This is a genomic window from Phenylobacterium sp., from assembly GCF_041919955.1.
GTDB lineage: Bacteria > Pseudomonadota > Alphaproteobacteria > Caulobacterales > Caulobacteraceae > Phenylobacterium.
In genome coordinates this window covers 1-208,490 of sequence record NZ_JAYRSU010000004.1, presented here as the reverse complement: position 1 = coordinate 208,490, position 208,490 = coordinate 1, and the positions used below count along the sequence as shown (strand labels likewise).

Genomic DNA, 208,490 nt, shown 5'->3' with positions numbered 1-208,490 from the left:
GCTGGAGTTCAGCCACAAGCGCATCGCCCGCGATGTGCGCAAGGCGCTCTACTCGGCCATCTCGAACGCCGAGAACAACCACAACCTCGACATCGACAATCTCGTCGTGGCCGAGGCCTTCGTGGGCAAGAACCTGGTGATGAAGCGCTTCGCCGCCCGCGCTCGCGGCCGCGCTTCGCGCATCGAAAAGCCGTTCAGCGAGATCACTATCGTGGTCCGCGAATTGGGTGAGGCCGCCTGATGGGTCAGAAAGTCAATCCGGTCGGGCTTCGCCTCGGCATCAACCGCACGTGGGACTCGCGCTGGTTCGCCAAGAAGGCGGACTACGGCAAGCTCCTGCATGAGGACATCAAGATCCGCCGTCAGCTGAAGAAGCGCCTGTACCAAGCCGGCGTTTCGCGGATCATCATCGAGCGTCCGCACAAGAAGTGCCGCATCACCATCTATGCCGCGCGCCCCGGCGTGATCATCGGCAAGAAGGGCGCGGACATCGACAAGCTGCGCAAGGACGTCGCTGCGATCACCGAGGGCGAAGTTCACCTGAACATCGTCGAGATCCGCAAGCCGGAAACCGACGCCCAGCTGGTGGCCGAGAACATCGCCCAGCAGCTCGAGCGCCGCGTCGCCTTCCGTCGGGCCATGAAGCGTTCGCTGCAAAGCGCGATGCGTCTGGGCGCCAAGGGCATGCGTATCGAGGTCGCCGGCCGTCTGGGCGGCGCTGAAATCGCGCGCACCGAGAGCTACCACGAGGGCCGCGTTCCGCGTCACACCCTGCGCGCCGACATCGACTACGGCGTGACCGAAGCCTCCACCACCTACGGCATCATCGGTGTCAAGGTGTGGGTCTTCAAGGGCGAGGTGCTGGAGCACGACCCGATGGCTCTCGACAAGCGCCTGGCCTCGGAATCCGGCCCGGCCGGCGAGGGCGGTGGACGTGAACGCGGCGACCGCGGTGACCGCGGCCCGCGCCGCGACCGCCGTGAGCAAGCGGGAGCCTAAGGTAGAGCCATGCTGTCTCCGAAGAAGACCAAGTACCGCAAGCAGTTCAAGGGCAAGATCCACGGCACGGCGAAGGGCGGCTTCTCGCTGAACTTCGGCTCCTACGGTCTGAAGTCCGTCGAACCGGAACGCATCACCGCTCGCCAGATCGAAGCGGCTCGTCGGGCGATCACTCGCCAGATGAAGCGCCAAGGTCGCGTCTGGATCCGGATCTTCCCGGACGTTCCGGTCACCGACAAGCCGGCCGAAGTGCGGATGGGTAAGGGCAAGGGCGCGGTCGAGTACTGGGCCGCGCGCGTTCACCCCGGCCGGATCATGTTTGAAATCGACGGCGTGCCGGACGATGTGGCCCGTGAAGCTCTGCGCCTCGGCGCGGCCAAGCTTCCGGTGAAGACCCGCATCGTCACCCGCATCGACGCCGCCGTGGAGCCTGCGTGATGAAGATCGACGATATCCGTGGCATGACGCCCGACCAACTCGGCGAGGCCCTGCTGAACCTGAAGAAGGAGCAGTTCAACCTGCGCTTCCAGGCGGCGACCGGCCAGGTCGAGAAGACCCACCGCGTGAACGAAGTCCGCAAGGACATCGCGCGGATCAAGACCGTCCTGCGCTCCAAGCAGACCGCGGCCTAAGGAGACAACGAACATGCCGAAGCGAATTCTCGAAGGCGTCGTCGTCTCGGACAAGGGCGACAAGACTGTTGTTGTGAAGGTCGAGCGTACCTTCCTGCATCCGGTGCTGAAGAAGACCGTTCGTCGGTCGAAGAAGTACCACGCCCATGACGAGGCCAACGTCTACAAGGCCGGCGATGTGGCTCGCATCATCGAATGCGCGCCGAAGTCGAAAACCAAGACCTGGGAAGTGCTGCCGAAGGGCGCCGCCCAGCAAGCCTCCTAAAGAAAGTCTCATCCCATGATTCAGATGCAGACTAACCTCGAGGTCGCCGACAATTCCGGCGCCCGTCGTGTGATGTGCATCAAGGTGCTCGGCGGCGCTGGTCGCCGCTACGCCAGCGTCGGCGACAAGATCGTCGTCTCCGTGAAGGAAGCCATCCCGCGCGGTCGCGTGAAGAAGGGCGACGTGCTGCAGGCGATCGTCGTGCGCACGTCCTCGGCGATCAAGCGCAAGGACGGTTCGGTGATCCGTTTCGACAAGAACGCCGCCGTCATCGTGAACAAGCAATCCGAGCCGATCGGCACGCGGATCTTTGGCCCGGTTCCCCGTGAACTGCGCGCGAAGAACCACATGAAGATCATTTCGCTCGCCCCCGAGGTGCTGTGATGGCTGCGAAGATCAAGAAGGGCGACCGCGTCGTCGTCCTGACGGGCAAGGACAAGGGCCGCCAAGGCGCCGTCCTGCGCGTCCTGCCGAAGGAAGACCGCGTCGTGGTCGAAGGCCTGAACCTGGTTCAGCGCCACACCCGCCCGACGCAGATGGATCCGCAAGGCGGCATCAAGAATAAGGAAGCGGCGATCCACATCTCGAACGTGGCCATCGTCGACTCCAACGGCAAGCCGACCCGCGTCGGCTTCCGGGTCGAAGGCGACAAGAAGGTCCGTGTCGCCAAGACGACCGGTGAGGTGATCAATGGCTGAGCAAGCTTACGAACCGCGGCTTAAGACCGAATATCGCCAGCGCATCCGCGCGGCGATGAAGGAACAGTTCGCCTACTCGAACGAGATGCAGATCCCCAAGCTGGACAAGATCGTCCTGAACATGGGGATCGGCGAGGCCGTGACCGACTCCAAGAAGGTCCAGGCCGCGATCGCCGATCTCACCAAGATCGCCGGTCAGAAGCCGGTGGCGACCCGCGCCCGCAACTCCATCGCCGGCTTCAAGCTGCGCGAAGGCATGGTGGTCGGCGCCAAGGTCACCCTGCGCAAGGATCGCATGTACGAGTTCCTGGACCGTCTGATCACGATCGCTCTGCCGCGCGTGAAGGACTTCCGGGGCCTGAAGCCCACTTCGTTCGACGGTCGTGGCAACTACGCCATGGGTCTGAAGGAGCACATCGTGTTCCCGGAGATCAACTACGACCAGATCGATCAGATGTGGGGCATGGACATCATCGTCGCCACCACTGCGAAGACCGACGAAGAAGCCCGTCAGCTTCTTCGGGAATTCCAGTTCCCGTTCGTTCAAGCGTAAGCGGCGGGAAGGAAAGAACAAATGGCCAAGAAAAGCGCTGTCAATCGCAACGAGATGGTCCGCAAGCTGGTGAAGCAGTTCGCCAGCAAGCGCGAAGAGCTCAAGGCGATCGCCAACGACGAGAGCCTGCCGCTCGAAGAACGCTTCGAAGCGCGTCTGAAGCTCGCCGAACTGCCGCGCAACTCGTCCAAGACCCGCATCCGCAACCGGTGCGAAGTCACGGGCCGTCCGCGCGCCTACTACCGCAAGCTTAAGATGAGCCGGATCGCCTTGCGCGAACTGGGTTCGAACGGCCAGATCCCTGGCCTCGTCAAGTCGAGCTGGTGAGGAGGGTCTCATGGTGAACGACCCCGTTGGCGATATGATCGCCCGCATCAAGAACGCCGCCACCCGTGGCCGTTCGAAGGTTTCTACGCCGGCTTCGAAGATGCGCGCGCGCGTCCTCGACGTCCTGGCGGACGAAGGCTACATCCGCGGCTATCAACTCGTTCAGAAGCCGGGCGCTTTCCCGGAGTTCGAGATCGAGCTGAAGTACTTCGACGGCCAGCCGGTGATCGCTGAGATCCGCCGGGTGTCGAAGCCGGGCCGCCGCGTCTATTCGTCGATCAAGGACCTGAAGCCGATCAAGAACGGCCTCGGGATCTCGATCCTGTCGACGCCGAAGGGCGTCATGTCGGACACGGCCGCGCGTGACGCGAACGTGGGCGGCGAAGTCCTGTTGCGGGTCTACTAAGATGTCGCGGATTGGAAAGAAGGCGGTCGCCGTCCCCTCGGGCGTGACGGTGACCATCGACGGCCAGACCGTCACGGTGAAGGGACCGAAGGGTCAACTCGCCTGGACCGTCGCCGACGAAATCGAAGTGAAGCAGGAGGGCGCTGAGCTCGTCCTGTCGAAGCGGGTCGACACCACGCGGGCGCAAGCCATGTGGGGCCTTTCGCGCACCCTGGTCTCCAATATGGTCCAGGGCGTTACGCAGGGCTTCGAGAAGACCCTCGAACTGGTCGGCGTCGGCTATCGCGCGGCGATGAAGGGCAATGCGCTCTCCATGCAGCTGGGCTTCAGTCACGACGTGGACGTGCCGCCGCCCGCCGGCGTCACCTTCGCGGTGCCGAAGCAGACCGAGATCAAGATCTCGGGCATCGACAAGCAGGTCGTCGGCGAGATCGCCTCGCAGATCCGTCGCCTGCGCCCGCCGGAACCCTACAAGGGCAAGGGCGTGCGCTATGCGGGCGAGAAGGTTCGCCGCAAGGAAGGCAAGAAGAAGTAGGCCATGGCTCTTAAACCCCGTGACACCGCCAAGCGCCGCGCTGAGCGCACGCGCATCCGCCTGCGGTCGGTGGCGAATGGTCGGCCGCGTCTGTCGGTCTTCCGCTCGTCCAAGAACATCTACGCCCAGGTCATCGATGATGAGCGCGGCGTGACCCTGGCTGCCGCCTCGACCCTCGAGGGCGACAAGCAGAAGGGTTCCGACAAGGACGCCGCCGCCCGTGTGGGCGCGCTCGTGGCGCAACGCGCCATCGAAAAGGGTGTCAAGGACGTCGTCTTCGATCGTGGCGGGTACATCTACCACGGCCGGGTGAAAGCCCTGGCCGACGCCGCGCGCGAAGCCGGCCTGAACTTCTAAGGGTACGCTGATGGCTCGTGGAAACGAACAACGTGGCGAAGGCGGCGGTCAGCGTCGCGGTCGTGACCGGGGCGCCCCGCAGGAAGAGCGGGTCGACTCCGACATCGTCGAAAAGCTGGTTCACATCAACCGGGTTGCGGCCACTGTGAAGGGCGGCCGGCGCTTCTCGTTCGCCGCCCTGATGGTGGTGGGCGACCAGAAGGGCCGCGTCGGCTATGGCCATGGCAAGGCGCGTGAAGTGCCGGAAGCCATCCGCAAGGCGACGGAAGAAGCCAAGAAGTCCATGATCCGTGTGCCGCTCCGCGAGAGCCGCACCCTGCACCACGACGGCGCTGGCCGTTGGGGCGCTGGCAAGGTCATGGTCCGCTCGGCGCCTCCCGGCACCGGCGTCATCGCCGGCGGTCCGATGCGTGCGGTCCTCGAAACCCTCGGCGTTCAGGACGTCGTCGGCAAGTCGGTCGGCTCGTCGAACCCCTACAACATGGTGCGCGCGACCTTCGAGGCGCTGAAGGCTCAGTCTTCGCCCCGCCAGGTCGCCGCCAAGCGCGGCAAGAAGGTCGCCGACGTGCTGGGCCGCAAGGCCGACGGCGCTGCGGTCGCCGCCGCTGACGGAGAGTAATCCATGGCTAAGGTGACCGTTCGCCAGATTGCGAGCCCGATCCGCCGCAAGAGCGATCAGCGCGCCACCCTCATCGGGCTGGGCCTGAACCGCATCGGCCGCGTGTCGGTCCTTGAAGACAACCCGTCCGTGCGCGGGATGATCGCCAAGGTCCACCACATGGTGGAAGTCGTCGAAGGCTAAATCAGCCTTAGGACTGGACGTTTTGGAGAGGCGGCGCCAAAAGCGTCGCCTCTTCGGCCGTTTCGGCGGCCGCAATTGATTTTCTTCAGCCGAGTCCGGGCGGTCGCCCGGGCGACAGATCTCCAAGGAGAGGCGTCACATGACCAAGCTCAACGAACTCAGCCCCCGCGAAGGCTCCACCAAGAACCGCATGCGCGTCGGCCGCGGCCCGGGCTCGGGCAAGGGCAAGACCGGCGGCCGCGGCGTGAAGGGCCAGAAGTCCCGCACCGGCGTTTCGATCGCCGGCTTCGAGGGCGGCCAGATGCCGCTGCACATGCGTATGCCGAAGCGCGGCTTCAACAACCCCTTCGCCAAGGAGTTCGCCGAGGTGAACCTGTGGCGCCTGGAGCAGGCGATCGCCGCCGGCAAGCTCGACGCCAAGAAGGCCATCGACGGCGCCGCCCTGGTGGCCGCCGGCGTCCTGCGCCGTGAAAAGGACGGCGTGAAGCTGCTGGGCAAGGGCGAACTGAAGTCGAAGATCGACATCACCGTCTACTCGGCTTCCGCCTCGGCCAAGGCCGCGGTCGAAAAGGCTGGCGGCAAGGTCACCACGACCGCGCCGGCCGCCGCCGAAGCCGCCGAGTAAGCAAGCCTGATCCCCGCCTGGCGCGGGGACCCAAGGCTGATCTCCGGCGCGCTGGCGCCCATGCTTCCGCTGCGGCTGGGGCAGGGCGCCGCAAGAGCGCCGGATGACAGCGCAGGACGGACCCCCTATGTACGGGCGGTCCATCAGTCTGGGGTTCTAAATGGCTTCGGCCGCCGAACAGCTCGCAGCAAACATGAACTTCGGCGCCTTCCAGAAGGCGACGGAGCTCCACAAGCGCATCTGGTTCACCCTGATCGCGCTGGTCGTCTACCGCCTCGGGACCTACATCCCGATTCCCGGCATCGATCCGGCCGCCTTCGCCCAGGCATTCCAAGGCCAGGCGCAGGGCATCCTGGGCATGTTCAACATGTTCTCGGGGGGCGCGGTCCAGCGGATGGCGATCTTCTCGCTGAACGTGATGCCCTACATCTCGGCTTCGATCATCGTCCAGCTGCTGGGCACGGTCTATCCGCCGTGGGAAAAGCTGCGGAAGGAAGGCGGGGAAGCGGGCCGCAAGACCCTCAACCAGTACACCCGCTATCTGACGGTGATGCTGGCGCTCGTGCAGTCGGCCGCCATCGCCATGGGGCTGCAAAACAGCCCAGGCCTGGTGCTGAACCCCGGGATCTTCTTCCTGGCCTCGACGATCGTCACCCTGACGGGCGGCACCCTGTTCCTGATGTGGTTGGGCGAGCAGATCACCAGCCGGGGCGTCGGCAACGGCGTCTCGCTGATCATCTTCGCGGGCATCGTGGCCGTGCTGCCGCAGGGTATCTGGCAGATGTTCACCATGACGCGGACGGGGTCGCTCTCGGCCTTCGCCATGTTCGCGATCATCGCCCTGGCCATCGCGGTCGTGTTCGCCATCGTGTTCATGGAACGCTCGCAACGCCGCCTGCTGGTCCAGTATCCCAAGCGCCAGCAGGGCAACCGTATGTTCGGCGGCGACACCTCGTTCCTGCCGCTGAAGATCAACACCGCCGGCGTCATTCCGCCGATCTTCGCCTCTTCGCTGCTGCTGCTGCCGACGACCGCCATGGGCTTCCTGGCGACCGCCGAGCTGCCCGCCTGGGCGCAGTGGCTGCCGGGCATGGTCGGCCAGCTTCAGCATGGACGCCCGGCGTTCATGGTGATGTATGCGCTGCTGATCATCTTCTTCTGCTTCTTCTACACCTCGGTCGTCTTCAATCCGGACGACACCGCCGAGAACCTCCGCAAGTACGGCGGCTTCCTGCCGGGGATCCGTCCGGGCAAGCGCACGGCTGAGTACCTGGATTACGTGCTGACCCGCCTGACGGTGATCGGCGCGGCGTACATCACCATCGTCTGCCTGATGCCCGAGGCGTTGATCGCCTACTTCAAGGCGCCGTTCTATCTGGGCGGCACCTCGATCCTCATCGTGGTGAGCGTGACGATGGATACGGTGACCCAGATCCAGTCGCACCTGCTGGCCCACCAGTACGAAGGGCTGATCAAGAAGTCGAAGCTGCGCGGCGGACGCGCGCGCTAAGGGGCGGAAATAGGAACCGGCCGGGGGCGGCCGGGGAGGGGACATAAGACAAGATGAACTTGATCCTGTTCGGCCCGCCGGCGGCGGGGAAGGGCACTCAGGCCAAGCGCCTGGTCGAGGCCCGCAAGATGGTCCAGCTCTCCACCGGGGACATGCTGCGCGCCGCGATCGCTTCCGGCTCCGAGCTCGGCAAGAAGGTCGAAGGCGTCATGCAGCGCGGCGAGCTGGTCACCGACGAGATCGTCATCGCCCTGATCGAGGAACGCCTGCCGGAAGCCGAGGCCGCCGGCGGCGCGATCTTCGATGGTTTCCCTCGGACCTTGGCGCAAGCGAAGGCGCTGGACGAGATGCTGGCCAAGCGTGGCTCGCGAATCGATCTAGTGCTCCGCCTGAAGGTGGACGACGACCAACTGTTGCAACGGGTGGCCGGTCGCTTCGCCGAGTCGGGCCGCCCCGACGACAATCCCGAGAGCTTCAAGGTGCGGCTCTCGGCCTATAACGACCAGACCGCGCCGCTGCTGCCCTACTACAAAGACCAAGGGAAACTGGTCGAGTTGGATGGCATGGGCTCGATCGAGGACGTCGCCGCTGGAATCGACCAGGCCTTGCAGGGCTGATTCCGCGGACAAACCCGCCCAGCGGTCGCCGCGAGTCTGAAAAGCATCAGATTCCTGCGATTGCTCCATTGACGGAAACGCAACGTTCCCTATAACGGTGCGCTTCCGCGAAAGGGCGCGAAGGACGTGCCGGCCTTCCCACTTGGGACTCTGGGCCGGGGCGCCGTTCGCGCTTCTCTGCGTGACTAGGAGATTCAACGCGTGGCCCGTATCGCTGGCGTCAACATTCCGACTAACAAGCGCGTCGTCATCGCGCTGCAGTACATCCATGGGATCGGCCAGGCGAAAGCCAAGGAGATCGTCCAGAAGGTTGGCATTGAGGACGCTCGCCGCGTCAATCAGCTGACCGACGCGGAAGTCCTGCAGATCCGCGAGACGATCGACCGCGACTATCTGGTCGAAGGCGACCTGCGTCGCGAGACCGCGGTCAACATCAAGCGTCTGATGGACCTGGCCTGCTACCGCGGCCTGCGTCACCGCAAGGGCCTGCCGGTCCGTGGTCAGCGCACCCACACCAATGCTCGTACCCGCAAGGGTCCGGCCAAGCCGATCGCCGGCAAGAAGAAGTAAGAGAGCTTAGCGATGGCCAAGGAACCGGCTCGCGTCAAACGTCGCGAACGCAAGAACATCACCTCGGGCGTGGCGCACGTGAACGCCTCGTTCAACAACACCATGATCACCATCACGGACGCGCAGGGGAACACCATCTCCTGGTCGTCGGCCGGCATGATGGGCTTCAAGGGCTCCCGGAAGTCGACCCCCTACGCCGCTCAGATGGCGGCCGAGGACGCCGGCCGGAAGGCCGCCGAACATGGCGTCAAGACCCTCGAAGTGAACGTCTCCGGTCCGGGTTCCGGCCGTGAGTCGGCGCTGCGGGCTCTGCAAGCCGTCGGCATGACGATCACCACCATTCGCGACGTGACCCCCATTCCGCACAACGGCTGCCGTCCGCCGAAGCGCCGGCGGGTCTAAGTACCGCAGTACCGCACTCCCCACGCGCCGGACCGAGAACTTCGCGTCCGGCGATCCTGCGTTTCGAGGGACATCTCTACGTGATCGAAAGAAACTGGAACGAGCTCATCCGTCCCGAGAAGCCGCTGATCGAAGCCGGAACCGACGCGAACCGCAAGGCGCGCCTGGTGGCCGAGCCGCTCGAGCGCGGTTTCGGGGTGACGCTCGGCAACAGCCTCCGCCGGGTGCTTCTATCGTCGCTGCAGGGCGCGGCCGTGACCGCCGTCCAGATCGACGGCGTCGTGCATGAGTTCTCGTCGCTCGAGGGCGTCCGCGAAGACGTCGTCGACATCGTGCTGAACATTAAGCAGCTTGCGCTGCGCATGCACGCCGAGGGCCCCAAGCGCATGACGCTGAAGGCGACCGGTCCGGGCGTCGTCACCGCCGGCCAGATCGAAGTGCCGTCGGACATCGAGATCCTGAACCCCGACCACGTGCTCTGCACGCTGGACGACGGCGCCACCGTGCGCATGGAGTTCACGGTCAACAACGGCAAGGGCTACGTCCCGGCCGAGCGCAACCGTCCGGAAGACGCGCCGATCGGCCTCATCGCCGTCGACAGCCTCTATTCGCCGGTCAAGCGCGTCGCCTATCGCGTCGAGCCGACCCGCCAGGGACAGAGCCTCGACTACGACAAGCTGATCATGGAAGTGGAGACCAACGGCGCGATCTCGCCGGTGGACGCCGTGGCCTTCGCCGCCCGCATCCTGCAAGATCAGCTGCAGATCTTCATCACCTTCGAAGAGCCGAAGAAGAAGGTCGAGGGCGAGAGCAAGCCGGAGCTGCCGTTCAACCCGGCGCTGCTGAAGAAGGTCGACGAGCTGGAGCTCTCGGTCCGTTCGGCCAACTGCCTGAAGAACGACAACATCGTCTATATCGGCGACCTGATCCAGAAGACCGAGGCGGAAATGCTCCGCACTCCGAACTTCGGCCGCAAGTCGCTGAACGAGATCAAGGAAGTGCTCGCGGGCATGAACCTGCATCTCGGCATGGACGTGCCGAACTGGCCGCCGGAGAACATCGAAGAACTGGCGAAGAAGTTCGACGACCAGATGTAAGACTTCCCGGGGCCCGCCTAGCGGGCCTCGGTGTTTATGGACTATGCGCCGACTTCGCACCGCTTCAGCGGTGCGGGCCCGATGAAGCCGCAACGCGGTTGAGGGCCCCAGCGCTTCGTTTTGACCCAGGCGGGAGCAGGCTGGGACTTGGTTAGGCAAGGACGCGCGCCTTCGGCGTCGTCCAGCGGGTCGAGCGACCCAGGAGATATGAAATGCGTCACGGCAAAGCCCACCGCAAACTGGGGCGTACGACCGCCCACCGCACCGCCATGTTCGCCAACATGGCGGCGAGCCTGATCAAGCACGAGCAGATCGTCACGACCCTGCCGAAGGCCAAGGAACTGCGTCCGGTCGTCGAAAAGCTGGTCACCCTGGCCAAGCGCGGCGACCTGCACGCCCGTCGCCAGGCGATCAGCAAAGTCCGCGATGTCGAGCAAGTCGGCAAGCTCTTCGCCGTCCTCGGCCCGCGCTACAAGGAACGTCAGGGCGGCTACATCCGCGTCCTGAAGGCCGGTTACCGCTATGGCGACAACGCCCCGCTGGCCGTGATCGAGTTCGTTGATCGCGACCCGGCTGAAAAGGGCAAGGATTCGGGCCCGGTGCAGGTTTCGGCCTTCGGCGACGAAGACTAAGTCGCTTACGCAGTCCTATTTTTGCGAAGGCCCTGGACCCCGGTCCAGGGCCTTTTGCTTTGCGCAGCTCATGCCTCGGCATGCATCGCGAATAGCGCGGCCCCGTGAGATTATAATTGCGTGAAACGGAAAATATTGTAGGATTGAATAATCAAAAAGGGGGCGTCGGTGCTCTTGAACCATCTCGATCCGCAGATCGGAGCGCCGCAGTGTTCGTGCGGGGGATGGGGCGTGCGATGAGGGAAAGCGACGCGCTTCCAACCATCGGCCCCTTGCTCTGGTATCGTGATCCGATGGCCGCGATCGCCTGGCTGGAGCGGGCCTTCGGCTTCGAGACCCGGATGGTCGTCGAGGACGGCAAGGGTGGGGTCATCCATTCCGACCTGCGTCTCGGCGACGGCTACATCATGGTCGTCGGACCGCCCGGCGGCCGGGTGGTCAGTCCGGCAGTTTTCGGCGGGCGGGCGACCCAGTCGGTCCACGTCCAGATCCGGGCGGGGATCGACGCGCTCTGCGAGCGAGCCCGCGCGGCCGGGGCGGCTATCGAGCGCGAACCGGCGGACCAACCCTATGGAGATCGGGTCTTCACCTGTCGCGATCTCGAAGATCACCCCTGGTCGTTTGGCCAGACGGTGCAGGCGATGTCGCTCGCCGAGATGGAAACGGCCACCGGCCACAAGATCAGAACTTGAAGGAAGAGGCTCCATGGCGATTACCGTGCGTTCCGCCGTGTTCTACCAGGACCCCAAGGCCGCCCTGGCCTGGCTCGAGAAGGCCTTCGGTTTCGAGCTCTCGATGCTGCTGGAGGACACCGAGGGCAACGTCGCCCACTCACAGATGGAGCTCGGCGACAGCTACATCATGGTCGGCCAGGAATGGAGCGCCGATCACAAGAGCCCCAAGTCGATCGGCGGCAAGAACACGCAGACTCTGCATATCCAGATCGACGATGACCTGGAGGCCCACTATCAGCGCGCCAAGGCGGCTGGGGCCGAGATTATGGCCGAGCCCGAGACCCAGTTCTACGGCGACCGGACCTATCGCTGCCGCGATCCCGAAGGCCATATCTGGACGGTCTCGCAGACCGTGCAGGTCGTGAGCCGCGAGGAGGCCGAGGCCGCCAGCGGCCTGAAGATCACCGGATGGCGATGAGCGCCGTCGCGCTGATTGACACCACCCTGGCCGCGCTCGCCGATCCCTATCGGCGGCGCACGGTCGATCTGCTGGCGCGCGGACCGCGGCAGGCCGGAGAGCTGGCGCGCGAACTCGGCCTCTCTGCACCGACCATGAGCCGCCACCTGCGCACCCTGCGCGAGAGCGGACTGGTGGAGGAAAGCCATCCGCCGTTCGACGCCCGCGTCCGCATCTACGCCCTGAGGTCCGAACCGATGGTGCATCTGCTGCGATGGCTCGAGGAGAGCGAACGCCTGTGGAGTGAACAGCTTCTCGCCTTCAAAGCGCATGTCGAGGGGCGGGAGTGACCTCCAAGGTGTTCGTCGCCCTGCGGGTGAAGGCGCCGCGTGAGCGCGCCTTCGACGCCTTCGTGCGCGAGATCGGAGCCTGGTGGCGGCCGAACGGTCTCTTCCAGACCACGCCCCGCGCGCCCGGCATGCTGGCCTTCGAGCCGGGCGAGGGCGGGCGGCTGATCGAGACACTGGCGAACGGCAAGGTGTTCGAGATCGGCAGGATCACGACCTGGAAGCCGCCGGAGCGGTTGGTGTTCTCCTGGCGTCAGGCGACCTTCCCGCTCGATCTCCACACTGAAGTCGAGGTGCGGTTCGAGACGGTTGGGGAGGAGACCCGCGTCAGCGTCGAGCATCGCGGCTTCGATCAGGTGCCGCAGGGCAGCGCCGCCCGACACGGCTTCCCGGATCAGGCGCTGCTGATGCGTCTGGCCGAATGGTGGCGATCGTTGCTGACATCCTATGGCGAACGGGCCGCCTAGAAGCCTGGACGTGATAATGATGGGCCGACGGGGCGGCCCCTGACGAGTCCCCGACGGAGGAAGGCATGAGCGAACAGACCAGCGGCGCCGGCGGGCCCGACGACAAGCGTTGGGCCGCCGCCTTCCGGTTCATCTTCGCCGCGGCGGTGATCAATGCGATCTCGTTCGGGATCATGATCCCGGTGCTGCCGAACCTGATCAAGGAGTTCACCGGCGGGGACACGGCTGCGGCGTCGGAGTGGAACGTCGTCTTCGGTGCGGTCTGGGGGCTGATGCAGCTCTTCTGCGGGCCGATCCTGGGCATGATGTCCGACCGGTACGGCCGCCGGCCGATCATGCTGATCTCGCTTGGCGGCTTGGCCATCGACTTCCTGTTCATGGCGCTGGCGCCCAGCCTGGCCTGGCTGTTCGTCGGGCGGGTCATCAACGGCCTGACCGCCGCCAGCTTCTCGACCGCCAACGCCTATGTCGCCGACGTGACGCCGCCGCAGAAGCGGGCCAAGGCCTTCGGCTTCATGGGATCGGCCTTCTCGTTCGGCTTCATCGTGGGGCCGGTGCTGGGCGGCTTCCTCGGCGACATCGACCTGCGCCTGCCGTTCTTCGTGGCCGCGGGCCTGACCGCCCTCAACTGGCTCTATGGCTTCTTCGTTCTACCCGAGTCGCTGCCGGTCGAGCGCCGTGTGGCCAAGTTCGATTGGAAGCGCGCCAATCCGGTCGGCTCGCTCGGCTTTCTGCGCTCGCACAACGACCTGTTGGGCCTGGCGGGCGTCGGCTTCCTCTTCCAGCTGGCTCACACCGTCCTGCCGTCGATCTTCGTGCTCTATGCCGGCTACCGCTACGACTGGAGCCCCAGCATGATGGGCTTGACCATGATGGGCACCGGCATCTCTGGCGTCATCGTACAGACCCTGCTGGTCGGTCCCGTGGTCGCAAGGATCGGGGAGCGCGGCGCGCTGCTGCTCGGCGCGGTCGCCGGAGCCGCCGGCTTCCTGATCTACGGTCTGGCGTCCGAAGGCTGGATCTACATGGCCGGCATCCCGATCTTCGCCTTCATGAATTTCCTTATGCCAGGCCTGCAGGGTTTGATGACGCGGCGAGTCGAATCCTCGGCCCAGGGCCAGCTCCAGGGCGCCAACCAGGCGCTGCAGGGGATCGCGTCGGTCATCGGGCCTATCATCTTCGGCACGACCTTCGCCTGGTCGATCCGGCACGACGGCCAGATCCACGAGCCAGGCCTGGCCATCTTCCTCGCTTCGGGGATGCTGGTGGGCGCTTTCCTGCTGGCGCTCAAGGTCGGCCACGCGCCGAAGGTCGCTAACGCGGCCGCTTGAGGTAGCACCTCAGCAACATTTGCCCGTCAGCCTTGGCCCGGGCCGATCCCGGCGCCACCCTCCGCTCCATATGACGTGGAGGGGCGCATGCAGCGTTCGGCGGTGATCGGTTTTGCGGCTTTGGCGTTGTCGGCGGCCTTTGAGACGCAGGCGGCCGAGCGCACGGCGCCTATGCCCAGCGGCGGCGCCCTGCGGGTGATCGAGCAGGGGCCTCGCAACGACAAGCCGCCGGTTGTGCTGATCGCGGGATGGGGCATGAGCGCCGAGGTCTGGCGCGAGCAGACGGCCCGTCTGGCCAAGTCCCGTCGGGTGATCGCGTTCGATCCAAGGGGGCAAGGACGGTCTAGCGGGGCCGACGGCGTGGTTACGCCGGAGCGTCGCGCCGCCGACCTGCAGGCCCTGCTGGCGGGCGAGGCGGGGCGGGTTGTGCTGGTGGGCTGGTCGCAGGGGGTGCAGGACATCGCCGCCTATGTGCAGGACCACGGTACGGAGAAGGTCGCCGGCGTCGTCCTGGTCGACGCTCCGGTCGCGGCTGGCGCCGCGGGCGTCACGAAGGATCCGCAAGGCGCGGCCCAGCAACTGCGGCTGCTCTCCATCTACGCCCAGGCGCCCCAGGCCTACGCCCGGGGCATGGTCGAGACGATCGTGACGCAACCCGCCGCCCGGACGGCGCACGGGCCGGCGATGGTTGCGGACATCCTGCGCATCCCGACCGATGCGGGCGTGGCGATGTTGGTCGCCGACCTGTTGGGCGCCGACCGCACCGGGGCGCTGGCCAGGATCGACCGACCGACGCTGGTTATCGCGGCCGCGGGGTCGCCGGAGCTCCAGGACCAGCGCGATATGGCCGCCGCGATACCGCACGCGCGGCTGGAGATCATCGCTCAGGCGGGCCATGCCGTCTTCATCGACCAACCGGAGCGCTTCGCCGCGGCCTTGGCCCGGTTCCTGGATGGGCTCGGCTGAGCCGTCGTTTCGCGCAGATGGTTTCGCAGCGCCGCGCGGAGGACTAAACCGCCATTATTGCGCCTGAAAGCTCCGCAGAGTCGGAGCACGACGAAGCTTGGAGACTCCATGCGCGCCTATCGCGTCCTGATCCCCGCCATGGCCCTACTGGCCGCCTGTTCCGACCCGACGGCCAAGTCCAACGCCCAGATTCCACCGCTCGCCCAGCCGACCCGCGCCGCCCCCGGCGACGCCCTGACGATGAAGTCCTCGTTCGCGCCCGTGGTGAAGCGGGCCGCGCCGGCCGTGGTCAACATCTCGTCCAAACGCCTGGTGCGCCAGCGGACCGACCCGTTCTGGGAACTGTTCGGCATGGGCGCGCCGCGCGAGCGTATCCAGGGCTCGCTGGGGTCGGGCGTGATCGTCCGCTCCGACGGTATCGTCGTTACCAACAACCATGTGGTCGAGGGCGGGCAGGAGATCACGGTCGCCCTCGCCGACCGCCGTGAATATACCGCCCGCATTCTGCTGGCCGACCCGCGTACGGACCTGGCGGTGCTGAAGATCGACGTCGGGAACGAGCGCTTGCCGACCCTGGCCATCGATGATTCAGGCGAGGCCCAGGTGGGCGATCTGGTCCTGGCCATCGGCGACCCCTTCGGCGTCGGTCAGACCGTCACCAATGGCATCATCTCGGCGCTCAATCGCACGGCCGACCCGAATGGTGACGCCGCGAACGCCTATATCCAGACCGACGCGGCGATCAATCCTGGCAACTCGGGCGGCGCGTTGGTCGACATGGACGGCGACCTGATCGGGGTGAACAGCTTCATCCTCTCGCGGTCGGGCACCTCGTCCGGGGTCGGCTTCGCGGTGCCGGCGGCCATCGTCAAGCGCGTGGTGGAGACGGCGGCCGGCGGCGGACAGGCGGTCGTGCGGCCTTGGCTGGGGGCGCGGACCCAGACCGTGACCGCCGAGATCGCCCGCTCCATGGGCATGAGCACGCCGCAGGGCGCCCTGGTCGCCGACATCTGGCCGAATGGCCCGGCGGCGCGAGCCGGCCTGCGCCAGGGAGACGTCATCGTCTCGGTCGATGGCCGCCCGGCGGTCGACGCAGCCGCGGTGTCCTACGCGATCTCCTCGCGCCGTCCGGGCGAGACCTTGAAGCTCGGCGTGCGGCGCGGCGGGGGCGAACAGCAACTGACGCTGAAGGCGGAGGCGCCGCCGGCCACCCCGGCTCGCGACCAGCAGGTGATCAGCGGCCGCAATCCGTTCGACGGGGCGACCGTGGTCAACCTGTCGCCGGCGGTCGCGGACGAGCTGGGCCTCGATCCCTTTATGGGCAAGGGCGTGCTGGTCACCAACATCGCCCGCGGTTTCGCCATGAACGCAGGACTGCGGCCCGGCGACTTGATCCGCCGGGTCAACGGCCGCGACATCAACACCGTTCGCGATCTGACTGCTGTGCTCGCCCAGACCGGCGGCCAGTGGCAGGTGACTATTGAGCGCAACGGCCAGGAAGTGACGGCCAACTTCCGGACCTGACCGGCCCGCAGGGCGGCGCCTCGCGCGCCGCCCTCGCGCTCTCCGGTCAGGAAGGCTAGAACGCGCCATGGCCGATCTCTTCGAAGCCGCCGGACTCACGCCCCACGCCCCGTCGCCGCTGGCCGACCGCCTGCGCCCACAGAGCCTCTCCGAGGTCGTGGGCCAGGACCACCTGCTGGGCGAAGATGGGCCGATCCGGCGCATGGCGCAGGCGCGGCGGCTGTCCTCGATGATTCTCTGGGGACCACCAGGCACGGGCAAGACGACGATCGCCCGTTTGCTGGCCAAGGAGGCCGGTTACGAGTTCCAGCAGATCTCGGCCGTATTCTCCGGCGTCGCCGACCTGAAGAAGGCCTTCGAGCAGGCGCGCATGCGCCGCGCCGCCGGCCAGTCGACCCTGCTGTTCGTCGACGAGATCCATCGCTTCAATCGCGCCCAGCAGGACGGCTTCCTTCCATTCGTCGAGGAGGGGATCGTCACGTTGGTGGGGGCCACCACCGAAAACCCGTCGTTCGAACTGAACGGGGCGCTCCTGTCGCGCGCGCAGGTCTATGTCCTGAAGCGTCTTGACGACGAGGCTCTGGAAGCCCTGCTGGCCAAGGCCGAGGAGCATGAGAAGCGGGACCTGCCGTTGGAACCCGAGGCCCGCGCCGCCCTGATCGCCATGGCCGATGGCGATGGCCGCTACCTGCTGACCCTGGCTGAGACCCTGTTCAACATCGGAACCGCAAAGCCGTTTTCGATCAAGGAATTGGGCCAGGTGCTTCAGAAGCGCAGCCCGGCCTACGACAAGGACCGCGAGGAGCACTACAACCTCATCTCGGCGCTACACAAGTCGGTGCGCGGCTCCGATCCCGACGCGGCGCTCTACTGGCTGGCGCGGATGCTGGGCGGCGGCGAGGATCCACTGTTCATCGCCCGGCGGCTGATCCGCATGGCGGTCGAGGACATCGGCGAGGCCGACCCCATGGCGCTGGTCCTCGCGAACGCCGCCAAGGACACCTACGACTTCCTGGGCAGCCCGGAGGGCGAACTGGCGTTGGCGCAGGTGGTGGTGCATCTGGCGGCCGCGCCGAAGTCCAACGCCGTCTACGTCGCCTTCAAGGCCGCGCAGCGGGCGGCCAAGGAGACCGGCTCGCTGATGCCGCCGGCTCATATCCGCAACGCCCCGACGCGGCTGATGAAGGACCTGGGCTACGGCAAGGGCTACGCCTACGACCACGACGCGGAGGACGGCTTCTCCGGCCAGAACTACTTCCCCGAAGGCATGGCGCGGCAGGCCTTCTACCAGCCCAAGGGCGAGGGCGTGGAGGCGCGGATCAAGGAACGCCTCGAGCGCTGGGCGGAGATGCGGAAATCCCGGTCGTGAAGGCGCGTACCCCGCCGAAAGCCAAGGCCGAGCCCAAGCCTGTCGTCCTCACAGCGGACGAGGCGGCCTTCGTACGTAGCCTGGTGATCTACGAGGACGCCGAGGTCATGGCGTTGAACAAGCCGTCGGGCCTGTCCAGCCAGGGCGGGCGAGGGCAGGTCAACACCTTGGACGAATTGCTCTGGGCTTTCGCCAAGCCGGGAAAGGCGCGACCGCGGTTGATCCACCGGCTGGATCGCGACACCTCGGGCGTGATCCTGACGGCCAAGACCAAGCCGGCGGCCAGCTTCCTGGGCAAGCACATGATGGGCCGGCGCCTGACGAAGACCTACCAGGCCATCGTCACACCCGGCGCGCCCGACCCTGCTTCTGGCGTCATTGAGACGCCCCTGCGTCGCGAGGAACTTGGCCGTGAGGCCTATATGCGCACCTGTGAGCTCGACCATCCCGATGCCGAGGCCGCGTTCACGCGGTATCGCACCCTCGCGAAGAGCGCGGAAGCGGCGCTGCTGGAGCTGAATCCACAGACCGGGCGCATGCATCAGATCCGCGTGCACCTGGCCTCCATCGGCCGCCCGATCGCGGGCGACGTCCGCTATGGCGGCGCGCTGATGGTCGGGGGCGCGCCGGCTCCGCGGCTGATGCTGCACGCCGCAGCCTTGGCCTTTCCACATCCCGGCGGGGGGATGAAACGCATCGAGGCGCCGGTCCCGGACGACATGCGCGCGCTGATCGAGGCCCTGGCTCTGCAATAGGCGGGAACGGTGCGACAGGCTTGACCGTTAGGAGGTCATGAAACGCCTGCTCCTCGCTCCCGTATTCTGCCTGGCGCTGGCCGCCTGCGCGACCGCCCCGACAGCCTATGGCCCGTCCGCGGGACCCTCGGGCGTCGGCTTTTCCGAACAGAAGATCGAAAGCGGACGATACCGGGTCACCTTCCGCGGCGGACCCGGCGCGCCGCTGGCGCAGGTGTCGGACTACGCCCTGCTGCGGGCGGCGGACCTGGCCATCGCCGACGGCTACGACTGGTTCCGGGTTGTTGATCGCTACACCGCCCAGAGCGGCGCCAGCAGCGGTCCACGCGTCTCCATCGGCGCGGGCGGCGGCAACGGTGGCTATCGCAGCGGCGTCGGTGTCGGACTGGGGACCAGCTTCGACCTGGGCGGAGGCCCGTCGATCGTCCAAACCTTCGAGGTGCTGATGGGCAAGGGGCGTCCCCCGCCGACCGGCCCCGACGTCTATGATGCGCGTGAAGTCAGGAACACCATCGGCGCGCGGGTCTAGAGCGCCAGCTCTCCGCGCAGGGCGACGTGGGTGAAGCCGGCCACCTCAGCCACTGCGAAGAAGCCGTCCGACGACAGCCCTTGGGCGATGAGCAAGGGCGCAAGGCCGCGCGCCTGTTCGCCAATGTCGAGCATGGTTGCGGCGATGTCTGCGTCGCCGCCGGAAAGGTCGCCCGCGTCCAAGGCCAGCCCCTGCAACCGGGTGTCGCGCACGGGGGCCACCGCCTCGCGGCCGGGCTGGAGCCTGGCGAACACGCCTTTGCAGACCGCGCCGAGCAGGCTGACGACCTCGTTCAGCCGCCCAGCAGGCGTGCCGCGGTCGACCTCCGTCAGTTCGACGATGATCCGCGACTTCAGCGCCTGGGCCGAGCCGCGGGTCGCCTGGGTAAGGGCGGTGCGCCCGCGCCGGCCGGCGACCGTTCGAAAGGATTGCGGCAGGATCAAGGGCGTCTGCGCCTCGTCCTCGGCCGGTTGGAGGCGCCCGGCGAACTCAGTGGTCGCCCGGTCGACGGATTCGATGTCCTCGTCGGAGAGGCGGCCATAGGCCCAGGTCGGCACGATGGCGCCGGTCTTCACATGGCGCACGACCGGCCGCACTCGCAGCGCGGCAGTGGCGCCATGGCGCAGGCTGACCAGTTCCTCGATGGCGAAGTCTACGGCCAGGATCCGCCGCTCGGTGGTGGCGATGGTCCACGGCGGCAGCCCTTCGGACGGCCCGAGCGCCGCAACTCCCGTCTCACTCGTCACGCCGACACCCGCCAGGTCCGAAAACGAGCGCGAACATGCCCGGTCGCTCTTAACCGAGGGTGAGAAGGCTGGCTTAACCGATCGTTTGCGTGCGAGGGCCGGCACGTCGCATAAGGGCGCATGGAAAAGGTTCTACTCGTCGCCGCAGGCGGCGCGGCCGGCGCGGTCGCGCGCTACGCCCTCGGCGTGCAGGCGCTGCGACTCTGGGGCTCCGGCTGGCCGTTCGGCACGTTCATCGCAAACCTGTCCGGCGGCCTGCTGATGGGCATGCTCGCCGGCTATCTCGCCCATCGCGGCGGGGCCGACCAGGAGCGCCTGCGCGTGTTGCTGGGCGTGGGCGTCCTCGGCGGCTTCACGACGTTCTCGGCGTTCTCGCTGGAGACGGCGCTGATGATCGAACGCCGGACCTATGGTCAGGCGTTCAGCTACGCCGCCGCCTCGGTCCTGCTGTCGATCTCGGCCCTATTCGTCGGCCTGCTGCTGGCCCGGAGGATCTTCGCGTGAGGGAAGTCCGCAACATCGCCGTCGATCCGGGGGAGGATGGCGTGCGCCTGGACCGCTGGTTCCGCCGCCGCTGGCCGCACGTTTCGCAGATTCAGGTGCAGAAGCTGGCCCGGTCCGGCCAGATCCGCGTCGACGGCGCGCGGGCCAAGGCCGACCAGCGCCTGAGCGCCGGGGCCATGATCCGCGTGCCGCCGCTGCCCGACGCGCCCAAGCCGGGAGACAAGAAGCCAGGCCTGGATCCGCGCGACATCGCCTATGCCAAGTCGCTGGTGATCTACGAGGATGAGGAGGTGCTGGTCCTCAACAAGCCCTCGGGCCTGGCGGTGCAGGGCGGCACCAAGACGCTCAAGCACATAGATCGTCTGCTCAGCGCCTGGGGCGAGGGGCTGGAGCGACCGCGCCTGGTCCACCGCCTGGACCGCGACACGTCCGGCGTGCTGGTGCTGGGCAAGACCCCCGGGGCGGCGGCGAAGCTGTCGGGCGCCTTTGCGCGTCGCCGTGCCGAGAAGACCTACTGGGCCCTGGTGATCGGCAATCCCAAGCCGGGCGAAGGGGTCATGGAGCTACACCTGGTGAAGAAAGGCGTCGGCGACCGTGAGATGGTCGTGCCTGCCGATCCGAAGGACCCGAACGCCGATCCTGCGGAGACAGAGTTCGTCACCGTCAGCCGTGCGGCGCACCGCGTCGCCTGGATGGCCTTGCGGCCGCACACTGGCCGCACGCACCAGCTGCGTGCGCACATGCTGGCCATGGGCCATCCGATCCTGGGCGACCCCAAGTACAAGACCGACGCCTCAGCCGAGCTGTCGGGCAATCTGAAGCTCCAGCTCCACGCCCGCCGCCTGACCATACCGCATCCCTCGCGTGGGACGCTGATCCTCGAGGCGCCGATCAGCAAGGAGCTGAAGGAAGGCTTCGCCCGTTTCGGCTTCGACGAGCACGAGGCCGATCCCGAGCCGTTCAGGAAACGCAAGAAGCGCTAGACGATCATCCCTCGAAGGTGACGCTCGCCTTCACGTCTGGCGCGAGGAAGGCCGCTGCCGATACCGCCTCGGCCTCGATCGCCTTGCGCTCGCGCGCGGCGACCTTGCCGAACAGGCGCACGTCGACAGCGACGGTCTTCTTCTTCGCCTCGATCCGCCAGACGCCGGCCACTACGCCGTCAACCAGCACCATGGCGGGGATCAGGCCGTTCTTGCTGGCCAGCAACGGCGCATGCTCGGGGCGCACGATCCCCGTCCGGTCGGCGCGACCCAGGATCGCCCCGTCGAAGTCGGCCAGCAGCCGCACGGGCGCAGGGGTCTCGCCGGCCGGCCGAAGACCGTCCTTCAGGTCGTAGAGCTTGCGCCCGCGCTCGTCCCGGAAGGTCGCCAACTCGTCCCCCAGGCCTTCAAGAACGGCCGCGGCGCCCTTCAGTCCAGACCATCCAGCGAAGTCAGCCGGCAGAGAGGGGCCGTGCGCCGCGAGGTAACGGCGCGCCAGGGCCGCCGGCTGGGGTTCAGCCCGTTCGTCGCGCCCGAGCCAGGTCTTCGCCAGGGTGAATTCGCCGCCCGGTTCGTGACCGAACGCCGCGCTTTCCGACGCGGCCTGGACCAAGGGCAAGAACATGCGGCCTGCGTAGGCCAGGGGGCGGACGGGGTCAAAGCCCTTGGCCTCCAGCACCTGGCGCACGCTCTCGAAGTCTTTCGGTTCGGAGAAATGCGCGCGACTGACTTCAAGCACCGCGTCCAGGGTCTCCTGAGCGGGCCTCAGGCCCCAGGGCAAGGTGACGTCGCGCGGCGGCATGACCGTGGTGCGGAAGGCCAGCACGTCGTCCGCGCTCGCCAGGTGCAGGGTTCCGCGCATCAGGGTCGAGCGCACCACCTGGCGGGCGTGGATCGCCGCCAGCAGATCCTCGCGCTGGAACCGCTTCAGCCGCGTCCAGAGGCCGAGAAAAGGGGCTCGGGGAAGCTGGGCCTGGACGGCGAACAGCCGCGCAAGCGCCGCGACCGGCGTGGCGTCCTCTCTTTCCAGCAGCATCTGGCGCGCCAGCAAAATGCGGTTGAGGTCGCGGGGTGAAAGGACGTCGTCAGCCATGGCGGGAAGATCGTGGCAAGGCCCGGCTTGCGCAATGCGCCGCCTGCGGTCATGTGCACGCCCAGCAAGGAGATGCGCGTGCAGAAGGGCTTCATCGAGCCGGGCGAAAAGCCCAAGCGGTTCTACAAGGACGTCGCGGTGGTGGCCGAGGACGGCGGCTTCGCGGTCAAGCTCGACGGCCGCAATGTTCGCTCGCCCCGGGGCGGCAAGCTCGTAGCGCCTACTCGGGCGCTGGCCGAGATGGTCGCGGCCGAGTGGGACGCCCAGAAGGTCCACATCGAGATCGCCGCAATGCACGTTACCCGCCTGGCCTTCACCGCCATCGAGGCCGTGCCCCAGGCGCGTGAATCTACCGCTGCGCAGGTGGCGCAGTACGCCGCCAGCGACCTGCTTTGCTATTTTTCGGAGAAAGGCGACAGCCTCTATGAGCGCCAGGTCGCCGGTTGGGAACCGGTTCTGCGCCGGGCCGAACAGGAACTGGCGCTGGTTTTCCAGCGCGCCACCGGCATTGTCCATGCCGACCAGCCGGAAGAAACCCTGGCTAAGGTCCAGGCCTTGGCTTTGGAGCTCGACGACTTCGCCCTGACCGGCGTTGCGTTCGGCACGCCGCTGTTTGGCTCGGCCGTGCTGGCGCTTGCGCTGCAGCGCGGCTGGCTCACCGGCGAGGAAGCCTGGACCCTCTCGCGCATCGACGAGGCCTATCAGGAAGAGAAGTGGGGCGTCGACGAGGAGGCGGCCGAGCGCACCGCGCGCCTGCTGGCCGAGGCCCAGATGCTGGAAAGCTGGTTCAAGTCGCTGGCCTAGCGCCGACGCCGGGCCTGCTTGCCTGCGGTCCTGGTCCGGAGGGCGACAGGCCGATGCGATCCATGGTCCAGGTCCAGCGCCGTTCGCGTCAGGGAGTTGAGGTGCGAAGGACGCATAAGCCGCTAGGCTCGTCCGATCTGCAGGAATCGGGTCCCAGCCGTGAACCACGACAATTACGATCTGCCGCTCTCCACGACGTCGGAGGCCGCGGCGGCATGCTATCGCGAGGGCGTCGAGCTCATGCTGTGCGCCTGGCCGGGTGCGCTGGAGAAGTTCGACGCCGCCATCGCCGCCGACCCGAACTTCGCCCTGGCGCATGCGGCGCGCGCGCGGCACCAGGCGATCAACGCCCGGCCCGACGAGGCGCGTCCGCAGATTGCTGCGGCCGTCGAACTGGTCGCGCGCCGCGGCACGGAGCGTGAGCGCAGCCACGTCGGCGTCCTGGCCCTGGCCGTCGCCGGCCAGACCCGGCCGGCTCTGGATCTCGCCTTGGAGCACGCAGAGACCTGGCCGCGCGACGTGATGATCCTGTCCCTGCCGCTCGGCGCTTTCGGCCTCTTCGCGTTCTCGGGCATGGCCGATCACGATCAGGCCCGGGTCGATCTGTGTGAACGTCACATCGGCCAGTTCGGCGCCGACGACTGGTGGTTCCTCGCCTCCTACGGCTGGTCGCTGGCCGAGAACGGGGAGGTCGCTCGTGGCCGGGCCATGCTGGAACGCTCGATGGCGTTGCGGCGCGAGAACGCCAACGGCGTCCACGCCCTGGCCCACGCGATGTTCGAGAGCGGGGCGGGCGAGGAGTCCGATGCTCTGATTACGTCCTGGCTGCCCGGCTACAACCGCAACGGCATCCTTCACGCCCATATCGCCTGGCATGCGGCGCTGACGGCCCTTGAGCGTGGTGATGCGGACGCCGCGCTGGCCATCTACGGCGAACACGTCCGGCCGGCGGTGTCGAAGGGCGTGCCGATAAATGTCGTCAGCGACGGAGCCTCGCTGTTGTGGCGGCTCGACGCCTATGGTCACCGGGCGCCGCCCGACCTGTGGCGCGAGATCGCAGACTACGGCCGCGCCGCCTTCCCGAACGCGCGGCACGCCTTCGTGGACGCGCATATGGGCCTGATCGAGGCCGCGGCCGGGGACCAAACGGCGCTTGCCGCCCGCATCGCCGCCCTGGAGGGCCTGATCGAAACCGGCGCCATGGCCGCCGGTCCGGTGGTTCCGGCGATCTGCCGCGGGGCGCTGGCGTTCGCTGCCGAAGACTTCGCCGGCTGCGCGGCGATCCTCGAACCCGCCGCCGCCGAGGTAGTGCGGATCGGTGGCAGCGGCGCCCAGCGCGAAGTGATCGAGGACACGCTCCTGATCGCCCTGATGCGCAGTGGCCAGGCGGCGAAGGCCCGCGCGCTGCTCGACCGTCGGCTCCACCGCCGCCCGTCGCTCCGCGATGCGCGCTGGCGCGATCAGCTCGTGGCCTAGGGCGCCAATTCGCCGCCCGTCGCCAGAGTGGTCGGGGCGAAGGCGCCAAACGCCCAGCGCAGGGGCAGGGCGCGTCGCCGCCGCTGGCCTCGCTCGACGGTCAGCGTCCAGGCCCGTTCGGCCTTGGGCATGTCGCCGGGCGGCGTCCACAGTACCTGGGCGCGACCTTGCAGCGCCGTCAGGTCGCCGGTCTGGAAGTCGACCAACAGCAAGGCTGCGCGCGGATCGGAAACCAGATTGCCGAGCGTATTGAAGAAGCGGTTGCCGCGATAGTCCGGGATGGTCAGCACCGGCCCCTCGCGCAGCACGAAGCCCGGCAGGCCACCCCGGTGCGAGATGTCGACGCCGCCGTTGGGGCCGCTGGCATGGCTGGCCACGAACAGGGTGTCGGTTGTCGCAAGGGTCTGCTCGGCTTCTGTATCCAGGCCATCGAAGCCCTCGACCGGCCCAGGGGGGGCGCGACCCGTCTCGGCCAGCCGGGTCTGGATGTACTGCGGGCAATTCCCGAAGCTCTGCAGCACGTCGATCGTCAGCCGCCGGTCCTGGCGCGCGGCCACGACGCCGTTGACACGGTTGCGGCGGCGGTTCGAGAGGTCGAGGCCCAGCATGCCGACCTCCGCGCCCGGTGTCAGGCGCTCGGCGACCGGATCGCCAGGCGCATCCAGAGCGATCTCCAGGGTTCGGGGGGCGGGGCTGGCGATGAAGCCGGGCTCGCCGGCCAGGACGGTTGCCGTCGGCCAGCCTGCTTCGTCCAGGGCCCCTACGAAGAGATACGGCAGGCCGGCGAAGAACTCGCGATGCTGGTCGGGCATGAAGTCGCGTATGCCCGCCACGAAAGGGGGGGTCTCGGCGTTCGCCAGGCTCTGCGCCTGGCGTTCGCCGTCGTGAAACGGATCGTTCATGCCGGAACCTGCGAGCGCGGCATCGCCACGAAGGCGGGCAGGGCCTCGATCCGCGCCAGCCAGTCACGGACGGCGGGGTAGGGTTCCAGCGAGACCCGGCCCTCGGGCGCGTGGGCGACGTAGGAATAGCAGGCGAGGTCGGCCAGGGTCGGGCCTGCGGCCGCCAGATAGTCATGCCCCGCCAGATGCGTTTCCATGAAGGTCAGCAGCCGCTCGGCGATCGCCTGGGCGCGAGCCGGATCGCCCGGCGCATTCCAGAGCGCGATCAGGCGGGCGGTCCCGGGGCCGTACATCACCTCGCCCGCGGCGATCGACAGCCACCGCTGGACGCGGGCCGCGCCGACCGGGTCTTCGGGCAGCCACGGCCCGCCGGCGTCGTAGCGCTTGGCCAGGTAGACCAGGATGGCGTTGGAGTCGGACAGCACCAGCTCGCCGTCCTCCAGCACGGGGATCTGCCCCAGCGGGTTCAGCTTGCGGAATTCCGGGCTGGCGCGGACTTGGGCGCCGGCCTCCACGAACTCGTGCTCCAGCCGCAGGATGTTCAGGAACAGCGAGACGCGATGGACGTGTCCGGACAGGGCGGTGCCGTGGAGGCGTAGCTTGGTCATCGAAGGCTCCTCGATCATGGAGCCTGGAAGCTAGGCGTTGCGTTTGGTGGTGATAATCGCGCAGTTTCGGAATATACCCTTCCGAAAAATGGAATGATTATGGATCGGCTGGACGAACTCTCTGTCCTGGTGGCCGTGCTGGAGGCTGGCAGCCTCGCGGGCGCGGCGCGTCGGTTGCGTCGCTCGGCGCCGGCCGTGACCCGCGTGCTCGCCGCCCTGGAAGCGCGAGCCGGGGCGAGGCTGGTCGAGCGGACGACCCGTCGCCTCGCGCCGACCGAGGCGGGGCGGCGACTGGAAGCGCACGCAAGGCGGCTGCTTGCGGCCTATGACGAGGCGCTGGAGGTCGGTGACGACGGGCCGCTGCAGGGCGATCTGGCAGTGACCGCGCCGGTGGTGTTCGGGCGCCTGCACATGACGCCGATCGTCGCCAGTTTTCTCGACCTGCATCCACAGGTGCGCGTCGAGTTGGTGCTTAACGACCATAACCTCGACATGATCGACGATCGCATCGATGTCGGCCTGCGCATTGGCCAGCTGGCCGATTCCGGCCTGATGGCGCGCAAGGTAGGCGAGGTGACGCGGATGGTGCTGGCCTCGCCCGCCTATCTGGCGCGCCGTGGGGCGCCGACTACGCCGCGCGAAACGGCTGAGCATGAGGTGATCTACAGCGGCTTTTCGGGCGCCGGCCCGGAGTGGCGCTTCCGCGACCAGACGGTGCGGCTGGCCCCTCGGATGCAGGTCAACGGCGTCGACGCCGCGCTCGTGGTCGCCAAGGCCGGGCGCGGCCTGGTGCGGGCCCTGTCGTATCAGGTGCTCGACGACCTGCGGTCCGGCGCCCTGGTGCGGCTGTTGCGCGACTACGAGCCGCCGGCCTCGCCGGTCCAGCTGGTCGCCCCCAGCCGGCGGCTGTCGACCAAGGCACGCGCCTTCATGGACCACGCGGCGCAGGCTCTAAGCGCGCTGCCGGCCATACGGCCGGCGCCCTGACGCGGCGGGAATGTTGCCACGCCGGGATCGTCCGACTACGCCTTTGAACTCATTTTGGAGTCTGGCCGTGAAGCATATCCTGGAAGAGCTTGAGAAGCGCCGCGACGAAGCCCGCCTGGGCGGCGGCGAGCGCCGCATCCAGAGCCAGCACGGCAAGGGCAAGCTGACCGCGCGCGAACGCCTGGACCTGCTGCTCGACGAAGGCTCGTTCGAGGAGTTCGACATGTTCGTCGAGCACCGGGCGACCGACTTCGGCATGGCCGAGCAGAAGATTCCCGGCGACGGCGTCGTCACGGGCTGGGGACGCATCAACGGCCGGCTGGTCTTCGTGTTCTCCAAGGATTTCACCGTCTTCGGCGGTTCGCTTTCGAACGCCCACGCCCAGAAGATCGTCAAGGTGCAGGAGCAGGCCCTGAAGGTCGGCGCCCCGATCATCGGCCTGTTCGACGCTGGCGGCGCGCGCATCCAGGAAGGCGTCGACGGCCTGGCCGGCTATGCTGACATCTTTCTCCAGAACACCCTGGCGAGCGGTGTCATCCCACAGATCAGCGTGATCATGGGGCCCTGCGCGGGCGGCGACGTCTATTCGCCCGCGATCACCGACTTCATCTTCATGGTGAAGGACACATCCTACATGTACGTGACCGGCCCGGACGTGGTGAAGACGGTGACCCACGAGGAAGTCACCCACGAGGAGTTGGGCGGCTATCGCGTCCACGCCATCAAGTCGGGCGTCGCCGACGGCGCGTTCGAGAACGATCTTGAGGCCCTGACCCAGGTGCGCCGCCTGGTCGACTTCCTGCCGCTCTCCAATCGCGAAAAACCGCCGCAACGCGAGAGCTACGACTCGCCCGACCGCGTGGAGGCCTCGCTCGACACCCTGGTTCCGGCCAACCCGAACAAGCCCTACGACATGAAGGAACTGATCCTGAAGGTCGTCGACGAAGCCGACTTCTTCGAAATCAGTCCGGACTTCGCCAAGAACATCATCTGCGGTTTCGGCCGCATGGAGGGGGCGACGGTCGGCATCGTCGCCAACCAGCCGCAGGTCCTGGCCGGCGTCCTCGACATCGACTCCAGCCGCAAGGCCGCGCGTTTCGTGCGCTTCTGCGACGCCTTCGACATCCCGCTCGTCACGCTCGTCGACGTACCGGGCTTCATGCCGGGGACCAAGCAGGAGCAGGGCGGCCTGATCCGCCATGGGGCGAAGTTGCTGTTCGCCTATGCTGAGGCGACCGTACCGAAGGTGACGTTGATCACTCGCAAGGCCTATGGCGGCGCCTATGACGTGATGAGCTCCAAGCACATCCGCGGCGACCTGAACTACGCGTGGCCGACAGCCGAGATCGCGGTCATGGGCTCGAAGGGCGCGGTCGAGATCATTTTCCGTTCGGAGATCGGCGACACTGACGCCATTGCTGCGCGCGAGGCCGAGTATAAGGAACGCTTCGCCAACCCGTTCGTCGCCGCCAGCCGCGGCTATATCGACGACGTGATCATGCCCCATTCCACGCGCCGCCGGATCGCCCGGGCGCTGAAGAACCTCAAGGGCAAGCAGCTTAGCAATCCCTGGAAAAAGCACGACAATATCCCGCTCTAGCTCGCGGGAACGTCAAGGAACCGCCGCCCGCCTCTCTCGTTTGGCCCGCAAGGGAACCAAAGGAGGAAGACCATGCCCGGCAGGTGGATGGATCAGCGCGAGGAACGCGACCGGATGGATCCGGAGCGGCGCTACGGCCGCTATGGCCGCGACGAGTACGAACGGGAAGACTACGGCGAGGCGACCTACCAGGAGCGCAGCTTCGATCCGCGGGACGCTCGCCGCGGCCGCGTGTTTGGCGAGCGCGAACGCGGCGTGGACTACACCGGGCCGCGCTACGGCGCGGGCGGCTATTATGGCTACGGCGCTTCGAGCGAGCGGGCCCGCTACCTGGGCGACGGCGGACGCCGCCGGACCTATGGCGACGAGTATGCGCCCTATTCGATCACCGAGGGCGGCGCCCTGTCGGCCCAGCGATCGGCTCGCTATGACGAGGACGCGCGTCGCGAGCACGCCTACCGCGTGGCCTATGGCGATCACCATGCCGATCATAAGGGCCACCATCAGCCGGATGAGCATCGCAGCTTCTGGGAACGGGCCGGCGACCGCATGGCCTCCTGGTTCGGTGAGGGCGATGCGCAGCACCGCGGCCGCGGCCCCAGCGGATACAAGCGCACCGACGAGCGGATAAGCGACGAGGTCAACGAGCGCCTCACCGAGGACCCCTGGCTGGACGCCAGCGGCATTTCCATCGCCGTGTCCGGCGGCGAGGTGACGCTGAACGGCACGGTGCCAGAGCGCGAAGCCAAGCATCGCGCAGAGCGTCTGGTCGAAGATCTGAGCGGGGTGACCCACGTTCAGAACAATCTCCGCGTCCGGCGCGGCGATCCGCTGACAGGATCCGGGACCGGTTTCGGGGACAGCGCCCACGAGGCGCAGATGCAGACGGCTTCCCGCACGCCGAAGAACTGAACGCGTCGATCTTGGCCGCGACGCGCCCGCTTCCTAAATGGCGGGCGTGTCGCGATCATCACTTCAGCCGTGGCTCGAACGTTGGGGGCTGACTCCCGACGGCGAGGCCTTCACTACCGAGTACACCGGCAGTTGGCTGCAGCCTGTGAGGCGTGGCGCGATACCTGCCATGCTCAAGATCAGCTCCGCTCCCGAGGAAATCGCCGGCGGCGCGTTGATGGAATGGTGGGGCGGGCAGGGCGCCGCCCGCGTGCTGGAGCGCGAGGGCGAGGCGCTGCTGCTGGAGCGCGCCATCGGATCGCGCTCGCTGATCGAAATGTCGAAGGCCGGTGACGACGACGCGGCGACCGCCATCATCTGCGACGCCGTCGCGGTGCTGCACGCGCCTCGTCAACCAGAGCTGCCCGCCACCCTGGTTCCGCTGGATGTCTGGTTCCGCGCGCTTGCGCCCGCTGCTGCGGCGCACGGCGGGGTGCTGGCCAAGGCCGAGGCCGTCGCCCGCAACCTGCTGTCGGAGCCGCGTGACGTGGTCGCCCTGCACGGCGACGTCCACCACGCCAACATCCTGGACTTCGGTTCACGCGGCTGGTTGGCGATCGACCCGAAGGGCGTGCTGGGCGAACGCGGTTACGACTACGCCAACCCCTTCTGCAATCCGGACACGGCAACCGCGCTACAACCCGGCCGGTTGCAGCGCTACCTGACGCAGGTGGCCGAGCGCGCGGCCATGGAGCCCCAGAGGCTGTTGATGTGGATCCTCGCCTACAGCGGATTGTCGGCGGCCTGGATTCTCGAAGATGGCCAGGACTGGGAAAGCGAGGACTTCGATCTTTCCATAGCCGAACTGGCCGCCGCCGAGTTGGGCCTCTAGCCTCCGACCTTCCAGCCGACCTGCTGGGCGAAGTCGGCGAAGAACTCGGGCTCATAGGCCCGCTCCGGATCGCGGCGCACCCACTGATCGATCTCATGGGCGTCGTGGCCCACCAGGATGCGCCACTGCTCGGCCTTGACGCCTTCCAGGATCACCTTGGCCGCGGCCGAGGCGGTCATCGGCGCGTCCTCCAGGAACCGCCGCGCCACGTCGGCGCTGAGGGCGGCTACCGCCGCGTCGCTGAGCTGACTTGTGTCGATACCGGCCGCGGAGATGCGCGCCCGCGCCTGTGCGATCTCGTCAGGGCCGAGCTCGTCGGAATCGGTTCCGGCCTGGACCTTGCGGGAATTGGCGACGATCGAGGTGCCGATGTGGCCGGGCATCACCACGGAGCACTTCACATGCGGCGCGTTGAGGCGCAGGTCAGTGATCAGCGCCTCCGTGAAGCCCTTCACCGCGAACTTTGCGGCGGCATAGGAGGTGTGCGGGGTATTGGGGCCGACGCTGGCCCAGAAGCCGTTGACGCTCGAGGTGTTGACGATGTGGGCTTCGTCGGCGGCCATCAGCATCGGCAGGAAGGTCCGCACCCCAAGATAGACCCCGCCCCAGCAGACGTTGAAGGTCTTTTCCCAGGCCGCGCGACTGTCGGCGACCACGCTGCCGCCGCCGGCGATGCCGGCATTGTTGAACAGCAGGTGGATACGGTCGGTCTGGTGTTCGGCCGCCAGCTCATCGCGGAATGCGATCAGCGCGCCTTCCAGAGAGACATCGGCGATGTGGGTCGAAACCTTGGTGCCCTGGGGCCGTCCATCGGCCTCGATCAGCCGGACGGTCTCGGCCATGGCCTTGGCGGAGACGTCGCACATGGCGACGCTGCAACCCTCGGCGACCAGCTGCCGGGCCAGTTCCCGGCCCATGCCTGTACCGCCGCCGGTGACGACGGCGATCTTTCCCGCGAAGTCCTTCATGGCCCGCGCCTCCCTTGTGTTTTCGGGGAGGTTGCCCGGTTTACGTCCGGTCCGCCAAGCCCTCGCGCGTCAGCTTGTATGGGCCTGGAGGGCAGCCTCATCGCCGCGTCCGAGCGGGTCGCGCAGGGGTTCGCCATCGGCGACGAACTCCAGCGAGACGGAGTTGATGCAATAGCGCAGCCGTGTCGGCGGCGGACCGTCGGGGAAGACATGCCCCTGGTGGCTGTCGCAGCGGGCGCAGCGGGTCTCGATGCGGACCATGCCGTAGCTGACGTCCCGCACCCCGATCACATGCGCCTCGTCGAACGGAGCGAAGAAGCTGGGCCAGCCGGTGCCGCTCTCGAATTTCGTCTTGGCGCGGAACAGCGGCAGGGCGCAGAGGCGGCAGCAATAGACGCCGTCCTCCTTGTTATCCAACAGGCCGCCGCAGAAGGGGGCCTCGGTGCCGTGGTGCAGCAGGACGTCGGCTTCCTCTTGGGAAAGTCCTGCTTCGAGGGCCTTGCGTTCCGCCGCGTCCGGCGGTGTCAGGTCGAATCCGGAAAGGGAGGCGGCTGGCGTGCTCATGGGCTCCAATCTAAGGTCTCGGAAGGCAACGCGAAAGACCGCCGGAGAATGAGGCCATGATCACCAGCACGACGCCCCACGTCGCCGAGCGGGACATCGCCCGCACGCTTGGCGTGGTCAGCGGCGAGGCCATCATCGGGGCCCACATCTTCCGCGATCTCTTCGCCGGCATCACCAACATCATCGGCGGCCGCGCCGGCGGCTATGAGAAAGCCTTGAGGGAGGCCCGCGACATCGCCATCCGCGAGATGTGCGAGGAAGCGGCCAAGCTGGGCGCCGACGCCGTGGTCGGCGTCGATCTCGACTACGAAGCCATGGGCGTCGACAACGGCATGCTCATGGTCACCGCCGCTGGAACGGCCGTTAAGCTGCGCTAAAGGTTCAATGTTCTCGAAAATCCTGATCGCCAATCGCGGCGAGATCGCCGTCCGCATCATCAAGACCTGCCGCCGGCTAGGCATCGCCACGGTGGTCGTCTACTCGGAGGCGGACGCGGACTCCATGGCCGTGGAAATGGCCGACGAGAGCGTCTTCATCGGCGGCGCGCCGGCGGCCGAGAGCTATCTGGCGGCCGACAAGATCGTCGCCGCCTGCAAGCAGACGGGCGCACAGGCCGTGCATCCGGGCTTCGGCTTCCTCTCCGAGAACGCCGGCTTCGCCAAGCGGTTGGCGGCCGAAGGGATCGTCTTCATCGGCCCTAACCCCGCCGCCATCGAGGCGATGGGCGACAAGATCGAGAGCAAGAAGTTCGCGGCCAAGGCCGGCGTCTCGACCGTGCCCGGTCACGTCGGCGAGATCGACGATGTCGCCCACGCCCTGAAGATCGCCGGCGAGATCGGCTATCCGGTGATGATCAAGGCTTCGGCCGGCGGCGGCGGCAAGGGCATCCGCGTCGCGTGGAAGCCTCAGGACGTCGAGGAGGGATTCCCGGCCGTCCGCGCCGAGGCGAAGGCCAGCTTCGGCGATGACCGCATCTTCATCGAGAAGTTCATCGAAAGCCCGCGCCATATCGAGATCCAGGTGCTGGGCGACAAGCACGGCAATGTCGTTCACCTGTTCGAGCGCGAATGCTCGATCCAGCGCCGCAACCAGAAGGTCATCGAGGAAGCGCCGTCGCCGCTGCTGGACGAGGCGACCCGCGCGGCCATGGGCGCCCAGGCCGTCGCGCTCGCCAAGGCCGTCAACTACGACAGCGCCGGCACGGTCGAGTTCGTCGCCGGCCAGGACAAGAGCTTCTTCTTCCTGGAGATGAACACCCGTCTGCAGGTCGAGCATCCGGTCACCGAGATGATCACCGGGGTCGATCTGGTCGAGCAGATGATCCGCTCGGCCGCGGGCGAGAAGATGGCTTTCGGACAGTCGGATCTGGCGATCAACGGCTGGGCGGTCGAGAGCCGCATCTACGCCGAGGATCCTTATCGCGGCTTCCTGCCCTCGATCGGCCGCCTGGTGCGCTACCTGCCGCCGGAGGAGGGGAATTTCGAGGCGATCAAGGTTCGCAACGACGCCGGCGTCCGAGAAGGCGACGAGATCTCGATGTTTTACGACCCGATGATCTCCAAGCTGTCGACCTGGGGCCCGGACCGCATATCGGCCATCGACGCCATGGGGCGCGCCCTCGAGGACTTCCACATCGAGGGGCCGGGCCACAACATCCCGTTCCTGGCCGCAGTCATGGATCAGGAGCGGTTCCGCTCAGGCGCGCTGTCGACCAACTACATCAAGGAAGAATTCCCCGATGGTTTTGCGGGGACCGAGCCGACGCCGTTCCAGGCAGACCTGATGGCCGCAGTGGCCTGCGCGATGCACCGGCGGCTGACCGCCCGTAGCGCGCCGCAGCTCGTTCGCGACGAGTGGGTGGTCGTGGCCGGCCACGACAAGCGCAAGGTCAGGCTTTCGAACGGCGGCGACGCCTTTCACGTAGCCTTCGAGGATGGCCGCACCCTCAGCCTGACGCAGATCGACTGGCGTCCGGGCCAGCCGCTGTTCCGCGCGGTGCTGGACGCCCAGCCGTTCACGGCGCTGGTCAAGCCGGCGGCCGAGGGCTTCGTTGTTCGCCACCGCGCCTGCACGCGGCACGTCCTGGTGCTGACGCCGCGCTCGGCCGAGCTGCATGAGAAGCTGCCGCCGAAGAAGGCCGCCGACACCTCCAAGATGATCCTCTCGCCCATGCCGGGCCTGGTGGTCAGCCTGGACGTCGAACCGGGCCAGTCGGTGCAGGCCGGCCAGGCGGTGGCCGTGGTCGAGGCGATGAAGATGCAGAACATCATCCGCGCCGAGCGCGAGGGGGTCGTGAAGTCGGTCGGGGCCAAGGCCGGCGATAGCGTGGCCGCCGACGAGGTGCTGGTGGAATTCGCCTAGGCTATAGTTCGGCGAATCCGCAGAGGGTCCGCGCGCATGAACGGCCAAACCGACTGGGCAGCCCTGCTTTTGTCAGCAGACGGCCGTCTGGCGCGTGGGCCGTTCTTGATCGCCGCCGCCATGTTGCTGGGCCTGGCGGCGGTCTACGAGGCCGTCGTGGGCGTCACCCTCCACTGGCTTACTGGTTGGTTCGTCTATCCGGGGCTGATCTATTGCGGCGCTTGCGTGCTCTCAAAGCGGCTGCACGACCGGGGAAAGTCAGGCTGGTGGGCGGCGCTCATCCTGTTCGCCCTGGTCGCTGTCTGGCCGCGTCCGGTCGGCTTCTTCGACTTCCTGTTCGGCATCGCCCTGGTCTGGGCGGTGGTCGAACTCGGCGTTCTCCCGGGCGAGATGGGTGCGAATCGCTACGGCGCTAACCCGTTGCGCCCTTTAGCGGCGTAATCGGCCCCTCCTGCCCCTGGGACCGGGGAGGGAAGTTAGACCGGCGCAGGCGCCTCTTCGACATCGCCGAACACCAGACGGAAGCTCGCCTTCAGCGCCTCATCGGCCTCGTCCATCGTCACCGGCAGGCCGAGGTCCACCAGGCTGGTGACGCCGTGCTCGGTCTGGCCGCAAGGGATTATGCCCGAGAAATGGGCGAGGTCCGGCTCGACGTTTACCGAGACGCCGTGGAACGAGACCCACCGGCGCAGCTTCACGCCGATGGCCGCGATCTTGTCCTCGCGGGGCGGCGCGCCGGGGCTCTTCCGCTCCACCCAGACGCCGACGCGACCATCGCGAATCTCGCCCTCGACGCTGAAGCGGGCCAGGGCGCCGATCACCCAGGCCTCCAGGCTCGCGACGAAAGCGCGCACGTCGCGGCGGCGCTTGGTCAGGTCGAGCATCACATAGGCCACCCGCTGCCCGGGCCCGTGATAGGTGAATTGCCCGCCGCGGCCGCTGGCGAACACCGGGAATCGATCCGGCTCGAGCAGGTCTGTGTCCTTGGCCGAAACCCCAGCCGTATAAAGCGGCGGATGCTCCAGCAGCCAGACCAGTTCCCCGGCCGTCCCGTCGGCGATGGCCGCGGCGCGCGCCTCCATTGCCGCGACGGCTTCGGGGTAGGGGATGCGGCCCCGGCTCACCGCCCAGCCGGCCGCCCGTCCGTCCTCGCGACCGAAGATCGGGCCGTCCGCGGCAATGTTTAACGAGCGGTCAAGCATGTCGGACCCAATGTGGTGTTCGGGCGACCCTGGGCAAAGCCCCGTCGCCTCCTGTGTCTTAGAGTTTCAAGGGCTCCGCGTCTTGGGTCAGATCAACGAAGTCAACGTCGAGATCTCCGTGCTTCTCGGCCGTTCGACCCTGCCGATGCAGCAGCTTCTGCGCATGGGGCGCGGGGCGGTGATTCCGCTCGACGCCGGCGTGAACGAGGAAGTCTGGATCCTGGCGAACAACCATCCGGTCGCCCGCGGCGAGATTCAGATCAACGAAGATCGCATCTCCATCGCCGTTACGCGTGCGGCGGATGTGTATGACTTCATGGCAGGTGGTCAGTAGGGCTTCACAAAGCCGCGGGGGTTTGCTACCTGCCGCGCCTCACCACGAGCGGTCGTGGCGGAATTGGTAGACGCGCAGCGTTGAGGTCGCTGTGGGGCAACCCGTGGAAGTTCGAGTCTTCTCGACCGCACCAGTGAATCAGGGTCTTCAACAGCGCTAGAGCAAATCTTCGTCGCACGTCTGGGGAGGTCCGCATGAGCCGCGAAACGGCCGACCTGACCGAGGCCCGCGACAAGACCTCTCCTGAGCTCGAAGAAGACCTGGAAGACCTCGCCCTCGGCGAGGACTATGCGCTAAATCCTGAGTTCGTGGCGATGGTGGTGGACGCCGCCGACCGTGGCGACGCCGAGCGCCTGCGCGAGCTGTTGGGGGCGCTGCACCCGGCCGACGTGGCAGACCTGATGGGCTTCCTCTCGCCGGACTACCGCGAAGAGGTCCTGGCGCATCTGGCGCCCGAGGCCCTGGCCGAGATTCTCTCCGAGCTCGATACCGAGATTCGCGAAGAGGTGCTGGAGACCGTCTCCCCCGCCACCCTGGCCAAGGCGCTCGAGGAACTCGATTCCGACGACGCGGCCGACGTCGTCGACGACCTGGAGGACGACAAGCGCGTCCAGGTTCTGGCGGCGATGCCGGAGACCGAGCGGACCGCCATCGAATCGTCGCTGGCGTATGAGGACGAGACCGCCGGCCGGATCATGCAGCGCGAGGTCGTCGCCGCGCCGCAATTCTGGACGGTCGGCCAGACCATCGACCACTTCCGCAAGGAAGGCGACGACCTGCCTGAGCTGTTCTTCGACATCTATGTCGTGGACCCGAGCTACAAGCCCGTCGGCGCCATTCCGGTGAGCCACTTGCTGCGCGCGCCGCGTAACAGCCCGCTGGCCCAGCTCATGGAGCCGGTCACCGAGATCCCGGTGACCATGGACCAGGAAGAGGTCGCCTACATCTTCGACAAGTATCACCTGATCTCCGCCCCCGTGATCGAGGGCGGAGGGCGGTTGGTCGGCCAGATCACCGTCGACGATATCGTCGGCGTCATCCAGGAAGAGAGCGAAGAAGACATCCTGGCCCTCGCCGGTGTGTCCGACGCCGGCCGGAACGCCGATGTCCTCGACATCATCCGGGCGCGGCTGCCCTGGCTCGCTGTCAACACGCTGACCGCCGCCATGGCCGCCAGCGTGATCCAGGCCTTTCAGGGCGAGATCGCCAAGCTGGTCACCCTGGCGGTGCTGATGCCGATCGTGGCGTCGCTGGGCGGCAACGCCGCGACCCAGGCCCTTGCCGTCGCCGTGCGCGCCCTGGCCAGCAAGGAATTGTCCGAGGTCAACGCCTACCGCACCGTCTTCCGCGAGATGGTGGTCGGGCTGGTCAACGGCGCGACCCTGGCCCTGGCGACGGGTATCGTCATCTTCCTGGTGTTCAGGGACGTAAAGCTGTCGATCACGTTCGGCCTGGCGCTGATCGTGAACCTGTTCGTGGCCGGCCTGGTCGGCGTCCTCGCGCCCCTGGTGCTGGAGCGCATGGGCCGGGACCCCGCGGTTTCATCCTCAGTTTTTGTGACTTTCGCCACGGATTTCACAGGTTTCTTCGTCTTCCTGGGTCTCGCCGGCGTGATCCTGCTGTAAGCGGCCCCTATCTTGCCCGCCGAGCCATGGGCGCGTGCGCCCGTGTGTCAGGATGGGTCAACCAGGCCAATGAAACCGCGTCATCAGGTGTCAAGATCGGCGATCGAGCTGATCAAGCGCTTCGAAGGATATCGCCGAAAGTCCGCCCAGCTGCCCGATGGCCGCTGGACCATTGGGCATGGTCATACTCTGACGGCGCGTGAGGGCGCTGAAGTCTCGGAACGGGACGCTGAAGCTCTCCTGATCTACGATCTGATCGCGGTCTCCCATTCGGTCAACGAATGGGTGTTCACGCCCCTCAACCAAAACCAGTTCGACGCCCTGGTCGCCTTCGCCTTCAACATCGGGCTGGAGAGCTTCCGCCGGTCGTCGGTGCTGCGCCGCCTGAATGAGGGCAGCCTGATCCAGGCCGCCTGCGCCATGGAGCTATGGCGCAAGGCCGAGTTCGAGGGCGAGGTCATCGTTATCGACGCCCTGGTCCGTCGCCGCTCAGCCGAAAAGACCTTGTTCCTGACGCCGGTGAGCGGCTGGGTCCCCGTTCCTTCGCCTGTGCTGCGGCCCAATATCGACATGGACGCCGCCGGCGTCGTGCCGCGTCAGACGCCGACGGCCCTGAACGTGTCGATGGACGGCGCCCAGGCGAGGGTCGAGCGCGACGCCCAGCGCCAGGAACGCGCGCCCGCCCAGCCGGATGACGATGAGAGTCCGAACCCGACGGGCGCTGCCGCCGCAGCGGTTTCGTCCCGGCTCGCGACCATCTTCAGCGATCCGCCTGAGACCCCGGCGGCCGAGATTCCGGCGCCGCCGCCGCGGCTGGTGATCGAGGAAGAGCCTGCGCCTTTCCCGAAGACCGCCTCCACGCCCGCCCTGGTGCTGACTGCGCCGGAGGAGGACCTGAGCCCGGAGGAGGCGCCCGAACCGCCTAAATTGGAACTGGCGGCGGTCAACGATTCCGAACCGAGCCTGTTCGACCTGCCGCGCGGTGAGACTGCTCCAGTCGCGGACGCGGCGCTGCAATCGTCCGGAGGTGAGCCGGCCCTCGACCTGACGGGGCCGGTCCGGGGCGAGGGGATCGGCGTGACGCGGGGCTTCGGTGCGGCTGCAGGCCTTGCGGCCGCGGGCGTCGGCCTGTTCGGCGGCTGTCTGTTCTGGGCGATCAACATGCCGCCGCCCCAGCCAAACGGCGGGATCAATCCCGGCACCATCGTCTGGCTGGCCGGCATCGCCGGCGTCGGCCTGATCGGCGTGGCGGTCTATATGATCCTGGATCGCCTCGGCCGGGCGGACGGCGAGACGGACCTCGGGCGCGACGAATAGCCACGGGACGTTCCTGGCTTCGCGCTAGGCGTGCTAACCAAGCGCCGATGACCCGTATCGCTTCGATAGCGGCGCTCGCTTGCGTGCTTATGCTGGCCGGCTGCGCCACAACGCCGCCGGCGTGCCCGGTCGGGCAGGAGCCGATGCGGACGGCTCAGCTGTTCTTCGGTCAGAACATCGGCGCCAAGCCGGGCGTTTCCGAGGCGGACTTCCGCAAATTCCTGGACGAAGAACTGACCCCGCGGTTTCCCAACGGCCTGACCGTCCTGGATGGCGGCGGCCAGTGGAAGGGCGAAGAGAACAGACTTATCCGCGAGGCTGCGAAGGTGGTCGTCCTGGTGCTGCCCAACGGTCCGGAGGCGGTTCGTAAGCTCGACGACGCCCGCAAGGCCTACAAGACCCGCTTCCGTCAGGAGTCGGTTCTGGTCGTCACCCAGCCGGCCTGCGTCGGCTTCTAGTCGCCGAGGCCCTCGGCCAGCACCCGCAGCGCCTGGGCGGTCTCGGGATCGGCCGGGAAAAAGGTCTCCAGCGTCAGTTCCGACAGCGTCACGTCCACCGGCGTGCCGAACACCGTGGTGGTGCTGAAGAACGAGAGCACGCCCAGCGGCGTCGTGATCCGGAAGGGGATGGCCACACCGCCGTATTCGTCCGAGGCCTTCCGCGGCGGCTGGCCGTCGCTGATGGGGTAGGCCCTCAACTCGGTCAGTAGATCGGAGAGGCCCGCGTCGGCGGTCAGTTCGACCTCACGCTTGAGACGCTCCAGCAGATGCGCCCGCCATTCGTGCAGGTTGAGAACCCGCGGCGCCAGGCCGCGCGGATGCAGGGTGAGACGCAGCACGTTCGCCGGCGCGGTCAGGAGCTGTGGATCGACGCCCTCCAGCAGCGGCGCGATCATCCGATTGGCGCTGACCAGGTTCCAACCTCGGTCCACGACCAGGGCCGGATGCGGCTCGTGTCCGGCCAGGATGATGTCGACCGCCTTGCGCGCCGTGGCCAGGGCCGGATCGTCGAGGGAGCGCTGTGGGAAGACCGGCGCGAAGCCGGCCGCCACCAGAAGGGTGTTGCGTTCGCGCAAGGGGATCTCCAGGTGCTCGGCCAGCCGCAGAACCATGTCGCGACTGGGTTGGGCGCGGCCGGTCTCCAGGAAGCTGAGATGCCGGGTGGAAATCTCGGCGTCGAGCGCCAGGTCCATCTGGCTGAGCCGACGGCGCTGGCGCCATTGACGAAGGTGGTCGCCCACCGCGGTTGCTGTCGCGATCATTGGGGCAACCTATCGACGGTGCGAAGCGGGCTCCATGACCTTGCAGGTAATGGTCGTGCGAAAGGCCGCCGGGCGCGAGCCCGACGGCCTTTCTGCCGCGCTGCGCCTATCCGAGCTCTCCGGCGCGCGCGGCCTCTAGCGGGGACGGTCGGCGGATGCCTGGGCCGCGCCTTGGGCGCTTGCCGAGGCGCTCAGCGATAAACCATTCTCCCGCGAGGTGGACCCGGAGGCGCCGGCCGCGCCCGAACCGGACCCGGACGCCGCTGCGGGACCGGCCTGCGAGGCGCTGTCGGCCTGGCCTGCGCCCCCGGCCTCGAACGTGCCGTCTCGGCTCGCCGCATCGAGGGCCGAGGCGGTTGCGCTGTTCGCCTGTCCGGCGGCGCTCGCGGCCGCATCTGAGGCGGCGCCCAGCGCGGCCCGCTTCGCGCCGCGAGCGATGTCGCGGCTGCGCTCGACCCGGTCCGTGGCCCGGCCGCGAACATCGTCCAGGCGCGAACCGATGTGATCGAGGCCCAGCGAACCGGCGCCGGTCAGCGAGCCTGAACCAGCCAGGGATCCGGTCACGCCGCCCAATCCGCCGCCGACACCGCCCAGCAGCGAGCCGGAGCCGCCGAGCGAGCCGCCGCCCAGCAGTTGGGCGTTAGCGCTCCCGGCGAAGGCGAGGGCGGCCGCGGCGGCGGCGGCGACGAGAGTGATCTTGCGCATGTAGTCCTCCTGCGTTCGGGCGAGGCTTTGGCGGCCTCTCGCAGGGTCCAACGACGCGCCGTCCGCATTTCATCCCGAGACGGCGCGGCTTTTTCTCAAGGTTGAGTCAGCATGCCTTTAGCGGCCACCTCAGCGGGCCGAACGACCATCGAGAATCCGACCAGGCCCTTGCCGTACAGCCGGTCCGGTCCCTTGGGGCCGAGATCTTCGGCAGCCTGCGCCAGGCGCGCCGTCGCCCGTGCGGCGGCGGCCGGGTCGGGACTCGGCAGATCGCGAGCCAGGGCTCCCGCGACGATGGGCGCGGCGAAGGACGTGCCTCGCACCCCGACGAATCCGCCGCCTGTCGCCGGCGCGGCCATGTCGGCGCCGGGCGCGGCGAAGTCGATCCGTGGAGGCCGGCCCGCCTCGGGCAGCAGCCGGCGGCGGCCATCGACTGCGGTCACGGCGATCACGCCGGGATAGGCGGCTGGAAACAGCGGCCGGGCCGCCGGTCCATCATTGCCTACCGCCGCGACGATCAGGTGCCCGCGGCCGACCAGAGCGTGGACAGCCGCTTCCAGCGCTAGGTTCGGGGGACCTACCAGGCTGACATTGACGACGCCGACGCGCGCCTTGGCCATCCATCCCAGCGCCTGGGCGATGGCCGCGGCCGATCCGCCGGCCGGGGTCGCGCCATAGACGTCGGCTACATAAAGGTCGGCGCCGGGCGCCGCGCCCCTGAACCGGTCCTGTTGGCCGGCCAGCAGAGCTGCCACGGCCAGGCCGTGCGCGCGCGGCTTGACTCCGCCGGGTGCAAAGCCGCGCTGCTCGATCCGAACCGACCTGAGAGCGGGATGGCGCGGGTCGACTCCGCCGTCGATCAGGCCGACCCGCACGCCGCCGGCCGCACGTGCGGCCGGAGGTTCGGAAGAGGGCCCACCCGCCTCCAGATAGAGGTGGTTGAAGTCGTAGCGGCCTTGCGGATCGAGCTCGCTCGCGCGGCGCACCGCCGCGCGAGCCGAGAGCCCGGCGGGCGGCCGCAGCACGATCAGCCCAATGTCCAGGCCGTCCAGTCCAGGGCGATCCTCGATCGCGAAGCCCGCCGCCTGCAGTTTCGCGAGGGCGTCCGCGGACGGCGCGAGCGCAAGAACCTGGCCACGGACGACCGGCGCCCCATGATCGTCCGCCTCGACGATACGCGAATGATCACGCAGCAGGGCCTCTATCCGCAAATTGCGCGCCCGCTGCAGCGTGCGACCCGCCAGCTCTTCAGCGCGTCCCGTCAGAGCGCGAGTGTCGGGCAGGTCGGTCCGGCTCAGGTTGGGCAGGTCTACTGAGGGAAGAGGAAGCCCACTGCGCGGCAGGATCTGCCCCACCGCCGGCGTGGTCGTCGCGAGGACGACGGCCGCCGCCAGATGCGCCCAACGGCGTCGGTACTTTCGTTGCAGAGGCTTGGCCATGCTGGGGTCCGAAAAAATCGCCTATCTTTTGGATGAAACGCCCCCGAGCGGACGTTTCATCCTCAAGACAGAGGCGAGTCTTGAACGCATTCCGGCGCGAAATGGTCGAGCTGCTGCCCCGCTTGCGACGGTTCGCGCGGGTGCTGGCGCGCGAACCCGCCGATGCCGACGACCTGGTGCAGCTCACTGTCGAGCGGGCCTTGGCGCGATCGGCGCAGTGGGCGATCGGGACACGGCTCGACAGTTGGATGTTTCGGATCATGAAGAACGCCTGGATCGACGAAGTTCGCGCCCGCAAACGGCGTGACGTGGTCTTCGCGCCGGAAGAGGCCGGCGAGCGGGTCGGCGATGACGGCGCTGCGGTCGTGGAGCGCAGGCTGGAGGCGGCTGAGGTCGAGCGCGAACTCGCCCGCCTGCCGGAAGACCAGAGGCTGGCGGTGGCCTTGGTGCTGGTGGAGGGGCTCTCCTATCGCGAGGCGGCCGAGGTGCTTGAGATTCCAATGGGAACGCTGACCAGCCGGCTCGTACGGGGCCGCAACGCCGTCCTGATGCGGCTGGCGGAGGGGGCGGCATGATCGGCGAGGAGACGATACTGGCCTATATCGACGGCGAGCTCGGCCCAGCCGAAATGGCTGTTCTGGAGGCGGAAATCGCGCGGGATTCGGAGCTCGCCCGCCGCGTCGCGAGCCATCGCGCCTTGCGCGAGGCGGCAGCTGGCGCCTTCGCCGGGCTTCTGACCGAGCCGGTTCCGGACCGGCTGCTGGCGGCGGCGTTGGGTGAGCCTGAGGTGACGCGTCCTGATTTCGGCCGGACCCGACGCTTAGCGCTGCCGGCCTGGGTGGCGATGGCCGCGAGCCTCGTGGCGGGGGTGATGCTGGGGCAGGCCGTCTCGATGCTGAACCGCAGCCCGATTGGGAGCGGTGCTCAGGGTTTGGAGGCGCGGGGCGAGCTGGCCCGGGCCCTCGACCGCAACCTGGCCGCAGACGACGGGCCTGTGCGGATGGGCGTTACTTTCCGCGACGCCGGGCGGGCCTACTGCCGGACCTTCGTGATTCAGCGTGACGGTCTGGCGGGGGTGGCCTGCCGGGACGGCCAGCGATGGGCGGTGCGGATGGCCACCGAAGCCAGCCCAGGAGAGGGCGGCAGCTATCGCATGGCCGCATCGGCGATGCCGCCCGCGGTGCTGGCCTTGGTCGATGCGATGATGGTTGGCGAACCCCTGGACCGCGCGGGGGAGGAGGCGGCGAGGGCCGCCGGCTGGAAGGAGAGGTGAAAGACAAAGGGCCGGTCCCCTTGCGGGAACCGGCCCTTCCATTGTCGGACCGCAGAGCGGCCCGCAACGCGGTGTCGCTTACTCGGAGACCTCGTAAGCGGCGACCCGGGTCGCGGCTTCCACTCTCGGATGAGGACAATGAGACACTGGGTCACCTCCTTTCAGCTGTTGAACAGGAATTTCAATATGGGGGAGGTTTGCGGCCCTCGCAATCACCTGTCGCTCACGAACCGCTGAGCGGGCCCGAAGCGTCCTCGTGACGGCTGGGCCTGCGGCGCAGTTCGGTGACCGGGCGCTCCAGCCGGTCCAGGGCTTCGATGGTCGCGCGATAGCCGGCCTCAACCGCCGGGTCGTAAGCGGACCAGTCACGGATTTCGACGCCGGTCAGGTCCGGGGTCACCAGCACGTCGGTCGCCTCGCGCGCCGCGGCCAGGTCGCGGCCGGTCGACACGGTGGCCGCGCGCATCAGCAGCGAAACGATCGGGGGGCCTTTTCGCCACTGGCCTGATCGGATCCACCGCCAGACAGATTCCGGTCGCGCGACGTCGTCGGCGGTGATCGACCGACCGCGGCTGACATCGATCCCGACGATCGGGCCTGGCTGGGCGCTGCGCATCAGGTCGGCGGGGAAGTTCTTCATCACCGCCCCGTCGACCAGGACGTTGTTGTCGTCCGTCGTCGCTGGCGGCAGGACGCCGGGTAGGGAGATCGTCGCGCGCAGCGCGTCGCGCAGCCGCCCGCTGCGGTGAAGCTGATAGGTCCCCGTGGTGAGGTTCGACGAGACGCAGAAGAATGGCAGCCAGAGGTCGGCGATCTGGACGTCGTCGAAATGCTTGGCCAGCCGCTCGCGCACCTTGTCGCCTCTGGTCATGGCCAGTAGCGGCAGAGCGATATCGTCGAGCGGACTGGTGGCGACAAAGGCGTCGCGGATGCGTTCGTCCAGTTCGCCGCCCTGCCAACCCATGGCGACGCCCGCCCCGATGATCGCGCCCATGGAGACGCCGCCGATGAAGTCGATCGGCACGCCGCGCTCGCGAAGGGCGCGGATTGCGCCAACGTGGGCGTAGGCCCGCGCGCCGCCGCCCGACAGCACCAGGCCCACCGATTGGCCGGTGAGCAGCCGGGCCATGCGCCGCAGGTCGTCGGCGTGGTCGCGCCGCAGATGGAACAGGCGGGCGGGCGAAAGGGCGTCGACCCAGGCCTGCGAGCCCCGCGGAGCCTTGCGGCTGCGGGGCTGCACCAGGATCAGGTCCGCCAGGCCCTGCGCCTGCAGCGGTTCGTTGTGCGGCAGCCCTTCGGGCGGGGGCGGCGCGTCCCCCCGCGCGACCCGGAACAATCGGTCGACCTGCCGGCCGACCACGGTCTTCCAGCCGATGTCCTCGGCCTCGGCGACATAGAGAACGAAGTCATAGTCGCGCTCGACCTCCGAGAACCACTCGGTCGGCGCGTGCTGGGCCTCGGCGCCGACCACCGTGACCGAATAGCCGAGCTTTCCGACCTCGCGGGCGACCTTGTCGATTAGCGGGCGGATCGCCGCGGCGTGCGCGGTGGAGACGAAGCCGAACACCGAGGGCGTGCCGACCGAGGCCTTGGTCGCCGCCTGACGGCTGCGCAGGATCATCAGCCGCGCCAGTTCGGTCATGACGTGCGCGTCGGCCTCGCAGGCCTCGAAGAACGCCTCGCGGGGCAGGGCGAAGATTTCGGAATCGCGCAGGGCGATCACCGTGCCGCTGTGCGGCGCGCCCGCGATCAGGGACATCTCGCCCGCCGGCTCGCCCGGTCGGATCACGCCCAGAAACTGAAGCTCGCCCGTCTCTTCCTTGCGGAAGGCGCCCAGCCGACCGGCGCGGACGAAATAAAGATGGTCGGCGGGCTCGCCGGCCTGGAACAGGGTCGATCCGCCGGGCAGGGAAAACCAAGTCGCATCGCCCTGGCCTCGCTCCTCGTAGAAGAGGCGGGCCAGCGCCGATTCGGTTGGAATGTCGGGCAAGCTGACCAAGAGCACGCGTTCCGAAAGGGAGGAGTCGGTTTTGGCTTGGGCAGCCTAGCTTGGACGCGTCGGCGGGGCTATGGCTTGGCCGATCCTTCGCCAGGGTTCGGCGTTCATGTGACGTGTGCAGGAGTCGACAGAGATGACCAATCCCATCGCCGATCCGCTGGTCGAGGTGCCCGACACCGACGCGGCCTCTAGGCTCGTCCACCTGGAAGCGACGCCGGAAGGCGTGGCGACCGTCACCCTGAACCGGGCGCTGCGACGCAACGCCTTCAACGCCGAGCTGATCGCTGCTCTGCACGAGGCTTTCGAGACCCTGCAGGGCGCCGAGGGCGTGCGCATCGTTTTCCTGCGCGGGGCGGGGGGGACCTTCAGCGCCGGCGCCGACCTCGACTGGATGCGCGAGGCGATCGATCGCACAGAGGCGGACAATCGCGACGACGCCATGCTGCTGGCTAAGATGCTCAAGAGCCTATGGGACATCCCGGCCCTGACCGTCGCCCTGGTCGAGGGCGGCGCCTTTGGCGGCGGGGCAGGGCTGGCGGCGGCCTGCGACCTGGCGGTTGCCACGGCCGACGCCAAGTTCAGCTTCTCCGAGGTGCGGCTCGGCCTCATCGCGGCGACCATCAGTCCCTACGTCGTCGCGGCCGTCGGCCCGCGCCAGGCTCGGGGGCTGTTCGCCACCGGCAAGGTGTTCGACGCGGCCGAGGCCGAGAAGGTCGGTCTGGTCACCGAAGTGGTCGCCGATGCGGCGGCTCTGAACGCCGCGCGCGACCGGTTGGCGGCCGCGATCATGGCCTGCGGACCCGAGGCCGTGGCTGATTCCAAGACCCTGGTCGACGACGTCGCCTATCGGCCTATCGAAGAGGTGATGGAGGAGACCGCTCGGCGCATCGCCCGCGCACGCGTCAGCCCCGAGGGCCAGGAGGGCGTTCGCGCCTTCCTCGAAAAGCGCAAGCCGAACTGGTCGCTCTGAGCCGCGTCATGCCGCTGCACATGGTCAAGCTGGTCGTCGGCTGCGACACGATCGAGGATCTGGTGGCCTGGCATGCAGGGCGAGACGTCCCGTGGGTCATGCATACGCGCCAGACGCCGAAGCGGGCCGCCGAGTTGCTGGACGGCGGCTCGCTGTATCGCGTCTTCAAGGGAATGATCCTCTGCCGCCAGAAGATACTGGCGGTCGACACGGTCGGCGACGGCGTCACGGCCCGCTGCGAGGTTACGGTCGATCCGCAGATCGTGCGCGTCGCCCCGACCCCGCGCCGAGCGTTCCAGGGGTGGCGCTATCTGGACGGCAAGGACGTCCCGCCCGACCTCGAAGGCGGGGAGGACGGCGGGATCCCCCCCGAACTGGCGCGCCAACTGCGCGAAGCCGGCGCCTGGTGACGCCTAGTCCACCGCCATGTTGTCGATCAGCCGCGTCTTGCCGATGACGGCGGCGGCCAGCACCCGGCCCGGAACATTCAGCCGGCCGGGACCGGGGTGGGAGAGGTCGTCGGCGTTGCGGACCTCGAAATAGTCGATGCGATGGAAGCCCGCCCGCTCCAGGGCCGCCAGGCCGGTGGCCTCGACACGCTCTACGCTTTCGCCGGCCTTCAGGCGGCGAACGGCGTCGGACAGCGCCAGGTTCATGCGCCCGGCGACCTCGCGTTCGGCCTCGCTGAGATAGGCGTTACGCGAGGAGCGGGCCAGGCCGTCTTCCAGCCGCGAAGTCGGCGCGCCGACGATCTCGACCGGGATGTCCAGGTCGCGCACCAGGCGCTTTATGACCTGGAGCTGCTGGTAGTCCTTCTCGCCGAACACCGCGACGTCCGGCCCGCATTGCAGCAGCAGCTTGGCGACCACCGTGGCGACCCCGCCGAAGTGGCCGGGCCGGGCCGCGCCGTCCAGCGGCTCTGAAACCCCGGTGACCGAGATGCTTGTGGAAAAGCCCTGTGGATACATTTCGGCGACCGTGGGCGCGAACAGCAGGTCGCATCCCGCGCCGGCCAGCAGTTCGGCGTCGCGGGCCTCGCCGCGGGGATAGGCGTCGAAATCCTCGTTCGGGCCGAACTGGGTCGGGTTGACGAAGACGCTGGCCACCACGCGCTCAGCTTTGGTCTTGGCGAGCGCGATCAACGACAAATGTCCTTCATGCAGCGCGCCCATGGTCGGAACCAGCGCCACCCTCTGACCGCTCTTCTTCCAGGCCGCGACCTGGGCGCGGAGGTCGGCGACGGTACGGACGATGGCGAACTGGGACATGGCAGGCTCTTGATGGCGGAGTGTGGGGCTTATGGCGCGGTGCAGGCCGCGCGTCCATTCCATCCACAGGGCTCATGGCGACCCGCGTTGACGCAGCGTCGCTGTAGAGGTTCCTGTTAACGAATTAGAATCGGCCGCGTGAGCGCCGAATCGGTGGTGGAGTTGAGATCGATGTCACAGGCCAAGGTGATCGTCGTCGGAAATGAAAAGGGCGGGGCGGGGAAGTCCACCATCGCCATCCATATCGCGACGGCCCTGCTGCACAGCGGGGCGAAGGTCGCGACCCTGGACCTAGACGTGCGCCAGCAGTCGATGGCTCACTTCTTCGCCCATCGCCGGGCATGGCTGGACGCCAACGGCGCGGTCGCGCCCATGCCGCTCGAGTTCCTGCTGGGCCCCGAGCTCGCCAAGGCGCCCGACGAAGAGGCCTTGGCCCATTTCGACGACGCCTTCGCCAAGGCGAGTGATCAGGCCGATTTCGTCCTGGTCGACACTCCCGGCAGTGACACCGCCATCGGTCGAGCCGCGCACGGCCGCGCCGACCTGATCGTCACCCCTATGAACGACAGCTTCGTCGACTTCGACATGCTGGGCGTGGTGGACCCGGTCAGCCTGGAGCTGAAGCGTCCCAGCCTCTATTCGGAGACGGTCTGGAACAGCCGCAAGGTCCGCGCGGTAGAAACTGGCAAGTCGATCGACTGGGTCGTGCTGCGCAACCGTCTGGCTCCGACCGAGGCGCGGAACCGCAAGCGCCTCGACGAGCGGGTGCAGGCGCTATCGCGCCGCGTGGGGTTCCGGGTCGGCCCGGGCCTGCGCGACCGGGTGATCTATCGCGAGCTCTTCCCCTTCGGCCTGACCATCGCCGACCTCTCGCCGACCATCCGGCCGGTGGCCATGTCGCTTCAGCACGTCGCCGCGCGCCAGGAACTGCGGGCGCTGATGGGGGCGCTGGGGCTGTCGGGCCTGGACGGGGCGGAATTGCTGGCGGCGCAATAGCGCGCTGACCCTATGCTTTATCTCGCCATCGGCTGCGCCGTCCTGGCGCTGCTCGTCTGGCTCGGACGCGGCAAGCCGATCCTGAAACGACGTGAATGGCGCTTCCTGGCTGGAGCCTTTGCAGTCGCCTGCTTCGCCGCGGCCGCTTATGTCGGCATGCGCGGCGGCTGGGGAAAAGCGATCGTTCTGGTGGTCGTCGGCCTGTGGCTGGTCCTCTCCACCCGACAGATCGGCGGGGCGCCGTCGGCGAAGATCGGCGATGCGGAAGCGCGCTCCATCCTGGGCGTCGGGCCGCAAGCCAGCGAGGCGGAGATCAAGGAAGCTTATGCGCGCCTGATGCGCATGGCCCACCCCGACAAAGGGGGGACCAGCGGCCTGGCCGCGCAGCTCAACGCCGCCAGAGACCGCCTCCTGAGAAAGTAGCCGTCAGGTCGGTTTGACGACCATGCAGGCCATGCGCTTGGCCTTCAGGGCCTGGCACGCATCGCGGGCCGATGCCTCGGTATAGCCGGAGAAGCGCGCCCGATAGGATCCTGCGACCTTGCCGCCGATCTCGCCGTCACGGGCGTCGAAGTGCTTGCCGAAGCGCTTGGTCACCAGGGTGATCTGCTCCTTGGCGTCGGACTTCGACTTGAAGGCGCCGACCTGGACGACCCATCTGCCGCCCTTCTTGCCGCGGAGGGCGGTCTTACCGGGCTCGACGATCTTGGTGCGCGAGGCCGAGGCCGGCGGCGTGGCCGATGCGAGCACGATCTTCAGGCCATCCTGCTCGCCATCGCCCTGGGCGATCGACGGGCGGGTGATCGGGCCGGAGGGTTCGGGCTCGAACAGGTTCTGCGCGATGGTGATCTTCTCTCCGCGATCGCGGCGGGCCATCACGTCGAAGCCGGTCAGCATCAGGTCTTCGGCGTTTTCGTTGCGGACCGCCGTCGAAGGCGCCCCCAGCACGACGGTGATCAGGCGGCGGTTCTCGCGCACCGCCGAGACCGCAATGTTGAAGCCCGAAGCGTTGGTGTAGCCGGTCTTGATGCCGTCGACGCCCGGCATGGTGTTCAGCATGCCGTTATGGTTGCGCATCGAGACGCCGCGATAGGTGAAGTTCTTTGCGCCGAAGAAGCCATAGTACTGCGGGTAGTCGCGCATCACGGCCCGGGAGAGAATGGCGATGTCCCGCGCCGTGGAGATCTGGCGGCTGTCGGGCAGGCCCGAGGCGTTGACGAAGCGGGTGTTGCGCATGCCCAGCTCATGAGCGCGCAGAGTCATCATCGCAGCGAAACGCGCTTCGCTGCCGCCCAGCTTCTCAGCCATGGCCACGGCCATGTCGTTGGCCGACTTGGTGCACATGGCCAGGATCGCGTCCTGGACGCTGATGGTCTCGCCGGCGCGCAGGCCGAGCTTGGTCGGCGCCTGAGCGGCCGCGCGGGGCGACACGACGATCTGATCGTCGAGCCTGAGGCGGCCTGCAGCCAGCGCCTCGAACGCCAGGTAGAGCGTCATGACTTTTGTGATCGAGGCGGGATACCGCGGGCTGTCTGCGCGTTTGGCGTAAAGCACCTCGCCCGTCTTCGCGTCGACGACCACAGCGGCGTACTTCGGCTGAGTGGCGGGCAGGAGCTGGAGGTAGGGAACCTGGGCCTGGGCGGTCGAGGCGACCGGCGCGACAGCAGTCGCGGCGGCGATGACACATGACGCAATCAGGCGGCGGGCGCGCTCGAACATACGGTTCGTCCGTCGATACAAAGGGTTAAGCAACCGAACAAGGCTGCTTCGGGATGAATCCTAGCATGCCAGCCGTAGCCTTGCGCGATGGTAAACAGGACTTGAACGAGCCGATTTGTCGCGTTTCGCGTGATCAAAACTCGCGTGATCGCCCTCCATCGTCAAAAAAGCGCATTAGATGCGCGGCTATTGTGCGGTGCACAAAAAGCCCTTGACTGCTGCACTGCAACATGAGAGTTTCGGGGAGAGTTAAGGCAAGTTCCCCGTCCAGTTTGCGTTGCAGCACGTCGCGCCCAATCCGACCTTAGGAGCCCCCCATGGCCGCCGCCGAGACCGTTAAGAACACCGTCGAACAGTTCACCGCCGCCGGCAACGTCGCGTTCAAGGACGCGGTCGAAAAGTCGCTGGCTCAGCTCAACGAGCTGAACGCCCATTCGAAGAAGAACCTCGAAGCCGTCATCGCTTCGGTGACCGCTTCGACCAAGGGCGCTGAAGCCCTGGGCGCTCAAGCCATGGCCTACTCGAAGAAGGCCGTGGAAGATCACGTCGCCGCCGCCAAGTCGCTGTCGGGCGCCAAGTCGGTGCAGGAAGTGATCGAGCTGCAGACCACCTACGCCAAGTCGGCGCTCGACGCCTACATCGCGGAAGTCTCGAAGATGTCGGACATCGTTTCGACCTCGGTGAAGGACGCCGTGAAGCCGCTCAACGAGCGCGTCACCGCCGCCGTCGAGCGTCTGCAAGCGGCCCGCTAAGTCTCTCCAGTCGCCCGGCTTGTCGGGGCGACACCCCTGGAAGGGCCCGCGCCAGTCATGGCGCGGGCCTTTTCTCTTTGCGGCCTTCCGTCGCGGCGCTAGACCTTCGGCATGTCGCAAGTCGAAGACCGCCTCGCCAGCCTCGGCGTCACCCTGCCGCAACCGAACCCGCCGGTGGCCAACTATGTCCCGTTTGTGCGGAGCGGCGACCTCGTCCACATTTCCGGCCAGGTGTCGGTGGACGCTGGCGGCGGGGTCAAGGGAACGGTCGGCCAGGACGTCGATCTGGAGGCCGCCAAGGCCGCTGCGCGGCTATGCGGAATCAATCTCATTGCTCAGATGAAGGCCGCCTGCGACGGCGAGCTGTCGCGCGTCGTGCGCGTAGTGAAGCTTGGCGGCTTCGTGCAGGCCGGGCCGGACTTCTTCGACATTCCCCAGGTCGTGAACGGCGCTTCGGATCTGATGGTCGAGGCTTTCGGCGACGCCGGCAAGCACGCGCGCTCGGCGGTTGGCGTCTATCGGCTGCCGCTTAACTTCGCGGTCGAGGTCGACGCTGTCATTCAGGTGCGCTGACGTGAAGAACGGATTCGGCGAGGCCTGGGACTTCCTGTTCCACCCGCCGGTGGCGCACCGGGGGCTGTGGAAACGCGACGGCGCGCCCGAAAATTCGCTCGCCTCGTTCCAGTTGGCCTGCGAGGCGGGCTACGGCATCGAGCTCGACGTGCAGCTGACCTCGGATGGCGAGGCGATTGTCTTTCACGACGACGACCTGAAGCGCATGACCGGAGTCGAAGGCCGGGTGCGCGATCGCACCGCCGCGGATTTGGCCGAGCTGCGCCTGGCCGGCACGGACGAGCACATTCCGACGCTGCTGGAGACCCTTGCCCTGATTGGCCGACGCTCCATGGTGCACGTCGAGCTCAAGACGCCCTATGGAGAGGTCGGGCCGTTGGAGCAGCGGGTGCACGAGGTGCTGATCGACCATGCCGGGCCGACCTGCGTGATCGGCTTCAACCCCTATTCCCACGCTTGGTTCGCCGACCGGTTCCCGGGCGTCCTGCGCGGTCTCGACAGCTACGACTACAAGCGCGCGCCGCACATGAGCGAAGCCCAGCGCGCGTCGTTCGCCAAGCTTGAGCACGTCTCGATCGCACGGCCGCATTTCCTGGCGCTGCACGTAGACATGCTGCCTGATGAGCGGGCGACCAGGTTCCGCGACGAGGGCATGCCCATCGTCACCTGGACGATCCGCGACCCAGCCCAGTGGGACGCGGTGAAGGATCATTGCGACAACCTCATTTTCGAGGGTTTCACGGCGTGAGTCTCAAGGCGGCGGTGCAGATCAGCCGCCGAATCTCCGACATCGGCAGGGAAGGGTGGGAGGCCTGCGCGGCCAATCCCGACTATCGCGGCAACCCTTTCGTCGCCTTCGACTTCCTGGACATTGCAGAGGCGGCTGGCTGCGCGGTCGAGCGGGCGGGGTGGGGTCCCCAGCACCTTTCGGTGGAAGACGCCTCCGGGACCGTCGCCGCCGTCATGCCGCTCTACCTCAAGTCCCACAGCCAGGGCGAATACGTCTTCGACCACGCCTGGGCCGACGCCTATGAGCGGGCCGGCGGACGCTATTATCCGAAGCTGATCTCCGCCGCGCCGTTCACGCCCGTCACCGGGCCGCGGATGCTGGTGCGGCCGGACGTCGACCGGGAGGCGGCCTGGCGCATCCTGCTGGGCGGCGCGCTGGCGGTCTGCGAGCGTTACGACGCATCCTCGTTGCACGTGAACTTCCCGACCCATGACGAGTGGTCGTGGATAGGCGGGCAGGGAATCTCCCTTCGCCAGGGACAACAGTACCACTGGGTCAACGCCGGCTATTCCAGCTTCGAGGATTTCCTGGGCGCGCTGTCGTCGGGCCGGCGCAAGACCATCCGGCGCGAGCGCCGTGATGCGCAAGCCGAGGTCGAGATCCTCGCCCTGACCGGCGCTGAAATCACCGAGGACCATTGGGACGCCTTCTTCGCCTTCTACATGGACACCGGTTCGCGCAAGTGGGGGCGGCCCTATCTCAACCGCCTGTTCTTCTCGCTGCTGGGAGAGCGGATGGCCGACCGGGTCCTGCTGGTCATGGCGCGCCGCGACGGCCGCTGGATCGCTGGCGCCCTCAACCTGATCGGCGAAGACTGCCTTTACGGCCGCAACTGGGGCTGCGTGGAGGACGTGCCCTTTCTGCACTTCGAACTCTGCTACTACCAAGCCATCGAGTGGGCGATCGGCCGCGGACTGGCGCGGGTCGAGGCCGGCGCTCAGGGGCAGCACAAGATCGCCCGCGGCTATCTGCCGGCGCCGGTCTATTCGGCCCACTATATCGCCGACCCGCGCTTGCGCGCGCCGGTCGAGGACTTCCTCGAGCGTGAGCGGGCGGCGGTAAACGACGAGATGGAGTGGCTGGCCGACGAGTACTCACCCTTTCGCCAGGAGTGAGGCGGCTACGACCGCTCCCAAGCCTGGTGGAGCAGGGCGCTCACCTGTGCGTCGACATCGCCCGGCGCAGTCAGGGCGATGCGGCTTTTGAGCCGCTCTGACCAGGCCTCATTGCCAGCCGGCGACAACATCGGGGCGACGTCCGGTTCGACCGCCAGACCGAGGATCGCTCCGCCGTTCTTATGCGGCCGCACCGCTGCGAACTGCACCTTGCGGGAGAAGGCCGTGTAGACTTTGCGCTGGCCGGTGACGACCTCCGGCAGGGCGGAAACAGCCGCCTCCACGGCCGCCAGGATCTCGGCCCCCGCCCGATCGCTCCAGAGCCGTTCGCGCAAGGCCTGCGGCTCGTCCCAGCGCTCGTCCGAGGGGAACGCTTCGGACAGCACATAGCTCGCGCGGTTGATCCCCAGGCCATGCTGGGCCTTCAACCAGACCTGTCGGGCGCGCGGCCTGGTCTCAGGGCAAGTACGGGCGATCGCGACCCATTCTTCGATCGTCCTGCCGGTTTCACGCTCCAGGCCCGCTCGCACCGACGCGAACCACTTCTGCTGGCGTTCGGTCAGGGTCATGGTTTCGTCCTCGGTGAACCTGGGTTAGGACCTGGGGCGTACCTCAAGGAGTGCATGATGAGCCTGGACGGGACCTACGACGACGGCAACATCTTTGCGAAGATCCTGCGGGGCGAGGCGCCGGCCGCCAAGGTCTTCGAGGACGGCGAAATTCTCGCCTTCATGGACGTCTTCCCCCAGGCCAAGGGCCACACCCTGGTGATCCCCAAGCACTCGACCGCCCGCAATCTGCTGGAGGTCGAACCCCAGGTGCTCGCGCCGCTGATGTTGGGGGTGCAGCGCATCACCCGGGCCGTGCGCGCCGCGCTGAACCCGGACGGCATCGTCGTGACGCAGTTCAACGGCGCGCCTGCGGGCCAGACGATCTATCACCTGCATTTCCACATCATCCCGCGCTGGGAGGGGGTCGCCCTGGGCCGCCATGCCGATGGCTGCATGGCCGATCCGGCCGACCTGAAGGCGCTCGCCGAGCAGATCGCGGCGAAAATCGCGTGAGCCTGCCGCAGCGGCCCTGGTTCGAGACCGAGGACTACGAAACCTACATCGCCCGCTCGGGCTTCGACGACGCCACGGCGGACTTCATTCGCCACATGGCCGAGCACGGCTACGCGCTCGTCGACCTGGGGGATGAGGCGAGGGGGCTCTGCGACCGGGCCTCGGCCGACGCCGAGCGCTACTTCCAGCGCCACGGCGTGCACCGCGTCCAGGACGCCTGGTATCGCTCTCAGGCGATCCGCAAGCTGGCCGCCTGGCCGAAAGTGCGGGAACTGTTGCGCGCCGCCTATGGCCGAGACCCATTCCCCTTCCAGACGCTCAACTTCCTGGCTGGCAGCCAGCAGCCGCTGCACACCGATACGGTCCATTTCAGCAGCCTGCCCGAGCGCTTCATGTGCGGCGTCTGGATTGCGCTCGAGGACGTCCACGACGACGCAGGGCCGCTGATCTACCACCCCGGCTCGCACAAGTTGCCGATCATGACCATGCGCGACGCGGGCGTGAACCACGCGCCGCCGACGCCGGACGATTACGTCCAGTCATTCGTGCCGCGCTTCGCCGAGCGGATATCGGCGTCCGGCCTTCCGGAGCATCGCGCCCTGGTCAAGAAGGGCTGGGCCTTTGTGTGGGCGGCTAACCTCGCCCATGGCGGGGCGGCGATTGCGCGGCCTGGCGCGACGCGCAAGTCGCTGGTCGTGCACTGCTATTTCGAGGATTGCCTCTACTATACCCCGATGACCTCGGACGAGGCGAGCGGCCACTACGACCTCCGTGTTCCGGCCAACGCCCGCACCGGCGGTTGGACTTGGCCGCAGCGGGACGGCAAACGCGCGCGGGTTCGCATCAAGCGTGTGCTGGGCAAGCTGGTGCGGGACGTGCTTCGGGTTCCTTACGCCCACTAGAGCCGGCAAAGAATAGGCCCCGGAGCCTGGGCTTCGGGGCCAATCTCTGTCGGTCGTAAGCGCGATCAGATCGCTGGTTCGGCGGCGTCCTCGGCCGGTTCCTCGATGACCGGCGCGCCAGGTTCGCGGTCGTCGCCCTCGATCTCGAAGCCCAGCTTGCTGTCCTTGAGCACCACCTTGACGTGGCCGCCCTTGACCAGCTTGCCGAACAGGATCTCGTCGGCCAGCGGCTTCTTGATGTGCTCCTGGATGACGCGGGCCAGCGGCCGGGCGCCGTAGAGCTCGTCAAAGCCGTTCTTCGCCAGCCAGTCGGCCGCTTCTTCCGACGTCTCGATGGTGACGTGACGATCGGCCAACTGGGCTTCCAGCTGCATGACGAACTTCTGGACGACCTGCCGGATGATCTCCTGCGTCAGCGGCTTGAACTGCACCACCGCATCGAGGCGGTTGCGGAATTCAGGCGTGAACAGGCGCTTCAGGGCCTCGTCGACCTCGTCGTCCTGCTTGCCGCGGCCGAAACCGATGGCGTTGCGCTGGGCGTCGGAGGCCCCCGCATTGGTGGTCATGATCAGGACCACGTTGCGGAAGTCGACCTTCTTGCCGTTGGCGTCGGTCAGGACGCCATGGTCCATGACCTGAAGCAGGATGTTGAAGACGTCCGGGTGGGCCTTCTCGATCTCGTCGAGCAGGACCACCGCGTGCGGATGCTGGTCGACCGCGTCCGTCAGCAGGCCGCCCTGGTCGAAGCCCACATAGCCGGGAGGGGCGCCGATCAGGCGGCTGACTGTATGGCGCTCCATGTACTCCGACATGTCGAAGCGCAGGAGCTCGATACCCATGGTCGAGGCCAGCTGTCGGGCGGTCTCGGTCTTGCCGGTGCCGGTCGGACCGGAGAACAGATAGCAGCCGATCGGCTTGTTGGCGTCGCGCAGGCCGGCCCGGGCCATCTTCATGGCCGCGCTGAGCTGCTCGATGGCGTCGTCCTGGCCGTAGACCGCCCGCTTCAGGTCGGTCTCCAGCTCCTTCAGCGCCACCGTGTCGGACTTCGACACCGACTTCGGCGGGATACGGGCGATCTTGGCGACGACGGCCTCGATCTCCTTCACGCCGATGGTCTTCTTCCGCTTGCCTTCAGGCAGCAGCATCTGGCTGGCGCCAGCCTCGTCGATGATGTCGATGGCCTTGTCCGGCAGCTTGCGGTCGGTGATGTACTTGGCCGAAAGCTCGACCGCCGCCTTGATGGCGTCGCCTGTATAGCGGAGCTTGTGGAACTCTTCGTAGTAGGTCTTCAGGCCCTTGAGGATCTTGATGGTGTCCTCGATCGTCGGCTCGTTGACGTCGATCTTCTGGAACCGGCGGACCAGGGCGCGATCCTTCTCGAAGTGCTGGCGGAACTCCTTGTAGGTCGTCGAGCCCATGCAGCGCAGAGTGCCCGAGGCCAGGGCCGGTTTCAGCAGGTTCGAGGCGTCCATGGCCCCGCCGCTGGTCGCGCCGGCGCCGATGACCGTGTGGATTTCGTCGATGAACAGGATCGCGTCGGGATGGTTCTCCAACTCCTTGACCACCTGCTTCACGCGTTCCTCGAAGTCGCCGCGATAGCGGGTGCCCGCCAGCAGCGAACCCATGTCCAGCGAGAAGATGGTCGCGCCTGCCAGCACCTCGGGAACCTGGTGACTGATGATCTTGCGGGCTAGGCCCTCGGCGATGGCGGTTTTGCCCACGCCGGGGTCGCCCACCAGCAGCGGGTTGTTCTTCGTCCGCCGACAAAGGATCTGAATGCAGCGTTCGACTTCGGCCGCGCGGCCGATCAGCGGATCGACCTTGCCCTGCTTGGCCTTCTCGTTGAGGTTCACGCAGTAGGCTTCGAGCGCTTCGCCGCCGGTCTTCACCGCCGGCTTGTCCTCGTCCTCGGCGCCCTTGACGGTCTTGGGGGCGTCTGCGCCCGCCTTCTTGGCGATGCCGTGGGCGATGTAGTTCACCGCGTCGTACCGCGTCATGTCCTGCTCCTGCAGGAAGTAGGCGGCATGGCTCTCGCGCTCGGAGAAGATCGCCACGAGCACGTTGGCTCCGGTCACTTCCTCGCGGCCCGAGGACTGGACGTGGATGACGGCGCGTTGGATCACGCGCTGGAATGACGAGGTCGGCTTGGCGTCCTCGCCGTCGTCGACGACCAGCGAGCGCAGCTCGTTGTCGACATAGTTGGTGAGCGTGGTGCGGAGGGCCGCAAGATCCACGTCGCACGCGCGCATCACACCGGCCGAGTCCTCATCGTCGATGAGGGCGAGCAGCAGGTGCTCCAGCGTCGCGTATTCGTGCTTTCGCTGATTTGCGAACGCCACCGCGCGGTGGAGGGATTCTTCAAGTTGGCGCGAGAATGACGGCACTGGGCCTCAATCCTTTTCCATGGTGCACTGCAGAGGGTGTTGATGCCTGCGCGCAGTTTCGACGACCTGGGCCACCTTCGTTTCCGCTACTTCGTACGTGAACACACCGCACACCCCCACGCCATGTTGGTGGACATGCAGCATGATCCGCGTCGCATCTTCGCGCGATTTGTTGAAGTATTGTTCAAGCACGTAGACGACGAATTCCATCGGCGTGTAATCATCGTTGAGGATGAGCACGCGATACATCGACGGCTTCTGCGTCTTCGGCTTGGTCTGAGTGATGACCGCCGAGCGGACGCCCGTATCTTGATCACCTTGCTTTCGCTCGGCCATCGCACAGGTCTCCTGAGGGCAGGCGCCCTCCGCTACTAAGGATTAGATATGGAAAAGGATGCGGTATGGAAGGGTTGAAATGCCCCTGCGGCGTTCCAACTGCGTCATCCGCGTGTTTTTGTCACGCCCGACGCTAGGGAACGCGGCGACGTTCAATCGTCGGGCGTGCGTTTCGCGCCCAGCGCGCGCCCCGAAGTGACCGCTCCGGGGCCGAATCGCGCCCGTAACCTATCCACTGTCTGCTCTTCCACCAGGGCCTTGCGTTCGGCGCCTGCGAAAAGATCGTGCTCCACGCTGGCCGCGTCCATCAGCTCGGCCAGTCCCACGCCGATCAGCCGCCAGGGCCGCCCGCCGGCCTCCTTGGCCAGCAGTTCGCGCGCGACGGCGAACAGGGTCTTGGCGGTCTGAGTCGGAACGGGCAGGGCGCGGCGGCGGGTGATGATCTTGAAGTCGGTGCGCCGCAGCTTGAGCGTCACCACCCGCCCGGCCACGCCAGCAGCCCTCGCCTGGCGCGCCACCCGCTCGCACAGCGGGGCCAGCTTGTCCTCGAGGTCCGCCAGGGCCGACAGATCCTCGTTGAAGGTGGTCTCGGCGCTGATCCCCTTGCGCTCTTCGTGGGGATTGACCTTCCGGTTGTCGCGGGCGTGGGCCAGCTCGTGCAGGCGCATCCCGTGCACGCCGAACCGCGTCGCCAGCAGCTTCAGGTCGGCGCGGGCGATGTCCCCGACTTTCGAGAAGCCCGCACCCTCCAGCGATTTCACCATGGCAGGGCCGACGCCCGGTATGATCCCCACCGGTTTGCCGGCCAGGAAGCTTTGAGCCTCGGCCGCTCCGATCACCGAGAAGCCGCGTGGCTTGTCTAGATCCGAAGCGATCTTGGCGAGGAACTTGTTGGGCGCCAGCCCGATGGAGACCGTGATTCCGACCTCGGTCTCGATCCGGGCTTGCAGCCGCATCAGGGTCTCGGCGGGCGGCGCGCCGTGCAGGCGCTCGGTGCCCGACAGGTCCAGCCAGGCTTCGTCCAGCGACAGAGGTTGCACCAGGGGCGTGAGGTCGCGCACCATCTCCATGATCCGCCGGCTCTCGGTGCGGTACTTGGTGAAGTCGGGCTTCAGGATCACCGCCTGCGGGCAGAGCTGGCGCGCCTTGAACATCGGCATGGCCGAGCGCACGCCGCTGATGCGGGCGATGTAGCAGCAGGTCGTGACCACGCCGCGCTTGCCGCCGCCGACGATGACCGCCTGGTCGCGCAGTTCGGGCCGGTCGCGCTTCTCCACCGAGGCGTAGAAGGCGTCGCAATCCATGTGGGCGATGGAGAGCTGCTCCAGCTCGGCGTGAACGACGACTCGCGGCGAGCCGCAGGCCGGGCAACGGCGTTCGAACGCGCCGCGCCGGAAGCAGTCGCGGCAGAGCGCGCTCACGGCTCCAGCGGCCACAGCCAGGCCGCGCCGCGCACGCCCGACGAGTCGCCGTGCATGGCCGGCCGCACCGGCGTCTCAAAGACGTCGGAAAACACTAGCGGGGCGATGGCTCCCGGCAGGCGCTCGTACAACTCCCCGACATTCGACATTCCGCCGCCCAGGATGATGACGTCGGGGTCCAGCACGTCGCAGACTACGGCCAGTCCTCGGGCCAGCCGGCCGACGTAGCGGTCCAGGGTTGCGGCAGCGGCGCGGTCGCCCTGGCGCGCGGCGGCGATGATCTGCTCCCCGCTCAGGCCTCCGCCATGGTCCTTGGAGAAGCCGGTGCCCGACACCCACAGCTCCATGCAGCCGCGCCGCCCGCACCAGCAGGACGGGCCCGGATGCTCGGCCATGGCCGGCCAGGGCAGGGGCATGTGGCCCCATTCGCCCGCGAAGCCGTTGCGGCCCTCCAGGATCCGCCGGCCGACCGTGACGCCCGCCCCGCATCCTGTGCCGAGAATGAGGGCCAGCACCACCTCGCAGTCCGCCCCGGCGCCGTCCATGGCCTCGGACAGCGCCAGGCAGTTGGCGTCGTTGGCGTAGCGCACCGGCCGCTCCAGAATCCGTTCGAGGTCGGCCGGGAAGGGCCGCTCGTTCAGCTCGGTGGAGTTGGCGTTGCGCATGAGGCCGCTGGAGGGCGAGGGAGAGCCCGGCCCGCCCACGCCGACGCGGGCGGCCCGCACGCCTGCCTGGCGTTCGGCCTCCAGCACGATCTCGCGCGTCGCCTCTAGCCCGGCCTGGTATTCTCTGGGGGAGGGGCCGCGCACGCGCGCGACGAACCTTCCGTCGGCGTCCAGCGCCGCCGCCTCGATCTTGGTGCCCCCGAAGTCCACGCCGATCCGGATCATCGGATCATGGTTTGTTCCGTTTCGCGGGCGAGTTCAACACTCACCTGGCGGGCGTCTGAAAAAGTGGTGGCCATTTGCAATCGGTCGGTGCAACGCTGGGTGAGGGCCGGCCCAGTCCCCCGTGGGCGCGGCGTATCCAAGGATGAGACGCATGAAGAGAGTTGCTTGGGCCTTCGCGGCCCTGACCGTCGCCGCCTGCTCGCAGCAGCCGGCCGGCAAGGCTCCCGAAGCCAAGACCGCCGAAACGGCGGCGACGCCGGCCGCCGCGGCCGCGCCCAACACCGCGCCGGCCGGCGCCTACAAGATTGACAAGACCCACGCCAGCGTGACCTTCAGGGTCAACCATCTGGGCATGTCCAACTACACCGCGCGCTTCACCGGCATCGACGGCGCGCTGCAGTTCGACCCGGCAAACCCGACCGCCATGAGCGTCGAGGCCAGCGTCGACACCAAGTCGATCGAGACCGACTATCCGAACAGCGACGTGAACTTCGACGCCGAGCTGGCGGGCGCCAAGTGGCTGGACGCGGGCCAGTTCCCGAAGATCACCTTCAAGTCGACCAAGGTCGAGACCACCGGACCGAACACCGCCAAGGTCACCGGCGACTTCACCCTCCATGGCGTGACCAAGCCCTTGATCCTGGATGTCACCTTCAACGGCGGCTACGCTTCGGCGGCGATGGACCCCAACCCGCGCATCGGCTTCTCGGCCACCGGCAAGATCAAGCGTTCGGAATTCGGCCTCGGCTTCGGCGTCCCGGCCCCTGGCTCGACCTTCGGCGTCGGCGACGACGTCTCGATCATTATCGAGGCCGAGTTCACGGGCGCTGCGCCGGCCGCCAAGCCGGCCGCCTAAAGCGCGTATTCGTACATGACGATCGGGATGGGGGCCGCGCCGCCGGCCTCATAGAAACCGCGCCCCTCGGCGTTGCTCGGTTCGGTCCCCACCCAGGCCTCCTCGCAGCCCAGCTCGCGCCCCCAGGCGAACATCGCCTGGACCAGGCGCGAGGCGACGGCCCGGCGCCTGAAGGCTTCGGCCACGCCCAGGTTGTCGATGTAGAGCTCGGTCGGCCGGTCGACGTGGCGGTGGATGACCGCCTGGCACTGGCCGATCACCCGGCCGCCTGCAAACGCGACCGTCATCAGGTGACCTGGCTGCGCGATATAGGCGGCCAACCGCGCCGGATCGACGACATCGTCGAAGACGTCGTCCGCCACCGTGTCCAACAGGCCGGCGTTGGCCTCGTCCAGCCGCAGGATCGCGATCTCGCTCACGTCAGTACAGCCGCCTCTATGGCTGCGCGCAGGTCATACCAGTCGTCGATGCGGGGGTGCCGCTCAGGCGCAGTGGGGGCGAGCGGCTGCAGGCGCGGGTCGGCCACCATCTGGAAGCGGCTGACGGCCGGAGCGCTTTCGGCGACGGAGTCGAGGTTGGGGATCAGGTCGTCGATGAAAGCGGCGGGCGCCCGCACTTGGGCGACCATGCCGGCGGCGACCGGCCCCTTGGGCCCGGAATTCAGCACCAGCGGATAGTCCAGCCCGTGCCGCCCTAGCCAGCGGGCCCGCGCCAGCCGCCCCGCCCCCGGCGCGTTGGTCAGGATGACCACGCTGGCGCGTTGCGAGAGCGCGCGCAGCGCCTCCACTCCGCCCGGCGCCGGCTCCATGTCGCCGCAGCCGAGGCGAAAGAAGTCGTCGAAGTGCGTCTTGCCCTCTTCGATCGCCAGGTGCTGGTCCTCGCCGGGGCGATAGATGTTCTGGAACAGAGCGAAGCGATCGACGCGGAACTCCAGTCCCCGCCCTTCGAGGAACCGGCCGAAGCCCTGCATGAACAGGCCCAGCACCTCGTCCACGTCGACAAGCACCAGCGGCCGCGACCGGTCGACGCCCATGTCGGTGAGATTGGGCGGCCTGGGCGGTGCGGACGGGGAGGGAGATGACGCCAACTGAACCTCCGATCGCGACTAACGCGAGTTTAAGGATATCCGTGGGATTAACGATCCAAAGGTGGGGTCGGCGGTCGATTCGCAGGCTCGAAGCATCGTCGAGACGAAAATGGCCAAGAAGGTCCTCATCGTCGAGGATAACGAGCTGAACATGAAACTCTTTCATGATCTGCTCGATGCCCAAGGCTACGAGACTCTGCAGACCCGTGAAGGACTGCAAGCGCTTGCGCTTGCGCGCGAGCATCGTCCCGATCTGATTTTGATGGATATTCAGCTGCCCGAGATCTCCGGCCTGGAGGTCACCAAGTGGCTGAAGGAGGACGACGAGCTGGCCGGGATTCCGGTCGTCGCCGTCACCGCCTTCGCGATGAAGGGCGACGAGGAACGCATCCGCGAAGGCGGTTGCGAAGCCTACATCTCGAAACCTATTTCAGTGTCGCACTTTCTCGATACGATCCGGCGTCTATTGAGCTAGTCCACATGTCCGCGCGCATCCTCGTCGTCGACGATATCGAAGCCAATGTCCGCTTGCTCGAAGCCAAGCTGACGGCCGAGTACTACGAGGTCCTCACGGCCAGCGATGGCCCGACCGCGCTTGCCATCGCCGCGCAGGAAAAGCCCGACATCGTCCTGCTGGACGTGATGATGCCCGGGATGGACGGCTTCCAGGTGTGCCGGCGGCTCAAGGACGACCCCGAGACGCGCCACGTGCCGGTGGTCCTGGTCACAGCCCTCGATGGTCGGGCGGACCGGATCGCGGGGCTGGAGGCGGGCGCCGACGAATTCCTGACCAAGCCCATCGACGACGTCATGCTGTTCGCCCGCGTACGCAGCCTGACGCGCCTCAAGATGGTGATCGACGAACTGCGCACGCGTGAAGCCTCCGGACGTCGCATCGGCGTCATCGCCGGCGCCGCCTCGCGCCTGGGCGGAACCGGGGGGCGGGTGCTGATCGTCGATGATCACGATCGCCAGGCCCAGCGCGTCGCCGCCGAGCTGGCTATTGAGCACCGTCCGGTGGTCGAGGGCGACGTGGAAAAGGCGCTTATGACGGCCAAGGGGCCGGTCGACCTGATCATCGTCAACGCCACCGCCCGTGGCTTCGACGGTCTGCGGTTCGCCGCCCAGCTGCGGTCGGACGAGGCGACGCGCCACCTGCCGGTCCTGGCGGTGGTGGACTTCGACGAACGGGCGCGGCTGGTGAAGGCGCTGGAAATCGGCGTCAACGACATCCTGCCCAAGCCGATCGACCCGCAGGAACTGGCCGCGCGCGCCCGCACCCAGATTCGGCGCAAGCGCTACACCGACTATCTGCGCGACAATCTCGACCATTCGCTCGAGCTGGCGGTCACCGACCAACTCACCGGGCTGCACAACCGGCGCTATATGGTCGGCCAGCTGGAGGCGCTGGTGCGCCGGGCGGCGCACGGCGGCGACCAGGTCGCTTGCTTGCTGATCGACATCGACCACTTCAAGAAGATCAATGACGGCTACGGCCACGACGTCGGCGACGAGGTGCTGCGCGAGTTCGCGGTGCGCCTGGCCTCCAACGTCCGCGCTGTCGACCTGCCGTGCCGCTACGGCGGCGAAGAGTTTGTCGTGGTGATGCCCGACACCAAGCTGGAAGACGCCGAACGCATCGCCGAGCGGATCCGCCTGCACGTTTCCGGCTCGCCATTCCGGGTTATGGGCGGCGCCGAACTGCTCAGCGTCACCATATCGGTTGGCGTCGCCGCGACCCTGGGCGAGGGCGACCGCCCAGAAACCCTGCTCAAGCGCGCCGATGAAGGCGTCTACGAGGCCAAGGCCCAGGGCCGCAACAAGGTCGTCGCCCGGGCGGCGTGACGGCGCTTCCCAGCCAAGCTTGCCCGCGTTGGGGCAAACGATGTTCTAGGCATCCGCATGGCTTGCGGTCTCGATCTGTCGCTGCTTTCGCACGAACAGGCGGACAAGAGCCGCGCCGCCCGCGGCAGGGTCACGGCGTCCGGTACTCGGCGCCGACCCTCAACCCGTAGGTTGCCTGGATCCACGACGGCACGTTTGGATCCAGAGCCAGCGCCTTGGTGCGGTCGCGGCGGCTGGCGGCCTGATCGCCGCGCAGCGCCAAGATCAGGCCGCGCGCGAACAGCGCGCGCGCATTGTCGGGTTCCTTGGCGACCACCGCTTCGAAGTCGGACATCGCGGCGGCCTGCTTGCCGATGATCAGGTTCAGGAAGGCCCGGTCGAGCCGCACCGACGCCGTGTCGGAGTTCAGCCGGACCGCGCGGTCGCAGTCCTGCGGGCTCTGGTCACGCCAGGTTCCGCGCGCCGCGGCGTTGCAGACCCAGGCCCAGGCCGCGCCGTCCTCGGGCCGCTTGTCGGCGATTTCGGCATAGCCCTGCGGCATCGACTGCATCTCGCGCTGGGCGGCGCGGAAGCCCTGATAGGTCCGGCCTTTCAGGGCGGCGGCGCCGGCGCAGATCATGCCTGCCTCGACCTCCTCGGTATCGATCAGCCGCCCCCTGCGCCCCGAATAGAGCGTCTTGGTCGAGGTCAGCCGCCCGTCGTGGTCGAACAGGCCGACCTTGCCGTCGAAGACGCGCTGACGTCCGCAGTCGAAGGTCTTGCGTTGGATGATCATCGCCGACTTTGCTTCGAGCCCGGTCGGCGACTTGCCGATGAGCACGACCGTGGCCTCCGCGCCGGTCGGCGTCGGCTTCAACTCGTCCAGGACCAGGAGTCGCGCTTCAGTGACGCCTTCACGGACCAGCAACAGGCGCCCTTCGGGCGCGCGGGGCGTATAGGCGGCGATCGCCGCGTCGGCCTTGGCTGCGTTCTGGGCGTCCCGCCACAGCCACGCGCCGCCTGCGACGATTGCGATGGCTCCGATCCCCAGCCCGATGGGAAGCCCGATGTTCGGGCGCGTCTTCTTCGCCATGTCCGTTTCCCCTAAGGCGATCCCGCCGCCCTTGGGAAACCATAGTGAAGCTTGATTTGCTACGCCAGGTGGTAACTACGCCAGCCGCGCGCCGTCCGGGACCTCGCCCGTCGGCGCGGCCAGCACGATCCGGCCCTGGGCGTCGGGAAAGCCGAGCACCAGCACCTCCGAGCGCATCGGCCCGATCTGCCGCGGCGGGAAATTGACGACCGCCATCACCTTGCGCCCAACCAGATCGTCTCGGCCGTAGAGGTCGGTGATCTGCGCCGAACTCTTTCTGACGCCGACGGCGGGACCGAAATCGATGGCCAGGCGCCACGCCGGCTTGCGGGCTTCGGGGAACGGCTCGACCGCGATCACCGTGCCGGCGCGGATGTCGACCTTGGCGAAGTCGTCATAGGAGGTCTGGTCGGCGGGCGGCGCGTCTGGGCTGTCGATCCTATGCATGGGCGTGCTCGGGCTTGCGGTGGGCGGAGACGCAGGTCAGCACGCTGGCCAGCATCAGAGCGATGGCTGCGCCTTCGGCCGGGGTGGGGGCGCGGCGCTCCCACAGGAAGCCGTAGGCCAGGGCGAAGAGAGTCTCGAACACGATCATTTGGCCGACCAGGGTCATGGGCAGCAGGCGGCTGGCGCGGTTCCACAGGGCGTTGCCGATGATCGAGGCGAAGATCGCGACGCCCGCCGAGACGGCCAGGAAGCGCATCCAGGCCTGGGCTTCGTGTCCCCACCGCGTGATGACCAGGGCGGCGATCGCCAGAACCAGCGCCTGGGCGCCGGTCGCCACGCCGGTCAGAAGGCTCCAGTCGCCGGCCGAGACATCCTTCAGCCGGGTCAGCCAACGGCCGTTCAGCACGGCGTAGGCCGTCCAGCTGGCCAGGGCCCCGGCTGCGCAGAGGAAGCCGAGCACGGCTTGTGGGTGAGCTCCCTCGGCGGCGCTGCGCAGCGACTGCCAGCCGATGCAGGCCACCGCGGCGGCGCCCAGGATAAGAGAGGGCGCCAGGCGGCGCAGGCGCAGGGCGCCATGGTCGAAGCTGCCGATGGTCGTCACCGCTACCGGCAGGAAGCCGATCACCACCGAGGTCATGGCCACTCCGCCCATCTGCACGCCGAACGCCAGCAGGACATAGTAAAGCGTGTTGCCGAGCAGGCTGAGGCCGCTGAGCGCCAGCCATTCGCGCCGGCCGACATGGGCGGCGACCTTGCGCCAGCGCGGCGCCAGCAAGGCCAGGGCGAACACGCCGTAGGCCAGATAACGCCCGGCGGCCAGCTCCAGCGGCGAGAAGTCCGAGGCCAGTTCCGGCGCCAGGAAGACAAGGCCCCAGAAGGCGCCGGCCAGCAGGCCGCAGCCGATCCCCAGCCAGATGTTCCGTTGCGCGCTCATCCCGCCCCAATGCCACGGCTGGCGGCGCCTGTCTTGACGCGGGCTATCGCGGCTTTGACGCCGTCTCCTGCGCGCGCCGCCGATAGGCGCCCGGGCTCAGCTCGCCGGCCTCGCGCATCGCCCGCGTGAGGGCGCTCTGGTCGCTGTAGCCCGTGCGGTGAGCGATCTCGGCGATCGACAGCGGCGAGGCCGCCAGCCAGCGCCGCGCGCGGTCCAGGCGCTGCTGCCCCAGCCACGCTCGCGGGGTGGCGCCGAGGCGCTCGCGGAACACCGCATGCAGGCGGCTGACGCTCATCCCCGCTTCTCGGGCCATGCGCGCCACGGTCCAGTCCTGGCCCGGCTCGGCCTCGACCATCGCCTGCATCCTGGCCAGGCGGGCGCCGGGGCCCGGCGCAGGCGCGTGGGCGAGGGCGTCCAGCATCAGCGGCGTCCAGAGCGCCACCAGTGAACGGTCGGCCCGGCCTTCATCCAGCAGGCAGCCCATATAGTCGATGAGCTTCCCGGCGGTCGGCGTCAGGGTGATGTAGGGGCGCTCGCTCAGGCGCTCGCGCAACTCGGGCGCGGCGACGTAGAGGTCGATATCGACGATCACCGAGCGGTTGGGCAGCTCGCTCATCGTCCAGTGCGGCAGGCCTGCCCGGACGAACGCGGCGCGTCCCGTATCGAGCCGGCCCGCGCGTCCGAAGATGTCGAGGTCGAGCGCGCCGTTCAGCGGCAGGACGAGTTGGTCGAAGTCGTGCTGGTCCGCGCCGCGATCCTCGCGATAGCTGCGGATGTCGAGATTGAGCGGGGCGGCGGGCGGCATGGGAGCAATATAGTGCGGCCCAACGAAAAACGCCCGGCCATGGCGGGCCGGGCGTTCAGACAGACTGGAGAGTCTGCGGAAGGCTTATTTGATCTTGCCTTCCTTGAATTCGACGTGCTTCCGCACGACCGGGTCGTACTTCATCATGACCAGCTTTTCGGTCTTGGTGCGGGCGTTCTTCTTGGTGACGTAGAAGTAGCCGGTGTCCGCAGACGAGTTCAGGCGGATCTTGATGGAAGCGGGCTTCGCCATGGTCGGTCCTCGGGGCCGGGCGGGCCGGCAGGTGTTCGAAAGAGCCGCGGACAATACGAATCCGCGCCCCAAAGTCAATGCGACCTTGGGAAAAACCTTAAAGTCCTTGTTCAGCCGATCATCTCGGCCAAGCGTGGGCTTAGGATCTCGCCGTCTTCAACCAGGAAATAGGCCGCAACGCCATGGGTTTGAGCGAAGGCCGGGCCGTCCTGCGGCCCCAGCACGCCCAGGACCGTGCAGAGGGCGTCGGCGTCGATGCAGTTCTCGCCGATCACCGTAACCGCCCGCAGGTCGTAGTCGACCGGGACTCCGGTTCGCGGGTCGAGGGTGTGGGCATAGCGGCGACCGTCATAGGTGAAGCTGCGGCGATAGTCGCCTGAGCTGGCGATGGAAAGTCCGTGCAGGGCGACGCGTAGGCCCCCGCCCGGCAGCGGTGCGCCGGGCGGGGCCTCGACATCTGTCCACCAGGGCTGACCGTCAGGTTTCACACCCTGGCCTCGCAGCTCGCCGCCGATATCGACCAGGTGATGGCGCAGGCCGAGCGCGGTCAGGGCGCGCGAGATCTCGTCGACCGCGAAGCCCTTGGCGATGCCCGAGAAATCGAGCGCCAGCCCGCCGGGCTGATAGGCGCGTGCGCCCTCGACCGCCAGCCGATCCCAGCCGCACGCCGCCAGGGCCTTGCCGATGTCGGTTTGGGGAGGCGACGCCTCGATCGCGCCGGCCGGGCCAAAGCCCCAGAGGTCGACCAGGCGACCGGCGGTGGGATCGAAGGCCCCGCCGCTGAGCTGCGCCCAATACAGGCTCCGCGCCAGCACATGGGCGAAGGCCGGCGGCATGTCGATCCAACCGCCGGCGGGCAGGGCGTTGAAGCGGCTGATGTCCGAAGCCGGCTCCCAGGTGCTCATCTGGCCGACGATGCGATTCAGCAGGCCCTGCACCTGCGCCTGGACCCCGGATGTGTCGAAGCCGTCGGGTGTCGCCGCCGTGACGGTCCAGGCGACGCCCATGGTGGGGCCGCCGAAGCGCGCCAGGACGCCGCCGGGCGCGCGTACTGTCTCCGGTGACACGTTCAGCGGGACGGCGACCCGCATCAGTCGGGCAGGACCTCCAGGGTCGTGACGTACGAAGCGCTGCGTTCGGCGTTCGGGATCGTGCTTGCGCCGCCGCGGGCCGAGGCTTCCAGCCAATACATGCCGGCCGCTGGCCACTTGACGGTGAAGGCGCCGGTCGCGTCGGTCTTCAGCTTCAGCTCTGCGGCCTTGGCATAGCGGCTGCCGCCCTGCACGACCTCGACCTCGACATTGGCCGCCGGCTTGCCGTCCAGCACCAGCTTGAAGGTCGCCGGCTCGCTGGCCACCAGGTCGTTCGGGTGGGTGACCGGCTCCAGCTCCAGGCCGCGGCCGGTCGGCTTCAGGGCGTCCTTGGTCGGCGCGCCGCGGGTGGCGAAGGTTTCGACCCGGCGGGCGTTCTCGGTGATCTTGACCTCGGTGGCCTCCTTCGGGATCGCCGTGGCCAGTTCGGCGGCGCTGCCGCGCCAGCGCTTGGTCTCGGAGCCCAGCTTATAGGAGGCGCCGACGCCTTCTCCGATATTGGCGATCTTATAGGTGCCCGGCTGGGCCAGCTGCACGTCGAAGGTGCTGCGGTACTTGCCGGTCGAGGCGTTCTTGATCTCGCCCTTCGAGCCGTCGGGATTGATCACGGTGATCGCGTCCGTGCGCATCGGCACATGGTCGACATAGAAAAGGTCGTTGGAGACGGCGGCGTCCACCGTGATCCACGGGTCGTTCCCCGACAGCACGGTGGCCGAGGGCAGCAGCCACTGGCGGTGGGCGCTGGCGGCCGCCGGAATGGCGAGGGCGGCGATCACGGAGACGGCGGCGAGCGCGCCGCGGCGGACGAAGGTCATGGCAGGCATCCTTACGGCTTGACGGTGACGCTCATGGCGCCGAGTTCGCTGGTTCCCTTGGCGGACGAGGTGGCCGGCGCCTTGGGCGGCCATTGGAACGGGGCGCGCAGCACCTCGGTCCCGCCGACTTCGCGCGCCGCCTCGACGACCAGATTGTACTGGCCGGCGGGCAGGTTCCCCAGCGGAGCCGAGCCGCCCTTGAACACGACCTGGTGCTTGCCCGGCGCGCGGGTCGCGCCGCTGACGCCGTCGGCCGGCAGGGTCATGTCGCGGCCGGCCCGGCGCCACCACTGGCGCATGTCCTTCAGCCACTTCTGGCCTTCCTGGTTCTTCAGCTTCACGTCGTACCAGACCGCCAGGGTCTTCACGGCGGCCTTGTCCTGGGTCTCGATCCACACGGCCACGTAGGGGCGATGGTACTCGGCCACGCTCAGGCGCGGAATCTCGAGCGAGAGCTGCAGGTCCGCCGCCATGGCCGGGCTCGCCATGAGGCCGGTGAACGCGGCGGTGTAGATCGGCAGGCGCATGGGCTCTCCGGTCAATGAATGAACAGAAGGACGAGGATCAGCGGGATGACCAGACCGGCGCCGACGAGGGGCCAGGTGATCTTCCGGGCGTGGGAATGGAGCTGCAGCAGGACCAGGCCGGTCACGCAGAACACCACGCAGCCGATGGCGAAGACGTCGAGAAACAGGCTCCAGGCCGCGCCGGTGTTGCGGCCCTTGTGAAGGTCGTTGAGGTAGGCCAGCAGGCCGCGGTCGGTGGTCTCGTGGGTCACCGCGCCCGTCTCGGCGTCGAAGGTCACCCAGCCGTCGCCGCCCGGGCGGGGCAGGGCGACATAGCCCTCGGCGTCAGTCCATTCGACCGCCGCGCCTTTCGGCGCCTTGGCGTCCACTTCCTTGGCGAGCCAGGCGCGGACCTCGTCGGGCAACGGCCCCTGCTTTTCCTGGGCGGCCTTGGCCAGCGTCATCAGCGGCGCTGGCAGCTGGCCCTAGACCTCGACCGTCTTCGGCCGGGCCTCGATGGCCCCGGCGTGGTTCAGGGTGATGCCGGTGACGGCGAACAGCAGCATGCCGACCAGGCAGATCGCCGCGCTGATCCAGTGCCACTGGACCATCTGGCGCATGAACGCCGCGCGCCGCTGGGCCTTGCGCTTGGCCCGCGCCTTTTCCTCGTCGATGGCCGGCTTGGCGCCGACGAGTTCCGATACCGACAAGGCGACTGGATCCCTGCTGAGATTGATAGCGTCTCGCACTAGCAAGGGGTGCGCCGGGGCGCAAGTTCAGTTGAGAATAATTCTCATCTGAAATCTTGAAGGCTTACAGGTGACTCAGCCGCACGTTGCCGGCTCCGAAGCGCATGAAGGGCCGCGGCCGCGAGGGATCTTCCAGCCTTTGGATCGCTTCGCCGATCACCGTGCGGGTGACCGAGGGCAGGGGCAGGGCGATCGCCTCGTCGAAGTCGACCCAGGCGATCTCCTCCAGTTCGCCGCAGTCCGGCTTGCGCTCCAGGCTGACCAGCCGCTCGGCGTCGGCCATCAGGAACCAAGTGTCGAACCGCTTGGCCAGCATCGGCGGCGTCACCGCCCGCGCAACGATCTCCAGCCCTTCCAGATCGGGGGCCACGCCCTGGGCGACGAAATCGCGCCACGGGCCGAGCGTCGGCCGCGCCGGCGCGGCCTTGGCCAGCAGCAGGCCCGCTTCCTCCCAGGTCTCGCGCACCGCGGTCAGGGCCAGGGCGCGGCCGCGGGCGGCCGGGATATGAGCCTCGAACTTCGCGGCGATCTCAGGCCGCAAGTCGGTGGCGAACGGGGCGCGGAAGTCGCTACGGTCGATCCGCCCGCCCGGAAACACCCAGAGATTCGGCATGAAGTCGTGGCCGCTGTGGCGCTTGCCCATCAGCACCTGGGGCGTCTTGCGGTCTCGGCGCACGATGATCAGGGTCGCGGCGTTGCGCGGCCGCACCGCGCGGGTTCCCGCGGCTCGCATGCGCCCGCCCTCGGGCGCGCGGTTGGTCTCGATCTTGGTCATGAAACAACTGTATGACCCGCCGTGAGTCCTGGAAATGGCGACGTAGCGTCACCCGCGCCAGGCGACCAGCACGGCTCCCGCCGCGATCAGCGCCACGCCCGCCCAGTTCGGGCCGGACAGCCGTTCCCCCAGGAACAGCACGCCGAACACCGCCACCAGCACCACGCTCAGCTTGTCCAGCGGCGCCACCCGCGCGGCGTCGCCCAGCTTCAGGGCGCGGAAGTAGCAGAGCCACGAGGCCCCGGTCGCCAGGCCCGAGAGCGCCAGGAACAGGTAGGTGCGCCCGCCGACCGCCCCCGGCGCCTGCCATTGGCCGGTCGCAGTGACGATCAGCGCCGCCACCCCCAGGATCACCACGGTGCGGATCAAGGTGGCGTAATCGGAGTTGATATTGTCCACTCCGACCTTGGCGAACACGGCCGTCAGGGCCGCAAACCCCGCCGACAGCAGCGCCCAGATCTGCCAGGACGACAGCATGGCCTTCATATCGACCCCCGTTTTCCGTTGCCGATGATCGAACGCCTGAAAGCGCTGCTCGGCAAGATCGAGACACGGACCCTCGTCCTGCTGCTGGCCCTGGTCGGCTCGCCCTGGCTGTTCCTGTCGGTCGCGGGCGAGGTGTCTGAGGGCGAAACCGCGCAGCTCGACCGGGCGCTGCTGCTGGCCCTGCGCACGCCGGGCCAGCCTTCCGACCCGCTGGGGCCGCGCTGGGTGGAGGAGGCGATGCGCGACATCACCGCCCTCGGCGGCTTCACGGTCCTCACCCTGATCACGGTCGTCGCGACCCTGCTGCTGGTCTTCCACCGGCGCCGGCGCGAGGCGGCGATCTTCGCGGCGACCATCGTCCTGGCCCAGCTCTCGGCGAACTGGCTCAAGACGTTCTACGAGCGCGAGCGGCCCGATCTCGTGGCCCACGGCAGCTACGTTTACTCGCACAGCTTCCCGTCCGGCCATTCGGCCCTCGCCGCGGCCGTGTTCCTGACCCTGGCCACCGTCGTCGCCAGCGTCGAGCCGCGGCGGCGGACCAAGGCGCTGATCTACGGCCTGGCCGCGGCCGTCGTCGTCGCGGTCGGCGTCAGCCGCGTCTATCTGGGCGTCCACTGGCCGACCGACGTGCTGGGCGGCTGGGCGTTGGGGACCGGCTGGGCCCTGGTGGGGTGGCTGGCCCTTTCCGTGACCGCTCCGCCGCGCCCGTTCGACGGGCGATGACGTTGATGTGTCCGGTCCCGTCGATCATTTCCGGTTGAACTGACGCCTCGCGGCCGCAATTTCGGAGGCGGGAACCCCGACAACTGCGCACGGAGGCACATGCCGCACCATACCCCGCTGATCGCCACCATCGTCGCCGGCCTCGTGGCCGCGTTCGCCTTCGGCGCCGTCGCCCAGCGTCTCCGGCTGTCTCCATTGGTGGGCTACCTGCTCGCGGGGGTGCTCGTCGGGCCGTTCACGCCCGGCTATGTGGCCGACCAGAAGATCGCCAACGAACTGGCCGAGATCGGCGTCATCCTGCTGATGTTCGGGGTTGGCCTGCATTTCTCGGTCAAGGATCTGCTGGCGGTGCGCAAGATCGCCGTCCCCGGCGCGCTCGCCCAGATGGCCGTGGCCACGGTGCTGGGCATCGGCCTCTCGGCCCTGCTGGGATGGCCGCTGATCTCGGGGCTGGTCTTTGGCCTGGCGCTTTCTGTGGCCTCGACGGTGGTTCTGCTGCGGGCGCTGCAGGAGCGGCGGCTGGTCCAGACCGAGCGGGGCAAGATCGCGGTCGGCTGGCTGATCGTCGAAGACCTGGCCATGGTCCTGGCTCTGGTCCTGCTGCCGGCGCTGGCCGGCGCGATGAAGGCCGGGCAGGGCGCGTCCGACCCGCTGACCGCCTGGGGCCTGCCGCTGGGGCTGACCCTGCTCAAGGTCGGCGGCTTCGTCGCCTTCATGATGATCGTGGCCCGCCGCGCGGTGCCGTGGCTGCTGCACTACGTGGCGCACACCGGCTCGCGCGAGCTGTTCCGACTGGCGGTCTTCGCCATCGCGCTGGGCGTCGCCTTCGGGGCGGCGATGCTGTTCGGCGTCTCCTTCGCGCTCGGCGCATTCTTCGCGGGCATGATCCTGGCCGACTCCGAACTCAGCCATCGGGCGGCCGAGGAGACCCTGCCGCTTCGCGACGCCTTCGCGGTGCTGTTCTTCGTCTCGGTCGGGATGCTGTTCAATCCCTTCGTGGTCCTGGCGCACCCGCTGACCGTGCTGGCGGTGCTGGCCATCGTCATCGTCGGCAAGTCGCTGGCCGCCTATGCGATCCTGAAGCTGTTCAAGCGCTCGGACACCACGGCGATCACCGTCGCGGCCAGCCTGGCCCAGATCGGCGAATTCTCGTTCATTCTCGCGGGGCTGGGCGTCGATCTTCAGATCCTGCCGCGTGAAGGGCGCGACCTGATCCTGGCTGGGGCGATCATCTCGATCATGCTGAACCCGCTGATCTTCGCCCTGGCGACGCGCCAGCCGAAAGCGGCGGCCGAACCAGGCCCGGCGCCAATCGGCGCGGCGCCCGAACCGGTTCCGGAGCCGGCCAACGATCTCCTGCCGACCAGCCTTGAGGGCCATGCCGTCCTGGTCGGCTACGGTCAGGTGGGCCAGGCCCTGGCCGCGGGCCTTCGCGAACGCGGCGACCCCTTCGTTCTGATCGAGGCCGAGCCCGAGTTCGCCGCCAAGGCCGCCGAGCAGGGCTACGAAGTGATCGTCGGCTCGGCGGTCGAGCCCCGGGTGCTGGAGGCGGCGGGCGTCGCGCGTGCGGCGCGGATGTACGTGGCCGTGGCCGACGGCTTCGAATGCGGCGGGGTGGTCGACCACGCCCGCAAGGCGGCGCCCGACCTGATCATCATCGCCCGCGCCCATTCCGAGGAGGAGGCCGCGCACCTGATCGCCCACGGCGCCGACCGGATCGTTATGGGCGAGGCGGAGATCGCCCGCGGCATGCTGGACTCCGAACCCGCACCGCCGCCGCCGTCGGGCCTGGTCGTGCCGACCGCTGCGCCGGTGGCGATCGTCCCGGCGACGGACGCGGGCGACCCCATCCTCGACGACGCCGAGAAGGCCGTCCTGGCGGCCCTGCGCGCCTTCGACATCTGGCCGGGCGAGGCGATGTCTTGGGCATCGGTCCGCGACGCGGCGCTTCAGCGCGGTTTCGAGGGCGAGCGCCTCGACGCCGCCGGCGAGAGCCTGAGGCGCAAGGACCTGATCCGCGACCTCGATTCAGAGCGCATCACCCTGACCCGCCCCGGCTTCCTCGCCGCCCCGCAGGCGGCGTAGTCCCTTCGTGTCATCCCGGTTTCGCTTCGCGCGCTCCGGGATGACGTTTGGTTGCTCAAACCGCCCCCGGATCGGCCAGCACGGCTGCGAGGTCCGGGTCCTCACCGGGCTCCGCCGCCAGCGGATCGCGGGGCAGGACGCGGTGTTTCAGTACGGCGCGCGCGAGCGCCAGGCGGTGCGGGGCGCCCGCCTGCGCCGCCTCCCAGGCCAGGGCAGCGGCCGAGGTCAGGTGATAGAGCGCCGAGGCCGCCTGGCGCGTCTGCGCCGCGTCCTCGCAGGCGGTTTCGGCGAGGGCGATAGCGCGGTCCAGGGCGGGCAGGAGCTCGGGCGGCGCCTCGCTCTGCGCGCACAGCCCCTCGACATGCGCCCGCAGCGCCGACAGCGAGCCTTCCCGCTGGGCGGCGCGAACAACGTCCAGGGCGACGATGTTGCTGGTGCCCTCCCAGATGCTGCCCAGGTGGGCGTCGCGCAGCAGCCGCGCGTCGGACCATTCCTCGATGTAACCGCAGCCGCCGCGGACCTCCATGGCGTCGCCCGCCACCTTGCGCGCATCGCGGCAGGCGCGGAACTTGATCAGCGGCGTCAGGATCCGCAGCGGTGGATAGGCGCTCGCCTCGCCGCCGTCGGAACGGCGCAGCGCCTCGGCGGTCTGGAACATCATGCTGCGCGCCTGCTCCGCCGGCAGAATCATCTTCAGCAGTTGCCGGCGCATCAGCGGCATCTCGATCAACCGCTTGCCGAACGCCTCGCGCCGGTGGGCGATGTAGAGCGCCTCGGTGCTGGCCCGTCGCATCAGTCCCGCGGCCCGCACCCCGTTCGACAGGCGCGAGTTGTTGACCATGTCGGCCATCTGCTTGAACCCGGCGCCGGGGTCCCCGACCAGCCAAGCGGTGGCCCCCTCCAACGAGATCTCGCCGCTGGCCATCGACTTGGTGCCCAGCTTGTCCTTCAGTCGCACGATCCGGTACCGGTTGGGCGAGCCGTCCGGCAGCGTCCGCGGCAGCAGGAACAGCGAGACGCCCTTCAGACCCGGCTCGCCGTCCGTCCGCCGCGCCAGCACCATGGCCAGCTCCGCGTCGGCGTTGGAGCAGAACCACTTCTCGCCCGACAGCGACCACGTCCCGTCGGCCTGCGGCGCGGCCGAAACCACCGTCGCTCCCACGTCCGAACCGGCGCCCTGTTCGGTCATGAACATCGCCCCCTGAAACAGCACGTCCAGGTCCTGGCTGGTCAGGGCCGGCAGATAGCGCGAGACCAGCTCCTCCGAGCCGAACTTCCGCAAGGTGCGCGTCAGGCTGTCGGTCATGCTGACCGGGCAGCACAGGCCGAATTCGGCCTGAACGAAGAGATAGGTGATCACGTACTTGGCCGCCGCCGGCATGGGCGCGTTCCAGCCCAGCACTCCGGCCCGATGCGACAGCGCCGCCAGGCCGTAGTCGCCGAACGCCACCTGCTCGAGCTGGCGATAGGCCGGGTGGTAGTCGATGCTCTGGGCGTCCTCGCCCCGCCGGGTCCGCGCCCGCAGCACTGGCGGATTGTGGTCGGCGGTGCTGGCCAGCTCGTCCAGCGTCCCGCCCGCCAGCCCGCCCAGTCGCTCCAGATGCGGCTCCAGGTGCGCCGCCAGCCCGTGCTCCAGATAGAGCCGCGCCAGCCGCTTCAGGTCTGGATCGGCGCGCCAGAGATTGATCCCGCGGCTGTCGGGCACCGCCTGCGCGCCGGTCGGCGGGGAAGGGGCGTCGTACATGGGCGCTTCCTGTGGTTTCCTCGGCGCGACGATATAGGTTCGCTGCGTCTTGTGCAGGAGTTGTGATGAGCGACGAGGATAGGCCCACGTGGGACGAGGCGTTCGCCGACAGGCTGGTTGGCGCTACCGTGCTTGTCGGTCTGACCTTCGTTGAGGCCGCAGGTGAGCGGCACGAGCAATTCTTCGGCGACGTGGAGAGCGCGCGGTCGGACGCCGGGATCGTCATTCGGCTTCGTGGAACGCGCAGCGGCGAGTTCTACACGCTCCCGCCTGACCTGGGAGCCTTCGACGAAGCGGCGCGTGGCGTCTACACCTTGCGCTCCACGGGTGAGGCCGTGTCGGACCCTGATTACCTCGTCACTTACCGGATCGCGCCTCGAGCGGACGGGTGAAGGAGCCGCTAGCGGTCTTGGCCGAAGGCCAAACCCATGAGTTCGGCCGATGATCGGAGGCGCTTGTCACGCGTCCAGATGGCCGCGCCGGGCATGAGGCGCGCCGAAGCCAGCAGATGTGCATCGACATAGCCGACGCCTTGGCCGTACAGCCGGGCGTTCTCGATGAAGAGCATCACCTCCGCATCGCTCGCGACCGTGGCCTGGGGCAGGGCGGCGAGTGAGCTGAGGATCAGGTGGCGCTGCGTCAGATTCCCCAGCGCCACCTCGCCGAGGACGAATGGATGGATCGCCACGTCGCCATGGTCGAGCAGCGTCGCGAGCGCTGGAACGCCGGCGCGGAGATGATCAACCCATACCGACGTATCGACGAGGATCGTCAACGATCCGCTTGGCGTCGGGGCGGCTGATGCAGTTGGGGTTCCGAGCCCCCAAGTCGAGCCAGGCGGCGCGCGCTCTCGCGCTCAATGAGCGCCCTCAGCGCCTCGCGCACGAGAGCGGATTTTTCCTTCAGGCCCGTGAACTCCTGAGCCTTCGCAACCAGGTCGTCGTCGAGCGCGAGGGTTGTGCGCATCGCGGTTCTCCAAAGGGACCGGCACGAAATCTAGCATCAGACGATGCGAATGTCGTGCCCTGATCGCCCTACCGCCGCTTACCCTTCTTCGGCGCCTTGCCTGCTCCGCCGCCGCGCTTCGGGCCCCGGAACTCAGCTCGCGCCCGCATCCCCAGTCGCGGCCGCGGCGCGGTCGGGTCGGCGGGCAGGGGCTCGCTCAGCATGTCGAACAGCAGGCCGCCGGTGATCGGCGTCGCCTCCTTCAACTCCACCTGCACCCGCATGCCCAGCGGCCAGCGCCGTCCGGTCCGCTCGCCGACCAGGGCGTGGGCCTTGTCGTCGTGAATGAAGTATTCGCCGCCCAGGCTGGAGACCGGAACCAGGCCGTCGGCGCCGGTCTCGTCCAGCCGGATGAACAGGCCAAAGCGCGTCACCCCGGTGATCCGGCCGGCGAACTCAGCGCCCACGCGGTCGGCCAGGAAGGCGGCGACATAGCGGTCGGTGGCGTCGCGCTCGGCGGCCATGGAGCGGCGCTCGGCGCCGGTGATCCGCTCGGCGGTGTCCTTCATGGTGGCGATGTCGCGGTCGGTCAGGCCGTCGTCGCCGAGGCCCAGCGCGCGGATCAGCGCCCGATGGACGATCAGGTCCGCATATCGGCGGATCGGCGAAGTGAAGTGGGCGTAGCGGTCGAGGTTCAGGCCGAAGTGGCCGATGTTCTCCGTGGAATAGACGGCCTGCATCTGGGTGCGCAGCACCACCTCGTTGACGATCTCGGCGTGCGGCCCCTCGCGCGTCTGCTCCAGCAGCCGGTTGAAGCGGTCGGTGCGCGGCGCCTCGCCCTTGTTCCAGGCGACCCCGACGGTCTGCAGGAATTCGGCCAGCGACTGGACCTTCTCCTGGCTCGGCGCGTCGTGGATCCGGTAGATCAGCGGGCTCTTCTTCTGTTCCAGGGTCTCGGCGGCGCTGACATTGGCCTGGATCATCATCTCTTCGATCAGCTTGTGCGCCTCCAGCGATGCGCGGGGTGTGATCGAGACGACCTCGCCCTCGGGATTGAGGACGATCTTGCGCTCCTGGCTTTCGATGGCCAGCGGCGAGCGGGCGTTGCGGCCCTTCAGCATGGTCTCGTAGGCCGCCCACAGCGGCTTGAGGATCGGTTCCAGCAGCGGGTTGGTCTGGTCGTCGGGAAAACCGTCGATGGCGCGTTGCGCCTGTTCGTAGGAAAGCTTGGCGGCCGAGCGCATCAGACCGCGGACGAACCTGTGCGAGCGCTTGCGCCCGTCCTTGCCGAACACCATGCGCACCGCCAGGCAGGCGCGGTTGTCGCCCTGGCGCAGCGAGCACAGGCCCGCCGACAGCCGCTCGGGCAGCATCGGCTCGACCCGGTCAGGGAAGTAGGTCGAGTTGCCCTTGTCGCGGGCCTCGCGGTCCAGCGCCGAGTTCGGGCGCACATAGGCCGCGACGTCGGCGATGGCGACCCAGACGATCCAGCCGCCCTCGTTCTTGGGGTCCGGATCGGGCTGGGCGTAGACCGCGTCGTCGTGGTCGCGTGCGTCGGGCGGGTCGATGGTGACCAGCGGCACGTCTCGCAGGTCCTCGCGGCCCTTCAGGGTCGGCTCCTGCGCCGCTTCCGCCTCGGCTTCGGCCTCCTGGGAGAAGCCGGTCGGGATGCCGTGGCTGTAGATGGCGATCAGCGAGGCGGCCCGCGGCTGGTCCTCGCGGCCGACGACCTCAAGGACCTTGCCGCGCTTGGGACCGTACCGCGCCTCGGCCGTCACTTGCGCCAGCACCAGATCGCCGTCGTGCAGGTTGGCCGCTTCGGCCGGAACCAGGGTCAGGCTCTCCTTCGAGCGTCTATCGACAGGTTCGACGCGAACCTGCCGATCGGCCTTCCGGATCACGCCTAGAATGCGGTGCGCGCTCTGGCCCAGGCGCTTGATGAGCCGGGCCTCCGTCTCGCCGTTCTCCAGGGTCTCGAAGCGGACCAGCAGGCGATCGCCCAGGCCCGGCGCGGTTCCGGCCGCTGCCGCGCGGTCGGGCGCAAGGCGCACCAACGGGGCGTCCTCGCCCTTGGTCAGCTTGACCAGCATGTCGCCATCCGGGTCACGCTCGACCACGTCGACGACGCCGACCGGCGGCAGGGCGCCGGCCTCTGAGAAGCCCTTGCGGCCGCGCCGGCCCAGCGCGCCCTCGGCCTCCAGCGACTTGATCATGTCACGCAGGGCGCGGCGATCGTTCCCTTTCAGGCCAAAGGCTTTCGCCATGTCGGCCTTGTCGGTTTCGCCCGCCTCGCGAATGAATTTGAGCAGGGTCTCGCGGTCCGGCAACCCCTGGGGCGGCCGGAAGGACTTGGCGTTGAAACGGGCGGATTTCGGGATGCGGGCTTTAGCCATTCGCCCCTTTTAGCCCAGGAATCGCGACCCCGCCCTATTCCTCGTCCCAGGGCGGGGCGCCGTCGGCCGTGACCGGCTCCGCGGTCTTCTTGGCGGCCGGCTTTTTGGCCGCGGTCTTCTTGGCGGCGGCCTTCTTGGCGGGCGCCTTCTCGGCCTTCGGCTTGGCCGCCGCCTTGGCCGGCTTCTTCTTGCCGCCGCCCTTGGCTTCGCGTTCGGCCAGCAGCGCGACCGCCTCTTCCAGGGTGATTTCCTGCGGATCCTTGCCCTTGGGAATATTGGCGTTGGTGGAGCCGTGCTTGATGTAGGGGCCGTAGCGGCCCGCCAGCACCTTCACCGGCGCGCCGTCGCCCGGGTGCGCGCCGAGATCCTTGAGCGCAGCGGCTTCGCCGCGTCCCGGACGCCCGCCTCCGGCGCGCTTCTCGGCCAGCAGGGCGACCGCGCGATTGAGCCCGACCTCGAACACCTCGTCCACGTTCGGCAGGTTGGCATATGTACCATTATGGAGGACGAAGGGCCCAAACCTGCCGATACCGGCGCTGATGGGTTGATTATCTTCCGGATGCAGGCCCACCTCGCGGGGCAGCCGCAGCAGCCGCAGGCCCTTCTCCAGGTCCATGGCCGCCGCCGACCAGCCCTTTGGCAGGCTGGAGCGTTTGGGCTTGTCGCCTTCCCCGAGTTGGACGTAGGGGCCGAAGCGGCCGGCCTTGAGGAACACCGTCTCGCCGGTGACCGGGTCGGTTCCGAGCTCGCGGTCGCCGCTCTCCTGGGCCGTATCGTCCTCGGATTGGGCGAGCTGGCGGGTGAAGCGGCACTCCGGATAGTTCGAGCAGCCGATAAAAGCCCCGAATTTTCCGGTCTTTAGCGACAGTCGGCCGGTGCCGCAGGTCGGGCAGGAGCGCGGGTCCGACCCGTCCGCCCGCTGCGGGAAGATGTGCGGGCCCAGCGCCTCGTTCAGGGCGTCGAGCACGTTCGTCACGCGCAGTTCGGCGATCTGGCCGACCGCGGCATGGAAGTCCTGCCAGAACTCGCGCAGCAGGGCCTTCCAGTCCATGTCGCCCGACGACACCAGGTCGAGCTTCTCCTCCAGCGCCGCGGTGAAGTCGTACTCCACATACCGCGAGAAGAATTGTTCAAGGAAAGCAGTGACTAAGCGGCCCTTGTCCTCCGGCACGAAGCGGTTCTTGTCCATGCGGACATACTCACGGTCGCGCAGCACGGTCAGCACCGAGGCGTAGGTCGACGGCCGCCCGATGCCGAGCTCTTCCATCTTCTTGACCAGACTGGCTTCGGAGTAGCGCGGCGGCGGCTCGGTGAAGTGCTGGTCGGCCCGCGCCTCGATCACCCGGGCCGAGGCGCCCTCGTTGACCTGCGGCAGGCGGCCGCCTTCCTCGTCGTCGGCGTCGTCGCGGCCTTCCTCGTAGACGGCGAGATAGCCGTCGAACAGCACCACCTGGCCGGTGGCGCGCAGGCCCGTCTTGCCGTCCTCGCTCTCAAGCTCGATGGTCGTGCGCTCGATCCGCGCGGCTTCCATCTGCGAGGCGATCATGCGCTTCCAGATCAGCTCGTAGAGCCGGCCGAGATCGGGGTCCAGCCGCAGCGAGCCCGGGTTGCGGGTAAGGCTGGTCGGGCGGATAGCCTCGTGAGCCTCCTGGGCGTTCTTGGCCTTGGTCTTGTAGATGCGGGCGCTTTCGGGGACGTAGTCCTTGCCGTAGACGTTGCCGATGACGCTGCGCGCCTCATCCAGCGCCTCGGGCGCGGCCTGCACGCCGTCGGTCCGCATATAGGTGATCAGGCCGACCGTCTCGCCGCCGATGTCGATGCCCTCGTACAGCTTTTGGGCCGCCTGCATGGTGCGCTGGGCCGAGAAGCCGAGCTTGCGGGCGGCTTCCTGCTGCAGCGTCGAAGTCGTGAAGGGCGGCGGCGGAGAGCGGCGGCCCGGCTTCTTCTCGACGGCGGCGACCTTGAATGTCGCGCCCTGGACGGCGACCTTGGCGGCGTTGGCGCTGGCCTCGTTGGCCAGGTCGAACTTGGAAAGCCGCTTGCCGTCGTGCTTGACCAGCCGCGCCAGGAACGGCTCCGCGCCGGCCGAGACGTCGGCCTCGACGGTCCAGTATTCCTGGGTCTCGAAGCGCTCGATCTCCAGCTCGCGGTCGACGACCAGTCGCAGGGCGACCGACTGCACGCGTCCGGCCGAGCGCGAGCCCGGCAGCTTGCGCCACAGCACCGGCGAGAGGGTGAAGCCGACCAGGTAATCCAGGGCGCGTCGGGCGAGGTAGGCCTCGACCAACTCCATGTCGATGGCCCGCGGCGACTTCATCGCCTCGGTCACCGCGCTCTTGGTGATGGCGTTGAACACCACCCGCTCGACCTTCTTGTCCTTGAGGACCTTCTTCTTCTGGAGGACCTCCAGCACGTGCCAGGAGATCGCCTCTCCTTCGCGGTCGGGGTCGGTGGCCAGAATGATGCGGTCGGACTTCTTGGCCGCTTCGGCGATATCGCTGAGGCGTTTGGCCGCCTTGGCGTCGACGTCCCAGGACATGGCGAAGTCCTCTTCGGGCCTCACCGAGCCGTCCTTGGCCGGCAGATCGCGGACGTGGCCGTACGAGGCCAGGACGGTGAAGTCCGAGCCGAGGTACTTGTTGATGGTCTTGGCCTTGGCCGGGCTCTCGACAACGAGAAGATTCATGGTGGCTCTATATAGGGCGTCTGGGCGGATCGCCCGGAAATCAAGGGCGCGAAAGGTGGGGGCGGCGCCTAGGCGCTGTCAACTGGGGGCTTCAGAGACCGGCGACAAGACCGCCGGGCAGGAGTTCAGCGCGGCCCGCGACGGCCAGTTCGGTCAGCGCCGCCATCACGACCTGGACCGGTGCGCCGGTGGCGCGCACCAGTTCGTCGCGTGAGACGGCGGTCGGCGAGAGCAGGGCGGCGACCTGGTCGCGCACGGCGTCGACGTCCGAATCCGCGGCCGGGGGCGGGGCGAAGGGCCGCTCCCGCTCGTGGAGACCGCCGCCCCCCTCCAGCGCCCGCAGCACGTCATCGACGCCTTCGCACAAGGCCGCGCCCTGGCGGATCAGGTCGTTGGTTCCGCGGGCGCGCGGATCGAGCGGTGATCCCGGCACGGCCAGAACTTCGCGCCCCTGTTCGGCCGCCAACCGTGCTGTGATGAGCGAGCCCGAGCGCAATTCGGCCTCGACCACCACAACGGCGCGGGAGAGGCCGGAGATGATGCGGTTGCGGCGGGGGAAGTCCCGGGCCGTGGCCGTGCGGCCAGGCGCGTTCTCCGAGACGACACAGCCTTCGGCGACGATGCGTTCGTAGAGGTCGCGATGCTCGTGCGGATAGATGTCGTCGATCCCGCCGCCCAGTACGGCGATGGTTCCGGTCGGCAACGAACCCTCGTGTGCTGCGCCGTCGACCCCGCGCGCCATGCCCGAGGCCACGACGTAACCGGCCGCACCCAGATCCGCGGCAAGGCCCCGGGCGAATCTCTGACCGCCGGCCGAGGCGACCCGGGCGCCGACCACAGCGACGACGGGGCGGTTCAGCAGCGCGATGTCGCCGCGGGCCCAGATGACTGGCGGCGGCGGATCTGCTGCGGCCAGGGCCGCAGGATAGTCGGCCTCGCCCGCGCAGAGCAGCCTCGCTCCCAGCGTCTCTCCGGCCTGCATCTCGCGTCGGATATCCTCCTGCGAGGGCGCGCCGAGCGGCGAGATGCGCCCGCCGCGCCGGGCCAGGTCGGGCAAGGCGGCCAGGGCCAGCGAGGCCTCGCCATAGCGGGTGATCAGTTGAGCGAAGGCGACCGGGCCGACGTTCTCGGTGCGCGCCAGGCGCAGCCAGTCGCGGCGGGCGGCCTCCGTAAGCGTTCGGATCACGCCGCCTCTTTCTTCTTGGCCCCGATCTTCGGCTCCTCGCCCTTCAGCAGGCGGGAGATGTTGTCCTTGTGGCGGATGTAGATCAGCACCGCCATGAACAGCGCCATGGCCGCGATCGGGTAGGGCCGGTCGAGCAGGAAGACGTAGACCGGCGCCAGGGCGACGGCGGTCAGCGCCGCCAGAGACGAGATGCGGAACAGGAACGCCATGGCGATCCAGGTCGCCCCGGCGGCGATTCCGACCGGCCAGGCCGCGGCCAACAGGGTGCCGAAGAAGGTCGCCACGCCCTTGCCGCCCTTGAACTTCAGCCAGACCGGAAACAGGTGGCCGAGGAACGAGGCGCCGCCCGCCAGGGCGGTCAGTTGCGCCTGGGCCGCGGCGCCGGCCTGGCGCGTCAGCAGCCAGGCGATGAACACCGCCACCGCCCCCTTGCCGCCGTCGCCGAGCAGGGTGATCAGGGCCAGGTCCTTGCGCCCCGTGCGCAGCACGTTGGTCGCCCCGATATTGCCCGAGCCGATGTTGCGCACGTCGCCCGCGCCGCCCAGCCGCGTGGCGATCACCCCGAACGGGATGGAGCCGAGCAGATAGCCGCCCACGACCGCGAGCGCGATCAGCGTCGGGCTGAGAGTGTCAAACATCGGCGTTCCCCCTTGTTCGCCCTGTGGTAGCCGTGGGCGCGGCGATCTCCAAGCCGTGGTTAGCCGCGCCTTCGGGCGGTAGACAACGCTTCCGCCCCCCGACTGCTCGGACCAGGCCGCCGGCGCCGTTGCAGGCGGGGCCGCCGGCATCGGCCGCGCAGAAGGGCTTCTCGTCCATTCGATACTCGCGTCGGGAAGGTCGATAGGGCGAAGATCGCCCGTCTACAGTCTCTCACGCGATCCGAAATTACCAGAACAAAAATGGAACTCTTCGATCTAGGCCCGATGCACGACGCGTCCGTCCACCAGGGTCATGCGCACCTCGCCGAACAGGCGGCGGCCATCGAAGGGGGAGTTGCGGGACTTCGACTTCAGCGTGTCGAGGTCAACCACGATCGGGGCGTTGAGATCGCAGAGCACGAGGTCGGCGGGGGCGCCCTTGGCCAAACGGCCGGCGGGCAAGCCAAGCAGATCGGCCGGGCGGCTGGTGACCGTGCGCATCAGATCGATCAGCGGAATGCGGTCCTGAAGGGCGAGCAGAGCCGGCAACAAGGTCTGCAGGCCGACGGCGCCGGGCGCGGCTTCATCGAACGGCAGGCGCTTGTCCTCTGCCGGGGCGGGGGCGTGGGCCGAGACGACGATGTCGATCAGACCGCTGGCCAGGGCTTCGATGGTCGCCTGGCGGTCGTCCTCGCTGCGCACCGGCGGGTCGAACTTTAGGAAGGTGCGATAGTCGCCGATGTCCACCTCGTTGAACGACAGGTGGTTGATCGAAGTGGTGGCCGTCACGGGCAGGCCTTTGGCCTTGCCGCGCGCCAGGCTCTCCAGCGCCGCGGCGGTGGTGACCTGGTCGACCAGGAACGGCGCCCCGGTCAGCTCGACCAGGGCGAGGTCGCGCTCGAGCATGATCTTCTCGGCGATGGCCGGGACACTGGGCAGGCCCATGCGACCGGCGAACTCGCCCGCCGTCGCCGCCGCGCCGGCCGACAGCCACGGATCGGCCGGACGGTGGGCGACCAGGGTGTTGAAGCTCTTGGCGTAGGCGAGGACCCGCTGGAGCACCTTGGAATTGACGATCGGGCGGTCGGCGTCGGTGACATAGACGCAGCCGGCTTCGCGCATCAGGCCGATCTCGGCCATCCGCTCGCCTTTGCCGCCCTTGGTGGCCGCGCCGGCCGGATAGACGTGGACCAGTTCGATGTCGCGCGTGCGGCGCAGCAGGAAGTCGACCACCGCCGGCTCGTCCACCACTGGGTTGGTGTCCGGCTGCAGCACGATCGACGTGACGCCGCCGGCCGCCGCGGCCAGGGCGGCGGACTTCAACGTCTCCTTGGGTTCGGAGCCGGGCTCGCCGGTCTTGACCCGCAGGTCGACCAGGCCGGGGGCCAGCATGGCGCCGGCCGCGTCGATCACATCGATGTCGCCGCCCAGCGCGCCCAGGTCGCCGCCTTGCGCGATGTCAGCGATCACGCCGCCTTTAACCAGCAGGGCCCCGGGGCCGTCCCAGCCGCTGGCGGGGTCGACGAGGCGGGCGTTCACGAAGGCGGTCGGGCGTTGGGTCATAGTTCGGGGCGTCCGATCCATTTTTCGACGGGCGGGGGGGCATAGGCGGCCAGCGCGTCCAGCACCTGGGCGGCGTCCTCGCGGAAGATCAGCATGTCGCGGTGCGGAGCCTTCAGAAACGCCTCGCCGACCGCGTGGTCGACGAAGGCGCGAAGGCCGTCATAGTAGCCACGGACGTTCAGGAAGGCGGCGGGCTTGGCGTGGAAGCCGAGCTGACCCCAGGTCCAGATCTCGAAGATCTCCTCCAAGGTGCCAGCGCCGCCAGGCAGTGCGACGAAGGCGTCCGACAGCTCGGCCATGCGCGCCTTGCGCTCGTGCATTGAGGCGACGATCTCCAGGCGGGAGAGGCCGGTGTGCGCGATCTCCTTGTCGGTCAGCGCCTGGGGCAGCACGCCGATCACCTCGCCGCCCGCGGCCAGGGCGCCGTCGGCGGCCGCGCCCATCAGCCCGACCTTGGCGCCGCCATAGACCAGCCGCAGGCCGCGCGCGGCGATGAGGCCGCCCATCGCGCGCGCCGCAGCCATGTAGGCGGGATCTCCTCCGGGGCTCGACCCGCAGAAGACGCAGACGGAGGCGATAGCGCTCATCAGTCGTTGTCCAGTCGGGCGGCCAGCGAAGCCAGCACCGCCATGCGAGCGGCCACGCCCATCTCCACCTGGTCCTGGATGAGCGAAACGGCGATGTCGTCGGCGACCTCGGAGTCGATCTCGACGCCGCGGTTCATGGGGCCCGGGTGCATGACCCGCACATGGGGGGCGGCATGGCCCAGCTTCTCGCGGTCGAGACCGTAGAAGCGGAAGTACTCGCGCTGAGAGGGAGCCATCACCCCGTCCATCCGCTCGAGCTGCAAGCGCAGCATCATTACGACATCGCAGCCTTCTATGCCCTTGCGCATGTCATGGTGGACGGCCGCGCCCCAGCGGTCGGCGGCGGTGGGCATCAGGGTCGGCGGCCCGACGAGCCGGACCTCAGCTCCCATCATCTGCAGCAGGCCCACATTCGAACGGGCGACGCGGCTGTGCAGGATGTCGCCGCAGATCGCCACCTTCAGGCCCGCGATGCGGCCGAAGGCGCGACGCATGGACAGCATGTCCAGCAGCGCCTGGGTCGGGTGCTCGTGCTGGCCGTCGCCGGCGTTGATCACCGAGCAGCTCACCTTCTGCGCAAGCAGCGAGGCCGCGCCGGAGGAGGCGTGGCGCACCACCAGCAGGTCAGGCTGCATGGCGTTCAGAGTGACGGCCGTGTCGATCAGGGTCTCGCCCTTGGAGATCGAGGACGAGCGAGGGCTCATGTTGACCACGTCAGCGCCCAGCCGCTTGCCGGCCAGTTCGAAGGAACTCTGCGTCCGGGTCGAGTTCTCGAAGAAGAGGTTCATCAGCGTTCGACCCTTGAGCAGGTCGAGCTTCTTCGAGGTCTGGCGGTTCAGGGCCACGAAGCTGTCGGCAAGGTCCAGCAAGCCGGCCACCTCGACCGGGTTGAGGTCCAGCACGGACAGGAAGTGGCGCTTCGGAAAAGGGAAGGTCCTGCCGAGGACGTCGTTCAGGCCGGTCGGGAGCGTATTCATTAAAGCGCCCTCTTAGGCGAGGCCGGTACGGGCGCCAAGGGCGGCGGCGCACGGACCGGTGGATTGTCGCGCCGCCGCTGACTCAGGATAACGTGTTACACTGGCCGCGCGGGAGTCCACCACTATGACCGTACCGAGTGTCACCACGATCACGGAGCGCTGGTCCCGGGCCAACGGCGGCGTCGAGCGGCGGGCGACCCCGCGCGAGCAGGTGCTGCTGCCGGCTCTGATCGTCGAGGCGGACGGACGTCGGCGGCCCTGCGTGATCCTTGACCGATCCGAGGGTGGGCTGCGCATCAGCCTGCCGACCGAGGAGGCGACGCCGCCTGTCTTCTGCATCCTGGACCTGGTGACCGGCATGGGGCGCGAGGTCGAGGTCGCCTGGCGCGCCGGCCCGCAGATGGGCCTGCGGATCGTGCGGGCCTACGACCTGGACCAGCCGCAGGAAGGCGTCGGCGAAGCCCTGCGCCAGATCCGGATCGCCGTCCTCGGTTAGTCGCTTTCGAGGCTGCGCAGACGGTCCAGCGCGCCCTGGAGGATCCAGCCCGCCGCCATCTGGTCGACCAGACCGGCGCGCTTGGCGCGGCTGGCGTCGAGCTCCTCGATCAGGAAGCGGTTGACCGCCATGGTCGACATCCGCTCGTCCCAGAAGGCGATCGGGATGTCGCGCAATCGCAGCAGGTTGCGGGCGAAGGCGCGGTTGGACTGGCAGCGCGTTCCCTCGGTTCCGTCCATGTTGATCGGCAGGCCGATGACGATCGCCCCGATCTGCCGTTCGTCGATCAGGGCGAACAGCCGGTTCGCCTCGACCGTGAACTTGGTCTTGCGGATCAGCTCCAGCGGAGTAGCGACCATTCGGGTGACGTCGGACACCGCGACGCCGACGGTCTTTTCGCCGAGGTCGAGCCCCATGAGGGCCGAATAACGGCGCAGAAGGGCGGGAAGTTCAGTCAGATCGACGACAGCCATGCCGCTTCTTAGCGGTCATTGCTTGTCAAAGGGAGGTCCGCGCGGCTAACCCCTGGCTCGAACCATTAGGAGGGCCCCATGGCCATCGACGCCGCGACCGTTCGTAAGGTCGCGAGGCTCGCGCGGATCGCCGAGCCCGAGGAGAAGCTGGAGACGCTCGCCAAGGAGCTGACCGGGATCATGACCTGGATCGAGCAGCTCAACGAGGTGGACACCAACGGCGTGGAGCCGATGACCTCCGCCGTGGCCGTCGCCCTGCCGATGCGCGAGGACGTGGTCACCGATGGCGGCGATCCCGCCCGCGTGCTGTCCAACGCGCCCAAGACCGTCGATGGGTTCTACGTCGTGCCGAAGGTGGTGGAATAGTCATGACCTCGCTCACCTCGTTGACCCTGAAGGCCGCCCTCGACGGTCTCGCCGACAAGTCGTTCTCGTCCGAAGAACTGACCCGCGCCCACGTAGAGGCGGTCGCCGCGGCCAAGCCGCTGAACGCCTACATTCTCGAAACCCCGGACAAGGCCTTCGAGATGGCCAAGGCCTCGGACGCCCGCCGCGCGAAGGGTGAGGCCGGCGCGCTGGACGGCGCGCCGCTGGGGATCAAGGACCTGTTCTGCACCGAGGGCGTTCGCTCGACGGCCTGTTCGAACATCCTGGGCAATTTTGTCCCGGCCTACGAATCGACCGTCACCGCCAACCTCTGGCGCGACGGGGCGGTGATGCTGGGCAAGCTGAACCTCGACGAGTTCGCGATGGGCTCGTCGAACGAGACCTCGGCCTTCGGCCCGGTGGTGAACCCCTGGCGCGCCGAGGGCTCCAACGCCAAGCTGACGCCGGGCGGCTCGTCCGGCGGCTCGGCCTCGGCGGTGGCGGCCGACATCTGCCTGGGCGCGACCGCGACCGATACCGGCGGCTCGATCCGCCAGCCGGCCGCCTTCACCGGTACGGTCGGGATCAAGCCGACCTACGGCCGATGCTCGCGCTGGGGCGTCGTCGCCTTCGCCTCGTCCCTGGACCAGGCCGGCCCGATCGCCAAGACGGTCGAGGACGCTGCGATCCTGCTGAAGTCCATGTCCGGCCACGACCCCAAGGACTCGACCAGCCTCGACGTCGAGACCCCCGACTTCCCGAGCTTCGTCGGCAAGTCGGTGAAGGGCCTGCGAGTCGGCATTCCGAAGGAATATCGTGTCGACGGCATGCCGCCCGAAATCGAGAAGCTGTGGGAGCAGGGCATCGCCTGGCTGAAGGAAGCCGGATGCGAGATCGTCGAGGTCTCGCTGCCGCACACCAAGTACGCCTTGCCGGCCTACTACATCGTGGCGCCCGCGGAAGCCTCGTCGAACCTCGCCCGCTATGACGGCATGCGGTACGGCCTGCGCAAGGACGGCGCGAACCTGACCGAGACCTACGAGAACACCCGCGCCGCTGGCTTCGGGGCGGAGGTGAAGCGCCGCATCCTGATCGGGACCTACGTGCTCTCGGCGGGTTACTACGACGCCTATTACGTCAAGGCGCTGAAGGTCCGCCGGCGCATCGCAGACGATTTCGACCAGGCCTTCCAGAAGGTGGACGCCTTGCTGACGCCGACTGCGCCCTCTGCCGCGTTCGGCCTGGGCGAGAACGCCGACGACCCGGTGGCGATGTACCTGAACGACATCTTCACGGTGACGGTGAACCTCGCCGGCCTCCCGGGCATGAGCATCCCGGCCGGAGTCGACGCCAAGGGCCTGCCGCTGGGTCTGCAACTCATTGGCAAGGCGCTGGACGAGGGCACGCTGTTCTCGCTGGGCGGCGCCCTCGAGAAGGCCGCCGACTTCAAGGCCAAGCCAGCCAGGTGGTGGTAGGCTGAAAAGCAAAACCCCCGCCTGGAAAGGCGGGGGTTTTTCGTTCGGCTTGAGCCGGATCTTACTTCTTGATCTTGTCCAGGTCGGCCTGCAGCGCCTTGATCGCGTCGTCGCTGATCGCGCCCTGGCTCATCGGCTGGACCTGCTTCAGGCTCATGCCCTTGAACTGGTCGTAGGCTTCGTGCGTGGTCAGGCCCGGCAGGTTCTTGTCCAGGGCGGCCTTGCCTTCCGGTGAGGCGGCGATATCGGCGATCGGCGTGTTTTCCGCCGACAGCGCAGCGGCCGCGTGGCCCGCGTGCGCGTCCTGGGCCAGGGCCGGAGCGGCGAGGCCGGCGAGCGAGAGCGAAAGGCCGGCCAGGCCGGCGGTAAGCATCGTCTTCATGTGGGTGTTTCCTGCATCCCCGAGTTGAGGCGGCGGATTTGAGGTCCGTTGCGCCGTTCGTGCAAGCGATTTCACGGGGTCGCCGCTTCCGCTTCGCCGCGAGGGAGGTTAGGAACGCGCCATGACCGATACGTCGAAGCTGATCACCGGCCGCACCGGCCAATGGGAAGTTGTTCTGGGCCTGGAGGTTCACGCCCAGGTCGCCTCGAACGCCAAGCTGTTTTCGGGCGCCGCCGTGGGCTTCGGCGCGGGCCCGAACCAGCAGGTCTCGCTCGTGGACGCGGCCATGCCCGGCATGCTGCCGGTCATCAACAAGCACTGTGTCGAACAGGCGGTCCGCACGGGTCTGGGCCTGAAGGCGCAGATCAATCTGAAGAGCCATTTCGACCGCAAGAACTACTTCTATCCGGACCTGCCGCAGGGCTACCAGATCAGCCAGTTCAAGGACCCGATCGTCGGCGAGGGCGAGGTCATCGTCGAGATGGACGACGGCGCGACCGTCACGGTCGGGATCGAGCGCCTGCACCTGGAGCAGGACGCGGGCAAGAGCCTGCACGACCAGGATCCGAACGCCACCTATGTCGATCTGAACCGGGCCGGCACCGCGTTGATGGAGATCGTCTCGCGCCCGCACATGCGCTCGTCCGCCGAGGCCGCCGCCTATGTGAAGAAGCTGCGCACGATCCTCGTCTATCTAGGCACCTGTGACGGCGACATGGAAAAGGGCAACCTGCGGGCCGACGTGAACGTCTCGGTCTGCCGCGCCGGCGGTTACGAGAAGTTCCGCGAGACCGGCGACTTCAGCCATCTGGGGACGCGCTGCGAGATCAAGAACGTCAACTCGTATCGCTTCATCCAGCAGGCCATCGAGTACGAGGCGCGCCGCCAGATCGAGATCCTGGAGGACGGCGGCAAGATCGACCAGGAGACCCGCCTGTTCGACCCGAACAAGGGCGAAACCCGATCGATGCGGTCCAAGGAAGAGGCGCACGACTACCGCTACTTCCCTGACCCCGACCTACTGCCGTTGGAACTGGACCCTGCCTGGGTGAAGGCGATCGAAGCCTCGCTGCCGGAGCTGCCGGACGCCAAGAAAGCCCGCCTGCAATCGCAGTACGGCCTATCGGCCTATGACGCCGGCGTCTTGATCACCGAACAGGCCCGCGCCGACTATTTCGAGGAGGCCGCCAAGGGGCGCGACGCCAAGCTCGTCGCCAACTGGGTGACAAACGAACTGGCGGCCAAGCTGACGGCCAGCGGCCTGGACATCGAGAACAGCCCGCTGAAACCGGTCGCCATCTCCGAACTGGTGGCGCTGATCGAGGAGGGCGTCATCTCCTCCAAGATCGCCAAGGATGTCTTCGAACGCATGTGGGCCGGCGAGGGCGCGCCGCGGGAGATCGTCGAGAAGCAGGGCCTTCAGCAGGTGTCCGACACCGGCGCGCTGGAGAAGATCATCGAGGATCTGATCGCGGCCAACCCGGGTCAGGCGGCCTCGGTGAAGGAAAAGCCCCAAGCCATCGGCTGGTTCGTCGGCCAGGTGATGAAGGCCACCGGCGGCAAGGCCAATCCTGGCGCCGTCAACCAGCTTCTCAAGGCCAAGCTAGGTATCGAATAGCAAAACGCCCCGGAGCGATCCGGGGCGTTTCTCGTTTCAGACCGCCTAGTTGTTGGCGATGATGTCGAAGATGATGCCGCTGGCGATGGCGGCCAGCAGATAGTCGTCGCCGACCCGATACCAGGCATAGCCGCGCGGCGGCTGACGCAGGTGGTAGCGGTAGTAGTCGTTCACGACATAGCCGCGATAGTACGGCGGCAGGTGAGCCCCGCGCCGCCAAGCGGTGTAGCCGGGGCGATAGTACGGATTGCCGTAATAAGCTTGCGGCGGCGGGCCGTAGTACCAACGGTTGTTGTAGTAGTAGCCATTGTGGCGGCCACGGTCCCAGCCGGAGTGACGGCCGTTGTCGCGGCGATCCCAGTCACGGTCGCGGTCCCAGCGCCCGTCTCGGCGGTCCCACCGGTCATCCCGGCGGTCGTCCCGACGATCCCAGCGGTCGTCGCGTCGATCCCAGCGGCGATCCGCTCGGTCGTCGCGACGGTCCCAACGTTCCTCGTGGCGGCCGCGACGGTCGTCGTCCGCGAACGCAGTGGTTGCCGTCAACGCCATCGGAGCAGCGACCGCCGCCGCCGTGGCGAGGCTCAGGATAAGGCGTTTCATGGCAGGGCCTCCTGGCTCCAGATAATTCGTGTCCCTTGACCCGTAACCTGACGCCTGTCGCCTGAACTTGACCTGAACAAAACCTTCACGCTTGCAGCACCGGTCGCATCGACGGACGCCAGTCGATGCGACTTTTTAAGGTTCCGGATACGGAGGTTTATCGTCAGTAAAAGTGGCGAATAGTCACAGTGCGGGGGCTCTGCGCGAAGAAATTGAGCGATTAACCCTATCTTCAGTTGCGGTCGACTTACCTAGTTCCAGGATCGTCGTGAAAGGTCGTCCAGAACGGACGTGCGCGACGGGGGCTAGGGAACAAGATCATGCTTGCGAGCGTGGAAACTACTGAACTGCCGCTTCCGACCGTCGATGCGTCGGGGGACGAGTTGTTCAAGCTGGGGCTGCTGTATTCGACCGGCCAAGGCGGTGCGCCGCTGGATTACGTGTCGGCGCATATGCTGTTCAATCTTGCGGCCATGCGCGGCTCGACTGAAGCCAAGGTCTACCGCAAGGAACTGAGCCAGGAGATGGCGTCCGAGGACGTCGCCGAGGCCCAGCGTCAGGCCCGTGAATGGCTGGCCCACGGCTGAGGGCGGGCCGCGTGGACTACTGGAACGTCTGGTTGCCCAGCGCGTAGCTGAACTGGATCGGCAGCAGATCACGGAAATACTGCTGCATGAACAGGCCAGCCTCCGCCACGCCGCTGCGTGGCACATAGACGATGTCGAAGCGGCGCAGGGGGACGAGGTCGGCTCGTCCGTCGCGCATCCCCCGCAGCAGGTTCGCCTTGCGGATCATGCCGCGTCCGTCGGGGCCGCGGCGAATGATGTAGACTTCGCTGCGGTTGGCGCTGGTCTTGAAGTCGCCGGCCTGGATGACCGCGCGTAGAGCGTCGCCGTCGCCGGTCAGGTCGATGACCCCCGGATTGCCGACCTCGCCGCCGACGAACACCTTCAGGGGCGAGGCCTTGGCCGTGATGTCGACTTGCGGTCGCAGCAGTTGGCGCGAATAGGCCTGGGCGACGGCCTCTTCCAGTTGAGGGATAGTCCGATCGGCCGCCATGACTGGGCCGATGAGGGGCAGGGCGACTCGCCCGTCCGGCTGCACTGTGACCGTCTTGGTCAGCTCCGGCGCCGACGGCACCGCCACCTCCAGCTCGTCGCCCGGAAAGAACCGATAGTCCGGCTCGTCGTCCGTCCAGGTCGCGTACAGAATGTCGCTGAACGCCTGACCTCTAGGCTTTGGCGCTGGGCCGTCCCAGCGGCCCATGAGATCGCGCGGGGCGATAGCCGGCATGGCGCAGCCGCCAAGGGCCGCGGCCGTGCACGCGGCGAGAGCGTAGATCCGTGAGCGGCGTCCAAGCATGAGTGCAAAGGTTAAGGAGAATGGGTAACGGATCGTTAATTGCGCCCGCGCAGGTTCGGCTCGACGGGTACAGGCGTGGGATTCGCACGTGGCGCAGGGCGCTTGGGCTTTTGGACCGAATGACGCCGCGACCTGGGCGGCGCGGCCCCGCTATGCCCTGACTGACTTTCCGGTGCTGCTCTGGCGGGAGCGTTACCTGATGCTGGCGGTCTTCGGGGTGATCTTCGCGCTCGGCGTGATGGCCGCCCTCACCATGAAGACCAAGTACGAGGCTTATTCCAGCGTCCTCGTCCGGCTCGGCCAGGAATATGTCTACGAACCCCGCGCGGGCGACGCCGGGCGCGGCGCCGTGCTCGACTCCGACCAGGTCATCCAGTCCGAAACGGAAATCCTCGGCGCCGGCGCGCTGAAGCAGCGCGTGATCGAGCGGTTGGGCCTGTCGCGCACATATCCCGAACTGGCGGCCAAGTACGCCAAGGCCTCGCCGGCCGAGAAGAAGACGATCATGGCCCTGGCCGTGCGCGGCGTGGAGCAGGGGCTGAAGATCGAAACCACTCCTGACACGCCGGTGGTGCGCCTGAGCTTCGGGCACACCGACCCGCAGACCGCGGCCCTGATCCTCAACACGCTGCTGGAGGAATATCTGATCTATCGGCGCACCGTGCTGCTGGATCCCAGCTCGCCGGCGCTTGAGCAGCAGCGCCGGCTGTTCGAGGGGCGCCTGTCCCAGGCCGACGCCGCCTATGAGGACTTCCTGACCAGCAACCGGATCGGTGATTTCGTCGCCGAGAAGGCCTCGCTGACCCAGCTCCAGGCCCAGATCGAACAGCAGAAGTACCAGACCGACGCCCAGCTCCAGGACCGGCTGGGGCGGCTGGCCACGCTGAACAGCCAATTGACCCACGTCGCGCCCGAGGTCGGCCTCTATCGCGATGTCTCCAGCGCGCCCGGCGAGAAGCTGGTGACCCTGAAGCTGCAGCGCGAGGAACTGCTGTCCCGCTATCGCGCCGATGCGCGGCCGGTGCAGGAGGTCGACGCGCAGATCGCCCAGCTGGAAGCCGGCATCGCCGCCGGCCGCGCCCAGGGCGAGGGCGGCCGCCGGATCGGGGTCAATCCCGTCTACCAGACCCTCCAGACCGAGAAGATCCAGCTCACCTCCGAGGTCTCGGCCTTGCGCCAGTCCCAGGCCGAACTCGCCAGTCAGATCGACCGCCTGACCGCCCGGCGTCTGCGGCTGGCGGAACTCGAGCCGCGCTTCCAGGAGCTCTCGCTCGACCGCGACGTGCTGCAGGCCAGTGTCCGTGATTTCTCCGTCAAGGAGGAGCAGAGCCGTGCGGCCCAGGAGATCGCGGCCAAGTCGAACGACAACATCCGCATCGTCCAGCGCGCCATTCCGCCGACCAAGGGCAAGAGCCTGCGCAAGCCGGTGGTGATGCTGGCCTTCCTGTTCGCCGGCTTCTCGGCCCTCTGCGCGGGCCTGTTGCGGATGTTCCTGCGGCCGGGCCTGCCGACCCCCCAGGCCGCGGCGCGCACCCTCGACCTGCCCGTGCTCGGCGCAGCGGGGTTGAAGGCGCGGTAGACGCGAGTTTGCGCTAGCCTGCGTGAATTGCGCGGGCGGCGATTCGAGGCATGGTCGATCTGAGTTCGGAGATGGCCGATCTATGGGCGTCCCTTGGCGGGTCGCCTGCGGCCGGCCGTGCGCGCGTGATTCAGGTCACGGCCGCCAGGCGGGGCGAGGGCGCCTCGACTGTCGCGCGCGAACTGGCCAACTATGTCGCGCGGCGCGCGGGACGCTCGGTCTGGCTGGTCGACCTGGATCTGATGGCCGCTCCCCAGCATGCGACCCTGACGGCCGAAGCACAGCGATACGGCGAGCTCTCAGGTCCTGTCCAGGCGAGCCCGGACGGTTCGGCGTTCTTCACCGTCCAGCCCCCGGCCCAGACGCCCAGCGGCGAACTCTGGCCCGACGCCAATTACCTGGCCGCCCACAGGGTAGGCTCTGCACGCTGGTGGGTGACCAGGTTTCGCCGCGAGCAACTGGTCGGCCGCCAGACCGTGCATATCGTGCCCACCGCCGACTACTGGAACGCCCTGCGCCGCTTCGCCGAGGTGATCATCGTCGACGGCCCTGCTCCCGAACGCTCGCGCGCGGCCCTGACCGTCGCGCCGTTCATGGACCAGACCGTGCTGGTGGTGTCCGCCGATCAGGTCGACGTGCGCGCTCCAGCTCAACTGCGTGACGCCATCAAGGCCGCCGGCGGTCATGTGACGGGTCTGTTCTTCAATCGCAGCGTCGTGGAGGCGCCCGCCTTCCTGCGGACCATCCTGCCGTGACCCAGGCGCTCGCCGGTCCGCCGCTGGCCCGGCCGCGCTGGACCGCCTGGCGGCTGTTCACCTTGGCTGCGGCGGCCGGAATCTTCCTGGTCTACAGCCAGTTCTGGGTTTTTCCGCTGCTGGGAGAGAGCGGCGATTCCGCCGCCTCGGGCCTGGTGCGCGTGCTCTACCTGCCGGCCTATGGCGCAGCGCTGCTGCTGTTCGCGTTGTCGCCCGGCGCGACCATCGGAGCGTTGGCCAGGCAGCCGTTCCTGGTGCTGCTGATGCTGATCTCGGTCCTCTCGATCACATGGTCGATCGCCCCGGACCAGACGCTGCGGCGGGTCATCGCGCTGGGCTTTACGACCCTGGGCGCTGTCGTTCTGGCGGTCCGCTACCGCTGGGCCGCGCTGAGCGAACTGCTGGCCGGCTGCTTCGCCGGCCTCACGGTGATCTCGATCCTGGTTTCAGTCGCCGTCCCCTCGATCGGCGTGATGCACGAGCTGTTCCCCGGCGCCTGGCGCGGCGTCTGGCCCGAGAAGAACGCCCTGGGCGGCATCATGGCCCTGGGCTTCACGGTGCTGTTGGCGGCCGCGGCTCTCAATCCCAAGCGCGCCCCGATCTGGCTCGGCTTCTCGGTGCTGGCGCTGCTTCTGGTGCTGATGTCGACCTCGAAGACCTCGCTGGTCTCGCTGATGCTGGGGGCGGGCGGGGTCATGCTAGTGGCGCTGGTGCGGCGTCACCCGGCCTCGGGCGTCGCCACCATCTGGCTGGGTGTTCTGGGCATAGCGATGCTTGCCGGACTGATGCTGTTCGCCGCCGACCTGTTCTTCGAGATTCTCGGCAAGGACGCGACCCTGACCGGCCGCACCAAGATCTGGTCGGCCGCCATGCGCCAGATCGAGATGCGCCCCTGGACAGGCTACGGCTACGGCGTCGTCTGGGAGACCAAAGGCCGCTGGACGCCGCTGGCCTGGATAATCCGCGACGCCGGGTTCACGCCGATCCACGCCCATAGCGCCTGGATCGAGCAGTGGCTGGGCCTGGGCGTGTTCGGCTTGGCCGCTTTCGGCATGATGTTCCTGCAGACGGCGATGCTGGCCATCCTGGCCCTGTTCCGCAGTCCCGGCGCCTACCTCGCAGTGCCGCTGCTGATCGTCTACGGCCTGATGTCGCTGACCGAAAGCATCGCGGTCACCTATCACGACTTCCGCTGGGCGATGTTCGTGATGGTCGCCACGCGCCTGGTCTGGCCCGACGAGAAGATCGGACCCTAGAGGCCGAGCTGGCGGGCGACTTGTCCGACCGTGCCGATCTCGAAGCCGCCTGCGATCGCCTCGTCGATGATCGCGGCGAAGACGTCCGGCGTGCAGCCCCAGGGGGACGGCGCATCGGCCACATCGTGAGTGTAGAGGATCAGCCAGGCGTCGCGCGCCTTGGCCCGCGCCAGCCAGCGCCGCGCGGCGGCCGGGCCGTCCGGTCCCTCGATGCCGACGGCCGGCGTCTGGTTGAGGTCCGCGCCCTTCTCGATGATGCCATGATGCAGACCCCGCAGGGTCGAGAACCGGCCCGACAGCGCCGCCTTGGGCCCCGGCGCGACGTCGCCATAGGGATAGGCGAAGCTTTCCAAGTCGCTCGCACCCCACGCGCTCAGCGCGCTCGCATTGCGGTCGACATCGGCCTGGGCGGCGGGTCCGGTGGCCCGGCCGCAATCGAGATGAGAATAGGTGTGGCAGGCGATCTCGTGCCCGGCCTGCGCCAGGCGGCGATAATCCTCCGGCCCGGCGCAGACGCCCATCGGCGCATCCTGGCCGGCCAGGCCCGCCGAGACGTAGAACGTGCCGCGCAGACCCCGCGCCTCCAGGATCGCCGCGCCGGCGGTGGCGGCGCTCAGCGGTGCGTCGTCGAAACTGAAGGACAGCAGCGGCCGTCCCGGCGCCTGCGTTAGCGGCCGACGGTTGATCATGCGCGCGGTCTTGCGGCGAAGCTTGCCGTAGAGCGAGCGGTCGGCGCCATAGGCCTCGCCGTAGGACATCAGACGGCCTCCGCATAAAGGGCGGCGCGATAGAGCCGCATCGCCAGCGCGCGGCTGCCCAGAGGCGCGGCCTCGGCCAGGGCGTAGCGCTTCAGCATCGGCCGCCACAGCCCTCGCAGCGGCGCGCGTTTCAGCGCCTTGGCGACGCGATAGCTGGGATAGGTGCTGACCACCGACGGGTGGGCGGCGACGACCCGCGCGAAGTTCGCGGCCGACTGTTCATACTTGGCGGCCATGGTGCAGGCGCTGTCGAGGCCCAGGTGCGTGGCGGCGTTGTCGATGTGCAGGATCGGCCAGCGCCGGGCGACGCGCATGCCCCACTCGACGTCCTCCCAGCCCCAGCCGGCGAAGCCCTCGTCGAAGGCCTCGGCGTCGAAGACGTCGCGCCGGACCAGCAGGTTGGAGGTGAAGACGTGCTTTTCGGGGTTCTGGCTGCGCGTCGCGGCGTCCAGGCAGTCGCTGTGCGCGGCCATGGCCCGGTGCAGGGCCTGGTCGCGGCGCGGCGGAACCTGCTTCAGCGAAAAGCCGCCGAAGGCCACCGGCGGGCGATGGGCCTCGACCAGTTCCAGCCAGTTGCGCAGGAAGCGGGAATCGTCCGGCAGCATGTCGCTGTCCAGGAACAGAAAGCTGCCGGCCCGCGCGTGCGACACCAGTCGGTTGCGCCCCTTGGAGCGGCCCTCGTTGCGGGGCAGGCGCACGAAACGTGCAGGCAGCGGCAGCAGGCCCACGGCGGCCTCGACCTCGGCGGCCAGGGCCGGATCGTCCGAGCCGTCGTCCAGGATGACGATCTCGGCGGCGCAGGGCTCGAGGGCAAGGGCCGCCAGCAGCGGCAGGGGATCGTCGCCCTTGAACGGGATCAGTACGGACAGGCTGGGTCGGGCCAGCGGCCAGGCGGCGTTGTCGAAGACGGCTTCGGTCTGGGCGGTCATGCGGCGTTCCGGGCGCGGAGGAGGCGCAGGGCTTGGCCAGCGCGGCTGCGCAGGCTCCCGGCGTCGAGAGCATAGGCGACGAGGCCGTAGACAGCGGCTCCCGCCGCGGACTTGGCGATGAGTTCCGCGAGCCCCCCGAACGCCGGAATGCGGCTGACGGCTAGCGCCATCAGAGCGCTGGCGGTCGCCGCTTGGGCGAGCGTGACCCAGGGGACGGGCAGCGCCATCAGCCGCCGGCCGAGCGCGGCCGAGGCGGCTAGGCCAAGGGCGTAGCTGATGACGGTGGCGACCAGCGCGCCCTGCAGCCCCATGCGCGGAATGAGCAGCAGGTTCAGGATCAGGTTGGCCAGCGCCGGAATCGTCATGGCGACCAGCAGGAAGTACGTCCGCTGGCCCAGAGTGAAAGCCTGGTGGAAATAGTAGGTGGTGAGGCCGGCGAGCAGGCCGCTGGCGGCGATCCAGGGGGTGACCTGCGCTGCACCGTCGGCCAGCTCGGGCCCGACCATCAGGTGAGCCAGCGGCCCGGCGACCAGGGCCAGCCCGACTGCGGCGGGAATCGTGAGCAGCAGCATCAGGTCGGCCTGCTGGCGCGCGGCGTCGACGAGCGCTGTGCGTCCGCCGCGCTCCAGCGCCATGATCAGGGCGGGGCCGCCGGCGGCGCCCAGCCAGATGAAGACCACGTCGAGGGTGCGGTTCGCCAGGCTGTAGCCCGCGTGATAGAGGCCGACCGAAGCCTGGTCGAGAAAGGCCGCCAGCAGGAAGCGATCGGTGCTGGACAGCACCAGCGCCAGGATCAGCGAGAGCGCGACGGGCACGCCGTACTGCGCATGCCGCACGGCGCGGGCAGGCTCGAATTGGCCACCGTGGGTCTTGGCGTATTCCGGCCGGAAGCACCATGCGGCGCAGGCCGCCGCCGCCAGGCCCGAGCCGATCAGCGGCGCCGCCCCGCCCAGCCCGGCGAAGGCCAAGGCCGCGCCCAAAGCGAAGCCGCCCGCGGTCTGGACGAGATCGATGGAGGCGGATCCGCCGACCTCTCCGGCCGCGCGGCGGCGCTCCTGGGCCAGGCGTGCGAAGGTGCGCGGCGCGACCGAGGCGAGGCCCGCGAGCACGGCCAGCTTCAATCCCGGCGGCAGTGGGATCAGCCATGCGATCAAGCCGGCGACGGGAAGGGCGATCAGCAGGAAAAGCCAGGTCCGGTGGACGGTGGCGGCGAGGTCGCGGCCCTCGTCGCGGGCGGACTCTGCGGCCCAGTGCCGGGCGTAGGCGGCCTCGTTCCAGGTGAACAGGGCCGTGTGGACCAGGCTCGCCACCGAGAACCCCAGGGCGTAGTCGCCGAACTGCGCGGGGGTGAGCAGGCGCGTGAAGGTGACGATCGTCAGCAGGCCGACCAGCCCCTGAACGATATTGACCGGCAGGTAGCCGACCACGCCCCTCCAGAACATCGAACCGTTCCTGCGCTCGCGCCCAATGCGCCTTCAGGGGCGCATCATGCTGCACGGACCGATTGCAAACCGTTAAGCCGCTAGCGGACGGTCTCGGAGTCGCCCAGCAGGCAGGGGATGGTCATGAACATGATGTAGAGGTCGAGCCAGAACGACTGGCGCTCGATGTACTCGACGTCCAGCGCGACCCGGCGGCGGACCAGTTCGGGCGTGTCGATGGCGCCGCGCGAGCCGTTGATAGCCGCCCAGCCGGTCATGCCGGGCTTCATGCGGTGACGGTGGGCGTATTCGGCGACCAGGCGCGAGCTTTCGACTTCTCCGGTCTTCATGCCGATGGCGTGCGGCCGCGGGCCGACCAGCGACATCTCGCCGGTCAGCACGTTGATCAGCTGGGGCAGCTCGTCGAGGCTGGTCTTGCGAATGAATTTGCCGACGCGGGTGACGCGATCGTCGTCGGCGCTGATCTGACGCGCGGCCTTATGATCGGTCGATTCCACCCGCATCGAGCGGAACTTCCAGACCACGATCTCCTCGTTGTTGAAGCCGTGGCGGCGCTGGCGGAAGAAGATCGGTCCCTTGCTGTCCAGGCGGACGGCGATGGCGACCAGCAGCATGATCGGCGTCGCCAGGAACAGGGCGAGCGCACCGAACACCACGTCCTGCGCCCGCTTGGCCAGAGCCTTGCCCTGATCGATCTCCGAGCCGGAGACGCGGGTCAGGGGAATGTTGGCGATCCGGTCGATGGCCTCAGCTTCTTCGGCCTCGCCCTCGCGGTCGAGCAGAAGGGTGATCTCGTTCGGCAACACGCTCAGCCGCTCGAGCAGGGCGTGCACGCGATCGCGCGCGCCCGAAGGCACGGTGATCACGATCCGGTCCACGAACGGCATGATCCGGTGGGCCAGCAACTCGTCGGTGCCGCCCAGCAGCGGAACGCGGTGCAGGCCCTCTGCGCTGCGCTCGGCGCGGTCGTCGAAGACCCCGAGCACATTGGCCTCGCGCGTCTCCAGGATGGCTTCGATCAGGCGCTCGGCCGCGCCGGTCGCGCCGACGATCACCAGGTTCGGCGTCAGGCGGCCGTTGGCCCGCCAGCGCTTCACATTGGCCCACCATAGACCGTGCGCCGCCGCGGTGCAGAGAAAGGCCAACGGCGTCCACACCCCCAGCGAGGCGGCCAGCATCACGGCCCCGACGAAGTGGGTCAGGATCGCAAAGCACATCGCGACCGCCACTGCGAAAGCGACGGTCACGCGCATCAGGTGCATGGCCAGGTCTTCGCGGCGCCCGAATTTGTAGGTGTCGAACAGGCGCAGGCTGGCGAAGGTGACGAGCGCCGCACAGCCATAGATCAGCAGGACGTTCGCGCCGTGGGTCAGGGCTGCGGCGGTCAGGCCGCCGAGAATCAGCGCCAGGGCGTCGCCGGCCTGGAAAAAGCGGGTCAGCAGCCGACCCGACATCCGCAGACGGGTCGGGGTCAGCTTTTCGGGGCGAAGCGGACCGCGGCGGTCGCGCCCCGGCTCGGCCCAGGCCGCTGCCCGGGCCTCGGCGTCCGAGTCGCTCTGGCGGCGTCCCCGGCGATCCGGCATGGCGTTAGGCTTGAACGGGGCGGCGAGGGACATACGGGACCAATTGTTCGGAATAACGCGGGTCACACTGCCACGCGGCGTCTGTGCGAGCGGTTAACGTACACACGTATGGATCGCCTCCATGTAAACAATTCACACGGGAGGTCGAGCCCAATTGTCGCCAGGGTGGCCTTGATTGCAATCGCAGACGCGTGACATTCGCGCTGACTAGCGGATTGGCGGTGGATGCTAGAGTCACAAAGACAACCACTGGGTGAATTGAGTTAATTGGTGTTAGCCATCTTGGCCTTCGCCGCGATCTCCAGGACAGCGTCGGCGACGGCGTCTGGCTTGTCCCGCATCATGAGATGGGAACTGCCGTTGATGCGGCGGCTGACTCCAGCGTTCGAGCGGCGCGCCAGTTCCCGATGGAGGCCGAACCAGAGCGTCGACAGCGCCTCGCGCGCCTGTTCCGGCGCGGCCGAATAGGTCCCGTCGGCGGTCAGGACGATCATCGGCAGATCGCCGTAGGTGCTGGCGTCCAGTTGATCCGACGTCGCGGTCCATAGGTTGTCCAGTTCCGAGACCTGGGTCCGCCACGTCGCCGGACGAAGCTCCAATGACCGCCGCGCGGCGTTCATGGCGTCCGAGCGTTTCGGATCGGCCGGAGGCGCGCAGCGCTCCAATGCAGGATCGGTCGAGGGCAGCTGGCGTTGTTCGGCCGCCGCTTGGCACCGGGCGGCGCGATCGCGCAGCGGCTGGGTGCTGCCGGCCCCTGGGCCGAAGGCGGCCGCGAAACGGCGGTCCTGATGCTCGACCGAGGGATCGACCAGCACCATGCCGGCGACGTCGCCGGGCCGGCGGGCGTAGAGGGCGCGGACATAGAGCGCGCCGGCAGAATGGCCGACCAGGACGAACGGGCCGCGGATCCTCGCAGCGCGCAAGCCGCGGTCGAGATCGCGGGCGATGGCCGCGCCATCGCGGGGCAGCGGCCCCGGATCGGAAAAGCCGTAGCCGGCGCGGTCGTAGGAGCAGACGCGCAGCTTTCGCTCAAGGCGCGCGCGAACCCGTGGCCAGGCGAGAGAGTCCGCTCCGAACCCGCTCTCCAGGATGACAGTGGGCGAGCCTGTCCCGCTGCAGCGGAAATTCAGGCGTCGACCGTCGGGGAGGCGGACGAGCTGGCCGGGGGCGGCGTCCGGATCGGGCGGCGGCGCGGCCCAGGCCGGCGCTGCGCCGAGCGCGGCGAGCAGGTGGGCGATGATCAACAGACGCATGATCCCGTCGCGGTTCCCGTTTCCATCGATAGCGGCGTGAGGAGCGCGCCGCGGCTGCGACGCGCTCCTCCGCTTTGGCCGGCGTTGCTGGAACGCCGGCGGCGCGCACTGGGACGATGGGCTCGTTTTGGTGCGCGAGTGTGTCTCCGAGCGACATGTAGCAAGGCGCGTGCCGTCTCGGGAGCGCGGGTAGGGCGCCGCACCGCGCTGGTCCTGATGGTCACTAGTCCGACCTAGCGGAAGTCACCGCTTGTTGGCGCCAAGTGATCGAAAGCAGGGCCATTTCACCAATCATAAGCTGCGGATGGGTTCGGCCGTCGCATCCACGGATTGTCATTTCACTTTGATTTGTCAGCTCGCATGCCCGCGTTACGCGAATGGCGTTGCGGGCCGCTTCGATTGGAGTCTCTATTTTTGGTTAATTGAAGTCAGCGCCAGACTTTGCGGGTGGCCCGAGACGTTGTCTGGCCTGTTGAGTTGCAAAGGACGGAATATGAAGAAGCTGCTCATGGGAGCTGCGCTTGCGGTTTCCCTGTTGGCCGCCGCTCCGGCCGCCAACGCTGTCATCGTGGTCCCGCTGCCGGCGCCCGCCGCCGACGGCAGCATCACCGCGGCCTTCGGCAACAGCCCTATTGGGGCTGGGCCGTTCGCCGACACTTATCAGTTCACCTTCCCAACCGGAGGCGTGGCCAGCACGGCCGTCACCTCCATACGCGTGAACGCCGCGACGAACATCGACTTCACCTCCGTGAAGCTGAATGGAACGCCGTTCACCATCACCAATGGCACGTTCGATATCGCGACCCTGCTGGATCAGCCGGTCTCGGGCGGGCTTCAAACCCTCTACATCGCCGGAATCAGCGGTGGGAACGGCGAATACACGGTTGATCTGGCCTTCGCTCCGGTCCCCGAACCGGCCACCTGGGCGATGATGATCGTCGGCTTCACCGGCGCTGGGCTCATGCTCCGCGGCGTCCGGCGCAAGGCTCTGGCCCCGGTCGTCTGAGACGGAAACCAGGATGGTTGGAACGGACGCCGCCTGGGCCACAGGCGGCGTCCTGCTTTTCGAACTTTCTTTTTCGGCGCCCCGTTGCTCCGGCGTCCCGGTTTCGGCTATGGAGTGCGACCCGATTTGGACCGCTGCTTCGGCGCGGCGAAATCGGACCGGTGACGTGGCCGAGTGGCTGAAGGCAACGGTTTGCTAAATCGTCATACTCGAAAGGGTATCGAGGGTTCGAATCCCTCCGTCACCGCCATTTTTCTTCAATAAAATCAATTAATCCCGTTTCAGCGTGGACTTTTCCTGGGCGGCATAGCGGGAAATTCCGCGCGCCGGCCGATGATTGGATTGGCCCGTTGCGTTACCTGTCGGGTAATCGCAGCGCTGCGCCGTCCGAGGTGAAAGTCGGGCTCCAATCTTCACGGGAGCTCGTCAGATGATCGTTTCTTCGCTCTTTCTCCGCCGCGTCCTGCTGCTCGACGCCGCCGCCAGCGGCGCAACCGGCCTTCTGCTGCTCGCAGGAGGCCAAGTCCTCGAAGACGTCACCGGCTTGCCGCCGGCGTTCGCCGGCCCGGTCGGCCTGTTCCTGATCGGCTACGCTTTGGCGGTCGCCTGGGTGGGTGGGCGGCGGACCCTGCACGCCGGGCTGGTGTGGGCGGTTGTCGCGCTCAATCTCGCCTGGACGGTAGAGAGCATCCTCTCCGTGGTCGGCGGCTATCTCGACGTCACGTCGCTCGGCTTGGCGTTCGTCATCGCCCAGGCCCTGGCGGTTGCAGGCTTCGCGGCGCTGGAGATTGTCGGCGTGCGCGGCTCAGCCCGCCTCGCCGCCTGACCTCAGACCTTGTCCTCGGGCGGGGCCTTCCGGTCCCGCTCGCGGCGCCAGTCGGCGAAGCTGGCGCCGAAGCGCCCCTGGCGTTCGCTGCGGAAGGCGCGGTAGTCGCGATCATAGCGCTGCTGTTGTTCGGCCCGCCAGGCGGCGTAATCGCGATCGTGGTCGCGGAGGCGGTCTTCGCGCCAGTCCAGATAGTCGGGCTCGAATTCCGCACCGAGGTGCGGATGGTATGCGTAGTCGGCCGGAGGGCCGAACTCGCGCACGCCCGGATCGCGCATATCGAGCGTCAGGTCGTCGTCCGACGTTGCTGGCGCGCGCAGCGGCCGCCTCACCAGGCGTTCGCGATAGCCGTGGGGCTCGATGCCGTACTCTTGGCCGCCGTGGGGACCGTCGAGGCTGTAATAGCCGCGGGTCAGCGCGTCTTGCTCATCGTAGACGTAGGGCGCCTCCGGTCCGGTCTCCACGTCGAAGCGGTTGCGCCGCCACGCCGGCCGGACCTCGTGGGCCCGGTGGAGCGGGGCAGGCGAGAAGCTGCGTGCGTCGGCGCCGTAGTAGCGGGCCTGGTCGGACGAATAGCGTCCCGCCTCGCTTGGCCCGACGCGGCGGTCAAAGCGCTCCTCATCGGCGCCGCGCCAGTGGCGGGCCGGTTCGTCGTGAGGATCCTTGCGATAAGACATGGCGATCATCCTCCCGTGAGGAAAAACGGCGCGAAGGCGTGAGCCGTTCCGCCCCGCTTCCGACTCGGGCCATTCGAAGCGTCACGGAGCAATCGGTCACAGGGCAGGGGCCCGAAGGACCGTTAGGGTGAGCGGATGCAAGTTCATGTTCAGACCCTGGTCGTCGCCGTGGCTGCTCCGGCGCTCGCCCTGGCCGCGGACCAGGGCACGACCCAGCGGGACGAGGGCTTCCGCGGGGCGGTGACCGCGCCGCTCGAAGACCTGAACATCAAGCAGGCCGATATCCCGCCCGTGCTGGTCCGCGCCATGGCCGGTCCCTACGACATGCAGGGGCTCGGACGGTGCGAAGCCCTGGCCGCCGAGGTGGGGCGGCTCGACGCCGCGTTGGGCCCCGATCTCGACGAAGCGCCGCCGCCGGACCGGCGCACCACCGGCCAGAAGATCGCAGCTCAAGCCAAGGCCGCGGCCGTCGGCGAGGTCAAGGGCCAGGCCCAGGATCTGCTGCCGTTCCGCGGCTGGGTGCGCAAGCTCAGCGGCGCTGAGCGTCATCGCAAGGCGCTGGACGGCGCGATCAAGGCCGGCGGCGTCCGTCGCGGCTATCTCAAGGGCGTCGGCATGCGCATGAACTGCGCCCCGCCGGCCGCCCCGAGCTGGTTCGTGCCCAAGCCGCCGGAACCGCCGAAGGCCTGGTATGCGGCGCTCTGGGACGGCCTGACCGCCTGGTTGCGGGCCCTGCTCGGCAAGCTCGGCCTTTAGTTCACGCCCGCCACCGCCAGGACGGCGGCGAGGCCGACGCTCATGCCCTTCACTCCACCGCTCTTCTCGACGTCGATCCACTCGTCGAGGGAGTGGGCGCGGCCGCCCTTGCCCCCGCCGCCGATGGTGATCGCCGGTACGCCCACGGCCATCGGGGCGTTGGCGTCAGTGGAGGAGGCGTCGTATTCGGGCGTGTAGCCCAGCGCCTGGATCGCCGCGGCGGTGTAGGCGACGATCGGCGAGGTCTTCGGGGTCTGGCCGGCCGGGCGGTCGCCGATCGGCTTGATCTCGACGCTCACCTGTCCGACCCGCGTGGAGCGGGCCTTGTTCTCGTGGGCGACCGCCTCCTGCATGATCGCCTTGAAGCGGGCGTCCAGCTTGGCCAGTTCGGCCGGGTCGGCCGAGCGCATGTCGAACTCGGTGAACACCTTGTCGGGGATCGCGTTGACCGACGTTCCGCCGCCGGTGACGGAGGCCGAATAGGTGACCTTCGGGTCGGTCGGCGGCTGGATCTCGTAAAGGTCGGTGATCGCCTTGGCCATGGCCGCCATCGGATTGACGATGCCGAACGCGCCATAGCTGTGGCCGCCCGGCCCGCTGAACGTCACGCGGTAGCGCTTGGAGCCGACGCCGATGTGGGTGATGCCGCCCGGATCCAGTCCGTCCACCGAGAAGAAGGCCTTGGTGCGGTCCTTGTACTTGCCCTTGCCGAAGAAGTAGCGGACGCCGCGCAGGTCGCCGGCGCCTTCTTCGCCGACCGTGCCGACGAACAGGATGTCGCTCTGGGTGCGGATCTTGGCCGCGTCCATCGCCCGGATCCAGGCCAACAGCACAGCCAGGTTGTGAGTGTCGTCCGCGACGCCCGGCGCATGCAGCTTGGTCCCCTCGCGCCGCACCTTCACGTTGGTGCCTTCAGGGAAGACGGTGTCGAGGTGGGCGGAGACCACCACGACCGGGCCGCTCTTGGTCCCCTTGCGCAGGCCCATGACATTGCCTTCGGGGTCGACCTCGACCTCGGTCAGGCCGTGGGCTTCCAGCATCGTCTTGTAGGCCTTGCCGCGCTCCGCCTCCTTGAAGGGCGGGGCGGGGATTTCCGTCAGGGTGACGATGTCCGCGACCGTGCGGTCGTAGTCCTTGTCGAGCGTCGCGACGGCGGTCTTGAAGGCGGGGTTGGCCACGATCCTCGCCACCTCGTCCTTCGGAGCGGCCATCGCCGGACTGGCGAGCAGGGCGCAGGCGGCGGCTGCGGCGAAGGCGTGGCGATGCATGGAGGCTCCCGGCGAAAACTCGAGTCGCCGGCATACTAGCGGCAAGGCGACGAGCGACTAGGCCCGGGTCGCCTCCGCGGGCTCGAGCGCCATGACGTCGCTTGCGTCCTCGGCGTCCATGATCTTCAGCAGGCGGGCGCGGGCGCGGTTCACCCGGCTCTTGATGGTGCCCAGCGCGCAGCCGCAGATCTCCGCCGCCTCCTCATAGGAGAGCCCCGCCGCCCCGACCAGGACCAGCGCCTCGCGATGCTCGTCGGGCAACTGGGCCAGGGCGGTCTGCAAGGCGCGCATGGCGACGCTCCAATCCTGGGTCGCCGGGGTGCGCATGCTGTTGGCGTACTCGCCGGTCTCGTCGCGCACCTCGCGCCGCCGGCGGATCACCTGGGTGTAGTAGGTGTTGCGCAGGATGGTGAACAGCCAGGCCCGCAGGTTGGTGCCCGGCTCGAATTTCTCGCGGTTGCTCCAGGCCTTGATAAGGGTGTCCTGCACCAGGTCGTCGGCGTCCGACCCATTATGGCTGAGCGACCAGGCGAAGGCGCGCAGGGCGGGAATCATCGCCACGACGTCCTCGCGCCACTCGTCGTCGCTGTTCATGCTGACCTCGATCGCCCCACCGCCCGGGGATGCGACTTGCTCGTCCAGTGCCTCAACGCACCCTTTCGGCAACCGTTCCGGCTTGCGAACGGAGCGAGAACTCCCACATTCGAGGAACTGCGTTCCAAGACCCGGCGTTCGTGCTGGATCGCACGCAGCGACCCGTTTGCGTGGCGGCGCGCGCCACGCCCCAATCAGCATGGAGCGGCTGATGACGTCCCCCGACGAGGCGAGAACCGCGCCGGCCCCGATGCGGGCCGCGCACGCGAAGGGGCCGGGCGCCCGCTATCGGTCGGTCCGTTCGGCGACCCTGGCCCTGGTCTCGAACCTGTCGGCCGAGGATCAGGCCGCCCAGTCGATGCCGGACGCCAGTCCGACCAAATGGCATCTGGCCCACACGACCTGGTTCTTCGAGACCTTCGTGCTGGAGCCGCACCTCCCGGGCTATCGGATCTTCGATCCGGCCTTCGCCTATCTCTTCAACTCCTACTACGAGGCGCTCGGCCCGCGTCAGCCGCGCCCCCAGCGCGGCCTGCTAACCCGTCCGCCGCTTGAGCGCGTGCTGGCCTACAGGGCTCATGTCGACGAGGCGATGGCCCGGTTGCTCGCTACGCCCGGTCATGGTCTGGACGCGTTGCTGGACCTCGGCCTGGCGCACGAGGAGCAGCATCAGGAGCTGATCCTGATGGATGTGCTGCACCTCTTCGCCCAGTCGCCGCTAAAGCCGGTCTATGCGCCAGCGCCAGCCCTGCCCGTCGGTCGCGACCCAGGCCCGGCCGCCCAGGTCGCCTTCGAGGGCGGGCTGGTGGAGATCGGCCACGGCGGCGGGACCTTCGCCTTCGACAACGAGGGCCCGCGACACCGTGTGTTCCTTGAACCGTTCCGCCTGGCCGACCGACTGGTGACCAACGCCGAGTGGTTGGCGTTCATGGCGGACGGAGGCTATTCGCGCCCCGAGCTCTGGCTCTCGGAAGGCTGGGCGCGCGTGCAGGCCGAGGGCTGGACCGCGCCGCTGTATTGGGAGGAAGGTCCCAGAGGCTGGCTCGCCATGACCCTGCAAGGCCGTCGCGCCCTGGCGCCCCACGCGCCCGTGACGCATGTCAGCTATTACGAGGCCGATGCGTACGCCACCTGGGCGGACGCGCGACTGCCGACCGAGGCCGAGTGGGAGCATGCGGCGCAAGGCCTGGAAATCTCCGGCAACATGGTCGAGCAGCGCCAGTACGGCCCGGCCGTCGCCAGCAAGGGTGCGGGCCTGCGCCAGATGTTCGGCGACGTTTGGGAATGGACGCGCAGCGCTTACGGCCCTTATCCGGGTTTCCGTCCGGCCAGCGGCGCTATCGGCGAGTACAACGGCAAGTTCATGATCGGCCAGATGGTGCTGCGCGGCGGCTGCTGCGCTACGCCCGAAGGCCATGTGCGGGCCAGCTACCGCAACTTCTTCCATCCGCATCAACGCTGGATGTTCTCGGGCGTGCGGCTGGCCTGGGACGGCCCGGCTCAACCAGTCGGTCACGATGGCGAGTTCGCCCGCGACGTGGTGGCCGGGCTGTCGAAGCCACAGAAGGAACTGTCGGCCAAGTACTTCTACGACGCGGTCGGGTCCGACCTGTTCGAGCAGATCACGCAGCTGCCAGAATACTACCCCACACGCACCGAACTGGCCCTGATGGCCGAGCGGGCCGGCGAGATGGCGCAGGCCATCCCGGACGGCGCGGCCCTGGTGGAATTCGGCAGCGGGGCCAGCACCAAGACCCGCCTGCTGCTCGACGCCGCGCCCCAGCTCGGCGCCTATGTCCCGATCGACATCAGCCCCACGGCGCTGGACGCGGCGGCGCAGGCCATTTCAAGGGACTATCCCGGACTCGCGGTCGCGCCGCTGGTCGACGACTTCACCCGCGCCTTGGCCTTGCCGAAGGCGGTGGATGGTCGCGAACGCGTCGGCTTCTTCCCGGGCTCGACCATCGGCAATTTCCGGCCGGACGAGGTGGTCGCGTTCCTGTCGGGCGCCCGCCGCCTGCTGGGCGAGGGCGCATGCTTCCTGGTCGGCATCGATCTGGTCAAGGACGACGAGACCTTGGTCGCGGCCTATGACGACGCCCAGGCCGTCACCGCCGCCTTCAACCTGAATCTGCTGACGCGTATCAACCGCGAACTAGGCGGCGACTTCGACCTCTCGGCCTTCGAGCACCGGGCGATCTGGAACGCTGACGAGAGCCGGATCGAGATGCACCTGGTGAGCAGGGCGGATCAGTGGGCGGAGGCCGCCGGCGTGCGCTTTCGGTTCGCAGCCGGCGAGACCATCCATACGGAGAACTCCTACAAGTTCACCCTGGGCGGCTTCGCGGCCCTGGCCGCAGAGGCCGGATGGAAGCTGGAGCGGAGCTGGGAAAGCCCCGCGCCGAGCTTCGCGGTCGTCCTTCTGACGACCTAGCTTTCGAGGCGGTCGCCCCGGCTGCGGCCGCCGCCGCGCGAGGATTCGCCCCCCTTGCGCCCGGCCGAGGCGGCCAGGTCGCGGTCTTTGGCGAAGCTGCGCTTCTCCCCGGGAACGCTGGCGCCGCCCTTTCGGGCGATCTCCCGGCGGCGTTCGGGGTTCATGGCGGCGAAGCCGCGACGTGACTTCGGCTTGGCGTTGCTATCGAGATCCATGAGCGGCTCCTCTGTGCGTCGGCCGACAGGGGAGGCCGGTCGACGCTTCACTTTCCCTTACGGTCAAGCAAACTCGCCAAGGGCGGCTGGGGTTGCGCCGAAAGTGCATTCCGCCCCTGCGACGTTTCGCGCCACACGGGAACCGACGTCGAAATTCGACAGTCAGATGGGAAGCTGGACACGGGCGGTCAGGCCGCCGCCTTGTCGATTGATCAGCACCGCGTCGCCGCCGTGGGCGCGGGCGACGGACCGCACCACGGCCAGGCCAAGCCCGATGCCGCCCGTCTGGCGGCTGCGGGAAGGTTCGCGGCGATAGAAGGGTTCGAAGACCCGCTCGAAGTCCTCGGTCGGAATGCCGGGCCCGTCGTCTTCGATCTCGACGATGGCGTTGCCGCCCTCCCGATAGACACGTGCGCGGGCGCGTCCGCCGAATTTCACGGCGTTCTCCAGCAGATTGTCCAGTAGGCGCCGCAGCGACAGCGGGTCGCCGACCAGCACGACCTTCTCGCCGCGTTCGACCTCGATGTCGGCGCCCGTCTCGGCCATCTCGTCGCAGACGCTCTCCAGCAGCGACGACAGCTCCAGCGGCGTACGCTCGCCTGGACGGCTGGTGTCGCGCACGAATGTCAGCGCGGCCGAGATCATCTCCTCCATCTGGTCGATGTCGGCGGCCATCTTGCCGCGGACGTCGTCAGGCACGTTCTCGATGCGGAAGCGCAATCGCGTCAGCGGCGTGCGCAGGTCGTGGGCGATCGCGCCGACCATGGCGGTGCGATCCTCGACATAGCGGCGCAGGCGAACCTGCATGTCGTTGAAGGCCTGGGCCGCGTCCTTGATCTCCGCAGGGCCGGCCAGTTCGACCGGCGGGGCGCGCGGGTCGCGGCCCAGTCGCTCGGCCGCTTCGGTGAAGACCCGAATAGGCGCCGACAGCCGCCTGGCGAACACGAAGGCGACCGGGGTCATGGCCAGGGCGGTCAGCACGAACAGCAGGATGATCCGCTGCTGCCATGGGTCGAGGCCGATCTGGCGCTGGGGCGAGGTGATCCGCCACTGGCCATCCGGTTGCTTCACCGCCACCTGGAACGGGGCGATCAGGAAGTGCTCCTCGCGCTCGCCGCCGTCGCGAGCGATCCGGTCGCGGATCACCTTGAAGACCCGCCGGTCCGAGATCGGGAAGGGCTGGGGCGCCGAGACGACCACGTCGGAAAGCGGCACGTGCAGGCCTTCCGCCAGCTGTACGCGGATGGCCTGGGACATGCGTCCTTCGGCGACCTCGCGGGGCGGTTCGGGCGCGAGCCGGATTTCGAGCGGCGAACGCTCGGTGAAGACGGGAGGCCGCCCGCTCAGCGCCTGGCTGATCTCGGTGATCCGGTAGAAGTCCGGCGCGGGCGGCGGCAGGTTGAACAGCAGGATCAGGCTGATCGCCTGGGCGGCCACCAGGCTGAGGCCGATCAGCGCCAGCAGCTGGCCGAACAGCGAGGCGGTGGGCCAGCCCGCCCACGGGCGGCTCATGAACGCTTCACCTTGGCGGTGAACATGTAGCCTTCGTTGCGGATGGTGCGGATCAGGTCCTGGCCGCCGCCGCCGTCGTCGAGCTTACGGCGCAAGCGGCTGATCTGCACGTCGATGGCGCGGTCGAAGGCGTCGGAGTCCGGCCCGCGTGCGAATTCCAGCAACTGGTCGCGGGTCAGGACCCGCTGAGGACGCTCGACGAAGGCGCGCAGCAGCGAGAACTCGCCTGAAGACAGATTGACCACCACGCCCTGCGGCGAGCGCAGCTCGCGGCGGACCAGGTCCAGCCGCCAGCCGGCGAATTCGCAGCCGGCGCTGACCGAGGCGGCTTGGCCGCGCTGCTCGGCCCGTCGCAGCACCGCGCGCACCCGCGCCAGCAGCTCGCGGGGATTGCAGGGCTTGGAGAGATAGTCGTCGGCGCCCAGTTCCAGCCCGACGATCCGGTCGGTGTCCTCGCCCATGGCTGACAGCATGATGATCGGCGGCGCGGGGGCGACCGCAAGCCGCCGGCAGATAGCCAGTCCGTCCTCGCCCGGCAGCATTACGTCGAGCACGATCAGGTCGACCGGGCCGCGTTCCAGCTCCTGCTCCATTTCGCGCGCGTCCCCGGCCGTGACCACCTGGTAGCCGTGGCGGCCCAGGAAGTCGGAGACGACGTCGCGGATACCCGGATCGTCGTCGACCATCAGGATGCGGGCACCGGCTTGGCCGGGCGGCGTCGCGGACGTGTCGAGGCGCGTTTCCATCGGGGACATCTTACCTATCCGCGTGACGCGCAGATTTCACGGCTGAAAGGCATCAGGCGCCGGCCAGCACCTCGTCGGCGACGAAGGGGTTGGTCCTGCGCTCCTGGCCGAAGGTCGACATCGGGCCGTGGCCGGGCACGAACTGCACGTCGTCGCCCAGCGGCCAGAGCTTGGTCGTGATCGACGCAATCAGTTGCTGGAAATCGCCTTTCGGGAAATCGGTGCGCCCGATCGAGCCCTGGAACAGCACGTCGCCGACCTGCGCGAAGCGGGCTTGGCGATGGAAGAACACCACATGGCCCGGCGTATGGCCGGGGGTGTGGAAGACCTCGAACTCCGTTTCGCCCAGCGACACCGTGTCGCCATCTGCCAGCCAGCGGTCGGGCGTGAAGGACTGCGCCTCGGGCATGCCCCAACGCGCGCCGGACGCGGTGATGTCGTCGATCCAGAAGGCGTCGTCGGGATGCGGTCCTTCGATCGGGCAGCCGGTCGCCGCCTGCAGCGCGGCCGCACCGCCGGCATGGTCGAGATGGCCGTGGGTGATCCAGATCTTCTCGAGCGTGAGGTTGTAGGCCTTCAGCGCTTCCAGCAGGCGTGGAACCTCGCCGCCGGGATCGATGATGGCGGCTTTCTGGGTCCTGGAGCACCACACGATAGTGCAGTTCTGCTGGAGGGGGGTGACGGGCGCGAGAACGGCGCGGATGGGAGCTTGCGCTTGCATGACGCCCTAACATCGGGCCTGCGCGTCCATAAGAAAAGGCCCGGGTGTGACCCCGGGCCTCTCCAGTTCTAGCGGCGGTCGCCCGGCGCCGGGGCGTCCGGCATCGGCGGAACCGCGGTCGGCGGGGCGTCGGGCGACAACTCCGGCACCTCGACCAGGCCGCGCGCCACGTGGCTCTTGCGGAAGCCATAGAGGAAGTAGAGCACCAGCCCGATACCCGACCAGACCGGGAAGACCAGTTTGGCGGCCGGCGGCAGGAAGAAGAACAGGGTGATGCAGCCGGCGATGGCCAGCGGCGCGACGACGAACACCAGCGGCGTCCTGAACGGACGGTGGCGGTTCGGCTCGGTCTTGCGGAGCATCATCACGGCCAGGGCCACGACGAGGAAGGCGAACAGGGTGCCGGAGTTCGAGATGTCCGCCAGTTGTCCGACCGGGAAGAAGGCCGCCGCGATGGCGACCGCGCAGCCCGTCACGATGGTGACGATGTGCGGGGTCTTGAAGCGCGGATGGATCTTGCTGAACACCTCGGGCAGCAGGCCGTCGCGCGACATAACGAAGAAGATGCGGGTCTGGCCGTAGATCATCATCAGGATGACCGAGGGCAGGGCGAGGCCGGCGGCCAGGCCCAGCAGGTTGCCGACCACCGGGTGACCGATCTGGCGCATCACGTGGGCCAGGGCTTCACGCGAGCAGACCAGCGGCGTGTCGGCCGCTTGCGACAGCACGGCGCAGCGTTCGGCCAGTTGGCTCGACCCGGCGGCCAGGTGCTCGCCGTTCACGCCCATCACGGGCTGTGCGCCATAGGCGCCGATCGCGCCGGCCGCGACCAGCATGTAGAAGACGGTGCAGATCCCCAGCGAGCCGATCAGGCCGATCGGTACGTTGCGCTGAGGGTTGCGCGTTTCTTCGGCGGCGGTCGAAACCGCATCGAAGCCTACGTATGCGAAGAAGATCGAGGCGGCGGCCGCCACGATCCCGGAGGAGCCCAGCGGCGCGAACGGCTGGAAGTGCGCGTCGTCGATCACCGGGACCGACAGCGCGACGAAGGCGGTCAGGGCCGCGACCTTGATGGCGACGAGGATCGCGTTGACCGTGGCGCTCTCGGTGGTGCCGATGACCAGCAGGCCGGTGACCGCCGCGGCGATGACGATGGCCGGCAGGTTCACGATGCCGCCGGCGTGCGGGCCGTTGGCGAGCTCGAAGGGTATGACGATCCCCAATGAGTGATCGAGCAGGCCGACCACATAGCCGGACCAGCCGACCGCCACGGCGCTGGCCGCGACCGCGTACTCGAGAATGAGCGCCCAGCCGACCAGCCAGGCGACAAATTCGCCAAGCACGGCGTAGGAATAGGTGTAGGCCGAGCCCGAAACCGGGGCCATGGCGGCCAGTTCGGAATAGCATAGCGCCGCAACGGCGCAGACGAAGCCCGCAATGACGAAAGAAAGCAGCATCCCCGGGCCGGCCTTCTGGGCCGCCTCGGCCGTCAGAACGAAAATGCCGGTGCCGATGATCCCGCCAATACCGAGCAGGGTGAGCTGTATGGGCCCCAGCGACCGGTGCAGTGATTTCTTCTCTGCGGTCGCTAGAATCGCGTCGAGCGATTTAACTCGCCACATATTTCCTCCAGGAGAATCCGGGCGGCCCCCGCCGCGCGGTCTTGATTTGGCGCTACGTGGCCTCTTCGTTGTCGCGCGGTCAAGCGGCAAGCGCGGATGGTGCATTGCGCAAAACACGGCGCCTGCGAGATGAGCGTGCGGCTTGGCCCAACGAGCAGGCGCCGGTAGACCCGCCCCATGCTCCCCGTCGAGGAAATTCTGCCCGCTCTGAGGGCTGCGTTGGAAGACCGCACGAGCGCCGTGCTGGTCGCCCCGCCGGGGGCCGGCAAAACTACCCTGGTTCCCCTGCGCCTGCTCGACGCCGCCTGGCTCGGCGGCGGCAAGATCGTCATGCTCGAACCGCGCCGCCTGGCCGCCCGGGCCGCGGCCCAACGGATGGCGGCCACCCTCGGCGAAAAGGTCGGCGAGACGGTCGGCTATCGCGTGCGCATGCAGTCCAAGGTCTCGGCCCGCACCCGCATCGAGGTTGTGACCGAGGGCGTGTTCAGCCGGATGATCCTCTCCGACCCGAGCCTGGAGGGCGTCGGCGCCGTCCTCTTCGACGAGTTCCACGAGCGTAGCCTGGATGCGGACCTGGGGCTGGCCCTGGCGCGCGACGCCCAGGGCGTCCTGCGCGAGGATCTGCGCATCCTGGTCATGTCGGCCACGCTGGACGGCGCTGCGGTCGCGCGGCTGCTGGACGAGGCGCCGGTGATCGAAAGCCAGGGCCGCGCCTACCCGGTCGAGACCCGATATCTCGGCCGCGACGAGCGCCTGCGTCTGGAAGAGCGCGCCGCGCGGGCGGTAGAGCGCGCCCTCGCCGAAGAAACAGGCAGCGTCCTCGTCTTCCTTCCCGGGCAGGGCGAGATCCTGCGGACCGCCGAAATCCTGGGCGAGCGGCTGCGCCGTCCCGATGTACGCGTCGCGCCGCTTTACGGGGCGCTCGACCCCATCCAGCAGGACGCCGCCATCGACCCGCCTCCGCCTGGACAGCGCAAGGTGGTGCTGGCCACGTCCATCGCCGAGACAAGCTTGACGATCCAGGGGGTGCGCGTCGTCGTCGATTGCGGCTTGGCCCGTGTGCCGCGCTTCGATCCGGCCAGCGGCCTCACGCGCCTGGCCACCGTCCGTGTCAGCCGCGCTGCGGCCGACCAGCGGCGCGGCCGGGCCGGGCGAACTGAGCCCGGCGTCGCCTATCGCCTGTGGGACGAGGCCGAGACCCGCGCCCTGCCGGCCTTCGCCGATCCGGAAATCCTTGACGCCGACCTCGCCGGCCTGGCCCTGGACCTCGCCCGCTGGGGCGCCCGCGATCCGGCCGATCTCGCCTTCCTCGACCCGCCGCCGGCTGCCGCCTTTGCAGAGGCGCGCGCCCTGTTGCTGCGGCTTGAGGCGCTGGACGCCGATGGGGTGCTCACCGCTCATGGCGAGGCGCTCAGCGGCTTCCCCCTGACGCCGCGCCTCGCCCACATGGTGCTGAAAGCCGGGGAGACCGGGCAATCGGCTCGCGCGGCGCTGATCGCCGCCCTGGTGACCGAGCGCGGTCTGGGCGGGCGCGACGCTGACCTGCGCCACCGTCTGGAGGGCCTGCTGCGCGACCGCTCGCCCCGGGCCCGCGACGCCAAGGCTCTGGCCGAGCGCTGGGCGGCCCTCGCCGGGCGGCAGGGGAGCAGGGACGGGGCGCTGGATGACGGCCTGCTGCTCGCCTTCGCCTATCCCGAACGCGTCGCCAAGGCGCGCGGCGGAAACGGCGAGTTTCAACTGGTCAGCGGCCGCGGGGCTTTCGTCGAGCCGACTGACGCCTTGGCCCGCGAGAAGTGGCTGGCGATCGCCGAACTCGGCGGCGGGGACCGTCGCGACCGCATCCTGCTGGCCGCACCGCTCGACGAAGCCGAACTGGCCGCCGCGTTCGCCGGCCAGATGGAGACCGACTATCGCCTGGAGGAAAGTGGCGGGGGCAAGCTGCGCGCCAAGCGCGTGACCCGCCTGGGCCGCCTCACCGTGCGCGAGGAGATCGACGAGACGCCCGATCCGGCGATCATCGCCGCGGCGCTTGCCGACCGCGTCCGGGCCGAGGGCCTCGTCAAGCTGCCCTGGGGCGAGGCGATCGGGTCTTTCCGGCGACGCGTCATGTTCCTGCGAGGCCAGGGCGAAAACCTGCCGGATGTGTCCGACGCGGCTCTCCTGCAACAACTGGACGACTGGCTCGCTCCGCTGCTGCCGGGGCTCCGCTCGCTCGCGGCGTTGAAGCCCGACGCCCTGGACGGCGCGGTCCGAAGCCTGGTGCCCTGGGACGCTCAGCGGCGGGTGGAATCGCAGGCTCCGACCCGCTGGACCGCCCCGACCGGCAACAGCTTCGCCATCGACTACGCCGCAGAGGGCGGTCCGCGCGTGGACGTGCGGGTGCAGGAGGTGTTCGGCCTGGCGGAGCACCCGACTGTCGGCGGCGTTCCGCTGACCCTGTCGCTGCTTTCGCCGGCGCATCGGCCGATCCAGACGACGAAGGACCTGCCCGGTTTCTGGAAAGGATCCTGGAAGGACGTCCGCTCGGATATGCGCGGCCGCTATCCCAAGCACGTCTGGCCTGAAGACCCGGCCAGCGCGGCGCCCACGGCCAGGGCCAAGCCGCGCGGGACCTGAATCAGGTCGCGGCGTAGATCATGATGCCCGTCGCCACCGACAGGTTCAGGCTGTCGGCGCGACCGCGCATGGGGATCTTGACGTTGACGTCGCACAGCGCCGCCATGTCCGGCGTCAGGCCCTGTTGTTCGTTGCCCATGAGAATCAGGGCCGGCTTGGCGTAGCTGGCCTGGCGGTGATCGACCTCGGCCGAGAGCAGGGTGCCGACGACAGAGCCTGGCCAGCCCGAGCGCCAGCCCGCGAATTCGGCCTCGCTGGCCTTGACGATCGGCACGGCGAAGATCGAGCCCATGGTCGCGCGCACCGCCTCGACCGAGAACGGGTCGCAGCACTCGCCGACCAGGATCACCGCGCCGCAGCCGGCGGCGTCAGCGGTACGTACGATGGTTCCGAGATTGCCGGGGTCGCGCACGCGATGCAGGGCGACGAAGCAAGTCGCGGCGGTCGGATCGAGGGCGGATAGCGGCGTATAGGCCTGGGCGAAGACGGCGACCACCGCCTGCGGATTGTCGCGGCGCGAGACCTTGGCGAGGATGTCGTGGGTGACCTCGATCACCTCGCCCCGGGCGGCCAGCGTCGCCTGGACCGCACGCTTCAGCAGCGGATGGCCCTCGGCGTCCTTGGCGTACATCAGGATGCGAGGCGGATGGCCAAGCTCCACGGCCTCGGTGACGATCTTAAGGCCTTCTGCGACGAACAGGCCCGACTGGTCACGCTCCTTGCGCAGGTGCAGGCCGCGGACAGCCTTGACCGTCGGGTTGGTCAGGGATGTGACGACCCGGCTCATGCCGACCACCGGCCATAGAACGACATGCCGATCTGGCGGTCGGCCGCTTCCTCGACGAGGGTAAGTTCTCCCCAGTCGATCACGCCGGCCCGGCCGGGCAGGTTCGAGAGCATCAATGAGGAGAGCGCCGCGCCGGAGATGCGCTCGGCATAGGCGTTGAGCAGCATGAAGGAGGCGTTTTCCGAAAGAAGTTCGGCGCATAGGGCCGAAAGTTCAGGAAGATGCTCAAACAGTCTCCAGACCTCGCCGTCCGGGCCGCGGCCATATTTCGGCGGGTCGAGAATGATGCCGTCGTAGCGCGAGCCGCGGCGGACCTCGCGCTGGACATAGCGGCGGGCGTCCTCGCAGATCCAGCGGATCGGCCGGTCTTCCAGGCCGGACAGGGTCGCGTTCTCGCGCGCCCAGCCTATGGCCTTCTTGGAGGCGTCGACATGGGTCACGTGTGCGCCGGCCGCCGCGCAGACAAGGCTGGCGACGCCGGTATAGCCGAACAGGTTCAGGACTCGCGGCTGGCCGCCGTCGAAGGTGCGCACGCGCTCGTCAAGCCACGCCCAATTGGCGGCCTGCTCTGGGAAGAAGGCCAGATGGCGAAAGGCGGTGAAGCGGGAATGAAAACGCGCCTGGCCCCAGGCCATCGGCCAGCTTTCCTTCGGCTTGCCGCGGAAGCGCCATTTGCCCGCGTCCTCTTCGTCGCTGGGGTCGAACACCGCGTCGGCCTTGGCCCAGGTGTCCTGCGGCAGGCGCGGCGCCCACATGGCCTGTGGTTCCGGCCGCACGACGGTATAGGCGCCATAGCGCTCGAGCTTGCGGCCGCCGCCGCTGTCGAGCAGGGCGTAGTCCGCCCAGCCGGTCGTGCGCATCACGCCGGGGAGGTCGGCGACAAGAGGAGCGGGACTGGTCATCGGCGAGCCACTAGCCGCATCGCCGGGCGCAGGTCCAGTCCCGCGGCCGTCAGCGGCCTTGAAGCGCCGCCTCGGTGCCCTCAATTTCCTCGCGGATCCAGTCGTGGCCGTTGGCCGACAGCACGCCGTCGAGGGCGGCCATGTGGACGGCCAGCCGTTCGCGGATCTGCGGGTCGACGTCCTCGCGCCCCGCCATCCACTTGGCGACGAGGTGGAGGCCGAAGGCGCTATGCAGCGCCAGGCGTTGCAGTTGGTCGTCAGGCAGTCTCATGGCCGCTCCGCTGGCTTTGAACGCTCCTGGCGCGCCGCACCGGCCGCCAAGGCCAAGGTCACGTCGGGGAAACGCGCAAAGCGCGAAAAGGCCGCGCCCTTAGCTGCGGAATCCGCTCGCCTTTTGCCGAGTGCAGACTTGCAACCGACGCCGTTTTGGTCTCCGTTTGTTACAGGACGGACTCGGAAGGAAACCCGTGACCACAGTTGTCACCTCGCGGCGCTCGGCCCGGAAACCCAAGGGCGACGGCCACCTGCGGCGCGCGGAAATCCTCGAAGCCGCCGAACGCATCTTTGTGGCCGAAGGCTATGAGGGCGCGACGATCCGAAAGATCGCCGATGAGGTGGGCGTTTCGTCCACCGCCCTCTACATGCACTTTCCCGACAAGAGCTGCATCCTGCTCGAGATTTGCCAGGCGACGATCCGCCAGCTGCTGGAGCGCAACGCCGAGATCGCCGTCAAGCCGATGGATGCGGTCAATCGCGTCAAGCTGATGCTCGAGACCTACATGCGCTGGGGCTTCGAGCATCCGAACGCGTACGAGTTGGTGTTCTCCAATGTCGGCCGCCTGCCGCCGAACATCGGTGAGGAGGAAACCACCGCCGACCTGGGCGCCCAGTGCTACGATGTCTTCTCCGGCGTCGTGCGCGAGATCGCCGCCGAGGGACGCCTGCGCACGGGCACCGCCGATTCGGCGGCCCAGGCCCTCTGGGCCTCGTGCCACGGTGTGGTGGCCCTTGGCGTGACACGGCCGAAGTTCGCCTGGGCGCCGCGCGAGGAGCTGATCTCGGTCACGCTCGACGGCCTGCTGCACGGGCTGGTGGCTGACTAGGCCTCGCTCGCGCGGGCGCTCATCCACTCGCGCGCCACATCCAGGATTTCCGACAGCACCTGCGTGTCCTTGCGGCCGGTCTTGGCTGGCACGTGGAAGGAGTGGTCCGCGTCGGCGACACGGTGCAGATTCGCCTGATCGCCGAGGCGGCTGATGGTCTGGTCCAGCAGATCGGCCTGGGCGAACTCGTCGCGCGTGCCCTGAAGAAACAGCATCGGTATGGAGACTTTCCCCAGATGCTCTGCGCGTTCGATCCCCGGCTTGCCGGGCGGATGCAGCGGGAAGGCGAAAAAGACCAGGCCGCGCACGCCGGGCAGGGGGGCTTCCGCTTGAGCCTGCGAGGTCATGCGGCCACCGAACGAGCGGCCGCCTGCAAACAGCGGCAGGTCGGGCGCCATGTCCTGAGCCTGCTGGACTGCGGCGCGGACGGCGGCGTGCGCGACGGCCGGCGTATCCGGCCGCCGGGAGCCGCGCTCCATGTAGGCGAAGTTGTAGCGCAGGCTGGCGACGCCGCGTGAAGCCAGGCCCTCGGCAGTGGCCTCCATCGCCCTGTGGGTCATGCCCGCGCCGGCGCCATGGGCGAGGACCAGGACCGCGGCGGCGGCCGGCGGACGCAGCCAGAGGCCCGAGACCTGTTGGTCGGGTCCGACCTCAATGGTGACGGCCTGCGCGGTCATAACCGCTAGTAAGGGTTCGGGATCGGGGTGTTGCTGGCCGCGATCGGGAGCTGGGTCTGGGCCGCGGGGCCGGCATAGGTCCCATAGGCGCCGCGCTTGAGGTCGGCGCTGAGGGTGATTGGCGCCGAACCGCCGGCGAGACGAGCACGATAGACCTGCATGCCTTCCATCACCCGCATGACGTAGTTGCGGGTCTCCGAGAACGGGATGCATTCGATGTAGTCGATAGGGTCCGTCGCGGCGCCGCGCGGGTCTCCGCAGAAGGTCACCCATTGCGGGGGACGGCCGGGGCCGGCGTTGTAGGCTGCGATCGCCATCGGATAGGAGCCGGCGAAATTGCTGACCTGACGGCCCAGGAAGGCTTGGCCGAGCTGCATGTTGTAGTCGGCGTCGTAGAGCATCGAAGCCTCGAAGCTCATGCCAAGCCCCCGCGCTACGCTGGCGGCGGTGGCTGGCAGCAGTTGCATCATGCCGCGCGCGTCGGCGCCGGAACGCACCGACGGGTCGAAGCCGCTCTCCTGGCGGGTGATGCCCAGGGTGAGGGCTACTTCGGGCGCGCCGGCCACGCTGGGCGGGGTGCGCAGCGGATAGCCGCGCTCGGGCAGGATGAAGCCGCGCTGGGCGGCGGTGCGGACGACCTTCATCGAGGTGTCCTGGTCGCCGTAGTTGCGGACGAGGTCGACCAGCAGCGCCTGCTCCTCGACCGTCGGCAGGATGTCGTCAAGCGCCAGCACGAAAGTCTTGAACAGGTTGCGCTCGCCGATCTCGTTCAGCAGGCGGACAGCGCGGACGGTGTCGCGCGATTCGAAGCGCGAGCGGTCGGCGTCGTTGAGCCGCGGGTCGGTTCCGAGCACCAGCTTGCGGCCCAGCTTCTCGGCGGCGAGCTGGCCGTAGAAGGTGGTGTAGTATTGGGCTCCCTGGCCGTAATACCCGTCGGCCGCGGCGCGGTCGCCGCGGGCCTCGGCCGTGCGGCCCAGCCAGTAGAAGGCGCGGCCGCGGGTGATGGGCGACTGGCCGATCTTTTCCAGGTTGCTGAAATGGACGGCGGCGCGGGCCGGGTCCTTCAAGCGGGTCAGGGCGATCCAGCCGGCGTAGAACTCGGCGTCGGCGGCCGGGCCGCCCGAAGTCAGGCCGCTGTTGGCCGCGGCCACATAGGCGCCCGAGGAGTCGCCGTTCTTGAGGGCGAACAGGATCAGCCGGTAACGCTCGGCCCAGATCCGCTCGGCCATGTCGCCGTGGGCGAGGTCCGAGGGAAAGCCCGGCACGGCGGCGAGGGCCAGGCTCTCCAGATTGCGCTGGCGATAGTAGCTGGCGCGCTCGAAGGCGACGCCCGGATGGCGCGACAGGTCGCCGGGCAGGGCGGCGGCCAGGTCGTTGGCGTTGGCCGAACCCGAACGGAAGGCCATGCGCGCCTGGGCCAGCTGCAGCTGGTCGGGCGGCAGCAGGGGCAGCATCTCGCGCGCCGCCGGGCCCTGGGCGCCATAGAGCAGGATGTCGGTGCGCCGGACGTGGTCGTCCTGGGTCAGCCAGGTCCCGAACCTGGACAGCATGGCGCGTTGGGGAACGACCTCGAAGATCTTGTCGCGCCAGGTGCGGCGGATCAGATCGGCCGCTTCCTTCTGGCGGCCGGTGGCCTGCCAGGCGCTGGCTAGGGCCATGGCCCCCTCGGCCGTCTGGGGCTCGCCGCCGCCGAACCAGGCGATGATCTGGGCAGGGCTCTGGCCCGAAGTCTCGAGCAGCTTCTCGGCGGCGAGCTGGCGCCGCGCGCCGCGCGGCCATCCGGCCAGGTCGCGCCGGGCCTGATCCACCTCGAAGAACGACAGGGAATCGGCGGCGGCGTCCACCAGCGCCCAGGTGGCGAGCTTTCTGGCGATCGGATCGCTCAGCGAGGCGATGGCCGTGCGTGCGTTGGTGATGTCGCCGCGCCTGGCGGAGGTCAGGGCCGAGGTCAGGGTCGCCGAATCCGTCGGCGACAGCGAGCGGGCGTAGGCGGTCGGCGGGGTCTGGGTCAGCTCGATCGGCTTCGGCCCGTCGGAGAACGGACGATAGGCCCCTTGCGTCGGCGCGCCCTGAGTCGGCGCCTGCGCATTGGCCATGGAGGCCAGCAGGGCGATCGAGGCGGTGGTCAGAAACGCTTTACGGGCCTTGGACGCCAAGGTGAGAAACTCCAGTCGAAACGATGTTGCAGCGCAGGGCCACGCCGCCATATTGTCCGGCCAAATCTTGAGGCCGCAACCATTGGCCTCGCTTTCACGGCTTTTTGCAGACCATGTCAGATACCTTGTTCAAGGGCGTGATGCCGGCCCTCGTGACTCCGTTCCGCGACGGCGCGGTGGACGAGAAAGCCTTCGTGGCCCTCGTCGAGCGCCAGATCGCCGGCGGCGTCCACGGCATCGTGCCCGTGGGCACGACCGGCGAGACCGCGACCTTGTCGCACGACGAGCACCGGCGGGTGGTCGAACTGGCCGTGCAGACCGCAGCCGGGCGCGTGCCGGTGATCGCCGGCGCCGGCTCGAACTCGACCGAGGAGGCGATCGAGCTGGTGTCGCACGCCAAGGCGATCGGCGCGGATGCGGCCCTGGTGGTGACGCCGTACTATAACCGTCCTAGCCAGGAAGGGCTCTACGCCCACTACGCGGCCATCAACGAAGCCGTGCAATTGCCGGTGTTCGTTTACAACGTTCCCTCGCGCACCTCGGTGGACATCAGCAACGAGACCCTCGCGCGGCTCTCCAAGCTGCCGAACATCGTAGGCATCAAGGACGCCACCGGCGACATGACCCGCGCGACCATGCAGCGCCTGCTGTGCGGCGACGACTGGATCCTGCTGTCGGGCGACGACCTGACCGCGCTGGGCTACATGGCGCATGGCGGGGTCGGCTGCATCTCGGTGACGTCGAACGTTGCGCCGGACCTCTGCGCCACCTTCTACAACGCCGCGCTGGGCAACGATCCGAGCACGGCGCTGTACTGGCAGGATCGGCTGTTCCGCCTTCACAAGTCGCTGTTCTCGGACGCCTCGCCTGCGCCGACCAAGTTCGCGCTCGCGCATCTGGGCCTGTGTCTGGAGGACGCGCGCCTGCCCATCGTTCCAGCTTCCGAGGCCTCGCGCGCCGAGGTGCTGGCGGCGATGAGGGAAGCCGGCGTCATCTGATGACTGGCAAGACCATCGCCGAGAACCGGCGCGCGCGGTTCGACTACTTTCTCGAGGAAACCTTCGAGGCGGGCCTGGTCCTCACCGGATCGGAGGTCAAATCGCTGCGCACCGGCCGCGCCAACATCGCCGAGTCCTATGCCTCGGTTGAGGGCGACGAGGTGGTGCTGATCAACGCCGACATTCCGCCTTTCGCCCAGGCGAACCGCTTCAATCACGAGCCGCGGCGACACCGGAAACTGCTGCTGCACAGGAAGCAGTTGGACAGGCTGATCGGGGCGGTGACCCGCGAGGGGCGCACGATCATTCCGACCAAGCTCTATTGGAACGACAAGGGCCTGGCCAAGCTGGAGATCGCGCTCGCCAAGGGCAAGAAGCTGCACGACAAGCGCGAGGCCACGGCCGAGCGTGACTGGCAGCGGGACAAGGCCCGTCTGCTGCGCGACAGGGGCTGAGATGGACGTCGAAGGCGTCGAGCGCGCGACCATCTCGGCGGTGGCGCCGCGCGAGGCGATCGAGATCGGCGGCTGGCTGGTCGCACTCGACCCCGGAACCATCCGCCGCGCGGGCAGCGCGGTCCCGCTGAACCACGACCTGGCCGCCGATCCGGCCGCGCTGGACGCCATCGAGGCGGCCTATGCCCAGCGCGGTCTGAAGCCTGCCTTCCGCATTGCCGACGTCGCCGGCCTGGAGCCTGTGCGGGCCGAACTCTCGCGCCGCGGCTTTTCGCCCGAACAGCCGACCTTGGTGAAGATCGGCGCGCCGGCCGGGATGATGGCCGCGGCGCGCGGCGCTCCGGCTGCGGTGGCGGACGCGCCCGACCAAGGCTGGGCCAGCGTCTTCACCAGTGAGGGTTTCGATCCGATAGACGGCGCGAACCGCGTAGCCGCGCTGACCCGCTCGCCCCATGCGGTCTATGGCGCGATCCGCGAGGGCCAGGCGACCATGGCCGTGGGCGTGGCGGCGTTCGGCCACGGTTGGGCCAGCGTCCACGGCATGCGCACCGACGCCGCCCGGCGCGGGCAGGGGCTCGCGGGCCGAGTGCTGGCCGGGCTGGCTGGCGCGGCGCAGTCGCGCGGGATTGATCAGGTCTTCCTGCAGGTCGAGGAATCCAACACCGGCGCCCGCTCGCTGTATCGCGCCGCCGGCTTCGCGACAGCCTGGCGGTATTTCTACTGGAGCCGGTAGGCGGCAGGCGAGGTCAGCCGGCGTCGATCAACTGGCGTGCGCGGCGGAACACCGCCTCGAACATCTCTGCCGTCAGCCGCCCGGTGTTCGTGTTGAGGCGCGAGCAGTGATAGCTGTTGAGGATCACATAGGGACCCGCCTGGAACTCGGTTCCGTGGCCGGGCAGGCCGGCCGAGGCCTTCAGTCCGATCGCCTTCAGCACGTTACGCCGCGAGACATCGCCCAGGGTGACGATGACCTTGAGGTTGGGCAGGTCCTTCAGCCGTTGGGTCAGGAACGGCCGGCAAGTGTTCTCTTCGCTGGTCTCGGGCTTGTTGCCGGGTGGGGCGCAGCGCACCGCATTGGTGACCATGCAGTCCGAAAGCTCCAGCCCGTCGTCTGTGCGTGCGTCGAACTTGCCGTTGGCGAAACCGGTCTTGGTCAGGGTGTCATAGAGCATCCAGCCGGCATGGTCGCCGGTGAACGGGCGTCCCGTGCGGTTGGCGCCGGTGCGCCCAGGCGCCAGGCCCGCGACGAGCAGGCGTGCGGCCGGGTCTCCGAACGACGGCGCCGGGCCGTTCCACCAGTCGGGGTTCTGGGCGGCGTTGGCGGCGCGATAGGCCACCAGCCGCGGGCAGAGCGGGCAGTCGCGGGGCGGCTCGGCGCCCCAGAGTTCGACAGACATCAGTACTCGGCGTCGACGTCGTGGCCGTGCTCGTCGCGGGCCGCGCGGCTTTCTTGGATGAAACGGGGCAGGCGCGACGGCCGGCCGATGATGTCCGCCAGATCGGCCAGATCCACGAAGTTGTCCGCCTGGCGGCGCAGATCGTCCGAAGCCATGGGCGGCTGCGACTTCACGGTCGAGACCACGGTCACCCGCGCCCCGCGGCGCTGGACCGCCTCGACCAGAACCCGAAAGTCGCCGTCGCCGGAGAACAGCACCAGATGGTCGGCGTGGCTGGCCATCTCCATCATGTCGACGGCGATCTCGACGTCCATGTCGCCTCGCCAGCGCTTGCGGCCCTGGGCGTCGGTGTATTCGCGCGCCGGCTTGGTCACGAGGCGGAAGCCGTTGTAGTCGAGCCAGTCGACCAGCGGGCGGATCGGCGAATATTCCTGATCCTCGACAAGGGCGGTGTAGTAGTAGGCGCGCACGAGGACGCCGCGCTTGCGGAACTCTTCCAGCAGCTTGCGATAGTCGATATCGAAGCCCAGCCCCTTGGCCGCGGAGTACAGGTTCGCCCCGTCAATGAAGAGCGCCAGCCTGTCCGTGGGGTAAAAAGTCATGAGTGCGGAAAATCCTGCGAAAATGTCTCTGGGCGTCGTTCCGGACGATGCTGCGGTTGTCGCCTTGGGCGGAAATGTGCCTGGCGACTATGGAACGTCCGAAGCCCTTCTCGAGGCAGCGCTAGCTCGTTTCGCGGCGGCGGGATTGCCCATCCTGCGTCGGTCGTCCTGGTGGCGTTCGGCCGCCTGGCCCGACCCGAGCGCTCAGGAGTATCGCAACGGCGTCGTGCTTGTCGAGGCTCGGCAAGGCCCGCAGGCGCTAATCCGAACGTTGTTCACGCTGGAAAATGCGTTCGGGCGCCGGAGGGCGGAACGCAACGCGCCGCGAACCCTCGACCTGGACCTGATCGCCTATGGCCGAATCGTTTCCGACGATCCGCACCTGACCCTGCCGCACCCGCGCGCCCACGAGCGGCTGTTCGTGATGGGACCGCTGGCCGAGATCGCCCCGGATTGGCGTCATCCGGTGCTGGGATCGACCGCGGCCGAGTTGGCGGCGAGCGCGACGGTGGGGCGCGATGCGCGGCCCTGCGACAGCGCGGCCGTTGACGGCCTCGGTCCAGGGGAGTAGGGCCGCGCGCCTTCGCAATGAGCAGGACAGGCCCTTGGGCTATCGCCTCATCATCTTCGACTTCGACGGCACCCTGGCCGACAGCGCAGCCTGGTTCGCCGGCGCCCTGAACGGTGTCGCGCGCCGCTACGGCTTCCGCGAGATCGATCCGGAGGAGATGGCGCGTCTGCGCGGGCGGCCCAGCCGCGAGATCATGCGCAGCCTGCGCGTGCCGGCGTGGAAGCTGCCGATGATCGCCGCCCACTTCCGCAAGCTGGCCAGTGAGGCCGCGCCGCAGATCGACCTGTTCCCGGGCGTGGCGGACATGCTGCGGCGGCTGGCCGCGCGCGGGGTCAAGGTCGCGATCGTGTCCTCGAATTCCGAGGCCACTGTGCGCAAGGTGCTGGGGGGCGAACTGGCCGGACTGGTCGCGCACTACGGCTGCGGCGCCTCGGTTTTCGGCAAGGCCGCCAAGTTCCGCAAGGTGATCCGCGCGGCGGGCGTGGCCGAGGCCGACGTGCTCAGCGTCGGCGACGAAGTCCGTGACATCGAGGCCGCCCGCAAGGTCCGCCTGGCGGCGGGCGCGGTCGCCTGGGGCTATGCTACGCCTGAGATCCTTATGGCCCAGCGGCCCTGCGCGATGTTCGAAACCACCGACGACGTGCTGCGTGAGGCCGGGCTCTGCGCCATCTGACCCTGCGGTTGCGGGGTTTGCGGCGTTGCACAATCGTCGCGAAGTCTCTATTTTGTTCGGTTCTACCGCTCCTTTGAGGAATCCATGGCCCGCGTCACCGTCGAAGATTGCGTCGAGAAGGTCCCCAACCGCTTCAGCCTGGTGCTGCTGGCGGCCCATCGCGCCCGCGCCATTTCGGCCGGCGCCCAGTTGATGGTCGATCGCGACAACGACAAGAACCCGGTCGTCTCGCTGCGCGAGATCGCCGACGACGTGGTGGACGCCGACGACCTGCGGGAAAACCTGATCGGCACGCTTCAGCGCGTCGACGAGCGTTCGGAAGCCGAGGAAGAGGCTGAAACCCTCGCCCTACTGGCCGATCCGACCCACATGCAGATGAGCGAGCTGGAACTGGTCCGCGCGCTTCAGAGCGACCGTGACGGCGGCCAGGAGGAGCGGTACTGAGCCCGGAAGGCGCAGACCCTCTTACTGTCACGGCGGCGGCGCCCGAGACCCCCGCCGAAAAATCCGACGCGCCGGTCGCCAAGCGGCCGAAGATGCTTCGCCAGTACGAGCTGATCGAGAAGGTCCGCTCGTACGACCCGACCGCAGACGAGTCGGTTCTCAACCGAGCCTATGTCTACGCCATGCGCATGCATGGCTCGCAGAAGCGCGCTTCGGGCGACCCCTACTTCGCGCACCCGATCGAGGTGGCGGGCATTCTGACCGATTACCGGTTGGACACCGCCACTATTGTCACGGCTCTGCTGCACGATGTGATCGAGGACACCCCGGTCACTCCCGACGACATCCGCGCCTTATTCGGCCCCGAGATCACCGAACTGGTCGAGGGCGTCACCAAGCTGACCAAGCTTGAGCTCAACAGCGAACGGACCAAGCAGGCCGAGAACCTGCGCAAGTTCATCCTGGCCATCTCCAAGGACGTGCGGGTCCTGATGGTCAAGCTGGCCGACCGTCTGCACAACATGCGGACGCTCCATTACATCTCCAGCCCGGCCAAGCGCGAGCGCATCGCCCGCGAGACCCTGGACATCTATGCGCCGCTGGCGCGCTCCATCGGATGTCACCGGATCTGTTCCGAGCTGGAGGAGCTCTGTTTCGAGCACCTGAATCCGGTCGCCCGCGATGCGATCGGCCGCCGCCTCGAAGCCCTGCGGATCGAGCAGGGCGCGGCGGTGTCCGTGGTGTCGGGAGAGATCGCGGCCAAGCTTGAGGCGGCGGGCATCTCGGCTCGGGTCTTCGGCCGTGAGAAGAACCCCTATTCGATCTGGCGCAAGCTGCAGCGCAAGTCGATCGGCTTCTCGCAGCTCTCCGACATCTACGCCTTCCGGGTGATCGTCGACAGCGAGGCTGATTGTTACGCCGCGCTGGGCGTCATCCACCGCGCCTGGCCCAGCGTGCCCGAGCGGTTCAAGGACTTCATCTCGACGCCGAAGCGGAACAACTACCGCTCGTTGCACACCACCGTGGTTGGGCCCAAGGGCATGCGGATCGAGATGCAGATCCGCACCGAGACCATGGACCGGATCGCCGAGGACGGGGTCGCCGCGCACTGGCGCTACAAGAATTCGTCCTACGGCTTCGATCCCGAAGACCAGGCCGCCGGTGGCGGGCGCGACCCGCTGGTCAACCTGCGCCACCTCGTCCAGGTGCTGGAGCATGGCGGCGACGTCGAGGAACTGGTCGAGCACGCGAAGCTCGAGATGTATCTCGACCAGGTGTTCGTGTTCACGCCCAAGGGTAAGCTGATCAGCCTGCCGCGCGGGGCGATGCCGCTGGATTTCGCCTACGGCGTCCACACCGACGTCGGCGACACCTGCATCGGGGTGAAGATCAACGGCGAGCTCAAGCCGCTGCGCACGACCCTGCAGAACGGCGACGTGGTCGAGGTGATCCGCGGGACCAAGCCGGTGGTGCCGCCCGACTGGCGCTCGCTGACGGTCACCGGTCGGGCGCGCTCGGCGATCCGCCGTCATATCCGCCAGACCGAGCGCGAGGAGTTCATCCGTCTCGGGCGGGCGACCATCGACCAGACCTTCGAGCGGGCCGGCAAGTCGCGGAAGGATGTGCAGTTGAAGCCGTCGCTGGAGCGGTTCGCCGTTCCGAGCGAGGACGACCTCTTCGAACTGGTCGGCCGTGGGCGCATCTCGCCGACCCAGGTCCTGGACGTGATCTTCCCGGGGCTGAAGGCGGCCGAGCGGGAAGCGGCCGTGGCTACCCGACGTATTGAAGGCGGCAAGGGCGCGCGGCTCTACGTGCGCGGCGGGGGCCTCACGCCAGGCGTATCGTTGAACTTCGGCCAGTGCTGCACCCCGGTTCCGGGCGACCGGATCGTCGGCATCCTGGAGCCGGACGGCACCGGCCTGACGGTCCATACCATCGACTGCGCGCGGCTGGCGGAGTTCGAGGATCGAGAGGAACTCTGGCGTGACCTGCAATGGACGCCGGAAGCCGAGCGCAACACGGTGACCCTGTCAAAACTGACCGCCACGATCCGCAACGCGCCGGGCGTGCTCGGTCAGGCCTGCACGGCGATCGGCGAGGCCGGTGGAAACATCGTCAACCTGCGCATGCACCGCCGCCAGTCCGATTTCTTCGACGTGGATTTCGACGTCGAGGTCAAGGACGCCAAGCACCTGACCCACATCGCCGCGGCATTGCGGGCCTATCCCAGCATCGAGACCGTCGACCGCGCCAAGGGTTAGGCGCGGCCGCGCTCCGCACTCAATGGATCGACTGCGAGTGCTCTCCGCCGGGACGGACGATGCCGCCCAGCGCTTCGCCCGCGCGGGCTGTTTGGCCAGCGGCCACGAGGTCGGCGAGGGAGACGATGCCGATGAGGCGCTTGTCGCGGTTCAGCACCGGCAGTCGGCGGACCTGGATGTCGCCCATGTTGCGCAACACCGCCGAGCAGTCCTCGTCGTCGTAGCAGTACATGACCTCGCGGCTCATCACGTCGGCGACCCTGGCGTCGGGGCCATGGCCCTCGGCGACGCCGCGGACGGCGATGTCTCGATCGGTGATCATCCCGACCAGCTTGTCGCCGTCGCTGACGGGCAGCACTCCGGCGTCGAGCGCGACCATGGCGCGGGCGGCGCTGCGGAGGGTTTCCTGAGGGTTGGTCATCTTGACGTCGCGCGTCATGCATTCGCTGACCTTCATGGGGGTCTCCATCGCCGGGGAACGGCCGCGCCACGGCGGCGCGCCTGATGCAAGAACCGAGGGCGGCGAGGGATGTTCCGGCTCACGTCGACTTCATGGCGCGGCCCGAAAACAGCGAAGCCCGGGGGTCGAGGACCCGCCGGGCTTCTAGTCCGACTATCGTTTTCCATCGCTGGATGATTGGCCGGGCTCGGTCTTCGATTTTCATCTCTGACCGCTGAAACAACGGGCCGCCGCGGGCCGGAGTTCCGGCCGGCGGCGAAAAAATATTCATGAGCCGGAGCAGTTATGGCGAAGCCCAGGAGAGGGGGCTCCTGGGCTTCGATTCCGATCGAGTTTGCGTTTCGGGATCGGGGACGTCCTGGCACGGACCTCGAATGAACCTGCAGGGGGCGCAAATGGTTCCGCGCCCTCGCGATCATCGTGGCGCGCGTCGTCCACGGCTATATGGTCGTCACTCGCAACCCATCCATGGAGCAGCGCCTTGACGAGCGTGACCGAGCGGCGACGGCTGGGCGAGCGGCTGCACGCCTTCACGACGATCTTCGACCCGCCGATGGGCGCGGGGGCGGGCCCGACATTCGCGATCAAGGACCTGATCGACGTGGCCGGCGTCCCAACCGGCGGCGGCGGCGTCCATCCTCTGGCCTTGTCGCCGGCTGCGAATGCGACCGTGGTCGAGCGGCTGCTGGACGCCGGCTATCACGCCGTCGGCAAGACCCACACGGTCGAGCTGGCCTTCGGCGGCTGGGGCGCCAATCGTGCGGTCGGCGCGCCCTGGAATCCTTGGGATGCGGTCGTTCATCGCGTTCCCGGCGGCTCGTCCAGCGGCTCGGCGGTCGCGGTCGCGGCGGGCCTTTGCGATCTGGCCCTCGGGACCGACACTGGCGGTTCGATCCGCATACCGGCCGCCGCCTGCGGGGTGGTCGGGCTGAAACCGGGGCGTGGACTGGTCTCGACGCGCGGCGTCCACGACTTGGCGCCCAGCCTAGACACCGTCGGGCCGCTGGCCCGTTCGGTGGCCGTGGCCGCACGGGCGCTGGAGGTGATCTCCGGTCCGGACCAGGGCTATTCGACCCGGGCGAGGTTCGACGCCGGGCGTGCTCTCGCCACGCCGGTGAAGGGCTGGACGGTCGCCGCCCTGCCGCCCGACGCGATGCCTCAACTGCATCCCCAGGTCGCCCGTCTCTACGCCGCGGCGCTGAAGGCGCTCGCCGGAGCCGGCGTCGAGATCGAGATGGCGAGGACGCCGCAGCCCTTCGTAGACTATTTCATCCCCAACGGCTGGCTGATGGCGGCTGAAGGGTGGCGGGTGCGTGGCGAGCACGTGACGCGCTACGGCGGCGACATGGACCCCTATGTTCGGGCGCGCTTCGAGTCGGGACGCGAGACGACCGACGCCGAGCTGGCGCGGGCGCTCGAGCGACGCGTCGAGGATCAGGCGGAGTTCGACGCCTGGATGGCGCCTTACGCAGCCCTGGTCTGCCCGACGACCATGATTCCGCCGCCCGCGCTGGAAGACGCCGACGAGATGGTTTCGCCGTTCCGGGCGATGACGCGGGCCGGCAACTATCTGGACTTGCCGGCGGCAAACCTGCCGATGGGACTGACGGACGAGGGGCTGCCGACCGGGTTTCAGATCATGGGGCGTCGCGCCGACGAGACCTCCATGGTGGCGCTGGCGGCGGCCTTTGAGGCCGTGTCGGGCTGGAACGGTCGTGGGCCCGATCTCTCGGCTTTCTGACCGGGCTTAGGGCGCGCCGTATCGAGTGACCCGGGGCGTCAGGCCCTTGGGCAGCTTGGGCGGGGTCGGCTTGGCCTCGGCGACCTCGTCCTTCGAACTCGGATGGTAGCAGTAGACGATCCGGCACACGTCGATGCGCTTGTGGCGCAACGACAGGCCCCAGCGGGCGAAGCGGGTGAGGCGGTCCAGGCGGCTCGGCTTGAAGCGCTGCAGCCCCCAGCGGCCCCAGGCCGTCGCGCCATAGACGAAGCTGTCGAGGGTCAGTCGATGCTGGGTGACGCGGGGCGCCTCGGCGGCCATGGCGACAGTGGACACCACCGCGCCGCTGATCGCTCCGAGGAGTACGATCCTGTTACGCATGCCCGCCACCCGAAATTCGCTTTCGCTTCGCGCTTAGATTGCGTCGGCCCGCTGAACGGAATCGGCACGACGCTGTTATCAGCCGTTCATGTGGCGCTTGTTTACGGCGCTCCTGTGGCGAAATCGAGAGTCGTTCTCAATTCCATCCGACGATGCAACACCAGCTCCTGTCTCGGGCGCGAAGGTCGCGGCGCGACGTCCAGCGCATGGAAGCCGAGTTTCTCCAAGATCCGGCCCGATGCGACGTTCTCGACCGCGTGACCTGACCTTATGCGTCGCAGCGCCAGGTCGCCGAACGCGAATTCGACCAGGGCGCGCGCAGCTTCGCTCGCCAAGCCTGCGCCCCAGGTCGGCCGCTCTAGCCAATAGCCGAGATCGCCTTCGCCGCCGGCGATCTCGTCGATGTCGGCCTGGCCGATCAGGCGGCCCTCGAAAAGGACTGCGAAGCGATATGCCTCGCCGCGCGCCCATTCCGCCGGGTGGCTTGCGACCCAGGCTTGCATGGCGACCGGGTCCGGCGGCCAGTCGGCCATACGCAGCATGCGCGTGACATCCCAATCGGACTGAATCTCGCACAGTCGCGCGGCGTCTTCCGGCTCGGTCGGCCGCAAGACGAGGCGAGGGGTCAACAGGCGCAGGTCGCGCGAAACCATTGGCATGCCCGGTGGCGACGAATTGGCCGATGACAGCGCCGCGGGGCTTGGGTAATCCGGCGGGCGAGGAGACCTTACATGAACACGCAAGACGTCCTGGACGAATTCCGCGCCGCAGGTGCGCTGCGCGAAGGCCATTTCATCCTGTCGAGCGGCCTGCACTCCGGGACATTCCTGCAGAAGAATCTGGTGTTCCAGTACCCCGACCGCACCGAACGCCTTTGCAAGGCGCTGGCCGCGAAGATCAAGGAGGCGGTGGGCGAGGTCGACTACTGCATCTCCCCGGCCGTGGGCGGCATCATCCCGGGCTACGAGACGGCCCGGCACCTGGGCGTTCCGTCCATGTACGTCGAGCGCGAGGGCGGCGAGTTCAAGCTGCGCCGGGCGTTCTCCTTCCCGCAGGGTGCGCGGATCGCCATGGTCGAGGATATCGTCTCCACTGGCCTGTCCTCGCGAGAGTGCGTGGACGCGATCAAGAAGGCCGGTGGCGACGTCGTGGTCGCCGCCTGTCTGGTCGATCGCTCGGGCGGCCGGGCGGACCCCGGCGCGCCATTCCTGGCTTTGGCGCGGCTGGACGTGCCGGCCTACCCGGCCGATCAGCTTCCGCCGGAACTGGCGGCGATTCCGGTCGAGGATCCCGGCAGCCGGAGATTGAACAAGTGAGCAAGCTGCGGCTGGGCGTGAACATCGACCACGTGGCGACCATCCGGAACGCCCGTGGCGGCAGCTATCCCGATCCGGTGCGCGCGGCCGAACTGGCCATGGCGGCCGGGGCTGACGGCATCACCGCCCATCTGCGCGAAGACCGGCGTCATATCTCCGACGCCGACATCGAGGCGCTGGCCGGCATCACCCGCAAGCGCGGCCGGCCGCTGAACTTCGAGATGGCGGTGACGGCCGAGATGGAAGCCATCGCCCTGTCGCACCTGCCCCACGCCGCCTGCCTGGTGCCCGAGCGGCGCGAGGAGCGCACGACCGAAGGCGGGCTCGACGTGGTCGGCGGTCACAACCACATCGCCCCGGTGGTGGCCAAGCTGGTCGCAGCCGGCGTGCGGGTGTCATGCTTCATCGACGCCGATCCGGCCCAGGCTGCGGCGGCGAAGGCGATGGGCGCGCAGGTGGTGGAGTTGCACACCGGCGCCTATTGCGACGCCGTACGCGAGCGTGGGCCGCAGGCCGCCGCGCTATTGGAAGGCCTGCGGGCGACGGCTGCGGAGGCTGGCCGCCTGGGCCTGGAAGTCCATGCAGGTCACGGCATCGACTACGAGACGGTGAAGCCGATCGCCGCCATCCCCGAGGTTGTCGAGTTGAACATCGGCCACTTCCTCATCGGCGAGGCGATCTTCGTCGGACTGGCGCCGGCGATCCAGCGCATGCGGTCGCTGATGGATGAGGCGCGCATGGCCGGGAGAGCGGCGTGATCATCGGCATCGGCTCGGATCTGTCCGACATCCGCCGGGTGGCCGAGACGCTTGAGCGGTTCGGGGACCGCTTCACCCACCGCATCTTCACCGAAATCGAGCGGACCCGTTCCGAGCGCAAGCCCGACCGTGCGTCCAGCTACGCCAAGCGTTTCGCGGCCAAGGAAGCCTGCGCCAAGGCGCTGGGCACAGGGATGCGGGCCGGGGTCTTCTGGCGCGACATGGGCGTGGTCAACATGCGCTCGGGCCAGCCGACCATGGCCCTGACCGGCGGCGCCGCCGAGCGGCTGGCGAAGATGACGCCGCCCGGCCACAGGGCGGTGATTCACCTCTCGCTGACCGACGATCATCCCTATGCGCAGGCGTTCGTGATCATCGAGGCCCTGCCGGAATAGGTCAGGCCATCTGGCGCGGGTCGTAAAAGAAGGTTTCGCGCCAGACCTTGTCGCCGCGCCAGATCTGCCAGGCGATTTCCTCCATGGCCTTGGGCGGCCCTTCGTGCGGCGCAAAGGTAAAGCGCCAGCGGATCACGACCGTGTCGCCGTCGATCAGCGGCGGGGCGAGAAGCTCGGTCTCGACTGTCTTCACGCGGGCCAGGGTGCGGGCCTCGCCATCCATCAGAAGGTCGCGGCCGACGCGGGGCGAGGCCTGGTTCTCCTGCATCGAGGCGTCCTCGGCGTACCAGTCGCGGATCGCGCCGACATGGTCGCCGGACAGAACCTGGGCGGTGAAGGCGTCGACGGTCTGGCGGCTCGGCATGGGCGTCCTTTCGGCTGACGCCCTTGCAGTTAAGCCTGCGCCATCCGCCGTTCCAGGCGCGGCCAGAAGATATTCAGGGCCAGACCGCTCATCACCAGTCCGGCGGCCAACAGTTTCCAGCCCGGAAGGCTCTCGCCCAGGAAGATCGCCGAGGCGCCCATGCCGAACACTGGCACCAGCATGGCCATGGGCGTGATGGTCGCGGCCGGATGGCGCGCCAGCAGCCATCCCCAGACGGCGTAGCCGAACAGGCTGTTGCCGACCGACTGCCAGAGCACCGCGCCCCAGGTGGCGGCGTCGGCCGCGCGGACGCCCTCGATCATCGCTGTTGGGCCTTCGAAAATCAGCGCCAGGACCAGCAGGGGCGGTACCGAGAAGAGACTTGCCCAGACCACATAAGCCAGCATGTTCACCTGGCCCGCGGCGCGCGAAAACGCGTTGCCCCCAGCCCAGCTCGCGGCGGCGGCAAGGATCAGCGCGAGACCTAGAGGGGTCGCCGAGGCGTCGGAATTGTGCGCCACGATCACCACCAGGCCGCCGGCCGCCAGGGCCAAGGCGACAATCTGGAAACTTCGCACCCGCTCCTTGTTCAGCCACATGGCCAGGCCGATGGTGAAGAACACCTGGGTCTGCACGACCAGCGAAGCCAAGCCCGGCGAGATATAGCCGTTGATGGCGATGTAGAGCAGGCCGAACTGTCCGGCGCCGATCAGCGCGCCATAGGCCGCCAGATTCGCCCAGGGCACGGCTGGCCGCTTAAGGAAAAAGATCGCGGGCAGCAGGGCGAAGGTGAAGCGCAACACCGCGAAGGTCAGTGGCGGCAGATGGTCCAGCCCAATGCGGATAACCACGAAATTGGTGCCCCAGACCGCCACCACGGCCAGGGCGAGCAGGACGTGGGAGAGCGGCAGGCTGCTGCGGGTCATTCCACCTTGATAGGCCAGGGACCAGCCGCTGCAATGGAGGAAAAGTGCATTCGGGCCAGGAAAAGGCGCCCTTCTCCGCTTCACATGCGGTTGCGCGGCCGGCGGCCGCAGGCGGCTTGCCCACGGCGGACGCAGCGTCTAGCTAGGCGGACCATCCGTTCCGGGGTTTGTACATGACCGATCGCGCAGAGGCCGCAGGCGGCGAGGACAAGGCCAACGGCGTCAACGATTTCGTCGAGATCGTGAAGACCGTCGCCTATGCGTTGCTGATCGCGCTGTTCCTGCGCGTGCTGCTGTTCCAGCCGTTCACGATCCCCTCGGCCTCCATGGAGCCGACGCTGCTGGAAGGCGACTACATCATCGTCTCGAAATTCTCGTACGGCTATTCGCGCCATTCGATTCCGTTCAGCCCGCCGCTGTTCGAGGGGCGGATCATGGAGCGCAAGCCGCAACGGGGCGACATCGTCGTCTTCAAGCTGCCGCGCGACGGCCGCACCGATTATATCAAGCGTCTGATCGGCCTGCCGGGTGATCGGATCCAGATGCGCCACGGCCGTCTGTGGATCAACGACAAGGAAGTACCAGCCCAGGAACTGGCGCCGGTGATGATTGATTCCGGCTACGGCTTCACGCGCAACGTTCAGCGCTTCAAGGAGACGTTCCCGAACCAGCGGCAGTTCGTCACCTACGACTTCGGGCCTGGCGGCGACGTGGACGACACCGAGACCTTCGTGGTGCCGGAAGGCCACTACTTCTTCATGGGCGACAACCGCGACAACTCGCTGGACAGCCGGGTTGCGCCGGCCCAGGGGGGCGTCGGCTTCGTGCCGGCCGAGAACCTCGTCGGCAGGGCGCAAATCATCCTGCTATCCTGGAACCCCGGCGCTTCATTGTTCAAACCCTGGACCTGGGTGATGAACGCCCGGCCCGGCCGGTTCTTCAACGTCCTCAAATGAACAGACGCCAGGTCGCGGTCGCCGAACTCGAAGGCCGCATCGGCCACGTGTTCCACGACCGTGAACTGCTGGAGCGGGCCCTGACCCACGCCAGCGTCGGCGACGGGGCGCAGAAGATCCGCCACTACGAGCGGCTGGAGTTCCTGGGCGACCGGGTGCTGAACCTGCTTGCGGCAGAACGGCTGATGGCGCTGTATCCGGATGCCCGCGAGGGCGAGATGAGCCGGATGATGGCCAGTCTCGTAAATTATCACGCCTGCGCCCGGGTCGCCCGATCCATCGGATTGCCCGACGCCTTGCGGATGGCGCCCAGCGCCAGCAAGATCGGCGCGCGCGACAAGGACACCGTGCTCGGCGACGCCTGCGAGGCGCTGTTGGGAGCGATCTATATCGACGACGGGCTGGAGGCTTCGCGCGCCTTCTTCCTGGCCTTCTGGCAGGACGAGTTCGATCGCCTGGGCGGCCCGCGAGTCAAGGATCCCAAGACCCAGCTGCAGGAATGGGCCCAGGCCCGTGGCCTGCCGTTGCCGGCCTATGAAGTCGTAAAGCGCGAGGGCCCTGACCACGCGCCGTCTTTCACTGTCTCGGTGACGGTGGGAGACTATGAACCCGAGCTCGCCGAGGGGCGGTCGCGGCAGGAAGCCGAGAAGGCCGCCGCACTGGTGATGCTGTTGAAACGAGAAGGACCTCAATGACCACGCGCGCCGGCTTCGCCGCGATCATCGGAGCGCCCAATGCGGGCAAGTCCACCCTGACCAACCGCCTGGTCGGGGCCAAGGTGACGATCGTCACCCAGAAGGTCCAGACCACGCGCTTCCCCGTCCGCGGGGTCGCCATGGCGGGCGAGGCCCAGATCGTTCTGGTCGACACCCCTGGAATCTTCGCGCCGCGCCGCCGGCTGGACCGCGCCATGGTCCGCTCGGCCTGGGGCGGGGCGGACGAAGCGGACGTGACGGTGCATCTCGTCGACGTGCAAGCGGAGCTGGCCGCAGCCGAGCCGGGCGCCAAGGCTGCCGACAAGCGCTCGGCCCACGATGTCGAAACCATCGTCGAGGGGCTGAAGGCGGCCGGCAAGAGCGTCATCCTGGCGCTCAACAAGATCGATGGCGTCAAGCGCGAACGATTGCTGGGCCTGGCCCAGCGCCTGTTTGAGACGGGTGTCTATTCCGAAGTGTTCATGATCTCGGCCGCCGACGGCCAGGGCGTGGACGACCTGAAGGCGCGGCTCGCGGCCCTGATGCCGGAAAGTCCGTGGCTCTATCCGGAAGAGCAGACCGCCGATCTGCCGGCCCGGCTGCTGGCCGCCGAGATCACCCGCGAGAAGCTGTTCCTGCGCGTGCATGAGGAGCTGCCCTACGCCGCGACGGTGGAGACCACCGCTTTCCAGGAGCGCAAGGACGGCTCGGTGCGGATCGAGCAGTCGATCTACGTCGAGCGCGAGAGCCAGCGCCCCATCGTGCTGGGCAAGAACGGCCAGACGCTGAAATGGATCGGCCAGAAGTCGCGCGAGGAGCTCACCGAACTGCTGGACCGGCCCGTGCATCTCTTCCTGCACGTGAAGGTCGATGAGCGCTGGGCCGACAAGCGCGAATTCTACGGCGACATGGGCCTGGATTTCGACGCCTGAGACCTTAGCTTGCAGCGATGATCGATCTCGCCGCGTACTTCGACCGCATCGGCTATGACGGACCGTCGGAGGCGAGCGCTCAGGTGCTGCGCGACCTTCACGCCCTGCACATCGCCAGCATCGTGTTCGAGGACATCGACGTACAGCTGGATCGCGGGATCGACATCGCGCCTGCGGCGGTCGATGCGAAACTGATCGCCGCCCGGCGCGGGGGCTACTGCTACGAGCAGAACGGCCTTTTCAAGCGGGTGCTCGAGGCGCTCGGATTCGAGGTCGAAGGCCTGCTGGGGCGCGTGAAGTGGATGCTGCCGGCCGAACCGGCTCGGGGCCGCACCCACATGGCGCTTCGCGTGATCATCGACGGGCAGGCCTGGCTGACCGACGTGGGTTTCGGCAGCGCCTTGCCCAACCCGATCCGTTTCGACATCGACACGCCTCAGAAGACCGCCCATGAGGACTACCGCATGATCTCGGTCGACCGCGAGCGGCGGCTGGAAGCCCTGATCGCCGGAACTTGGGAACCGGTCTACCAACTGAGCCTGGAGCCGCAGTTGGACGTCGACTACGTGCAGCCGAACTGGTTCTCCTCGACACATCCGACCTCGAATTTCAGACAGAACCTGATCATCGCGCGGACGACGCCGACCACGCGCTACAACCTGCTGAACAACCGGCTGACAATCCGCGAGGCGGGCGGGGAGGCCGAGAAGAGGGTGCTGAACGCCGCCGAACTGGCTCAGGCCGCCCGTGATCTCTTCGGTCTGCCCGTCGAGGCTGACTGGACGCCGGTGTTCGAACGGGCGGCGGCGCGCGAATGACCGAGTTCGAAGATGACGCCTACGTCCTCTCGGCCCGCGCACATGGCGAGACCGGCGCCATCGTCGATCTGCTGACCGCCCGGCACGGCAAGTACGCCGCTCATGTTGCGGGCGGCGCCTCGCGGCGGATGAAGCCGTTCCTGCAAGCTGGCGCGCGCACCATTGTTCACTATCGCGCGCGGGTCGCCGACCAGCTCGGTTCGGCGAGCCTTGAGCCGGTCGGGGAGGGGCCAGCGGCTCTGTTCGACGACCGCATGGCCCTGGCCGGGCTGTCGGCCGCCGCAGCGGTCGCCGCAGCGGCGCTGCCCGAGCGCGAGCCGCATCCCGGCGTCTTCCTGGCCTTCGAGGCGTTGACGGCGGCTTTGGCCCTGCCGGACATCTGGCCTGCGGTGTTCGTGCGCTTCGAGGCAGGCTTGCTGCAGGAGCTGGGTTTTGGCCTCGACCTCTCGAAATGCGCGGCGACCGGCGAAGTCGACGACCTGATCTATGTCAGCCCGCGCACCGGGCGGGCGGTGAGCCGCAAGGCGGGCGAACCCTACAAGGAGCGGCTGCTGGCGCTGCCGCCCTTCATGCTGTCGGCGCAGACAGGGCTGGCGGTCGGCGACGTAGGCGCCGGGCTCGACTTGACCGCCCACTTCCTGGAACTTTTCGTGTTCGGGCCGGTGAACCGCCCTCTGCCGGCGGCGCGGGTGTGGCTGGTCGAACGGCTGGCCGAGGCGCAGCGGCTGTAGAACGCCCTGCGCCTTGCGCGCCGCCGCCGATACGGTAGTTTGCCGCCATGGTTCGCATGATCCAGCAACAGACCTCGCAGCAACGTCGCCAGGCCGGCGGCGGGGCGGGGCTGTGCGCGTGGAGGCTGCTGGCCGTCTAAGGCCGGGGTTTTCCCGAACCAGTCATCCAAAGGCCCCGCCGACCCCGTCGGCGGGGCCTTTTGCATTCCAGACAACGGAGAGACGAGCGTGGAGACGCTGCCGCTATTCTTGAAATCCATTGGGGTGGGCCTGGCCGTGGCCGCCCCGATCGGGCCGATGAGCCTGCTGTGCATGCGCCGCAGCCTGACGCGCGGGTGGCGCCAGGGCCTGGCCACAGGCGCCGGCATCGCGGTCGGCGACGCGGCCTTCGCTGGCGTGGCGGCCCTCGGCCTAGCCGGGGTGTCGGCCTTCATGCTGGCCTATCAGAAGCCCTTGCACCTGGCCGCCGGGCTCTTTCTGCTGTGGCTGGGTCTGAAGGCCTTGCTGAAGCGGGGCGATGTGCAGGCGGCCGAACGCCCTGAGGGCGGGCTGGCGGCGAGTTTCGCGGGCTCGGTCCTGCTGACCCTGACCAATCCACCGACCATCATCATGTTCGCGGCGATCTTCGCGGTCCTGACGCCCAGCGGCGGCTTCGACCCGAAGGGCGCGGCCTGGACGGTCGCGGGGGTGTTCGCCGGCTCCATGGGCTGGTGGATCGGGGTCGTCGCGGCGGTCAGCCTGGCGCGCCACGCAATCGGCCAGCGTGCTCGGCGCTGGATCGACCGGACTTCCGGGGCGCTCCTGATACTGTTCGGGGCGGTGGAGTTGCGCCGGGCGCTATGACCGTCCATGCGTCGCGGCGACTTCCGTCGCGGCGCCCGCTAGAACGGATGTGAACTGCGAGTTTGATTCGACCATGACCAAGCACATCCCGCCGCCCGAAGACGGTGACGGCGACCGCATCATCGACGAGCCGCTGACCGAGGCCCTGTCCCGGCGCTATCTCGCCTATGCGCTTTCGACCATCACCGGCCGGGCCCTGCCCGACGTGCGCGACGGGATGAAGCCGGTTCACCGGCGGCTGATGTACGCCATGCGCCAGTTGCGGCTCGACCCGAACACGACGGCCAAGAAGTGCGCCCGCGTGGTCGGCGACGTGATCGGTAAGTACCACCCGCACGGCGACGTGGCCGTCTATGAGGCGCTGGTGCGCCTCGCGCAGGACTTCGCCCAGCGTTACCCGCTGGTCGACGGCCAGGGGAACTTCGGGAACATCGACGGCGATAACGCCGCGGCCATGCGATACACCGAGTGCAAGCTCACCGTGGCCGCGCAGCTGCTGCTGGACGGCATCGACGAGGATGCGGTCGATTTCCGTCCGACTTATGACGGAGAGGACGAGGAGCCGGTGGTGCTGCCGGCCGGGTTCCCCAACCTGCTGGCCAACGGGTCCAGCGGCATCGCCGTCGGCATGGCGACCTCCATCCCGCCGCACAACGCCGCCGAACTGATCGACGCCTGCCTGGTGCTGCTGGAGGACCCGAACGCCGAGACCGCGCGGCTCATGGAGCATGTGCAGGGGCCGGACTTCCCGACCGGCGGAGTGATCGTCGAACCACGCGACAGCCTGATCGAGACCTACGCCACCGGACGCGGCGGCGTGCGGGTGCGCGCCCGCTGGTCAAAGGAAGAGACCGGCCGCGGGACTTATCAGATCGTCATCACCGAGATCCCGTATCAGGTGAAGAAGGCCGACCTGGTCGAGCAGCTCGCCGACCTGATCGAGACGAAGAAGGCGCCGCTGCTGGGCGACGTTCGCGACGAGAGCGCCGAAGACGTGCGCCTGGTGCTCGAGCCCAAGAACCGCAACGTCGAGCCCGAAGTACTGATGGAGAGCCTGTTCAAGCTCTCGGCGCTGGAGAGCCGCTTCCCGGTCAACATGAACGTTCTCGACGCCAAGGGCTCGCCCGGCGTCATGGGCCTACGCCAGCTGCTGCAGTCGTTCCTCGACCACCGCCGCGAGGTGGTGGTGCGCCGGGCGCGCTTCCGCCTCGACAAGATCGAGGCGCGCCTGCACATCCTGGACGGCCTGGTCATCGCCTTCCTGAACCTGGACGAGGTGATCCGCATCGTCCGCTACGAGGACGAGCCCAAGGCCAAGCTGATCGCGGCTTTCGACCTCTCGGATATCCAGGCCGACGCCATCCTCAACACCCGCCTACGCCAGTTGGCGCGGCTGGAGGAGATGGAGCTGCGGCGCGAACACGCCGAACTGACCGAGGAACGCGACGGCCTGCTGAAGATGCTGGCCTCGGACCGCGCCCAGTGGAAGCTGGTCGGGGTGGGCCTGAAGGACGTGCGTGCGATCCTCGGTCCCGACACCAACCTCGGCAAGCGCCGCTCGACCTTCGACACGGCCCCGGTGGTCGACGCCGACGCCGCCATCGAGGCGATGATCGTGCGCGAGCCGATCACCGTGATCCTCTCCGAGCGCGGCTGGATCCGCGCCGCCAAGGGCAAGGTCGAGGACCCGTCGGAACTGAAGTTCAAGGAAGGCGACAAGCTCGGCTTCATCGTCGCGGCCGAGACGACCGACAAACTGCTGATCTTCGCCTCGGACGGCAGGTTCTTCACCCTGGGCTGCGACAAGCTGCCGGGAGCCCGCGGCCATGGCGAACCGCTGCGCCTGATGCTCGACCTGGAAGACAAGGTCGACATCGTCGATATCTTCCCGTTCAAGGCCGGCGCGAAGCGGGTGATCGCCTCGAAGGAAGGCTACGGCTTCATCCTGCCCGAGGAGGAGTGCCTCTCGGCTCGCCGTGCAGGCAAGCAGGTCCTGAACGCCGGCGCCAAGGGGGCGGCCTTCGCCTTGCCGATGAGCGGCGACCACTTCGCGGTGATCGGCGACAACGGCAAGATCCTGATCTTCCCGCTCACCGAGCTGCCGGAGATGCCGCGCGGCAAGGGCGTGAAACTTCAAGCCTACCGCGAAGGCGGCCTGCGCGACGGGGTGGTGTTCAACGCCGAGGACGGCGCGAGCTGGATCGACGGCGCCGGGCGCACCCGCGTCTGGGGCGAATGGCGCGAGTGGCTGGGCCGGCGCTCGGCAGCCGGCAAGCTGGCGCCCAAGGGCTTCCCGACCAGCAAGCGGTTCAAGCCGAAGTAAGCGGGCGGGAAGCGTTCCCGCCCGACTGTCGTCACCTATTTCGTCGTGTAGCCGCCGTTCACCAGAATGGTCTGGCCGGTCATCCACCAACCGTCCGAGACCAGGAAGCGGATGAACGGCACGATGTCCTCGATGTCGGTCAGACCGGTTTTCGAGAAGGCCGAGAGCGCCGCTGCGCCCTTGTGGTAGGCGACGGCGTCAGCGCCCTCGGCGGGATAGAAGAACGAGGTGTCCATCGGTCCCGGCCCGATGGCCGTCACGGAAATCCCACGCTCGCCCAACTCCTTCGCCGCCGCCCGCGTGAAGTGTTCCACCGGCGCCTTCATCCCCGCATAGGCCGCATAGAACGGCGTGAATGCGCCCAGCAGCGAGGTCACCAGCGTGCAGGCCTTGCCATTGTCGTTGAGCATGCGGCCGGCCTCACGAAGGAAGAAGAAGGCGGACTTGGCGTTCACCGCGCTCATCTCGTCGAACTCGGCCTCGGTGATCTGCGCTATCGGCTTCTTCAGCACCTTCCCGACCGTGTTGATGGCGATGTCGGGCCGACCGAAGGCCGCGGCCGCGTCGTCGAACAGCTTCTCCATCGCTCCGGCGGTGGTGAGGTCGGCCTGGAGGGCTAAGGCCTCGGCGCCGGCCGCGCGCACCGCCTGGACGGTGGCTTCGGCGTCCGCGGTCGTGGCGGCGCTGTTGTAGTGGATCGCCACCGCCCGCGCGCCGTGGGCGGCGAGATCACGGGCGAGCAAGCCGCCGAGGTTCTTAGCGCCGCCCGCGATAAGGACGGTCTTACCCCTGATGTCATGGTTGGCCATGTGTCGGTCTCCGTACTGCTGATGGCCGACGCTACCGTGCGCATTTTCTGGATAAATCCGCATGCTGTGACATCACTGGTCGTCTAATATGGATAAAAGGCCGACCATGGACCGCATTGATCTCTTCCGGGTGTTCGCGCGGGTGGTGGAGCGCTCCAGCTTCACCCGCGCGGCCGACAGTCTTGGTCTGCCGCGCTCGTCGGTGTCGGCGGCGGTGCAGGCGTTGGAAGCGCGGCTGGGTGCGCGCCTGCTGCACCGGACCACGCGCCGCGTCTCGCCGACCGAAGACGGCGCGGTGTTCTACGAGCGATGCCTGCGGCTGCTGTCGGACGTGGAGGAGGCCGAGGGCCTGTTCCGCAACGCCGGTGGGCGGCCCTACGGTCGCCTTCGTGTCGATGTTCCCGGGCGTATCGGGCGGCTGGTGATCGCGCCCGCCCTGCCGGAGTTTCTCGATCGCTATCCGGAGATCGACCTCGACCTGGGGATGACCGACCGCACGATCGATCTGGTCGAAGAGCGCGCCGATTGCGTGCTGCGCGTCGGGCCGTTGGGCGATTCAGCGCTGGTCGGACGTCGCATCGGCGACCTGGAGCTGATCAATGTCGCCAGCCCGGATTATCTCGCGCGGTATGGCGCGCCGCGGGGCCCCCAGGATCTCGACCGGCATCTGGCCGTGAACTACGCCTTGCCCTCCAGTGGCCGGATCGAGCCTTGGGAGTGGTTGGAGGGGGAGGCCGTGCGCACTCGGCCGATGCGTGGCCGCGTCTGCGTCAACAGCGCCGAGGGCCTGATCGCCGGCTGCCTTGCCGGCATGGGGCTGATCCAGATTCCCGCTTACGACGTGGCTCCTCACGTGGCCGCCGGGGAACTGGTGCGGGTCATGGAGGATCACCAGGCTCAGCCCATGCAGATGACGCTGCTCTATCCGCATCGGCGGCAGGCGCCGGAAAGGCTTAAGGTGTTCTCTGCCTGGCTGGAGGCGGTGCTGCGCCGGCACGTGCTCGCGCCTTGACTTTCCGGGCCTCGCATGCGCCCTTCCGCGCTCGATTTTCAGAGCCTTAGCGACTCCCCATGCACGCCTACCGCACCCACACCGCGGGCGCTCTCCGCGCCGCCGACACGGGCAAGACCGTCCGTCTTTCCGGCTGGATCCACCGCAAGCGCGACCACGGCGGTCTGGTCTTCATCGACCTGCGCGATCATTACGGCCTGACCCAGCTGGTCATCAGCCCGGAAACCCCCGGCTTCGACGTCATCGAGCGCCTTCGCGCCGAGAGCGTCATCAAGATCGACGGCGAGGTGGTCGCTCGCAGCCCGGAGACCGTGAACGCCAACCTGCCGACGGGCGAGGTGGAGGTGCGCGTGCGCGCCGTCGAGGTGCTGTCGGAAGCGGCCGAACTGCCGCTGCCGGTCTTCGGCGAGCCGGAATACCCGGAAGAGATCCGCCTGAAGCACCGCTATCTGGACCTGCGCCGCGAGACCTTGCACCGGAACATCGTGCTGCGGTCCAAAGTCATCCACTCGATCCGCAACCGCATGATCGAGCAGGGCTTCCTGGAGTACCAGACGCCGATCCTGACGGCCTCGTCACCGGAAGGCGCGCGCGACTTCCTGGTGCCTTCGCGTCTGCACCCGACCAAGTTCTACGCGCTGCCCCAGGCGCCGCAGCAGTTCAAGCAACTGCTGATGGTCTCGGGCTTCGACCGTTATTTCCAGATCGCGCCCTGCTTCCGCGACGAAGACCTGCGCGCCGACCGTTCGCTGGAGTTCTACCAGCTCGACGTCGAGATGAGCTTCGTCACTCAGGAAGACGTGTTCGCGGCCATCGAGCCGGTGATGCATGGCGTCTTCACCGAGTTCTCGGGCGGCAAGCGCGTCTCACCGATCGACCGGCCGATGTCCTACGAAGACGACTTCGGCAAGACCATCGAGCACAAAGGCTTCGAGCGCCTGACCTACATGCAGTCGATGGCGCGGTACGGGACCGACAAGCCGGACCTGCGCAACCCGATCGTGATGCAGGACGTGTCCGAGCGCTTCCGCGGCGGCGGCTTCGGCCTGTTCGCCCGCATCCTGGAAGACGCCAAGAACGCCGTCTGGGCGATCCCGGCTCCGAAGGGCGGGAGCCGCGCCTTCTGCGACCGCATGAACAGCTGGGCGCAGGGCGAAGGCCAGCCGGGGCTGGGCTATATCTTCTGGTCCGAGGACCAGGGCGGCTGGGGCGGCCCGATCGCCAAGAACCTCGGCGCGGACGCCACCCAGGCGCTGATGAGCCAGATCGGCATGGGGCAGGGCGACGCGGCGTTCTTCGTGGCCGGTGATCCCAAGGCCTTCGCCAAGTTCGCCGGTCTGGCGCGCACCAAGGTCGGTACGGACCTGAACCTGGTCGACGAGGACCAGTTCAAGTTCTGCTGGATCGTGGACTTCCCGATGTTCGAGTGGAGCGAGGAAGAGCAGAAGGTCGACTTCTCGCACAACCCGTTCTCGATGCCGCAAGGCGGCCTCGACGCGCTGCTGAACCAGGATCCGCTGACCATCCGCGCCTATCAGTACGATATCGTCTGCAACGGCTACGAGCTGTGCTCGGGCGCGATCCGCAATCACCTGTCCGAAGTGATGGTCAAGGCGTTCGAGATCGCCGGCTATGGCGCGAACGTGGTCGAGGAGCAGTTCGGCGGCATGCTGAACGCGTTCCGCCACGGCGCTCCGCCGCACGGCGGCCTGGCCCCTGGCATCGACCGCATCGTCATGCTGTTGGCTGGGGAGACGGCGATCCGGGAGGTCATCGCCTTCCCGCTGAACCAGCAGGGCCAGGATCTGCTGATGAGCGCGCCGTCCGAGGTGAGCGAGAAGCAGCTCAAGGAACTGCACATCCGGCTCGCGCCGCCGATCAAGGTCTAGAAGAGATACGGAATGCGGGGGCGAAAGCCCCCGCAAATCGTTTGGGGGTTAGTGTTCGACCGCCACCAGGTATCGCGGTGCGGCCGGAGGCGGCGGCGGAGCCGGCGGCGCGGGCGGGATGGGCGCACGCACGCGCGGGCCCTTGTGGCAGCCACGGCCGCGAAGCACGAGGCCGGCGGGCAGGCGCGTGGCGCTGTCAGTGCAGGCCTCGTCAATCTGCTCCTGATCAAGCCCCTTGGCGCGCGACAGATCGACCCCGCCAATGTTCGCCGCCGACAGGCTGGCGCCGCGGAAGTCAGCGCCGGCGAAGGTGCCGCCGGCCAGGTTCGCCGCGGTCAGGTCCGCGTCGCGGAACGAAGCGTTGTCGAAAACCCCCGAGCCGAGATTGGAGCCGGTCAGGGTCGCGTCGCGGAAATTGACGCCGCGGGCGTTGGCCTTGCTGAAATTCGCGCCCGAGAGCTCGGTGTCCTGCAGCACCGCTTCCACCATGTGGGCGCGGGCGAAGTTGGAGCCCGTGGCCGAGGTGTCGCGCATGTCGACGCGAGCCAGGTTCGCCGAGGCGAAGTTCACGCCCTTGGCCTGGACGTCGCGAATGCGGGCGTCGACCAGGATGGCGCCGCCGAAATTGCCGCCGACGATCTGGGAATCGGACAGGTCGGCGCGCGAGAGGTCGGCGCCGGCGAAGTTGGCGCCCATGAAGCGCGCTTCGCGGAGGTCGGAGCCGACCAGCGAGGCCTGGGAGAAATTGGCCCCCATGAAGTGGGCGCCGGCCAGCTTGCGGCCGGACAGCTCACACTTGGGGCAGGCGCCGCCGAACGACACCATCCGCGCCACGTCCTTCTCGGCCATCATGGCCTGGGCCGCCACCGGCACGGTCGAAAGCGCAGCGGCGAGCGCCACGGCGAGCAGGACGGCGGGACGTGTGGGGCGGGGAGTCGAAAGGTTGCGTAGCTGGTCCATGGCTAGAGCATGTGCTCTCCATCCCCTGTGGACGCTACTTAAATCGCGGTAATTCTCAGCGGCTTAGCCGCATGACGGAATGCGAAAGCCGCTCGGCAGGCGGGTGGAGCCGTCGCCGCACGCCCGGTTGAGTTGCGCCTGGGACAAGCCGCGTGCGCCGTCCAGTTCAGCCCCGGAAAAATTCGTCCCTTCCAGCTTGGCGCCGGCGAAATTCGCCCCCGAGAGGTGTGTGCCGACGAAGCTGGAATGGGTGAGATCGGCCCCTGCGAAGTTGCTCGACGAGAAGACGCCGCCATAGGCCTCGACGTCGCGCAGATCGGCCCCGGCGAAGCTGACTCGGTTCATCACCGATAGGGACAGGTCGGCTTGGCGCAGGCGTGCGCCCGCGAAGTTCTGCCCCCGCATCTCCAGCCCGGCCATGTCGGCCTGGAAGAGGTTGCACTTCGGGCAGCTGGCCCCGCGACGGGCCTGGGCGATCTGGCCCGCGTTCTGGGCGGACGCCGGCACGGTGAGCGCCAGGGCGGCGAAGACCCCGATCAGGGCGAGCGGCTTCATGTCGAACCCTCCGACGAAGAGCGTCCTCCTTAACCGTGAAGCTTTAAGATGCGGTGAGCGGCCCCGAACCCGTCAGCCTGTCATGTCGCCGGGCGGAGCCGCGCGCGCGCCGCAGGTTTCGCAGATCAGGCTCGCGCCCTTGCGGACCACCGCGATATCGCCGCAGGCGGCGCAGACATCGGCCTCAACGGCTGGCCCCCGGGCGGCGCTTGGCAAAAAGACCAGGTTGTCCGGCGCGGCTCCGCGCGCGAAGCCGCGGGAGATCAGGTGGCTGGCTGACTGCGGCGCCTCGTCGCTCGCCTGGCCTTGGCCCAGTCCATCGGCGTTCAGTTCGTCCGGGTCTGCGTTCGCCAGGTCCTGGCGATCGAGATACGAAACGCCCAGCTCGCGGAACAGGTAGTCGAGGATAGAGGTCGCGGAGCGGACGGAGTCGTTGCCGGTGACGGGACCTGCCGGTTCGAAGCGGGTGAAGACAAAGGCGTCGACGAACTCTTCCAGCGGCACGCCGTACTGCAGGCCGATGGAGATCGCGATCGCGAAGTTGTTCATCAGCGAGCGGAAGGCGGCGCCTTCCTTGTGCATGTCGATGAAGATCTCGCCGAGTTCGCCGTCCTCGTACTCGCCGGTATGCAGATAAACCTTGTGGCCGCCGACGCTGGCCTTCTGGATGTAGCCCTTGCGGCGGTCCGGCAGTTTGCGGCGGGTGCGGTCGCGCTCGACGATGCGCTCGACGATCCGTTCGGGCTGGGGCGCGCGGGCTTCGGCGTCGGCCTCGCGGGCGGCGCGCGGGGGCGGCTCAGAAACCTTGGGCAGGTCCAGCACCAAACCTTCCGGCGCAGCGGCGCGCCGCACGCGGATGGCCGGCACCCCGGACTGCGCGGCCAAGGCGATGAGACCGGCCGCATCGCCTGGCGCCGCGTCCCACTCCAGCTCCAGGTCGGCCATGGGCGGAACCGCCAGGGCGTGAGCTATAGTCGACAGCACGGCGAAATAGGGCTCGGGCCCCAGGTCGTCGGCTGTCTGGAACACCGCTTGCTGCACCGGCGTCAGGAACGGCGCCTCGCTGAGCGGCCTGCCGCCCAGGGCGTAAGCCTCCGCCTGGGCGACCTCGCCCTCGGTGAAGCCGGCCAGCTTCAGAACGTCGAAGCGCGGATCGGCGAGATCGGTGTCGCTGGCCCCCAGCACGTCGCAGAGGAATCCAGGGTCGATACCGGCGAAGGCCTCGGCCAGCCGGTCGGCGAAGGGCAGGGCGGCTTCGGCCTGGGCGATTTCATGCTCGGTGAAGCCGCGGGCGTTCAGAGCGGCGTGGTCGACGCCCGGCGCTTCGGAAAGGTCGCCTGCCCCCAGCACGTGGGCGCGGGCTTGCGCCAGGTCGGCGCCCAGGGTGGCCAGGCCTTGCAAGGCGGCCTCCGACAGCACGCGGGTCAGTTCGCCGTCCTCGGTCTCGGCCACGGTCGCCGGGCCGAGCCAGGGCGCGGCCGAGGCCGAGCCCCCGCCCAGGCGCAGGGACAGTTCCGGATCGTCGAATACCGCCAACCCGCCGTTCAGCCGCGCGCCGGACGCGACGCAGGCCGAGGCCGCGTGCCGGTAGAGGTCACGGATCGCCGTGCGTCCGGCCTCTGAATCATAGGCGAGGCCTTTGGCCACCAGCCAGTCGGCGACGCCCACCAGGCCTAGCGAGGCTGGGCGCTCGTCGGCGGCGGCGGACATGGCGGTGGACAGCAGGGCGACCGCAGCCGCGAAGCCGCTGGAATCGAACTCCCCGGCTGCGCCGAAGGCCATCAGGTTCAACGCACCGCGCACCCCGCCCCAGGCGCTGGCCACGCCGGCCGCGGCCTGCGGCGTGAAGGCGGCCGCGACCGCCCCCGTCTCCCAGGCGGCGCTGGCCAGGGCCGGCTCGGCCGCGCGATGGGCGACGACCACCAGTTCCAGTCCGGCGATGTCGCCGAAGTCGGGTTCGGCCGCGCCCCATTCCAGCTCGCCGGCCTTGGCCAGCCCGATGGCCTCAAGGATCATCGCGTCGGTGGCGCCGGCGTTGCGGGCGGCCTCGGCGCTGCGGGCCAGGTTTGCGTTGGCGCGCAGATCTGCGCAGGCGGCGGGGTCGCCCTCGCAGCGCAGGATGGAGTCCATCACCGCCTGCAGCCGCACGCCCATCTCGCGGGCTGCGGCGCGGGCCATGGCCCGTCCCCGATGCTGGGCGCGCAGCGCGGCCAGGGCGGTCGCACATTCGCTCTCGCCGGCCTGGACAGTGGGCGTCGCGGCGCCGGCGCGGGGCGCGGCCATGGCCACCTGGCCGGCCAGCATGGCTGCGCCCAGGTCGCGTCGGAACGCGCCGCGCGCCCGCGCCGACTCGAACAGCCCCTTGCTGTCGCCCCGCTGCACGAGATCCTCGGCGAATCGGAAGATCGCGGCGGGCAGGTCGACGTCCTCGCCCAGCCAGTCCAGCCAGGCCTCGACCCGCGCATCCGTCCACGAGGTCGGCGCCAGCACCTCGGCCACGATGGACGCCCGTTCCAGGCTCCGCCGTTCGATCCTCGCCGCTTCCACGCCCATGTCCGGTTCTCCCGCTACGCGAGTCTAGGGAGCATCGTTAATGCGGGCAATAGATGTTGCGGTCGAAGGGGCTTCCATCCCCAAGATATTGCGACGTTCGTGCGGCTGGACGCTGAGGGGCGGGGCGCCTATAGTCCGCGCGCTTTCCCGTCTGTCCGGAATTCCCAAACGTGCTCAAGAATATCTTCACCTGGTGGAACGGCGCGACCATCGGCATCCGCAACACCGTGAGCCGCCGCGGCGTGTTCGTCGGCAAGGACGAGCTGGGGAACAGCTACTACGAAGCCAAGGACGACAAGGACTCCTACGACAAGGGCCGCAAGCGCCGCTGGGTCGTCTACAACGGCTACGCGGAGGCGTCGAAGGTTCCGGCCGAATGGCACGGCTGGCTGCACTACACCTTCGACGAGCCGCCGACCCGTGAGCCGCTGAAGCGCCAGCCGTGGGAGAAGGACCACGTGCCGAACCTGACAGGTACGGTGCACGCCTGGCGACCCAAGGGCTCGATCGCGCGTGGCGGCGAGCGCCAGAAGGCGTCAGGCGACTACGAGGCCTGGCGCCCGGAATAGGCATGCCGACGGTCCGGACCATCGCCGGACTGAGTGCGCTGGCGGCTCTCGTGGCGGCCGGCGTCGGCTTCGCCCAGCCTGCGCCGCAGGGCGGCCCGCCGACCGTGATCATCCCGCCGCCTGCAGCCAAGCCGGCTCCGGCCACCGCGCCAGGACCTGCGACGGCGCCTGCGCCCGCCCCGGCGGCGGCGCCTCCAGCGCCGGCCGAGGAAGCTCCGCCAGCCCAGGTGACCGCTCCCGCGCCTGTCGCCGCGCCGCCGATCCAGGCTGAGGAGGTCGCGCCCGCGCCGCCGCCCAAGGCCCAGGTCGCAGCCAAGCCCAGCGAGGCCACCGCCCGCCGCGCCCGCTACGACGTCGCCGTGATCCAGGCGCTGGACAAGGTTTCGGCCGAATCCATGCGCTTCGAGGCCGCTGTGGGCCGGCCCGTCCGCTACAAGAACCTGGTCTTCACGGTGAAGGCCTGCGAACGCTCCGCCGCCGACGAGGCGCTGGAGGATTCGATCGCTTATCTGACGGTCGAGTCCCAACCACGCGCCGCGCCAGGCAAGCCGACGCCGCCGCCGCGACAAGCGTTCCGGGGCTGGATGTACGCCTCATCGCCGGGGCTGAATCCGCTGGAACATCCGGTCTACGACGCCTGGCTGATCACCTGCAGGGCCGCTGCGCCGACGCCGACCGCCGCGCGCTGAAATTCCGCCCTGTGCTCCAGGGCGCGGGCCAAGCGGCGGTGATACTCGACGCGCGGGATCTCGACCGCGCCGAAGGTCGTCAGGTGGTCGGTGATGAACTGGGTGTCCAGCAGCAGGAAGTCGTCGGCGATCAGACGCGCCACCAGGTGGACCAGCGCCACTTTCGAGGCGTCGGTGCGGCGGCTGAACATGCTCTCGCCGAAGAAGGCGCCGCCCAGGGAAACGCCGTAGAGTCCGCCGACCAGTTCGCCGTCCAGCCAGCATTCGACGCTGTGGGCGTGGCCCATCTCATGTAGTTGGCCGTAGAGGTCCTCGATCACGCCGTTGATCCAGGTCTCGGTGCGTCCAGGCTTGGGCGCGGCGCATTCCAGCACCACCCGGGCGAAGGCGGTGTCCATGCGGATCTCGAACGGGTCCCGGCGCACCGTGCGCGCCAGCCGCCGCGGAACGTGGAAGGCGTCCAGCGGCGCCACGCCGCGCTTTTCGGGATCGATCAGGAAGACGCGGTCGTCCTCACGCGCGTCGGCCATCGGAAACACGCCGCGGGCATAGCACTCAAGGAGCTCGCGGGGGCCGAAACGCTTCATGGGGCAAGTCTAGCGCTCCCTCCCCGCAAGGGGGAGGGAGGAAGCTGAAGATCAGGCCTCTTCCTGGGCCTTCATCCACCGTTCCAGCCAGTGGATGTTGTAGTCGCCGGCGATGATGTCCGGCTGCTGCAGAAGTTCCTGGAAGAGCGGGATTGAGGTGTCGATGCCGCCGACAACCATCTCGGCCAGACAGCGATTGACCCGCGCGATGCACTCCTCGCGGTCGCGGCCATGGACGATCAGCTTGCCGACCAGGCTGTCGTAGTAGGGCGGGATCGAGTAGCCGGCGTAGAGCGCGCTATCGAGCCGCACGCCCAGACCCCCAGGAGCGTGGAAGTCAGTGACCAGGCCCGGCGAGGGCGCGAAGGTCTTCGGGTTCTCGGCGTTGATGCGGCACTCGATGGCGTGGCCTTCGAAGACCACGTCCTCCTGCCTGAACGACAGCGGCAGGCCCGCGGCGATCCGGATCTGCTCGCGCACCAGATCGATGCCGGTGATCGCCTCGGTGACCGGATGCTCGACCTGCAGGCGGGTGTTCATCTCGATGAAGAAGAACTCGCCGTTCTCGTACAGGAACTCGATGGTGCCGACGCCGAGATAGCCGATGGCCTTGATCGCATCGACGACGACCTTGCCGATCTTGGCGCGGGCCGCCGCATCGATGACCGGCGAGGGCGCTTCTTCCAGCACCTTCTGGTGACGGCGCTGCAGCGAGCAGTCGCGTTCGCCCAGGTGGCAGACATTGCCGAACGCGTCGGCGATGACCTGGATCTCGATGTGACGCGGGGTCTGGAGGTAGCGCTCCATATAGACCGCGTCATCGCCGAACGCGGCGCGGGCCTCGGCGCGGGCGGTGGAGACCGCCTCGGCCAGGTCTTCCTCCGTCTTGGCGACCTTCATGCCGCGCCCGCCGCCGCCGGCGGCGGCCTTGATCAGGACCGGGAAGCCGATCTCCTTGGCCGCCGCAAAGGCTTCTTCCTCGGTCGTGACGGCGCCGTCGGAACCGGGCACCACGGGGATGCCGGCGTCCTTCACCGCCTGCTTGGCGGTGATCTTGTCGCCCATCATCTTGATGTGCTCGGCCGTCGGGCCGATGAAGGTGAAGCCGTGCGCCGCCACGATCTCGGCGAAGCGGGCGTTCTCGGACAGGAAACCGTAGCCGGGGTGGATGGCCTGGGCGCCCGTGATCTCCGCCGCCGCGATGATCGAGGGGATGTTCAGGTAGCTCTTGGCCGCCGGGGCGGGGCCGATGCAGACGCTTTCGTCGGCCAGCCGCACCCACATGGCGCCAGCGTCGGCTTCGGAGTGGACCGCGACGGTCGAGATGCCCATCTCCTTGCAGGCCCGGTGGACCCGCAGGGCGATCTCGCCGCGGTTGGCGATGAGGATCTTGTCGAACATCGAGCTACTCGATGACCACCAGCGGCTCGCCGAACTCGACCGGCTGAGCGTCCTGGACGATGATCTCGACGATCTTGCCGCCGCGCGGGGCGGGGATCGGGTTCATGGTCTTCATGGCCTCGACGATGAGCAGGGTCTGGCCGGCGGTGACGGTGTCGCCAACCTTCACGAAGGCCGGAGCGTCGGGCTGGGGCTGCAGGTAGACGGTGCCGACCATCGGCGAATTGACGACGTCGCCCTTGCGCGCGGCGGCTTCCGGCGCGGCGGCGGGTGCGGCCGAGGGGGCGGGCGCTGCGGCGGCCACAGCCGCGGGCGGCGGCGCGTAGTGCACGGCGGCCGGCGCGGGCGCCAAGGTCTTGGCGACGCGGATCTTCAGGTCGTTGTGCTCGACTTCGATCTCGGACAGGCCGGTTTCGGTGAGAATGTCGGCCAGTTTGCGAACCAGACGCGCGTCGATCGGGTCGGCGGGGGCCTTGGGACTGCTAGCCATGTGATAATCCTTGAGCTTTGGCTTTAGCGGGCGAGGCCCGCGGCGGCCTCGACGGCCAGTTCGTAGCTCGCGCCGCCGAAGCCGGAGACAACTCCGGTGGCGACGAGAGAGACATAGGTTTCGCGGCGGAACGCTTCGCGCGCCGCAGGGTTGGAGAGGTGGCACTCGACCACAGGAATATCGAGCGTTTTGAGCGCGTCCAACAGGGCCACGGAAGTGTGACCATAGCCCGCAGGATTGATCACCACGGCGCAGGCTTCGGTGCGGGCCTCTTGCACCCAGTCGATCAACTGGCCTTCGTGGTTCGTCTGGCGGAACACGACCGCATGACCAAGGGCGCCGGCCCGACGTTCGCAGCGCGCGCGCACGTCCTCCAGCGTCTCTTTTCCGTAAATCTCCGGCTCCCGGACCCCCAGAAGATTGAGGTTGGGCCCGCTAAGCACATAGATCGGTTTCGACATTCGGCTCCGCCGTCGATTCCGCCGTCTTGTAACGGTCGGCGGCGGGGGTCACAAGCATCCCGGAACTTCTAGCTTCACGAGGGCGTCATGACGCTGACCATCAACGGCGAACAGAGGGCGCTTTCCGGCGCCGCCACAGTCGCGGCCCTGGTGGCGCAACTTGGACTCGACGCGCGCAAGGTGGCGGTCGAGCGCAATCTGGAGATCGTACCGCGATCGGCCTATGGGAAGACCGCGCTCGCCGACGGCGACCGCATCGAGATCGTGCATTTTATCGGAGGCGGCTGACATGGACGGATCGGTCCACACGCAAGACACCTGGACGGTCGCGGGCCGCACCTTCACTTCGCGGCTGATCGTCGGGACCGGCAAGTACAAGGACTACGCCGAGAACGCCGCCGCGGCCGAGGCAGCCGGCGCCGAGATCGTGACCGTGGCCGTGCGGCGGGTGAACCTCTCCGACCCCAACCAGCCGATGCTGGTCGACTACGTGAAGCCTGACCGGTTCACCTTCCTGCCCAACACCGCCGGCTGCTTCACCGGCGAGGACGCCATCCGCACCCTGCGCCTGGCGCGTGAGGCGGGTGGCTGGGACTTGGTGAAGCTGGAGGTGCTGTCCGACACCAAGCATCTGCTGCCCGACATGGAAGAGACGCTGCGGGCGCTGAAGCTTCTGGTCGCCGACGGCTTCCAGGTCATGGTCTATTGCAGCGACGATCCGGTCTACGCCAAGAAGCTCGAGGACGCGGGCGCCTGCGCGATCATGCCCGCGGCGGCGCCGATCGGGTCGGGCAGGGGGATCCAGAACTTCCTGAACCTCGGCCTCATCATCGAGCAGTCGAGCGTGCCGGTGCTCGTCGACGCTGGCGTCGGCACGGCGTCGGATGCGGTGCTGGCCATGGAGACCGGTTGCGACGCGGTGCTGATGAACACCGCCATCGCCGGGGCGCGCGAGCCGATCCGCATGGCGCGGGCGATGAAGCACGCGGTCATCGCCGGGCGGGAAGCATTTTTGGCAGGACGAATGCCAAAACGTATGTATGCTGAGGCGTCTTCGCCGCTATCCGGTCTGATCTGATGAGCCTCGCCGTCGACGTCTACTGGTCCTTCCGCAGCCCCTACTCCTATCTGGCGGTCCCACGCCTGAGGGAGCTGAGCGAGACCTACGACGTCGACGTACGGATGCGCCCGGTCTATCCGCTGGCCGTGCGCTCGGAAGGGTTCTTCACCAAGCAGGACCCGCTGTTCGTGCCCTATCTGGTGCGCGACAGCCGCCGCCAGGGCGAGTTCCTGGGCCTGCCGCTGGTGTGGCCCAACCCCGATCCCGTAGTGATCGGGACCAATCTGAACGGGGCGGCGGAACAGCCGCACCTGGACCTTCTGATGCCGCTGGGCGTGGTCGCCTCGCACAGGCCGCAGGCCCTGGCGTTCTACGACGAGGTCTCGCGCCTCATCTGGAGCGGCCAGGACATGCCCTGGAACGAGGGTGACAAACTGGCCCGAGCCATCGCCCGGGCTGGCCTCGACATGGCCGAGCTCCAGGCGGAGGCCGCCGGCAAGGCGGGTGAGATCGCCGCTGAGATCGAGGCCAATCAGCAGGCCCACCGCGCGGCCGGGCACTGGGGCGTGCCGACCATGGTGTTCGAGGGAGAGCCGTTCTTCGGTCAGGACCGGCTGGACGTGCTGGTCTGGCGGATGCAGCAGCGCGGCCTGCAGCCGCGAGGCTGATATGTCCCTTGTGGGGCGCGACTAGCTTCTGATCATGTCCGCCTCGGGCGAGATTCCCAGCGCCTGGAACATCTCGACCCGGCCCGGTCCGGGCCTGGGCGGATAGGCGTCGGCTTTCTTGTCGCGGGTAGTGACCCAATAGCGAAGCACCTTGGCCAGGTTGTCGGGCCGCTTCAGCCAGGCCGACGGGTGTTCCAGCATGTGGAAGCCGCGCAGCGCCTCGCGCAGTAAATTCGGGTCCGAGCGGATAGCGATGTTGACGCCGTCTTCGAGGAAGCTCTTCACGACCAGGCTCTTCAGGCTGGGCCGATAGCCGCGGGTGAGCTGCTGGCGCGCGCGGCGGATGGCGGCGCGGTCCTGGTCGCGCATGGTGTCGTAGTAGGGGCGTAGCTCGCGGGCGACCAGATCGTGGAACTCCACCAGCCGGTCGCCGGCGTGGTCGGTGGAGACCAGCACGTCGCGCAGGAGATAGGCGCTGACCGCCGCGAACGAGCAGCCGCGGCCATAGAGCGGGTTGGTCCGGATCAGGTTGTCGCCGATCGCGAAATAGCCGAGCACTGCCGGGGTCTCGCCGTCGCTGAGGTTGCGCCAGCGGCTGTGCAGGTCGCCCATGCCGAACACCCGGCTCACGCCTTGGGACACCTCCGGCGCGATCCAGGGCGCCAAGCCGGGCAGGCGAGCACAGATGGCGTCGAACACCGTCGGGTCGACGATCGCCTTGCGCATCTCGAGCTCGGGCTCGGGCACACAGAGCGTGATCGAGAAGCAGCCGTTGTCACCCGGGAACAGGCCGAACTTTAGGAAGCCGAGGTCGCCAGTGGCCGAGGCGCGGCTGCGCGGCGGCTCGGAGACGCCCGGCAGCAGTCGATAGTGGCGGGTGAAGTAGAGGATGCCCGCGCTTTCGGACTCCTCTGTGATCGGCGCGCCAGCCTCGATCAACTGCTCGACGCCAGACGAGGTTCGTCCGCCCGCATCGATCACCACGTCGCCGATGATGTCGCGCCCGCCCGCGGCGTCGGCGACCGAAACTCCCAAGACCCGCAGGCCCTCCGGCAGGTGCTGCACCAGTAGCTTGCGCACGAAGGTCTCCGACACCACCCGCACGTTTGGATGGCGCTCCACATAGCGGCGGATGACCAGCTCAAGAGTCGTGCGGCGGCTGGTGAGTACCGCGAACTCCCGGTCGCCCGGCTGGGGCCTATAGAGCGGTCGGTGCAGGTCGGTCAGCATCCTCTCGAAGCCCAGCTCGCGGCACCCTGCGCGTAGCAGTTCAGCGTGGAGGTCGGGATGCTCGCCCTTGATGATCGAGCGCAGCCTGGCCAGGAATGCGTGGCTGTGGCGCAGGTGACCGACGCCGCGACGGGCCCATTCCTCGAAGACCAGGTCGGGGTCGCCTCGCGGCGGCGCAGGGTCACGTTCGAGAATGACGATATCGCGCCCGGTCGGCGCCAAGGCCAGCGCCGTACACAGGCCCGCCATCCCGGCCCCGATCACCAGCACTCGTTCAGTCATTCCGCTCGCCGCTTCAGGACGGACAGATTCTCAAAACGCACTCATGGTGAGGGTAGCTGCGCCGGCGGGGGGCGCAAGGGCTGCGATCGTCGCGGGATCAGCCCTTGTCGAGCTTGGGCGAGCCGGGGCTCTGCAGCTTGCCGCTCTTGGCTTCGGCCAGGGCCGCGCGGACGGCGGGCATGTCCGCGCCCGGCACCATGCGGTCGCCTACGATGAAGGCCGGCGTGCCCTCGATGCCCAGCGCCATGGCCAACTGACGGTTATCGGCGATGTGTTGCTGAACTTCCTTGGTTGCGCCTCCGGTACGGGCGGCGGCGGGATCGACCCCAACCGCGCGCAGATGGCGGTCGATGGCGGCCTCGTCCAGCGCCTTCTCGGCCATGAAGCGTTCGAAGAGCTCGATATTCTTCGGCATCCCGGCCGGCGACAGGGCCACCGCCGCGGCGAGATTGCTCTCGCCGCCGAAGATCGGGAATTCCTTGAAGACGAAGCGCACGTCCGGATTGTCGCGAATCAGCTTCAGCACCTCGGGCGCGCTGGCCTTGCAGTAGCCGCAGCGGTAGTCGAAGAACTCGACGACCGTGATCTTGCCGTCGGGATTGGCGACGAAGTCGCGCGGATCGCGCTCCAACTGCTGGCGGAACTTGGCCAGCGACGCCTTGGCCGCTTCCTGCGCCTGGGCTTGCTTGTTCTGCTGCAGCTTGACCACCGCTTCCTCGATCACCTCAGGGTGTTCGAGCAGATAGGCGCGCACCTTCTGGCCGAATGCGTCCTCCGGCTGCTTCTGGCAGGCGGCGAGGGGGAGGGCGAGGGCGGCGCAGGCCGCGAGCGCGGCGCGGGAAATCTGGGTCATGACAGCCAAATAGGTGAGAAGCGTGGCTTTGCGAAGGCGTCCTGGCGTCTCAGCGTTGCGTGCGCCGATTGATCGAGCCCTCCGAAGCCAAGTCCTTCAAGTCGTCCTTGCTCGGGTTCGAGGTCAGGACGATGTCCGTCGCGCGGCGCCACTCGGGGGTGTCCTTCTCCAGCTTTTCTCGGGCGCGCATGGCGAATATGCGCGCCTGGGTCGCATCGCCGACCGAGAAGAAGTATTCGCCGGTGGCCAAGCGGGCCAGGCCCTCCTTGCCCTGCTTGTCGTAGGCTTGAGCCAGGATCCGCCAGGCGGTGGCGTTGTCGTGCTCCTGGGTCAGGGCCTTGCGCAACTCGCCGACGCCTTCCTCGATCTTCTTGTCGTCGTCGAGGGCGATCAGGGTCTGGCCGAGGTTGATGCGCAGCAGCGGCGCGTCCGGCTTCAGCTCTACGGATTTGCGCTGCGGCGCCTCGGCTTCCTTGGCGCGGCCGAACTCGAACAGCACCTGGCCCTTCAGTTCCCAGAGGTAGGGATTGTTCGGCTGTTCGGCCAGCAGGGCGTCGATCGCCTTCAGCGCCTGGTCGGGCTGCTTCATCTGATAGTAGGCGATGGCCCGCGCATAGCGCGCCGGATAGGACGTGTCCTTCTCGCCGTACTTGGTGATGGCGACGGTCGGGTTGAGGAAGCCCTCCAGCTTGGCGCGCATGATCGCGTGCTCGGCGATGTCCTCGGGCGTGTCGGGCGTATCGTAGTGGGCGTTCTGCTCGACCCGGTGGCGCAGGGCCTCGATCCGCGATGACGACAGGGGGTGCGACCGGAAGTAGGCGAACCGTCGCGCCTCCTGAAAGACCTCTTGGTAGCGGAAGTTGTCGAAGAAATCGACGAGCCCCTTGCCGGAGAGGTTCGCCCGCTCCAGCAGGGCCGCGCCCGCCTGGTCGGCGCGGCTTTCCTGTTCGCGGCTATAGCCCATGGCGCCCAGCGTGCCGAAATAGCTGGCGCTGCCGATCAACCCGGCCGCGCCCTCGCCCGAACCGGCCAGCGCGGCCAAGACACCCAGGCCCATGGTCAGCAGGAAGGGCTTCAGGCCTGCGGCGTTCATCTCGCCCGAGCGCGCGGCGTGGCCTGCGGCGAGGTGGCCCACTTCGTGCGCGATGACGCCCTGAAGCTGGTTCGGGTTCTCGGATTCCAGGATCAGGCCCGTGAACACGCCCATGGTGCTGGGCGCGGCGAAGGCGTTCAGTTCCTTGGATCCGATCAATAGGATGTTGATCGACTTGGCGTCGATTCCTGCGGCTTTGAAGATCGGCTCGGAGTCCTTGCGCAGGATCTCCTCGATCTCGGTGTCGCGGATCAGGGCCATGCCGTCGTCTGCCCGCACGGGTGTGGCTTGCAGCAGCAGGCTCAACGAAACCGCGGCGGCAAGGGCCGCCTTCGAGACCGAACGGGCAGGGGTCGCCATGCCGAACAAACTCCAAGCGCCCCCGCATCAGACCGTTCAGGAAGCGTAACGTGCTTCAGCCGAGGTGGGAACCGGCCTGCGTGCGCAGGCCGGTTCCCTATCGAAGCGATCAGCCTCGACGCCACCAACCCTTCTTCGGGACGGGCGGCGGCGCGACGATCTCATTGGGATCGGGCTCGCGCGCGACAGGCTCGGGCGCCGGTTCCGGCTCGCCGGCTGTCTCGACGACCGGCGTGGACTCGACAACGGGCTCGGCGGCCACGGCCTCGGCCGGCGCAGCCTCGGCCGCGGCGACCTTGGTGCGGCGGGCGCGCGGCTTCTTGGCTTTCGGAGCGGCCTCGGGTTCCGCCTCCGGCTCAGGCGTGGCTTCGACGACCGGCTGCGGCGCCGGTTCGGCGACGACCTCGGCCTGGACGACCTCGGCTTGAGCGGCGGGCGTCTCGGCGGCATCTACCGCTTCGGCGCCTTCAGCCTTGCTACGGCCGCGACCTCGCCGCGAACGGGACTTCTTCGGCTTCTCCTCGAGGGCCGGCAGTTCGACCCAGACGTCCAGGTCGACGTCAGGCTGGTCGTCGCTCAGGCGCGGAGCGGCTTCGGCGACCGCGGCCTGAGGCGCAACATCGTTGGCCGGGGCCGGGGGGGAGGCGGCAGGGCGGACAGGCGGGAAGTCTTCCGACGGATCGTGCCAGACGAAGGGGTCGTCGCCGTAGGGCACCCACGGACGGGTCCACGAGAACATGTCCGCCGGACGACCGTCGTCGCGCATGCGTCGACCGCCGCGGCGACCACGGCGACGGCGGCGGCCGTCGTCTGCGCTGTCGCCTTCGACGCGGGCCGGACGTTCTGCGGCTTCGCGCGGTTCGCCGTCACGGCGTCCGCGGCGGCGGCGGCGGCGGCCGCGGCGACCGCCGCGCTCCTCGCCGTCTTCCTCGTCTTCGTGATCCTGGAAGCGCTGTTCGGCCTCGTCGTCGTCCGTGGCCTCGCGCTCGATGTCGAGTTCGTCGTCGTCTTCCTCCTCCTCGTCCTCGAAGGCGGAGTCGTCGAAGTCGTCGTCGACCGGCTGATAGGGCTGGACTGCGGCCGCGTGAACCATCGGCGCGTGCTCGGGCCGCGTCTCGCTGGCCGTGCGCTCGATCTCGTGGTCGGCGTGGGCCAGGGCGTCGTCGATGGCGATGGTGACGAACAAGCCGAGGTTCTCATGGAGGCGCGCCAGGTGGTTACGCTTCTCGTTGAGGATGTAGAGGCCGACGGCGCGCGGCACCTTCAGGGTCGCCTCTCCGCCGCCCTTCAGGGCCTCGATCTCGACTGCGCGCAACGCCGCCAGGGCGCTGGACTCGACCGAGCGCACGCGGCCGGTGCCGGCGCAGTGCTCGCACACGTGGGTCGTGCCTTCCAGCACGCCGGAACGACGACGCTGGCGGCTGATCTCCATCAGGCCGAAAGAACTGATCTTGCCCATCTGGACGCGGGCGCGGTCGTCCTTCAGCGCGTCCTTCAGCTTCTTCTCGACGGCGCGGTTGTTCTTCGACTCATCCATATCGATGAAGTCGATGACGATCAGGCCGGCCAGGTCGCGCAGACGCAACTGGCGGGCGGCCTCCTCGGCGGCTTCCAGGTTCGTCTTGAGGGCCGTGGCCTCGATGTTCCGCTCGCGCGTGGCGCGGCCCGAGTTGACGTCGACCGCGACCAGGGCCTCGGTCTGGTTGATCACCAGGTAGCCGCCGGAACGCAGCGGCACGACCGGCGAATAGATCTGGGAAAGATGGTCCTCGACCCTGTGCTTGACGAACAGCGGGGTCGCCTCGCGGTACGGCTGCACCTTCTTGGCCTGCGACGGCATCAGCATGCGCATGAAGTCGCGCGCTTCCTTGAAGCCGGCCTCGCCCTCGACCCAGACCTCGTCGATGTCCTTGTCGTAGAGATCGCGGATGGTCCGCTTCACCAGGTCCTCTTCCTCATAGATGAGGGCCGGGGCCACCGAGTGCAGGGTCGTGTCGCGGATGTTCTCCCACAGGCGCAGGAGATATTCGTAGTCGCGCTTGATCTCGGCCTTGGTGCGCTTGGCGCCCGCCGTGCGGACGATCAGGCCCATGCCTTCCGGCACGTCCAGGCTCTGGACCACGCCCTTCAGGCGCTTGCGGTCGGTCGCCGCGGTGATCTTGCGGCTGATGCCGCCGCCGCGGGCGGTGTTGGGCATCAGGACGCCGTACCGGCCGGCCAGCGACAGGTAGGTGGTGAGCGCCGCGCCCTTGTTGCCGCGCTCTTCCTTGACGACCTGGACCAGCATGATCTGCCGGCGGCGGATCACTTCCTGGATCTTGTAGCGACGCATCAGCCGCCGGCGACGCCGGGCGACCTCTTCTTCCATGACGTCGTCTTCGTCGTCGCCGCCGAGGCTTTCCTCGTCGTCGTCCTCGCCGCGCGAACGCGCCTCGGCGATATCGTCCTCCTCGTCGGCCTCTTCGCGCATCAGCGCTTCGCGGTCGGCGACCGGGATCTGGTAATAGTCGGGGTGGATTTCGTTGAAGGCCAGGAAGCCGTGGCGATTGCCGCCGTACTCGATGAAGGCCGCCTGCAGCGACGGCTCAACGCGCGTCACCTTGGCGAGATAGATATTCCCTCTGAGCTGCTTCCTGTTTTGGCTTTCGAAATCGAATTCTTCAACACGCGGTCCGTCGACCACCACGACACGCGTCTCTTCGGCGTGTGCGGCGTCGATCAACATCTTCTTGGACATCAAGTACGTCTCCGAGGCGCGCCACGAACGCAAGGTTCGGGCGCCGCCAGTCTGTCAGGAGGGCGCGCGCGCCACCGTCCGTCGCATTGCCGAGAGCGGCAAGGCGGGCGGTAGGCCGGAAAAGGGCTCGAGCGGCGCTGCCCATTGGTGTGTTCCCAGGCGCGCTTTACGAAAAGCGCGGATCGGATGGCGCGTGGTCGCCCATGGGGGCGGAGCCGACGCAGGCTTATGGTCGCGCGGAGGGCTACCCTGCGACGCAGGGCGCGGTTCCAGCGCGGCCGGACATTGCAACACTGGCGGCAAAAAGGAAAGCCGCAGCGCCGCGAGCGTGAAGGCGGGGTTAACCGTTTGTGCACGCCGACACAGGCTATATGGGTAGGATTGTGCAAAAAGTGTAACGGGGCTGCGCGTATGGGCGGCGTGTTCAGGATCAGTGGGCGGACCATGCTGGCGGCTGCCGGTGCGGTCGTCGGCTGCCTGGCGATCGCCCTGGGCGCACAGGCCGCCGGAACCGGCGCGGACGTGCTGAAGGTCCGCCTGGGCGGCGATCGCACCGAGACCCGCATCGTCATCGACCTCGACAAGGCCGCAACCGGCAGGATCGCCGCCGACGGCCAGGACGACCGCCGCGTGGTCATGAACCTGCCGGGCGTGTCGGTGGACAGCGAACTGCAGGGCGCGGGCCTTGGCCTGGTCAAGGCCTGGGTGGTCGACGACGGGCCTGGCGGCGCACGGCTGCGCGTGGATCTGGCCGGCGATGCGGTGATCAAGCGCCGCTTCCTGCTGCCGCCGGCGGACGGGGTTCCGAACTATCGCTATGTGATCGACATCGCCGCGCGCGACCCGGCCAAGGTCAGGGTCGCCGAGGGCGGCGCACGCTTCATCTCCGCCCCGGCCAAACCTGTGAAGGCGGCGCTGCCGCTGAAGAAGGTCGTGGTGATCGACGCCGGTCACGGCGGCAAGGATCCGGGCACCAAGGGCGCCGAGGGCAACGAGAAGGATGTGACGCTGGCCGCGGCGCGGTCGCTGAAGAACCAGCTCGAAAAGACCGGCCGCTACAAGGTGGTCATGACCCGCGACGCCGACGTCTATGTCGACCACGCGGTGCGGGTGCAGATCGCGCGCCGCGCCGACGCGGACCTGTTCATCTCGCTGCACGCCGATTCGGGCACCGATCCGACTCTGCGGGGCGCCAGCGTCTATACCCTTGCGGACCGGGCGACCGGCCGGTCGGCCAAGTTCGTCAGCAAGGACGACTGGTTCATGCAGGCGGGCAGCCATGGCGACCATGGCGTCTCGACCATCCTGCTCGACCTGACCCAGCGCATGACCCGCAACCGCTCGGCGACCTTCGCCGAGGTGCTGCTGAACCGGGTGAGCGACCACCAGCCGCTGCTGCGCCGCAGCCATCGGGAGGCGGGCCTGGCCGTGCTGCTGGCCCCCGACGTTCCGGCCGTCCTGCTGGAAATGGGCTTCCTGACCAACGCAGCCGATGAGGCGGCGCTGCGAGACCCCGGCCGCCGCACGCGGCTGATGGGCTCGGTGGCCGAGGCCATCGACGACTATTTCGGCCAGCCGACGAAGCTGGCCTCCAACTGAGGACTGCGTCACGCACGGCCGTTGGCGCCCGGCGCGATGCACGCTAGACCAGCCGCAGCGGGGGGCGATGGCCCCGCGGAGGTCGGTCTGCTTTGAAGCCCCCGGAAAGATGGATCGCGATCGCTGGCGTGACGGTGCTGAGCGCCATCGCGCTGGCCGGATTCGCCATCGCCATCTATGCGGCGTGGCTGTTCCACGACATGCCGGACGCCAGCGACCTGGCCGACTATCGCCCGCCGACGGCGACCCGCGCCTATGCGCTGGACGGGACGCTTATCGGCGAGTTTTCGCGCGAGCGTCGCATATACGTGCCGTACGACAGCATTCCGCCGCACCTGGCCCAGGCTTTTCTGGCGGCTGAAGACCGTAATTTCTTCAGCCACGGAGGCGTCGACGCCCTGGGCCTGACCCGGGCCATGATGAAGAACGTCATGAACGCGGTGAACGGACGCCGCCTAGAAGGCGGTTCGACCATCACCCAACAGGTGGCCAAGAACGTCCTGCTGACGAGCGACGCGACCGTCGGGCGCAAGCTGAAGGAAGCGATCCTGGCCGGGCGCCTGGAGCAGACCCTCAACAAGGAGCAGATCCTCGAGCTCTATCTGAACGAGATCTGGCTCGGCTACCGCTCCTATGGCGTCGGGGCGGCGGCGTACAACTACTTCGGCAAGTCGATCACCGATCTGACCCTGGCCGAGAGCGCCTATCTGGCCGCGCTCCCGAAGGGCCCGGACAACTATCACCCCCTGCGCCGCAAAGCGCAGGCCATGGCTCGCCGCAACTGGGTGATCGACCAGATGGCCGACCTGGGCTGGGTCAGCCGCGCCGAGGCCGAGGCGGCCAAGCGCGAGGACCTGAAGGTCCAGAAGGCGCCGACCCGCGCCAAGTACCGCGACGCCGACTTCTTCGTCGAGGAGGTGCGCCGCCGCGGCCTGGCGACCATGGGGCAGCGCCTGAACGAAGGCGGCTACTACATGCGCACCACGCTCGATCCTGAGCTGCAGACAGCGGCGCGGGTGGCGCTGATGAACGGCCTGGAGCAGTACGACCGCCGCCACGGCTGGCGCGGGGCCTGGGGCCACGTCGACGCCGCCGAGGGTTGGGAACAGGTCGCCAAGCAAAAGAGTCCGCCGTCGGAGCGGCGCGCATGGCGCGCGGCGCTGATCACCGACGTCTCGGGCGGCAACGTCCGGGTGCGTGTGGCCGGCGACGGCGGCGCAGGATCGATCGTAGGCCAGGACGTGGCCTGGGCGCGGGCGGGCAGGGGGCTGAAGGCCGGCGACCTGGTCTTCGTCGAACCGGCCGAGGGCGGCGGCTTCCGGCTGCGTCAGATCCCGCAGGTCAACGGCGCCCTGGTGGCCATGGAGCCCTATTCCGGCCGGGTGCTGGCCATGGTCGGCGGCTATTCGTTCTCGCTGTCGAACTTCAACCGGGCGACCCAGGCGATGCGCCAGCCCGGTTCGGCCTTCAAGCCGATCGTCTACGCCGCAGCCCTGGAGAGCGGCTACACGCCTTCGAGCGTGGTGATGGACTCGGCGATCACGCTGAAGGGCGCGGCAGGCCAGAACTGGACGCCCGAGAACTACAACAAGCGCTATTACGGCGCCCTGACCCTGCGCCGCGGGCTGGAGCTGTCGCGCAACGCCATGACCGTGCGCCTGGCCCAGGGCGTGGGCATGAAGCGCATCAGCGACCTGGCCGTGAAGATGGGCGTGGTCAAAAAGATGGACAAGGTGCTGGCCATGGCCCTGGGCGCCGGCGAGACCACCCCGTTCAAGCTGACCGCCGCCTATGCGACCTTCGTCAACGGCGGCCGCCGCATCGACCCGCACCTGATCGAACTGGTCCAGGACCGCAACGGAGAGACGATCTTCCGCGCCGACAAGCGCGACTGCCCACGCTGCGACGCCGGTTTCAACGGCGACGAGAGCCCGCGCATCGCCCCTGGCGGCGAGCAGGTGATGGACCCGATCACCGCCTACCAGATCACCTCCATGCTTCAGGGCGTGGTCCAGCGCGGCACAGCCACCTCGGCGCTGGTGCTCGACCGTCCGGTGGGTGGCAAGACGGGGACGACCAACGAGTACCGCAGCGCCTGGTTCGTGGGCTTCACCCCGCAGATCGTCGCGGGGGTGTTCGTCGGCTTCGACGACAACCGCAGCCTGGGCAACGGTGAGACCGGCACCACCGCGGCCGTGCCGATCTTCATCGAGTTCATGCAGACCGCGACCAAGGGCCTGCCCAAGACCGAGTTCAAGGCCCCGACCAACGCCAAGTTCGCCACCGTGCGCGGCATCCGCGAGGCCTTCCGGCCGGGCACCGAGCCGAAGGTTGTCCTGGCCCCGGTCGACAGCGGCCTGTCCGGCCCGCAGCCCTACAATCAGGTCTGGCCCGACGGGAAGCTGACCACGCCTGCGCCGGCCGCCGCGCCGGAAAAGAAGAAGGACGATATGACCGGGCTCTACTGATCCCGGCCAGATCAGGCCCGCGGCTGGATTTCCGCCGCCGACTCCAGGACAATGGCGTCATGGTGGATACGGGCCGGGAAGAACTCATCGCTTGGGCCATGGCGATGGAGGCCTACGCCCGCGATTGGGACGCGACCTTCGATGGCCGTCCGAACTACTTCACCCAGGAATTCTGGTACCTGCTGATCCTGGCCACCATCGCTCACTGGCGCGAGCGCCCGATGACCATGAGCCAGGCCTGCCACGCCATGAAGAGCGGCTCGAACCGCACCCGCGAGCAACGCATCAAGCGGGCGGTGGACGACGGTTACCTGGTCAAGACCCGCGGCGAGGAGGACGGCCGCGCCTCGCTGGTCGTGCCGACCCCGAAGCTGGAAGAGCTGATCCGCGGCCACCTGGAGCGGACCCTGGAGATCGTGAAGCGCGCGATAGAGGGGCGGGGGGCGGCGGCCCCTTGATGTACATTCGGTTCGTTACGACTAAGTGCGACGACCAATCAGGGCGACGCCAGGGCCTATTCTACGCCTCGTACGACCTCGAGGACCGCGGAGATCTGAGCCTGGCCGAAGTCGTGGCGTTCGGCGAAATCCATCACTGGTTCTCCAAGAACATGGCTGAACCGACGCGAGCGAGTTTGTCCTCGCGACCAAATGCTAAGGCGCAAGCGCTTAGCTGGTTCAAAGAGAGCGCCGTCGCCCACGTCTCTCGGATGCGAGCTCTACAGGCGTTGCTAGGGGAGCGTGGGATATTTGTGGAGATCCTCCGCACAACTCGGCCGGGGTATATCGTCTATGAAGACGAACATCAGGTCCTCGCCTACCCCTTTGCAGATACGCCGACGTAGAAAGGGACGAAAGCGGACCGGCTCGTTGACGATCAGGCTTGCTCGGACCCGCAGTCCCCGCCACCCAGAAAGTACCCGCAGGATCTGCGTGTATTTCATCGCGAAACTCTTCGATTTTTCCGGTCCGGCGGCCGTGATCCCTTGCCGGCGTCAAGACCGCCCGGAAGTGAAGGGCGGCGCGGGGGAGGATCACGATGTCTCAACATTCCACGGCGCGCGGCGCGCGGGCGCTTCTTCGGACCGGTAGCGGCCTGGTCCTGGCCGCGGCGCTGGCCGCACCCGTACTGGCGCAGGAAACGCGCGCCCCGGCCGATGGGGAGAGCATCGTCGGAGTCGAGGAAGTCGTGGTCACCGCCCGGCGGCGTAGCGAGCGGTTGCAGGACGTACCGGTAGCGGTCACGGCGGTCGGCGGCGATGCCCTGGACGCCATGCAGGCCAGCGACATCGGCGATCTCCAGAGCGCGGTCCCCAACCTGACCCTGCATGTGGGCGATGCGTCCAACGCTGTGGTCTATATCCGCGGGGTCGGCCAGGTCGACAGCCTGGCCTTTGCCGACCCCGGCGTCGGGGTCTATGTCGACGACGTCTATCTGGGCCGGGCCCAAGGGGCGTTCCTGTCGGTCTACGACGTCGACCGTATCGAGGTGCTGCGCGGGCCGCAGGGCACGCTCTATGGCCGCAACACCATCGGCGGAGCCGTGAAGTTCGTCTCCAGCCCCCTAAAGCCGGAGCTGACGGCGCGGGCGGAGGCTTCGGTCGGCGACTACGACCTGGTGGAGTTCCGAGGCGCGATCGGCGGAGCGCTGATCGGCGACACGCTGCTGGCCAAGGCGGCGGTCTCGCTCTCTCGGCGCGAGGGCTATTCCGAGAACGCCTATCTCAATGGCCTGAGCGACGGCGACAAGGACCAGGTCGCCGGCCGCCTGGCCTTCGAATACCGGCCAAGCGCGGATTTCGTGATGCGGCTGAACCTCGACGCCTCGCGCGACCGGCCGCGCACCTCGCGCACGCCCGCCCGGGCGACTTCGGTGTTCGGCGCCTTTCCGGCGACCACCAGCGATCCGTTCAAGGTCGACGCCGACTTCAACGACCGCAACGACCTGGACACCCGCGGCGTCTCGCTCAGCGCCGACTGGAACGTCTCCGACAAGGTGACGCTGAAGTCGATCACCGCCTATCGGACCATGGACTACGACGCGCACCTGGACCTGGACGCCACCCCGCTGCCGTTCTTCGGGGTCTATGACGACGAGGAACAGAGCCAGTTCAGCCAGGAATTCCAGGCCGCCTACGCCGGCGAGCGGCTGAACCTGGTCGGCGGCCTGTTCTATTTCGACGAGAAGGACACGACGTTTTCGGGGTTGTTCGGGCCAGCGATCTCGCTGGTGACGGCCGAGCTGAATGTCCAGCACAACAAGAGCTGGGCGGCCTACGGCCAGGGGACCTACAAGCTGACTGATAGGCTGGGGCTGACCGCGGGCCTTCGCTACACCTATGAGGAAAAGAGTTTCCGCCGCACCCAGGACCTGATCCCCGGCGCGACCAGCGTGCCGCAGCGCGGGGCGGTAGGTGTCCGGCTGGCCAGCATCGACACCTCTGGCGACTGGTCCTCGCTCTCGCCGAAGTTCGGCCTGGACTACAAGATCAGCGACGATGTGCTGGCCTATGTCAGCGCCAGTCGCGGCTTCAAGTCGGGCGGTTTCGACGGGCGGGCGGCCAGCGCGGCGGCGGCCGCGCCCTATGATCCTGAAACCGCCTGGTCCTACGAGGTGGGGCTGAAGTCGACGCTGTTCGACCGGCGGCTGGTCGCCAACGTCGCCGCGTTCTGGAACGACTATACCGACCTGCAGCTGTCCAGCTTCACCGCCAACGCCACGGGCGGCTTCCAGGCGCTGTTCACCAACGCCGGGGCGGCGACGATCCGCGGGATCGAGGTCGAACTGACCGCGCGGCCGGTCGAGCCGCTGACGATCAACGCCTCGCTCGGCTATCTGGACGGTCAGTACGACGAGTACATCGGCCCCGGCGGCGTCGACATCAGCGACAAGCGCAAGCTGGTCAACGCGCCGGAGTGGTCGGGGCGGCTGGGCGGCAGCTACGCCTTCGATCTGGGCGACTACGGAACCCTCACGCTCGGCGCCGACGCGTCCTATCGCTCCAAGACCTATCCGACCGTCTCGTCCAGCGAAGTGGTGGCGCAGAAGGGCTACACGCTCCTCGACGCCTATGCCCGCTGGGAGGAGGCGCAGGGCCGCTATTACGCCGAGCTGGGGGGCAAGAACCTCACCGACGAGCGCTATGTCGAGCACGCCTTCGACCTGTCGGACTCGCTGGGCTATCAGCTGGCCTACTACGGCGCGCCGCGCACCGTGCGCTTCACGCTCGGCCTGCGGTACTGAGCATGGGGCAGGAAAGGTACGTCGACCCCGACACAGCCGCCTTCCTGGCCGGGTTCGGCGGCGGTCCGGCCGCGGGGGAGCCGACGCTGGCGGAGCGGCGCGCGGGCTTGGCCGCGGCGGTCGCCGCCTTCGGCCCGCCGCCGGTCGAGGTCGGATCGGTGGAGGATCGGGCGATCCCCGGACCGAACGGCGCGGTGCCGCTGAAAATCTATCGGCCGGTCGGCGGGGAGCGGGACGCGCCGCTGGTGCTGCACATTCATGGCGGCGGCTGGGCGATCGGCGATGTCGACAGCTACGCCCCGGTGGCGCGGGCCTACTGCGCGGCCGGCGGCTGCGTCGTGGTCGACGTCGACTACCGCCGTGCGCCCGAGCATAGGCATCCGGTCGCCCTGGAGGACTGCCGGGCGGCGCTCGCGTGGGCGGCGGCGCATGCGCAGGCGCTGGGTGCGGACCCACGACGGATCGTGGTGGCCGGCGACAGCGCCGGCGGGCACCTGGCGGCGGGCATATGCCAGACCACCGACATTCCTCTGGCGGGGCAAGTGCTGGTCTATCCGGTCACCTCGGCCAGCGCCCATGCCGACTTCGCTTCGCGCCGCGAGCTGGGGGACGGGCGGTATTTCCTGCGCGAGTTCGACATCCTGCGAGCCGAGACCGAGTATTTCGCCCCGGAAGAGGACCGCGAACATGCGCCGGCCTCGCCGCTGCTGGCGGAGACGGGCGTTATGGCGCGCCAGCCGCCGGCGCTGGTGATCACCGCCGCGTTGGATCCGCTGGCCGACGAAGGCCGGGCCTATGCGCAGCGGCTGGCCGAGGCGGGTGTTCCCTGCGAGCACGTCTGCGCGGAAGGAACGATCCACGGCTTCGTGCTGTTCGCCGGGGCGATCGGGGCGGGGCGTGACGCGATCACGCGGATCGGGGCGTGGATCGCGGCGGTTTGACCGCGTCATTGTTTTCGCGGGATCATTGTTTTCGCGGCTCCGGCGCGCTATCTGCCGCGACCCCGGAGTGTTTCCGGTTCGGAGATTCCCATGAGAGCGGATGTCGAGGCCTCCAAGGCCGACATCGAGCAGTCGATCGAACTGCTCAGGAGGCGACTTTGACTGGGAACCGGCCCTAAGAAAGCTCGATGAGCTGAACGCCCGCGTCGAAGATCCCACCCTTTGGGACGACGCGGCCGCCGCCCAGGCGATCACCCGCGAACGCTCAAAGCTGGCCGCCTCGGTCGAGGCCGTGCAGTCGCTGGAGCGCGATCTGGCCGACGCCGTCGGCTATGCCGAGATGGCCGACGAGGAGGGCGACGAAGCCAGCCTCGACGAGGCCCGCGCCCAGCTGAAGGCGATCAAGGAACGCGCCGCGCGGGCGGAGCTGGAAGCCCTGCTGTCCGGCGAGGCGGACGGCAACGACGCGTTTGTCGAAATCAATTCCGGCGCCGGCGGCACCGAGTCCAACGACTGGGCCGGAATGCTGATGCGCATGTACACCCGGTGGGCCAGCGCCCACGGCATGAGCGTCGACTTCCTCGAAGAGACGTCCGGCGAACAGGCGGGCATCAAGTCGGTCACCCTGCAGATCAAGGGGCCGAACGCCTATGGCTGGCTGAAGACCGAGGCGGGCGTGCACCGGCTGGTGCGCATCTCGCCGTTTGACGCGGCGGCCAAGCGGCACACCAGCTTCGCCTCGGTCTGGGTCTATCCGGTGGTGGACGACACCATCGAGATCGAGATCAATCCGGCCGACGTGCGCACCGACACCTACCGCGCCTCGGGCGCCGGCGGCCAGCACATCAACAAGACCGACTCGGCCGTGCGCCTGACGCACATTCCGACCGGCGTGGTGGTGGCCTGCCAGATGGGCCGCTCGCAGCACCAGAACCGCGACGAGGCCTGGAAGATGCTGCGCGCGCGGCTTTATGAACTCGAGCTGCAGAAGCGCGAGGCCGAGGCCGCCGCCCTGAACGAGCAGAAGACCGACATCGGCTGGGGCCACCAGATCCGATCGTATGTCCTGCAGCCGTACCAGATGGTGAAGGACCTGCGGACCAACGTCGAAACCTCCGACACCCAGGGGGTGCTGGACGGCGACCTCGACGAGTTCATGGGCGCCTCGCTGGCCCAGCGCGTCGGCAACACCCGCGACGGGGCCGGGGCTTAGGCCGTTCCGTTTCCGCCTCCCATGAAAGGGAGGGAGACGGCTCCAGCCAAGTTTGCATTCCGTCCCGGATCGGCGTTCGATCCTCGTAAGGAGGCGCGCGATGCAGAAGGTCCATTGCGAGTGGGGGCTGAGCGGCGTCGAACTGCTGCGCGAGCACGCGGCGGTGATCGTGATTGTCGACGTGCTGTCGTTCTCGACGGCGGTGGACGTGGCGGTGCACCGCAAGGCGCGGATCCATCCGTTCCCCTGGGGCGATGACGATGCGGCGCGCGAGGAGGCCGCGCGGCTGGGCGTGCGCTTGGCGGCGAGCCGCCGGGCCGGGGGCCAACTCAGCCTTTCGCCCGCCAGCCTGATGAAGCTCAATCCGGGGGAGAGGCTGCTGCTGCCGTCGCCGAACGGCTCGCGGCTGACGCTGGCCTGCGGGGAGGCGACGGTGCTGGCCGGGTGCCTGCGCAACGCCGGTGCTGTCGCGGCAAAGGCGCTGAACCTGGCGCAGGGCCGGGACATCGCGGTGATCCCGGCGGGCGAGCGGTGGGCCGACGGCTCGCTGCGCCCGGCGATCGAGGATCTGATCGGGGCCGGGGCGGTGATCGAGGCGCTGGGCTTCGACGGCGAGACCGAGGCGGTGGTGGCGCGCGATGCGTTCCGCGCGGCGAGGTCGCACCTGAAGGCGACGCTGCTGAACTGCCGCTCAGGCCTGGAGCTGAGCGGACGCGGGCACGAACTGGACGTGGAGATCGCGGCCGAGTTCGATGTCAGCCATTGCGCGCCGGTGCTGCGGAACGGGGCGTACGAGGACGCGGCCTAGGCGCTTTGGGCCTCGGGCTCCGGCGCGGCGAGCGCTACCGGGGCCGGGCGCTGGAACTTCAGGCTGCGGCCCTGGAAGAAGGCTCCGGTCTCGACCGAGAGCTGCTCGTGGGTGATGTCGCCGTCGACATAGGCGGTGCCGTAGAGGCGCACCTGCTTGGCGGTGATCGAGCCGATCACCCGGCCGCGGACGTCGACGGTCTCGGCCTGGATCGCGCCCTCGACATGGCCGGTGTCGCCCAAGGTCAGGCGGCCGACGCGCACGTCGCCGCGGATGACGCCGTCCAGGTGCAGTTCGCCCTCGCCGACGATGGCTCCCTCGACCGTCAGGTCCTGGCTGATCAGCGAAGCGGCCTTGGGCGCCTTGCGCGCGGCGTCGCCGACCGTGGTGGAGAGCTCCGGAGCCTTGTCCGTCTTAGCCGCCTTGGAGAACATAATCGCCAGCCTTCAGAAAACGCGAAGGGTTCTGGGCACGACCGTTGACCCAGACTTCGTAATGGAGGTGCGGGCCGGTGGAGCGGCCGGTGGAGCCCATGCCGCCAATGCGGCTGCCGACGGTCACACGCTGTCCGGGGCGCACGCCGATGGCTTGAAGATGGGCGTAGCGGGTCTTGAAGCCGCGGCCGTGGTCGATCTCGATGGTGTTGCCGTAGCCCGAGCGCACGCCGGTGAACGAGACCACGCCCGGCGCGGTCGCATAGATCGGCGAGCTGGTCGCGCCTGCAAAGTCGAGCCCCGAATGGAACGCCGGCCGGCGGGTGAACGGATCGAAGCGCACGCCGTAGCTGCTGGTCTGCGGGGTCGCCGTGGTCGGCCGCGCGAAGGGCAGCTTGGTCGCCGCATCCACCAGGGCGCCGGCTTCGGAGAGATTGGTCGCCGCGTGCTGAATGCGTTGGGCGAAGTCTTCATCCACGTCCAGCACCGCGGCCAGGGCGCTGGGATCCTTGGCCTCGATCAGCGGTCCGCCGAGCGATCCGCCCTTGGGCACGAACGAGGAGGGGGTGAGGCCGGCGAGACGGAAGGCCAGGCGCAGCCGGTCGGCGCGCGTGCGGGCGAAGTCGTCGGCCGCGTCGATCAGGCGTTCCTGGCCGGCGCGAACCAGCTCGATGCTGCGCAGCGGGCTGACATCCTCGGACGCGCTGGTGGCCTTGGCGATCGCCGGGGCGAGGGCGGCCTGCGCGCCCGGCTGACCGCGAACCTCGGTCAGCAGCATGGCGAGCGCGGCATGGCGGCGTTCGACGGACGTGGCCAGCTCGCCGATGCCGCCCTCGGCCTGGTTCAGCTGGACCATGGCGCTGTTCAGCCGCGCCTCGCGGTCGGCGACCAGGCGCTCGGACTTGGCCTGCATGCGGGCCAGTTCCTGGTCGTGGCTGGAGACGGCCATCGCCCCGACCATCATCGAGGCGGTCGAGACTCCCATCCACAGGGCGCCGATGGCGACCCCGCCGGCGATCGCCATCTGGCGGCCGGTTGTCAGGACGAAGGACCGCATTTCGCCGCCGGAGCGGATGTAGAGGTGTCGCTCGGGGAACAGCTCTACAAACGATCGGCGAAGGCGCGCAAAGCGTGTCATGCTCACCGTATCGGTTACGGACAACTGGGGGACGCCGCGATATGCAATGAGATTTCCGGCGCGCGCAAGGGCCTTCGCGCTGCAATGCAGGCGTGCCGGACAGCGTTCGAGTATCCGCCTTCGTGGTTAACAGCACCTGAATGGCGCAGCTAGGCCGGCGACGGGATCGACGGCCGCCTTTGAGGGATAAAGGCGCGCCGCGACAAATCTACAACAGACCGGCCGGCCGGCGGTTCCGTCGGGAAGGCGACCGAGGGCGCAAGGCTGCGGCCTCGGGTCGCATGATGCAAAGCTTTACCTTAAAGGGCTTGAGCGGCCTTCAGCACCTCGGCGGCGTGGCCGGGCACCTTCACCTTGCGCCAGATCCGCGCCAGCTTGCCGCCGGCGTCGATCAGGAAGGTCGAACGCTCGATGCCCATGTACTTGCGGCCGTACATGTTCTTCTCGACCCACGAGCCGTAGGCCTCGATCATCGCGCCCTCGGGGTCCGAGGCGAGGGGGACGGCCAGACCGTATTTGGCTGTAAACTTCGCGTGACTGGCGACGCTGTCCTTGGAGACGCCCAGCAGCGCGACACCGGCCCCGGCGAAGTCGCCGGCCAGGGCTGTGAAGTCCTGGGCCTCCTTGGTGCAGCCGCTGGTGTCGTCCTTCGGATAGAAATAGACGACCAGCGGCTTGCCGGCGAAGTCGGCGAGGCGGACGGGGCCGTCGGCGCCGGCCAGTTCGAAGTCGGGAGCGGGCGCTCCTTCGGTCACGTTCGACATGCGACGTCTCCTAGACGGGCTTCACCAGGACGATCTTCTTCTTGCCGGCGGCCAGCTTGACCACGCCGTCGACCAGGTCGGCGGGCGTGATGTTGCGGCCGGCGTCGGCCTCGGCCACATCGTTGACCCGCAGCCCCCCGCCTTGGGCCAGACGGCGCGCTTCGCCGCGCGAGCCGGCCAGGCCGGCGTCGTGGGCGAGCGCGGCCAGCATGATACCGCTCTCAAGCTCGGCCGCCGGGACCTCGTGCGTCGGCATGTCGCCGGAGACCGAGCCGACCTCGAAGGCCACGCGCGCGGCCTCGGCGGCGGCTTGGGCGGCCTCCTGGCCGTGCAGCATGCGGGTCGCCTCGTTCGCCAGAGCCTTCTTGGCCTCGTTGATCTCCGCGCCCTGCATCGCCTCGTAGCGGGCGATCTCGGCCAGCGGCAGATCGGTGAACAGGCGCATGAAGCGGCCGACGTCGGCGTCCTCGGTGTTGCGCCAGAACTGCCAGTAGTCGTACGGGCTGCGCATGTCGGCGTTGAGCCAGACCGCTCCGCCCACCGTCTTGCCCATCTTCTGGCCGGAGGCGGTCGAGAGCAGCGGCGTGGTCAGGCCGAAGGAGGGCTTCTGGTCGACACGACGGATCAGCTCCACCCCGTTGACGATGTTCCCCCACTGGTCGGAACCCCCCATCTGCAGGAGGCAGCCGTACTGGCGCTCGAGCTCCAGGAAGTCGACCGACTGCATGAGCATGTAGTTGAACTCGAGGAAGGTCATCGGCTGCTCGCGCTCAAGCCGCGCCTTGACGCTGTCGAAGGCCAGCATGCGGTTGACCGTGAAGTGCACCCCGTAGTTCCGCAGGAACTCGACGTAGCCGAACTTCGAGAGCCACGCGTCGTTGTCGACCATGATCGCGTCGCTCGGTCCGTCGCCGAAGGTCAGGAAGCGCTGGAACGTCCCCTTGATGGTGGCGATGTTGCCCTGGATCTGCTCGTGGGTGAGCAGGGGGCGCTGGCCGTCCTTGTCGGTCGGATCGCCTACCTTGGTGGTGCCCCCGCCCATCAGCACGATGGGCTTGTGGCCGGCCTGCTGCAGGCGGCGCAGCATCATGATCTGGATCATGTGGCCGACATGCAGCGAAGAGGCCGTAGCGTCGAAGCCGATGTAGGCCGTGATCGTCCCGTTGGCGGCGGCTTCGTCGAGCTCGGCCGGGTGAGTGATCTGATGGATGTAGCCGCGCTCCTGCATGGTGCGCAGGAACTCGGACTTGAAGGTCTGGTCGGCGGACATGGGCTTTGACTCGGGAGGTTGCGCAGCGCGCTCTAGCACTTCGGTGGACATCTGACAGGCTCCTTATGGCGAAAGGCCGGAGACCGTCGTTCATTTGAGGTGCGGGCGCCGACCAGGTAGGGGTGGCGCAAACGATCGAAGCCGCGCCTGCTCTAGGGCAGGCGGTAATAACGGGCCAGGTTGGCGGAGCAGCGTTCGATCATGGGCGCTAGCTACGGCGCGCGCGGCGTGGCAGTCAAGCTGGCATGCGAGTTCTGGGCTTCATGACCGGCACATCTCTCGACGCCTGTGACATGGCGATCCTGGACACGGACGGCGAGACGATCTCGGCCTTCGGGCCGGCGGGGGAGCGCAAGCTGACCGAGGCGACGCGCGACCTGGCGCTGGCGGCGACCCAGGCGGCGATGGACTGGCCGCGCGGAGCGCCAGAACCCGAAGTGTTCGCCGACGCCGCTGCGGCGGTGGCCAGGGAGCATTTCGAGGCCGCCAGCGAATTCCTGGCCGCCAACGGCCTTGCGTGGTCCGACATCGACCTCATCGGCATGCACGGCCAGACCGTGTTGCACGAGCGGCCGCAGGACGGGCGCGTGGGGCGGACCGTGCAACTGGGCGACGCCCAGTGGCTGGCCGACGCGACCGGCGTGCCGGTCGCCTATGACTTTCGCACCGCCGACGTGGCCGCCGGAGGGGAGGGCGCGCCGCTGGCCCCGATCTATCACCTGGCGCGGGCCAAGACTGCGGGCCTTTCCGCGCCCCTGGGCGTGCTGAACGTCGGCGGCGTGGCCAACATCACCTTCTGGGCCGGCGGCGACGAGATCGCCGCCTTCGACACCGGGCCCGGCAACGGCATGATCGACCTCTTGATGCAGTCGCGCGGCGCCGGGCGCTTCGACGAGGGCGGCAAATACGCCAGCGTCGGCCAGGTGGACGAGGGGGTGCTGCGCGGTCTGCTCGGCCATTCCTATTTCCAGGCGCCGCCGCCCAAGTCGCTGGATCGCTACGACTTCCCGCTGGAGCCGCTGGAGCCGCTGCGGCTTGAGGACGCCGCCGCGACGCTGGTGGCCTTCACCGCGGAGGCCGTGAAGCAGGGTTGCGAAATCATGGGCGGCTCGCCCAGCGAGGTCGTGGTCTGCGGCGGCGGGCGGCATAACCCCACCTTGATGGCGGCCTTCACTGAGCGGCTGAGCGCCCCGGTGACCACTGCCGAGGAGCACGGCTGGCGCGGCGATTCCATCGAGGCGGAGGCCTTCGCCTATCTGGCGGCGCGCACGCTGCGCGGGCTGCCGATCTCATTTCCCAAGACGACGGGCGTTCCGGCGCCCATGACCGGCGGGCGTGTCGCCCGACCAACGGCCTAAGGAGCATTCATGTCGAAGCGGGTTTGGCTGGCGGGCGTGGCCGCCGCATTTGCGATGACGGGCGGAGCGGTCGCTCAGGAGGCGCCGGCTGCGGCCAAGCCGTACGACGCCGCCGTCTTCGCCAAGGCCAAGGAACTGCAGCCGAAGGTCGTCGCCTGGCGCCGCGATTTCCACGAGCATCCCGAGCTGTCCAACAACGAGGTGCGGACCGCCAAGATCGTCGCCGATCACCTGCGCAAGCTAGGCTTCGAGGTTCGCACCGGCGTCGGCAAGACCGGCGTGGTGGGTATCCTGAAGGGCGCCAAGCCCGGCAAGGTCGTAGCCTTGCGCGCCGATATGGACGCCCTTCCGGTGGCGGAACAGACCGGCCTGCCGTTCGCGTCCAAGGTCACGGCCCAGTACAACGGCCAGACCGTGCCGGTGATGCACGCCTGCGGCCATGACAGCCACGTCGCCATCCTGATGGGAACGGCCGAGGTGCTGGCCGGCATGAAAGACCAGATCGAAGGCACGGTGGTCTTCATCTTCCAGCCGGCCGAGGAAGGGCCGCCGGTCGGCGAGGAAGGCGGCGCGCCGCTGATGGTCAAGGAAGGCGTGCTGAAGAACCCCAAGGTGGACGCGATCTTCGGCCTGCACGCCTTCCCGGGCCCGGTCGGGATGACCGTATGGCGTCCGGGCCCGATGATGGCCGCCTCGGACCGCTTCGAGATCCAGCTCAAGGGCAAGCAGGCCCACGGCTCGATGCCGTGGCAGGGGATCGACATGTCGTCGCTGACCGCCGACATCGTCACCGCGTTCAACCAGATCACCTCGCGCCAGATCAACGTCTCCAAAACGCCGACCGTGCTGACCATCGCCACCCTGCACGGCGGCCTGCGCTACAACATCATTCCCGAGGACATGACCATGACCGGGACGTTGCGGACCTTCGATCCAGGCATGCGCACCGACGTCATGGCGCGGGCCGACAAGGCGGTGGCCTCGATCACCGAGCGCTACGGCGCCACGGGCAAGATCAACTGGGGCCAGCCCAATCCGGTTACCGACAACAACCGCGCCCTGTCGGCCCAGATGAAGCCGACCCTGGCGCGCGCCACCCAGGGTCACGTCGCCGACGACATCGACTACATCATGGGCGCCGAGGATTTCTCCTATTTCCAGAAGGAGATCCCGGGCTTCTTCTACCACCTGGGCATCGGCAATCCGAAGGGCGGCAACCACTCGCCGTTCTTCGACATCGACGAAAGCGCGATGGAGACCGGCGTGCGCGCGCAGGCGCTGCTGGCGCTGGATTACTTGAAGGGGCGGTAGGGCGTGAAAGAAAAAGGCCGAGGCGTTCGCCTCGGCCTTTGATCTCAGATCGGATCGGCTTCGATCCGCTTATCCAGATATGCCCCGACGCGCTTTTCGACATCGGGCAGGTTCTCGGCCCAGAAGTGGGTCGCGCCGTCGACGACCTCGTGGTCGATGACGATGCCCTTCTGGGTGCGCAGCTTGGAGACCACGCGGTCGACCTCGATCGGCGGCACCACGGTGTCAGCTGCGCCGTGCAGGATCAGGCCCGAGGCCGGGCAGGGCGCCAGGAAGCTGAAGTCGTACATGTTGGTCGGCGGCGAGACGCTGATGAAGCCATCCGTCTCCGGGCGGCGCATCAGCAGCTGCATGCCGATCCACGCGCCGAACGAATAGCCGGCGACCCAGCATTGCGAGGCGGCCGGGTTGGTCGACTGCAGCCAGTCGAGCGCGGTGGCCGCGTCGGCCAGTTCGCCGATGCCTGAGTCGAACTCGCCCTGGCTGCGGCCGACGCCACGGAAGTTGAAGCGCAGGGTCGAGAAGCCGCGCTTCATGAACAGGTGGAAGAGCTGCACCGCCACCGGGTGGTTCATCTGCCCGCCGGCCTTGGGGTGCGGGTGCAGGATCAGCGCGATCGGCGCCGTCGGGCTCTTGCCCTGGGTGTAGCGACCCTCGATCCGCCCGGCCGCGCCGGTCAGAACCACTTCTGGCATGCCATTCCTCTCGTCAGGCGCGTCCGCCCGAATACTTGACTAACGCGCTCGGTCTTCCTAAGTCGCGACCGTCGGCCGGTTCCGGCGACGCGCCCCGTGCAAGCCGGGGCCTGTAACATATGGGACCCGCCGAATGCTCGAAAAAAAGCATCGGGCTTGTTGAGAGCAGTCTTGGGAGCGACATGCGCCTTTCGACCAAGGGACGTTATGCGGTTATGGCCATGGCCGATCTGGCGCGCCGCCAGGCCGCGCTGTCGGCCGGCGACCGCGCCGTGACCCTGGCCGACATCGCCGCGCGCCAGCAGATCTCGCTCTCCTATCTCGAACAGCTTTTCGCGCGGCTGCGCCGGCGTGGCCTGGTCAAGAGCCTGCGTGGTCCTGGCGGCGGCTATCGCCTCGCCAAGGAAGCGCACGACACCAACATCGCCGACATTGTCCTGGCGGTCGACGAGCCTCTGCGCGCGACCCGCTGCGGCGCCCAGGGCAAGGGCTGCATGCTGAAGGGCGAACGCTGCATCACCCACGATCTGTGGGAAGAGATGGGTCGCCACTTGCACACCTATCTCGCCTCGGTGACGCTGGCCGACCTCGTGGACGGCCGCTTCGCGCCGCAGGAGGCGGCATGAGCCGCGTCTACCTGGACTACAACGCCAGCGCCCCGATGCGCCCGGAGGCGATCGAGGCGATGAACCGCGCCTTCGCTGCGCCCGGCAATCCTTCCTCGGTGCACGCCGCCGGCCGCGCCGCCCGGGCCATGGTCGAGGATGCTCGCAACGCCGTCGCCGCCCTGATCGGCGGCCCGGCCTCGACGGTCGTCTTCACCTCCGGAGGCACCGAGGCCAACGCCCTGGCCATCGAGAGCGCCGTGGCGACAGGATCGAGGCGCCTGATCGTCAGCGCGATCGAACACGACAGCGTGCTTGAGAACGCCAAGGCCAGCGGCGCTGCGGTCGAACTGCTGCCGGTGAACGCACACGGCGTGGCGGACCTCGGCTGGCTCGCCGAGCGCCTCTCCCGCTGGGACGCGGCAGACGGCCGTCCCTTCGTGGCGCTCATGCACGCCAACAACGAGACCGGCGTGATCCAGCCAGTGCGCGAGGCCTCCGAGATCGTCCGGGCCGCTGACGGCTGGCTGCACGTCGACGCTGTCCAGAGCGCCGGCAAGATCCCGACCGACAGCCGCGCCCTGGGCGCGGACACCCTGACGGCCTCGGCTCACAAGCTGGGCGGGCCGCAGGGCGTCGGCGCCCTGACATTCGGTCCGCGCGCCACGCTCGTGCGCCGTCAGCACGGCGGCGGGCAGGAGCGGGGACGCCGCGCGGGCACCGAGAACGTTGCGGGGATCGCCGGCTTCGGCGCCGCGGCCCTGGCCGCATTGAAGGACCGTGACATCGATCCGGCCCCTCGGGATGCCGCGATCGCGCGCCTGACGGCCACCGGCGCCGTGGTGATGGGCGAGGGTGCGCTGCGCCTGCCCAACACCCTGTGCGTGGCGCTCCCCGGCTGGGGGGCGGAGCTGCAGGTGATGCAACTCGATCTGGCCGGGATCATGGTCAGCGCCGGCTCGGCCTGCTCGTCGGGCAAGGTGAAGGCCAGTCACGTGCTGAGCGCCATGGGTCAGGGCGACCTGGCCGCCTGCGCCATCCGGGTCTCGGGCGGCTGGGCCACCACGCCAGAAGATTGGGCGGCCTTCGCAGCCGCCTGGGAAGAGATTCAGTCCCGTCACGCCGCGCGTCACCGCGCGCCGGCGGCGTGAGGAGGTAAGCGTATGGCCGCCGTCAAACAGACCGTCGAACACGTCGAGAGCCTGGAAAAGTACAAGCACGGCTTCGTCACCGACGTCGAACAGGAGTTCGCGCCCAAGGGGCTGTCGCAGGACATCGTCCGCTTCATCTCGGCCAAAAAGGACGAGCCGGAATGGATGCTGGCCTGGCGGCTGGACGCCTATGAGCGCTGGCTGGCGATGGACGAGCCGGACTGGGCCAAGGTCCATTTCCCGCGCATCGACTACCAGGACGCCTATTACTACGCCGCGCCCAAGGGCAAGGACGGCCCCAAGAGCCTGGACGAGGTCGATCCCGACATCCTGGCGACCTACGCCAAGCTGGGCATTCCGCTGCGCGAGCAGGAAGTGCTGGCCGGCGTGCAGGGCGCGCCGCGCTATGCGGTCGACGCTGTGTTCGACAGCGTCTCGGTGGTGACCACCTTCAAGAAAGAGCTGGCGGAAGCGGGCGTCATCTTCTGCTCGATGAGCGAGGCGATCCGCGAGCATCCCGAGCTGGTCCGCAAGTACCTGGGCTCGGTGGTGCCGGTGTCGGACAACTACTACGCCTGTCTGAACTCGGCGGTCTTTTCCGACGGCAGCTTCGTCTATGTGCCGCCGGGCGTGCGCTGCCCGATGGAGCTGTCGACCTATTTCCGCATCAATGCGGAGAATTCCGGCCAGTTCGAGCGCACCCTGATCATCGCCGACAAGGGCGCCTACGTTTCCTATCTCGAGGGCTGCACGGCCCCCATGCGCGACGAGAACCAGCTGCACGCCGCGGTGGTCGAGCTCGTCGCCCTCGACGACGCCGAGATCAAGTACTCCACCGTCCAGAACTGGTATCCGGGCGATCCGGAGACCGGGAAGGGCGGCATCTACAACTTCGTCACCAAGCGGGCCGACTGCCGGGGCGACCGCTCGAAGGTGTCCTGGACCCAGGTCGAGACCGGCTCGGCGATCACCTGGAAGTATCCGTCCTGCGTGCTTCGCGGGAACGAGAGCGTCGGTGAATTCTACTCGATCGCCATCACTAACGGCCGCCAGCAGGCCGACACCGGCACCAAGATGATCCACCTGGGCGCGGGCACCCGCTCGCGCATCATCTCCAAGGGCATCAGCGCCGGGAAGTCGTCGAACACCTACCGTGGCCTGGTCTCGGCCCACCCCAAGGCCAAGGGCGCGCGCAACTTCACCCAGTGCGACAGCCTGCTGATCGGCAAGAGCTGCGCGGCCCACACCGTGCCCTATGTCGAGGCGCGCAACGGCAGTTGCGTATTCGAGCACGAAGCCACGACCACCAAGCTTTCCGAAGACCAGCTGTTCTACGCCATGCAGCGCGGGCTTTCGGAGGAGGAAGCCGTGCAGCTGCTGGTCAACGGCTTCGTCAAGGACGTGCTGCAGGAGCTGCCCATGGAGTTCGCCGTGGAAGCCCAGAAGCTCGTCGCCATTTCCCTGGAGGGCTCGGTCGGATGAGCCCCGCAACGTCAGAGACCGCCTCCATGTCCCTTCGCCGCGCCTTCGAAGCCGAGCACGCCCGCCGCGACGCGGCCCGCCATGCCCGCGAGGAGGCCGAGCGCAGGCAGCAGGAAGAAGACCTGGCTCGCGCCCAGCAGCTTTATGACGCGCTCGCCGCCGACGAGGGCTTCCTGCGTGAGAAGGGCCTGACCCTCGGCCTGCGCCGCTACACGGTCAGCCTGAACCACGACGACTTCCTGATCGACGCCTACTTCGAGGCTGGCAGCATCAACGTGCGCTCGGCCGACAAGCGCACCGCCACGACTTCCACCGCCGCGCCTCGCAAACAGCAGTTTGTGAACACCCCCGGCGAAGCCCTTGATGTGATGGCCCAGTTCCTGGCCGACGAGACCGACTGATGCTTTCGATTTCCAACCTGCGCGCCGAAGTCGACGGCAACGAGATTCTGAAGGGCCTGACCCTGGAGGTGCCCTCCGGCGAGGTCCACGCCATCATGGGCCCGAACGGCGCCGGCAAGTCGACGCTGTCCTACGTCCTGACCGGCCGCGAGGGCTATGAAGTCACGGGCGGAACCGCGACCCTGAACGGCGAGGACCTGCTGTCGCTCGACCCGGCCGAGCGCGCGGCCAAGGGCATGTTCCTGTCCTTCCAGTACCCGCTGGAGATTCCGGGCGTTCCGGCCCTGACCTTCATCCGGACCGCGATGAACGCCCAGCGCAAGGCGCGCGGCGAGCCCGAGGTGACGGCGCCGGAGTTCCTGAAGCTCGCCAAGGCCACCGCGGCCTCCCTGAAGATCGACTTCGACATGCTCAAGCGGGCGCTGAACGTCGGCTTCTCGGGCGGTGAGAAGAAACGGATGGAAATCTTTCAGATGGCGATGCTTTCGCCCCGTTTCCTCATCCTGGATGAGACCGACTCCGGCCTCGACATCGATGCGCTGAAGATCGTCTCGGACGGGGTGAACGCCATGCGTTCGCCGGACCGTTCGATGCTGGTCATCACCCACTACCAGCGCCTGCTCGACTACATCAAACCCGACCGCGTGCACGTGCTTTCGGCCGGGCGGATCGTGGAGTCCGGCGGGCCCGAACTGGCGCTCGAGCTGGAGCGCGAAGGCTACGACAAGTACGCGAGGGCCGCGTGAGCGTCACCGGGGCCATCACCTCCGGCGACGCCAGCCTGCTGCCCGGCAAGCGGGACGAGGACTGGCGCTGGACCGACCTGCGCGGCCTGATCCGCCAGATTCCGGCCGCCTCGCCGCAGGGCGCGGCCTGGGCGTGGGAAAGCCCGCTGGCGCAGGCCGGCGGCGAGGTTGTTGACGTCGTCAATGGCCGGGGTCGCTCGGACCTGGACGTCCCGGCCGGCGGAGAAGCCTTGGTCGCCTGGCGCTTCCTCTCCACCGATGGCGCTGGCGCGCACAACGCCGAACTCTGGGTCTCGGTGGGTGAGGGCGGCAAGCTCACCCTGGTCGAGAGCTATGAGGGCCGCGGCGCCGGCTATCTCGCCAACACCACGGTCAACATCAGGTTGGCCAAGGGCGCCAAGGTCGAGCGGATCGTCTTCGCCGACGATCACGCCGAGGGCGTCAGCGTCGTCGACGCCAGCGTCGAGCTGGCGCCGGAAGCAGCCTACGCCCAGACTGTCCTGACCCACGGCGCGCGTCGCCAGCGGATCGAGACCCGTGTCGCTCATCCCGGGGCGGGCGCTGAGCTGCGTCTGGACGGCGCCTATCTGCTGGAAGGCCAGCACAACGCCGACCTTACCACCGTGGTCGAACACCTGGGTGTTGACGGAACCACCAGCCAGCTCACCAAGGGCGTCGTCCGCGACCAGTCGCGCGGCGTGTTCCAGGGCCGGATCGTGGTGGCCGAGGGCGCCGACCGCACCGACGCGCGGATGGGCCATCACGCCCTGATCCTGTCGGACAGGGCCGAGATCGACGCCAAGCCTGAGCTGCTGATCTTCGCCGACGACGTGCAGTGCGCGCACGGCAACACGATCGGCGCCCTGGACGAGGACGCGCTGTTCTACGCCCAGCAGCGCGGCATGCCGGCCGAGGTCGCCCGCGCGCTGCTGACCCATGCCTTCGTCGGCGAGGTTATCGACCGTATCGAGCACGAGACCGTGCGCGAAGCCGCCGCCGGCTGGGCCGGCCAGCGGTTGGAGCTCTGACCATGGCCTTCGACGTCGAAGCGGTCCGCGCCCAGTTCCCGATCCTGTCACGAGAGGTCAATGGCAAGCCGCTGGTCTATCTGGACAGCGCCGCCAGCGCCCAGAAGCCGCGGGCGGTGATCGAAGCCATGACGCGGTCGATGGAGCACTCCTACGCCAACGTCCACCGCGGGCTGCATACGCTGGCCAACGAGACGACCGACGCTTACGAGGCGGCGCGCAAGTCCGTCGCGCGCTTTATCAATGCGGCCGAGCACGAGATCGTCTTCACCAAGGGCGGCACCGAGGCGATCAACCTGGTCGCGTCCGGCCTCGGCGCCTCCCTGGTCGCCGGCGACGAGATCGTGCTGACCGAGATGGAGCACCACGCCAACATCGTGCCGTGGCACTTCCTGCGCGAGCGCAAGGGCGTGGTCCTGAAGTTCATCCCGGTGCTGGACGACGGCCGGCTGGACGTCGAGGCCCTGCCGGGACTGCTCAGCGAGCGGACCAAGGTCGTCGCCGTCACCCACATGTCCAACGTGCTCGGCACCATCAACCCGGTGGCCGAGATCGCCCGCCTGGCGCATGAGGCCGGCGCGAAGGTGCTGGTCGACGGCTGCCAGGGCGTGGTGCACCTGGACGTCGACGTAAAGGCCCTGGACGTCGACTTCTACGTCTTCTCCGCCCACAAGCTCTACGGCCCGACCGGCATTGGCGCGCTCTACGGCAAGGCCGAGGCCCTGGCCGAACTGCCGCCCTATCAAGGCGGTGGCGAGATGATCGGCGAGGTGCGCCTGGAGGCGATCACCTACGCCGATCCGCCGCATCGGTTCGAAGCCGGCACCCCGCCGATCCTCGAGGCCATCGGCCTGGGCGCGGCCATCGAATGGCTGAACACCATCGACCGCAAGGCCGCCGCCGAGCACGAGGCGCGGCTCTATGCGCGGGTGATGGACGGGCTGAAGGGCGCCAACTGGCTGCAGGTCATCGGCCAGGCGCCCGGCAAGGGCGCGATCCTGGCCTTCAACGTCGAAGGCGCTCATGCGCACGACGTAGCCCAGATCCTCGACCGCTACGGCGTGGCCGTGCGGGCCGGCAGCCATTGCGCAGAGCCCCTGATGCGGCGTTTCGGCCTGACGGCCAGCGCCCGCGCTTCCTTCGCCCTATATAATACGGAAGGGGAGGCCGACGCTTTCGTCGACGCGCTGACCCGCACCCAGGCCTTTTTCGCTTGAGTCATTGACCCATGGACGACGCCGCTTCCATCGAGCCGACCACGACGACGCCGCTCTCGCAGGCTGAGCTCGACGCGCTGACCGACCAGCTCATCGAGAAGCTGAAGACGGTGTTCGACCCGGAGATCCCGGTCGACATCTACGAGCTGGGCCTGATCTACAAGGTGGACGTGTCAGACGACAAGGACGTGGCCATCGACATGACCCTGACCGCCCCCGGCTGCCCGGTGGCGGGCGACATGCCGGGTTGGGTCCAGGACGCGGTGCGCGAAATCCCGGGCATCCGCAACGTCACCGTCGAGCTGGTCTTCGACCCGCCGTGGGACCCCTCGCGGATGTCCGACGAGGCGAAACTTCAACTCAACATGTTCTGACCCCATATAGGCCGAGCATGACCGAGCTGTCCCTCACCCCCGCGCCCCGTGCGCGCCGCCCCCGACCCAAGGTCGTCACCCTGACCGAGGCTGCGGCGATGCGCGTGCGCGAGATCATGGCCAAGGCCGAGAAGCCTTATGCGGGCCTGCGGGTCGGCGTGAAGAACGGCGGCTGCGCGGGACAGGAATACGTCCTGGAATACGCCGAGGCGGCGAACCCGCTGGACGAGGTGGTCGAGGACAAGGGCGTGACCATCCTGGTCGAGCCTAAGGCGGTGCTGTTCCTGATCGGCACAGAGATCGACTACGTCACCACAAAGCTCTCGGCCAAGTTCGTGTTTCGCAATCCGAACGAGACCGACGCCTGCGGCTGCGGCGAGAGCGTCACCATCGAGCCCGGCAAGGCGCTCGACGCTTAAGGTCAGGCGTAGGCGTAAGGCCCGCCGCGCTCCAGCGCCCGCTGATAGGCCGGCCGGGCGTGGATCTTCTCCAGGAACGCGGCGAGACGCGACCGGCCGTTCAGCGCACCCCCGCGGTCCGCGGCCGCCTCGACCGGGAAGCTCATCATCACATCGGCGGCCGAGAACCGCGGCCCCGCGAACCACTCCGACTTTCCGAGCTCGCTCTCCCAATAGTCGAAGTGCGTCTTCAGGTTCGGATCGATGAAACTGGCCTGTGCGCGCGCGGCGATCATGTTGACCACCGGCCGCAGCAGGGAAGGGGCCCCGGCCGGCAGCCGGCCGAAGACCAGCTTGAGCAGCAGCGGCGGCATGGCGGAGCCCTCGGCGTAGTGCAGCCAGTAGCTCCAACGGACCCGCTCGGCCGAGCCTGGCGGCGGGGCGAGGCGGCCCTGGCCATATCGATCGACGATCCATTCGACTATGGCCCCGGTCTCGGCGAGGGTCAGCCCGTCCTCGGTCACCACCGGCGACTTGCCGAGAGGATGGATGGCGCGAAGCTCCGGCGGCGCAAGCATGGTCTTCGCGTCGCGTTGGTAGGACCTGATCTCGTAGGGCGCGCCCAACTCCTCCAACAGCCAGAGCACGCGCTGGGACCGGGAGTTGTTCAGGTGGTGGACCGTGAGCATCGGGCTTCCTCTAAGTGTTACGCAAATTTACATTGTAAGATATTGTTTGCAAGCGCTTGGCGGACGCGCGACTCTTCGGCCTAGTGAAACGGGCTGGAGGGACGGCGATGGTCTGGGCGCGCAAGGATCTGCAACGCAAGCGGTCGGGGCACGACCACCACCGCGTGACCTTCGTCGAGTTGTTCTTCGACCTGGTCTTTGTCTTCGCCATCACACAGCTCTCGCACACCCTGCTCAAGCATCTGACGCCGCTGGGCGTCGTGGAGGCGGGACTGCTGTTCCTGGCGGTGTGGTGGGTGTGGATATTCACCTGCTGGATCACCAACTGGATGGATCCGGAACAGCCGGCGGTACGCCTGCTGCTGCTGGTGCTGATGCTGGCAGGTCTCCTGATGTCCTCGTCGCTGCCAGAGGCGTTCGGCGAGCGCGGCCTGATGTTCGCCTCCGCCTTCGTGGCCATGCAGGTCGGCCGCTCGCTGTTCATGCTCTGGGCCCTGCGCCGTCACAACCACGGCAACTACGTCAACTTCCTGCGGATCACCGCCTGGCTCGGCGTCTCCGGCTGCTTCTGGATCGCCGGCGGCCTCAGCGAGGGCGGCGCGCGTCTGGGGCTCTGGGCGCTCGCCGTGGCCATCGAGTTCGCCGGACCGTCCATGGGCTTCTGGACCCCGGTGCTGGGCCGCTCGACCACGGCTGACTGGGATGTCGAGGGCGGTCACATGGCCGAGCGCTGCGGCCTCTTCGTCATCATCGCGCTCGGAGAGTCGATCCTGGTGACCGGCGCGACCTTCGCCGACCTGCCGATGAGCCTGCCGACGGCGGCGGCCTTCGTCGCTTCGTTCGCCGGCAGCGTCGCCATGTGGTGGATCTACTTCGACGCCGGCGCCGAGCACGCCAGCCAGCGATTCGCCGGCGCCGCCGATCCGGGCCGCATCGCGCGCCTGGCCTACACCTATCTGCACCTGCCTATCGTCGGCGGGATCGTGGTCAGCGCGGTGGGCGACGAGTTGGTCCTGGCCCATCCTGTAGGCCACATGGAGATCAAGACAGCCGCGGTGATCGTCGGCGGGCCGGCGCTCTATCTGTTCGGCGACCTGCTGTTCCGGCTCGTAGCAACCGAAAAGCTGGCGCGCTCGCACCTGGCCGCCCTCGCGGTGCTGGCCGTCCTCGCCGTCGCATCGCCGGCCATGACGCCTCTGGCCCTGACCGCCGGGGTCTCGGCCGTCCTGGTGATCGTCGCCGGCTCGGAGGCCTGGTGGTTCCGCCGGGTGGGCCGGCAGGAAGGCAGCGCCCCCTAGTCGGGCTCCGGATCAGCGCCCCTTGAATTGAGCCGGGCGCTTTTGCAGGAAGGCCAGGATGCCTTCGCGGCTGTCCTCGGTGCGTCCGGCGCCCCTCTGGGCGATGCGCTCGGCATGGAGCTGGTCGGACCACTCGGCGTCCAGGCTTTCCCAAATCAGCTTGCGGATCGCGCCCAGAGCCGCCGGCCCGGTGGCGAGGCCTTGCGCGAACTCATGGGCGGTCGTCATCAGTTGGTCGTCAGGCACGCAGCGATTGACCAGACCCCATTCGAGCGCCGTCTTCGCCGGGACCTTTTCTCCCATGAGCGCCATTTCCATGGCGCGCGCCTTGCCGATCAGGCGCGGCAGCAGATAGGTCGAGCCGCCGTCCGGAACCAGGCCGATGCGGCGGAAGGCCTGCAGGAAGTAGGCGCTTTCCGCGGCGATCACGATGTCGCCCATCAAGGCCAGCGAGCAGCCGACGCCCGCCGCGACGCCGTTCACGGCCGTGACGATTGGAATGGGGTAGTCGCGGAGGGATTTGACAAACGGGTTGTAGACGCTCTCCAGCGCCGCGCCGGCGTCGGGGCCTTCGGGGTCCGCCGTCTCAGGCGCAGGGCCTCGGCCGGAAAGGTTCGCGCCCGAGCAGAAGCCTCGGCCTTCGCCCGTAAGGATCACGCAGCGGACAGATGCGTCGGCCTGCATGGCTGCAAAGGCCTGCTTCAGCTCGTCCATCAGGTCGAGCCCCGCCGCGTTCAGGGTGCCGGGATCGGCCAGGGTGATGACGCCGACGCCGTTCTCGACCGCGGTCTTGATCTTCGAATAGGCCATCTCGCCCTCCCAAAGGTTCGTTGTTCACGAACTAAAGAGGGGATGTCCTGACGTCAGGCTAGGGGAAAATCGCGCGGCCCGGTCAGGCCGCGCTGGCGATCGCCTCGGCGCTGGTGACGCGGTTGCGGCCCGAACGCTTGGAGACGTAGAGCGCGCTGTCGGCGCGTTCCATCAGCGCATGGGCGCTCTCGCCCCGATGCAGTTCGGCCAGGCCGGCCGAGACGGTGATGGCCCCCAGATCGTCGTTGGTCGAGCGCCGCTTGAGCATGCGCGAGGACACTTCCTCGCGGATTTCCTCGAGTACGGCGACAGCCGCCGCAGCCGTTTCGCGCGGGAAGATCAGGGCGAATTCCTCGCCGCCGTAGCGGGCGGCGAAACGGGGCGGGGCGCCGACGCGGCCGATCACGCTGGCCACGTAGCGGATCACCTGGTCGCCCGTCTGGTGGCCCCAGGTGTCGTTGAATGTCTTGAAGTGGTCGATGTCGATAACCGCCAGCGTCAGGTTCTGGCCCTCTTCCAGGGCGTCGGTGCAGGCTCGCTCCAGTTCCTCGTCGAAGGCCTTGCGGTTCGCCAGGTTGGTCAGGCCGTCGGTCGTGGCGTCGCGGCGCACCTGTTCGAGGTGTTCGCGCAGCTTGGCGACCTGGGAGGTGGATTCCGACAAGCGCTTCTCCAGCGCCTTATTCTCGCGCTGCACGCGCTTGGTGGCGTCGATCAGGGTGGAGACCATCGCCTTCAGGTCCACGCCTTCGGTCTGGGCGAGGGTCCTTGAGGCGCCGGCCAAGGTCTGACCATAGGCTTCGCTGGACTTCTGGGCGGTATCGATGGCCCGGCTGACGGCGTCGAGTTCCTTGGTCAGCGCGTCGCCCGCGTCGCGGATCTGGTCGTTGAGCTTGGCCTTGGGCAGGTAGGTCGCGGCCAGCTCGTCGGCGAGCGTATCGGTGAAGGCCTCGCCGGCCGAGAGCAGCCGGGCGATTTCCTGGCCGAGGGCGCTGTCGGGCGCGGCGACGTAGTGGGTCCAGAGCTCGAAATTCACCGCGGTCGGCCAGACCTGGTGCGCCTCCATGGCGTCCATGGTCTGACGGGCCAGGGTATAGGCGCCCGGTCCCCTCAGCTTCGTCTCGATATCGCCCGACATTCTGTCTTCCCCGAAACCCCGCGAAGCGGCTTTGCTGGCGGCTTCGACATTTCGGTAAAGGATAACGGCGGAGAGCCGAACGAGCCGTTAAAGCCCGCGAAGTACGGGTTTATTCGCTGGCTGGGGACTTCGGCGGGGCGCGGAGCAGGAAGGCGGGGACGTCGTTCCCGAAGCCGACCACCCGATCGCGATCCTCGCCGCGGTCGCGGCGCGGGCGCTCGTCCCGGGACGAGCGATCGTCCCGCGGCGGACGATCCTCGCGCGCTGCGCGCTCCTGACGGAGCGGACGATCCTCGCGGGCGGGGCGTTCTTCACGCGCCGGACGCTCGCGCGGCGGCGCCTCGGCGGCCGGCTTGGCGTTGCGGGGGCGCCGCTTGGGCGCTTCGGTCCCGTCCGTTTCGGGCGCAGGGGCGATGGGCTCCATCGAGGCGACTTCGCCGTGCGGGGCGATGGGGCGTGAGCGTCCGCGGTCGCCGCGCTCGCGACCACCGCTCCGTTCACGTCCGCCGCCGCGCTCGCGTCCGCCGGCGCGACGTTCGTCCTTGATCGAGGCGAAGTCGACGCCTTCCAGCACGACTTCTTCAGGCGTCTTGCCGATGAGCTTTAGCACCTTGTCGATGTTCTTGGCGTCGGCCGGCGTGACGATCATGAACGCTTCGCCGCTGCGCCCGGCGCGACCGGTGCGGCCGATGCGGTGGACGTAGTCGTCGGCGTGATGCGGGACATCGTAGTTGAAGACGTGGCTGACGGCCGGGATGTCGAGGCCGCGCGCGGCGACGTCGGAGGCGCACAGCAGCTTGAGGCCGCCGGTGCGGAAGCTCTCGAGCGTGCGCATGCGGGTCGCCTGGTCGAGGTCGCCATGGATCGCGCCGGCGTCGAAGCCGTGCTTCTTCAGCGACTTGGCGACGATGTCGACTTCCGACTTGCGATTGCAGAACACGATGCCGGTATCGACCTCGGCCCGTTCGATCAGCATGCGCAGGGCGGTGCGCTTGGCCTTCGGGTCGGAGGTCGGCAGGCGAATGATATGCTGCTTGATCGTGTCGGCGGTGGTGGCCGGACGCGCGACCTCGATCCGCTGGGGATCGTTCAGGAACTGCTTGGTCAGCCGGGTGATTTCCGGCGGCATGGTCGCCGAGAAGAACAGGGTCTGCTTCTTCGGCGGCGTCAGCTTGAAGATGCGTTCGATGTCCGGGATGAAGCCCATGTCGAGCATGCGGTCGGCTTCGTCGATCACCATGATCTGGACGCCGGTCATCAGCAGCTTGCCGCGCTCGAAGTGGTCGAGCAGACGGCCCGGCGTGGCGATCAGAACATCCACGCCGCGATCGAGCTTCAGTTCCTGGTCGCCGAATGAGACGCCGCCGATCAGCAGGGCCCAGGACAGGGTGCGCTTCTGGCCCTTGGAATACTTCTCGAACGAGGCGGCGACTTGGTCGGCCAGTTCGCGGGTCGGGGCCAGCACCAGCGAGCGCGGCATGCGCGCCTTTGAACGTCCAGCTGCGAGGCGGTCGATCATCGGCAGGGTGAAGGCGGCGGTCTTGCCGGTGCCCGTCTGCGCGATGCCGAGCACGTCACGGCCCTGGAGGGCGACGGGGATAGCCTGCGCCTGGATCGGAGTGGCGGTCGTGTAGCCCGTGTCGGCAACGGCTTGGAGCGTCGCGGGCGACAGGCCCAGTTCGGAAAATTCGGTCATTCAGCAGCAATGGGGGCGGAAGGCCCGCTCAAGGAGGGGAGCCGGCAGACCGCGGCGGCGCGTACGGCGATCGTCGCGCGGGCCGGAAGATACGGAGAGACGGCGTCAAGTCAACGCGTTCCGGACTTTGCGGTTCTCAGAAGCGCTTTCGAAAGCCGGGTTCGGCCGCCGTCAGGCGGCCGGTGCGGCGCTTATGGGCCGCCCCCGGAGCGTCGCAGGCGCCTGGCGAACCAGCCGCCCGGTGCGGGCTCAGACGTCCAGGTCTTCGGCGGCGAACTCCGCGTTCTCCTGGATGAAGCGGAAGCGCAGCTCGGGTTTGCGGCCCATCAGCGCCTCGACCAGGTCTTCGACGGTCTCCTCGGCGCGGGGCAGGGTGACCCGGGCCAGGGTCCGGCTCATGGGATCCATGGTGGTTTCCTTGAGCTGGGCCGGCATCATCTCGCCCAGGCCCTTGAAGCGGCCGACCTCGGGCTTCTTGCCCTTGAACTCTGTTGCCAGCAGCTCCTCGCGGTGGGCGTCGTCGCGGGCGTAGATGGTCTTGCCGCCGTGGCTCATGCGGTAGAGCGGCGGCAGAGCCAGGTAGAGCCGGCCAGCGCGGATCAGGTCCGGCATGGTGCGGTAGAAGAAGGTGATCAGCAGCGATGCGATGTGGGCGCCGTCGACGTCGGCGTCCGTCATGATCACCACGCGCTCGTAGCGCAGGTCCTCTTCCTTGAACTTCTTGCCCGGCTGGACGCCGAGCGCCAGCAGCAGGTCCGAGAGCTCCTTGTTGGCCGTCAGCTTGTCGAGCGACGCCGAGGCCACGTTCAGGATCTTGCCGCGCAGGGGCAGGATCGCCTGGGTCTTGCGGTTGCGGGCCTGCTTGGCCGACCCGCCGGCGGAGTCGCCTTCGACCAGGAATATCTCGGTGCCGTCGGTGGCCTGGCCCGAGCAGTCGGCCAGCTTGCCGGGCAGGCGCAGCTTGCGGGTCGCCGAGGCGCGCTGGACGTCGCGGTCGCGGCGGCGCTTCAGGCGCTCCTCAGCGCGGTCGATGACGAACTGCAGCAGGGCGCTGGCGGCCTTGGGCTGGGCGGTCAGCCAATGGTCGAACGGGTCGCGCAGGGCGTTCTCGACCAGGCGTTGGGCGTCGGTCGACGACAGCTTTTCCTTGGTCTGGCCCTGGAATTCGGGATTGGCGATGAACACGCTGACCAGGGCGCCGGCCTGGGCGACCACGTCCTCGGCGGTGATCACCCCGCCGCGCTTCTCGCCGGTCAGTTCGGCGTACTGCTTCAGGCCCCGCGTCAGGGCCGCGCGCAGGCCGGCCTCGTGCGTGCCGCCTTCCGGGGTCGGCACGGTGTTGCAGTAGGACTGCATGAAGCCGTCGGCCTCGCCGAAGCCGGCCGGCGTCCAGGTGACCGCCCACTCGACCTTGCCGGTCTCGCCCGGACGCTCGTAGCGGCCGGCGAAGGGCTCGGGGGTGACCGTCTCGATGGTCTTGACCCGTTCGGCCAGGAAATCGGCCAGGCCGTTGGGAAAGCGGAATGTGGCCTCGGCCGGGGTCTGGTCATGGATGCGCGACGCATCGCAGCTCCAGCGGATTTCCACGCCGCCGAACAGATAGGCCTTGGAGCGCGCCATCCGGTAGAGGCGCGCCGGCTTGAAGGCGCAGCCTTCGCCGAAAATCTGCTCGTCGGGCAGGAAGCTGATAGCCGTGCCCTTCTTGCGGGTCGGGTTCAGCTTTTCGATCGAGCCTAGCGGCTTGCCGCGGCTGAACGACTGACGCCACTCGAAGCCGTCCTTCCAGGCGGTGACGTCGACGCGCTCGGACAGGGCGTTGACCACCGAGACACCGACGCCGTGCAGACCGCCCGAGGTCTCGTAGGCCTTGCCCGAGAACTTACCGCCCGAGTGCAGGACGGTCATGATGACCTCCAGCGCCGACTTGCCCGGATGCTTCGGGTGCGGGTCGACCGGAATGCCGCGGCCGTCGTCCTTGACGGTCAGACGGCCGTCCGCGTCCAGACGAACCTCGATGACCTTGGCGTGGCCGGCGACGGCCTCGTCCATGGCGTTGTCCAGGACTTCGGCGAACAGGTGGTGCAGGGCGCGTTCGTCGGTGCCGCCGATATACATGCCGGGGCGCTTGCGCACCGGCTCCAGGCCTTCCAGGACCTCGATGTCCTTGGCGGAATAGCCGCTGGTCGGCTTCTCGCTCAGCGCCGCCGGATCGGGACGCGGCTCATGGCTCTGCGCCAGCGGCGCGGCCGGCGCGGGATTGAGCGCGTCGTCGAAGAGCGAGGCTTGGGGAGTAGGGGCCTGGGACATGCGACCGGAAAATGGAACGATTCGAGACCGACCCATATGAAGGGCGACGCCCGCCAGATCAATGCGACCCTGCGGCAAGCCGGCTACCGGCGGTGGATGAACCTCCCACCGCCGGCCCCTCGTCGCGATCAGTCCTGCTTCAGCTTCAGGACCGGCCCGGCCTCCTTGGCGATATCGGCGGCGTGGAAGGGCAGGCGGCGCCAGCCCTTTTTAGAGTAGAGCCAGGTCTGGTCAGCATAGTAGGGCGAGGCCGGGTCAGTCGACTGCGAGTAGGACAGCACCGCGTCGGCCACCGGACCCTTGGCGTCGAAGGTGACGACCTGGATGTAGCTGGAGCCGTGATAGGGCACGTAGCCCTTCGCGGTCGCGTTCCACCGAGACTGTTGGGCGTTCAGCACCCCGTCGCCGCCTTCGCCGCCGTGGACCGGGATCTTGTCCTGGCCGCGAATGGCGAAGTGGACGCTCCCGTAGGGCGCGTCGAGCGCCACGCCTTGCGTCAGCAGCACGTCGACCGCGCCAGCCAGGGCCTGACGCAGCTTGGCCGCGCTCGCCTCGTCGGTCTTCAGGCCGCGCGGGGTGCGGATCGGGTCGGCCGCGTCGAAAGGCGTCGCATAGACGTCGGGAATGCGCTGGGCCAGGCGCCAGAACTCGACCCAGAGAATCGCCCCGACGCTGTCGTTGTCCATGCGTCGATCCCACTTGGCGAGAATCGCGCAGGCCTGGCCGATGTCGAGCGTCTTGCCGCCGGACGTCGCCGCCGAGCCGCCCGGGCCGCAGGCCTTGACCACGTCATCGAGGAACAGCTCGGCGGCGTGGTTCTTGTTCCAGAACAGCATGGTCTTCACCGCGTCCTGGTCGAAGCCCTTGCCGGGCAGGCCGTCGGTTCCGGCCAGCCGCGCGTCGATCTCGACGACGCCCGAGCGGGTGCGCAGGTTCTGGGCGATCCCGGTCGGGCCGACGATGGGCGAGACCGGCGCCATCGGGGCCTTGGCGTTGGCCAGCCAGTAGCTGTCGTTGCTGTTGGCGACGTAGTCGGTACGCACCATCGCCGGCATCGAGGCTCCGGGCATCAGGCCCGGCGCGTCCCAGTCGCAGGCCGCGCTCGAGCCGTCGAGCACGTAGATGCGGGCGCTGTCGGCCAGCTTGGCGGCCGGGGCGCTCGGCGCGCAGTCCTTCAGCTTCTGGGCCGACACGTTCGGCGTGGCGGTGATGTCGGCGTAGAGCGCCTCGCCGTGACGATCGGCGGCGATGGTGTTGACCCAGGGAATGCCCAGCGTCCTGGTGATCACGGCGCGGATTTCGCCGACGTTGCGCGAGCGGGCGATGTCGAGCCAGGCGCCGGCCGAGGCGCTGTTGTTGCGGTTGGCGTCGCGCAGAGCATAGGCGCGCTGGGCGGTCCAGCTGAGGCCGGCCTGCGGCATGACCACAACCGGGCCGTAGATGGTCGAGTAATAGGGCCGGGTCTGCGGGCCGCTGGCCATCTCGACCGTGATCTCGCGGCGCTCCATTTCGTGACGCTTGCCGTCGACGAGGTAAGCGGTGGGATCGGCGGGATCGAGCGCCAGCTCGAAGAGCGTAAAGTGGCGGTCGGTCGAAACCGTGTGGGTCCAGGCCACGTCCTTGTTGAAGCCGATGGAAATCCCCGGCGCGCCCGCGATGGTCACGCCCATGGCGTCGAACCTTCCGGGAATGGTCAGGTGGATCTCGTAGAAGCGGTTGGTCGTCTCCCATGGGAAATGCGGGTTGCCGAGTAGCAGGCCTGTCTTGGCCTTGGTCGCGTCGCGCCCGAAAGCCCAGCCGTTGGAGCCGAGGCCGATCTGCTCGGCCATGTTGGGCAGGCCGAGCAGGGCGGCGGCCTTGGCGGGCGTCGCGGCGGCCGGCGGCGCCGCGCCGTTGGTCTGGCGCAGCCACGCCCCGCCGCTGGCCTGGATCATCCGCTCCTCGTTCAGGCGCAGCATGTCATCCACGCTGATCGTGCGCACCCAGGCGGCGTCCCGGCAGTCCGCGGGACGCTTCTCGCGCGGCGTGTCGGTCAAGTAGCGGTTGAAGCCGGCGACATAGCCCTCGACCAACGCGCGGTAGTCGGGCGAGCCTTTCTGGAAGTTCGTGCGGAGGGTGGCGACGTCGATATTGGCGCGAAAGAAGAAGTCGCTCTCGAGGTTCTTGATGTCGCTGAAGGCTACGACATTGGTGGCGTCCGGGCCGAAGTGCTTGGTCCGCTCGCCGTTCACCGTGACGATCTTGTCGGCCAGCAGGCAGAGATTGTCCTGGGCGAAGGCGTAGGCCTGGCCGAAGCCGAGACCGCCGAAGTCCTTGGCCGTGACGTGGGGGATCCCGTACTTTGTGCGGACCACCTGGGCCTCGTAGCCCGCGGCCTGCGCGCTGGAGGCGAACGCCGCGGCGATCGCGCAGGCGGCGGTGGTCAGAAGCAGTCTCTTCATGGCGTTCCCCCAAGGACAGGCGCAGGCCTTGTCGGCCGGCTTTGGCGCGATCAGGGGGAACCGAACAGCGTCCGTCAATGTAGCTGCGCCGTAATCGGGCGCTCGTCGGCGGGCGATCGGGAACAGATCAAAGGAAAAGGGCCGCGGATCGCTCCACGGCCCTTCCCAAGGATCGCTTCAGGCGGCTTCGACTAGCACGCGTAGTACATGTCGAATTCGACCGGGTGCGGGTGGAGCTGGAGACGCATGACTTCCTGCATCTTCAGCTCGATGTAGCTGTCGATGAAGTCGTCGTCCATGACGCCGCCGGCCTTCAGGAAGGCGCGGTCCTTGTCCAGGTTTTCCAGGGCTTCGCGCAGCGAGCCGCAGACTTCCGGAACCTTCTTCTGCTCGCGCGGCGGCAGGTCGTAGAGGTTCTTGTCCTGGGCCGCGCCCGGGTCGATCTGGTTGATGATGCCGTCGAGGCCGGCCATCAGCAGGGCGGTGAAGGTCAGGTAGGGGTTGCCCATCGGGTCCGGGAAGCGGGCTTCGATGCGCTTGGCCTTCGGCGAGTCGACGTGCGGGATGCGGATCGAGGCCGAGCGGTTGCGGGCCGAATAGGCCAGCTTCACCGGGGCTTCGTAGCCGGGCACCAGACGCTTGTAGGAGTTGGTCGTCGAGTTCGAGAAGGCGTTGATCGCCTTGGCGTGTTTGATGATGCCGCCGATGTACCACAGGCACATCTGCGACAGGCCCGCGTACTTGTCGCCGGCGAACAGCGGCTTGCCGTCGCCCCAGATCGACTGGTGCACGTGCATGCCCGAGCCGTTGTCGGCGAACATCGGCTTGGCCATGAAGGTCGCCGTCTTGCCATAGGCCGCCGCCACGTTGTGGATGACGTACTTATAGAGCTGCATGCGGTCGGCCATGGTGATCATGGTGTCGAACTTGAGGCCGAGTTCGTGCTGGGCCGGCGCCACCTCGTGGTGGTGCTTTTCCGGCTTCATGCCCAGTTCGCCCATGACCGCCAGCATTTCGCCGCGCAGGTCCTGGCAGGAATCGACCGGGTTCACCGGGAAGTAGCCGCCCTTCGGGCCCGGGCGATGGCCCATGTTGCCTTCCGGATATTCCTTGCCCGTGTTCACCGGCAGTTCGGTCGAGTCGTAGGAATAGCCGGTGTTGTGCGGGGCGGTGGACCAGCGGACGTCGTCGAAGATGAAGAATTCGGCTTCCGGGCCGAAATAGACGGTGTCGCCGATGCCCGAGGCCTTCACGTAGTTCAGCGCCGCCTTGGCGATCGAACGCGGGTCGCGGTTGTAGGGGGTGCCGGTGTCCGGGTTCACGATGTCGCACATCAGGCAGAGGGTGGTCTGCTGATAGAACGGGTCGATGATCGCCGTTTCCAGGTCCGGACGCAGCTTCATGTCCGACTCGTTGATGGCTTTCCAGCCAGCGATCGACGAGCCGTCGAACATGGTGCCGTCCGTCAGGAACTCTTCGTCGACCAGGTCGATGTCGAAGGTGACGTGCTGCATCTTGCCGCGAATGTCGGTGAAACGGACGTCGACGTATTTGACGTCCTTTTCCTTGATCTGGTCCAGAATGTCCTTGGCGGTCGTGGCCATGGTCTTATCCCCTTAGAAGAAGTCCCGAAACTTTAGTCGTCAAACCGCTGCGGCGCCGGTCTCGCCGGTGCGGATGCGCAGCACGTCGGTGATTTCCGACACGAAGATCTTGCCGTCCCCGATGCGGCCGGTGCGGGCCGCCCCCACGATGGCTTCCAGCGCCGATTCCAGCTGGTCGTCAGCGACGACCACCTCGATCTTGATCTTGGGCAGGAAGTCCACGACGTACTCGGCCCCGCGATAGAGCTCCGTGTGGCCCTTCTGGCGGCCGTAGCCCTTGGCCTCGATGACGGTCATGCCCTGGACGCCCAGCTCCTGCAGGGCCTCCTTCACCTCGTCCAGCTTGAACGGCTTGATGATGGCTTCGATCTTTTTCATGCGAGGCTCACTCGTGGGGCCGCCGAAGCGGCTTGCGGGCTACGAGCACGCTCCGGGCGGGGGCCACAAGGGGGATAGGGCCCCGGTTTCGCGCCCAGTGCATGCGGCGGTCGGAATGCTGCAATTTTGGGCGCCCGGCGCCCAAAATGCGATCATCGCCGCAAACGCATAATCAGGGTCGGTTCGGTGCGCAACTTCGCGGCCTGTATGGCGTCCATCAGGTCGAAAGCCGCCGCAAATGCAGCGTTTCGTGCCGGTTTGCGCCGTTTTCCGCGGGCGAGCGACCGCGCCCGAAAGGCGTGTTGCGGCCGACTGCTGAAGATTGCAGCGCAATATGCGGCCCCGTGCGGAGCGCAGCGGCCATTGAAGGCCCAAACGCTTCGAGGCGGCGACATCGGTGGGGCTTGCGGTTAAGGAGAGACATCGCGACAGCTTCGTACGGATCGCTCCGATGTCCCGTCTCTATCTCATCCGCCATGGCAAGCCCGCCGCCGTCTGGGGCGAGGCCGACGAGGATCCAGGCCTCGATGCGACGGGCCAAGCCCAGGCGAGGGCCGCTCGCGATCACCTGATGAGCCTGCCGCCGGCCGAGCGGCCGACCCGCGTGGTCAGCTCGCCCCTGCGCCGCTGCCGCGAAACGGCGGCCCCGACCGCCGCGGCGCTGGGCGTCGAGATTGAGATCGATCCGTTCGTCGGCGAGATTCCGACCCCGAAGGCTCTCGGCGCTGCTGAGCGCCCGGCTTGGCTGCGCGCGGTCTTCCAAGGGCGCTGGAAGGACGTCGAGGGCGACCTCGATTATGACGCCTGGCGCGGCGATGTCGTTCGGGCGCTGGTGGGAAGGGGCGGAGCGGCAGTTTTTTCGCACTATGTGGCGATCAACGCCGTGATGTCGCATCTCGAGGGCGAGGAGCGCGTTCTCGTCTTCCGCCCGGACCACGCCTCGATCTCGACCCTCGACACCGACGGCGAGCGTGTGACCCTGGTGGAGCGGGGGCGGGAAGCCTCCACTCAGGTTCTCTAGGTTACGTACGGGGGCGTCCTTGCCTGCACGCAAGATTCTAACGGTGGCCGAGATCGCCGCCGCCGACCGCGCTGCGATCGCCTCCGGCACGCCCGGGATCGAGCTTATGGAGCGCGCCGGCGCGGCGGTCGCCGATGCGGTCGCCGAGCGGTTCTCCCCGCGCCCGGTCTGCGTGCTCTGCGGTCCTGGGAATAACGGCGGCGATGGGTACGTCGTCGCCCGGCTGTTGAAAGAACGCGGCTGGCCGGTCGAGGTCCGCGCCCTGGCCGCCCCGGCGAGCGACGACGCCAAGGCTGCGGCTGCAAGGTGGGATGGCGGGCTGGCGCCCTTCGACGCCCCGCTTGAGGCCAGGCTCTATGTCGACGCCCTGTTCGGGGCTGGGCTGTCCAAGCCGCTGAACGGCGAGGCGGCGGCCATAGCTGCAAGGCTGGCCGAGCATCCCGAGGCTGTGGTGGCGATCGATGTGCCGTCCGGCCTGCCGGGCGACACCGGCATGCCCGAGGGGCCGGCGGTGATCGCCGGCCTGACTGTCACCTTCCACGCCAAGAAGCCTGCCCACGTCCTGCAGCCGGGGCACGATCTGTGCGGCGAAGTGGTCGTCGCCGACATCGGCCTTGCCGAGGCGCCCGGCGCCTTGATCGAGAATGGCCCCGAAGCCTGGCTTGCACGGTTCCCATGGCCTACCCACGCCTCGCACAAGCACGCCCGCGGCCGGCTGGTCGTGGTGTCGGGCGAGGCCTGGAACACCGGCGCGGCGCGCCTTTCCGCGCGCGCGGGTCTGCGGATGGGGGCCGGGCTTGTGACCATCCTCTCGCCCAGCGACGCCTTGGCGGTCAACGCCGCCCACCTTGAGGCGGTGATGCTCAAGGGCTTCGACACCGAGGCGGAGCTGGAGCAGGCTGCGGCCGACGTCGACGCCGCGATCATCGGCCCGGCCGCCGGGGTCACCGAAAACACGCTGGTCAACGTCATGGCCCTGGCCAGGACCGGCGCGGCCCTGGTCATCGACGCCGACGCCATCACCGTCTTCCGCGACGATCCGGAGGAGCTGTTCTCAGTGCTCGACGTCGATGACGTCCTGACCCCGCATCCGGGGGAGTTCGAGCGGCTGTTCCCAGGGCTGCTGAAGGAGGCGCCGGACCGCATTGCGGCGGCTCGACGCGCGGCCCAGCGCGCCGATGCGATCGTGCTGCTCAAGGGCGCCGACACCGTGATCGCCGCGCCCGACGGCCGCGCCTGCGTCAACAGCAACGGCTCGCCCTGGCTGGCGACCGCCGGGTCGGGCGATGTGCTGGCCGGATTCATCGGCTCGCTGATCGCTCAGGGCATGGAGAGCTTCGAAGCGGCCTGCGCGGCGGCGTGGATTCACGCTGAGGCCGCCGAACTGCATGGCCCAGGCCTGATAGCCGAGGACTTGCCCGGCTTGGCGCCGACGATCCTGCGGCGGCTGTACGAAGGCCGGCTCGGCTAAGCCGGCACGCGGCGGCGAATTTTCCATCCCCGCCGGTCTCGACCTTTGCCGCACCGCAGCGAGCATGCTACCAGCGCGCCGATGACCTACAACGCCTCCTCCATCGTAGCTATTGCAGCACGCGCGGCAGCCGCCGCGGCGCTCGCTATGGGCGCGTCGGAGGGGAGAGGCGTCTAGGGCTCGCCAGAGCCAGGTCCGCATCTGAAACCCCTTCCGGCGACGGGAGGGGTTTTCGCTTTTCAGGGCCCAAGCCGTCGCCGGACTCTATCTCTCCTGGAGTTCCCCGATGACATCCCTGACCCCCGAGCTGTTGGCGGCGCTCAGCGTCTTCGCCTTTGTGTCCTCCATCACGCCCGGACCGAACAACACGATGCTGATGGCGTCGGGCGCCAATTTCGGCTTCCGCCCGACCATCCCGCACCTCCTCGGCGTGACAGGCGGCTTCTTCCTGCTGGTGGTCGCTGTCGGGCTCGGCCTCGGCGGGCTGTTCGCGGCCTATCCTGCGTTGCATGACGTCCTGGCGGTCGCGGGCGGCCTCTACCTGCTCTGGTTGGCCTGGAAGATCGCCACCTCGCGCGGCCTGGGAACGGGGGAAGCGGGGGCGAGGCCCCAGACTTTTCTGCAGGCGGCGGCCTTTCAATGGGTCAACCCCAAGGCCTGGGCGATGGCGCTGGGCGCGGTCACCGCCTACGCCCCGCAGGACAATTACGTCGCTAACATCCTCGTCGTTTCGGCGGTGTTCGCGGCCATCAACCTTCCGTGCGTGGCGAGCTGGACGGGATTCGGCGTCGGTCTGCGGCGATTCCTCGATCGACCCGCCGTGCTTCGTTTCTTCAACGTCGGGATGGCGATTCTGCTGGTGCTGTCGCTTCTACCACTTGCGGCGGAGTTGATAGGGGCTGCGCACAGCTAACCTGCACGCTCTACTGGTTTTTCAATGGTCAAGCTTGGCGTCTACTGGGCGACTAGACTTTCCCGCATTGCGGGAAAAATGGCGAAAGCGCCCAATTTTGGTTGCCGAGAGGTAAACGAGATGCCACCGTTCGCTGAGCGCAAAGGTCCATCGGGCCCTTGCGTAGCGTCCACCAGACCATTGGGGGTCATATGTTCAAGCTCGGAACTCTGCGTACCGCCGCGCTCGCGGCGGCCGTCACCATGCTCAGCGCCGGCGCCGCCGCCGCTGCGCCCTACACCGACACCGTTCAAGCGCCGACCGGCTACTTCGTGCCGAATCCCGCTGAAACCTACAACTCGCCCTACTATCGCGGTTACGGCCAGGACTGGTCGTATCAGCACGGCGCCATCGCCGGGGCCTTCACCACGGCGACCCTGAACATCAGCGCGTTCGACGTTGACGCCGCTCAGGGCGAAATCGACGAAGTGTGGGTGAAGGACGAAGGCTCGTGGGTGAAGCTCGGCAACCTCGCCGGCGCCAGCGACATCTACTCGTTCTCCAACTTCAACCTGACCTCGAACTTCTTCAACGAAGTCGCGGCCGGTCTCGAAGTGCTGCTGAAGATCGATACGGGCACCAAGGGCAGCTGGCTGGTGACGCTCTCCAAGTCGTCGCTGTCGGTCGACAACGGCAGCCTGCCGAACCCGAACCCGGGCGGCGTGCCGGAACCGGCGACCTGGGCGATGATGATCATCGGCTTCGGCGCTGTCGGTTCGATGGTCCGCTCGAGCCGTCGCCGCAACGCGATGGCCGCGGCCTAAGCCTTACGGCTGAAGCTTTGCGAAGGCCCGCTCCGCGAGGAGCGGGCCTTTTGCTTGCGTTGGGGCCGGGCGAACGCCTATGGAAGCGCCGTTGCGGGTGTGGCGGAACTGGTAGACGCACTGGATTTAGGTTCCGGTCGCGACGCCTAATAAGATACTGATTTTGTTGTTGAAAGGCCGCATGCGCCCATGCATTGTGCCGTATGCGTGACGCGAAATCTCCCCGAGGCACTCCCAGCCAACGCTATCGTCGCCACCTGAGCCGAATGCCGCCAGATACAGCGGGAGATGTGTATTTTGTCCAGGCTCGGACACTACGCCTAGTCAAGATCGGGTTTGCCGCCGATGCGGGCGACAGGCTACGCACCCTTCGCGTCGGGAGCCCCGATGAGCTGTGCCTTCTGGGATGGATCTACTCGGATGACGCCCGGCGTCTGGAGGCAGATATCCACGTAAGGTTCGCCGCCCACCGCAGTCATGGAGAGTGGTTTCAGCCGGCACCGGAACTGCTTGCCTTCATCAGGCTGTCTGTCGTCAGAACATTTGGCGCAGATCGCGGCGTAGATTAGCGGAGCGCGGGCCTCGTCCTGGGGTTGATATTAAGCGGCGAGCTTGCGGTGCTGCAAGCGTCGGTGTTCGATGGTCTTCCGT

Annotated in this window: 220 protein-coding genes, 2 tRNA genes and 2 pseudogenes; 129 read left to right on the top strand and 95 right to left on the bottom strand. The window is 68.1% G+C overall.

Going from position 1 to position 208,490, the window contains the following annotated elements; all coding sequences use genetic code 11:
* From rplV to ACE3T2_RS05705, 31 genes are all read left to right on the top strand, one after another.
* The coding region (gene rplV, locus ACE3T2_RS05855; protein ID WP_374655650.1) for a 50S ribosomal protein L22 at positions 1-241 on the top strand (241 nt) is incomplete at its 5' end.
* The gene (rpsC, locus tag ACE3T2_RS05850) at positions 241-999 is read left to right on the top strand and encodes a 30S ribosomal protein S3 (RefSeq protein WP_374655648.1); all 759 of its coding nucleotides are present in this window, start codon (positions 241-243) and stop codon (positions 997-999) included. The genes rplV and rpsC, both read left to right, overlap by 1 nt.
* 9 nt (positions 1,000-1,008) lie before the next feature.
* Positions 1,009-1,437: a 50S ribosomal protein L16 gene (gene rplP, locus ACE3T2_RS05845; RefSeq protein ID WP_374655645.1), complete on the top strand. Its 429-nt coding sequence runs from the start codon at positions 1,009-1,011 to the stop codon at positions 1,435-1,437.
* Positions 1,437-1,631 (top strand): 50S ribosomal protein L29, encoded by a 195-nt coding sequence (rpmC, locus tag ACE3T2_RS05840; RefSeq protein ID WP_374655643.1) that lies wholly within the window; start codon positions 1,437-1,439, stop codon positions 1,629-1,631. The genes rplP and rpmC overlap by 1 nt, the downstream gene beginning before the upstream one ends.
* Positions 1,632-1,644: 13 nt before the next feature.
* Complete coding sequence (gene rpsQ / locus ACE3T2_RS05835) at positions 1,645-1,896, top strand: 30S ribosomal protein S17 (protein WP_374655641.1); 252 nt, start codon at positions 1,645-1,647, stop codon at positions 1,894-1,896.
* A gap of 15 nt (positions 1,897-1,911) precedes the next feature.
* The gene (gene rplN, locus ACE3T2_RS05830; protein WP_374532381.1) at positions 1,912-2,280 is read left to right on the top strand and encodes a 50S ribosomal protein L14; all 369 of its coding nucleotides are present in this window, start codon (positions 1,912-1,914) and stop codon (positions 2,278-2,280) included.
* Positions 2,280-2,594 carry a 50S ribosomal protein L24 gene (rplX, locus tag ACE3T2_RS05825; protein WP_374655639.1) on the top strand — a complete coding sequence of 105 codons (315 nt, stop codon included), beginning with the start codon at positions 2,280-2,282 and terminating at the stop codon, positions 2,592-2,594. Before rplN ends, rplX begins: the two co-directional genes overlap by 1 nt.
* Positions 2,587-3,147, top strand: coding sequence for a 50S ribosomal protein L5 (gene rplE, locus ACE3T2_RS05820; protein ID WP_374655637.1), 561 nt, complete (start codon positions 2,587-2,589; stop codon positions 3,145-3,147). The genes rplX and rplE overlap by 8 nt, the downstream gene beginning before the upstream one ends.
* Positions 3,148-3,168: 21 nt before the next feature.
* Complete coding sequence (gene rpsN / locus ACE3T2_RS05815; RefSeq protein ID WP_374655635.1) at positions 3,169-3,474, top strand: 30S ribosomal protein S14; 306 nt, start codon at positions 3,169-3,171, stop codon at positions 3,472-3,474.
* 10 nt (positions 3,475-3,484) lie between these two features.
* The gene (gene rpsH / locus ACE3T2_RS05810; protein ID WP_374655633.1) at positions 3,485-3,880 is read left to right on the top strand and encodes a 30S ribosomal protein S8; all 396 of its coding nucleotides are present in this window, start codon (positions 3,485-3,487) and stop codon (positions 3,878-3,880) included.
* 1 nt (position 3,881) lies between these two features.
* Complete coding sequence (rplF, locus tag ACE3T2_RS05805) at positions 3,882-4,415, top strand: 50S ribosomal protein L6 (RefSeq protein WP_374655631.1); 534 nt, start codon at positions 3,882-3,884, stop codon at positions 4,413-4,415.
* Positions 4,416-4,418: 3 nt separating this feature from the next.
* On the top strand, positions 4,419-4,772 hold the full coding sequence (gene rplR, locus ACE3T2_RS05800; protein ID WP_374655629.1) for a 50S ribosomal protein L18: 354 nt from the start codon (positions 4,419-4,421) through the stop codon (positions 4,770-4,772).
* Between the two features lie 10 nt (positions 4,773-4,782).
* A complete protein-coding gene (rpsE, locus tag ACE3T2_RS05795) occupies positions 4,783-5,391 on the top strand; it encodes a 30S ribosomal protein S5 (RefSeq protein WP_374655627.1) in 609 nt (202 codons plus the stop codon).
* A gap of 3 nt (positions 5,392-5,394) precedes the next feature.
* Positions 5,395-5,574: a 50S ribosomal protein L30 gene (rpmD, locus tag ACE3T2_RS05790; protein ID WP_374655625.1), complete on the top strand. Its 180-nt coding sequence runs from the start codon at positions 5,395-5,397 to the stop codon at positions 5,572-5,574.
* 139 nt (positions 5,575-5,713) lie between these two features.
* Positions 5,714-6,199 carry a 50S ribosomal protein L15 gene (rplO, locus tag ACE3T2_RS05785; RefSeq protein ID WP_374655623.1) on the top strand — a complete coding sequence of 162 codons (486 nt, stop codon included), beginning with the start codon at positions 5,714-5,716 and terminating at the stop codon, positions 6,197-6,199.
* A 160-nt stretch (positions 6,200-6,359) separates the two neighbouring features.
* Positions 6,360-7,709 carry a preprotein translocase subunit SecY gene (gene secY, locus ACE3T2_RS05780; protein ID WP_374655621.1) on the top strand — a complete coding sequence of 450 codons (1,350 nt, stop codon included), beginning with the start codon at positions 6,360-6,362 and terminating at the stop codon, positions 7,707-7,709.
* Between the two features lie 53 nt (positions 7,710-7,762).
* Positions 7,763-8,326 carry an adenylate kinase gene (locus ACE3T2_RS05775; RefSeq protein WP_374655619.1) on the top strand — a complete coding sequence of 188 codons (564 nt, stop codon included), beginning with the start codon at positions 7,763-7,765 and terminating at the stop codon, positions 8,324-8,326.
* 201 nt (positions 8,327-8,527) lie between these two features.
* Positions 8,528-8,896 carry a 30S ribosomal protein S13 gene (gene rpsM, locus ACE3T2_RS05770; RefSeq protein ID WP_374655617.1) on the top strand — a complete coding sequence of 123 codons (369 nt, stop codon included), beginning with the start codon at positions 8,528-8,530 and terminating at the stop codon, positions 8,894-8,896.
* Positions 8,897-8,908: 12 nt separating this feature from the next.
* Positions 8,909-9,298 carry a 30S ribosomal protein S11 gene (rpsK, locus tag ACE3T2_RS05765; RefSeq protein WP_056018114.1) on the top strand — a complete coding sequence of 130 codons (390 nt, stop codon included), beginning with the start codon at positions 8,909-8,911 and terminating at the stop codon, positions 9,296-9,298.
* 80 nt (positions 9,299-9,378) lie between these two features.
* The gene (locus tag ACE3T2_RS05760) at positions 9,379-10,395 is read left to right on the top strand and encodes a DNA-directed RNA polymerase subunit alpha (RefSeq protein WP_267231802.1); all 1,017 of its coding nucleotides are present in this window, start codon (positions 9,379-9,381) and stop codon (positions 10,393-10,395) included.
* A gap of 212 nt (positions 10,396-10,607) precedes the next feature.
* On the top strand, positions 10,608-11,027 hold the full coding sequence (gene rplQ, locus ACE3T2_RS05755) for a 50S ribosomal protein L17 (RefSeq protein ID WP_374655614.1): 420 nt from the start codon (positions 10,608-10,610) through the stop codon (positions 11,025-11,027).
* A gap of 236 nt (positions 11,028-11,263) precedes the next feature.
* Entirely contained in the window at positions 11,264-11,719 is a 456-nt protein-coding gene (locus ACE3T2_RS05750; protein ID WP_374655612.1) for a VOC family protein, read from the top strand.
* 13 nt (positions 11,720-11,732) lie between these two features.
* Positions 11,733-12,179: a VOC family protein gene (locus tag ACE3T2_RS05745; protein WP_374655610.1), complete on the top strand. Its 447-nt coding sequence runs from the start codon at positions 11,733-11,735 to the stop codon at positions 12,177-12,179.
* Entirely contained in the window at positions 12,170-12,508 is a 339-nt protein-coding gene (locus tag ACE3T2_RS05740) for an ArsR/SmtB family transcription factor (protein WP_374655608.1), read from the top strand. The genes ACE3T2_RS05745 and ACE3T2_RS05740 overlap by 10 nt, the downstream gene beginning before the upstream one ends.
* Complete coding sequence (locus ACE3T2_RS05735) at positions 12,505-12,972, top strand: SRPBCC family protein (RefSeq protein WP_374655606.1); 468 nt, start codon at positions 12,505-12,507, stop codon at positions 12,970-12,972. The genes ACE3T2_RS05740 and ACE3T2_RS05735 overlap by 4 nt, the downstream gene beginning before the upstream one ends.
* Positions 12,973-13,037: 65 nt before the next feature.
* A complete protein-coding gene (locus tag ACE3T2_RS05730) occupies positions 13,038-14,303 on the top strand; it encodes a TCR/Tet family MFS transporter (RefSeq protein WP_374655604.1) in 1,266 nt (421 codons plus the stop codon).
* 87 nt (positions 14,304-14,390) lie between these two features.
* Positions 14,391-15,269, top strand: a complete 879-nt coding sequence (locus ACE3T2_RS05725; RefSeq protein ID WP_374655602.1) for an alpha/beta fold hydrolase — start codon at positions 14,391-14,393, stop codon at positions 15,267-15,269.
* A 108-nt stretch (positions 15,270-15,377) separates the two neighbouring features.
* Complete coding sequence (locus tag ACE3T2_RS05720) at positions 15,378-16,793, top strand: Do family serine endopeptidase (protein WP_374655600.1); 1,416 nt, start codon at positions 15,378-15,380, stop codon at positions 16,791-16,793.
* 67 nt (positions 16,794-16,860) lie between these two features.
* A complete protein-coding gene (locus ACE3T2_RS05715) occupies positions 16,861-18,162 on the top strand; it encodes a replication-associated recombination protein A (RefSeq protein ID WP_374655598.1) in 1,302 nt (433 codons plus the stop codon).
* Positions 18,150-18,917 (top strand): RluA family pseudouridine synthase, encoded by a 768-nt coding sequence (locus ACE3T2_RS05710; protein WP_374655666.1) that lies wholly within the window; start codon positions 18,150-18,152, stop codon positions 18,915-18,917. Before ACE3T2_RS05715 ends, ACE3T2_RS05710 begins: the two co-directional genes overlap by 13 nt.
* Before the next feature lie 37 nt (positions 18,918-18,954).
* Positions 18,955-19,446: a hypothetical protein gene (locus tag ACE3T2_RS05705; protein ID WP_374655596.1), complete on the top strand. Its 492-nt coding sequence runs from the start codon at positions 18,955-18,957 to the stop codon at positions 19,444-19,446.
* Here the strand turns inward: ACE3T2_RS05705 and ACE3T2_RS05700 are convergent.
* Positions 19,443-20,192, bottom strand: a complete 750-nt coding sequence (locus ACE3T2_RS05700; protein WP_374655594.1) for a hypothetical protein — start codon at positions 20,190-20,192, stop codon at positions 19,443-19,445. The two genes, ACE3T2_RS05705 and ACE3T2_RS05700, sit on opposite strands and share 4 nt — an antisense overlap.
* A gap of 120 nt (positions 20,193-20,312) precedes the next feature.
* Here ACE3T2_RS05700 and crcB point away from each other — a divergent pair, with 120 nt between their 5' ends.
* Positions 20,313-20,696, top strand: a complete 384-nt coding sequence (gene crcB / locus ACE3T2_RS05695; protein WP_374655592.1) for a fluoride efflux transporter CrcB — start codon at positions 20,313-20,315, stop codon at positions 20,694-20,696.
* Positions 20,693-21,679, top strand: coding sequence for an RluA family pseudouridine synthase (locus tag ACE3T2_RS05690; RefSeq protein WP_374655590.1), 987 nt, complete (start codon positions 20,693-20,695; stop codon positions 21,677-21,679). Before crcB ends, ACE3T2_RS05690 begins: the two co-directional genes overlap by 4 nt.
* A gap of 4 nt (positions 21,680-21,683) precedes the next feature.
* Here ACE3T2_RS05690 and ACE3T2_RS05685 read toward each other — a convergent pair whose 3' ends face one another.
* A complete protein-coding gene (locus ACE3T2_RS05685) occupies positions 21,684-22,772 on the bottom strand; it encodes a winged helix DNA-binding domain-containing protein (protein WP_374655588.1) in 1,089 nt (362 codons plus the stop codon).
* Positions 22,773-22,784: 12 nt separating this feature from the next.
* Between ACE3T2_RS05685 and ACE3T2_RS05680 the strand changes: the two genes are divergently transcribed.
* A complete protein-coding gene (locus ACE3T2_RS05680) occupies positions 22,785-23,576 on the top strand; it encodes an ATP12 family chaperone protein (protein WP_374655586.1) in 792 nt (263 codons plus the stop codon).
* A gap of 159 nt (positions 23,577-23,735) precedes the next feature.
* Positions 23,736-25,052 (top strand): tetratricopeptide repeat protein, encoded by a 1,317-nt coding sequence (locus ACE3T2_RS05675; protein ID WP_374655584.1) that lies wholly within the window; start codon positions 23,736-23,738, stop codon positions 25,050-25,052.
* Here ACE3T2_RS05675 and ACE3T2_RS05670 read toward each other — a convergent pair.
* Positions 25,049-25,954 (bottom strand): pyridoxamine 5'-phosphate oxidase family protein, encoded by a 906-nt coding sequence (locus tag ACE3T2_RS05670; RefSeq protein ID WP_374655582.1) that lies wholly within the window; start codon positions 25,952-25,954, stop codon positions 25,049-25,051. The genes ACE3T2_RS05675 and ACE3T2_RS05670 overlap by 4 nt on opposite strands.
* Positions 25,951-26,562, bottom strand: coding sequence for a glutathione S-transferase family protein (locus tag ACE3T2_RS05665; RefSeq protein ID WP_374655580.1), 612 nt, complete (start codon positions 26,560-26,562; stop codon positions 25,951-25,953). The genes ACE3T2_RS05670 and ACE3T2_RS05665 overlap by 4 nt, the downstream gene beginning before the upstream one ends.
* A 99-nt stretch (positions 26,563-26,661) precedes the next feature.
* On the opposite strand from ACE3T2_RS05665, the gene ACE3T2_RS05660 reads away from it, so the two are divergent.
* From ACE3T2_RS05660 to ACE3T2_RS05645, 4 genes are all read left to right on the top strand, one after another.
* Complete coding sequence (locus ACE3T2_RS05660) at positions 26,662-27,549, top strand: LysR family transcriptional regulator (protein ID WP_374655578.1); 888 nt, start codon at positions 26,662-26,664, stop codon at positions 27,547-27,549.
* Between the two features lie 67 nt (positions 27,550-27,616).
* Positions 27,617-29,149, top strand: coding sequence for an acyl-CoA carboxylase subunit beta (locus ACE3T2_RS05655; protein WP_374655576.1), 1,533 nt, complete (start codon positions 27,617-27,619; stop codon positions 29,147-29,149).
* Positions 29,150-29,221: 72 nt separating this feature from the next.
* Positions 29,222-30,061, top strand: coding sequence for a BON domain-containing protein (locus ACE3T2_RS05650; protein ID WP_374655574.1), 840 nt, complete (start codon positions 29,222-29,224; stop codon positions 30,059-30,061).
* 37 nt (positions 30,062-30,098) lie between these two features.
* Positions 30,099-30,932, top strand: a complete 834-nt coding sequence (locus tag ACE3T2_RS05645; RefSeq protein WP_374655572.1) for an aminoglycoside phosphotransferase family protein — start codon at positions 30,099-30,101, stop codon at positions 30,930-30,932.
* Here the strand turns inward: ACE3T2_RS05645 and ACE3T2_RS05640 are convergent.
* The gene (locus tag ACE3T2_RS05640; RefSeq protein ID WP_374655570.1) at positions 30,929-31,900 is read right to left on the bottom strand and encodes an SDR family oxidoreductase; all 972 of its coding nucleotides are present in this window, start codon (positions 31,898-31,900) and stop codon (positions 30,929-30,931) included. The genes ACE3T2_RS05645 and ACE3T2_RS05640 overlap by 4 nt on opposite strands.
* A gap of 69 nt (positions 31,901-31,969) precedes the next feature.
* Positions 31,970-32,464 carry a peptide-methionine (R)-S-oxide reductase MsrB gene (gene msrB, locus ACE3T2_RS05635; RefSeq protein WP_374655568.1) on the bottom strand — a complete coding sequence of 165 codons (495 nt, stop codon included), beginning with the start codon at positions 32,462-32,464 and terminating at the stop codon, positions 31,970-31,972.
* 56 nt (positions 32,465-32,520) lie between these two features.
* Here msrB and ACE3T2_RS05630 point away from each other — a divergent pair, with 56 nt between their 5' ends.
* Genes ACE3T2_RS05630 through ACE3T2_RS05620 form a run of 3 tightly spaced genes read left to right on the top strand, consistent with a single transcriptional unit; the run spans position 32,521 to position 35,266 of the window.
* Positions 32,521-32,841, top strand: a complete 321-nt coding sequence (locus ACE3T2_RS05630; protein WP_374655566.1) for a heavy metal-binding domain-containing protein — start codon at positions 32,521-32,523, stop codon at positions 32,839-32,841.
* Positions 32,842-32,848: 7 nt separating this feature from the next.
* Positions 32,849-34,825: an acetyl-CoA carboxylase biotin carboxylase subunit gene (locus tag ACE3T2_RS05625; protein WP_374655564.1), complete on the top strand. Its 1,977-nt coding sequence runs from the start codon at positions 32,849-32,851 to the stop codon at positions 34,823-34,825.
* 36 nt (positions 34,826-34,861) lie between these two features.
* A complete protein-coding gene (locus tag ACE3T2_RS05620; RefSeq protein WP_374655562.1) occupies positions 34,862-35,266 on the top strand; it encodes a DUF805 domain-containing protein in 405 nt (134 codons plus the stop codon).
* 35 nt (positions 35,267-35,301) lie between these two features.
* Here the strand turns inward: ACE3T2_RS05620 and lipB are convergent, their stop codons facing one another.
* Positions 35,302-36,027 carry a lipoyl(octanoyl) transferase LipB gene (gene lipB, locus ACE3T2_RS05615; protein ID WP_374655560.1) on the bottom strand — a complete coding sequence of 242 codons (726 nt, stop codon included), beginning with the start codon at positions 36,025-36,027 and terminating at the stop codon, positions 35,302-35,304.
* A 10-nt stretch (positions 36,028-36,037) separates the two neighbouring features.
* On the opposite strand from lipB, the gene ACE3T2_RS05610 reads away from it, so the two are divergent.
* From ACE3T2_RS05610 to ACE3T2_RS05590, 5 genes are all read left to right on the top strand, one after another.
* A complete protein-coding gene (locus ACE3T2_RS05610) occupies positions 36,038-36,361 on the top strand; it encodes a FliM/FliN family flagellar motor switch protein (RefSeq protein ID WP_374655664.1) in 324 nt (107 codons plus the stop codon).
* Positions 36,362-36,409: 48 nt separating this feature from the next.
* Positions 36,410-36,494, top strand: a tRNA-Leu gene (locus ACE3T2_RS05605).
* Between the two features lie 61 nt (positions 36,495-36,555).
* On the top strand, positions 36,556-37,986 hold the full coding sequence (gene mgtE, locus ACE3T2_RS05600; RefSeq protein WP_374655558.1) for a magnesium transporter: 1,431 nt from the start codon (positions 36,556-36,558) through the stop codon (positions 37,984-37,986).
* Positions 37,987-38,055: 69 nt separating this feature from the next.
* Entirely contained in the window at positions 38,056-39,303 is a 1,248-nt protein-coding gene (locus tag ACE3T2_RS05595) for a glycoside hydrolase family protein (protein ID WP_374655556.1), read from the top strand.
* A gap of 47 nt (positions 39,304-39,350) precedes the next feature.
* Positions 39,351-39,761 carry a DUF3574 domain-containing protein gene (locus tag ACE3T2_RS05590; protein ID WP_374655554.1) on the top strand — a complete coding sequence of 137 codons (411 nt, stop codon included), beginning with the start codon at positions 39,351-39,353 and terminating at the stop codon, positions 39,759-39,761.
* Here the strand turns inward: ACE3T2_RS05590 and ACE3T2_RS05585 are convergent.
* From ACE3T2_RS05585 to ACE3T2_RS05575, 3 genes are all read right to left on the bottom strand, one after another.
* The gene (locus ACE3T2_RS05585; protein WP_374655552.1) at positions 39,758-40,564 is read right to left on the bottom strand and encodes a helix-turn-helix domain-containing protein; all 807 of its coding nucleotides are present in this window, start codon (positions 40,562-40,564) and stop codon (positions 39,758-39,760) included. The genes ACE3T2_RS05590 and ACE3T2_RS05585 overlap by 4 nt on opposite strands.
* A 135-nt stretch (positions 40,565-40,699) precedes the next feature.
* Positions 40,700-41,269 (bottom strand): hypothetical protein, encoded by a 570-nt coding sequence (locus tag ACE3T2_RS05580; protein WP_374655550.1) that lies wholly within the window; start codon positions 41,267-41,269, stop codon positions 40,700-40,702.
* 95 nt (positions 41,270-41,364) lie between these two features.
* The gene (locus ACE3T2_RS05575; RefSeq protein WP_374655548.1) at positions 41,365-42,708 is read right to left on the bottom strand and encodes a S8 family serine peptidase; all 1,344 of its coding nucleotides are present in this window, start codon (positions 42,706-42,708) and stop codon (positions 41,365-41,367) included.
* A gap of 80 nt (positions 42,709-42,788) precedes the next feature.
* Between ACE3T2_RS05575 and ACE3T2_RS05570 the strand changes: the two genes are divergently transcribed.
* Both ACE3T2_RS05570 and ACE3T2_RS05565 read left to right on the top strand, forming a co-directional pair.
* On the top strand, positions 42,789-43,283 hold the full coding sequence (locus ACE3T2_RS05570; protein ID WP_374655546.1) for a sigma-70 family RNA polymerase sigma factor: 495 nt from the start codon (positions 42,789-42,791) through the stop codon (positions 43,281-43,283).
* Entirely contained in the window at positions 43,280-43,981 is a 702-nt protein-coding gene (locus ACE3T2_RS05565; RefSeq protein ID WP_374655544.1) for an anti-sigma factor, read from the top strand. The genes ACE3T2_RS05570 and ACE3T2_RS05565 overlap by 4 nt, the downstream gene beginning before the upstream one ends.
* Positions 43,982-44,204: 223 nt before the next feature.
* On the opposite strand, the gene ACE3T2_RS05560 is transcribed toward ACE3T2_RS05565, so the two are convergent.
* On the bottom strand, positions 44,205-45,980 hold the full coding sequence (locus ACE3T2_RS05560) for a patatin-like phospholipase family protein (RefSeq protein ID WP_374655662.1): 1,776 nt from the start codon (positions 45,978-45,980) through the stop codon (positions 44,205-44,207).
* Positions 45,981-46,113: 133 nt separating this feature from the next.
* On the opposite strand from ACE3T2_RS05560, the gene ACE3T2_RS05555 reads away from it, so the two are divergent.
* Positions 46,114-46,950, top strand: a complete 837-nt coding sequence (locus ACE3T2_RS05555) for an enoyl-CoA hydratase-related protein (protein WP_374655542.1) — start codon at positions 46,114-46,116, stop codon at positions 46,948-46,950.
* Between the two features lie 8 nt (positions 46,951-46,958).
* Positions 46,959-47,360, top strand: a complete 402-nt coding sequence (locus ACE3T2_RS05550; protein ID WP_374655540.1) for a DUF1489 family protein — start codon at positions 46,959-46,961, stop codon at positions 47,358-47,360.
* Positions 47,361-47,363: 3 nt separating this feature from the next.
* Here the strand turns inward: ACE3T2_RS05550 and panC are convergent, their stop codons facing one another.
* Entirely contained in the window at positions 47,364-48,218 is an 855-nt protein-coding gene (gene panC, locus ACE3T2_RS05545; protein WP_374655538.1) for a pantoate--beta-alanine ligase, read from the bottom strand.
* Between the two features lie 171 nt (positions 48,219-48,389).
* Here panC and ACE3T2_RS05540 point away from each other — a divergent pair, with 171 nt between their 5' ends.
* Positions 48,390-49,214 carry a division plane positioning ATPase MipZ gene (locus tag ACE3T2_RS05540; RefSeq protein ID WP_374655660.1) on the top strand — a complete coding sequence of 275 codons (825 nt, stop codon included), beginning with the start codon at positions 48,390-48,392 and terminating at the stop codon, positions 49,212-49,214.
* Between the two features lie 12 nt (positions 49,215-49,226).
* Positions 49,227-49,637, top strand: coding sequence for a J domain-containing protein (locus tag ACE3T2_RS05535; protein WP_374655536.1), 411 nt, complete (start codon positions 49,227-49,229; stop codon positions 49,635-49,637).
* Between the two features lie 3 nt (positions 49,638-49,640).
* Here ACE3T2_RS05535 and ACE3T2_RS05530 read toward each other — a convergent pair whose 3' ends face one another.
* Positions 49,641-50,933 (bottom strand): D-alanyl-D-alanine carboxypeptidase, encoded by a 1,293-nt coding sequence (locus tag ACE3T2_RS05530; protein ID WP_374655534.1) that lies wholly within the window; start codon positions 50,931-50,933, stop codon positions 49,641-49,643.
* 317 nt (positions 50,934-51,250) lie between these two features.
* Between ACE3T2_RS05530 and ACE3T2_RS05525 the strand changes: the two genes are divergently transcribed.
* The 4 genes from ACE3T2_RS05525 to ACE3T2_RS05510 all read left to right on the top strand — a co-directional run bounded on the left by ACE3T2_RS05525 (position 51,251) and on the right by ACE3T2_RS05510 (position 54,163).
* Positions 51,251-51,685: a phasin family protein gene (locus ACE3T2_RS05525; protein ID WP_374655532.1), complete on the top strand. Its 435-nt coding sequence runs from the start codon at positions 51,251-51,253 to the stop codon at positions 51,683-51,685.
* 111 nt (positions 51,686-51,796) lie between these two features.
* Complete coding sequence (locus tag ACE3T2_RS05520; RefSeq protein WP_374655530.1) at positions 51,797-52,258, top strand: RidA family protein; 462 nt, start codon at positions 51,797-51,799, stop codon at positions 52,256-52,258.
* 1 nt (position 52,259) lies between these two features.
* Entirely contained in the window at positions 52,260-53,006 is a 747-nt protein-coding gene (locus tag ACE3T2_RS05515) for a glycerophosphodiester phosphodiesterase (RefSeq protein ID WP_374655528.1), read from the top strand.
* A complete protein-coding gene (locus ACE3T2_RS05510) occupies positions 53,003-54,163 on the top strand; it encodes a GNAT family N-acetyltransferase (protein ID WP_374655526.1) in 1,161 nt (386 codons plus the stop codon). The genes ACE3T2_RS05515 and ACE3T2_RS05510 overlap by 4 nt, the downstream gene beginning before the upstream one ends.
* A gap of 5 nt (positions 54,164-54,168) precedes the next feature.
* On the opposite strand, the gene ACE3T2_RS05505 is transcribed toward ACE3T2_RS05510, so the two are convergent.
* Entirely contained in the window at positions 54,169-54,732 is a 564-nt protein-coding gene (locus tag ACE3T2_RS05505) for a DUF4287 domain-containing protein (protein WP_374655524.1), read from the bottom strand.
* 57 nt (positions 54,733-54,789) lie between these two features.
* On the opposite strand from ACE3T2_RS05505, the gene ACE3T2_RS05500 reads away from it, so the two are divergent.
* Both ACE3T2_RS05500 and ACE3T2_RS05495 read left to right on the top strand, forming a co-directional pair.
* Positions 54,790-55,227, top strand: coding sequence for an HIT family protein (locus ACE3T2_RS05500; protein WP_374655522.1), 438 nt, complete (start codon positions 54,790-54,792; stop codon positions 55,225-55,227).
* A complete protein-coding gene (locus ACE3T2_RS05495; protein WP_374655520.1) occupies positions 55,224-56,129 on the top strand; it encodes a phytanoyl-CoA dioxygenase family protein in 906 nt (301 codons plus the stop codon). The genes ACE3T2_RS05500 and ACE3T2_RS05495 overlap by 4 nt, the downstream gene beginning before the upstream one ends.
* 65 nt (positions 56,130-56,194) lie before the next feature.
* Here the strand turns inward: ACE3T2_RS05495 and clpA are convergent, their stop codons facing one another.
* The 4 genes from clpA to ACE3T2_RS05475 all read right to left on the bottom strand — a co-directional run bounded on the left by clpA (position 56,195) and on the right by ACE3T2_RS05475 (position 61,160).
* The gene (gene clpA / locus ACE3T2_RS05490; RefSeq protein WP_374655518.1) at positions 56,195-58,513 is read right to left on the bottom strand and encodes an ATP-dependent Clp protease ATP-binding subunit ClpA; all 2,319 of its coding nucleotides are present in this window, start codon (positions 58,511-58,513) and stop codon (positions 56,195-56,197) included.
* A gap of 6 nt (positions 58,514-58,519) precedes the next feature.
* Positions 58,520-58,849 carry an ATP-dependent Clp protease adapter ClpS gene (gene clpS, locus ACE3T2_RS05485; protein WP_374655516.1) on the bottom strand — a complete coding sequence of 110 codons (330 nt, stop codon included), beginning with the start codon at positions 58,847-58,849 and terminating at the stop codon, positions 58,520-58,522.
* A gap of 152 nt (positions 58,850-59,001) precedes the next feature.
* Complete coding sequence (locus ACE3T2_RS05480; protein ID WP_374655514.1) at positions 59,002-60,270, bottom strand: DNA polymerase IV; 1,269 nt, start codon at positions 60,268-60,270, stop codon at positions 59,002-59,004.
* A complete protein-coding gene (locus ACE3T2_RS05475; RefSeq protein WP_374655512.1) occupies positions 60,267-61,160 on the bottom strand; it encodes an ROK family protein in 894 nt (297 codons plus the stop codon). Before ACE3T2_RS05475 ends, ACE3T2_RS05480 begins: the two co-directional genes overlap by 4 nt.
* A gap of 151 nt (positions 61,161-61,311) precedes the next feature.
* Between ACE3T2_RS05475 and ACE3T2_RS05470 the strand changes: the two genes are divergently transcribed.
* Positions 61,312-62,016, top strand: coding sequence for a YceI family protein (locus ACE3T2_RS05470; RefSeq protein ID WP_374655510.1), 705 nt, complete (start codon positions 61,312-61,314; stop codon positions 62,014-62,016).
* Here the strand turns inward: ACE3T2_RS05470 and ACE3T2_RS05465 are convergent.
* Entirely contained in the window at positions 62,013-62,435 is a 423-nt protein-coding gene (locus tag ACE3T2_RS05465; protein ID WP_374655508.1) for a GNAT family N-acetyltransferase, read from the bottom strand. The two genes, ACE3T2_RS05470 and ACE3T2_RS05465, sit on opposite strands and share 4 nt — an antisense overlap.
* Positions 62,432-63,103: a hypothetical protein gene (locus tag ACE3T2_RS05460; RefSeq protein ID WP_374655506.1), complete on the bottom strand. Its 672-nt coding sequence runs from the start codon at positions 63,101-63,103 to the stop codon at positions 62,432-62,434. The genes ACE3T2_RS05465 and ACE3T2_RS05460 overlap by 4 nt, the downstream gene beginning before the upstream one ends.
* Positions 63,104-63,212: 109 nt before the next feature.
* Between ACE3T2_RS05460 and ACE3T2_RS05455 the strand changes: the two genes are divergently transcribed.
* Positions 63,213-63,578 carry a response regulator gene (locus ACE3T2_RS05455; protein WP_056734821.1) on the top strand — a complete coding sequence of 122 codons (366 nt, stop codon included), beginning with the start codon at positions 63,213-63,215 and terminating at the stop codon, positions 63,576-63,578.
* Positions 63,579-63,583: 5 nt separating this feature from the next.
* On the top strand, positions 63,584-64,948 hold the full coding sequence (locus tag ACE3T2_RS05450; RefSeq protein ID WP_374655504.1) for a PleD family two-component system response regulator: 1,365 nt from the start codon (positions 63,584-63,586) through the stop codon (positions 64,946-64,948).
* A gap of 130 nt (positions 64,949-65,078) precedes the next feature.
* Here the strand turns inward: ACE3T2_RS05450 and ACE3T2_RS05445 are convergent, their stop codons facing one another.
* The 11 genes and pseudogenes from ACE3T2_RS05445 to ACE3T2_RS05395 form a co-directional block, all read right to left on the bottom strand.
* The gene (locus tag ACE3T2_RS05445) at positions 65,079-66,020 is read right to left on the bottom strand and encodes a hypothetical protein (RefSeq protein WP_374655502.1); all 942 of its coding nucleotides are present in this window, start codon (positions 66,018-66,020) and stop codon (positions 65,079-65,081) included.
* A 75-nt stretch (positions 66,021-66,095) separates the two neighbouring features.
* On the bottom strand, positions 66,096-66,467 hold the full coding sequence (locus tag ACE3T2_RS05440; RefSeq protein ID WP_374655500.1) for a tRNA-binding protein: 372 nt from the start codon (positions 66,465-66,467) through the stop codon (positions 66,096-66,098).
* Positions 66,460-67,401, bottom strand: coding sequence for a DMT family transporter (locus ACE3T2_RS05435; RefSeq protein ID WP_374655498.1), 942 nt, complete (start codon positions 67,399-67,401; stop codon positions 66,460-66,462). Before ACE3T2_RS05435 ends, ACE3T2_RS05440 begins: the two co-directional genes overlap by 8 nt.
* A 43-nt stretch (positions 67,402-67,444) precedes the next feature.
* Positions 67,445-68,206, bottom strand: a complete 762-nt coding sequence (locus ACE3T2_RS05430) for a helix-turn-helix domain-containing protein (protein ID WP_374655496.1) — start codon at positions 68,204-68,206, stop codon at positions 67,445-67,447.
* 84 nt (positions 68,207-68,290) lie between these two features.
* Positions 68,291-68,458, bottom strand: coding sequence for a 50S ribosomal protein L33 (gene rpmG / locus ACE3T2_RS05425; RefSeq protein ID WP_056018215.1), 168 nt, complete (start codon positions 68,456-68,458; stop codon positions 68,291-68,293).
* 110 nt (positions 68,459-68,568) lie between these two features.
* Positions 68,569-69,549 carry an FAD:protein FMN transferase gene (locus tag ACE3T2_RS05420; RefSeq protein WP_374655494.1) on the bottom strand — a complete coding sequence of 327 codons (981 nt, stop codon included), beginning with the start codon at positions 69,547-69,549 and terminating at the stop codon, positions 68,569-68,571.
* Positions 69,549-70,364 carry a DUF4198 domain-containing protein gene (locus ACE3T2_RS05415; RefSeq protein ID WP_374655492.1) on the bottom strand — a complete coding sequence of 272 codons (816 nt, stop codon included), beginning with the start codon at positions 70,362-70,364 and terminating at the stop codon, positions 69,549-69,551. Before ACE3T2_RS05415 ends, ACE3T2_RS05420 begins: the two co-directional genes overlap by 1 nt.
* A gap of 11 nt (positions 70,365-70,375) precedes the next feature.
* Positions 70,376-70,891 (bottom strand): DUF2271 domain-containing protein, encoded by a 516-nt coding sequence (locus ACE3T2_RS05410; RefSeq protein WP_374655490.1) that lies wholly within the window; start codon positions 70,889-70,891, stop codon positions 70,376-70,378.
* Positions 70,892-70,902: 11 nt separating this feature from the next.
* Positions 70,903-71,436: pseudogene (locus tag ACE3T2_RS05405) on the bottom strand (PepSY-associated TM helix domain-containing protein).
* A gap of 247 nt (positions 71,437-71,683) precedes the next feature.
* The gene (locus ACE3T2_RS05400; RefSeq protein WP_374655488.1) at positions 71,684-72,394 is read right to left on the bottom strand and encodes an NUDIX domain-containing protein; all 711 of its coding nucleotides are present in this window, start codon (positions 72,392-72,394) and stop codon (positions 71,684-71,686) included.
* A 48-nt stretch (positions 72,395-72,442) separates the two neighbouring features.
* Entirely contained in the window at positions 72,443-72,880 is a 438-nt protein-coding gene (locus tag ACE3T2_RS05395; RefSeq protein ID WP_374655486.1) for an EamA family transporter, read from the bottom strand.
* A gap of 24 nt (positions 72,881-72,904) precedes the next feature.
* Between ACE3T2_RS05395 and ACE3T2_RS05390 the strand changes: the two genes are divergently transcribed.
* Together ACE3T2_RS05390 and ybaL are read left to right on the top strand one after the other, a co-directional pair.
* Positions 72,905-73,603 (top strand): phosphatase PAP2 family protein, encoded by a 699-nt coding sequence (locus ACE3T2_RS05390; RefSeq protein WP_374655484.1) that lies wholly within the window; start codon positions 72,905-72,907, stop codon positions 73,601-73,603.
* A 99-nt stretch (positions 73,604-73,702) separates the two neighbouring features.
* Positions 73,703-75,688 carry a YbaL family putative K(+) efflux transporter gene (gene ybaL, locus ACE3T2_RS05385; protein WP_374655483.1) on the top strand — a complete coding sequence of 662 codons (1,986 nt, stop codon included), beginning with the start codon at positions 73,703-73,705 and terminating at the stop codon, positions 75,686-75,688.
* Between the two features lie 55 nt (positions 75,689-75,743).
* Here ybaL and ACE3T2_RS05380 read toward each other — a convergent pair whose 3' ends face one another.
* Complete coding sequence (locus ACE3T2_RS05380; RefSeq protein WP_374655481.1) at positions 75,744-77,432, bottom strand: acyl-CoA dehydrogenase family protein; 1,689 nt, start codon at positions 77,430-77,432, stop codon at positions 75,744-75,746.
* Between the two features lie 65 nt (positions 77,433-77,497).
* Here ACE3T2_RS05380 and ACE3T2_RS05375 point away from each other — a divergent pair, with 65 nt between their 5' ends.
* A complete protein-coding gene (locus ACE3T2_RS05375) occupies positions 77,498-77,824 on the top strand; it encodes a hypothetical protein (RefSeq protein ID WP_374655479.1) in 327 nt (108 codons plus the stop codon).
* 8 nt (positions 77,825-77,832) lie between these two features.
* Here the strand turns inward: ACE3T2_RS05375 and ACE3T2_RS05370 are convergent, their stop codons facing one another.
* From ACE3T2_RS05370 to ACE3T2_RS05330, 9 genes are all read right to left on the bottom strand, one after another.
* Positions 77,833-78,207, bottom strand: coding sequence for a type II toxin-antitoxin system VapC family toxin (locus tag ACE3T2_RS05370; RefSeq protein ID WP_374655477.1), 375 nt, complete (start codon positions 78,205-78,207; stop codon positions 77,833-77,835).
* On the bottom strand, positions 78,204-78,398 hold the full coding sequence (locus ACE3T2_RS05365; protein WP_374655475.1) for a type II toxin-antitoxin system VapB family antitoxin: 195 nt from the start codon (positions 78,396-78,398) through the stop codon (positions 78,204-78,206). The genes ACE3T2_RS05370 and ACE3T2_RS05365 overlap by 4 nt, the downstream gene beginning before the upstream one ends.
* Positions 78,399-78,466: 68 nt before the next feature.
* A complete protein-coding gene (gene rnr, locus ACE3T2_RS05360; protein ID WP_374655473.1) occupies positions 78,467-80,770 on the bottom strand; it encodes a ribonuclease R in 2,304 nt (767 codons plus the stop codon).
* A 34-nt stretch (positions 80,771-80,804) separates the two neighbouring features.
* Entirely contained in the window at positions 80,805-83,456 is a 2,652-nt protein-coding gene (gene topA, locus ACE3T2_RS05355; protein ID WP_374655471.1) for a type I DNA topoisomerase, read from the bottom strand.
* A gap of 91 nt (positions 83,457-83,547) precedes the next feature.
* Entirely contained in the window at positions 83,548-84,642 is a 1,095-nt protein-coding gene (gene dprA / locus ACE3T2_RS05350) for a DNA-processing protein DprA (protein WP_374655468.1), read from the bottom strand.
* Positions 84,639-85,280: a glycerol-3-phosphate 1-O-acyltransferase PlsY gene (plsY, locus tag ACE3T2_RS05345; RefSeq protein WP_374655466.1), complete on the bottom strand. Its 642-nt coding sequence runs from the start codon at positions 85,278-85,280 to the stop codon at positions 84,639-84,641. The genes dprA and plsY overlap by 4 nt, the downstream gene beginning before the upstream one ends.
* Positions 85,281-85,556: 276 nt before the next feature.
* Positions 85,557-86,843, bottom strand: a complete 1,287-nt coding sequence (gene pyrC / locus ACE3T2_RS05340) for a dihydroorotase (RefSeq protein WP_374655464.1) — start codon at positions 86,841-86,843, stop codon at positions 85,557-85,559.
* The gene (locus tag ACE3T2_RS05335) at positions 86,840-87,430 is read right to left on the bottom strand and encodes a TIGR00730 family Rossman fold protein (protein WP_374655462.1); all 591 of its coding nucleotides are present in this window, start codon (positions 87,428-87,430) and stop codon (positions 86,840-86,842) included. The genes pyrC and ACE3T2_RS05335 overlap by 4 nt, the downstream gene beginning before the upstream one ends.
* The gene (locus ACE3T2_RS05330; protein WP_374655460.1) at positions 87,430-88,407 is read right to left on the bottom strand and encodes an aspartate carbamoyltransferase catalytic subunit; all 978 of its coding nucleotides are present in this window, start codon (positions 88,405-88,407) and stop codon (positions 87,430-87,432) included. The genes ACE3T2_RS05335 and ACE3T2_RS05330 overlap by 1 nt, the downstream gene beginning before the upstream one ends.
* A gap of 124 nt (positions 88,408-88,531) precedes the next feature.
* On the opposite strand from ACE3T2_RS05330, the gene ACE3T2_RS05325 reads away from it, so the two are divergent.
* Entirely contained in the window at positions 88,532-88,903 is a 372-nt protein-coding gene (locus tag ACE3T2_RS05325; protein ID WP_374655458.1) for a PilZ domain-containing protein, read from the top strand.
* Here ACE3T2_RS05325 and ruvX read toward each other — a convergent pair.
* Entirely contained in the window at positions 88,900-89,376 is a 477-nt protein-coding gene (gene ruvX / locus ACE3T2_RS05320; protein ID WP_374655456.1) for a Holliday junction resolvase RuvX, read from the bottom strand. The genes ACE3T2_RS05325 and ruvX overlap by 4 nt on opposite strands.
* A gap of 78 nt (positions 89,377-89,454) precedes the next feature.
* Between ruvX and gatC the strand changes: the two genes are divergently transcribed.
* Both gatC and gatA read left to right on the top strand, forming a co-directional pair.
* Positions 89,455-89,742 carry an Asp-tRNA(Asn)/Glu-tRNA(Gln) amidotransferase subunit GatC gene (gene gatC, locus ACE3T2_RS05315; RefSeq protein ID WP_374655454.1) on the top strand — a complete coding sequence of 96 codons (288 nt, stop codon included), beginning with the start codon at positions 89,455-89,457 and terminating at the stop codon, positions 89,740-89,742.
* Positions 89,743-89,744: 2 nt separating this feature from the next.
* Positions 89,745-91,217, top strand: coding sequence for an Asp-tRNA(Asn)/Glu-tRNA(Gln) amidotransferase subunit GatA (gene gatA, locus ACE3T2_RS05310; protein ID WP_374655452.1), 1,473 nt, complete (start codon positions 89,745-89,747; stop codon positions 91,215-91,217).
* A 61-nt stretch (positions 91,218-91,278) separates the two neighbouring features.
* Here the strand turns inward: gatA and ACE3T2_RS05305 are convergent, their stop codons facing one another.
* The gene (locus ACE3T2_RS05305; RefSeq protein ID WP_374655450.1) at positions 91,279-91,599 is read right to left on the bottom strand and encodes a hypothetical protein; all 321 of its coding nucleotides are present in this window, start codon (positions 91,597-91,599) and stop codon (positions 91,279-91,281) included.
* Positions 91,600-91,720: 121 nt separating this feature from the next.
* On the opposite strand from ACE3T2_RS05305, the gene gatB reads away from it, so the two are divergent.
* Positions 91,721-93,217, top strand: a complete 1,497-nt coding sequence (gene gatB, locus ACE3T2_RS05300) for an Asp-tRNA(Asn)/Glu-tRNA(Gln) amidotransferase subunit GatB (protein WP_374655448.1) — start codon at positions 91,721-91,723, stop codon at positions 93,215-93,217.
* A gap of 45 nt (positions 93,218-93,262) precedes the next feature.
* Here gatB and ACE3T2_RS05295 read toward each other — a convergent pair whose 3' ends face one another.
* Complete coding sequence (locus ACE3T2_RS05295) at positions 93,263-93,817, bottom strand: RcnB family protein (RefSeq protein ID WP_374655446.1); 555 nt, start codon at positions 93,815-93,817, stop codon at positions 93,263-93,265.
* A gap of 320 nt (positions 93,818-94,137) precedes the next feature.
* On the opposite strand from ACE3T2_RS05295, the gene ACE3T2_RS05290 reads away from it, so the two are divergent.
* Positions 94,138-94,404 carry a sel1 repeat family protein gene (locus tag ACE3T2_RS05290; protein WP_374655444.1) on the top strand — a complete coding sequence of 89 codons (267 nt, stop codon included), beginning with the start codon at positions 94,138-94,140 and terminating at the stop codon, positions 94,402-94,404.
* A gap of 16 nt (positions 94,405-94,420) precedes the next feature.
* On the opposite strand, the gene ACE3T2_RS05285 is transcribed toward ACE3T2_RS05290, so the two are convergent.
* On the bottom strand, positions 94,421-95,083 hold the full coding sequence (locus tag ACE3T2_RS05285) for a polysaccharide biosynthesis/export family protein (protein WP_374655658.1): 663 nt from the start codon (positions 95,081-95,083) through the stop codon (positions 94,421-94,423).
* A gap of 184 nt (positions 95,084-95,267) precedes the next feature.
* Between ACE3T2_RS05285 and ACE3T2_RS05280 the strand changes: the two genes are divergently transcribed.
* The 3 genes from ACE3T2_RS05280 to ACE3T2_RS05270 are packed head-to-tail and all read left to right on the top strand — an operon-like array spanning position 95,268 to position 98,769.
* Positions 95,268-96,758, top strand: a complete 1,491-nt coding sequence (locus tag ACE3T2_RS05280; protein ID WP_374655442.1) for a GumC family protein — start codon at positions 95,268-95,270, stop codon at positions 96,756-96,758.
* A 50-nt stretch (positions 96,759-96,808) separates the two neighbouring features.
* Positions 96,809-97,513, top strand: a complete 705-nt coding sequence (locus ACE3T2_RS05275) for a sugar kinase (RefSeq protein ID WP_374655440.1) — start codon at positions 96,809-96,811, stop codon at positions 97,511-97,513.
* Positions 97,510-98,769, top strand: coding sequence for an O-antigen ligase family protein (locus tag ACE3T2_RS05270; RefSeq protein WP_374655438.1), 1,260 nt, complete (start codon positions 97,510-97,512; stop codon positions 98,767-98,769). The genes ACE3T2_RS05275 and ACE3T2_RS05270 overlap by 4 nt, the downstream gene beginning before the upstream one ends.
* Here ACE3T2_RS05270 and ACE3T2_RS05265 read toward each other — a convergent pair.
* The 5 genes from ACE3T2_RS05265 to ACE3T2_RS05245 all read right to left on the bottom strand — a co-directional run bounded on the left by ACE3T2_RS05265 (position 98,766) and on the right by ACE3T2_RS05245 (position 104,734).
* Positions 98,766-99,527 carry a polysaccharide deacetylase family protein gene (locus tag ACE3T2_RS05265; RefSeq protein WP_374655436.1) on the bottom strand — a complete coding sequence of 254 codons (762 nt, stop codon included), beginning with the start codon at positions 99,525-99,527 and terminating at the stop codon, positions 98,766-98,768. The two genes, ACE3T2_RS05270 and ACE3T2_RS05265, sit on opposite strands and share 4 nt — an antisense overlap.
* Entirely contained in the window at positions 99,527-100,456 is a 930-nt protein-coding gene (locus ACE3T2_RS05260) for a glycosyltransferase family 2 protein (protein ID WP_374655434.1), read from the bottom strand. Before ACE3T2_RS05260 ends, ACE3T2_RS05265 begins: the two co-directional genes overlap by 1 nt.
* Positions 100,453-101,898 (bottom strand): lipopolysaccharide biosynthesis protein, encoded by a 1,446-nt coding sequence (locus tag ACE3T2_RS05255; protein WP_374655432.1) that lies wholly within the window; start codon positions 101,896-101,898, stop codon positions 100,453-100,455. The genes ACE3T2_RS05260 and ACE3T2_RS05255 overlap by 4 nt, the downstream gene beginning before the upstream one ends.
* An 80-nt stretch (positions 101,899-101,978) precedes the next feature.
* The gene (locus ACE3T2_RS05250; protein ID WP_374655430.1) at positions 101,979-103,514 is read right to left on the bottom strand and encodes an exopolysaccharide biosynthesis polyprenyl glycosylphosphotransferase; all 1,536 of its coding nucleotides are present in this window, start codon (positions 103,512-103,514) and stop codon (positions 101,979-101,981) included.
* 230 nt (positions 103,515-103,744) lie between these two features.
* Positions 103,745-104,734 (bottom strand): alpha/beta fold hydrolase, encoded by a 990-nt coding sequence (locus ACE3T2_RS05245; protein WP_374655428.1) that lies wholly within the window; start codon positions 104,732-104,734, stop codon positions 103,745-103,747.
* A 304-nt stretch (positions 104,735-105,038) separates the two neighbouring features.
* Between ACE3T2_RS05245 and ACE3T2_RS05240 the strand changes: the two genes are divergently transcribed.
* The 3 genes from ACE3T2_RS05240 (at position 105,039) to ACE3T2_RS05230 (ending at position 106,566) form a co-directional block, all read left to right on the top strand.
* Positions 105,039-105,740 carry an FxDxF family PEP-CTERM protein gene (locus tag ACE3T2_RS05240; protein ID WP_374655426.1) on the top strand — a complete coding sequence of 234 codons (702 nt, stop codon included), beginning with the start codon at positions 105,039-105,041 and terminating at the stop codon, positions 105,738-105,740.
* 160 nt (positions 105,741-105,900) lie between these two features.
* Positions 105,901-105,990 (top strand) — tRNA-Ser (locus tag ACE3T2_RS05235).
* 180 nt (positions 105,991-106,170) lie between these two features.
* Positions 106,171-106,566, top strand: coding sequence for a hypothetical protein (locus tag ACE3T2_RS05230; protein WP_374655424.1), 396 nt, complete (start codon positions 106,171-106,173; stop codon positions 106,564-106,566).
* Between the two features lie 2 nt (positions 106,567-106,568).
* On the opposite strand, the gene ACE3T2_RS05225 is transcribed toward ACE3T2_RS05230, so the two are convergent.
* Complete coding sequence (locus tag ACE3T2_RS05225) at positions 106,569-107,243, bottom strand: hypothetical protein (RefSeq protein ID WP_374655422.1); 675 nt, start codon at positions 107,241-107,243, stop codon at positions 106,569-106,571.
* 135 nt (positions 107,244-107,378) lie between these two features.
* Between ACE3T2_RS05225 and ACE3T2_RS05220 the strand changes: the two genes are divergently transcribed.
* Positions 107,379-107,999: a hypothetical protein gene (locus ACE3T2_RS05220; protein WP_374655420.1), complete on the top strand. Its 621-nt coding sequence runs from the start codon at positions 107,379-107,381 to the stop codon at positions 107,997-107,999.
* Here the strand turns inward: ACE3T2_RS05220 and ACE3T2_RS05215 are convergent.
* Together ACE3T2_RS05215 and ACE3T2_RS05210 are read right to left on the bottom strand one after the other, a co-directional pair.
* Entirely contained in the window at positions 107,996-109,267 is a 1,272-nt protein-coding gene (locus ACE3T2_RS05215; RefSeq protein WP_374655418.1) for a M20/M25/M40 family metallo-hydrolase, read from the bottom strand. The two genes, ACE3T2_RS05220 and ACE3T2_RS05215, sit on opposite strands and share 4 nt — an antisense overlap.
* Positions 109,268-109,324: 57 nt before the next feature.
* Positions 109,325-109,861: a sigma-70 family RNA polymerase sigma factor gene (locus tag ACE3T2_RS05210; protein WP_374655416.1), complete on the bottom strand. Its 537-nt coding sequence runs from the start codon at positions 109,859-109,861 to the stop codon at positions 109,325-109,327.
* A gap of 250 nt (positions 109,862-110,111) precedes the next feature.
* Between ACE3T2_RS05210 and egtB the strand changes: the two genes are divergently transcribed.
* Positions 110,112-112,295 carry an ergothioneine biosynthesis protein EgtB gene (gene egtB / locus ACE3T2_RS05205; protein ID WP_374655656.1) on the top strand — a complete coding sequence of 728 codons (2,184 nt, stop codon included), beginning with the start codon at positions 110,112-110,114 and terminating at the stop codon, positions 112,293-112,295.
* On the opposite strand, the gene ACE3T2_RS05200 is transcribed toward egtB, so the two are convergent.
* The 5 genes from ACE3T2_RS05200 to ACE3T2_RS05180 all read right to left on the bottom strand — a co-directional run bounded on the left by ACE3T2_RS05200 (position 112,292) and on the right by ACE3T2_RS05180 (position 117,111).
* Entirely contained in the window at positions 112,292-112,510 is a 219-nt protein-coding gene (locus tag ACE3T2_RS05200) for a general stress protein (protein ID WP_374655414.1), read from the bottom strand. The two genes, egtB and ACE3T2_RS05200, sit on opposite strands and share 4 nt — an antisense overlap.
* Before the next feature lie 162 nt (positions 112,511-112,672).
* On the bottom strand, positions 112,673-114,022 hold the full coding sequence (locus tag ACE3T2_RS05195) for a sensor histidine kinase (protein ID WP_374655412.1): 1,350 nt from the start codon (positions 114,020-114,022) through the stop codon (positions 112,673-112,675).
* Complete coding sequence (locus ACE3T2_RS05190; protein ID WP_374655410.1) at positions 114,019-114,777, bottom strand: response regulator; 759 nt, start codon at positions 114,775-114,777, stop codon at positions 114,019-114,021. Before ACE3T2_RS05190 ends, ACE3T2_RS05195 begins: the two co-directional genes overlap by 4 nt.
* A 43-nt stretch (positions 114,778-114,820) precedes the next feature.
* A complete protein-coding gene (locus ACE3T2_RS05185) occupies positions 114,821-115,489 on the bottom strand; it encodes an MBL fold metallo-hydrolase (protein ID WP_374655408.1) in 669 nt (222 codons plus the stop codon).
* A gap of 68 nt (positions 115,490-115,557) precedes the next feature.
* Positions 115,558-117,111: an amino acid permease gene (locus ACE3T2_RS05180; RefSeq protein ID WP_374655406.1), complete on the bottom strand. Its 1,554-nt coding sequence runs from the start codon at positions 117,109-117,111 to the stop codon at positions 115,558-115,560.
* A gap of 177 nt (positions 117,112-117,288) precedes the next feature.
* Between ACE3T2_RS05180 and hrpB the strand changes: the two genes are divergently transcribed.
* Positions 117,289-119,727: an ATP-dependent helicase HrpB gene (gene hrpB / locus ACE3T2_RS05175; protein WP_374655404.1), complete on the top strand. Its 2,439-nt coding sequence runs from the start codon at positions 117,289-117,291 to the stop codon at positions 119,725-119,727.
* Between the two features lies 1 nt (position 119,728).
* Here the strand turns inward: hrpB and ACE3T2_RS05170 are convergent, their stop codons facing one another.
* Genes ACE3T2_RS05170 through ACE3T2_RS05160 form a run of 3 tightly spaced genes read right to left on the bottom strand, consistent with a single transcriptional unit; the run spans position 119,729 to position 121,687 of the window.
* Positions 119,729-120,514, bottom strand: a complete 786-nt coding sequence (locus ACE3T2_RS05170; protein WP_374655402.1) for a TrmH family RNA methyltransferase — start codon at positions 120,512-120,514, stop codon at positions 119,729-119,731.
* A complete protein-coding gene (locus tag ACE3T2_RS05165) occupies positions 120,511-121,416 on the bottom strand; it encodes a class I SAM-dependent methyltransferase (protein ID WP_374655400.1) in 906 nt (301 codons plus the stop codon). The genes ACE3T2_RS05170 and ACE3T2_RS05165 overlap by 4 nt, the downstream gene beginning before the upstream one ends.
* A 49-nt stretch (positions 121,417-121,465) precedes the next feature.
* A complete protein-coding gene (locus ACE3T2_RS05160) occupies positions 121,466-121,687 on the bottom strand; it encodes a hypothetical protein (protein WP_374655398.1) in 222 nt (73 codons plus the stop codon).
* 196 nt (positions 121,688-121,883) lie between these two features.
* Between ACE3T2_RS05160 and ACE3T2_RS05155 the strand changes: the two genes are divergently transcribed.
* Positions 121,884-122,519 carry a TetR/AcrR family transcriptional regulator gene (locus ACE3T2_RS05155; protein WP_374655396.1) on the top strand — a complete coding sequence of 212 codons (636 nt, stop codon included), beginning with the start codon at positions 121,884-121,886 and terminating at the stop codon, positions 122,517-122,519.
* On the opposite strand, the gene ACE3T2_RS05150 is transcribed toward ACE3T2_RS05155, so the two are convergent.
* Both ACE3T2_RS05150 and ACE3T2_RS05145 read right to left on the bottom strand, forming a co-directional pair.
* Entirely contained in the window at positions 122,516-123,196 is a 681-nt protein-coding gene (locus ACE3T2_RS05150) for an alpha/beta family hydrolase (protein ID WP_374655394.1), read from the bottom strand. The two genes, ACE3T2_RS05155 and ACE3T2_RS05150, sit on opposite strands and share 4 nt — an antisense overlap.
* Positions 123,197-123,201: 5 nt before the next feature.
* A complete protein-coding gene (locus tag ACE3T2_RS05145) occupies positions 123,202-125,352 on the bottom strand; it encodes a lytic transglycosylase domain-containing protein (protein WP_374655392.1) in 2,151 nt (716 codons plus the stop codon).
* Positions 125,353-125,465: 113 nt separating this feature from the next.
* Between ACE3T2_RS05145 and dapA the strand changes: the two genes are divergently transcribed.
* From dapA to ACE3T2_RS05130, 3 genes are read left to right on the top strand one after another with little or no spacing between them, the layout of a single operon-like run.
* Complete coding sequence (dapA, locus tag ACE3T2_RS05140) at positions 125,466-126,350, top strand: 4-hydroxy-tetrahydrodipicolinate synthase (protein WP_374655390.1); 885 nt, start codon at positions 125,466-125,468, stop codon at positions 126,348-126,350.
* Positions 126,350-126,805 carry an SsrA-binding protein SmpB gene (gene smpB, locus ACE3T2_RS05135; protein WP_374655388.1) on the top strand — a complete coding sequence of 152 codons (456 nt, stop codon included), beginning with the start codon at positions 126,350-126,352 and terminating at the stop codon, positions 126,803-126,805. The genes dapA and smpB overlap by 1 nt, the downstream gene beginning before the upstream one ends.
* A gap of 1 nt (position 126,806) precedes the next feature.
* Positions 126,807-127,538: a GNAT family N-acetyltransferase gene (locus ACE3T2_RS05130; RefSeq protein WP_374655386.1), complete on the top strand. Its 732-nt coding sequence runs from the start codon at positions 126,807-126,809 to the stop codon at positions 127,536-127,538.
* A gap of 13 nt (positions 127,539-127,551) precedes the next feature.
* On the opposite strand, the gene ACE3T2_RS05125 is transcribed toward ACE3T2_RS05130, so the two are convergent.
* Together ACE3T2_RS05125 and ACE3T2_RS05120 are read right to left on the bottom strand one after the other, a co-directional pair.
* Positions 127,552-128,202 carry a uracil-DNA glycosylase gene (locus ACE3T2_RS05125; protein WP_374655384.1) on the bottom strand — a complete coding sequence of 217 codons (651 nt, stop codon included), beginning with the start codon at positions 128,200-128,202 and terminating at the stop codon, positions 127,552-127,554.
* On the bottom strand, positions 128,202-128,804 hold the full coding sequence (locus ACE3T2_RS05120) for an NYN domain-containing protein (RefSeq protein ID WP_374655382.1): 603 nt from the start codon (positions 128,802-128,804) through the stop codon (positions 128,202-128,204). Before ACE3T2_RS05120 ends, ACE3T2_RS05125 begins: the two co-directional genes overlap by 1 nt.
* On the opposite strand from ACE3T2_RS05120, the gene folK reads away from it, so the two are divergent.
* From folK to ACE3T2_RS05100, 4 genes are all read left to right on the top strand, one after another.
* Entirely contained in the window at positions 128,803-129,375 is a 573-nt protein-coding gene (gene folK / locus ACE3T2_RS05115; protein ID WP_374655380.1) for a 2-amino-4-hydroxy-6-hydroxymethyldihydropteridine diphosphokinase, read from the top strand. The genes ACE3T2_RS05120 and folK overlap by 2 nt on opposite strands.
* Positions 129,376-129,409: 34 nt before the next feature.
* On the top strand, positions 129,410-130,048 hold the full coding sequence (locus tag ACE3T2_RS05110) for an HAD hydrolase-like protein (protein ID WP_374655378.1): 639 nt from the start codon (positions 129,410-129,412) through the stop codon (positions 130,046-130,048).
* A gap of 84 nt (positions 130,049-130,132) precedes the next feature.
* Positions 130,133-130,492, top strand: coding sequence for a DNA-directed RNA polymerase subunit omega (gene rpoZ / locus ACE3T2_RS05105; RefSeq protein ID WP_374655376.1), 360 nt, complete (start codon positions 130,133-130,135; stop codon positions 130,490-130,492).
* Between the two features lie 92 nt (positions 130,493-130,584).
* Positions 130,585-132,753, top strand: a complete 2,169-nt coding sequence (locus ACE3T2_RS05100) for a bifunctional (p)ppGpp synthetase/guanosine-3',5'-bis(diphosphate) 3'-pyrophosphohydrolase (RefSeq protein ID WP_374655374.1) — start codon at positions 130,585-130,587, stop codon at positions 132,751-132,753.
* Positions 132,754-132,772: 19 nt separating this feature from the next.
* Here ACE3T2_RS05100 and ACE3T2_RS05095 read toward each other — a convergent pair whose 3' ends face one another.
* Entirely contained in the window at positions 132,773-133,210 is a 438-nt protein-coding gene (locus tag ACE3T2_RS05095) for a CBS domain-containing protein (RefSeq protein ID WP_374655372.1), read from the bottom strand.
* Positions 133,211-133,703: 493 nt separating this feature from the next.
* Here ACE3T2_RS05095 and ACE3T2_RS05090 point away from each other — a divergent pair, with 493 nt between their 5' ends.
* Positions 133,704-134,954 carry an amidase gene (locus tag ACE3T2_RS05090; protein WP_374655654.1) on the top strand — a complete coding sequence of 417 codons (1,251 nt, stop codon included), beginning with the start codon at positions 133,704-133,706 and terminating at the stop codon, positions 134,952-134,954.
* Between the two features lie 6 nt (positions 134,955-134,960).
* Here the strand turns inward: ACE3T2_RS05090 and ACE3T2_RS05085 are convergent, their stop codons facing one another.
* Positions 134,961-135,314: a hypothetical protein gene (locus tag ACE3T2_RS05085; protein WP_374655370.1), complete on the bottom strand. Its 354-nt coding sequence runs from the start codon at positions 135,312-135,314 to the stop codon at positions 134,961-134,963.
* Between the two features lie 101 nt (positions 135,315-135,415).
* Positions 135,416-135,967: a GNAT family N-acetyltransferase gene (locus tag ACE3T2_RS05080; protein ID WP_374655368.1), complete on the bottom strand. Its 552-nt coding sequence runs from the start codon at positions 135,965-135,967 to the stop codon at positions 135,416-135,418.
* Between the two features lie 78 nt (positions 135,968-136,045).
* Here ACE3T2_RS05080 and pyrE point away from each other — a divergent pair, with 78 nt between their 5' ends.
* From pyrE to acpS, 3 genes are read left to right on the top strand one after another with little or no spacing between them, the layout of a single operon-like run.
* On the top strand, positions 136,046-136,630 hold the full coding sequence (pyrE, locus tag ACE3T2_RS05075; RefSeq protein ID WP_374655366.1) for an orotate phosphoribosyltransferase: 585 nt from the start codon (positions 136,046-136,048) through the stop codon (positions 136,628-136,630).
* On the top strand, positions 136,627-137,388 hold the full coding sequence (locus tag ACE3T2_RS05070) for a pyridoxine 5'-phosphate synthase (RefSeq protein WP_374655364.1): 762 nt from the start codon (positions 136,627-136,629) through the stop codon (positions 137,386-137,388). The genes pyrE and ACE3T2_RS05070 overlap by 4 nt, the downstream gene beginning before the upstream one ends.
* Positions 137,385-137,783, top strand: coding sequence for a holo-ACP synthase (gene acpS / locus ACE3T2_RS05065; protein ID WP_374655362.1), 399 nt, complete (start codon positions 137,385-137,387; stop codon positions 137,781-137,783). The genes ACE3T2_RS05070 and acpS overlap by 4 nt, the downstream gene beginning before the upstream one ends.
* Position 137,784: 1 nt before the next feature.
* Here acpS and ACE3T2_RS05060 read toward each other — a convergent pair whose 3' ends face one another.
* Together ACE3T2_RS05060 and ACE3T2_RS05055 are read right to left on the bottom strand one after the other, a co-directional pair.
* Complete coding sequence (locus tag ACE3T2_RS05060) at positions 137,785-138,147, bottom strand: nuclear transport factor 2 family protein (RefSeq protein WP_374655360.1); 363 nt, start codon at positions 138,145-138,147, stop codon at positions 137,785-137,787.
* Positions 138,148-138,176: 29 nt separating this feature from the next.
* Positions 138,177-139,073, bottom strand: coding sequence for an EamA family transporter (locus ACE3T2_RS05055; protein WP_374655358.1), 897 nt, complete (start codon positions 139,071-139,073; stop codon positions 138,177-138,179).
* Between the two features lie 173 nt (positions 139,074-139,246).
* Here ACE3T2_RS05055 and lepB point away from each other — a divergent pair, with 173 nt between their 5' ends.
* The 7 genes from lepB to parC all read left to right on the top strand — a co-directional run bounded on the left by lepB (position 139,247) and on the right by parC (position 146,371).
* The gene (gene lepB / locus ACE3T2_RS05050; protein ID WP_374655356.1) at positions 139,247-140,029 is read left to right on the top strand and encodes a signal peptidase I; all 783 of its coding nucleotides are present in this window, start codon (positions 139,247-139,249) and stop codon (positions 140,027-140,029) included.
* A complete protein-coding gene (rnc, locus tag ACE3T2_RS05045; RefSeq protein WP_374655354.1) occupies positions 140,026-140,724 on the top strand; it encodes a ribonuclease III in 699 nt (232 codons plus the stop codon). The genes lepB and rnc overlap by 4 nt, the downstream gene beginning before the upstream one ends.
* Positions 140,721-141,656, top strand: a complete 936-nt coding sequence (gene era / locus ACE3T2_RS05040) for a GTPase Era (RefSeq protein WP_374655352.1) — start codon at positions 140,721-140,723, stop codon at positions 141,654-141,656. Before rnc ends, era begins: the two co-directional genes overlap by 4 nt.
* A 17-nt stretch (positions 141,657-141,673) precedes the next feature.
* Positions 141,674-142,474: an arylamine N-acetyltransferase gene (locus tag ACE3T2_RS05035; RefSeq protein ID WP_374655350.1), complete on the top strand. Its 801-nt coding sequence runs from the start codon at positions 141,674-141,676 to the stop codon at positions 142,472-142,474.
* A complete protein-coding gene (recO, locus tag ACE3T2_RS05030) occupies positions 142,471-143,205 on the top strand; it encodes a DNA repair protein RecO (protein WP_374655348.1) in 735 nt (244 codons plus the stop codon). Before ACE3T2_RS05035 ends, recO begins: the two co-directional genes overlap by 4 nt.
* A 228-nt stretch (positions 143,206-143,433) precedes the next feature.
* On the top strand, positions 143,434-144,048 hold the full coding sequence (locus ACE3T2_RS05025) for a LysE family translocator (protein ID WP_374655346.1): 615 nt from the start codon (positions 143,434-143,436) through the stop codon (positions 144,046-144,048).
* A 73-nt stretch (positions 144,049-144,121) separates the two neighbouring features.
* Positions 144,122-146,371, top strand: coding sequence for a DNA topoisomerase IV subunit A (gene parC, locus ACE3T2_RS05020; protein WP_374655344.1), 2,250 nt, complete (start codon positions 144,122-144,124; stop codon positions 146,369-146,371).
* Positions 146,372-146,406: 35 nt separating this feature from the next.
* Here parC and ACE3T2_RS05015 read toward each other — a convergent pair whose 3' ends face one another.
* Positions 146,407-147,180 (bottom strand): SDR family oxidoreductase, encoded by a 774-nt coding sequence (locus ACE3T2_RS05015; protein WP_374655342.1) that lies wholly within the window; start codon positions 147,178-147,180, stop codon positions 146,407-146,409.
* A 106-nt stretch (positions 147,181-147,286) separates the two neighbouring features.
* On the opposite strand from ACE3T2_RS05015, the gene ACE3T2_RS05010 reads away from it, so the two are divergent.
* On the top strand, positions 147,287-148,192 hold the full coding sequence (locus ACE3T2_RS05010) for a LysR family transcriptional regulator (protein ID WP_374655340.1): 906 nt from the start codon (positions 147,287-147,289) through the stop codon (positions 148,190-148,192).
* A 59-nt stretch (positions 148,193-148,251) separates the two neighbouring features.
* Positions 148,252-150,081 carry an aspartate--tRNA ligase gene (gene aspS / locus ACE3T2_RS05005; RefSeq protein ID WP_374655338.1) on the top strand — a complete coding sequence of 610 codons (1,830 nt, stop codon included), beginning with the start codon at positions 148,252-148,254 and terminating at the stop codon, positions 150,079-150,081.
* 48 nt (positions 150,082-150,129) lie between these two features.
* On the opposite strand, the gene ACE3T2_RS05000 is transcribed toward aspS, so the two are convergent.
* From ACE3T2_RS05000 to ACE3T2_RS04990, 3 genes are all read right to left on the bottom strand, one after another.
* Positions 150,130-151,041 (bottom strand): pentapeptide repeat-containing protein, encoded by a 912-nt coding sequence (locus ACE3T2_RS05000; RefSeq protein WP_374655336.1) that lies wholly within the window; start codon positions 151,039-151,041, stop codon positions 150,130-150,132.
* Between the two features lie 63 nt (positions 151,042-151,104).
* Positions 151,105-151,596, bottom strand: a complete 492-nt coding sequence (locus tag ACE3T2_RS04995; protein ID WP_374655334.1) for a pentapeptide repeat-containing protein — start codon at positions 151,594-151,596, stop codon at positions 151,105-151,107.
* A 72-nt stretch (positions 151,597-151,668) separates the two neighbouring features.
* On the bottom strand, positions 151,669-154,149 hold the full coding sequence (locus ACE3T2_RS04990; RefSeq protein WP_374655332.1) for a ribonucleotide reductase: 2,481 nt from the start codon (positions 154,147-154,149) through the stop codon (positions 151,669-151,671).
* 170 nt (positions 154,150-154,319) lie between these two features.
* Between ACE3T2_RS04990 and ACE3T2_RS04985 the strand changes: the two genes are divergently transcribed.
* Entirely contained in the window at positions 154,320-154,718 is a 399-nt protein-coding gene (locus tag ACE3T2_RS04985) for an NADH:ubiquinone oxidoreductase subunit NDUFA12 (RefSeq protein ID WP_374655331.1), read from the top strand.
* Positions 154,719-154,720: 2 nt separating this feature from the next.
* A complete protein-coding gene (locus ACE3T2_RS04980; protein ID WP_374655329.1) occupies positions 154,721-155,407 on the top strand; it encodes a DUF2155 domain-containing protein in 687 nt (228 codons plus the stop codon).
* Here ACE3T2_RS04980 and aat read toward each other — a convergent pair.
* Genes aat through ACE3T2_RS04960 form a run of 4 tightly spaced genes read right to left on the bottom strand, consistent with a single transcriptional unit; the run spans position 155,347 to position 158,346 of the window.
* Positions 155,347-155,994 (bottom strand): leucyl/phenylalanyl-tRNA--protein transferase, encoded by a 648-nt coding sequence (gene aat, locus ACE3T2_RS04975; RefSeq protein ID WP_374655327.1) that lies wholly within the window; start codon positions 155,992-155,994, stop codon positions 155,347-155,349. The genes ACE3T2_RS04980 and aat overlap by 61 nt on opposite strands.
* Before the next feature lie 51 nt (positions 155,995-156,045).
* On the bottom strand, positions 156,046-157,395 hold the full coding sequence (gene accC / locus ACE3T2_RS04970) for an acetyl-CoA carboxylase biotin carboxylase subunit (RefSeq protein ID WP_374655325.1): 1,350 nt from the start codon (positions 157,393-157,395) through the stop codon (positions 156,046-156,048).
* A gap of 4 nt (positions 157,396-157,399) precedes the next feature.
* Positions 157,400-157,885, bottom strand: a complete 486-nt coding sequence (gene accB, locus ACE3T2_RS04965; protein ID WP_374655323.1) for an acetyl-CoA carboxylase biotin carboxyl carrier protein — start codon at positions 157,883-157,885, stop codon at positions 157,400-157,402.
* A gap of 23 nt (positions 157,886-157,908) precedes the next feature.
* A complete protein-coding gene (locus ACE3T2_RS04960) occupies positions 157,909-158,346 on the bottom strand; it encodes a type II 3-dehydroquinate dehydratase (RefSeq protein WP_374655321.1) in 438 nt (145 codons plus the stop codon).
* 87 nt (positions 158,347-158,433) lie between these two features.
* Here ACE3T2_RS04960 and thiS point away from each other — a divergent pair, with 87 nt between their 5' ends.
* The 3 genes from thiS to ACE3T2_RS04945 are packed head-to-tail and all read left to right on the top strand — an operon-like array spanning position 158,434 to position 160,074.
* Positions 158,434-158,634, top strand: coding sequence for a sulfur carrier protein ThiS (thiS, locus tag ACE3T2_RS04955; protein ID WP_374655319.1), 201 nt, complete (start codon positions 158,434-158,436; stop codon positions 158,632-158,634).
* 1 nt (position 158,635) lies between these two features.
* The gene (locus ACE3T2_RS04950) at positions 158,636-159,424 is read left to right on the top strand and encodes a thiazole synthase (protein ID WP_374655317.1); all 789 of its coding nucleotides are present in this window, start codon (positions 158,636-158,638) and stop codon (positions 159,422-159,424) included.
* Entirely contained in the window at positions 159,424-160,074 is a 651-nt protein-coding gene (locus ACE3T2_RS04945; protein WP_374655315.1) for a 2-hydroxychromene-2-carboxylate isomerase, read from the top strand. The genes ACE3T2_RS04950 and ACE3T2_RS04945 overlap by 1 nt, the downstream gene beginning before the upstream one ends.
* Before the next feature lie 21 nt (positions 160,075-160,095).
* Here the strand turns inward: ACE3T2_RS04945 and ACE3T2_RS04940 are convergent, their stop codons facing one another.
* From ACE3T2_RS04940 to ACE3T2_RS04925, 4 genes are all read right to left on the bottom strand, one after another.
* Complete coding sequence (locus tag ACE3T2_RS04940) at positions 160,096-161,586, bottom strand: FAD-dependent oxidoreductase (protein WP_374655313.1); 1,491 nt, start codon at positions 161,584-161,586, stop codon at positions 160,096-160,098.
* 97 nt (positions 161,587-161,683) lie between these two features.
* Positions 161,684-162,439 (bottom strand): DsbA family protein, encoded by a 756-nt coding sequence (locus ACE3T2_RS04935; RefSeq protein ID WP_374655311.1) that lies wholly within the window; start codon positions 162,437-162,439, stop codon positions 161,684-161,686.
* Between the two features lie 49 nt (positions 162,440-162,488).
* Complete coding sequence (locus ACE3T2_RS04930; protein ID WP_374655309.1) at positions 162,489-163,892, bottom strand: M48 family metalloprotease; 1,404 nt, start codon at positions 163,890-163,892, stop codon at positions 162,489-162,491.
* 109 nt (positions 163,893-164,001) lie between these two features.
* Entirely contained in the window at positions 164,002-166,629 is a 2,628-nt protein-coding gene (locus ACE3T2_RS04925) for an Rne/Rng family ribonuclease (protein ID WP_374655307.1), read from the bottom strand.
* Between the two features lie 444 nt (positions 166,630-167,073).
* On the opposite strand from ACE3T2_RS04925, the gene ACE3T2_RS04920 reads away from it, so the two are divergent.
* The 7 genes from ACE3T2_RS04920 (at position 167,074) to ACE3T2_RS04890 (ending at position 176,901) form a co-directional block, all read left to right on the top strand.
* Positions 167,074-168,228 (top strand): N-acetylmuramoyl-L-alanine amidase, encoded by a 1,155-nt coding sequence (locus ACE3T2_RS04920; RefSeq protein WP_374655305.1) that lies wholly within the window; start codon positions 167,074-167,076, stop codon positions 168,226-168,228.
* A 92-nt stretch (positions 168,229-168,320) separates the two neighbouring features.
* Complete coding sequence (locus ACE3T2_RS04915; protein ID WP_374655303.1) at positions 168,321-170,696, top strand: penicillin-binding protein 1A; 2,376 nt, start codon at positions 168,321-168,323, stop codon at positions 170,694-170,696.
* 59 nt (positions 170,697-170,755) lie between these two features.
* Positions 170,756-171,154 carry a hypothetical protein gene (locus ACE3T2_RS04910; protein WP_374655301.1) on the top strand — a complete coding sequence of 133 codons (399 nt, stop codon included), beginning with the start codon at positions 170,756-170,758 and terminating at the stop codon, positions 171,152-171,154.
* A gap of 580 nt (positions 171,155-171,734) precedes the next feature.
* Positions 171,735-173,939: a TonB-dependent receptor gene (locus tag ACE3T2_RS04905; RefSeq protein WP_374655299.1), complete on the top strand. Its 2,205-nt coding sequence runs from the start codon at positions 171,735-171,737 to the stop codon at positions 173,937-173,939.
* 2 nt (positions 173,940-173,941) lie between these two features.
* Positions 173,942-174,880, top strand: a complete 939-nt coding sequence (locus tag ACE3T2_RS04900; protein WP_374655297.1) for an alpha/beta hydrolase — start codon at positions 173,942-173,944, stop codon at positions 174,878-174,880.
* 90 nt (positions 174,881-174,970) lie between these two features.
* A protein-coding gene (gene prfB, locus ACE3T2_RS04895) for a peptide chain release factor 2 (protein WP_374655295.1) occupies positions 174,971-176,093 on the top strand; the annotation gives its coding sequence in 2 pieces (ribosomal slippage) (positions 174,971-175,039 and positions 175,041-176,093; 1,122 coding nt in all).
* Between the two features lie 100 nt (positions 176,094-176,193).
* Complete coding sequence (locus ACE3T2_RS04890) at positions 176,194-176,901, top strand: 2-phosphosulfolactate phosphatase (protein WP_374655293.1); 708 nt, start codon at positions 176,194-176,196, stop codon at positions 176,899-176,901.
* Here ACE3T2_RS04890 and ACE3T2_RS04885 read toward each other — a convergent pair.
* From ACE3T2_RS04885 to tyrS, 4 genes are all read right to left on the bottom strand, one after another.
* Positions 176,898-177,335: a polymer-forming cytoskeletal protein gene (locus ACE3T2_RS04885; protein WP_374655291.1), complete on the bottom strand. Its 438-nt coding sequence runs from the start codon at positions 177,333-177,335 to the stop codon at positions 176,898-176,900. The two genes, ACE3T2_RS04890 and ACE3T2_RS04885, sit on opposite strands and share 4 nt — an antisense overlap.
* Positions 177,316-178,479 carry a M23 family metallopeptidase gene (locus tag ACE3T2_RS04880; RefSeq protein WP_374655652.1) on the bottom strand — a complete coding sequence of 388 codons (1,164 nt, stop codon included), beginning with the start codon at positions 178,477-178,479 and terminating at the stop codon, positions 177,316-177,318. Before ACE3T2_RS04880 ends, ACE3T2_RS04885 begins: the two co-directional genes overlap by 20 nt.
* Before the next feature lie 293 nt (positions 178,480-178,772).
* Positions 178,773-179,237 (bottom strand): peroxiredoxin, encoded by a 465-nt coding sequence (locus tag ACE3T2_RS04875; protein ID WP_374655289.1) that lies wholly within the window; start codon positions 179,235-179,237, stop codon positions 178,773-178,775.
* Positions 179,238-179,247: 10 nt separating this feature from the next.
* Positions 179,248-180,558 carry a tyrosine--tRNA ligase gene (gene tyrS, locus ACE3T2_RS04870; RefSeq protein ID WP_374655287.1) on the bottom strand — a complete coding sequence of 437 codons (1,311 nt, stop codon included), beginning with the start codon at positions 180,556-180,558 and terminating at the stop codon, positions 179,248-179,250.
* 194 nt (positions 180,559-180,752) lie between these two features.
* Between tyrS and ACE3T2_RS04865 the strand changes: the two genes are divergently transcribed.
* The gene (locus ACE3T2_RS04865) at positions 180,753-181,865 is read left to right on the top strand and encodes an anhydro-N-acetylmuramic acid kinase (RefSeq protein ID WP_374655285.1); all 1,113 of its coding nucleotides are present in this window, start codon (positions 180,753-180,755) and stop codon (positions 181,863-181,865) included.
* A 9-nt stretch (positions 181,866-181,874) separates the two neighbouring features.
* A complete protein-coding gene (locus ACE3T2_RS04860) occupies positions 181,875-183,176 on the top strand; it encodes an amidohydrolase (RefSeq protein WP_374655283.1) in 1,302 nt (433 codons plus the stop codon).
* A 44-nt stretch (positions 183,177-183,220) separates the two neighbouring features.
* Here ACE3T2_RS04860 and ACE3T2_RS04855 read toward each other — a convergent pair whose 3' ends face one another.
* Positions 183,221-183,871 (bottom strand): alpha/beta hydrolase, encoded by a 651-nt coding sequence (locus tag ACE3T2_RS04855; RefSeq protein ID WP_374655281.1) that lies wholly within the window; start codon positions 183,869-183,871, stop codon positions 183,221-183,223.
* Positions 183,872-184,053: 182 nt separating this feature from the next.
* Between ACE3T2_RS04855 and ACE3T2_RS04850 the strand changes: the two genes are divergently transcribed.
* From ACE3T2_RS04850 to ACE3T2_RS04810, 9 genes are read left to right on the top strand one after another with little or no spacing between them, the layout of a single operon-like run.
* Positions 184,054-184,497, top strand: coding sequence for an Rrf2 family transcriptional regulator (locus ACE3T2_RS04850; protein ID WP_374655279.1), 444 nt, complete (start codon positions 184,054-184,056; stop codon positions 184,495-184,497).
* Positions 184,494-185,627 carry a cysteine desulfurase family protein gene (locus ACE3T2_RS04845; RefSeq protein ID WP_374655277.1) on the top strand — a complete coding sequence of 378 codons (1,134 nt, stop codon included), beginning with the start codon at positions 184,494-184,496 and terminating at the stop codon, positions 185,625-185,627. Before ACE3T2_RS04850 ends, ACE3T2_RS04845 begins: the two co-directional genes overlap by 4 nt.
* Positions 185,628-185,639: 12 nt before the next feature.
* Positions 185,640-187,109 (top strand): Fe-S cluster assembly protein SufB, encoded by a 1,470-nt coding sequence (gene sufB / locus ACE3T2_RS04840; protein WP_374655275.1) that lies wholly within the window; start codon positions 185,640-185,642, stop codon positions 187,107-187,109.
* Positions 187,110-187,135: 26 nt separating this feature from the next.
* Positions 187,136-187,510, top strand: coding sequence for a hypothetical protein (locus ACE3T2_RS04835; protein WP_374655273.1), 375 nt, complete (start codon positions 187,136-187,138; stop codon positions 187,508-187,510).
* Positions 187,510-188,256 carry a Fe-S cluster assembly ATPase SufC gene (gene sufC / locus ACE3T2_RS04830; RefSeq protein WP_374655271.1) on the top strand — a complete coding sequence of 249 codons (747 nt, stop codon included), beginning with the start codon at positions 187,510-187,512 and terminating at the stop codon, positions 188,254-188,256. Before ACE3T2_RS04835 ends, sufC begins: the two co-directional genes overlap by 1 nt.
* A complete protein-coding gene (gene sufD / locus ACE3T2_RS04825) occupies positions 188,253-189,284 on the top strand; it encodes a Fe-S cluster assembly protein SufD (protein WP_374655269.1) in 1,032 nt (343 codons plus the stop codon). Before sufC ends, sufD begins: the two co-directional genes overlap by 4 nt.
* 2 nt (positions 189,285-189,286) lie before the next feature.
* A complete protein-coding gene (locus tag ACE3T2_RS04820; protein ID WP_374655267.1) occupies positions 189,287-190,501 on the top strand; it encodes an aminotransferase class V-fold PLP-dependent enzyme in 1,215 nt (404 codons plus the stop codon).
* A gap of 11 nt (positions 190,502-190,512) precedes the next feature.
* Positions 190,513-190,875, top strand: a complete 363-nt coding sequence (locus tag ACE3T2_RS04815; protein WP_374655265.1) for an SUF system Fe-S cluster assembly protein — start codon at positions 190,513-190,515, stop codon at positions 190,873-190,875.
* A gap of 17 nt (positions 190,876-190,892) precedes the next feature.
* Positions 190,893-191,294 carry a HesB/IscA family protein gene (locus ACE3T2_RS04810; protein ID WP_374655263.1) on the top strand — a complete coding sequence of 134 codons (402 nt, stop codon included), beginning with the start codon at positions 190,893-190,895 and terminating at the stop codon, positions 191,292-191,294.
* Between the two features lie 2 nt (positions 191,295-191,296).
* Here ACE3T2_RS04810 and ACE3T2_RS04805 read toward each other — a convergent pair whose 3' ends face one another.
* A complete protein-coding gene (locus ACE3T2_RS04805) occupies positions 191,297-191,962 on the bottom strand; it encodes a glutathione S-transferase (protein ID WP_374655261.1) in 666 nt (221 codons plus the stop codon).
* A gap of 107 nt (positions 191,963-192,069) precedes the next feature.
* Between ACE3T2_RS04805 and ACE3T2_RS04800 the strand changes: the two genes are divergently transcribed.
* Entirely contained in the window at positions 192,070-193,260 is a 1,191-nt protein-coding gene (locus ACE3T2_RS04800) for a low temperature requirement protein A (protein ID WP_374655259.1), read from the top strand.
* Positions 193,261-193,272: 12 nt separating this feature from the next.
* Here the strand turns inward: ACE3T2_RS04800 and ACE3T2_RS04795 are convergent, their stop codons facing one another.
* The 7 genes from ACE3T2_RS04795 to ACE3T2_RS04765 all read right to left on the bottom strand — a co-directional run bounded on the left by ACE3T2_RS04795 (position 193,273) and on the right by ACE3T2_RS04765 (position 203,631).
* Positions 193,273-194,070 (bottom strand): enoyl-CoA hydratase/isomerase, encoded by a 798-nt coding sequence (locus tag ACE3T2_RS04795; protein ID WP_374655257.1) that lies wholly within the window; start codon positions 194,068-194,070, stop codon positions 193,273-193,275.
* Between the two features lie 82 nt (positions 194,071-194,152).
* Positions 194,153-195,205, bottom strand: a complete 1,053-nt coding sequence (locus ACE3T2_RS04790; RefSeq protein WP_374655255.1) for a GGDEF domain-containing protein — start codon at positions 195,203-195,205, stop codon at positions 194,153-194,155.
* A 109-nt stretch (positions 195,206-195,314) separates the two neighbouring features.
* A complete protein-coding gene (locus tag ACE3T2_RS04785; RefSeq protein WP_374655253.1) occupies positions 195,315-196,901 on the bottom strand; it encodes a DEAD/DEAH box helicase in 1,587 nt (528 codons plus the stop codon).
* 249 nt (positions 196,902-197,150) lie between these two features.
* Positions 197,151-199,208 carry a DNA topoisomerase IV subunit B gene (gene parE / locus ACE3T2_RS04780; protein ID WP_374655251.1) on the bottom strand — a complete coding sequence of 686 codons (2,058 nt, stop codon included), beginning with the start codon at positions 199,206-199,208 and terminating at the stop codon, positions 197,151-197,153.
* 128 nt (positions 199,209-199,336) lie between these two features.
* Positions 199,337-201,649 (bottom strand): penicillin acylase family protein, encoded by a 2,313-nt coding sequence (locus tag ACE3T2_RS04775; RefSeq protein ID WP_374655249.1) that lies wholly within the window; start codon positions 201,647-201,649, stop codon positions 199,337-199,339.
* Positions 201,650-201,840: 191 nt separating this feature from the next.
* Positions 201,841-203,253 carry a type I glutamate--ammonia ligase gene (gene glnA, locus ACE3T2_RS04770; RefSeq protein WP_374655247.1) on the bottom strand — a complete coding sequence of 471 codons (1,413 nt, stop codon included), beginning with the start codon at positions 203,251-203,253 and terminating at the stop codon, positions 201,841-201,843.
* A 39-nt stretch (positions 203,254-203,292) separates the two neighbouring features.
* Entirely contained in the window at positions 203,293-203,631 is a 339-nt protein-coding gene (locus ACE3T2_RS04765) for a P-II family nitrogen regulator (RefSeq protein ID WP_374655245.1), read from the bottom strand.
* Positions 203,632-204,082: 451 nt separating this feature from the next.
* Between ACE3T2_RS04765 and ACE3T2_RS04760 the strand changes: the two genes are divergently transcribed.
* The 5 genes and pseudogenes from ACE3T2_RS04760 (at position 204,083) to ACE3T2_RS04740 (ending at position 208,408) form a co-directional block, all read left to right on the top strand.
* A complete protein-coding gene (locus ACE3T2_RS04760; protein WP_374655243.1) occupies positions 204,083-204,652 on the top strand; it encodes a histidine phosphatase family protein in 570 nt (189 codons plus the stop codon).
* A 43-nt stretch (positions 204,653-204,695) separates the two neighbouring features.
* Positions 204,696-206,123: an NAD(P)H-hydrate dehydratase gene (locus tag ACE3T2_RS04755; RefSeq protein WP_374655241.1), complete on the top strand. Its 1,428-nt coding sequence runs from the start codon at positions 204,696-204,698 to the stop codon at positions 206,121-206,123.
* 286 nt (positions 206,124-206,409) lie between these two features.
* Positions 206,410-207,036: a LysE family translocator gene (locus ACE3T2_RS04750; protein ID WP_374655239.1), complete on the top strand. Its 627-nt coding sequence runs from the start codon at positions 206,410-206,412 to the stop codon at positions 207,034-207,036.
* 698 nt (positions 207,037-207,734) lie between these two features.
* A pseudogene (locus ACE3T2_RS04745) lies at positions 207,735-207,839 on the top strand (PEPxxWA-CTERM sorting domain-containing protein); the annotation flags it as partial.
* Between the two features lie 203 nt (positions 207,840-208,042).
* Positions 208,043-208,408 carry a GIY-YIG nuclease family protein gene (locus ACE3T2_RS04740; protein WP_374655237.1) on the top strand — a complete coding sequence of 122 codons (366 nt, stop codon included), beginning with the start codon at positions 208,043-208,045 and terminating at the stop codon, positions 208,406-208,408.
* Positions 208,409-208,490 lie beyond the last annotated feature (82 nt).

Excerpts from the sequence above, each read along its gene's own strand:
- ACE3T2_RS05060 (WP_374655360.1), bottom strand. The coding sequence starts at position 138,147 with ATGCCGAGCCGCCAGACCGTCGACGCCTTCACCGCCCAGGTTCTGTCC.
- secY (WP_374655621.1), top strand. The coding sequence starts at position 6,360 with ATGGCTTCGGCCGCCGAACAGCTCGCAGCAAACATGAACTTCGGCGCC.
- ACE3T2_RS05590 (WP_374655554.1), top strand. The coding sequence starts at position 39,351 with ATGACCCGTATCGCTTCGATAGCGGCGCTCGCTTGCGTGCTTATGCTG.
- ACE3T2_RS05095 (WP_374655372.1), bottom strand. The coding sequence starts at position 133,210 with ATGAAGGTCAGCGAATGCATGACGCGCGACGTCAAGATGACCAACCCT.
- ACE3T2_RS04900 (WP_374655297.1), top strand. The coding sequence starts at position 173,942 with ATGGGGCAGGAAAGGTACGTCGACCCCGACACAGCCGCCTTCCTGGCC.
- ACE3T2_RS05035 (WP_374655350.1), top strand. The coding sequence starts at position 141,674 with ATGATCGATCTCGCCGCGTACTTCGACCGCATCGGCTATGACGGACCG.
- ACE3T2_RS05055 (WP_374655358.1), bottom strand. The coding sequence starts at position 139,073 with ATGACCCGCAGCAGCCTGCCGCTCTCCCACGTCCTGCTCGCCCTGGCC.
- rpmG (WP_056018215.1), bottom strand. The coding sequence starts at position 68,458 with ATGGCGAAGCCCGCTTCCATCAAGATCCGCCTGAACTCGTCTGCGGAC.
- ACE3T2_RS05625 (WP_374655564.1), top strand. The coding sequence starts at position 32,849 with ATGTTCTCGAAAATCCTGATCGCCAATCGCGGCGAGATCGCCGTCCGC.
- panC (WP_374655538.1), bottom strand. The coding sequence starts at position 48,218 with ATGTCCCAGTTCGCCATCGTCCGTACCGTCGCCGACCTCCGCGCCCAG.
- ACE3T2_RS05395 (WP_374655486.1), bottom strand. The coding sequence starts at position 72,880 with ATGAAGGCCATGCTGTCGTCCTGGCAGATCTGGGCGCTGCTGTCGGCG.
- ACE3T2_RS04960 (WP_374655321.1), bottom strand. The coding sequence starts at position 158,346 with ATGTCGAAACCGATCTATGTGCTTAGCGGGCCCAACCTCAATCTTCTG.
- ACE3T2_RS05125 (WP_374655384.1), bottom strand. The coding sequence starts at position 128,202 with ATGTCTGTCGAACTCTGGGGCGCCGAGCCGCCCCGCGACTGCCCGCTC.
- ACE3T2_RS05150 (WP_374655394.1), bottom strand. The coding sequence starts at position 123,196 with ATGACCGCGCAGGCCGTCACCATTGAGGTCGGACCCGACCAACAGGTC.
- ACE3T2_RS05665 (WP_374655580.1), bottom strand. The coding sequence starts at position 26,562 with ATGACCAAGCTACGCCTCCACGGCACCGCCCTGTCCGGACACGTCCAT.
- ACE3T2_RS04820 (WP_374655267.1), top strand. The coding sequence starts at position 189,287 with ATGGCCTTCGACGTCGAAGCGGTCCGCGCCCAGTTCCCGATCCTGTCA.
- ACE3T2_RS05380 (WP_374655481.1), bottom strand. The coding sequence starts at position 77,432 with ATGTACGACGCCCCTTCCCCGCCGACCGGCGCGCAGGCGGTGCCCGAC.
- ACE3T2_RS05745 (WP_374655610.1), top strand. The coding sequence starts at position 11,733 with ATGGCGATTACCGTGCGTTCCGCCGTGTTCTACCAGGACCCCAAGGCC.
- ACE3T2_RS04905 (WP_374655299.1), top strand. The coding sequence starts at position 171,735 with ATGTCTCAACATTCCACGGCGCGCGGCGCGCGGGCGCTTCTTCGGACC.
- rpoZ (WP_374655376.1), top strand. The coding sequence starts at position 130,133 with ATGGCCCGCGTCACCGTCGAAGATTGCGTCGAGAAGGTCCCCAACCGC.
- ACE3T2_RS04940 (WP_374655313.1), bottom strand. The coding sequence starts at position 161,586 with ATGACTGAACGAGTGCTGGTGATCGGGGCCGGGATGGCGGGCCTGTGT.
- topA (WP_374655471.1), bottom strand. The coding sequence starts at position 83,456 with ATGAATCTTCTCGTTGTCGAGAGCCCGGCCAAGGCCAAGACCATCAAC.
- ACE3T2_RS04875 (WP_374655289.1), bottom strand. The coding sequence starts at position 179,237 with ATGTCGAACGTGACCGAAGGAGCGCCCGCTCCCGACTTCGAACTGGCC.
- ACE3T2_RS05500 (WP_374655522.1), top strand. The coding sequence starts at position 54,790 with ATGAGCCTGGACGGGACCTACGACGACGGCAACATCTTTGCGAAGATC.
- ACE3T2_RS04995 (WP_374655334.1), bottom strand. The coding sequence starts at position 151,596 with ATGAAGCCGCTCGCCCTGATCGGGGTCTTCGCCGCCCTGGCGCTCACC.
- ACE3T2_RS05565 (WP_374655544.1), top strand. The coding sequence starts at position 43,280 with ATGATCGGCGAGGAGACGATACTGGCCTATATCGACGGCGAGCTCGGC.
- ACE3T2_RS05080 (WP_374655368.1), bottom strand. The coding sequence starts at position 135,967 with ATGGTTTCGCGCGACCTGCGCCTGTTGACCCCTCGCCTCGTCTTGCGG.
- ACE3T2_RS05220 (WP_374655420.1), top strand. The coding sequence starts at position 107,379 with ATGCAAGTTCATGTTCAGACCCTGGTCGTCGCCGTGGCTGCTCCGGCG.
- msrB (WP_374655568.1), bottom strand. The coding sequence starts at position 32,464 with ATGAGCACGCCAGCCGCCTCCCTTTCCGGATTCGACCTGACACCGCCG.
- ruvX (WP_374655456.1), bottom strand. The coding sequence starts at position 89,376 with ATGGCTGTCGTCGATCTGACTGAACTTCCCGCCCTTCTGCGCCGTTAT.
- ACE3T2_RS05335 (WP_374655462.1), bottom strand. The coding sequence starts at position 87,430 with ATGAGCGCTATCGCCTCCGTCTGCGTCTTCTGCGGGTCGAGCCCCGGA.
- ACE3T2_RS05085 (WP_374655370.1), bottom strand. The coding sequence starts at position 135,314 with ATGCGTAACAGGATCGTACTCCTCGGAGCGATCAGCGGCGCGGTGGTG.
- ACE3T2_RS05160 (WP_374655398.1), bottom strand. The coding sequence starts at position 121,687 with ATGAGACTGCCTGACGACCAACTGCAACGCCTGGCGCTGCATAGCGCC.
- ACE3T2_RS05720 (WP_374655600.1), top strand. The coding sequence starts at position 15,378 with ATGCGCGCCTATCGCGTCCTGATCCCCGCCATGGCCCTACTGGCCGCC.
- ACE3T2_RS05255 (WP_374655432.1), bottom strand. The coding sequence starts at position 101,898 with ATGTTCTGGAGGGGCGTGGTCGGCTACCTGCCGGTCAATATCGTTCAG.
- ACE3T2_RS05000 (WP_374655336.1), bottom strand. The coding sequence starts at position 151,041 with ATGGACCAGCTACGCAACCTTTCGACTCCCCGCCCCACACGTCCCGCC.
- ACE3T2_RS04945 (WP_374655315.1), top strand. The coding sequence starts at position 159,424 with ATGAGCCTCGCCGTCGACGTCTACTGGTCCTTCCGCAGCCCCTACTCC.
- ACE3T2_RS05190 (WP_374655410.1), bottom strand. The coding sequence starts at position 114,777 with ATGTCCCCGATGGAAACGCGCCTCGACACGTCCGCGACGCCGCCCGGC.
- plsY (WP_374655466.1), bottom strand. The coding sequence starts at position 85,280 with ATGTTTGACACTCTCAGCCCGACGCTGATCGCGCTCGCGGTCGTGGGC.
- gatB (WP_374655448.1), top strand. The coding sequence starts at position 91,721 with ATGACCGATACGTCGAAGCTGATCACCGGCCGCACCGGCCAATGGGAA.
- ACE3T2_RS05650 (WP_374655574.1), top strand. The coding sequence starts at position 29,222 with ATGCCCGGCAGGTGGATGGATCAGCGCGAGGAACGCGACCGGATGGAT.
- ACE3T2_RS04890 (WP_374655293.1), top strand. The coding sequence starts at position 176,194 with ATGCAGAAGGTCCATTGCGAGTGGGGGCTGAGCGGCGTCGAACTGCTG.
- ybaL (WP_374655483.1), top strand. The coding sequence starts at position 73,703 with ATGCCGCACCATACCCCGCTGATCGCCACCATCGTCGCCGGCCTCGTG.
- ACE3T2_RS05240 (WP_374655426.1), top strand. The coding sequence starts at position 105,039 with ATGGGTTCGGCCGTCGCATCCACGGATTGTCATTTCACTTTGATTTGT.
- ACE3T2_RS04885 (WP_374655291.1), bottom strand. The coding sequence starts at position 177,335 with ATGTTCTCCAAGGCGGCTAAGACGGACAAGGCTCCGGAGCTCTCCACC.
- ACE3T2_RS04860 (WP_374655283.1), top strand. The coding sequence starts at position 181,875 with ATGTCGAAGCGGGTTTGGCTGGCGGGCGTGGCCGCCGCATTTGCGATG.
- ACE3T2_RS05645 (WP_374655572.1), top strand. The coding sequence starts at position 30,099 with ATGGCGGGCGTGTCGCGATCATCACTTCAGCCGTGGCTCGAACGTTGG.
- rpsE (WP_374655627.1), top strand. The coding sequence starts at position 4,783 with ATGGCTCGTGGAAACGAACAACGTGGCGAAGGCGGCGGTCAGCGTCGC.
- ACE3T2_RS04865 (WP_374655285.1), top strand. The coding sequence starts at position 180,753 with ATGCGAGTTCTGGGCTTCATGACCGGCACATCTCTCGACGCCTGTGAC.
- parE (WP_374655251.1), bottom strand. The coding sequence starts at position 199,208 with ATGTCCCAGGCCCCTACTCCCCAAGCCTCGCTCTTCGACGACGCGCTC.
- ACE3T2_RS05305 (WP_374655450.1), bottom strand. The coding sequence starts at position 91,599 with ATGAAGACGATGCTTACCGCCGGCCTGGCCGGCCTTTCGCTCTCGCTC.
- ACE3T2_RS05100 (WP_374655374.1), top strand. The coding sequence starts at position 130,585 with ATGCTTCGCCAGTACGAGCTGATCGAGAAGGTCCGCTCGTACGACCCG.
- ACE3T2_RS05165 (WP_374655400.1), bottom strand. The coding sequence starts at position 121,416 with ATGACCAGTCCCGCTCCTCTTGTCGCCGACCTCCCCGGCGTGATGCGC.
- gatC (WP_374655454.1), top strand. The coding sequence starts at position 89,455 with ATGGCCATCGACGCCGCGACCGTTCGTAAGGTCGCGAGGCTCGCGCGG.
- folK (WP_374655380.1), top strand. The coding sequence starts at position 128,803 with ATGAGTGCGGAAAATCCTGCGAAAATGTCTCTGGGCGTCGTTCCGGAC.
- ACE3T2_RS05390 (WP_374655484.1), top strand. The coding sequence starts at position 72,905 with ATGATCGAACGCCTGAAAGCGCTGCTCGGCAAGATCGAGACACGGACC.
- ACE3T2_RS05225 (WP_374655422.1), bottom strand. The coding sequence starts at position 107,243 with ATGTCTTATCGCAAGGATCCTCACGACGAACCGGCCCGCCACTGGCGC.
- ACE3T2_RS05620 (WP_374655562.1), top strand. The coding sequence starts at position 34,862 with ATGAACGGCCAAACCGACTGGGCAGCCCTGCTTTTGTCAGCAGACGGC.
- ACE3T2_RS04850 (WP_374655279.1), top strand. The coding sequence starts at position 184,054 with ATGCGCCTTTCGACCAAGGGACGTTATGCGGTTATGGCCATGGCCGAT.
- rnc (WP_374655354.1), top strand. The coding sequence starts at position 140,026 with ATGAACAGACGCCAGGTCGCGGTCGCCGAACTCGAAGGCCGCATCGGC.
- ACE3T2_RS05415 (WP_374655492.1), bottom strand. The coding sequence starts at position 70,364 with ATGACCTTCGTCCGCCGCGGCGCGCTCGCCGCCGTCTCCGTGATCGCC.
- ACE3T2_RS05705 (WP_374655596.1), top strand. The coding sequence starts at position 18,955 with ATGAAACGCCTGCTCCTCGCTCCCGTATTCTGCCTGGCGCTGGCCGCC.
- ACE3T2_RS05015 (WP_374655342.1), bottom strand. The coding sequence starts at position 147,180 with ATGGCCAACCATGACATCAGGGGTAAGACCGTCCTTATCGCGGGCGGC.
- parC (WP_374655344.1), top strand. The coding sequence starts at position 144,122 with ATGACCAAGCACATCCCGCCGCCCGAAGACGGTGACGGCGACCGCATC.
- ACE3T2_RS05200 (WP_374655414.1), bottom strand. The coding sequence starts at position 112,510 with ATGGATCTCGATAGCAACGCCAAGCCGAAGTCACGTCGCGGCTTCGCC.
- accB (WP_374655323.1), bottom strand. The coding sequence starts at position 157,885 with ATGGCTAGCAGTCCCAAGGCCCCCGCCGACCCGATCGACGCGCGTCTG.
- ACE3T2_RS05290 (WP_374655444.1), top strand. The coding sequence starts at position 94,138 with ATGCTTGCGAGCGTGGAAACTACTGAACTGCCGCTTCCGACCGTCGAT.
- ACE3T2_RS05595 (WP_374655556.1), top strand. The coding sequence starts at position 38,056 with ATGAAACCGCGTCATCAGGTGTCAAGATCGGCGATCGAGCTGATCAAG.
- rpsK (WP_056018114.1), top strand. The coding sequence starts at position 8,909 with ATGGCCAAGGAACCGGCTCGCGTCAAACGTCGCGAACGCAAGAACATC.
- glnA (WP_374655247.1), bottom strand. The coding sequence starts at position 203,253 with ATGGCCACGACCGCCAAGGACATTCTGGACCAGATCAAGGAAAAGGAC.
- ACE3T2_RS04760 (WP_374655243.1), top strand. The coding sequence starts at position 204,083 with ATGTCCCGTCTCTATCTCATCCGCCATGGCAAGCCCGCCGCCGTCTGG.
- ACE3T2_RS05750 (WP_374655612.1), top strand. The coding sequence starts at position 11,264 with ATGAGGGAAAGCGACGCGCTTCCAACCATCGGCCCCTTGCTCTGGTAT.
- lipB (WP_374655560.1), bottom strand. The coding sequence starts at position 36,027 with ATGCTTGACCGCTCGTTAAACATTGCCGCGGACGGCCCGATCTTCGGT.
- ACE3T2_RS04785 (WP_374655253.1), bottom strand. The coding sequence starts at position 196,901 with ATGACCGAATTTTCCGAACTGGGCCTGTCGCCCGCGACGCTCCAAGCC.
- ACE3T2_RS04790 (WP_374655255.1), bottom strand. The coding sequence starts at position 195,205 with ATGTCGGGCGATATCGAGACGAAGCTGAGGGGACCGGGCGCCTATACC.
- ACE3T2_RS04765 (WP_374655245.1), bottom strand. The coding sequence starts at position 203,631 with ATGAAAAAGATCGAAGCCATCATCAAGCCGTTCAAGCTGGACGAGGTG.
- ACE3T2_RS05775 (WP_374655619.1), top strand. The coding sequence starts at position 7,763 with ATGAACTTGATCCTGTTCGGCCCGCCGGCGGCGGGGAAGGGCACTCAG.
- ACE3T2_RS05520 (WP_374655530.1), top strand. The coding sequence starts at position 51,797 with ATGTCGCAAGTCGAAGACCGCCTCGCCAGCCTCGGCGTCACCCTGCCG.
- rplQ (WP_374655614.1), top strand. The coding sequence starts at position 10,608 with ATGCGTCACGGCAAAGCCCACCGCAAACTGGGGCGTACGACCGCCCAC.
- pyrE (WP_374655366.1), top strand. The coding sequence starts at position 136,046 with ATGAACACGCAAGACGTCCTGGACGAATTCCGCGCCGCAGGTGCGCTG.
- ACE3T2_RS05210 (WP_374655416.1), bottom strand. The coding sequence starts at position 109,861 with ATGAACAGCGACGACGAGTGGCGCGAGGACGTCGTGGCGATGATTCCC.
- ACE3T2_RS05400 (WP_374655488.1), bottom strand. The coding sequence starts at position 72,394 with ATGACCAAGATCGAGACCAACCGCGCGCCCGAGGGCGGGCGCATGCGA.
- ACE3T2_RS04835 (WP_374655273.1), top strand. The coding sequence starts at position 187,136 with ATGTCCCTTCGCCGCGCCTTCGAAGCCGAGCACGCCCGCCGCGACGCG.
- ACE3T2_RS05275 (WP_374655440.1), top strand. The coding sequence starts at position 96,809 with ATGGTCGATCTGAGTTCGGAGATGGCCGATCTATGGGCGTCCCTTGGC.
- ACE3T2_RS05120 (WP_374655382.1), bottom strand. The coding sequence starts at position 128,804 with ATGACTTTTTACCCCACGGACAGGCTGGCGCTCTTCATTGACGGGGCG.
- ACE3T2_RS05430 (WP_374655496.1), bottom strand. The coding sequence starts at position 68,206 with ATGCCGCCCGCCGCCCCGCTCAATCTCGACATCCGCAGCTATCGCGAG.
- ACE3T2_RS05685 (WP_374655588.1), bottom strand. The coding sequence starts at position 22,772 with ATGGCTGACGACGTCCTTTCACCCCGCGACCTCAACCGCATTTTGCTG.
- ACE3T2_RS05670 (WP_374655582.1), bottom strand. The coding sequence starts at position 25,954 with ATGAACGATCCGTTTCACGACGGCGAACGCCAGGCGCAGAGCCTGGCG.
- ACE3T2_RS04950 (WP_374655317.1), top strand. The coding sequence starts at position 158,636 with ATGGACGGATCGGTCCACACGCAAGACACCTGGACGGTCGCGGGCCGC.
- ACE3T2_RS05740 (WP_374655608.1), top strand. The coding sequence starts at position 12,170 with ATGGCGATGAGCGCCGTCGCGCTGATTGACACCACCCTGGCCGCGCTC.
- rpmC (WP_374655643.1), top strand. The coding sequence starts at position 1,437 with ATGAAGATCGACGATATCCGTGGCATGACGCCCGACCAACTCGGCGAG.
- ACE3T2_RS05250 (WP_374655430.1), bottom strand. The coding sequence starts at position 103,514 with ATGTCCCTCGCCGCCCCGTTCAAGCCTAACGCCATGCCGGATCGCCGG.
- ACE3T2_RS05265 (WP_374655436.1), bottom strand. The coding sequence starts at position 99,527 with ATGTCCTACGGCGAGGCCTATGGCGCCGACCGCTCGCTCTACGGCAAG.
- smpB (WP_374655388.1), top strand. The coding sequence starts at position 126,350 with ATGACTGGCAAGACCATCGCCGAGAACCGGCGCGCGCGGTTCGACTAC.
- rplE (WP_374655637.1), top strand. The coding sequence starts at position 2,587 with ATGGCTGAGCAAGCTTACGAACCGCGGCTTAAGACCGAATATCGCCAG.
- rplR (WP_374655629.1), top strand. The coding sequence starts at position 4,419 with ATGGCTCTTAAACCCCGTGACACCGCCAAGCGCCGCGCTGAGCGCACG.
- pyrC (WP_374655464.1), bottom strand. The coding sequence starts at position 86,843 with ATGACCCAACGCCCGACCGCCTTCGTGAACGCCCGCCTCGTCGACCCC.
- ACE3T2_RS05730 (WP_374655604.1), top strand. The coding sequence starts at position 13,038 with ATGAGCGAACAGACCAGCGGCGCCGGCGGGCCCGACGACAAGCGTTGG.
- rpsC (WP_374655648.1), top strand. The coding sequence starts at position 241 with ATGGGTCAGAAAGTCAATCCGGTCGGGCTTCGCCTCGGCATCAACCGC.
- ACE3T2_RS05715 (WP_374655598.1), top strand. The coding sequence starts at position 16,861 with ATGGCCGATCTCTTCGAAGCCGCCGGACTCACGCCCCACGCCCCGTCG.
- rplN (WP_374532381.1), top strand. The coding sequence starts at position 1,912 with ATGATTCAGATGCAGACTAACCTCGAGGTCGCCGACAATTCCGGCGCC.
- rpsN (WP_374655635.1), top strand. The coding sequence starts at position 3,169 with ATGGCCAAGAAAAGCGCTGTCAATCGCAACGAGATGGTCCGCAAGCTG.
- ACE3T2_RS04750 (WP_374655239.1), top strand. The coding sequence starts at position 206,410 with ATGACATCCCTGACCCCCGAGCTGTTGGCGGCGCTCAGCGTCTTCGCC.
- ACE3T2_RS05295 (WP_374655446.1), bottom strand. The coding sequence starts at position 93,817 with ATGAAACGCCTTATCCTGAGCCTCGCCACGGCGGCGGCGGTCGCTGCT.
- sufB (WP_374655275.1), top strand. The coding sequence starts at position 185,640 with ATGGCCGCCGTCAAACAGACCGTCGAACACGTCGAGAGCCTGGAAAAG.
- ACE3T2_RS05540 (WP_374655660.1), top strand. The coding sequence starts at position 48,390 with ATGTCACAGGCCAAGGTGATCGTCGTCGGAAATGAAAAGGGCGGGGCG.
- ACE3T2_RS05375 (WP_374655479.1), top strand. The coding sequence starts at position 77,498 with ATGAGCGACGAGGATAGGCCCACGTGGGACGAGGCGTTCGCCGACAGG.
- mgtE (WP_374655558.1), top strand. The coding sequence starts at position 36,556 with ATGAGCCGCGAAACGGCCGACCTGACCGAGGCCCGCGACAAGACCTCT.
- ACE3T2_RS05445 (WP_374655502.1), bottom strand. The coding sequence starts at position 66,020 with ATGGCGAAGAAGACGCGCCCGAACATCGGGCTTCCCATCGGGCTGGGG.
- ACE3T2_RS04990 (WP_374655332.1), bottom strand. The coding sequence starts at position 154,149 with ATGGGCGTGGAAGCGGCGAGGATCGAACGGCGGAGCCTGGAACGGGCG.
- ACE3T2_RS05420 (WP_374655494.1), bottom strand. The coding sequence starts at position 69,549 with ATGCGGGTCGCCGTCCCGCTGAACGTGTCACCGGAGACAGTACGCGCG.
- thiS (WP_374655319.1), top strand. The coding sequence starts at position 158,434 with ATGACGCTGACCATCAACGGCGAACAGAGGGCGCTTTCCGGCGCCGCC.
- ACE3T2_RS04805 (WP_374655261.1), bottom strand. The coding sequence starts at position 191,962 with ATGCTCACGGTCCACCACCTGAACAACTCCCGGTCCCAGCGCGTGCTC.
- ACE3T2_RS04855 (WP_374655281.1), bottom strand. The coding sequence starts at position 183,871 with ATGCCAGAAGTGGTTCTGACCGGCGCGGCCGGGCGGATCGAGGGTCGC.
- rpsH (WP_374655633.1), top strand. The coding sequence starts at position 3,485 with ATGGTGAACGACCCCGTTGGCGATATGATCGCCCGCATCAAGAACGCC.
- ACE3T2_RS05530 (WP_374655534.1), bottom strand. The coding sequence starts at position 50,933 with ATGTTCGAGCGCGCCCGCCGCCTGATTGCGTCATGTGTCATCGCCGCC.
- lepB (WP_374655356.1), top strand. The coding sequence starts at position 139,247 with ATGACCGATCGCGCAGAGGCCGCAGGCGGCGAGGACAAGGCCAACGGC.
- ACE3T2_RS05365 (WP_374655475.1), bottom strand. The coding sequence starts at position 78,398 with ATGCGCACAACCCTCGCGCTCGACGACGACCTGGTTGCGAAGGCTCAG.
- ACE3T2_RS05575 (WP_374655548.1), bottom strand. The coding sequence starts at position 42,708 with ATGGCCAAGCCTCTGCAACGAAAGTACCGACGCCGTTGGGCGCATCTG.
- ACE3T2_RS04810 (WP_374655263.1), top strand. The coding sequence starts at position 190,893 with ATGACCGAGCTGTCCCTCACCCCCGCGCCCCGTGCGCGCCGCCCCCGA.
- ACE3T2_RS05725 (WP_374655602.1), top strand. The coding sequence starts at position 14,391 with ATGCAGCGTTCGGCGGTGATCGGTTTTGCGGCTTTGGCGTTGTCGGCG.
- ACE3T2_RS05260 (WP_374655434.1), bottom strand. The coding sequence starts at position 100,456 with ATGACCGCCCAGACCGAAGCCGTCTTCGACAACGCCGCCTGGCCGCTG.
- rpsQ (WP_374655641.1), top strand. The coding sequence starts at position 1,645 with ATGCCGAAGCGAATTCTCGAAGGCGTCGTCGTCTCGGACAAGGGCGAC.
- ACE3T2_RS04775 (WP_374655249.1), bottom strand. The coding sequence starts at position 201,649 with ATGAAGAGACTGCTTCTGACCACCGCCGCCTGCGCGATCGCCGCGGCG.
- ACE3T2_RS05230 (WP_374655424.1), top strand. The coding sequence starts at position 106,171 with ATGATCGTTTCTTCGCTCTTTCTCCGCCGCGTCCTGCTGCTCGACGCC.
- crcB (WP_374655592.1), top strand. The coding sequence starts at position 20,313 with ATGGAAAAGGTTCTACTCGTCGCCGCAGGCGGCGCGGCCGGCGCGGTC.
- ACE3T2_RS05435 (WP_374655498.1), bottom strand. The coding sequence starts at position 67,401 with ATGAGCGCGCAACGGAACATCTGGCTGGGGATCGGCTGCGGCCTGCTG.
- ACE3T2_RS04925 (WP_374655307.1), bottom strand. The coding sequence starts at position 166,629 with ATGTCCAAGAAGATGTTGATCGACGCCGCACACGCCGAAGAGACGCGT.
- ACE3T2_RS04980 (WP_374655329.1), top strand. The coding sequence starts at position 154,721 with ATGCCGACGGTCCGGACCATCGCCGGACTGAGTGCGCTGGCGGCTCTC.
- ACE3T2_RS04795 (WP_374655257.1), bottom strand. The coding sequence starts at position 194,070 with ATGGCCTATTCGAAGATCAAGACCGCGGTCGAGAACGGCGTCGGCGTC.
- ACE3T2_RS05610 (WP_374655664.1), top strand. The coding sequence starts at position 36,038 with ATGTGGTGTTCGGGCGACCCTGGGCAAAGCCCCGTCGCCTCCTGTGTC.
- ACE3T2_RS05440 (WP_374655500.1), bottom strand. The coding sequence starts at position 66,467 with ATGCATAGGATCGACAGCCCAGACGCGCCGCCCGCCGACCAGACCTCC.
- rplF (WP_374655631.1), top strand. The coding sequence starts at position 3,882 with ATGTCGCGGATTGGAAAGAAGGCGGTCGCCGTCCCCTCGGGCGTGACG.
- ACE3T2_RS05410 (WP_374655490.1), bottom strand. The coding sequence starts at position 70,891 with ATGCGCCTGCCGATCTACACCGCCGCGTTCACCGGCCTCATGGCGAGC.
- ACE3T2_RS05660 (WP_374655578.1), top strand. The coding sequence starts at position 26,662 with ATGGATCGGCTGGACGAACTCTCTGTCCTGGTGGCCGTGCTGGAGGCT.
- dapA (WP_374655390.1), top strand. The coding sequence starts at position 125,466 with ATGTCAGATACCTTGTTCAAGGGCGTGATGCCGGCCCTCGTGACTCCG.
- ACE3T2_RS05180 (WP_374655406.1), bottom strand. The coding sequence starts at position 117,111 with ATGTGGCGAGTTAAATCGCTCGACGCGATTCTAGCGACCGCAGAGAAG.
- ACE3T2_RS05170 (WP_374655402.1), bottom strand. The coding sequence starts at position 120,514 with ATGAGCCGGGTCGTCACATCCCTGACCAACCCGACGGTCAAGGCTGTC.
- ACE3T2_RS05525 (WP_374655532.1), top strand. The coding sequence starts at position 51,251 with ATGGCCGCCGCCGAGACCGTTAAGAACACCGTCGAACAGTTCACCGCC.
- ACE3T2_RS05215 (WP_374655418.1), bottom strand. The coding sequence starts at position 109,267 with ATGCATCGCCACGCCTTCGCCGCAGCCGCCGCCTGCGCCCTGCTCGCC.
- era (WP_374655352.1), top strand. The coding sequence starts at position 140,721 with ATGACCACGCGCGCCGGCTTCGCCGCGATCATCGGAGCGCCCAATGCG.
- ACE3T2_RS05555 (WP_374655542.1), top strand. The coding sequence starts at position 46,114 with ATGACCAATCCCATCGCCGATCCGCTGGTCGAGGTGCCCGACACCGAC.
- ACE3T2_RS05130 (WP_374655386.1), top strand. The coding sequence starts at position 126,807 with ATGGACGTCGAAGGCGTCGAGCGCGCGACCATCTCGGCGGTGGCGCCG.
- gatA (WP_374655452.1), top strand. The coding sequence starts at position 89,745 with ATGACCTCGCTCACCTCGTTGACCCTGAAGGCCGCCCTCGACGGTCTC.
- rplP (WP_374655645.1), top strand. The coding sequence starts at position 1,009 with ATGCTGTCTCCGAAGAAGACCAAGTACCGCAAGCAGTTCAAGGGCAAG.
- ACE3T2_RS05470 (WP_374655510.1), top strand. The coding sequence starts at position 61,312 with ATGAAGAGAGTTGCTTGGGCCTTCGCGGCCCTGACCGTCGCCGCCTGC.
- ACE3T2_RS04935 (WP_374655311.1), bottom strand. The coding sequence starts at position 162,439 with ATGACCCAGATTTCCCGCGCCGCGCTCGCGGCCTGCGCCGCCCTCGCC.
- ACE3T2_RS05475 (WP_374655512.1), bottom strand. The coding sequence starts at position 61,160 with ATGATCCGGATCGGCGTGGACTTCGGGGGCACCAAGATCGAGGCGGCG.
- ACE3T2_RS04800 (WP_374655259.1), top strand. The coding sequence starts at position 192,070 with ATGGTCTGGGCGCGCAAGGATCTGCAACGCAAGCGGTCGGGGCACGAC.
- aspS (WP_374655338.1), top strand. The coding sequence starts at position 148,252 with ATGCACGCCTACCGCACCCACACCGCGGGCGCTCTCCGCGCCGCCGAC.
- sufC (WP_374655271.1), top strand. The coding sequence starts at position 187,510 with ATGCTTTCGATTTCCAACCTGCGCGCCGAAGTCGACGGCAACGAGATT.
- ACE3T2_RS04920 (WP_374655305.1), top strand. The coding sequence starts at position 167,074 with ATGCTGGCGGCTGCCGGTGCGGTCGTCGGCTGCCTGGCGATCGCCCTG.
- accC (WP_374655325.1), bottom strand. The coding sequence starts at position 157,395 with ATGTTCGACAAGATCCTCATCGCCAACCGCGGCGAGATCGCCCTGCGG.
- ACE3T2_RS04740 (WP_374655237.1), top strand. The coding sequence starts at position 208,043 with ATGCGTGACGCGAAATCTCCCCGAGGCACTCCCAGCCAACGCTATCGT.
- ACE3T2_RS04910 (WP_374655301.1), top strand. The coding sequence starts at position 170,756 with ATGGTGGATACGGGCCGGGAAGAACTCATCGCTTGGGCCATGGCGATG.
- ACE3T2_RS04930 (WP_374655309.1), bottom strand. The coding sequence starts at position 163,892 with ATGGCGACCCCTGCCCGTTCGGTCTCGAAGGCGGCCCTTGCCGCCGCG.
- ACE3T2_RS05450 (WP_374655504.1), top strand. The coding sequence starts at position 63,584 with ATGTCCGCGCGCATCCTCGTCGTCGACGATATCGAAGCCAATGTCCGC.
- tyrS (WP_374655287.1), bottom strand. The coding sequence starts at position 180,558 with ATGTCCACCGAAGTGCTAGAGCGCGCTGCGCAACCTCCCGAGTCAAAG.
- ACE3T2_RS05455 (WP_056734821.1), top strand. The coding sequence starts at position 63,213 with ATGGCCAAGAAGGTCCTCATCGTCGAGGATAACGAGCTGAACATGAAA.
- ACE3T2_RS05330 (WP_374655460.1), bottom strand. The coding sequence starts at position 88,407 with ATGAATACGCTCCCGACCGGCCTGAACGACGTCCTCGGCAGGACCTTC.
- ACE3T2_RS05630 (WP_374655566.1), top strand. The coding sequence starts at position 32,521 with ATGATCACCAGCACGACGCCCCACGTCGCCGAGCGGGACATCGCCCGC.
- ACE3T2_RS05285 (WP_374655658.1), bottom strand. The coding sequence starts at position 95,083 with ATGGGCCGCTGGGACGGCCCAGCGCCAAAGCCTAGAGGTCAGGCGTTC.
- ACE3T2_RS05325 (WP_374655458.1), top strand. The coding sequence starts at position 88,532 with ATGACCGTACCGAGTGTCACCACGATCACGGAGCGCTGGTCCCGGGCC.
- ACE3T2_RS05640 (WP_374655570.1), bottom strand. The coding sequence starts at position 31,900 with ATGAAGGACTTCGCGGGAAAGATCGCCGTCGTCACCGGCGGCGGTACA.
- hrpB (WP_374655404.1), top strand. The coding sequence starts at position 117,289 with ATGCTCCCCGTCGAGGAAATTCTGCCCGCTCTGAGGGCTGCGTTGGAA.
- ACE3T2_RS05550 (WP_374655540.1), top strand. The coding sequence starts at position 46,959 with ATGCCGCTGCACATGGTCAAGCTGGTCGTCGGCTGCGACACGATCGAG.
- ACE3T2_RS05245 (WP_374655428.1), bottom strand. The coding sequence starts at position 104,734 with ATGCGTCTGTTGATCATCGCCCACCTGCTCGCCGCGCTCGGCGCAGCG.
- ACE3T2_RS05195 (WP_374655412.1), bottom strand. The coding sequence starts at position 114,022 with ATGAGCCGCCCGTGGGCGGGCTGGCCCACCGCCTCGCTGTTCGGCCAG.
- ACE3T2_RS05580 (WP_374655550.1), bottom strand. The coding sequence starts at position 41,269 with ATGCGCAAGATCACTCTCGTCGCCGCCGCCGCCGCGGCCGCCCTCGCC.
- rplO (WP_374655623.1), top strand. The coding sequence starts at position 5,714 with ATGACCAAGCTCAACGAACTCAGCCCCCGCGAAGGCTCCACCAAGAAC.
- egtB (WP_374655656.1), top strand. The coding sequence starts at position 110,112 with ATGCGGGCCGCGCACGCGAAGGGGCCGGGCGCCCGCTATCGGTCGGTC.
- recO (WP_374655348.1), top strand. The coding sequence starts at position 142,471 with ATGACCGAGTTCGAAGATGACGCCTACGTCCTCTCGGCCCGCGCACAT.
- ACE3T2_RS04815 (WP_374655265.1), top strand. The coding sequence starts at position 190,513 with ATGGACGACGCCGCTTCCATCGAGCCGACCACGACGACGCCGCTCTCG.
- clpS (WP_374655516.1), bottom strand. The coding sequence starts at position 58,849 with ATGGCCGAGCGAAAGCAAGGTGATCAAGATACGGGCGTCCGCTCGGCG.
- aat (WP_374655327.1), bottom strand. The coding sequence starts at position 155,994 with ATGAAGCGTTTCGGCCCCCGCGAGCTCCTTGAGTGCTATGCCCGCGGC.
- rpmD (WP_374655625.1), top strand. The coding sequence starts at position 5,395 with ATGGCTAAGGTGACCGTTCGCCAGATTGCGAGCCCGATCCGCCGCAAG.
- ACE3T2_RS05535 (WP_374655536.1), top strand. The coding sequence starts at position 49,227 with ATGCTTTATCTCGCCATCGGCTGCGCCGTCCTGGCGCTGCTCGTCTGG.
- rplX (WP_374655639.1), top strand. The coding sequence starts at position 2,280 with ATGGCTGCGAAGATCAAGAAGGGCGACCGCGTCGTCGTCCTGACGGGC.
- ACE3T2_RS05505 (WP_374655524.1), bottom strand. The coding sequence starts at position 54,732 with ATGACCCTGACCGAACGCCAGCAGAAGTGGTTCGCGTCGGTGCGAGCG.
- ACE3T2_RS05185 (WP_374655408.1), bottom strand. The coding sequence starts at position 115,489 with ATGCAAGCGCAAGCTCCCATCCGCGCCGTTCTCGCGCCCGTCACCCCC.
- ACE3T2_RS04845 (WP_374655277.1), top strand. The coding sequence starts at position 184,494 with ATGAGCCGCGTCTACCTGGACTACAACGCCAGCGCCCCGATGCGCCCG.
- ACE3T2_RS05585 (WP_374655552.1), bottom strand. The coding sequence starts at position 40,564 with ATGATCGCGACAGCAACCGCGGTGGGCGACCACCTTCGTCAATGGCGC.
- ACE3T2_RS05010 (WP_374655340.1), top strand. The coding sequence starts at position 147,287 with ATGGACCGCATTGATCTCTTCCGGGTGTTCGCGCGGGTGGTGGAGCGC.
- rnr (WP_374655473.1), bottom strand. The coding sequence starts at position 80,770 with ATGGCTAAAGCCCGCATCCCGAAATCCGCCCGTTTCAACGCCAAGTCC.